Origin of the sequence: Microbacterium sp. gxy059 (genome assembly GCF_050958665.1) — a bacterium.
In the GTDB taxonomy this organism is placed as follows: Bacteria; Actinomycetota; Actinomycetes; order Actinomycetales; family Microbacteriaceae; genus Microbacterium.
Window position 1 is genome coordinate 57,672 of sequence record NZ_JAMXWT010000001.1, and the last position, 230,686, is coordinate 288,357.

A 230,686-nucleotide genomic window follows, 5' to 3' on the forward strand; every position below is an offset into this window, starting at 1 on the left:
GATCGAGGCGACGCCAGAGTCTGCGAAACGCACCCACCGGAGCACGGGATCCGTGCGCTTCCGCGACCCGGACGACCGACGCCACCCCGGAATCTGCGAAACGCACCCCACCGCCGCGACAGCGGTGCGTCTCCGCGCCCCGAACACGCCGGCCCGGTCCCCGAGTCGCAGAAGCGCACCGCCAGCCCCACGGATCCGTGCGCTTCTGCGACTCGAGCAGCCGGCGAGACACCGGAGTCTGCGAAACGCACGCACCGGGGCGCGGGATCCGTGCGATTCAGCGACTCAGGCGACCGACGCGACGCCCGAGTCTGCGAAACGCACCCACCGGGGCGCGGGATCCGCGCGATTCAGCGACCCGCGCGTGCTGCCGGATCCTCGGGTCGCGGAAACGCACCCCTGGGCTCCCCGGAGTCGACCGTTTCTGCAACTCGGACGTCCTACCGGATCCTCGGGTCCGCCCGATCGACAGCCGCGAGCGGGTGGGGCTCCGGGTCTGCGAAGCGCACCTCCGCGGGCGCGGGATCCGTGCGATTCAGCGACCCGAGCGACCGACGCCACCCCCGAGTCTGCGAAACGCACCCGGCGCTTGCCCCCTCGGGAATGCCCGGTGCCGGGATCCGGTTGAGGGTGAGCGATGAGCACCTCCCCCGTTCCCGCCCTCTCCCTCCTGGATCTCGTGCCCACGCGCACGGGCCAGACGACCGCGCAGGCGCTGACCGCGTCGCTCGACCTCGCGCAGCGGGCCGACGAGCTCGGCTTCCGCCGCTTCTGGTTCGCGGAGCACCACAACATGCCCGCCGTCGCATCGACGTCGCCGCCCGTGCTCATCGCGGCGGCCGCGGCGCGCACGCAGCGCATCCGGGTCGGCTCCGGCGGCGTCATGCTGCCCAACCACGCGCCGCTCATCGTCGCCGAGCAGTTCGCAGCCCTCGAGGCCCTCGCGCCCGGTCGCATCGACCTCGGCCTCGGCCGCGCACCCGGCAGCGACCCCGTCATCACGCAGCTGCTGCGCCGATCCGGCACCACCAGCGAAGCGCAGCAGTTCCCCGACCACGTGCAGGACATCCTGCAGCTCATGTCGCCCGAGGGCGCGACCGTGCGCTTCACCTCCGGCGGCACGTACGACGTGCACGCGACGCCCGCCGCCGAAGGATCCCCCGCGGTGTGGCTGCTCGGATCCAGCGACTTCTCCGCGCAGCTCGCCGCGCAGATGGGCCTGCCCTACGTGTTCGCGAACCACTTCGCCGGCGACGGCGTCGAACGCGCGATGGCGCTGTACCGCCAGGGGTTCCAGCCGAGCGAGCAGCACCCCGAGCCGCAGTCGTTCCTCACCGCGAACGTCGTCGTCGCGCCCACCCGCGAGGAGGCCGAGGAGCGCGCCCTGCCCCAGCTGCGTCAGTTCGCGCGGCTGCGCACGAACAAGCCGATGCGGCCGCTCGAGACGATCGACGAGGTGCACGAGAACCCGTCGGACGAGCTCGAGGCGTCGTTCGTGCAGCAGAACCGGCAGCGCTGGTTCGTCGGCGAGGCCCGCGAGGTCGCCGACGAGCTGCGCGCCTTCGCCGAGACCCATGAGGTCGACGAGGTCATGATCTCGCCGTCCGGCGGAGCGTACGCCGCCGAGGATCCCGCCACCGCCATCGGCCGCATGCAGACGATCGAGCTGCTCGCGGGCGCGCTGGCCGCGTAGGCGTCCGCCGCGGTGGCGGAGAGCGTCGCCGCCACCGCGGCGCGGCTGCCGCCCCGCGGGGATCCGGATCCGCCGCCCCGCGGTCGTGCCTGTGCTGAGGCTCGCCACCACACGCGGCCCTCGCAGCCCCGAACCCGGCACCTTCCGGCGACCCGACGTCCCGTACGAACCCGAGCCGCCGCCGGATACGGCTGCCGTCCCGCGGGAAGCACCACCCGATTTCGCGCCGCGACACCGCCGCGTTCCGTCGGAGATGCTCGTCCGCAGCCCGCTCCACGCGCGGCTTCCCACCCCCGAGACGAGAATCTCCGACACAACGAACGCCCCACCTCACGAAGGTCGCCGCAGAACGCCGCCTCCCCCACGCCGGACCCGACACATCCTGGCGACCCGCCGAACGGCCCGGCCCACACGGATCCGCTCGACAGGCCCCGCCCGCACGACCACGCCCGCCTCGCAACCCTCCGAACGCGCACACCGCCACCGCCACCGCACGCCGCACAGGGATCCGCAGGGATCCACGCCGTCAACCACACCCGCGCGGCGACCCACTGAACGTCCGCGCCCCGCACGCCGACCACACCGCGTAGGAATCCGCGCCGTCAACCGCGCGCACGACCACGCCCGCCCCGCGCCCCGTCAGCCGCGCACACCGCCACCGCACGCCGCACAGGGATCCGTCCGGTCAGCCACACATGCCGCACGCACGCACCGCGCCCCACGCCCACGCCCACGCACCCTGCCTCCGCGCCTCCACGCACCGCACACCCCGCCCGCCCCGCGACCTGCCGAACATCCGCGCCCCGCGCGCAGCCCCTCCGACGGCTCCGCCAGCCGCGCCGCGCGCGCCGTGTCGCCCACGCGCCCCGCGGGAACACCGCGCCGCTCCGCAGGAACACCGCGCCGTCCCTCGGGAACACCGCGCCACTCCGCGGGCCCCGCCCCCCCGCCGAACGTCCGCGCACCCCGCCCGCACGCCCTGCAAAGCTCCGCTCAGCCGCGCGCGGCCCGCAGCCCGCCGCCGGGGGTCTCGTCGGTGAGGCGTCCGCCCGCGAGCACGGGGCGGCCGGAGACGATCACGTCGTCGATCCCCTCGGCCACGAGGCCGGGGCGCTCGTAGGTCGCGGCGTCGCGCACGGCGTCCGGGTCGACGAGCGCGATGTCGGCGATCGCGCCGGGAAGGATGCGGCCGCGGTCGCCCAGCCGGAACCGCTCGGCGGGCGCGGTCGACAGGTGACGCACGGCGGCGGGCCAGTCGAGGAAGCCGCGCTCGCACACGTAGGTGGCGAGGTAGGACGCGAACGTGCCGCGGGCGCGCGGATGCGGGTGGGATCCGATGAAGATGCCGTCGGATCCGCCCATGTGCGCCGGATGCCCGATGAGGCGGCCGAGATCCTCGACGGGCCGCTGGTCGCGCACCGCCATGATCGCGTTGGCCTCGAGGCGCGCCGCGGCGAGCACGTCGAGCGCCGCGTCGATGGCGTCGGTGCCGCGGCGCTCCGCGATCTGCGCGAGCGTCAGGCCGTGGGCCCAGCCGAACTCGTCGGCCGCGATGTGTCCGAGCGTCAGCAGATCCGGCCATTCGGGGCCGAGGCTGGGGTTGCGCGCGACCCGCGGGAACCACTCGCGCCGCAGCCGGTCCCGCTCGCTCGGATCCGCGAGCAGCGAGACGACGGCGTCCGGATCCATCGCGTTCAGCTCGGGCGGCAGCATCGTCATGGCGAGGATCGAGCACCCCCGGGTGTACGGGTAGGCGTCGAAGCTGGCGGGCACGCCGCGCTCGTCGAGCAGCCGCATGAGCCGCGCCGCCTCGTCGGCGCGCGTGTGGAAGTGCGAGATGTGCACGGGCACGCCCGCGATCTCGCCGATGCGCGCCGCCTCCTCGACGCCGACCTCCGAGTTGTCCTCGTAGCCGCCGCGCATGTGCGTCACGTACGGCAGCCCGGCCGGGGCGAGCGGGGCGCAGAGCGCGGCGATCTCGTCGGCGTCCGCGAAGATGCCGGGCGCGTAGTCGAGGCCCGTCGACAGGCCGACCGCGCCGTCCGCCACGCCCTCCGCCACCAGCCGCGCCATGCGCACGCGCTCGTCCTCCGTCGCGGGGCGGCGCGCGGATCCCATCACCTCGTGCCGCACGGTGCCGGCGGGCACGAGGTAGGCGACACGCAGGCGGATCCGGTCGTCGTACGTCGCGAGGAGGTCGGCGACGCGATCTCCCCGGTACGCGGGGTGGGGGCCGTTGATCGCCGCGAAGTACTCGGAGGCGAAGGATCCGTCGCCCGGCGCGTACGAGACGCCGTCCTGCCCGCCGATCACGGTCGTCACGCCCTGCCGCAGCAGCGCGAGCTGCACGTCGTCGTCGAACACGACGCCCTCGGCGTGCGCGTGGGCGTCGACGAATCCGGGCACGACGAGGCGCCCCTCCGCGTCGACCGTCTGCGCGCCGGACGCGTCGACCTCGCCGACCGCGCCGACGCGGTCGCCCTCGATGAGGACGTCCGCGGGCGCGGGATCCGATCCGTCGCCCGCGACGACGCGGCCTCCGCGGATGAGCAGCGCGCGCTCGGGCATCGATCGTCCTCCTCGGTCGCACGGCCTCGCCGCGTACGCCGTCACGCTAGCAGGGGCAGGGATCCGCCTCTCGCGCCCCTCATGACGGTGCCAGGCGAACGGGTGCCGGAGAACGTCGCCGCGACAGACAACAGAACGTGGCGACCCGACGGCTCGGACCGGGAGACCCCCGACCGTTCTGTCGGAGATCCGAGCCTCGACACCGCCCGGACGCCCCGGACTCCGCCCGCGACCCGAGAATCCCCGACGGAACGGCCGCAGACGCGACCTGAACGACCCCGGCACACGGGCCACCGGAAGATGTCCTCGCACCGGCACGACAGGCGACAGAACGTGGCGACCCATCCGCCGAACGCCGGGAGACCCCGACCGTTCTGTCGGAGATCCGGACCCCGACACCGCCCGGACGCCCCGGACGCCCCGGAATCCGCCCGCGACCCGAAAATCCCCGACGGACCGACCGCGGACGCGACCCGGATCAGCCGTCGTCGACGCCGGTGAGGAGGCCCCGCACCCAGTCGCGCGCGTCGGCGAACGACTCGTCGCTGTAGCGGGGCGAGCAGGGCACGGTCACGCGGTCGGCGCGGGGGTACGAGCCGAGGAAGATGACGTTCGGGCTGAACCGCTTGAGCCCCATGAGGGCGTCGGCGACCCGCTCGTCCTCGATGTGGCCGTCGGCGTCGATGACGAAGCGGTAGCGCCCGAGGCGGTCTCCGACGGGCCGCGACTGGATGAGGCTGAGGTTGATGCCGCGGGTCGCGAACTGCTCGAGCATCTCGAGCAGCGCGCCCGGCACCTCCTTCGGCAGCTCGGCGATGAGCGACGTCTTGTCGGCTCCCGTGCGCGCGGGCGGCACGACCGTGCGCGTCACGAGCACGAAACGGGTGACGGCGTCGGGGTTGTCGCCGATGCCCTCCGCGAGCACGTCGACGTCGTAGTGGTCCACGACGCCGGGTGCCGCGATGGCGGCCTGCGCGGGCAGGGATCCGTCGAGCACCCCGATCGCGCTGGCCACGTTGCTGGCCGCGACCACCGGCTCGTGCTGAGGCACGTGCCGGCCGAGCCACTCGAGACACTGCGCATAGGCGACGGGGTGCGCGGCGATCTGCGAGACGTCCTCGATGCGGGTGCCGCGCGGCGCGACGAGCACGAAGCTCACGGGCACGAGGTACTCGCCGATGATGCGCAGGCCGGGGGTGTTGGCGAGGGCGTCCTGCGCGCTCGACACCCCGCCCTCGACGGTGTTCTCGATCGCGATCATCGCGCCGTGCGCGCGACCGCTCGCGACATCGGCCAGCGCCGCCCCCACGTTCGCGACGGGGTTCCACCGCTGTCCCTGCGCCTCCTGCACCTGCGCGAGCGCCGCCTCGGTGAAGGTTCCGGCGGGCCCGAGATAGCTGTACGTGCGCGGCTCGTCGGCTTCCATCGGCATACGAGGATCCTACGCCCGGGCGGGGGCGCGGATCCGCCGGGCGAGCCCCTCCCGCGTCCGGCCGGGCACCCCTGCGTGGAGGCGGTCCGGCGGGATCGCGGTGCGCGCACCGGCAGAGGTCGAGACGCAGGGCCGGGCAGACGGATCCGTGTCCCACGTTCGGCGGGAAAGGGATCCGCATACCCGCACGAAACGAGACACGCACACCCCGGCCCGACGACCATGTCTCACGTCGGGCGGGAAAGGGACCCGCATACCCGCACGAAACGAGACACGCACCGCCCGAGGGGCGCGGACGCGCGGCGCGGGCCCGGCGAGGGTTCGCCACGAAGCGTCGCCTCCGATCGCCGGGAGACCGCGCTTCCCTGCGACCCATGCCACCGCCCGGCCCGGCGACCGTGTCTCACGTTCTGCGGGAAAGGGACCCGCATACCCGCACGAAACGAGACACGCACACCCCGGCCCGACGACCGTGTCCCACGTTCGGCGGGAAAGACATCCCCACACCCGCACGAAACGAGACACGGATCAGCTGAAGGGCCCGCCCCGGTCCTGCTCAGCCGATCGGATCGCCCCAGCTGTCGAGCGACTCGTCGGTGTCGAGGATGTACGCCTGCGGGTGGTCCGGCAGGTAGCGCACGACGATCTTCTCGCCCGCGAACGCGAGCGACGTGTCGCCCGGGTACGACGGCGGCGTGAAGAACGGGAACGGCAGCGTGTACGTCTCTCCGTCCTCCGCGGTGAAGCGCACGGCCTCGCGGCCCGCGCCGTCGACCTTCTCCGCCTCGACCGCGACGCCGTTCGCGTGGATGTAGCCCGACGTGATCGGCCCCATGATGAGGCTCAGCAGGCCGATGACGCCGCCCGCGAGCACGACCAGGGCCAGCACGCGGAAGGCCCACTGCCGGACGATCAGCAGCACGGGGCGCCGCTGCGCGACCGCGACCGCCTGGCCGCGCTCCTCCCGCAGCAGCTGGAGGCGCGAAGGTGCGGATCCGGACGCGCCGCCGAACGCGTGGGAGAGGAGGCCGACCGCGCCGAACGCCGCGATGAACACCATGGCGTAGCCGTGGGTCGCGGGGAAGTTCGCGAGCCAGATGACGGTGTCGAGGATGTTCATCGCAGCGGCTCCTCTCGGATGATGGTCATCGCGACCCGGTCCGGGCGCTCGGGCTCGTACATCGCGTAGACGGGCGCCCCGACCTGCACGTGGCCGAGCGCCTCGGGACGCACGAACACGGTCGTCGTCTCCTCGCGCGCCGGGGTGCCGTCCTCGGGCGTGATGAGCAGCGTCACCTCGAGCTCGACGTTGCCCTCGCGGCGGACGCCCGTGGGCGTCATGGCGCGCACGCTGGCGGGCTGGGAGATGCCGCGGCTGCGCGCGTCGACGAGGTCGGGCGGGATGAGTCCCTTCGCGATGCGCCACTCGAGCAGCAGGCGGCGCACCGAGGGATCCTCGGGATCCGCGATCTCGACCCGGTCGAGGTTCTCGGGGTCGTAGCGCACGGGGAAGAGGGAGCCCGGCTGCACGGCCGCGATGTCGGCCGCGTCGAACAGGCTGCGCAGGCTCGACACGAAGGGCTCGCCCGAGGTGGGCGTCACGTCGAAGAACACGTCGTACTGCGGCACGTCGTTGATGGTCGTGCCCGTGCGGCGGGTCTCGATGACCTGCGCGACCGCGATCTCGGAGCGCGTGCCGCTCCGGCCGGCCGCGATGCTCTTCGTCGGGAGGAAGCCCCCGAGCATGAGCAGGATCCCCCACGCGACGCCCACGAAGATCATGCTCGTCTCGCTGTCGTCGGCCCACGGCAGCACGGAGCTGCTCTGGTCGACGCCGAACAGCCCCTCGCCCACCCAGATCGCGAGCAGGACGGTCAGCGCGAGCCACACGATCCGAAGGATCCACCTCAGCATGTTCTGTTTCCTCTCCGGGACGACTCTAGGGCGTGCGGGCGGGGATGCCGCACGCGACGCCCTCGCCGTTCACCGAGCCGTCATGCGGGACGGCCCCGGGACCTGCGCGATCGCCCCGCACCCCGCGCGGCGGGCAGGCACGTCTCGCGGGGCGCCGCCCCTCTCGCGTCCGCACGGATGAGTCGCCACGAAACGTCGCCCCGGGGTACACCGGGCCGCGGTCCGTGGCGAGTCACGGGGATCCGCGTCCCGCCCCGCGCGGGTCGCCACAGAACGTCGCCTCGGGACACAAGGAGACCGCGGCCCTGAGGGGCACACGTCGGCGCCCCGCATGCGTCGCCACGAAACGTCACCTGCAGACACCGGGAGGGCGCGGTTCGTGGCGAGTCATCGCCTCCGCCCGCGCGGGTCGCCACGAAACACCGCCTCGGAACACAAGGAAGCCGCGGTCCGCGGCGCCCCATCCGTTCCCCGCACGACGAGGGGGCGGCGGATCCCGTGGATCCGCCGCCCCCTCTCGCGTCGGGCTACGCGCCGAGCACGGCGTCGACGATGGCCTTCGCCTCGCGCTGCACCTCGGCGAGGTGCTGCGGGCCGCGCAGGCTCTCGGCGTAGAGCTTGTAGACGTCCTCGGTGCCGGACGGGCGCGCGGCGAACCACGCGAAGTCGGTCTGCACCTTCAGGCCGCCGATCGCGGCGCCGTTGCCGGGCGCGTGCGACAGCTTCGCGGTGATGGGGTCGCCCGCCAGCTCGTCGGCGGCGACGTCCTCCGGCGCGAGCGCCTTCAGCACCGCCTTCTGCGCGGGCGTCGCGGCCGCGTCGACGCGCTGGTACGACGACGCGCCGTACTCCGCCTCGAGCTCCGCGTAGCGCTGCGACGGCGTCTTGCCCTGCACCGCGATGATCTCGGCGGCGACGAGGCAGAGGATGATGCCGTCCTTGTCGGTCGTCCACACGGTGCCGTCCGCGCGCAGGAACGAGGCTCCCGCCGACTCCTCGCCGCCGAAGGCGACGGATCCGTCGATGAGGCCGGGCACGAACCACTTGAATCCGACGGGCACCTCGAGGAGGCGACGGCCGAGCGTCTCGGTGACGCGGTCGATCATCATCGACGACACGAGGGTCTTGCCGACCGCCGCCTCGGGCGACCAGCCCGGACGGTGCGAGAAGAGGTGATCGATCGCGACCGCGAGGAAGTGGTTGGGGTTCATGAGACCCGCATCGGGGGTGACGATGCCGTGCCGGTCGGCGTCGGCGTCGTTGCCCGTGAGCACGTCGAACTCGTCCCTCCGCGCGACGAGCGCCGCCATGGCCGACGGCGACGACGGATCCATGCGGATCTTCTCGTCCCAGTCGAGCGTCATGAAGCGCCACGTCGGGTCGACGTCGGGGTTCACGACCGTGAGGTCGAGCCCGTAGGTCTCGGCGATGAGCTGCCAGTACTCGACCGACGCGCCGCCCAGCGGGTCGGCGCCGATGCGCACGCCCGCGGAGCGGATCGCCTCCATGTCGATGACGGATCCGAGATCGCGCACGTACGCCTCGCGGAAGTCGTACGACCCGATCGCGTCGTCGTCGAGGTCGGCGAACCGCACCCGCTTGACGTCCTCGAGGCCCGAGGCGATGAGCTCGTTGGCGCGGTCGGCGATCCAGCCCGTCGCGTCGGAGTCGGCAGGGCCGCCGTGCGGCGGGTTGTACTTGAAGCCGCCGTCGCCCGGCGGGTTGTGGCTGGGGGTGGCGACGATGCCGTCGGCGCGCTGGGGGTCGTCGGCGGCGCGGCCGCGATTCCAGGCGAGGATCGCGTGGCTCAGCGCCGGCGTGGGAACCCACGCGTCGCGCGCGTCGACGCGCACGTCGACGCCGTTCGCGATGAGAACTTCGACGGCCGTGCGCTCGGCGGGCAGCGACAGGGCGTGCGTGTCGCGGCCGAGGAACAGCGGCCCGGCGATGCCCTGCGCGGTGCGATAGTCGACGATCGCCTGCGTCGTGGCGAGGATGTGCGCCTCGTTGAAGCTCGTCGAGAGGCTCGACCCCCGATGCCCGCTCGTGCCGAACGCCACGCGCTGGGCGGCGACGGACGGATCGGGCCGAAGGTCGTAGTACGCGGCGATGAGCGCGTCGACGTCGACGAGGTCGCCGGGCTCGGCGGGCTGTCCTGCTCGAGTGGTCATGCGGCCATGATGCCAGCCGCAGGGCCCGGCGTCTCGGTTCGACGCCGTATTTCTCGCGCGCGGGCGCGGGTTCTCCGGTCGGTGCGCGTTCCTCGGTCGGTGCGGGTTCCTCGGTCGGTGCGCCGGGCTCGGGGTGGGACCGGCGCAGTTCGTCGGCCGCGAGGCGCGGCGTGCGCCCCGGGCGCGGCAGGACGATGCGTCCGGATCGCGGAAACGGTCGGATCCGAGGCTCCCAGGGGTGCGTTTCCGCGACCCGAAGATCCCGCAGCACACCCGAGTTGCAGAATCGCACCGGCGCACCCCCACCCGACGTGCACTTCGCGGACTCGAAGCACATCCGAGGCCTCCGAGCCGGAGGATCGCACGATTCCCGCGCACGGAGGTGCGCTTCGCAGACCCGGAGTCGCGCTCGCTCACGGATGCCGATCGGGCGGACTCGAGGATCCGGCAGGACGCCCGAGTCGCAGAAACGGCCGACCCGGGGCACCCAGGGGTGCGTTTCCGCGACCCGAAGATCCCGCAGCACACCCAAGTCGCAGAAACGGTCGGCTCCAAGGCGCCCAGGGGTGCGCTTCCGCGACCCGAAGATCCCGCAGCACGTCCGAGTCGCGGAAGCGCACGGATCCCGCGTCCCGGCCGGGCGCCCCACGGAGGAGGGGCGGGGGATCCGCAGATCCCCCGCCCCTCATCGCCTCGCGCTACGCGACGCTCTTCTCCTTCTTCCTGGCCCAGCGGGCCGGCTTGTCCGATCCGTCCCAGACCTGGATGATGCCCCAGGCGACCGCCGTCAGCGGCACCGCGAGGACCGCGCCGAGGATCCCGGCGAGCACGGTGCCGACCGTCAGGGCGATCAGGATGACGAGGCTGTGCAGCTTCAGCGCCCGGCCCATGAGCACGGGCTGCAGGAAGTTGCCCTCCAGCTGGTTGACGCCGACGATGATCGCGACGATGATCACGGCCGCCAGCAGGCCGTTGTCCATGAAGCCGCCGTCGACGAGGCCGACGAGCGCCGCGAGGACGCCGGCGAGGGTCGCACCCACGATCGGGATGAACGCCAGGAGGAACACGAGGAGCGTCAGGGGCAGCGCGAGCGGGATCTGCAGGACCAGCAGGCCGATGCCGATGCCGATCGCGTCGACCGCCGCGACCGCCGCCGTGCCGCGCACGTACGCGCCGAGGGTGTCGACGCTCTTGGAGCCGACGCGGCGCATGCGGTCGTACCACTCACCCTCGAAGGGGCGCAGGAGGAAGTTCCAGATGAGCGGCCCGTCCTTCAGGAAGAAGAACAGCACGACGGCCATCAGCACGAGGCTCGTCACGAAGGTCGCGACGGCGCTCACGCCCGCCACCGCGCCGCTGCCCACGCTCGATCCGAACTGCGCGCTCGTCGCGAAGTCCTGCAGAGCGCCCAGCCACTCGTCGATCTGCTCCTGCTCCGGCGCCCAGGGCAGCTGGTTGACCCACGCGATGATCTGGTCGATGCCCTTCTGGGCGCTCTCGTACAGGTCGCCCCACTGGCTCATGACGGCGCGCACCATCGCCCAGACCACGCCGCCGATGACGCCGACGATCGCGAGCAGGAGGATCACGGTCGCGAGCACGTTGGGCATGCGGGCGCGCATCCACCCCATCACCGGCTCGAACGCCGAGGCGAACACGAGGGCGAGCAGCACGGGGATCACGACGACCGTGACCGAGCGCATGGCCCAGATGACGCCCGCGACGAGCACGATCACGGCGATCAGCTGGATGCATCGGGTGGCGAACGTGCCGAAGCCGTCACGCCACGCGCTCGCACGCGCGGTCGGCGCGGCGAGCTGCGGCGGAGGCGGGGCGACATGCCGGCGGCGGTTGAACATCGTGTGGTTCCTTCCCCCTGAATGGTCGCAGTGCTCCCTATCGTGCCGGATCGGCGCCCGGAACGGCAGAGAGCCCGCCCCGGCGCGTCATGTCGACTCGCGGAGGGTGAGCGACGGAGCGAGCGCGATGCGGTGCGACGGCGACGCGTCGCGGCTCTCCAGCCGCATGAAGCACGTCTCGAGGGCGCGGCGCCCCACCGCCGCCTTCGGGGGTGCGATCGCCGTGAGCGGCACGCTCGCGAGCGAGGCGATCTCGTCGTCGTAGGCGACGATCGCGAAGTCCTCAGGCACCCGCAGGCCCCGTCGCTCGATGACGCTCAGCAGGCTGATCGCGAGACCGTCGGGCAGGACGATCGCCGCGCGGGCGCCCGCGGCGAGGAAGTCGTCGAGGAACGCGGCGAGCGCCTCCGACGAGGATCCGCCGATCTCGCGCGGCGAGGGGATCGTCGCGACCGGCGCCTCCCGCATCCCGCTGCGCGATGGAGGTGAAGGGCGACGCCTCGGATCCGTCGCCCGCGCCGTCCGCGGAGCAGTCGACCCGGTAGGTCGTCTCGGAGACGGCGACGACGGTCGCGGCGATCGATCCGGTCGCTGTCGTCCCGAAGGGGGCCTCGGCCGTCGCGGAGATCTCGGTCGTTCCGGGCTCGGCGTCGGCGGGGACGACGAACGTGGCGACGGCGCGGCCGTCGTCGTCGGCGTTGACGACCGTCTCGAGGTCGCCGAACCGCACCGTCACGGGCGTGCGGGGGCTCGCGCCCTCGACCGCGAGGGAGACGGGCATGCCCGGCGCCAGCAGCGAGAGGTCGGTGCCGCCCTCGGGCGAGAGGGAGAGGGGCTGGGCGACGAAGTCGTCGGTGCAGTTGATGCGCAGGTCGGCCCAGTCGGCGTGGTCGTTGCCGTTGCCCTCGGGACCGGGCTCGGAGCGGAGGGTGAGCGTCTCGGCGCCGCGGATGTCGAGGTTGAGCCGCCCCGCGGGGTCGGTGCCCGTGCGCTCGAGGTCGAACGCCTTCTCGCCGTCGACCTCGACGACGAAGTCGACGCGCCCCTTGCCGCTCTGGCTGTCGTCGATGCCGACGTATCCGCCGAGCTGGGTGCACTGGCCGCCCACGTCGTAGACGATCTCGGCCGGCGCGTGGGTGCCGAGGCCCTTCTCGTAGGTCGTGCCGCGGATCGACTGGATCGCGCGGTCGGGGTCGGGCTCGGCGCGGGCGCCGTTGTTGAAGTCGCGCTCCACGGGGCCCCAGCCGTTGTCGGCCGAGACCCACTCGAGGCCGCTCGCGTAGTGGATCGCGCCGCTCAGGTCGTCGGCGGCGAGTGCCGCCGCGGGCGCACCTGCCGCCACGAGCACCCCCGCCGCGACGGCCGCGATCGCCTTCTGTCTTCTGCGCACAGATTCCTCCTCGAATCGGCGTCCGTCGCCGCCGTGGCGACGGACGGGCCCATGCTGACAGGGCGCCGCGCGTTCGGCGCGCGAAGTGAACAGAAGTGAACACCCCGGGATCCCCGCGCCAGAAAGCGCTTGCCCGCGGCCGGATCCGTGTGTCACACTCGAATGAGCGGGAAAGCGCTTACCGATATCGCTCCCGCGCCCACGACCACCCGACGCAAGGAAGCATCATCGTGACCGAGACCACCCCGGCCGTCCGCGAGATCGGCATCATCATGAACGGCGCCTCGGGGCGCATGGGCTACCGCCAGCACCTCGTGCGATCGATCCTCGCGATCCGCGACGAGGGCGGCTTCGAGCTGCCGGACGGATCGAAGATCACCGTGCGTCCGCTGCTCGTCGGCCGCGACGCCTCGAAGCTCGCCGAGATCGCGAAGAGGCACGACATCGAGGACTACACGACCGACCTCGACGCGGCGCTCGCCGACCCCCGCTGGGAGATCTACGCCGACTTCCTCGTGACGAAGGCCCGCGCCACGGCGCTCCGCAAGGCCATCGCCGCCGGCAAGACCATCTACACCGAGAAGCCGACCGCCGAGTCGCTCGAGGAGTCCATCGAGCTCGCACAGCTCGCCAAGGAGGCGGGCGTCAAGACCGGCGTCGTGCACGACAAGCTGTACCTCCCCGGCCTGCAGAAGCTCAAGCGCCTCATCGACTCCGGATTCTTCGGCCGCATCCTCTCGGTGCGGGGCGAGTTCGGGTACTGGGTGTTCGAGGGCGACTGGCAGCCCGCGCAGCGCCCCAGCTGGAACTACCGGGTCGAAGACGGCGGCGGCATCATCGTCGATATGTTCCCCCACTGGAACTACGTGCTCGAGAACCTCTTCGGCAAGGTGCGGTCGGTCTACACGCAGGCGTCGATCCACGTCCCCGACCGGTGGGACGAGCAGGGCGAGCACTACACGACCACGGCCGAGGACGCCGCGTACGGCGTGTTCGAGCTGGAGGGCGGCGCGGTCGCGCAGATCAACTCCTCGTGGACCACGCGCGTGAACCGCGACGAGCTCGTCGAGTTCCACGTCGACGGCACGCTCGGATCCGCCGTCGTCGGCCTCTTCGGCGCGAAGGTCCAGCCGCGCGTCGCCACGCCGAAGCCGGTGTGGAACCCCGACCTGGAGGACACGATCGACTACGACGCCACCTGGCAGCAGGTGCCGACGAACGACGTCTTCCTCAACGGCTTCCGCCAGCAGTGGCAGGAGTTCCTCACGAGCTGTGCGACGGGATCCGACTACCCGTTCGACCTGCTCGCCGGCGCCCGCGGCATGCAGCTCGCACAGGCCGGCCTCGAGTCGAACGAGACCGGCGCGAAGGTCGCGCTCGACGAGATCGTGCTCGACTGATCATGGCCGACACCCTGACCCTGCTCGCGCCGAGCGGATCCGCATCGACCGTCCCGCTCGAAGAGGCCCCCGACTTCGCGCGCCCCGCGAACGGCCTGCGTTCCCGCGTCGCCTACGCGGCGGCGCACGTCGCCCCCATCGCGTGGGCGGACAACACCCCCGGCACCGCCGCGCGGATCGACTGGGACGCGACGCTCGCGTTCCGCCGCAGCGTCTACTCGTGGGGCCTCGGCGTCGCCGACGCCATGGACACCGCCCAGCGAAACATGGGCATCGACACGGTCGCCGTGCGCGAGCTCATCGCCCGCAGCGCGGAGGTCGCGCGCGAAGAGGGCGGATCCGTCGCCGTCGGCGTCAACACCGACGACCTCGATGCGGGATCCGCCTCCCTCTCGCAGATCGTCGACGCCTACAAGGGCCAGCTGCACCACGCCGAGGAGCACGGCGCCGTGCCGGTCATCATGGCGAGCCGTCACCTCGCGCACGCCGCGCAGTCGGCAGACGACTACGTGCGCGTCTACCGGCAGGTGCTCGACGCGGCCGCGGCGCCCGTCGTGCTGCACTGGCTCGGCACCGCGTTCGATCCGCAGCTCGCGGGCTACTTCGGATCGAGCGAGTGGACGGACGCCGCCGACACCCTCATCGAGATCATCGCCGCGGATCCCGCGAAGGTCGCCGGCGTGAAGATGAGCCTCCTCGACGCCGAGGCCGAGGTCGCGGTGCGCGAGCGCCTGCCCGAGGGCGTGCGCATGTTCACGGGCGACGACTACAACTACGTCGGGCTCATCGGCGGCGCCGACGTGCCGCAGGCGACGCAGCCGGCCCGGAGCGAGGGCACCGCCCGCACCCACTCCGACGCGCTCCTCGGCGCGTTCGCCGCGATCGCCCCCGTCGCCTCGGCCGCGATCCAGGCGCTCGACGCGGGGGATCCCGACCGCTTCCACGCGCTGCTGCAGCCCACCGAGGCGCTCAGCCGCCAGATCTTCGCGGCGCCGACGTTCTACTACAAGACGGGCGTCGCGTTCCTCGCCTGGCTGAACGGCCACCAGCCGGCGTTCCAGATGATCGGCGGCCTGCACTCGGCCCGCAGCCTCCCCCACCTCAGCGAGATCGTGCGGCTCGCCAACGCGTCCCGCGCCCTCGAGAAGCCCGACCTCGCGGCGGAGCGCTGGCACGCCCTGCTGCGCCTGAACGGAGTGGACGCATGACGACCCCGCACCCCCGCCTGTCCATCAACCAGGCGACCATCAAGAAGACGACGGTCGCCGAGGCGATCGAGATCACCCGAGCCGCGGGCGTCGGCGCGATCGGCCTCTGGCGCGAGCAGGTGCACGAGGCGGGCCTCGACGAGTCGGTGCGGATGCTCGCCGACTCGGGCCTGCGCTACTCGACGCACTGCCGCGGCGGATGGTTCACGGCCGAGGAGGGCCCCGACCGCGTCGCCGCGCTCGACGACAACCGCCGCGCGATCGACGAGACCGCCGCCCTCGCGGAAGCCGGCGCCCCCGGATCCCGCGCGGCGCTCGTCATCGTCGTCGGCGGGCTGCCAGCGGGCTCCGGTTCCGGCGCGGCGAGCGCGGGTGCCGCGGGTGGCGGATCCGATGCGCGCGACCGCTGGTCCGGATCCCGCGATCTCGTGGGCGCGCGGGAGCGCGTGCGCGACGCGGTGGCGCAGCTCGCGCCGCACGCCGAGCAGGCGGGCGTGCAGATCGCCCTCGAGCCCCTGCACCCGATGTACGCCTCCGACCGCTCGGTGCTGTCGACGCTCGATCAGGCCCTCGACATCGCGGGCGACTTCGATCCGTCGGTCGTCGGCGTCACGGTCGACACGATCCACCTGTGGTGGGATCCGCACGTGCTCGACAAGATCGCGCGCGCCGGGGCCGAGGGCCGCATCGCGTCGTATCAGGTGTGCGACTGGAAGACGCCGCTGCCCGCCGACACGCTGCTCGCCAGGCACTACCCCGGCGACGGCGTCATCGACTTCGGCCCCATGACGCGCGCCGTCGAGGCGGCCGGGTACGCGGGCGACATCGAGGTGGAGCTGCTGAACCAGGAGATCTGGGACACCGACCCCGCCGAGGTCGTGCGCCGCACGATCGAGAGCTTCGACCGAGCCGTCGCCCCGCACCTGGGCTGAGCGCACCCCGCGTCGACCGGGGATCCCGCGGACGCCGGACGTTTCCGCCAGAATCCGTCCGGCGTTCGCGGGATCCCCGTCGGTTTCCGCGCTGCCGATGCACGACGACGCCAATCCATCCGCCGCACGCCCGAACACGCCGGGCATCGGGGCCCGACACCGAAAACTGGCGTCGTCGTGCGCTGCGGTGCCACACCACCACCCCGAGGCCGCGAACGCCGGGCGCGCCCGGGATGTGCGAGTTCCCCGCCGAGTTCCGTACCGCCCCGTACACAACGACGCCAATCCATCCGCCGAACACCCCGACACGCCGTCCCGCCGCACCACACCCCCGGAATCTGGCGTCGTCGTGCATCGCCTCGCGGATCCACCACCCCTACCGTCCGCCCGCACACCGGCGGATCCGCCGCCCGCAGCGGATCCCACCCACCGCAACCTCCGCCGATGCCGCGCGGAACACGACCGAACGGCAGCCCCGCCGGGGAGCCGTGGGCTCCGCCTCCGCCCGACGTCCGCGCGTGCATGACGACGGCAATCCGCGGCCCCCGCGCCCGACACGCCGCTGCACGAAGCAGTCGACGTGGATTCTGCCGTCGTTCTGCACGGCCGGACTCGCCATCCGCCAACCGATAGGGTCACCATCATGACGACCGCCTCCGGAACCGCGACGTCGCGGGCCGCCACGCTGCACGACGTCGCCCAGGAGGCGGGGGTGTCGCTGGCCACCGCGTCGCGCGTGCTCAACGGATCCACCCGCCGCGTCGCCGACGCGTACCGGGAGCGGGTCGAGGCCGCCGCCGCGAAGCTCGGCTACGCCGCGAACCTCTCGGCGCAGGCCACGGCGCGCGGCACGTCCGCGACGCTCGCGCTGCTCGTCGCCGACATCGCCGACCCCTACTTCTCGCAGGTCGCGGCCGGCGCCGCGCGGGCGGCCGACGACGAGGGCCTCGTCATGACCATCGGCCTCACAGAGCGCGCTCCCGAGCGGGAGATCCAGCTCGTGCGCGCGCTGCGCGGCCAGCGGCCCCGCGGGATCGTGCTCGCGGCGTCGCGCGCCGAGGGCGCCCACACCCCGGCGCTGGCGGAGACGCTGCGCGCGGTGCAGGCGACCGGCGGCCGCATCGTCACCTTCGGCGAGCGCGAGGAGGGCGTGGACTCGCGCACCGTCGCGATCGACAACCTCGGAGGCACGCGCATGCTCGCCGCGGAGCTCGCCGCCCGCGGGTACCGCGACGCGCTGATCCTCGCCGCCGCGCCGGGCCTCGTGACGAGCGACGACCGCGTCGACGGGTTCACGGCGGGCTTCGCGGCCGCGGGAGGGCGGATCGGGCGCGTGCTGCGGGGCTCCCTCTCGCGCGATTCGGGATACGACCTCATGCGCGAGGCGCTCGCGGAGGGCGTCGAGCCCGGGACCCTCGTGTTCGGCCTCACCGACGTAATTGCGTTCGGCGCGATGTCCGCCGTGCGCGACGCGGGGCGCTCGGTCGGGTCGGACATCGCCGTCGCGGGCTTCGGCGACATCGCGGCGGGCCGCGACATCGTCCCCGCCCTCACCACCGTGCGCGCGCCGCTCGACCGGCTGGGCCAGCTCGCCGTGCGCGCGGTCGTCGACGACGACTGGACGGATCCGGATCCCCTCCCCCTCGAAGTCATCGTGCGGGAGAGCACGCCCGCCCGCTGAGGGCGCCGCGCTCTCGTGCGTCGCCGTTCTGCCGGAGATCCCGACCACCAGAGACGCCGTCACCGAGCGGCACGAAGGAAAGATCTCCGACGCAACGGCCCCGGCCCGCCACGGTCCGGAACCCCGACACCGAGCACGCACCGCCGAGCCGACGACAGCCCCCGGTCCGCTTGCACGCGGATCCCCGCGGTTCTGTCGGAGATCCCGACCCGCCGCACCGGAAACACCGTCGCCGAACAGCACGAAGGCGAGATCTCCGACGCAACGGCCCGCGCCCCGCCCGAGTCGCAACCTCCCCCGCAGAATCCGCCGCGCCCGCCTCGACCACGCACGAGCCCCGCCGTTCTGTCGGAGATCCCGACCCACCACGTCCGAGACGCCGTCACCGAACGGCCCGAGGGAAAGATCTCCGACGCAACTGTCCGCCACGGCCCGGACCCCCGACACCCGCCATCAGAGCCCACCGTCGCGTCGCCGCTACGGGCCCACGCCACGAGATCCGCCTCGATCGGCCCTGGCGCCGCCCGCTCAGCCCCGCGGCTCCGGTCCTCCCGCCACCCGCTCAGCCCCGCGGCTCCGGCTCTCCCGCCGGCCCGCTGACGGGCTCCTCCCCCGTCGGCACCTCGGCGACCGGCTGCGGAGCGAGCCCCGGCGCGGGGCCCGGGACGACCGACGAGGCCGCGGGATCCGGGCCCGGCGCCGCCTCCCGGTACTGCCGCACGATGGCGCGGTACTGCGGCATGAGCATCGCCCCCACGGCGATGATCGCGCACACGACGCCCGCCGCGACGAAGATGAGCGCGATGCCGCGCGACTCGCCCCGGCCGAGCAGCCACTCCCACTGCGCGAGCCCCTGCTCGGTGCGCATATAGGGGATGACGAGGAACTCCGCGATCGGCCCGATCGCGAGCGCGGTGACCGGCGCGGCCGCCGCCTCGAACGTCATGGCGAAGCCGAACACCCGCCCCTGCTCGCGGTACGGCACGACGCGCTGGATCACCGTCTGCTCGGCGGCCTCGACCGCGGGCACGAGAGCCATGTACACCCAGACGCCCACGAGGAACAGCCAGCTCGACTCGCGGATCGCGAACAGCGCGCCCACGACGCTGATGCCGGCCGCGACGAGCAGCATCGTGCGCACGGGCGTGGAGCCGAGCCCCGTGCGCGCCACGACGAGGCCGCCGACGATGATGCCCGTCGAGGCGACCGCGAAGCCGATGCCCCACCCCTGGACGCCCATGAGGTCGATGCCGTAGGGATCCATGAGGGCCATGTACACGCCGCCCACGAGGTTGTTGAGGGCGGAGAACACGACGAGGAACAGCAGCCCGTCTGCGGCCCGCACGGCGCGCCAGCCGCCCCGGATGTCGACCCAGCCGGGCGAGGCCCCCTCCGCCTGCACGACCCGCGGCTCGGGCATCGACAGGGTCAGCAGGTGCAGGAGCGAGAGGATGATCGCCGAGATGCCGATGACGAGCGTCCACCCCATGCCGAGGAACCCGACCGACAGCCCGGAGAACACGCTCGTGACGAGCATGCTGACGCCCTGCACCGATCCGACGAGGCCGTTCGCGTTCGCGTGCTTCTCGTCGGGGACGAGGAGCGTGACGGTCGTCGACAGCGCGATGCTGCGTAGCTGCTCGACGACGGCGCCCGCGAGCATGACGACCGCGAAGATCCAGAACCAGGGCAGGGAGAGGTCGACGACGCCGCGCTCGCCGACGGCGAAGAACAGCCCCGCGTCAGCGAGGAACACGGCGATCGCGATGAGCGTCGCGATCGCCATGACGGGCTTCTTGCGGAAGCGGTCGACGAGCGTGCCGAACATCATGCTGAACAGCGAGACGAACAGCATGTAGGCGGCGCCGATGACGGCGGTGGCGAGCACGTTGCGCGTCTCGGCGTAGATCCAGAACGTCAGGGCGAACCAGAGGTAGCTCGTCGAGACGTTCGCCACGGCCGTGTTCGCCAGGACCGCGACGAACGTGCGCATGCCGGCGGGCGCGGGAGCGTCGTTCACAGGATGACGATAGACCGGCGGGAGAGCGGGCGGTAGGGGGAGATCCCGCCCGGATCGTGGGGGCATCCCCCCGTGACGCCGGCCGCGCGGAGGAGCAGGATGGAGGCATGAACGATCTCATCCGTCCCCGCCGGGGCGAGGGCCGCGTCATCGCGGGCGTCTGCGCCGCCGTCGCCCGACGCTTCGGCTGGTCGCCGACCCTCGTCCGCATCGTCACGATCCTCGCGCTGGCCTTCGCCGGCCTCCCCCTCTGGGTCTACATCGTGCTCTGGATCCTCATCCCCGCCCAGCGCTGAGCGCGCCGGGTCCGCTCCCGCGCATCGAGCCGCACCCTCCCTTCGGGGGGGCGCGGCTCTCTCGGTCCCGCCGCCTGTCCTGTCTTGTCCTGCTCGCGAGTGGCGCAGGAATCCGCGAGCGGCGCAGATATGCCGTCTCATCTCTGCGCCGCTCGCGAGAATCTGCGCCGCTCGCGAGCGGGGGGGGCGAGCCGACCGGGCATGGGGAGCGCCCCGGGAAGGCCCCGGGGGCGCTCCTCATGGCGCGTCAGGAGCGCGCCGTGTGCCGCCTCCGGAGGAGCAGCGCCCCGAGGCCGGCCAGGCAGAGCGCCGCGAACGCGATGATCCCGTCCCCGATCGATCCGCCCGTGGGCGCGAGGTCGCCGCCGCCCTCCGTCCCGTCGCCGCTCTCTCCGCCGCCGGGCTCAGCGCCGCCGCCGGATCCATCGTCGCCGCCGGTCTCATCTCCGCCGGTCTCGGCGCCGCCACCGGCCTCGTCGCCACCGCCGGTCTCGTCAGCGCCGGCCTCGCCGCCGCCGGATCCATCGTCGCCGCCGGTCTCGGTGCCGTCGCCGGCCTCATCTCCGCCGGCCTCGTCACCACCGCCGCTCTCGTCGTCGCCGGCCTCGTCGCCGCCGCCCGCCGCGGTCACCTCGAACCCGCCGGTGACCTCGGCGCCATCCGCGCGCGTGACCACGAGCGTGTGAGAGCCGGGCTCGGCGTCCTCCGGAACGGTCCAGGCGATGGCGGCGACGCCGTCGTCATCCGCGGTGTGCGACCCGAGATACACGGGATCGCTGCGCATCTCCGCGTCCACGGTCTCCCCCGGTTCGAGGCCGGAGACGGTGCCCGTGATCTCCTCGCCCGGAGCGACCGACTCGCGGTCGAAGGCGATGGACGCCTCGCCGGGCTCCGGGTCGCCTCCCTCGCTCGCGAAGGAGACGGCGAGGTTCCGCATGCGCCCGACGTTGTCGAACGAGCCGAAGCCGATGCGGCCGGAGCCGAACGTGGTGTCGGTGGCGGTCATGAGCGGGCGATCCAGCCCATCGACCCAGACGGCCATCTCGCCCGTGTCGGCGCAGTGCACCACGCGCACCTGGTGGAACTCCTCATCGGTGACCGCAGGCGGCGCGCCGATCCGCTCGTCCCACTGATCGTCGATCCGCTCCCGATCCGCCCCGTCGACCTTGAAGATGCCGTTGTGGGCGTAGATCGTGTTGTCCTGCGAGAGGTGCGCGTAGTAGTACTCGGTGTCCGACTGGTATCCGAACACCATGATGACGTCGCGGTTGTTCACCGCAGTGGGCTCGTCCAGGCGCACCTCGGCGTCGATCTGCACCGACCCGAAGGGCTCCTCGGCGTTCAGCAGCGCGTACTCGAACGGACGGCGGATGCCGTCGTCCGGGTCGTCGCCCGGCTCGGCGAGGATGATCTCGTCACCAGGCAGCTCCCACTTCTCGGGGGTCTTCGGTTCCCACATGTCCGCCGCCATCAGGTCGTCGAGGGTCTCGTCGAGGGCGCACTGCGGCACCGTCGGCTCCTCGGGATCCGCCGCCTCGAACATCGCGTACTGGCCCGCCACCTGCTCGGGGGTGAGCGCCGCGTCGAGGATCATCAGGTCGTCCATGCGCCCGGTGAAGGGGTTCGCCTCCTGCGTGTTCTGGGGGAAGCTGCCGCCGATCTTGATGCCGGCGGGGTCGGTCTCCGAGGTGGGGCCGCCGTCCCAGGGGCTGCCGGAGGTGAACTCCCCCTCCAGCGGCTCGCCGTTCATGAACAGCCGCATGTCCTCGCCCGCGAAGTCGAACGTCGCGGCCAGGTGCACCCAGTCCCCGCGCACGAGGATGTCGTCCCAGGGGAGATCCGCGGCGTAGGTCCAGGATCCCTCCCCGTCGATCTGGCGCCCCAGCGCCACGAGCTTGAGCTCGCCGGAGACCTCGATGACCTCCAGCAGCGCCCGCACGTCGTGCCCGTTGGAGCTCCCCGCGAGCACGCCCGCCAGGCCGACGGCGTTGTACACGTCGTCGGGATCCTCCGTGTTCGTGTTGTGCGCCGGATGGGATCCCGTGGGCTTGAACCAGCCCATCACCGAGATGCCCGATGCTCCGGCCAGGTCGCTCAGCGAGCCGACGCCGTCGGCGTCGTAGACGCCGGCCTTCCAGTCGTCGTTCTCGGCCACCGGGGTGACGGGGTCGGCGGCGCCCTCCGGCCGCTGCGGAGACATCTGCTGGGTCTGCAGAGCCTGCCCGGCACCCGGATAGGCGGCGTCCTCCACCCGCATCTCCACGCCGCCGTTGATCAGACCGATGTCCGTGCCCGACGACCCGCGGTCGGCCTCGCGGGTGGCATCGCCGTCGACCGGGTGGTCGAAGTCGTAGTGGGCCACGAGGCTCTCGGCGATCTCCGGGAGCACGATCGACGGCTCCTGTTCGATCTCGTGCGCGCCGGTGACCTTCCAGATCTTCCCGTTCGCCTTCGCGATGAGGTACAGCTCGCCGTCCGCGTCCTGCCCGAAGCGCAGGTCGACCCGCTTGTCGCCCACGAGGTCGGCGAAGGTCGTCTCCTCGCCGCCCTCGAACACGCGCAGCCGCTCGATGGGGGCGAGGTCGTCCAGCGATCCGTCGCTCCGCTGCATGTCCGCGCGGTCGGTGGAGAGCACCCAGCCGTGCACCAGGTCGGTGAACAGGTACCGGTCCTGCAGCTCGGGGATGGCCCCGTGGTAGACGAATCCGCCGTTGAGGGCGACGCCCGCGTCGCCGGTCTGGCCGGGGTCGCGGTTGTGGTCGTAGGCGGCCACCGGGTAGGTGTAGCCGTTCTCGGCGTCGTCCTCGGGCAGCGGGTAGATCTGCCGGTTCTTCGCGACGAACGGCCCCTCGCGGTCCGACCAGCCGAAGTTGTCGCCGGCCTGCACCTCGTAGACCGACTCCACCTGCCATTCGCCGATGTGACCCAGGTACAGCGTGCCGTCGTCGTCCCAGCTGATGCGGTGCGGATCGCGCATGCCGACGGCGTAGATCTCGCCGAGCGCGTCCGGAGCGCCGACGAACGGGTTGTCCGCGGGGATCCCGTACTGCCCGTTCTCGCTGTCGTCGCCGAGCGGGTCGATGCGCATGATCGTGCCCTGCGGGGTGGCGAGATCCTGCGGGTTGCCGTTGTCGACGCCGTTTCCGCCGTCGCCGGAGAGGATGTAGAGCATCCCGTAGTCGGCGTCGCCCTTCTCGGCGGTCGGGTTGAAGGCGATCTGCTGCATCGTGTGCACGCGCCCGTTGTAGGGCACCCGCATGACCTCCCTGCTTGTGCCGGAGAACGTCTCGGCGGCCGGGTCGTCGGCCGTCCACTCGGTCAGCACGCTGTGGAAGCCGGTGCTGCCGAAGCCGGGGAAGTCCGGCTCGTCCTCGACGAGGGCGCTTCCCGCTTCCGTGTGGACGGTGTAGAAGATACCGTTCTCGGCGAACTCCGGATGGAACTCCGCGAAGCCGAGGCCCGTCCCCAGCCCCGCGTTGTTGTGGAAGTTGTCGACGAACTCCTCGCGCACGTCGAGATACGGCACGTGCTCGCCGGTCTCCTTGTCCACCATGTAGAGGATGTCGTTCATGTCCGGGACCATGAGGCGGCCCGAGCCGTCCGGGAGCTCGTCCAGGGCGTTGATGCGGTTGTGGCGGATGAGCCGCTCGTCCTGGGTCTCCGGAGTGGTCTCCGACTCCGGCAGCTGGCTGAGCTCCTCCAGCTCGATGCCGAGGTCGGAGACGGTCGGATCCGGAAGCGGGTTGAGCAGCGGATCCTCCCCGCCGGATCCCCCGCCCTCGCAGTCGGCGGGGTTGCCGCTGGCGATCTCGAGGTTCTCGCCCGTGGTGTCGATCGCCACGTCGTCGAGGTACTGATCCCCGGCGCTGTCGGCCCCGTTGATCCAGAAGAACCGGTCGAGGGCCCCGTCCACGCTCGCCCGGAAGCCGAACTGCTCCTCCGCGCCCTCTGGCAGGCGGGTGAGCTCGTCGTAGGGGCCGCCCTGGCTGTACACCGAGACCTGGTCGGCGTCGTTGTCGGCGACCACCCACACGCACTGCCAGGCGTCGGCGACCCACGTGCCGGCGGGCGCGAACGCGTCGCCGTCCCGCACGAGGAGCTCGTCGCTGTTCTGGATGTTGACGTAGGCGCGGCTGTCGCTGTAGTCGGCGGGGGCGTCGACGTCGGTGATCCCGAAGGACGTGTCCACGCCGCCCGTGCGCAGGATGCGGAAGAACAGGGTGCCCGTGTCGCCGTCGGCGATCGCGGGGATCTCGCGGAACGCGCTCTCGCCGCCGCCCGTCTGATGCGCGACCCGGTTGTTCCCGTTGAGCGGATCCGGCACCACGGCGGCCGCGGTGCTGGCGGTCCATCCGTCCTGACCGTCCAGGGCGCCGCTGGAGTACGTCTCGAAGTCGACGACCTCGGTGAACCCGCTCTCGGCGACGTCCGCGGCGGCGGGCGCGCTCAACAGCGCCCCGGACATCGTCAGCGAGAGGGCCGCCGTCGCGGAGACGGCCGTCATCACCCGATTCCCGGGTCTCGGCGGGCGATCTGAACTGGTAGACATCATCGTCTCCTTCGTCGGGAAAGCGTTTGCCGCGGAGGACGCTACTCGCCCCGCGCGCCGCGCGCAATCCCCCCGCCGAGGAACAGCACCCCCGGTCAGACGGCGAGTCGGCACGGGGCTGGAGCCAGGCGTCCGCACCCGCGCGAGTGGCGCAGGAATCCGCGAGCGGCGCAGATGTCCGGCCCCATCTCTGCGCCACTCGCGAGAATCTGCGCCACTCGCGAGCACGGCCGGGGGCGCGGTCGGGCAGGGCCGCGACGCGACCAGGGTGCGGCCGCGGCGCGACCAGGGCACGACGAAGGCCCGGCCGAGCAGGACGGCGATGCGGCCGAGGCGCGCTCGCGCTCCGGCCACCACCCGACCGAGCCCGGATCCGTCCGAAGGGCCGACCGCGCGCGGCCGTCGTCGGCCCCGCTTGACATCGCGTTTCCCGGGTGGTTTCATCACGGCATGGGATAGCGCTTTCCCATTTGGAGCCGCACGGACGCGAGTCCTCCTCTCACGACGACGTGGAGTCCCCGATATGACCACCGACACCCCTCTCGGCGCGACGGCGACGCTCGCCACGGCGGCCGCCGACCGCGAACGCCGCACGCCCGCCTTCGTCCGCTGGTGGCAGCGCAGCTGGCACCCCATCGTCTTCCTCGTGGTCGTCCTCGTGGCCTGGTGGGTGGCGACCGAGTTCGCGGGCGTGCCGCCCTACCTCATCCCGTCGCCCTCCGACACCTGGGCGGCGTTCTCCGACAACGCGACCTACCTCGCCGACCACACGTGGGTGACGACCTACGAGACGATCATCGGCTTCGTCATCGCGGTCGTCATCGGCGTCCTCGTCGCCGTCGTCATGGTCTACTCGTCGGGCCTCGAGAAGACCCTCTACCCGATCATCCTCTTCGCCCAGGTCATCCCGAAGATCGCGATCGCGCCGCTGTTCATCGTCTGGCTCGGCTTCGGCATGGGCCCCAAGATCCTCGTCGCCGTGCTCATGGCGTTCTTCCCCGTCGTCATCTCGGCGCTCTCGGGCCTGCGATCCGTCGACCCCGAGATCCTCGAGCTCACCTCGACGATGGGCGCGGGACGCATCAAGACGTTCCTCAAGGTGCGCCTCCCCGCCGCCCTGCCCGAGCTGCTCAGCGGACTCAAGGTCGCCGCGACCCTCGCCGTGACGGGCGCGGTCGTCGGCGAGTTCGTCGGCGCCAACGAGGGGCTCGGCTATGTGATCCTCGCCGCCAACGGACGCATCGACACCGCCATGCTGTTCGCCGCGCTCATCATCATGTCGCTCCTCGGCGTCGTGCTGTTCGCGATCATCCAGATCGCCGAGCGCTTCCTCATCCCCTGGCACGCCTCGCGGCGCGGCACGGGTTCCTCGACCGTCCAGGCCGGCGTCTGACGCCGGCCGCACCCCGCACGCCACCACCTATAAGGAGCTGACTTCGATGAAGAAGCGCAACCTCGCCCTCTCGTCCCTCGCCGTCCTCGGCACCGCCTCCCTCGCACTCGCCGGCTGCAGCGGATCCGATGACGGCGGCGGATCCGCCTCGGGCGACGGAGAGACCACGACCGTCTCGTTCATGCTCAACTGGTACCCCTACGGCGAGCACGCGCCGTTCTATTACGGGGTCGAGCAGGGCATCTTCGAGGAACACGGCATCGACCTGCAGATCGAGGCGGGTCAGGGATCCACGAAGACCGCCCAGGCCGTCGGCCAGGAACAGGTCGACTTCGGCTGGGCCGATGCGCCCGCCATCATGGCGTCGATCGACAGCGGCGTGGGGATCCAGAGCGTCGCGACCTTCCTCCAGGTGACGCCCTCGGCCGTGCAGGTGTTCTCCGACGAGGGCATCGAGACCCCCGAGGATCTCAAGGGCAAGACGATCGCCGTCTCCGCCGGCGACGCCCCGACGACCACCTTCCCGCTCTACCTCGAGGCGGTCGGTCTGGAGGAGAGCGACGTGAGCCAGCAGAACGTCGACCCGGCCGGCAAGATCGCCGCGATGCTCTCCGGACAGGTCGACGGCCTCATCGGCTTCGCCCACGACCAGGGGCCGACGATCGCCGCCGAGAGCGGGCGCGACGTCAGCTACCTGCGCTACTCGGACGCGGGCCTGAGCTTCTTCAGCAACGGCATCGTCGCCCCGAGCTCGACCATCGAGAGCGACCCCGAGCTCATCGACGCGCTCGTGCAGGCGACGAGCGAGGCGTTTGCCGCCGCGAAGGAGGATCCCGAGGCCGCGGTCGCCTCCATGGAGGGCAAGGACCCGCAGATGCCCGACGCGGAGGTGCTGCAGGGGCAGTGGGAGGAGACGATCAAGCTCCTCGAGACCGACGCGACGGCGGGCCAGGTGCCCGGCACCAACGCGGTCGAGGACTGGGAGAACACGATCGAGGTGCTCTCGACGGCGGGCCTGACCGCCGAGGACGGCACCGTCGACACCTATTACACCGACGAGTTCCAGCCGGAGTGACCGTGAGCACCGCTTCCCTCGCCACCGCCGAGACGGCCGTCTCGGTCGACGACGTCGAGATCACCTTCTCCTCCAAGCGCAGCCGCGTGACGGCGCTGACCGACGTGTCCCTCCGCGTGGAGCCCGGTGAGTTCGTCGCGATCGCCGGCCCGTCCGGCTGCGGCAAGTCGACGCTCCTGAAGGCCGTCGCCGGCCTCACCCTGCCGAGCGCCGGGTCCGTGCACCTGCGCGGCCAGCACGTCACGGGGCCGCGACAGGACATCGGCTACGTGTTCCAGCGTGCGGCGCTCCTGGAGTGGCGCAGCGTGCGCGGCAACATCCTGCTGCAGGCCGAGATGCGCGGCATGGACGGCGCCGAGGCGAAGCGCCGGACGGATCAGCTCATCGAGATGACCGGTCTCACGGGGTTCGAGAAGGCCCTGCCGCACGAGCTGTCCGGCGGCATGCAGCAGCGCGTCTCCCTCTGCCGAGCCCTGCTGCACGAGCCGCAGGTGCTGCTCATGGACGAGCCGTTCGGCGCCCTCGACGCGCTCACGCGCGAGAAGATGAACGTCGAGCTCAACCGCATCTGGGCGGAGACCGGCACGACCGTGCTGCTCGTCACGCACTCGGTCGCCGAGGCCGTGTACCTCGCGAGCCGCGTCGTGGTGATGAGCCCGCGGCCGGGGCGGATCATCGAGGAGCACCACGTGGATCTGCCGCGTCGCCGGGGATACGCGGAGACGCTCGCGGATCCCGAGTTCCACCGGGTGTCCTCGCGCGTGCGCGAGCTGCTCGGCGCCGCCGGCGACAACGACTGAGCCGGTCACGAGGCCGCGCGTCCCCCGGGCGCGCGGCCTTCGCCGTTCCGGGGGCCGGCTGGCCGGGCTCGCTCGGCTGCGGGCGGCTCGGCTGGCGAGTGGGCTTCGTGGATCCGGCCCGCGGATTCACGCCCCCGGCCCCCACGCGCGACGCGGGCTGCTCCCCCGAGAGAGCAGCCCGCGTCCGTCGGCGGATCAGCGCCGGGCCGCGCGGCGCCGCGACACCACCAGGAGGATGCCGCCGGCGACCATCAGCGCGGCGAGCACGATAGGCGCGATCGATTGCTCGGCCCCGGTCGCGGCGAGATCGTCGTCCGACGCCCCGTCGTCCGACGCGTCGCCGGGCTCCTGACCGCCACCGGCCTCGGTACCGGGCTCGTCGGCACCGGCGTCCTCCGCAGATCCCTCGCCCGCACCGGCGCCATCGTCCGCCGAACCCGGCTCGCCCGCGTCGTCACCCGCGCCGGCGTCGGCCGATTCACCGGCCTCGCCGGTCTCGGCGTCGCCGTCTTCGGCAGCGGGCTCGTCGGCCCCGGCGTCCTCCGCGGATCCCTCGCCCGCGTCCTCCGCACCGGAGTCGTCGCCCGGCTCCTCGCCGGCGCCGCCCTCGACCTCGATCTCGACGGTCGCCGTGGCGTCGTTGACCGTGAGCTCGAGCTCGGCGACGCCCGCCCGCAGCGCGGTGATGCGGCGCGTGTCCGGATCGATCGCGACGGTCGCGTCGCTCGGCGCGTCGCCTGCGGCGCCGACGTGCACGCCGTCGCCTCCCCAGCGGTGCGACACGGGCCAGGCGACCGGCACGTCGCGGCCCTCGAAGGCGTAGTCCTGGGCGAAGAGGCCCGAGACGTCCCCGTCCTCGCCCACGGCGAGCGTCGTCGGCGCCTCGATCTCGAGACCGCCCTCGTCCACGCGCGGGCGCGTCTCGGCCGACAGCCAGCGGCCGTCCGCCTCGGCCCACTCGCCCTGCGCGGGGTCGACGCCGAGCATCGTCCACCCGGTGAAGCCGCCCGCGCCGGGCGTGGAGGCCGGACCCTTGCCCGAGTTGCCACCGATCACCGTCGGCACGCCCTCGGAACTGGAGGCGTCGAAGGCGCCGATGTGCCCGGACACCAGGGCGATCGACTTTCCGCTCTCGCTGCGGAAGTCCTGCATCCAGTCGTCGAGCAGCGCGGCCTCGTTGCGGTCGGAGAGCTGGCTCTGCGCCGTCGGCAGCGGGTCGTTCGACGGCATGTGCGAGAACACGAGCACGCCGGTGACGGCCGGATCCTCCGCCGCGTCGTCGAGGCGCTCACGCAGCATCTGCATCTGCGGGAAGACGTCGCCGAGCGTGCCGGTCGCCGAGTCGAGCGTGATGATCCGGGTGCCCTCGACGTCGACCGACCGGTAGTGGTCGCCGAACGCGTCGACGAAGTTGTCGATCGACGCGCCCATGACCTCGTGGTTGCCCGGCACGTAGTACCAGGGGAAGTCGGCGTCGGCGAGCTCCTCGTCGAGGATGCGGCGGGCGAGCTCGAAGTCCTCCGCGGATCCCTCGTCGACGAAGTCGCCGTTGATGAGCATGACGTCCGGATCCGCGGCCGCGATCTCCCGCAGCGCGTCGCGCGCACCGGCCACCTGGTGGCTCTCGGGATCGCGGGCGACGAACTGGGCGTCCGACACGACGGCCACCCGCAGCGGCGACGCGTCGGTCGCGCCCGCGTCGACGATCACCGGGTCCTCGACCCGCCGCGTCGCGGGTGCCTCCACGCCGTCCGGCGGGAGGTACGCGTAGATCTTCGAGAACTCCAGCGACCCCGCGTACTGCTTCGAGGCGACCGTCTCGAGCACGCGGATCCGCTCGAGCTGCAGCGGGAACGCGAAGCTCTGCGGAACGGCGAAGTCGACGCGCTCCCAGCCCTCCCACGTGACGTGCAGCGACTGCGGTCCCTCGGGTCCGTCGATCCAGTTGGTGACGCCGTCGGCCTGCTTGACCTGTAGACGCAGGAGGGATCCGTTGCCGTCGCCCTTCACCCACATCGAGAGCTTCTGCGGGCGGCCGGGGATGTCGATGCCGGCGTCGCCCTCGGGCGCGGCGCCCGGCGCGACCGCGTAGCGCCCGCGCGTGGCCGTTGACTCGGTGAAGTCGTAGTCGAGGCGGATGCTCGGATCCCCGTCGTGCCCCTCGCCGGGGGCGATGCCGCCCGTCGGGGCGCGGTCGTGGGCGGTCGTCCAGCCCGAGATGTCGGAGAAGTCGTCGATGAGCCTGAGCTCCAGCGGAACCGAGACTGCGACCTGCACGCTCTCGCCGCCGGCCGCGAACTCGAGCATGGCGGCCCCCTCGTCGCCGACGGCCGTCACCGTGAAGCCGCCGCCGTCCGCGGGCTCGACCGAGATGACGTCGGGATCCGAGTTGGAGACCTCCACGTCGCGCGCCTCGATCGGCGCCGCGAAGCCCTCGGCGTCGTGCCCGGTCAGCGAGATGTCGGCCGACGATCCGGCGGCCTCGAGGTTGATGACCGACTGGTCGGACGTGATCCGCTCCAGCGGGCCGAGCACCGTCAGATCGGCCGCATCCTCGACCGAGCCCGAGCCGGCCCACAGCACCGTCTCGCCGGGCGCCGTGCCCGTGACGACGCCGTCGGCCACGGAGGCGAGGTCGCCGTCGGCGACCTCCCAGCGCTCCGCGGGAGTGGGCACGGAGGATCCGCTCTCGTCGACGCCGATCGCGTTCACGGTGCGGGTGAGATCGGGGAACACCCGCAGGTCGTCGCCCGCGGCGGACTCGAGGCGATACCCCGCGAGCTCGCCCGATCCGGGCTGCGAGAGGAACAGGCCCATGCCGTCGCCGTCGTGGCGCTCGTAGCCGTCGGACGGGGTATTGGCGATCGTGGTGGCCGCGTCGCCGGGCACGCGCACGTTCATCTGGCTGGATCCGCCGCCGTCGGCGTTCATGGCCTCGTGCGCCCCGAGATCCTTCATGAACTGGGCCTGCTCGGGGAACGACATGCCGCGGGCGATCGCCGAGCGGCCGTCGAGCTGCACGAAGTAGGCGGTGTCGCCGTCCTCGTCGAACCCGATCATCGTGCGGGGGTTCACGGCGCCGTCGTCGTCCTCGACGATCTCGCCGTCGCGCAGGAGACGGTGCCAGGCTCCGCCGGCCTCCTGCACCTCGATCTCGCCCGAGTCGATCGAGTACGAGATGTCGACCGGATCCCCCACCTCGAGGGCGAGCAGCGCGTCGGCCTCCGGGGAGGAGCGTCGGGCGACGAGCGAGCGGGTGCCCTCGTCGAGCTCCCCCTCGCCGACGACCTCGTCGACCGAGAGCACCATGTCGTCGGCGCCGAGGACGACCTCGACACCGGGCTCGGCGGCGATGGCGCGGTCGCGCGAGAACGGACCCCACCGGTCCGTGAACAGGGCGACGCCCTCGCCGAGAGCGGAGACGTTGATGCCGCCGATCGGCACGGCGGTGTCGCCGAGGTCGGCGCTGCCCGCGAGGAGGAGGTCGGCGAGGTGGCCGATGCCGGCGTCGTCGACGACGACCGATGCGGCTGCGTCGGGGTTGCCGCTCTTGATGACCTCGCCGCCCTGCACGCCCCAGCCCGCCGGGGCGTTCGAGTTGTTGATGTCGAAGCGGTCGAGGTTCACCCCGGCGATCGCGCCCGCATCATCGACGAGCTCCGACACCGTCGCCCCGTCGCCGGAGACGGTCGGGGGCGTGAGGTAACCCATCCGCACGGTCTCCGGGCTGAGCTCGGCCTTGAGGATGTTCACCTGCTGCCAGCCCTGCTCGTCCATCCGCTCGTACGAGACGTGCACGAGCCCCGGCGCGATCTCCTCGCGCTCGACGCCGTTGACAACCGCGTCGCCGCCGGAGTCGAGGTTCATACCGTCGACGACGACCGGGTCGAGGGTCGCCGCGCCGGCCGAGATCGGCACGAGGGACAGGGCCAGGGCGGCCGTCGCGGAGGCGGCGACGAGACCGAGCGGTCTCATCGGGACGGGTGGCATCGGCATGGGGCTCTCTTTCCGGGTCGAAGGGGGTGCCGTCTCACGCTCCTCGCCCCGGATGGCCCTCGGGTGAGCGGAACCTGAACCGCGGGCGAACCCCACACCACGCGCGCGTTGCGTGCACCGACGGGGGTGCGCGGTCGCGAGCGGCCTCCGGTCACGCACGCCCCCGCCGCCGGGTATCGTCGCGACATGGCGAGGATCCCCGCGGTGATCGGCGGTGTGCCGCTCATCGACGCGCGGAACGCGCCCGCGAGCGACCGGGCGGATCCCGTGGTGCGCATCGACGCCGGATCCGTGCGCGGGTTCTGGCGCGGGGAGTGCGCGACGTTCGTCGGCGTCCCGTACGCCGCCCCGCCGACCGGGCCCGCGGCCTTCGCCGCGCCTCGCCCGCATCCGGCCTGGGACGGCGTGCGCGACGCGACCTGCCAGGGGCCGACGCCGCAGAAGGGCGACCACGGCGTCACGCTCATCCCGGAGCCGAGCGTGCCCGGCACGTCGACGCTCAACGTCAACGTCTTCACGCCGGATCCCTCACCCGACGCCGGCCTGCCCGTGCTCGTCTATATCCACGGCGGGGCATATGCTTCCGGATCCCTCGCCAGTCCCTGGTACGACGGCGCCGCGTTCGCCCGCGACGGCGTCGTGACCGTGACGATCTCGTACCGCATCGCGTTCGCCGGTTTCGGCTGGGTCGAGGGATCCCCGCAGAATCGCGGGCTGCGCGACATGCTGTTCGCGCTCGAGTGGGTGCAGCGACACATCCGCGCGTTCGGCGGGGATCCGGGGCGCGTCACGATCGCCGGACAGTCGGCCGGCGCGGGCGCCGTGATCACGCTGCTGGGCCTGCCCCCGGCGCAGCAGCTGTTCCATGCCGCGTGGGGAATGTCGCCGTCCCTCGCGGTCATCGGGGCGGACGAGGCGCGCCGCCTCGGCGCCGACATCGCCCGCGCCGCGGGGTCCGAGAACCGCGCGGAGGCGCTCGGAGCCCTCGGCCGCGGAGTGCTGGCGACCGCGCAGAAGCCGTTCATCGCGGGCGACGCCTCGCTGCGCGGCCTGCGCCGCACGCTCGAGGCCGGGCCGCGCTTCGGCCCGGTGATCGACGGCGACCTCGTCGAGCGCCCCGCGATCTCCGCTCTGCGGCTCGGGATCGGATCCGACAAGCCGCTCGCGCTCGGCGCCCTCGACGACGAGTTCACGATGGCGCTCGACCCGTACGCCGCGGCCCTGCGGTGGATCCCGTCAGCGCCGATCCTCGCCCTGCTGGGCCTCTCCGGATCCCGGCGCCGCGCGTACCGGCGGGCGAACCCGGATCTCCGCGGATCCCGCCGGGTCGTCGGCCGGTACGCCACCGACATGCTCTTCCGCCGCACCGTGCCGCGAGTCGCGGACGCCCGGCCGGAACGCACATGGGCGCACCGCTTCTCGTGGCCGTCGCCCACCCGGGGCTGGGCGCTGCACTGCCTCGACGTGCCGTTCTTCTTCGACGTGCTCGGCGCGCACGGCGCCCGCGAGATCGCGGGAGAGGATCCGCCGCAGGAACTCGCCGACGAGGTGCACGGATCCGCCGTGCGATTCGTCGCGGATCACGCCGCGCCCTGGGCGCCGTGGAGCGACGGCCGCACCGCGCGGGTCTTCGACGTGCCGCCGCGCGACGAGCAGGGCGCCTACGCCGAGGTGCGCCCGCTGCTGCGGTGAGCGGGATCACCGCGTCCGCCGGGGATCCCGCGAACACCGGAGAGATTCGGCGGAATCCGTCCGGCGTTCGCGAGATCTCCGGTCGAACGGGTGGGCGCGGGCGCCCTACGCCAGCTCGGGGATGACCTTCTGCTCGAACAGCTCGACGCCCGACGTGTCGTAGGCCATCTCCGCGAAGTTCGCGATCGCGTATCCGAGGCCGGCATCCTGCAGCGCGGCGAGGCGCTCCGCGACCTGCTCGACGGTGCCGACGCCCGTGGATCCCTTCTTCATGTAGCCCATGAAGCGCTCGAGCTCGTCGCCGACGAACGGCTTCACCCGGTCGGCGATGCGCGCGAGTCGGTCGTCGACCTCGGCCTCCGTCTCGCCCACGACGGTGTGCACGGTCGTCGAGCGCACGACGTCGCTGTGGTCGCGGCCGAGCGCGTCGCAGTGTCCGCGGAAGATCGCGTCCTTCTGCCGGAACACATCGAGGTCGCCGCCCGCGAAGTTCGTGTACTGCGCGTACTGCGCCGCGATCTTCAGCGTGACCTTCTCGCCGCCGCCCGAGATCCAGAACGGGATGCCCGGCTGCTGGATCGGGCGCGGGCGCACGATCGCGCCATCGACCTGGAAGTAGCGTCCATCGAGCGTCGCGGACCCCGTCTCCCACGCCTGCTTCATGATCTCCACGCCCTCGCGGAGCGCCCGGAGGCGGTCGCCGATCGCGGGGAAGCCGTAGCCGTAGGCGCGCCACTCGTGCTCGTACCACCCGCCGCCGATGCCCATCTCGAGACGACCAGCCGACACGTGGTCGACGGTGGCGGCGACCTTCGCGAGGTACGCCGGGTTGCGATAGCCCATGCACGTGCACATCTGGCCGAGCCGGATCCGACTCGTCGACGCCGCGAAGGCCGACATGAGCGTCCACGCCTCGTGCGTCGCCTCGTCGCTGGGGACCGGCGTCGTGTGGAAGTGGTCGTAGACCCACAGCGACTCCCACGGACCGGCGTCGGCGCGCTGCGCGAGACGGCGCATCGTGTCCCACTGCTCGGCCGGATCGATGTTCACGAGGTCGAATCGCCACCCCTGGGGCAGGAAGGTTCCGAAGCGCATGCTCATGCCGCCAGAGTAGCGGCGGGGTACGACGCGGATGGTGACGCACCATCGACACCGCCGCTATTATGAGTAACTCAGTTGCCCATAATTCCGAAGGACATGCGTATGAGCAGCGCGGACGCTTCCTCCTGGCCTCCGATCGCGCACGAGATGCTCGTGTGGGAGCCCTCCGCCGCCGTCCCCGGAGATCCGCGACGCCGCCCCTATGAAGCCGCGGTCCCCCCGTTCATCGCGCGACTCACCCCCGCCCCCTCGCCCGAGACGCTCGCGATCGCCCAGCGCGCGACGCTCGAGCTCAGTCGCTTCGACGCCGAGAGCGGCGCCCGCGTCGCCTCGTTCTCGCCGGTTTTCCTGCGCTCGGAGGCCGCGTCGTCGTCGCAGATCGAGAACCTCACGGCGAGCGCGCGGGCGATCTTCAGCGCCGAACTGGGGGCGCGCGGAAGCCGGAACGCGGAGCAGATCGCCGCGAATACCCGGGCGCTGGGCGCCGCGCTGGGCCTCGCCGACGGCCTCTCCGCGGAGGCCCTCCGCGAGATGCACCGCGTGCTCATGGAATCGCAGCCGCGCCACACACCGGGCGAGTGGCGCGACGAGGCCGTGTGGATCGGCACGCGCTCCGACTCCCCGGTCGGCGCCGAGTACGTCGCGCCGCATCACTCCCGCATCCCGTCGCTGATCGACGACGTGGTGGGGTTCGCGGCGCGCACCGACGTGCCGGAGCTCGTGTCGGTCGCGATCGCGCACGCCCAGTTCGAGACCATCCACCCGTTCACCGACGGGAACGGCCGCACGGGGCGCGCCTTCGCGCAGGCCGTCCTCGCCCATCGCGGCGTGACGAGGAACGTCGCCGTGCCTGTCTCGGCCGGCCTGCTCGCCGACGTCGAGGGATATCACCGCGCCCTGACCGCGTACCGACAGGGCGACGTGGATCCGATCATCCTCTCGTTCGCACACGCCGCCCTGCGCGCGGTGGAGAACGCCCGGACGCTCGTCACCGAAGTCGACGAGATCCGCGCCTCGTGGGAGACCCGTCTCACCGCGCGACGGTCGAGCAACGCGTGGCTCCTGCTCGACGTGCTCACCCGCCGCCCCGTGCTCGACGCCGCGACGGCCGCCGCCGAGCTCGGCGTGCAGCGCCCCAACGTCTACCCCCCGCTGCGTTCGCTGGTCGATGCGGGGATCCTGCTCTCGAAGTCGGAGCACCGCCTCGGCCCGTTCTGGCGCAGCGACGAGGTGCTCGGTGCCATCGACCGCTTCGCCGCGCGCGCCGGCCGTCGCGAGGCCCGCTGACCCCTACCGGATGACGATCGCGTGGGGCATGCGCTTCTGCATGACCTCGATCGCGCGCGGGCTGCCGTCGACGAGCACCGCCTGCCGGCCGAGTCGCGACGCCACCGCGCCCGTCGTGCCGCTCCCCGCGAAGAAGTCGAGCACCCGGTCGCCTGGCCGGGTCGACGCCTGGATCATGCGCGCGAGGATGCCCTCGGGCTTCTGCGTGGGATACCCCGTGCGCTCGGATCCGCTCGTCGGCACGATCGTGTGCCACCACACGTCGGTCGGGAGCTTGCCGCGCGCCGCCTTCTCGGCGTCGACGAGCCCCGGCGCCATGTAGGGCTCGCGGTCGACCGCGTCGGAGTCGAAGAAGTACTTCTCGGGATCCTTCACGTACACGAGGATCGTGTCGTGCTTCGTGGGCCAGCGCGACCGGCTCTTCGCGCCGTAGTCGTACGCCCACACGATCTCGTTGAGGAAGCACTCGCGGCCGAAGACCGCGTCGAGCATGACCTTCGCGTAGTGCGCCTCGCGGTAGTCGAGGTGCAGGTACAGGGTGCCGTCGTCGGCGAGCAGCCGCCACGCCTCGCTGAGCCGCGGCTCGAGGAACGCCCAGTAGTCGTCGAACCGGTCATCGAACGTCGTGAGGGTCTTGCGGATCCGCTCGTACCTGCGGCCGTGGAACCCGCCCCAGATGGGGTTCTCGGTGGCGTCGAGGAACTCGTCGCCGAACAGCGCGCCCTCGGGGGCGTCGGGGACGTCGTCGAGGGCGATCGCGTCGGGCGCGTGCCGCACCTTCTGCGTCGTGTGCTGCCGCTTGCGTCCCGTGTTGAACGGCGGATCGAGGTAGATCATGGTGAAGGCGCCGTCGGGCAGCTTCGCCGTGACCTCGAGGTTGTCGCCGTGGTGGATCGCGACCGGCGCCGCCGCCTGGCGCTTCGGGCCCGACGACGACTCGGCCGGGGTCACGGAACCCGACGCAGCCACTGCTCGGTCGAGAACTTCGTGCGCACGAGCTCCTCGGCCGCGGCGAGCTCCTGCTCGGTCACGTGGCCGGTCTCGGCGCCCGTGAACCGGCGGAACTCGCCCATGAACGCCTCGATGATGTCGTCGCGCGACATGCCCGTCTGGCTGCGGATCGGATCCACACGCTTGGCCGCCGACGTCGTGCCCTTGTCGCTGAGCTTCTCGCGGCCGATGCGCAGCACCTCGGTCATGACCTGGCCGTCGATGTCGTAGCTGAGGGTGGCGTGGTGCAGGATGCCGCCGTTGGCGAGGCGCTTCTGCGCCGCCCCGCCGATCTTGCCGTGCGGGCTCGTGATGTCGTTGAGCGGCTGATAGCTGGCCTCGATGCCGACCGAGCGCAGCGCCTGCAGCACCCAGTCGTCGAGGAAGGCGTACGAGTCGGCGAACGTCAGCCCCGCGACGAGCGACGCGGGCGCGTAGAGCGAGTACGTGATGATCTGGCCGGCGCCCATCATCATCGCGCCGCCGCCCGAGATGCGGCGCACGACGTCGAACCCGTGCTTCGCGGCGCCCTCGGGGTCGACCTCGTTGCGCAGCGACTGGAAGGATCCGATCACCACGGCGGAGCGGTCCCACTCCCAGATGCGCAGGGTGGGGGCGCGCAGGCCGTCGCCGACGCGCTGCGTGAGCACCTCGTCGAGCGCGAGGTTCATGAGGGGCGACACGGCCGGGTCGCGCACGATCTGCCAGTCGAAGTCGCTCCACGTCGACGCCGTCACGAGCGCGCGGCGCACGGCCGTGCCGACCGACTCGGGCGTGAAGCCGAGCAGCTGCGCCCCCTCGGGCAGCGCGTGCCGGATCGCCGACGCGATCGTCGGCACGTCGGCCGTCTCGGGCAGGCCGACGACGGCGCGGTTGATGTCGAGGAGGGCGTCGTCGGGCTCGAGGAAGAAGTCGCCCGCCAGCGCGAACTCGGTGATGACTCCGCCCGCGGTCTCGAGGTCGACCACCACGAGCTTGCCGCCTGGCACCTTGTATTCGCCGTGCATGATCCCAGCCTACGGCGCACGTCTGACAGACGAGCCCGCGGGGATCCGGCGAACGCGTCGCCGGATCCCCGCGGGCCGTGGTCAGCGGGGCGTCACTCCTTCTTCGCGCTGCGACCGGCGAAGATCCCCCAGATCAGCAGGACGACGAGCGATCCGCCGATCGCGAGCAGCCAGGTCGACAGGGAGAAGAACGAGTCGAGGCCCACGTCGAAGATGACGCCGCCCAGCCAGCCGCCCACCATCGCGCCGACGACGCCGAGCAGCAGGGTGACGAACCACCCGCCGCCCTGTCTGCCGGGCAGGATGAGCTTCGCGATCGCGCCCGCGATCAGGCCCAGGAGCAGAAAGCCGATGAATCCCATGAACTTCTCCTCGCTCTCCGGCGGCCGACGCGACGGGGATGGCGCCGCGCCCGGTGGCCGCGCGTGCCCTCAGTGTGGCACCTCCGGCGTCCGCCGTGGGGCGGCGCGGCGCGCGTCCCACGAGAGGCGGGAGCGAGCGCGGGAGCCGAGACCGGGTGGGGCGCCGGATCCGGGATGCCGAGCATCTCGAGATCCGCTCGGCATCTCGAGGATCTGCATGGATCCATGCGATCTCGGCGGATTCCGAGACGCTCAGGCCGGGGGTGGGAGCGGGGTGCGGGCTCCCGGGGGCGCGACTTCCCGGCGGTGCGCATCGCACGAGGAGCAGGAGCGGGTGCGACCATCCCGCGGGGATCGCGAGATGGCGGGGCGCTAGCCAGCATCCCGAGCATCTCGAAATCGGCCCGCTATCTCGGGGATCTGCGTGAATCCGTGCGATCTCGGCGCATTTCGAGACGCTCGGGCGAGGGCGGAAGCGGCGCGCGTGCTCCCGGGGAGGGCGCGATCTCCGCGCGGTGCGCGGCGCCCGGGACGGCGCGCGGTCGGGGCGCCTCGCTCAGGCGGGCCAGCGCGCGTCGAGCCAGGCGGCGAGGCAGGCGCGCACGTGCTCCTTCTCGAAGCCGTTGAGGATCTCGTGGCGGCCGTCGAACACGAGCGTCGTGACGCCGGAGAATCCGCTGCGGCGGCGGTAGGCGTCGGCGAGGCGGAAGACGGATCGCGGCCCGCCGACCGGGTCGTCGCGGCCGACCATCGCGAGGATCGGCACGTCGCGGCCGGCCCGCTCGCGCAGCCCGCGGCCCGGCCGCCCGAACAGCTGCGCCGCGTTCCACGGGCCGAAGGCCTTCGCGAGCGGCGTCGTGGTCGTGAGCGGATCCTCGAGGAACCCCCTCTGCACCTCGGGATCCTCGCTGATCCACTCCACCCCGTTCGCGTCCGGCCCCTTCCACCGGGCGTTGAGGTCGCCGGCGTTGAGGTCGCCTGGCCAGCGGAGGGCGGATCCGATGAGCACGACCCCGTCGTACTCGGCCGGGAAGCGCTCGAAGAGGATCTGCGCGAGGAAGGATCCCCACGAGTGCCCGACGAGCACGCGCGGCAGATCGGGGTGCTCGGCGCGGGCGACGTCGGTGACGAGGTGCACCGCGTCGACGGCCGCGGCGTGCCCGCCGGCGCCGAGGCGCGCGAGAGCGTCGGCGGATCCGTGCTGCCGCATGCCGGTGCGGCCGTGCCCGCGATGGTCGTCGGCGTAGACGATCCAGCCGGATCCCGCGAGCGCGGCGACGGTCTCGGCGTAGCGGCCGGCGTGCTCCCCCACCCCGTGCAGCAGCTGCACGACTCCCCGCGGCGCGCCCGCGGGATCCGTGCGGTCGTAGACGATCGTGACGCCGTGTCGGTCGACGAGCTCGGGCATGCACGCGAGCCTACCGGCGCCCGCGCCCCGCCATGTCTCGACCCCCGGTGCACGCCGTGCGCGCCGAGCATGTCTCGATTCCGGCGGGAAAGCCACGCCCGTTCCCGCCTCTCGCGAGACATGCCCCGCCTCTGCCCTCGCCCGAATGTCTCGACATCCGCCGAGATCCCACGGATCCGCGCAGATCCCCGAGACGCCGGGCCGATTCCGAGACGCTCAGAACACCGATGTGGGATCCACCATGTCTCGATTCCGGCGGGAAGGCCACGCCCGTTCCCGTCTCTCGCGAGACATGCCCCGCCTCTGCCCTCGCCCGAACGTCTCGACATCCGCCGAGATCCCACGGATCCCCGCAGCTCCCCGAGACACCGGGCCGATTCCGAGATGCTCAGGGCGCGCGGGCCGCCACCCCACACGAAAAGTAAGCTATACTAAATATTCGAATGGCTAACGAAAACTCCCTCTCCGAAGAGGCCGCGGAGCTGCGCGCCGCCACGATGCGCCTCGCCCGCCGCCTGCGCCAGCAGCGCGCAGACGACACGATCTCCGACGGCCAGTTCGCCGTGCTCGTCGCCCTGCACCTGCACGGCCCGCACACCCTCGGCGCCCTCGCGGAGCGCGACGGGGTCACCGCGCCGTCCATGAACCGCACGGTCAACTGCCTCGAGGAGGGCGGCTACGTGACCCGGGTCGCCGACAGCGAGGACCGGCGGCGCGTGCGCATCGCCATCACGGAGGAGGGGTCCGCCGTGGTCGACGGCACCGTCGAGCGCCGAGACACCTGGCTCGCGCGGATCCTCGCCGACCTCGACGACGACGACCGCCGCACCCTGCACGACGCCGCGCAGATCATCCTGCGGGAGGTGCACCGATGAAGGCGATGTTCCGCTCGCTCGGACTGTTCAACTACCGGCTCTGGTTCCTCGGGGCGCTCATCTCGAACGTGGGCGCGTGGATGCAGGCGACCGCTCAGGACTGGGTGGTGCTGACCGAGCTGACCGACCACGACGCCACCGCGGTGGGCATCACCATGGCCTGCCAGTTCGGTCCCCCGCTCGTGCTCGTGAGCCTCACCGGATGGGCCGCCGACCGGTTCGACCGGCGGAAGATGCTGATGGTGACGCAGTCGCTGCTCGGCGTGCTGTCCGTCGTCATCGGCGTCCTCCTGCTGCTCGACGTGCTCACGCTGCCGATGATGCTCGCCCTCGCCGTCGCATTCGGCGTCGTCAACGCGTTCGACAGCCCCGCACGACAGGCGTTCGTCACCGACATCGTGGGCCGTTCGCACGCCTCGAACGCCGTGGCGCTCAACTCGGCGTCGTTCAACATGGCCCGCCTCATCGGCCCCGCGGTCGGCAGCCTGCTGCTCATCGCGCTGGGCAGCGGATGGGTGTTCGTCGTCAACGCGCTGACCTTCCTCGCCATGCTCACCGCGCTCCTCGCCATGCACCGCGACGAGCTGCAGCCGCGCGCCAAGAAGGGATCCGGCACGGGACGCCTCGCCGACGGGTTCCGCTACGTGCGCGGCCGAGCCGACCTGCTCGTGACGTTCGCGATCGCGTTCCTCGTCGGCGCGTTCGGCCTCAACTTCCCGATCTACGCGTCGACAATGGCCGTCGAGTTCGGCCGAGACGCCGACGGCTACGGCCTGCTCAGCTCGACGCTCGCGGTCGGATCCCTCGCCGGCGCGCTCATGGCCGCGCGGCGCGACCGGGCGCGGCTGCGCGTCGTCATCGCGGCGGCCGGCGCCTTCGGCATCGCCCTCATCGTGTCGGCGATGATGCCGAGCTACCTCTCCTACGCGGCGGTCTGCGTGCTCGTCGGCTTCGCGAGCGTGACGATGCTGACCACCGCGAACGGCTTCGTCCAGACGACGACGGATCCCGCCCTCCGCGGCCGCGTCATGGCGCTCTACATGGCGGTGATCATGGGATCCACGCCCGTCGGCGCCCCCGTCATCGGCTTCCTCGCCGACGCGTGGGGGCCGCGGGCGGCGATCGTCGCGGGCGGCGTCTCGGGCATCGCCTCGGCGGTGATCGGCGGCATCTGGCTCGTCGCCTCCGGGCGGCTGCACCGCCCCGACGGCGACACCGGCTTCCTCGCGTTCACGATCGACGAGACCCGCCCCATCACGGTGGTCACGCCGACGGTCGCGCCCGAGGAGTTCAGCGACGCCGGCGCGCAGACGACGCCCATCCGAGCGATGCTCGACGAGGACGACGAGGATCCCGCTCCCCCGCGGCGGCGCTGAGGGAGGCCTGACCACGAGTCGGCCGCGACCTCGCCCGCCCGTACACACCCCGACCCGCACTCCTCGCGAGTGGCGCAGGAACTCGCGAACGGCGCAGATATCAGCCCGCATTCCTGCGCCACTCGCGAGAACCTGCGCCACTCGCGAGCCATGCTGGAGACGCACGCGAGCCATGCTGGAGACGCACGCGAGCCATGCTGGAGACGCACGCGAGCGGCGCGCCCGCTCGGGATAGCGGAGCGGTGCCTCGGATTCGAGCGCTGGCTCGGGTCTGGCGGGCGAGCACCCTCGGACGTCAAGCGATCCCGACAGGTCGCCCGCCGGTGCGCGCGTCACCGTGCAGGGCGCGAGCGGGACCGCGCCCGGATCCGAGGCGCCGCGCAGCGGCTCCCCCCATCTTGGGTGAGCCTGCGGGGTCGCTTCCCCGGCTCGCGAATGGCGCCCCTCAGTCCGCGAGCTGGCCGAGGGTGCGCGGGCGCACGATGAGCCAGAGCGACAGGATCGCGACGACCGAGCACGCCATCATGATCGACGACATGGACAGGGGCGTGATGCCGCCGGTCCACGCGGCGACGAAGCCGACGAGCGGCGAGATGACGCCCGCGATGCCGTTGTTCGCTGCGCCGAGCACGCTCGCCGCGGTGCCGGCCGCGTCGGGGTGGCGGTCGAGGGCGAGCACCTGCGCGCACGGGAACGTGAAGCCGCAGGAGGTCATGAAGAAGAACAGCGGCACGATCACGCCCCACGGTCCGTCGATGAGCGCCGCGCTGACCGGGATCGCGATGGCCGAGACGAGCAGCGCCGCCGTCGAGAACGCGAGCACCCACTGGGGCCCGAAGCGGGCCGCGAGGCGCGCCGCGATCTGGTTGCCGATGATGAGGCCCACCGAGTTCGCGGCGAACACGAGCCCGTACTGCATGGTCGTGAGGCCGTATCCCTGCTGGAAGAGGAACGACGACGACGAGAGGTACGAGAACAGGCCCGAGAACCCCATCGCCCCGATGACGAGCACGCCCACGTACACCCGATCCGTGAACACGACCCGGTAGCGGTGCCGGATCGACACCTTCTCGGCCGTCGCCCGCTCGGTCTTCGGCCGCGTCTCCGGGAGCGCGAACAGGGCGCACGCGAGGATGAACGCCCCGTAGCCGGCGAGCACGACGAAGATGCCGCGCCACGGCATGACCTCGAGCAGCGCGGATCCGATGAGCGGCGCGATCACGGGGGCGACGCCGGTGACGAGCGCCAGCCGCGACAGCATGACGACGAGGCGGCGCCCGCCGAACAGGTCGCGCACCATCGCCATCGCGACGACCGCGCCTCCCGCTGCGCCGATGCCCATCAGCACGCGCGCGGCCCCGAGCACCGCGAGGTTCGGGGCGAAGATCGCGCAGGCGCTCGCGATGAGGTGCAGCGTCGTCGCCGTGAGGAGGGGGATCCGCCTGCCCACCACGTCGCTGAGGGGGCCGACGATGAGCTGCCCGAGCGCGAAGCCGACCATCGTTCCGGTCAGCGTCAGCTGCACGGCGCCCTCGGACGCGTCGAACTCGGCCTGCAGCAGCGGGAACGCCGGCAGGTAGAGGTCGACCGTGAAGGGGCCGAGCGCCGTCAGCGCGCCCAGCAGCAGGACGTACGAGAAGCGGCGAGCCGCGGAGAGCTGATCGCCCGGGTGCGTGTGCGACGTCTCGTACGACGCCTCGCGCACGCTGTCCGGAACGCGCACCACGCCCGTGGGGATCGGGATGAGCCCCGTCGCCGTGGGCAGCATTCCGGTCGTCGGCTGCGTGTCGTCTCGCTCGTCGCTCACGAGGACTCTCCCTTTCTCGTCGTCTCTCCGGTGTGGCAACGACGCTACCGGCAACGGCCTTCCCGACGCGCCGCGGGAAGGATCCCGGATCCCCGATCCGCGCGACGGGCTCGTCGACGCCGTACCCTGGGGGCATGAGCGCACTCGCGGATGAAGGAGACATCAACTTCCACACCCGCAAGTGGGTCCGGCCCGAGGATCTCAACGCGAACGGGTCGCTGTTCGGCGGCAGCCTGCTGCGCTGGATCGACGAGGAAGCGGCGATCTACGCGATCATCCAGCTGGGCAACTACCACGTCGTGACCAAGCTCATCTCCGAGATCGACTTCCAGGCGTCCGCCGAGCTCGGCGACCTCATCGAGATGGGCCTGATCGCGACGCACTTCGGACGCACCTCGATCACCATGCGCGCCGTCGTGCGCAACATGATCACCCGCAAGCGGATCCTCACGATCGACAAGCTCGTGTTCGTGAGCGTCGACGAGACGGGCCGCCCGACCCCGCACGGCTACACGTCGATCACCTACAAGCGCGACCGCATGCCGCGCGAGCATCTCGACACGAACACCCTGCGCCTGCCCTGACGGCCGGGGCGCGGGTCAGCGCCGGGGGGTGTAGCGGGTGATGTCGAGATCGCGGGCGAGCCGCGCGCGCAGGGAGTCGAGATCGCCCACCACGAGGCCCGCGGTGCGCGCCTGCACGAGCAGGTTGCCGATCGCCGTGGCCTCAACAGGCCCCGCCGCGACGGGAAGCCCCGACCGGTCGGCGGTGAGCTGGCAGAGCAGCGCGTTGAGGGATCCGCCGCCCACGATGTGGATCGTCTCGACGGCCACGCCCGACAGCTCCGACGCCTGGCGCACGGCCAGGGCGAACGCCTCGGCGAGGCTCTCGACGATCGACCGGGCGACCTCCGCGCGGGTGGCGGGAACCGGCTCGTCGTGCTCTGCGAGCCAGGACGCGATGCGGCCGGGCATGTCCCCCGGAGGCAGGAACATCGGGTCGTTCGCGTCGAAGACGCCGACGGGCCCGTCGACGCGCGCCGCCTCGGCGAGGAGGCGCTGCAGGTCGATCCGCTCGGCACCCGGCTCGCGCTCCCAGTGCCGGATCGCCTCGCTCAGCAGCCACAGGCCCATGACGTTGTGCAGGAAGCGCGTGCGCCCGTCCACGCCGCCCTCGTTCGTGAAGTTCGCCTCGCGGGCGGCGTCGGCGAGCACGGGCCGCTCCGTCTCGACACCCACGAGGCCCCATGTGCCGCACGAGATGTAGGCCGCGCGGTCGGCCCGCATCGGCACGGCGACGACGGCCGACGCGGTGTCGTGGGATCCGACGGCGACGACGGGCGCGGATCCGCCCAGTTCGTCTTCCACGTGCGGGAGGAGGGATCCGATGCGCTCGCCCGGGTCGACGAGGCGCGGCAGGATCCGGTCGGGCACGCCGATGCGACCGGCGAGCTCGAGATCCCACTCGCGGGTGCGCACGTCGAGGAGGCCCGTGGTCGAGGCGTTGGTGCGCTCCGCGACCCGCTCGCCCGTCAGCATCCAGCCGAACAGGTCGGGCACGAGCAGCATCTGCTCGGCGAGGTCGAGCATCCCGTCGCGGCGCTCGCACGCGAGCTGGTAGAGGGTGGTGAACGGGAGGAGCTGCAGGCCGCTGCGGGCGTAGAGCTCGGCGAAGGGCACGACGGCGTGCACGGCCTCGACGCCCTCCGCCGTGCGCTCGTCGCGGTAGTGGAACGGGGCGCCGAGCAGGCGGTCGCCGCGCAGCAGCGCGTAGTCGACGGCCCACGAGTCCACGCCGATCGACGCCAGCTCGTCCGCGCCGAGGAACGCCTCGCGCAGGCCGTCCCGCGCGCCGCGGTACAGGGCGAGGAGATCCCACTGCAGACCGCTGGGCGTGCGCACGGGCGCGTTGGGGAACCGGCCAGCGGTCTCCATCGCGAGCGCGCCGCGGTCGAACCGCCCGACGATCACGCGGCCGCTCGTAGCGCCGAGGTCGACGGCGACGACGGATCCTGAGCTCATGTGCGCACCTCCCGATGCATGACGACGTCGATTCTTCCCGCTTCCGGCCCGAAACCGCGGAATCCCGCGGGCCCGGCCGCGGACCATCTGAAAAACGACGTCGTCGTGTACTCGCGTATGGCCGCGGGGCGGCCGGTCGACCCGGCCCGGCGGCCGGTCAGCGCAGGAACGCCTGGGCGACGCCGGAGTCGACGGGGATGTGCAGACCGGTGGTGCGGCTGAGCTCGGGGCCCGTCAGCACGCACACGGCGTCGGCGACGTTCTCGGGCACGACCTCGCGCCCCAGGATCGTGCGGTTCGCGTAGAACTGGCCGAGGTCCTCCTCCTTCACCCCGTAGGTGGCGGCGCGCTGCGCGCCCCAGCCTCCCGCGAAGATGCCGGATCCGCGCACGACGCCGTCGGGGTTGATGCCGTTGACCCGCACGCCGTGCGCGCCGAGCTCGACGGCGAGGAGACGCACCTGGTGGGCCTGATCGGCCTTCGTCGCGGAGTAGGCGATGTTGTTCGGGCCGGCGAACACCGAGTTCTTCGACGAGATGTACACGATGTCGCCTCCCATGCCCTGCTCGATGAGGGGCCTCGCGGCGGCCTTGGAGACGAGGAAGGATCCCTTCGCCATGACGTCGTGCTGCAGGTCCCAGTCCTGCTCGGTGGTCTCGAGCAGCGGCTTCGACAGCGAGAGGCCGGCGTTGTTGACGACGAGGTCGAGGCCGCCGAAGGCGAGCAGGGCCTCGTCGATCGCGGCGGCCACGGCCCGCTCGTCGGCCACGTTCGCGGCCACTCCGACGGCGACGTCTGGACCGCCGAGCTCGGCCGCGGCGGCCTGCGCCTTCTCGAGGTCGAGGTCGGCGACGACGACGCACGCGCCCTCCTTCGCGAGGCGGGTCGCGGTGGCCTTGCCGATGCCGCTGGCCGCTCCCGTGACGAGGGCGATGCGGCCCTGGTGGCTCTTCGGCTTCGGCATGCGCTGCAGCTTCGCTTCCTCGAGCGCCCAGTACTCGATGCGGAACTTCTCGGCCTCGTCGATCGGCGCGTAGGTCGAGAGCGCCTCGGCGCCGCGCATGACGCCGATCGCGTTGACGTAGAACTCGCCCGCGACGCGGGCGGTCTGCTTGTTCCTGCCGTAGCTGAACATGCCGACGCCGGGCACCAGGACGATGAGGGGATCCGCGCCGCGCATCGCCGGGCTGTCCTCGGTCGCGTGGCGCTCGTAGTAGGCGGCGTAGTCGGCGCGGTAGGTCTCGTGCAGCTCCTTCAGGCGCGCGATCGCCTCGTCGACGGGGGCGTCGGCGGGCAGGTCGAGGAGGAGCGGCGTGACCTTCGTGCGCAGGAAGTGGTCGGGGCAGCTCGTCCCCAGCGCGGCGAGCGCGGGGGCCTTCTCGCCGGCCAGGAAGTCGGTGATGACCTCGTCGTCCGCGAAGTGGCCGACCATGGGGGCGTCGGTCGAGGCGAGGCCGCGGACGGTCGCGGCGAGCGCGGCGGCCTTCGCTCGGCGCTCCGCGTCGGGGAGCCGCTCGAAGCCGGGCCGCGCGGATCCGAACGGCTGGGCGGATCCGTGCGCGTCGATGTGCTTCTGCGCGGTCTCGATGATCCAGAGCGAGTTGCGCTCCGCCTCCTCGCTCGTGTCGCCCCACGCGGTGATGCCGTGCCCGCCGAGGATCGTGCCGACCGCCTGCGGGTTGGCCTTCTTGATCTCGGCGATGTCGAGGCCGAGCTGGAAGCCGGGGCGGCGCCAGGGCACCCAGACGACCTCGTCGCCGAAGATCTTCCTCGTGAGCTCTTCGCCGTCCGCGGCCGTCGCGATGGCGATGCCCGAGTCGGGGTGCAGGTGGTCGACGTGCGCGGCGTCGACGAGCCCGTGCATGGCGGTGTCGATCGAGGGGGCGGCGCCGCCCGTGCCGTGCAGGCAGTAGTCGAACGCGGCGACCATCTCGTCTTCTCGGTCGACGCCGGGGTAGACGTCGACGAGCGCGCGCATCCGGTCGAGGCGCAGGCAGGCGAGGCCGCTCTCGGAGAGGGTGCCGAGGTCGCCGCCGGATCCCTTGACCCACAGCAGCTCGACAGGCTCGCCGGTGACGGGGTCGATGTCCGTGCCCTTGGCCGACGTGTTGCCGCCGGCGAAGTTCGTGTTCTTCGGATCGGAGCCGAGGCGGTTCGACCGCGCGATGAGGTCGGCGACGGCGGAGGGAGCAGAGGTCATGGCTGCCTTTCGGTCCGGGAGAGTGGCTCCACGATAGGACGGCGAGCGTTGCGTTCGCAACCGATTCTTCTTTGTTTCGAAATCTCTTCCGCTGTCGTTTCGCGGTCGAAACGGTAGACTGGGGCACCATGACCACCCCGCCCGAGCCGCGCAGCGAGCGGATCCTGCGCCTGCTCGAGAACGAGGAGCAGCTCTCCGTGCGCGACCTCGCCGATCGGGTGGGCGTCTCGGAGGTCACGGTCCGCAAGGACCTCGACGCCCTCTCGCGCCGCTCCCTCATCGAGCGCGTGCGCGGCGGCGCCCGCCTGCGCGCCGCGGGCGAGGGCCCGCTCGCGCTGCGCCTCGGCCACCACGCCGCCGCGAAGCGCGCCATCGCCAAGCGCGCGGCCGAGCTCGTCGATCCGGGATCCGTCATCGCCCTCGACTCGTCGTCGACCGCCTACTACCTCGCCCTCGAGCTCGCCGATCGCGCCGACGCGACGATCGTGACGAACTCGCTGCGCGTCGCATCGCAGCTCGGCGAGCAGAGCGACCTCGACGTCGTGCTGCTCGGCGGCAGCCTGCGCCGGACATCGTTCTCCACGGTCGGGTTCCCTCCCGAGCTGCTGCACGGATACGGCCGCATCGACAGCGCCTTCCTCGGCGTCTCGGGGCTCTCGGCGGACGCCGGCCTGCGGGAGCGGTCGTTCGCCGAGGCGGAGACGAAGCGCGCCCTCGCGGGAGCCGCCGCGCGCACGGTCGCGCTCTTCGACTCGTCGAAGGCCGCGGGCTTCGGCCAGCACCAGGTGCTGCCAGCGAGCGAGGTGCACCGCCTCATCACCGACGACGCCTTCCCCGACGCCGACGCATGGCGGCGGGCGGGTGCGATCGTCGACAGCGTGCCGATCCCCGGATCCTGAGGGCGCGCCGCCCCGCGAGGCCCGCCCTCGCCGTCGGGTAGCGTGCTCTCACGCACGCCAGACGCCTCGCACAGGACGGTTCGACGATGAACATCCCCCTCCCCGGCCCCGCCGTCGTCACGGGCGGCGCCCGCGGCCTCGGCTTATCGATCGCCTCCGCCCTCGCCGCGCAGGGCGCGCCGATCGCGCTGCTCGACATCCTCCCGGAGGCGGCGGATTCGGCGGATCGGATCTCCGCCGAGCACGGCGTGGGGGCCGTCGGGATCCGCGTCGACGTGACGGATCAGACTGCCATCGCGCGCGCGTTCGCCGAGGCGGCCGAGCGCCTCGGCACGCCCCGCGTGCTCGTCACCGCCGCGGGGATCACGGTCTGGAACGACTCGATCGACGTGACCGCCGCCGAGTGGCGGCGCGTCATGTCGGTCAACCTCGACGGCACGTTCTTCGCCGCGCAGGCCTTCGGCCGCGGACTCCTGGAGGCGGGGCTCGGGGGCAGCGCCGTGTTCGTCTCGTCGATGTCGGGGACGATCGTCAACGTCCCCCAGAGCCAGGCCTCGTACAACGCGTCGAAGGCCGCCGTCGCGCACCTCGGAGCGTCGCTCGCCGTCGAGTGGGCGCCGCGCGGGATCCGGGTCAACTCGATCTCGCCCGGCTACTTCCTGTCCGACATGACGCGGCAGTTCACCGAGCAGAACCCCGAGCTCGCCCGCGACTGGGTCGCGCGGATCCCCGTCGGGAGGATGGGCGAGCCCCAGGACCTCCACGGGCTGGTCGCCTTCCTCGCGTCCGACGCGTCGGCGTACCTGACGGGGCAGGACATCGTGATCGACGGCGGCTACACGGCCGTCTGACCGGGAGGGAGCCGAGATGGCGCAGGAGATGAGGGAGATCGACGGCACGGTCGTCGTCGTGACAGGAGCGGGGTCCGGCATCGGCGCGGAGACCGTCAGGCAGCTCGTCGAGGCGGGGGCGTTCGTCGTCGCGGGCGATCTCGTGCCGGAGCGGCTCGACGAGCTCCGCCGCCGGCACCCGGAGGAGAGGATCCGGACGGTCGCGGGCGACATCTCGGATCCGGGGGTCTCGGAGGCGCTCGTCGCGGCCGGCGTCGAGGCCTGGGGCCGGGTGGACAGCGCGGTCGCCGTCGCGGGGGTCGGCTTCTTCGGCGGCGTCCTCGACCCGACGGAGGATCAGGTGCGCACGATGGCCGAGGTCAATCTGCTCGGCACGGTCTGGCTCGCCCGCGCCGCGGTGCGGCACTTCCGCACCCGTCCGGGCGGCGGGGACGTCATCGTCGTCGGCTCGGTCGCGGGCCTGGGGCCGGGCGGCGGGAACGAGGCCGTCTACGCGGGGACGAAGGCCGCGCAGATGCAGTTCGCCACGTCGCTCGATCGCGAGGTGCGCGGCGAGGGCATCCGCGTGTCGACCGTGGCGCCCGCGGGCGTCAACACCGCCTTCGCCGCGGCGACGGGCCGGTTCGGCGACGCGGCTCCCGAGGAGGCCGACTTCCTGCGCACCGCCGACGTCGCCGCGGCCCTCGTGACGACGCTGCGCCAGCCGCGGCGCATGCGCACGGCGCTGTGGAGCATGTGGAGCCTGTCGGAGGCCAACGGCTGACGGGATCCCCCTCCCCTGCTCGCAGGCCCGAGCGATCCCTCCCTGCTCGCAGGCCCGATCGCCCCATGCTCGCGAGTGGCGCAGGAACTCGCGAGTGGCGCAGATACTCGGCCGAATTTCTGCGCCACTCGGGAACATCTGCGCCACTCGCGAGCCCCGGGCCGGACCGACTGATCGAGCCCCACCCCGCCCGCAGGATCGCCCCGGGTCAGGCCGGAGGGGCCGCCGTCGACCGGCGGACGACGAGCTCGGGGCGCAGCACGACCTGCCGATGGCGGTGCTCCGGATCCCCCGCCGAGTGCTCCAGCAGGAGGTCGGCCGCGCTCTGGCCGAGCTCCGCGATCGGCTGCCGGATCGTCGTGAGGGGCACGATCCAGTCCTTCGCGACGTCGATGTCGTCGTAGCCGATCACCGAGACGTCCTCCGGCACGCGCACCCCCGCCCCGACGAGGGCGCGGTAGACGCCGAAGGCGAGCATGTCGTTGCCGCACACCAGCGCAGACGGCATGGTCCCGTCGCGCAGCAGCAGCTCGGCGGCCTCCTGCCCGTCGCGGATGCCGATGCCCGAGGCGGCGACCTCGACGAGGTCCGCGCCCGGATCCCTCGCGGCGTCGCGCAGCTCGGCGCGCACCCCGTCCGCACGCTCCGAGAACTGGCGGATGTGCGCGGGTCCGCCGACGAACGCGATCCGCTCGTGCCCCAGCGCGACGAGGTGCCGGGCGGCGAGGCGCCCGCCGAGCAGGTTGTCGACCGACACGGAGCAGTGCGTCCCTCCGCCGTCGAAGTCGAGCAGGACGACGGGCAGCGAGCGCGGCAGCGAGCGGTAGCGATCGGCGTCGGCATCGGGGGTGGCGGGCGCGAGCATCGCCCCGCGCACGCCCTGGGCCGCGAGCATCCGCAGCAGGGCCTCCTCGCGCTCGAGGTCGCCCTCCGAGGTGCACAGCATGATGGCGTGTCCGGACTCGCGCACGCCGCGCTCGACCGCGTGGGCGGCCGCCATGTAGAACGGGCTCTCGACGTCGAGCACGACGAGCCCGATGACCTCGCTCGGGGCGCCCGTGAGCATCCGCGCCTGCTGGTTCGGCACGTAGCCGAGTGCCTCGATCGCCTCGCTCACGATCTTGCGGGTGTGCGGCCGCACCCGCTCGGGATGGTTGATCGTGTTCGACACCGTGCCGCTCGAGACGCCGGCCCGCGCCGCCACGTCCCGGAGGCGGACGACCCCGCCGGTCCCGCTGCGTCTCGCCATAGCGCCTGATCTTCCCAGAACGCCGCCCGTTTCCGCTCCACCCCTTGTGGCCGGCTTCCGCTGCGGCTAGCTTTTGAAGCGCTTTAGAGAATAAAGCGCTTCAAAACCTTGTATCACGCAACGGCGCGGCGATCACAGCACATCCCCCAACCGACGCTGCGCCTTCCGCAATCCGCATCGATCTTGGAGGAGACATGGCGAAGCGAAGGAGCTTCAGGAACCCGGCGGCGGCCGCTCTCGCGGTGGTCGCCCTCGGTCTCGCGGCCTGCACGCCCGGCGGCCCGAGCGGCGAAGCCGGAGGCGGCGGCGAGCCCGCCGAGCCCGGCGACGGCGACTACACGATCGCGATCGTGCCCAAGGACTCCACGAACCCCTGGTTCGTGCGCATGGAGGAGGGCGTCAAGCGATACGCCGAAGACTCGGGCATGGACGTCTACCAGCGCGGCCCCTCGGAGACCGACGCGACGATGCAGGCCCAGGTGATCCAGGACCTCATCTCGCAGGACGTCGACGCGATCGGCGTCGTGCCCGTCGACCCGGCCGCCATCGAGAACGTGCTCAAGCAGGCGCTCGACGCGGGCATCGTGGTCGTCACCCACGAGGGCGCGAGCCAGCAGAACACGATGTACGACATCGAGGCCTTCGACAACGAGGCCTACGGCGGGTTCATCATGGACAACCTCGCCAAGGCCATGGGCGAGGAGGGCGTGTACACGACGATGGTCGGGCACGTCACCAACGCCTCGCACAACGAGTGGGCCGACGGCGCGGTCAAGCGCCAGGAGGAGGCCTACCCGAACATGCAGCTGCTCGAGGCGGAGCCCCGCGTCGAGTCGCAGGATGACGGCGAGGTCGCCTACCAGACGGCCACGCAGCTGCTGAAGGCGCACCCCGAGCTGAAGGGCGTGGTCGGCACGTCGTCGTTCGACGCCCCGGGCGTGGCCCGCGCGATCGAGGAGAACGGCCTCGTCGGCGAGGTGTTCGCCAGCGGCACGGGCATGCCCGCCGACAACCGGGAGATCCTCGAGAAGGGCATCATCGAGTCGCTCACGCTGTGGGATCCGGCCGACGCCGGATACGCGATGGCGTCGCTCGCGACGAAGATCCTCGACGGCGAGGAGATCGCCGACGGGATCGACCTCGGCGTCGCCGGGTACGAGAACATGCAGTTCGCCGAGGGCAGCGACAAGGTGCTCGAGGGCGACGGCTGGATCGAGATCAACGCCGACAACGTCGACGACTTCGGATTCTGATCCCCGCGCGGCGGCCGGGCCCCCCCCCCCCCCGCTCCACCCCTGCGTCAGAAGGGATCCGCGGTGGACAACGTCATCGCCCTCCACGGCATCAGCAAGGCCTTCGCCGGCGTGCAGGCCCTGCAGGACATCACTCTCGAGATCGCTCCCGGCGAGGTGCACTGCCTCGCCGGCGAGAACGGCAGCGGCAAGTCGACCCTCATCAAGGTGCTCTCGGGCGTGCACGCTCCCGACAGCGGAGAGATCGAGGTGGGCGGCGCCCGCGTGCGGTCGCTCACCCCGCAGGCCGCGATCGCGCACGGCGTGCAGGTCATCTACCAGGACTTCTCCGTGTTCCCGAACCTCACGGTCATGGAGAACCTCGCCTTCACCTCCGAACTGTCGGCGGGCGGCGCCTTCGTCAGCTGGCGCCGCATGCGCCGCACGGCGGAGGAGGCGCTCGCCAAGATCGGCGTCGACATCGACCTCACGGCGCGCCTCGAGACGCTCTCGGTCGCGCAGAAGCAGCTCGTCGCCATCGCCCGCGCGCTCATGAACGACGCGCGCCTGCTCGTCCTCGACGAGCCGACCACGGCCCTGACCAAGCGCGAGGTCGCCCGCCTGTTCGAGATCATCGCCGACCTCACGTCGCGCGGCGTCGCGATCCTCTTCGTCAGCCACAAGCTCGAGGAGGTCTTCGAGATCAGCGAGCGGTTCACGATCATCCGCAACGGCAAGCACGTCATCACGTGCCTGCCCGAGGAGCTCGATCGCCGCAGCTTCTCCGCCTACATGACCGGGCGGGAGTTCGACGAGACGTCCTTCGTCCCGGCTTCCGTGGGCGCCGAGCCGGTGCTGGAGCTCGAGGGCGTCGGCGTCGAGGGCGCGTTCGAGGACGTGAGCCTCGCGCTGCGCCCGGGCGAGATCCTCGGCATCACCGGACTGCTCGGATCGGGCCGCACCGAGCTCGCCCTCACCATGTTCGGCATGCTCCCGCACGACTCGGGGCGGATCCTCGTGCGCGGCGAGCCCGTGCGGCTGTCGGGGGTGCGCGACGCCATCGCCCGCGACATCGCCTACGTCCCGGAGGACCGGCTGACCGAAGGGCTCGCCCTCGAGCGCTCCATCGGGAAGAACATCACGATCTCCGAGATCGACCGCTTCGTCTCCCGCCTCGGCCTGCTGGACCGCCGCCGGGTGGACGAGGAGGCGCGCCGCTGGGTCGAGCGCCTGCGCATCGCGACCCCCGATCCGGACAACGCCGCGAGCACCCTCTCCGGCGGCAACCAGCAGCGCGTCGTGCTCGCGAAATGGCTCGCGACCGGGCCGCGCGTGCTCATCCTCAACGGCCCGACCGTCGGCGTCGACATCGGCTCCAAGCACGACATCCACGAGGTGCTGCGGGAGCTCGCGGCCGACGGGCTCGCCGTCATCATCATCTCCGACGACATCCCCGAGGTGCTCGACAACTGCAACCGCGTGCTCGTCATGAACGCCGGGCGCATCGTGCACGAGGTGGATCCGCGGGCCACGGGCGAGATGGAGCTCGCGGCCCTCATGTCGGAGGACGTCGTCGAGGGAGGGATCCGCTGACCATGAGCGCCATCCAGAAGCTCGTGCGCCAGAACGAGTTCTACATCCTGCTCGTCATCGCGGCGCTCGCCGTCGTCATCCAGGTGCGCAGCGGCCAGTTCTTCACCGCCAACAACCTCGTCGACCTCGCCGGGGCGATGGTCGTGCCCGGCATCTTCGCGGTCGGCACCTTCATGGTGCTCGTCTCGGGCGGCATCGACGTGTCGTTCCCGGCGCTCGCCTCGCTCGCTGTCTACGCGACGACGCGCACCCTCGTCGACGCCGGATGGCAGGGCGGGCTCTGGCTGCCCCTGCTGCTCGTCATCGTCATCTCCGCCGTGCTCGGCGCCTTCAACGGGGTGTTCACGGCGTGGATCGCGGTGCCGGTCCTCATCATCACCCTCGGCACCTCGAACGTGTTCTCCGGCATCATGCAGGGCGCGCTCTCGTCGGTGCAGATCCCGAACATCCCGCCCGCGATGGCGGCCTTCGGACGGGCGTCGCTCTTCGTGACGACCAACCCGCAGACCGGCCACACCTCGCGCCTGCCCCTGACGTTCCTGCTGCTCGTCATCGTCGTCGCACTCGCCTTCGTCGTCATGCGGTACACGACGTTCGGCCGCTCGATCTACGCGATCGGCGGCGACGAGAGCTCCGCCGCCCGCGCGGGCGTGAACGTGCGCCGCACGAAGTTCCTGCTCTACATCATCGCGGGCGTGCTCGCGGGCCTCGCGGGCCTCGTGCGCACGAGCATGATGGGCCAGATGCACCCGACCAACCTGCTCGGTCTGGAGCTCATGGTCATCGCCGCCGTCGTGCTCGGCGGCACCGCGATCACGGGCGGCCGCGGCACCCTGACGGGCGCGATGCTCGGCACGCTGCTCATCGTCATCGTGCAGAACAGCATGATCCTCATCGGCATCCCCACCATCTGGCAGAGCGTCGCCCTGGGCGTGCTCATCATCGTCGGCACCGGCATCTCCGCGGTGCAGATCACGAAGACCCGCAGGCGACAGGGGGCGATGACGTGATCGCGCGCCCGCTCCCCGCCCGCCTGGCTCACCCGGAGGAGGAATCGTGAGCACCACCGTGACCCCCACGACCCGCACGCCGCGGATCCTCAAGCCGATGCTCCGCGACGCCCACGTGGCGCGCCTGGCCGTCGTGCTCGTGCTCCTGCTCGCGTTCTTCGCGATCGTGAAGTGGCGCAACTTCAGCTCCCTGCCCACCTGGCAGGCGATGGCCGTGCAGTTCCCGGAGTTCGGCCTGCTCGCCCTCGGCGTCATGCTGACGATGGTCATCGGCGGCATCGACCTCTCCGTCGTCGGCACGGCCAACATGACGGCGATCGGCAGCGCGATGATCATGCTGCAGATCGCGCCGATCGGATCCGGATCGTCGCAGGGCTTCCTCGCGCTCGTCGCGGCGATCGCCTTCTCGCTCGTCGTCGGAGCCGCCGCGGGGGCGCTCAACGGCGTGCTCGTGGCGAAGGTCAAGATCCCCGCGATCCTCGTGACGCTCGGCACGTTCGAGCTGTTCACCGGCATCGCGCTCGTCATCAGCGCCGGGAAGCCGATCTCGGGCCTGCCGCCCGAGTACGCGTACGTGATGGGGAGCCGCATCGCCGGATACGTGCCGATGGTGCTCGTCATCTTCGTCGTCGGCGCCGTCCTCATCTGGTACCTCATGAACCGCACCGCGTTCGGCACGAAGCTCTACATGCTGGGATCGAACGAGACGGCGGCGACCTTCAGCGGCCTCAAGACGACGAGCCTCATCGTGCGCACCTACACGATCTCCGGGGTGTACGCCGCGGCCGCCGGTCTCGTGATGCTCGCGAACTACAACTCGGCGAAGGCCGACTACGGCTCCACGTACACGCTGCTCGCGATCCTCATCGTCGTGCTCGGCGGCGTCAACCCCAACGGCGGGACGGGCCGCCTCGCGGGGGTCGTGCTCGCCGTCGTCGTGCTGCAGGTGCTGTCGTCGCTGCTCAACACGTTCCCCGGCGTCAGCAACTTCTACCGCCCCCTCATCTGGGGCGGCGTGCTGCTGCTCGTCATCGTCGTCAACCAGTGGGACAGGCGCGGCAACCTCACCCGGCTGCTGCGCTGGAAGGGATCATCCTCATGAAGCTCGCGAAGGATCGTCACGTCGTCGTCGGAGCCGACTTCGCCGGGTTCCCCCTCAAGGAGTCCGTGAAGGCGCATCTGACCGAGCGCGGGTGGACGGTCGAGGACCTCACGCCCACGCTCGAGGAGACCGACATGTACCACCGCGTGGGGTTCCTCGTCGGGGCGCAGATCGCGGAGCGGCGCTACGAGAAGGCGCTCGCGTTCTGCGGATCCGGCATGGGGATCCACGTGGCGGCGAGCAGGTGCCCCCACGTGCACGCCGCCGTGTGCGAGAGCGTCGCGACGGCGAAGCGCGCGGCGACGGCGAACAGCTGCAACGTGCTGGCGATGGGGGCCTTCTACGTCGCGCCCCGGCTCGGCTGCGCGATGGCCGACGCCTTCCTCGAGCACGCGCTCGGCGACGGCTACGAGGACTGGGACGGCTTCTTCGAGTACCACGAGATCGGGTTCGACGAGTGCGAGCGGTTCGACTACGCGGCGTATCGCGACAACGGCTTCCGCGTGCCGGAGCCGCGCGAGGCGCGACTCGGTCCCGAGCCGCGCGGGCTCGCGTTCTGAGGGAGGGATCGACATGACGAGGGTTCTGCTGGCGGGCGAGTCGTGGTCGACGACGACCGTGCACACGAAGGGGTTCGACACCTTCACGACATCCGGATACGGGGAGGGCGGCGGCGCGTTCGTCGCCGCGCTCGAGGCGGCGGGCGTCGAGGTCGACTGGCTGCGCAATCACGAGGCGCCCGCGCGCTTCCCGCGCACCGCCGACGAGCTGGACGCGTACGACGTGGTCGTGCTGAGCGACATCGGCGCCAACACGCTGCTGCTGCCGTCCGAGGTCTTCGAACGCGGCGAGCGCGCGCCGAACCGGCTGGATCTGCTGGCCGGCTGGGTGCGGCAGGGCGGGGGTCTGCTGATGGTCGGCGGATACCTCAGCTTCCAGGGCATCGAGGCGAAGGCGAACTTCGCGTCGACGGCGATCGCCGACGTGCTGCCCGTCGAGATGGAGCGCGGCGACGATCGCGAGGAGACCCCGCAGGGCGTCGTGCCGCACACGGCGGAGGCCGGTCACCCGGCGCTGGCGGATCTGCCCGCTCCGTGGCCCGCGCTGCTCGGGTTCCAGCGGCTCGTGACGAAGGAGGGCGCGCGTCGCCTCGTCGACGTGGGCGAGCATCCGCTCCTCGTCGTGGGCGAGACGGGGCGCGGCCGGTCGGCCGCCTTCGCGAGCGACATGGGACCGCACTGGATGCCCGCCGAGGCCGTCGCGTGGGAGGGGTACGGCCCCCTCTGGGCGCGGCTGATCGGCTGGCTCGCCGGCGAGGACGCGTGACGGGCGCCGTCCGCGTCGCCGCCGTCGACCTGGGCGCGACGAGCGGGCGCGTGATCGTCGGCGAGGTCGGCCCTGATCGGATCGACGCCGCCCTGAGCTCGCGCTTCGACAACCGCCCGGTCCTCCTGGACGGCACCCTGCACTGGGACGTCCTGTCGCTGTGGAGGGGCGCGCTCGACGGTCTCGCCGGCGCGCTGAGGGAGGATCCGGGGATCCGCTCGGTCGGCGTGTGCTCGTGGGGCGTCGACTACGGCCTGCTGCGCGGCGGGCGCCTGCTCGCCGATCCCGTGCACTATCGGGATCCGCGCACCGAGGCCGTGGTCGACCGGGTGCACGCGCAGGTCTCCCCCGAGGCCCTGCAGGCGCGCACGGGCGCGCAGCCTCTGGCGATCAACACCGTCTACCAGCTGGTCGCGGAGGCGGAGGGCGGGCTGCTCGATGCCGCGGACGCCGCGCTGCTGACCCCGGATCTCTTCGCGTTCTGGCTGTCGGGCGTGCCGGTCGCGGAGCGCACGATCGCCTCGACGACGGGGCTGCTGTCGCTCGAGACGGGCGACTGGGACCGGGAGCTGATCGCCCGCCTCGGCCTGCCCCCGCAGCTCCTCGCGCGCGTCGTGGCTCCGGGCACGCGCATCGGCCCCCTCGCTCCCGCGGTCGCCGACCAGGTGGGCGCGTCCCCCGGCGTCGACGTCGTGGCGGTGGGGGCGCACGACACCGCATCGGCGGCCGTCGCGACGCCGCTGCCGGACCGGGGCGGGGTGTTCGTCTCGTGCGGCACGTGGGGCCTCGTCGGCGTCGAGCGCGTCGCTCCTCCGCCCGGCGCGGAGGCGTTCGCCGCGGGCTTCACGATCGAGCGCGGCGTCGACGACAGGTTCCTCGTGATGCGCAACGGCATGGGGCTGTGGATCCTCACCGAGACCCTGCGGGGGTGGGAGCGGGAGGGCGAGAGCATCGACCTGCCGGATCTGCTCGCCCGCGCCGCCGAGGCGCCGGGCGACGTGCCGGTGTTCGACGTCGAGGATCCCCGGTTCCAGGCGCCGGGCGACATGCCCGCGCGCATCGCGGCGTGGTGCGCGGAGCACGGCCTGCGGCCGCCGGAGGGGCGCACGGCGATCGTGCGGTCGATCGTCGAGTCGCTCGCGCGCGCCCTCGCGGACGCCGCGCACTAGGCGGCGCGGCTGGCGGGCGAGCCCCTCGCGCAGATCAACCTGGTGGGCGGCGGATCCCGCAACGCGCTGCTGTGCGCGCGGCTCGCGGATCTCGCGGGCGCGACCGTGCTCGCCGGCCCCGTCGAGGCGACGGCTCTCGGCAGCCTGCTCGTGCAGGCGCGCACGGCCGGCGCGGTGGCGGGGACGATCGACGACCTGCGGGGCATCGTCGCCCGCACCTTCCGGCCGCGGCGCTTCCCGCCGGGGCGGAGCGGATCATGACCGAGCGCGGAGAGCGCCGAGGAGAGGAGCGCCGATGGGTGCGCGGATGAGTCCCTGGCAGGTGAGCGCCGATCTGCTGGCGCTGACCCGATGGCTCGGCGAGCCGGAGCGGGATCTCGTGATCCTGTCCGAGGGCAACACCAGCGAGCAGGTGGGCGACGCGATCGTCGTGAAGGCGTCGGGGTCGTCGATGCGCACGGCGACGCCAGACGACTTCGTGACGGTCGACGTGGATCCCCTCGTCGCGCTGCTGCGGGATCCAGCGGCGACGCAGGACGATCTGACGCGCGCGCTGACCGCGGGCGAGGCGGAGGGGCGCCCCGTGCGGGCGTCGGTCGAGTCGCTCGTGCATGCCGCCGTGCGCGCCGTCGCGCCGATGCGGTTCGTCGCGCACACGCATCCGACCGACGCGGTCGCGCTGCTCGCCAGCCGGCAGGCCGCGACGGCGTTCGCGGAGCCCGTCTACACCGACGAGCTGCTCATCCTCGGGCGGCCGCTGTTCGTGCCCTACGCGCAGCCGGGCATCGAGCTGGGCCGGCTGTTCCTCGCGTCGCTCGAGATCCACGTGGCCGAGCACGGCGAGCCGCCGTCGCTCGTGCTGCTCGGCAACCACGGCATCGTCGCCCTCTCGCAGACGACCGAGGGAGCGGAGGCGGTCTCGCTCATGGCCGTCAAGAGCGCCCGCGTGCGCCTCGGCGCCCGCGCGGCGGGCGGCGTCGCCCCGCTCGGCGCGGACGCCACCGCGCACTACTTCGAGCGACCGGACTTCGCGGAGCGCCGCGCCCACCTCGCCGGGACGGAGTGACGGGGCGGGGCGCGGGCGGGCTCACGGATCGCGGGCCGCATCCGCCCGGCGCGGACGGACCGGGCGCCGAGCTCGCCCCTGACCCGAGCGTGTCTCGCTTTCTGCGGGAATGCCGGGCGCATTCCCGCAGAAAGCGAGACACGCAGGAGGGGGTCGGAGGCCCCCGGGGGAGATTTCTCTACGCGCCCCAGCCGGCCTGCTGGCCGCCCACGCGCTCGGCCTCGATCCTCTCCTGGTAGCCGGAATCGAGGAAGGCGCGCATCGGGTCGGCGGGGAGGCCGCGGCCCTCGCGCCACGCGGCGAGCGCCGGCCGCACGTCGGTCTGGAACGCGTCCATGAAGATCTGGTTCGCCGCGAGCACGTCGCCCGACACCTGCGCCTCGCGCAGAGCCCCGACGTCGACGGAGAGCGCACGCGCCGTCATCTCCTGCACGTTCAGCACGGAGCGGATCTGGCCGAGGATCTTGTTCTCGACGTTGTGGCACTGGTCGAGCATGAACTGCACGTCGGGGTTGTTGAGGCCCCCGCCGCGCACGACCTCGAAGAGGATGCGGAACAGCTGGAACGGATCCGCGGCCCCCACGATGAGGTCGTCGTCGGCGTAGAAGCGGCTGTTGAAGTCGAACGAGCCGAGCTTTCCGAGGCGCAGCAGCTGCATGACGATGAACTCGATGTTCGTGCCGGGCGCGTGGTGGCCCGTGTCGAGGCAGACGAGGGCCTTGCCGCCGAGCGCCGACACCTGCGCGTAGGAGGTGCCCCAGTCGGGGACGTCCGTGTGATAGAACGCCGGCTCGAAGAACTTGTACTCGAGCACGAGGCGCTGCTCATCGCCGAGCCCCGCATAGATCTCCTGCAGCGACTCGTGGAGGCGATCCTGCCTGCCGCGCATATCGGCCTGGCCCGGGTAGTTGGATCCTTCTGCGAGCCAGATCTTCAGGTCGCGCGACCCGGTCCGGTGCATGACGTCGATGCAGGCGAGGTGGTGATCGATCGCCTTGCGCCTCACCGCGGCGTCCTCGTGGGTGAGGGCGCCGAACTTGTAGTCGTCGTCCTGGAACGTGTTGGAGTTGACCGTGCCGAGCGAGACGCCCTCGTTCTCGGCGTGACGGCGCAGCTCGTCGAAGTCGCACATGTCCCACGGGATGTGCAGCGCCACCGTCGGCGCGAGGCCCGTGAGGCGATGCACCTGGGCGGCGTCGGAGATCTTCTCGAAGGGATCGCGGGGCGTGCCGGGCGTCGAGAACACCTTGAAGCGGGTTCCCGAATTGCCGAACGCCCACGAGGGCAGTTCGATGGCCTGCGTCTCGAGCTGATCGAGGATGGTCTGGTCGAGCGTGCTCACAGAGTCAGCGCCTTTCTTCTGGGGTCGCGGTCGTCGTCGGCCGCGCGGGCGGTGTCAGCCGCGCGATGCGGCCAGCTGCGTCTCGAGGTGGAAGACCTCGGGGAAGGTCTCGGCCGTCTGGTCGGCGCGGCCGTCCTGCGCGACGAAGAACGGCGCCATCTCCGCTTCCCAGCGCGCAGCGATCTCGCTCGCCGCGAGGTGGGCCTTCGACGCCTCGTCGTCATCGGTCTCGTAGACGCCGATGAGCTCGCCGTCGCCGAGGTGGAAGATCGAGTAGCACCGACGGCCGGACGCCGCGATCTCCCCGAGCATCTCGGGCCAGACGGGATCGTGGCGCCGCAGGTACTCATCCAGCTTCTCGGGCCGCACCCGCAGCCGGAACATCACGCGCTGCGGCGCGGTCATGTCGCCGCTCGTCATCGAGGCCTCCCCGGGAAGATATGAATCGTTTCATTATGACGCGCGATCCTGCCCGGCGCAAGAGGGGTCCCGCCTCCCGAGGCGACCCCGCGCCGAGCGGCGCCCGCGCCGGGGATCCCGACCGATCCGCACCCCTGATCGGACGGCGCCGAGGACCCCGCCGATAGGATCCCTGTGGGAGAACGGGAGGGCGCCGATGGCGATCAGCATCCGCGATGTCGCGCAGCGCGCGAGCGTGTCCGTCGGCACCGTGTCGAACGTGCTCAACCGCCCGACCTCCGTGTCATCCGCGACCGTCGAGCGGGTGCGCCGGGCGATCGACGAGCTCGGGTATGTGCGCAACGACGCGGCCCGTCAGCTGCGGGCGGGCAGCAGCTCGACCGTGGGCCTCGTGGTGCTCGACTCCGGGAACCCCTTCTTCGCCGACATCGCCCGCGGGGCGGAGCGCGCGGCGGCGGAGCGCGACCTGTCGGTGCTGCTCGGCAACAGCGACGAGCGTCACGACCGCGAGGACGCCTACCTCGCCCTCTTCGAGGAGCAGCGCGTGCGCGGCGTGCTCCTCTCCCCCGCCTCCGAGGACCTCGCGACCGCGCGCCGGCTCGACGACCACGGGATCCCCGTGGTGCTCGTCGACCGCACCGCGCCGGGATTCGCGTCGGTCTCGGTCGACGACGTGCGGGGCGGCGACATCGCCGCGTCCCACCTGCTCGAGAGGGGCAGCCGGCGCCTCGCCTTCGTCGGCGGCCCGACGGGCCTGCGCCAGGTCGACGACCGCTTCGCGGGCGCCCGACGGGCGACGGACCGGACCGAGGGCGCCTCGCTCGAGCGCCTGGAGACCGCGCAGCTCACCGTGCTCGCGGGGCGCGAGGTCGGCGCCGAGATCGCCGCGCGCGACGCCGGCGACCGTCCGGACGCGATCTTCGCCGCGAACGACCTCGTCGCCGTCGGCATCATGCAGGCGCTCGTGATGCTCGGGTCCGTCTCGATCCCCGACGACATCGCTCTCATCGGCTACGACGACATCGCCTTCGCCCAGTCGACGGTCGTGCCGCTCACCTCGATCCGTCAGCCGGCGCAGCTGATCGGGTCCACCGCGCTCGAGCTTCTCGACGCGCAGGACGACGACGAGCCGGCGGAGGTCCAGTTCGATCCCGAGCTCGTCGTGCGCGCCTCCACCGGAGGGTGACGCGCGAGGCCTGCGCCCCCGGACGCCCGCCAGGAGCGGATCCCTCCCCACCGGGGTCATGCGGGCGCCGCGGGATCCGCGGGCACCTGGCTCCGCGGGGCACCCATGTCTCACGTATGGCGGGCATCTCGCCGACATTCCCGCAGAGATCGAGACACGCACCGAACCACCAGCGCGCCACGTCCCGCTTCCAGCCGGAACGAGAGAGACTTCCCCGCCCTTCGCCGGACACGGGCCCACAGAACGCAGCCGCGCCCCGCCACCCGGAGGGATGACGGGACGCGGATCCGCGGGAGCGCTCAGACGCGCGCGGGCGCCCTCCTCCCGTAGCGCTCCTCCTCGATCTGCTCGAGCGTCTTGCCCTGCGTGTCGGGCGCCCAGATGGTGCCGACGAGCAGCGAGACCGCGAGGATCGCGATGAGGATCCCGCCCAGCGTCGGCAGCCCGAGGACCTCGAGCCAGACGGGGAAGCCGTAGCTGAGAACGCCCACCATGATCCGCGCGACGAAGAACAGGAACCCCTGGGCCGAGGCCCGGTACTGCGTCGCGAACAGCTCCGCGGTCCACAGCCCGTAGAACGCCTGCGCGCCGATGCCCGAGGCGAATCCCCACAGGATCGCGAATCCGAACAGCGTCGGGGTGCCGTTCGGCAGGTAGACGAGCACGATCCACCCCGCGATCCCGAGCGCGGCGCCGATGAAGAACAGCAGACGGCGCGACATGCGGTCGCCGAGCGCCATGAAGACGAACGTGCCGATGACGGTCATCGTCCAGAGGAAGGCCTGCAGGAAGTACTGCTGCGCCGCGTCATCGAGGCCGGAGGCGCGATAGACGTCGGGCATGAACATGCCCGCCTGCCCCGCCACGGTGTTCCAGAACGCGTACACGCCGACGAGGAACAGCAGCGCGAGCACGTTCTGTCGACGCCCGAGGAGCGCCTTGAACCCGCGTCCGGCGAGGGCCGCCGCCCCTTCGCGTCTGCGCTCCTCGTTGGTCCGCTTCCAGTTCTGCGACTCCTCGAGCCCGCGACGCACCCACCAGGTGATGGCCGCGACGACGAAGAGGTGCAGGAAGATGATGCGGGATCCGACGAGCTCCATCGGCGCGAGGATCGCGGCGAGGAGGAAGCCGATCGCCGGCCCCACCGACCAGGCGAGCTGCGCGGTGCCGACGTGCGCCGCGCGACGATCGCTGGGCGCCTCCTCCGCGATGTAGGTCCACGATGCGGGCACGCCCGCGCCGACGGCGATGCCCGTGATGATGAACGCGACGAGCAGCATCCACTGGTTCATCGCGAGCGCGGCGATGAGCACGCCGACCATGTAGAGCAGCAGGTCGTACGTGTAGATGAACTTGCGCCCGAAGCGGTCGCAGAGCGGTCCGCCGATGATGGCGCCGATCGCCGCGCCGAACGCGTTCGCGCTGAGCGCCGCCAGGATCCCCTGGAAGGCGCTGTCGAATCCGAACTCCTGCATCCAGAACACCATCGAGGTCGAGATCGCGATGATCGACCCCGACTCGATGTAGTTCGACATCGCGACCGCGATGGTCGCCTTCCATCCGGTCGTCTTCTTCGCGCCGATGCGCACCATATGCCGTCTCTTCTTCCTCGAATCCGGTCGGTCGCCCGGGCGGCTCTGCCGACGGGCTCCTGCGACGAGTCGCTATGAAACGATTCATCACGTCGCAGGAGAGAGTAGCCGCGCGCGTCGCCGACGTCAAAAATCGGCAGAAGACGGCCTCGGGACCGGAGGTCGCATGTCGAGGACGCGGCTCGGGGCAGCCAGGGCGGCGGGCCCGTGCGGGAAACCGACGCAGTGCGAGGACGACGGCCGGCCCCGGAACGAGGCGGAGATCCCTGCGGGGAGGACGATGTCGCGAGCCCTCTCACCCCGACGACGATCGGCATCAGCTGCGGGATCCCGGCGCGCCCGCTCGGCAGGATCGCAGGGCCGGGAGGCTCGCGGGCCGGCTGCGCGGATCAGGGGTCACGGGCGCGGATGCGGGATGCCTGCCCGCCGCACCGGCGAGTGACCACGAAAACCGCGAGTGACCAAGATATTTCGTGGTCACTCGCGGGTTTCGTGGTCACTCGAGGTGGAGGCCGGCCCCACCCGTCACGGCAGCTGGAGCAGCGCTCCCTCTCGGCGCACCGTCGCGGCGGCGATCGCGAGGGCGCGCTCGACCGCAGTCTCCCAGTCGGGCTCGTCCCGCTCGACGAGGGCCGCGATGAGCGCGGCGAAGACGGCGTCGCCCGCCCCCATCGTGTCGATCACGGGGCCGGGGAGGTCGGCGATGGGGCGATCCACGGATCCGCCGGCCGCGAGCAGCGACGCGCCGTCCGCGCCGCGGGTCGCGGCGACCGCGCGCACCCCCTGCGCGGCGAGGGCCGCGGCGAACGCGTCGAGGGATCCCTGCTCGAGCAGCTCCGCGTCGTCGTCGCCGACCTTCACCAGATCGGCGCCCGCCGTGAAGCGCGCGAATCCCTCGACGAACGCCGCGCGGTCGCTCATCATCCCCGAGCGGGGGTTCGGGTCCACCGCGAGGCGCACGCCCGCGAAGGCCCTGGCGAACTCGTCGACCTGCGCGGCACGGTCGAAGGCCACGCAGCTCACGGCGACGAGGTCGGCCTCCTCCACGGCGCGCAGCGCCTCGTCGTCGAAGGCGATGAGGCGCTCCCGCGCCGCGCGGTTGAACTCGTACTGCGGCTCGCCGTCCACCCGGGTGCTCACGGCGCGGGCGGTGCCGTGCGGGGCGGACGAGGCGAGCAGGCGCACGCCGTGCTCGGCGAGGTGCGCGCGGATCCGCTCCCCCGCCTCGTCGTCGCCGACCATCGCGATCAGCGTCGTCTCGTGCCCCAGCCGGGACAGGCCGACCGCCACGTTCAGCGCGGCGCCTCCCACGAACTCCCGCGTGCCCGCGTCATCGCGGATCTCGTCGATCAGTGCGTCGCCGACCACGACGAGCGTCGCGGAATCGTTCGTGCCCATGAGTGCTCCTCGTCTTCGGGTCTGACGACGAGAGTAGCGGCCCGCGCCGCCCACCCAGATCGCGGAGACGCACCCCGCGCGCCCCACCCGGGTCTCAGAAACGCATCCGAGACCGCACCGGATGGATCCTCTTCCCGCGCCCGAAGAAGACCCGCCCCGCCCCGGGTCGCAGAAACGCACCCGCCACACGGCTCCGCGGCACATCCCCGAGCATCTCGAAATCACGCGAACATCTCACCGACACCACCGATCCCGCAGTCTCCCGGCGCATTCCGAGACGCCCGGGGGCCGCGCCAGACGCCCCGCACCCCCAGGTCGCGGAAACGCACCGGAGACCACGCGCACGTCGCCCGCCCGAGACGACTGCTCACCCGCTCGGATCCATCTCCCGCACCCGGAAGAACACGCCCACCCGAGTCGCAGAACCGCCCCTCGCCGCCCCGCGGAAGAGCCGTTTCGCATACTCGGGCGCCGCAGCCCGTTCAAGTCGCAGAAACACACCCGAACCCGCACCAGATGGATCCGTTTCTCATCCCCCGGCGACGCCCGCCCCACCCGAGCCGCAGAAGCACATCGAGGATCACACCGAATCGAGCCGCTTCCCCTCCCCGAGCGATGCCCTCCGCGACCAGGTCGCAGAAACGCACCCTCGCCGCCCCGCCGAAGAGCCACCTCGCATACCCGGACGCCAAATCCCGCCCGGATCGCAGAAACGCACCCGAACCCACCCCGGATCGAGCCATTTCCCGCCCCCAGGCGACGCCCGCCCCGCCCGAGTCGCAGAAACGCACCCGCCCGGGGAGCGGAGCGGTGTCTCGGATCCGGGCGCTGGCTCGGGTCTGGCGGGCGAGCCAGCTCACTCGCCGAGCGACCGAGAAGCGCCGCCCGCACAGGCGCGCATCACCGTGCAGGGTGCGAGCGGGACCGCGCCCGGATCCGAGACGCCGCGCAGCGGGATCCGCATCGCAGAAGCGCACCGAGGATCACGCCCGATGGATCCGCTTCCCCTCCCTGGACGGCACCCTCCGCGCCCCGCATCCCGTCCGCCGACACGCCCGCCGGATCCCCGCGCACGCCATAGGCTCGGGGCATGGACGGTGGGCGAGGTCGACGGAAGCCGGTGAACCGCCTGGTGCGGGCCGTGCTGGGGCTGTTCGCCGCGCCGAACGTCAACATGCGCGAGGACTACGAGCGCGTGCGGCGCCTGCAGCGGCAGCTCGCGGCCCGCCCCACGCCCCGGTACCGGGCGTTCGACCGGGAGATCGTGTCGGAGGACGGATCGCACCGGATCCCCGTGCGGGTGTTCCAGCCGCGCGAGCAGCGACGCGACGACGTGCTGGTCTTCTTCCACGGCGGCGGCTGGGTCACCGGCGACATCGAGAGCTACACGCCCGCCTGCGCGGCGATGGCCGACCTCACCGGCTGCGTCGTCGCGTCCGTCGACTACCGCCTCGCGCCCGAGCACCCGTTCCCCGCGGGGCTCGACGACTGCACGCGCGTGGCGCGGCTCGTGCTCGAGGATCCGCAGCTCGCGGAGGTCGACAGCGTCGACCGGATCGTGCTCGTCGGCGATTCGGCGGGCGGCAACCTCGCCGCCGCGGTCTCGCTGCGGCTCGCCGCGGAGGGGCACGCGCTGCCGCGGCGCCAGATCCTCCTCTATCCCGTCACCCACTGGGATCACGACCCCGCGACCTCCCCGTTCGCCTCGGTCCGCACGCAGGGCGACGAGTATCGGCTGAGGAACACCGAGGTGCAGGACTACATGGAGCTGTACGTGCCGGATTCGGAGAAGCGGAGGGATCCGCTCGTCTCGCCGCTGGCGGCGACGGATCTCGCGGGCCAGCCGACGACCCTGCTCATCTCCGCCGAGCTCGACCTGCTGTGCGACGAGGGCGAGGCTTACGGTCGCGCTCTCGAGGAGGCCGGGGTCGACGTGACGGTGCACCGCGTGGACGGCGCCCTGCACGGATTCATCTCGCTGCCGCGCTTCGCCCGGCCCCTCCGCGAGGCCTACGAGGTGATCGACGCGTTCCTCGACGCCACCGACCCCGCAGGGGAGGCCGCATGACCCGGCCGGCGTGGGTGCGGCTCGACAACGCGTCGAACATCTTCCTCGCCGCCCGCAGCGACGTGGATCCGAAGGTGTTCCGCGTCAGCGCCGAGATGGATCACGACGTCGACCCCGCCCTGCTGCAGCGCGCGCTCGACAGGACCTACGACGCCTACCCGCTCTATCACGCGGTGCTGCGCCGGGGGGTGTTCTGGTACTACCTGCAGGAGAGCGATCTGCGCCCGCGCGTCGAGCCGGAGCGGCAGCACACGTGCGCCCCGATCTACCAGGCCGACCGCCGCACCCTCCTGTTCCGCGTGCTGCACCACCGGCGCCGCATCGTGCTCGAGATCTTCCACGCGCTCTCCGACGGCACCGGCGCCCTGTGGTTCCTCACCGACCTCGTCACGGCCTACGTGCGCCTGCGGGAATCCGACGGATCCGAGCCGGTCGACGACCTCACGGGGGCCGTCGTGGCGCCCTTCGATCCCGGTCAGCCGGAGGCCAGGCGGCCCGCCCACGAGCGGGAGATCGCCGAGGCGGATCCCGGCAACGCCCTCACCGGCGACAGCTTCGCGCACTACTTCCGGCGCCGTCGCAGCCGACCGCGGGCGGATCCCGGGCCGCACCCGGACCCGCCCGCCTCGCCCCTCGCGGGGGGCGGGGATCCCGCGCCCGACGCTCCCCGGGGTCTCGCGCGGCTCGTGGGCGCCTCGACCGCGAAGGCGCACCGGGTGCGGGGCACCCGCACGCCCGACCATCGCACGCGCGCGATCGAGCTGACGATGCCCGCCGCGGACGCTCTCGCGCTCGCGCGCGAGGAGGGCGTGACGCTCACGATGTACCTCACGGCGCTGTTCTTCGAATCGATCCGCCTGTCGTCCGGCGGGCTCGGTCGCCAGCGCACGCTCGCCGCGTCGGTCCCCGTGAACCTGCGGCAGTTCTTCCCCTCGACCTCCGCGCGCAACTTCTTCGCGACGGTGCGCGTCGAGCACACCTACGGCCAGGGCGACGACGATCTCGGCGCCATCTGCCGCAGCCTCGACGCGCAGTTCCGTCCGCAGGCGACGCCCGAGTCGCTCGAGCGGAAGCTGCGCCGGTTCATCCGGTTCGAGCGGATGATCGCGCTGCGCATCGTGCCGCGCCCCCTGAAGGACCTCTTCCTCGGCTGGTTCAATCTCGCGAGCAACCGGGGCCTCACCGTCGCGGTCTCGAACCTCGGCCGGGTGACGCTGCCGGAGTCGGTCGACCCGCACGTGGGGCGCATGATGTTCCACGTCTCGGCCGTGCGGCCGCAGTTCTGCGCCATGTCGCACGCCGGGAAGCTCACGGTGAGCTTCACGTCGCCGTTCGTCGAGACGGATCACGTGCGCGAGTTCGCGCGGCTGCTCACGGCGCGCGGCGTCGAGGTCGACGTCGCCGCCGCGCGCGTGACGGAGGAGGAGATCGAGGAGGCCCTGTCATGAGGCGCTGCCCCGACTGCGCGGTCGGCATCGAGGGGTCCTGGTCGCGCTGCCCGCTGTGCGGGTCCGCCGCGGCGGGGGATCCGTCTCCCGATCCCCTGCCCGCCGTGCCCCTGTCGTTCTCGCGCCGGCGCGTGCTGCGGATCCTGTTCCTCGTGTCGCTCGCCGTGATCGCGGCGTCGTTCCTCGCGCAGCTGCTGCTGCAGCCGAGCGAGACGGCGCTCGTGGCGCTGCGCTCCGTGTGGCTCGGCGTCACGGCGCTGTGGCTCGTGGTGCTGATGGCGGTGCGCAAGCGCCGCAACGCGGCGAAGGGCAACCTGTACCTCGTGGTGCTCGTCGGCCTCGTCTGCGTGTACGGCGACTACCTCACGGGGTGGCACGGCTGGGCGCTCGACTACGCGGTGCCGATCGCCTGCGCGACGTCGATCATCGCGACCCTCATCGTCGTGCGCGTGCTGCGCATCGACGTCGGCGACCACATCGTCTACAGCCTCCTCACCGCGCTGCTGGCGGTCGTCCCCCTGCTGTTCGCGCTGCTCGGGTGGGTGACGGATCCGCTGCCCTCGGTGCTCTGCGCGGCGCTCGGCCTCGTCGCGCTCGGGGTGCAGCTGGCGCGGATCCGCGACGTGCGCCACGAGCTGGCGAAGCGGCTGCACCTGTAGGGACGCCGGTGCCGCGCCTTCCCGGTCCCCCGACCGGGGCGGCTCACTCCCGCGAGCCCGCCTCCCAGGCGCGCGAGAGCCGGGCATAGGTGCCGCCCGAGGCGACCAGCTCGTCGTGCGCGCCCTCCTCGAGGATCCTGCCGCCGTCCATCACGACGACCCTGTCGCACTCCCGCGCCTGCGACAGGCGGTGCGCGATGACGATCCCCGTGCGCCCCGCGAGCGCGGCGTCGGCCGCCCGGTCGAGCAGGCCGGCGTGCGTCGACCCGGCCTCGGCCGTGGCCTCGTCGAGGATCGCCAGGTCGGGGCCCGAGAGCACGATCCGCGCCAGCGCGACCTGCTGCGCCTGCGCGGCGGTCAGCTCGTGCCTGCCGATGCCCAGATCGGTGTCGAGGCCGTCGGGCAGCATCTCGACGAGGGCTCCCGCTCCCGTCTGCGCCAGCGCGTCGTGCACCTCGTCGTCGCTCGCGTCGGGAGCGGCGAGGGTGAGGTTGTCGCGCAGCGTTCCGGCGAAGACGTGGGACTCCTGCGTGATCACGGCGATGCGCTCCGGCCCCGCCACCGCGCCGCTCTCGGGGCGCTGGATGCCGGCGACGACGCCCGCGAGGGTCGTCTTGCCGGCGCCGCTGGCGCCGACGACGGCGACCCTCTCTCCGCGCTCCACTGCGAACGACACGTTGTCGAGAGCCAGCTGATCGGCGCCGTCGTAGCGGTGCGTCACCGACTCGACGTGCACCGCGAGCGCGGGATCCTCCGGGCGCTCCGTCACGGCGGGAGGCACCGCGGGCATCACGATGACGCCGACCATGCGGCTCAGCGAGGCGAGCACCGACTGGATGACGTCGAACACCTGCATCAGCTGGCCGATCGGCCCGAAGAGGCGCAGGAACAGCAGCATCGCGGTCGTCGCGGCGCCGACGGTCGAGTGGCCGCCGCCGATCAGCCAGAAGCCGGCGACGAGGATCCCCGCCATCCCGACGCACTCCGCGAGGTTGAGACGGCCGCCGAACATGTTCTGCACCGTGTTCGCCCGCATCGAATGGGGCACGACCCGCCACGAGGCGTCGAGTACGCGGCGGTGGCGGCGCGGGGCGAGGTCGAGGCCGATGACGGTCGCGTACCCGCGCTGCGACTCGACGAGCTGCTGCGCCCGTCCGCTCATCGCGGCGCGCTCGGCGCGGTAGACGCGGGGCCCCGTGCCCAGGTACCAGCGCAGGGTGACGGCGTAGAGGGGGATGAGGATCGCCAGAGCGAGCCCGTACCAGGGATCCAAGGCGGTCACGCCGGCGAGGGTCACGACGATGGCGAACAGGACGGTCGTGAAGGCGGGGATGATCTGAGGTGCGGCGTCCGCGACCTCGGCGACGGGGAAGACCGCGAGCCCCACCGCCGCGGTCCGCCTCACGTCGTCGGTCATGAGAGAGACGACGCTGCCCGTCGGCCGCGCGCCCCCCGGGCCGTCGACGTGCAGCGCGGCCAGGGAGAGGCTCGCGCGCAGCCGGTGCTGCACGAGCTCCGTCGCGAGCGTCATCAGCCGCGAGGCGAACCGGTACGACAGCGACAGCATCAGGAACACGCCCGCGAGCGCGGCCAGCCACAGGGCGAGCTGCGCCGCGTCGCCGGTGGCCAGGGCACGGTCGATCGCGACGCCCATCACCACGGGCACCAGCGCCTCGCCCACCTGCCACCCGATCCCGAGGGCCGCGGCGGGAACGACCAGCGGCCACTCCGAGAGGATCACCCGCAGCAGGAACCGGGCCGGCGTGGTCCGCTCGTCGACGCGGCACGGCTTCGCCGCCGGGGGTTCGGCGGGGCCCTGGCCGAGGACGGGCAGCCAGCGGGTCAGCGGCCCCCGGCCGAGCCGCGCGGGGTCGGCCGCGATGCCGGAACCCACGTCAGCCCTCGGCCTTGCCGATCCGCCAGTACCCCATGAAGGCCACCTGCGTGCGATCCACCCCGACCTCGCGCACGAGGTAGCGCCGCAGCTCCTTGACGACACCCGCCTCGCCGGCGATCCAGGCGTAGAAGGGGCGGTCCTCCTGCCCCACCTCGGCCCCGCTGCCCTGGGCGGACTGCGTCAGCGCCTGCGGAACGTCCCAGAGGATCCGGGAGTCGACGTCGATCTCCTCGTACTCCTGCCCGGCGCCGACGACCGCGCCGCCCAGCGCATCCCGCTCGGCGCGCACGGCGTCGCGGACCGCGGGGGCCAGCAGCTCCCCGACCCCCTTCTCCCCGCGCGGCAGCCAGACCACCTCGATGCCCGCGGGCGCGACGAGGTCGAGCTCGTCCGCCGCGGAGGGGACCTCCATGACGGCCCGCCCGCGAACTCCGCCGTCGGAGCGGGACGGATCCGCCTCCGCCAGGTGGTCGAGGATCGACGCGATCGCCGGGACGGCGGTCTCGTCGCCCACGAGCAGCAGCTCGCGCGCGTTCCCGTGGCCGAACTCGATGCCGGACCTGTTCGGTTCCCCGAGGCGGGAGGGACCGACGACGTGCAGCCTGCTCCCGATGCGCGCGTTCACAGCCCACTGCGCGGCGGGGCCGCTCGTGCCGTCCTCCTCGACGTGCAGGACCATGTCCACGACGAGCTCGCGCTCGGCGTCGCGCCAGTCGCGGACCGTGTAGGTGCGCATCGATCCGCGGACGTCCTCGTCGACCTGCAGCCAGGCCTGATACCAGGACACCCCCGCCTCCGCCTGCTCGGCGAAGAACGCGGGAAGGTCGAACAGCGGGTCGCCGCCCCGCGGCGGGATGATCAGCTTGAACCGCCGATCCAGCGGGTGCTCGTGCAGACCGAAGTCCCGCATCCCCTCCCCGCCCAGCACGATGCGGCGGAAGGTCGGGCTGAGATCCTCGATCGCGACGACCTCGGCCTCGAAGACGCTGGGGATGGGGCGTGGCATGCATTCTCCTTGCACATCTCTGAGGGGTGCGACCAGGCGTGCCCGGCCCTCCCGTCTCCTGAGCGATCCTCGGCGGCCTCGAGCGCGCCGTACCTCGCCCGACGCGAACGCGGCCGGGAGGCTCGGGATGTGCGGCGCTCCCCGCGGATCCCGATCTATCGCAGTAAGGGTACCCTCATTTCCGCGAGGGCGGCCTGCCGGACCGATGCGGTGCACGCGACGGCCGAAATCGATCGACGTCACCGGAGTCACACCCCCGAGACTCTGATTCGACGGACCATGTCTCACGAACCGCGGGAAACGGGATCCGATACCCGCCGAACGCGAGACATGCACCGGGCGCGCGGCGAGGCATGTCTCACTCAGCGCGGGAAAGAGCGCCCCGCACCCGCCGAACGCGAGACATGCCCTTACCCGCGCTCCGGGTTCGGGCTCCACAGCCCGAACGAGACGCCGGTCGGATCCCGGAACACCGCGAACCAGCGGTCGTCGCCGCCGAGGGCGACACGGTGCCGCTCCACCACGCCGCCGAGCGCGACGACGCGTTCTCATGACGCCTCGAGATCCGAGGTCGCGAGATACAGGCGCCCCCGACGGCGGTGCCGCGGCATGATCCGACCGCTGCAGACCACCGACATCCTGCCCGTCGCTCCGGATGACCCAGTAGTCCGCTCCCAGAGCCGTATCCGCGAATGCCGCCGTGAAGGACCAGCTCGAGAACGCCGCATGGAACCGCTGGAAGCGCGCCGGATCCGGCGTCTCGCTCTCCCACCACACGATTCCCGTCATGCGGTCACCCTACGGGGGCGCGGAGGCGCCGCCAGCGGACCCGTCCACGGAAGGGACGCGTGCGCCCCGCCGCTCTCGCGACGGGGCGCACGCGGGGTGCCGGTCAGTGCGCGGAGAGCGCGCGCTCCAGCTGCTCGATGGCCCAGTCGATCTCCGTCGCGCGGATCGTGAGCGGCGGGGCGAAGCGGATCGTCTGCCCGTGGGTGTCCTTCGCGAGCACCCCGAGGGCGCGCAGGCGCTCCGTGACCTCGCGGCCCGTGCCCGCCTCCGGGTCGACGTCGATGCCCGCCCAGAGCCCCGCGACGCGCACGGCCGTGACACCGTGGCCGACGAGGCCGTCGAGCTTCTGCGCGAGGTGGCCGCCCAGCAGGGCGGCCCGCTCCTGCCACTCGCCCGTCGCGAGCAGGTCGACGACCGCGTGGCCCACCGCGGCGGCGAGCGGGTTGCCGCCGAACGTGGATCCGTGCTCGCCGGGACGCAGCACACCCAGCACGTCCTCGTCGGCGACGACCGCCGACACCGGGACGATGCCGCCGCCGAGCGCCTTGCCGAGCAGGTACATGTCGGGGACGACGCCCTCGCGGTCGCACGCGAACGTGCGGCCCACGCGGCCGAGGCCCGACTGGATCTCGTCGGCGATCATGAGCACGCCGCGCTCGCGCGTGATCTCGCGCACGCGCCGCAGGTATCCCTCGGGCGGGATGATGACGCCCGCCTCGCCCTGGATCGGCTCGATGAGCACGGCGGCTGTGTCGTCGTCGATCGCCTCCGCGATCGCGTCGGCGTCGCCGAACGGCACCGAGACGAAGCCGGGCGCGAACGGGCCGAATCCCTCTCGCGCGTCGGGGTCGTCGCTGAAGCTCACGATCGTCGTCGTGCGCCCGTGGAAGTTGCCGTGGGCGACGACGATCTTCGCGCGCGCGTCGGCGATGCCCTTCACGCGGTAGCCCCAGGCGCGCGCCACCTTGATGCCCGACTCGACGGCCTCGGCGCCCGTGTTCATCGGCAGCACCATCTGCTTGCCGCACAGCTCGGCGAGCGCGGCCGCGAACGGCTCGAGGCGGTCACTGCGGAACGCGCGGCTCGTGAGGGTCACACGGCCCAGCTGATCCACCGCGGCGCGCACGAGCTCGGGGTTGCGGTGCCCGAAGTTCAGCGCCGAGTAGCCGGCGAGCATGTCGAGGTAGCGGCGCCCCTCCTCGTCGGACACCCAGGCGCCGTCGGCCGTGGCGATCGTGATGTCGAGCGGCGCGTAGTTGCGCGCGACGTGGGGCTCGGGGGTGGTCTGGTCGGTCATCGCTCTCCTCCTCGCAGCTCGAGGGTGCAGCACTTGATGCCGCCGCCGCCCAGCAGCAGCTCGGACAGGTCGACGAGCTGCGGCGTGTAGCCGCGCTCGCGCAGCTGGGCCTCGAACCCGGTGGCGCGCGGCGAGATGAACACGTTCTCGCCGTCGGAGGCCGAGTTGAGGCCGAAGACGGCGCCGTCGGCGTCGGCGACGCGGATCGCGTCGGGGAAGCGCCGCTCGAGCTCGGCGCGGCTGGCGTCGTCGAACGCGCCCGGGAGGTACGCGATGGTGGGCGTCTCGCCAGGGGCGACGACGGGATCCAGCACGCTCAGGGCCGTGTCGAGGTGGTAGAACCGGGGATCCACGAGGGTCAGCGACACGACCTCGCGATCGAAGACGCGCGCGATCTCGCGGTGGCTGTCGTCGGCCGAGCGGAAGCCGCGGCCGGCGAGGATCACGTCGCCGGCGAGGAGGAAGTCGCCCTCGCCCTCGTTCGTGTGCTCGGGCTCGACGACGCGGAATCCGTTCTCGCGGAACCAGCGGGAGAAGTGCTGCTCCTCGCCCTGGCGCTCCGCGTAGCGGAACCGCGGCACGTAGGCGACGCCATCGATGACGAAGCCGCCGTTGGCCGTGTAGACCATGTCGGGCAGGCCCGGCTGCGGGTCGATCAGCTCGATCTCGTGGCCGAGCGCGATGTACGCCTCGTACAGGCTCTGCCACTGGCGCACCGCCAGCGCGGTGTCGGTGGGCTTCGCGGGCTCCATCCACGGATTGATGGAGTAGGAGACCGTGAAGTGCTCGGGGCGGCACATGAGATAGCGGCGGGACTGCCGCGTGCGCGCGGGGGTGAGCGGGGACATGAGACGCTCCTCGTCGTGAAACGGGCGGCGGACGCTGTCCTGGGGCCCGCCGGAGCGACCTAACGCCTGCGGTCGAGCACGCCGAGATCATTCTGACACGCGCCTCCGACAGCCGACCGGATCCGGCGTCCGCGGATCCCCGTGGCAGCCCGCGTCCGCGCCCCTCAGCCGCGCGCCTTCGCCTCCCGACGGAGCGCGTGCAGGATCGGCTCGGTGTAGCCGTTCGGCTGCGCGCCGCCCTCGAGGATCAGGCGGCGGGCCGCCGCGTAGGCGATGCCGGGCTCGGATCCGTCCGCGAACGCGAGCGGCCGGTAGGACCCGTCGCCGGCGTTCTGCTCGTCGACGACCGCGGCGAGGCGGCGCAGGGAGGCGTCCACCTGCTCGAGGGTGATGACGCCGTGCTCGAGCCAGTTCGCGAGCAGCTGGCTCGAGATGCGCAGCGTCGCCCGGTCCTCCATGAGCGCGACCCCGTGGATGTCCGGCACCTTCGAGCAGCCGATGCCCTGGTCGATCCACCGCACGACGTATCCGAGGATCGACTGCACGCTGTCGTCGAGCTCCGTCGCGACCACCTCGGGGCTCAGCGACCCGGGCTCGGCCAGCGGGATCGTCAGCAGCTCGTCGAGGCTCCCCGGGTCGAAGGGAGGCAGCCCGCCGCGCTCGGCGAACGGATCCACCCGGTGATAGTGCAGCGCGTGCAGCGTCGCGGCGGTCGGCGACGGCACCCACGCGGTCGAGGCGCCGGAGCGCGGGTGCGCGATCTTCTGCTCGATCATGTCGTGCATGAGGTCGGGCATCGCCCACATGCCCTTGCCGATCTGCGCGCGTCCGTCGAGCCCCGCGGCGACGCCGATCGCGACGTTGCGCTGCTCGTAGGCGCGCATGAACGCATCCGCCTTGATGACGGCCTTCGGCGCGAACGGCCCGGCGAGGCGGGAGGTGTGGATCTCGTCGCCCGTGCGATCGAGGAAACCCGTGTTGATGAAGACGACCCGGTCGGAGGCCGCCGCGATGCAGGCGGCGAGGTTCGCGGAGGTGCGGCGCTCCTCGTCCATGATGCCGACCTTGATGGTGCGCTCGTCGAGGCCGAGCAGCCGCTCGACGCGCGAGAACAGGTCGACCGCGAAGGCGACCTCGTCGGGGCCGTGCATCTTCGGCTTCACGATGTACATCGACCCGGTGCGCGTGTTGCCGCCCGGCCGCTCGGCCAGGAAGCCGAGCGCCGTCATGATCGCGTCGAGGATCCCCTCGAACACGTCCGCGCCGTCGCGGTCGAGGACGGCGTCGGTCTTCATGAGATGGCCGACGTTGCGCACGAACAGGGTGGATCGCCCGGGCAGCGTGAGCGTGCCGCCGTCGGCGCGCTCGTAGCGGCGATCGTCGGCGAGCACGCGGGTGAACGTGCGGCCGCCCTTGGCGACCTCCTCCGACAGCGTGCCGTCGAGCAGGCCGCGCCAGTTGCGATAGCCGAGCGCCTTGTCGTCGGCGTCGACGGCCGCGACGGAGTCCTCGAGGTCCATGATCGTCGTGACCGCCGACTCGAGCACGATGTCCTGGACGCCCGCGGCATCGGTGCGGCCGATGACGCCGTCGCGGTCGATGACGATCTCGGCGTGCAGCCCGCCGTGTCGCAGCAGGATCGTCGCGGGCGCGTCCGGGGATCCCGTGAACCCGGCGAACGCCGAGGGGTCGGCGAGCGCCTCCCCTCCCGCGGCGAGCGCGCCGTCGACCACGCGATAGTCGCTCACGTCCGCGTGCGATCCCTCCGCGAGCGGAGCGATCTCGTCGAGCAGACGACGCCCGAAGGCGATCACCTCCGCACCGCGGCGCGGGTTGTAGGCGTCTCCCGGCGCGAGGTCGCCGCCGGTCGGGATCGCGTCGGTGCCGTAGAGGGCGTCGTAGAGGGATCCCCACCGCGCGTTCGCGGCGTTGAGCGCGAAGCGCGCGTTGAGCAGCGGCACGACGAGCTGCGGACCGGCCGTCGTCGCGATCTCCGGATCCACGTTCTCGGTCGTCGCCCGCACCTCTCCGGGATCCGGAGCGAGGTAGCCGATCTCGGCGAGGAGCTCGCGGTACGCCGCCGGATCGACCGGGCCGCTCCGGGCGCGGTGGAAGGCGTCGATCCGCTCCTGCAGCGCGTCGCGGACGCGCAGCAGCTCGGCGTTCCGCGGGCCGAGGTCGTGGACGATGCCGCTGACGCCCTGCCAGAAGGCGTCGGCATCGCGGCCGACCGTCGCCAGCGTCTCCTCGGCGAAGGCGGCGATCGGCTCGGCGACCCGCAGATCCGCCCGCGCCACGTAGGCGGTCATCGGTCGATCCCCGTCGTGTCGGCGAGGCGCTCGAGCACCTCGGCGGCGATCTCGGCGTCCTGCGCGGGGGTGCCGCCGGCGACGCCGAGCCCGCCGATGTGGTGCCCGTCGGCGGCGATCGGGAAGCCGCCGTCGATCGTCGTCAGCTGGTTGCCCGATCCGAGCGGCAGGGCGGTGGCGAGCGCCTCGGGGATCTGCGCCGTGCGCTTGCGCGTCGACGCCGCGGTCTGGGCCTTGCGCCGGCTCGTCTCGGCGCTGTGCGGGGTCGCGCCGTCCGATCGGCCGAAGGCGACGAGCGCCATCGACGGGTCGGCGACCGCGGCGACGGTCGCGACCCCGTCGCGCTCGCCGATCTCGACGGCGAGGGCGACGGCGCGAGCGGCGGCCGCGTACGTGATCACGGGAACGGTGCGGTACATGGTCATCCTCCGGAGTCGTGGCGAGCGCGCCCCACGCTAGGCTCCTCTCCACGATTCGGAGCAGGAGTTTCACATGATGGAATCATCGGGATCCGGTGTGCAGTCCGTCGAGCGCGCCTTCGCCCTGCTGGAGGCGCTCGCGGAAGAGGGCGGGGACGCGAGCCTCGCGTCGCTCGCCGCCGCGACGGGGCTCGCCGTGCCGACGGCCCACCGCCTGCTGCGCACGATGCGGAGCCTCGGCTACGTCGAGCAGGCGGAGGGACGGCGATACGCCCTCGGTCCCGGGCTCATCGGGCTGGGCCGACACGCGGCGCCCCCGCTCGCCGTCGACGCCGCGCCCCTGCTGCAGCACCTGGAGGAGCTGTTCCACGAGACCGCCAACCTCGCGGTGCTCGACGGCGACCTCGTGCTCTACGTCGCCCAGGTCGCGTCGCGGCACCGCATGCGGATGTTCACCGAGGTCGGCCGGCGGGTGCTGCCCCACTCGGCCGGCGTCGGCAAGGCGATGCTCTCGACGATGCCGGAGCCGCGCGTGCGCGATCTCGTCGCGCGCACCGGCCTGCCGCGCTTCACCGACTCGACGCTCGTGACCGAGGAGGATCTCGTCGCCGACCTGCGCGTGTCCCGCCGACGCGGCTTCGCCGCTGACGACAGCGAGCAGGAGGTCGGCGTGCGCTGCATCGCCGTCGCCGTCCCCGGCCAGGCCCCACCCGCGGCGATGTCGATCTCGGGCCCGGCGGCCCGCATCACCGACCGGGTAGTGCCCGACGTCGTCGATGCGCTCCAGAGCGCGGCCGCGCGCCTCGCCGGGTGAGCGGGCCCCTTCCGATGCACGACGACGCCATGACTCGGCCGATCCGCGCGACGCGCCGCCAGAACGGGCCCCGCGGCCGAGGATCGGCGTCGTCGTGCCCCCGCGCCGCGCCCGCCGACGGGACCGCTCGCTGCGCAAGAGGCCGCGCGCACCGTCCCCTCGGATCCCCGTGACAGCCCGGATCCGCGCGGATTCGCACCGCGCGCTCCGACCGCCTAGGCTCGGCGCCATGACCACCGATACCCTGCCCGACGTGCTCGTCCGCCCGATCCGCGACGCCGACGCGGAGGCCATGGGGCGCGTGCACGCACGCGTGTGGCACGAGACGTACGACGGCATGATCTCCACGGCGACGCTCGAGGCGGTCTCGCCGAAGCGCCTCGCCGACCTGTGGAGCAACTACGCCTCGCGCGGCGAGGAGTACCGCCACGCGGCGGCGCTCGTCGACGGCGAGATCGTGGGCTTCGCGGGATCCGGTCCCGCCCGCGACGAGGACGCCCCCGCCGCCCGCGAACTGTACTTCGTGTACCTGCTCGACTCGTGGCACCGCAAGGGCATCGGCCGACGGCTGTTCGACGCGGTCGTCGACGAGGGCGAGCCGCTCTACGGCTGGATCGCGAAGAACTACCCCGGCGGAGAGGCGTTCTACACGAAGCGCGGCTTCTCCTTCGACGGCGCCGAGCGCACCGAGCCGTTCCTCGGCGAGACGCTCACCGAAGTGCGCTTCTCGCGCTGAGCATGCTGCAGGTCTGGGCGCCCCGCGGCATCGGAGAGATCTCCGCGGGCGACGATCTCGCGCGGATCGTCGGCGACGCGATCGCCGCCTCGGACGAGGGCCTCGCGGCGGGCGACGTGATCGTCGTCACGAGCAAGGTCGTCTCGAAGGCCGAGGGCCGCATCGTCGCCGCGGACGACCGCGAAGACGCGATCACGGCCGAGACCGTGCGCGTCGTCGCCAGCCGCACCTCCCCGACCGGCCACACGACCCGCATCGTCGAGAACCGCCTCGGCATCGTGCAGGCCGCCGCGGGCGTCGACGCCTCGAACACCCCCGAGGGCACGGTGCTGCTGCTGCCAGAGGATCCCGACGCCTCCGCCCGCGCCCTCGCCTCCGCGCTGCGCGACCGCTTCGGCGTCGAGGTCGGCGTGCTGCTGAGCGACACCCTCGGACGCGCCTGGCGCGACGGCCAGGTCGACCAGGCGATCGGCGCCGCGGGCGTGCGCGTGTTCGAGGACCTGCGCGGATCCGTCGACCAGCAGGGCCGCGAGCTGTCGGTCACGCTCCCCTGCGTCGCCGACGAGCTGTGCTCGGCCGCCGACCTCGTCAAGGGCAAGGCCTCCGGCCTGCCGGTCGCGATCGTGCGCGGCCGCGCCGACCTCGTCGGCCCGCTCGACCTGCCGGGAGCGAGGCGGATCCCCCGTACCGGCCCCGCCGACATGTTCCGCAAGGGATACGACGAGGCGTTCGCCGACGGCTGGGCCGCCCGCGACGCACGCCGCTGAGCGCACCCGCGGGTGCGGAAGCGCCCTCCTGACCCGCCCGACGAGCGCTTCGTCACCCGCGAACGGCACGGATCGCGCGGTCGGCCGCCGTACGCACCCCGACGCCGCCTCACCCCACCCGGAAAGCACGTTCCCTGGCGAGGCTCGGCAGGGGACACGCGAACAGTCCGCGTCCGTGTCGCCCGCGCCGACCACCCAGACGAGACCGCAGATCGGATCCTCCGCCCCGCGGCCCCGTCGCCCCGGCATCCGGGTTCACACTCCGTTCACGCGCCCCTCTTCCGTTCGCCACACGCGCCCGGTAGAACCGATATGGTGCCCCGCTTCAGGGGCAGGATCCCCTATAAACGAAGGAAAGCATGCGCTCACGACTCTCCCGCAGCATCGGCGTCACCGCGGCTCTCGCGACCGCCGGCGCGCTGCTCATCGTCCCGCAGGCGGCCACGGCGGCCGCAGACGACGAGACGACCGACATCCAGATCCTCACGATCAACGACTTCCACGGCCGCCTGGAGCAGGATCTGCGCGGCGGCGTCGCCGGCGCGGCGGGCGTCGTGGGCGCCGTCAAGGCGTTCGAGGCCGAGAACCCGAACACGCTGTTCGTCTCGGCGGGCGACAACATCGGCGCCTCGACGTTCACGTCGTTCATCCAGGACGACGAGCCGACGATCGAGGCGCTCGCGAAGGGCGGCCTCAGCGTCAGCGCGGTCGGCAACCACGAGTTCGACAAGGGATTCGCCGACCTCGTCGACCGCGTCATCCCCTCGTTCGACGGGCACAGCGCCGAGGCCGGCGCCGAGCTCGCCCTGGGCGCGAACGTCTACCACCGCGGCACCGAGGATCCGGCGCTCGCCGAGTACGCGATCCGCGAGGTCGACGGCGTGCGCGTCGGCTTCATCGGCACCATCACGGCCGACACGCGCACGCTCGTCTCGCCGGCGGGCATCGAGGAGATCGACTTCGGCGACCAGGTCGAGGCCGCCAACCGCGTCGCCGCGGAGATCGACGACCAGGTCGACGTGACCGTGCTGCTCACGCACTCGGGCGCCGAGTTCAGCGTCGACGACGTCAGCGACGTCGAGGCCTGCACGCGCCTCGCGAACGAGCAGACGGAGTTCGGCGCGCTCGTGCGCGACGCCGACGCGTCGATCGACGCGATCGTCTCCGGCCACACGCACCAGGGCTACCCGTGCGAGATCGAGGGCCGCCCGGTCATCCAGGCCAACGACTACGGCAAGACGCTCGGCCGTCTCGACGTCTCCGTCGACGCCGAGACGAACGAGCTCGTCTCGATCGGCGGATCCCTCGTGCCGCTCGTCGAAGACGAGGCCGCCCTGTACCCGTCCGACGAGGCGACGCAGGCGATCGTCGACGACGCCGTCGCGTACGCCGAGGTCGAGGGCAACGTGCCGGTCGGCGAGATCAGCGCCGACATCCTGCGCGCGGGCGCGACGCCCGGCGACGACCGCGGATCCGAGTCGACGATGGGCAACCTCGTCGCCGACGTCTACCTGTGGGCCACGACCGAGTACGCGAACTACGGCGGTGAGCCCGCCGACCTCGCGGTCATCAACCCCGGCGGTCTGCGCGAGGACCTCTGGTACGCGTCGAGCGACAAGGGCGAGGGCGACGGCGTCGTGACCTACGCCGAGGCCGCCGCCGTGCAGCCCTTCGCGAACACGCTCACGACGAGCGAGCTGACCGGCGCCGACATCCGCCAGATGCTCGAGCAGCAGTGGCAGCCCGGCCAGGACCGCCCGAAGCTGCACCTCGGCATCTCGGACGGCTTCGCCTACGAGTACGTGGACGATGCCCCCGCGGGCGAGCACGTGCAGTCGGTCACGCTGAACGGCGAGGAGATCGCCGACGACGAGACCTACATCGTCACGACGAACGTCTTCGTCGCCGCGGGCGGCGACGGGTTCACGGCGTTCGACAACGGCCCCTACCGCGACACGGGTCTCATCGACCTCGCGGCGACGGTCGACTACTTCGCCGCCCACGACGTCGTGGATCCCGCTCCTCTCGGTCGCGCGGTGGCCGTGGACGACGAGGAGCCGGGTGAGGACGCCGGCGAGACCGGTGACGACGCGGGCGAGTCGACGGACGACGCCGGCGAGGGCTCGGAGGACGCCGGTGAGGCGACCGACGACGCCGGCGAGAGCGCCGACGACGGAGCCGAGAGCGCGGACGCGGGCGAGGCGACCGAGGACGGCGCCGAGGGCGCGGCCGACGACGCGGCCGAGTCGGGCGACCCGGGTGCCGACGCGGGCGAGGGCTCCGAGGACGGCGACCTCGCTCCCACGGGCGGCGAGTCGCCGCTCCTGTTCGCGCTGATCGGCGCGGGCCTCCTCGCGGCCGGTCTCGTGACGATCGGACTGCGCCGCCGCACCACCGTGTGACGCAGGCTCCCTGAGAGCGGGGCGGCATCCTCCGGGATGCCGCCCCGCTTCCGTCTGCGGTCAGGCGCGTGCGTTTCGCGTACCTGGGGCGCGCCGGCCCCGCCCGAGTCGCGAGAGCGCACGCGAGACCGCGCCGGGTCGGTGCGTTTCGCAGACCCGAAGCCTCCCGGCCCCGGCCGAGTCGCAGAAACGCACCCCGGAAGCCGCCCGGATCCGCCCAGATGACGCGAAAGCACCTTCCGCAGAGCGAGGAACGTACGTTCGCGTGATCTGGAGCTGAGTGCGCTCGCGGGTCCGGTTCCCACCGCCGGCCAGCGCGCGCGAGGGCGGCGCCCGAAGCGTGCCGTCTTCGTCCGCGGGCGCGCGAAGCCACTCCGGCGTCTCGGCGCGCCGTGCGTCTCCGAGACTCGGCGAACGCGCCACCCAGCCGAGTCGCAGAAGCGCACTCCTCCGGCCCCGCAAGCCGTGCGTTTCACCGACTCGAAGGATCCCACCCCACGCCAGGTCGCAGAAACGCACCCGGCAGAACGTGGCGACCCATCCACCGCCCCGTGCTTCCCGCCCGCGAGGGGCGCCAGAAAACACCGGCCCACCCACCCCGCACCCGACAGCACGTGGCGACCCCTCCACCGCCCCGTGCTTCCCACCCCCGCCGGGTCGCAGAAACGCACCCCAGCAGCCCCGCAAGCCGTGCCATTCCCCGACCCGAAGGATCCCGCCCCACGCCGAGTCGCAGAAACGCACTCCTCCGGCCCCGCAAGCCGTGCCATTCCCCGACCCGAAGCCTCCCGCGGCCCACGCCGAGTCGCAGAAGCGCGCCCCACCCCGCGAGGGTCGCCGGAGAACCCCGCCCCGCCCCGCGGGTCCGCCCGCCGGCACCGCCGGATGCCGCGCGTTCACCTGCGGTTCACGCGCCGACCACCCTCGACCTCTAGACCGGGGGCATGCCTCGACACCGCATGCTTCCCCGAGCCCTCGCCGCCGGCGCCGCCGCCTGCGCCCTCGCGCTCTCGCCCGCTGTCGCCCTCGCCGCCCAGCCGGGCGAGATCGCGCCCGTCGTCGACGCCGTCGACGACGCCCCGTTCGAGCTCTCCGTCGCCGGCACCTTCGAGACCGGCGTGTTCGACGCCGGCGCCGCCGAGATCGTGCAGGCGCACGGCGACCGCCTCTTCCAGGTGAACGCGGCGGCGGGATCCGTCACGGTCATCGACATGAGCGCCCCGTCCGCGATGACCGAGCTGTTCCGCATCGCGGGCAACGGCGTCGCCAACTCGGTCGCCATCCGCGACGACGGCCTCGGCGTCGTGGCCCTCGAGGACGCGGACGACAAGACCGCGCCCGGATCGCTGCTCTTCTTCGATGCGGACGCCGACGAGCCGGTCGTGCTCGGCGAGGTGACGGTCGGATCCCTGCCCGACATGGTCACGGTCTCGCCCGACGGCTCGTACGCGGTCGTCGCCAACGAGGGCGAGCCGGCGGACGACTTCTCGTCGGACCCCGAGGGATCCGTCGGCGTCGTCTCGCTGCCGGGCGACGTCGCCGCGCCGACGCAGGACGACGTGCGGATCGCCGACTTCCGCGCGTTCGAGGACGTCGAGCTGCCGGAGGGCATGCGCGACGCGTTCGGCCCGATCCTCGACGAGGAGCTCCCCCGGTCGACGAGCTGGGAGCCCGAGTACATCACCGTGCAGGGCGGCACCGCGTACGCGGCGCTGCAGGAGGCCAACGCCGTCGCGGTCGTCGACCTCGCCACCGCGACCGTCACCGACGTGTGGGGCCTCGGGTACATCGACCGCGGCGAGGTGCCGCTGGATCCGTCGGACCGCGACCCCGAGGACGCCCCGGAGATCCGCATCGACACGTACGAGGGCCTCTACGGCGTGCCGATGCCCGACGGGATCTCCTCGTACGTCGTGGACGGCGAGACGTACCTCGTCACCGCGAACGAGGGAGACGCCCGCGAGTGGGGCGACTACGTCGAGCCAGCGCGCGTGAAGAACCTCGCCGAGGACGGATCCGGCCCGCTGTGCGAGGAGCTCGCGGGCTACGAGGACGACGCGGCGCTCGGCCGCCTCGAGGTCACCACCGAGATGGGCTTCGACGAGGCGCGCGGCTGCTACGCCGAGCTGTACGCGTTCGGCGGCCGGTCGTTCTCGATCTACACGGCGGACGGCGAGCGGGTGTTCGACTCGGGCGCCGAGTTCGAGGAGCTCACGGCCCGCCTGTCCGAGGAGACCGATCTCGTGTTCAACGCGGGCCACGACGACAACGAGCCGGAGAGCCGCAGCGACGCGAAGGGCGTCGAGCCCGAGAACCTCGCGATCGGCGAGGTCGACGGCCGCACCTACGCGTTCATCGGCTTCGAGCGGGTCGGGGGCGTCATCACGTACGACATCACGGATCCCGCCGCGCCCGCCTACGTGTCGTACATCAACAACCGCAGCTTCGACGTGAGCCTCGCGGACGCCTACGAGGAGCTCGAGGAGCAGGGCGCGGGCGACGAGGAGCTCGCGGCGCTCGTGAACTCGGTCGGCGACCTCGGGCCCGAGGGGCTCGACTACATCCCCGCCGCCGCGTCGCCCACGGGCGAGGCGATGCTCGCGGTCGGCAACGAGGTGTCGGGCACGACCACGCTCTACGCGCTCGACGGCGCGGGCGTCGTGCCGCCGGAGGAGCCGGGCGAGGACGAGTCGGGCGCGGAGGACGGGGCCGAGACGGGTGCGGACGACGCAGGCGAATCCGAAGCGGGCGAGAACGGCGACGCCGACGGAGCCGAGGCGGGCGAGACCGGGTCCGAGGGCGGGGCCGTCGACGACGGAGCCGAGGCGGGCGAGTCCGGCGCAGAGGACGGATCCGGCGCGGAGGACGGCGCGGGTTCGGACGATGCGGGATCCGCGGACGACCAGGGCGGATCCGGCGCGGACGGCGCGTCTGAGGACGCCGGCGGATCCGAGTCGGGCGCGACGGACGACGGCGGGGAGAGCGGATCCGACGCGGACGATCTCGCACCCACGGGCGGCGAGATGCCGTGGATGTTCGCCCTGACGGGCGCGGGCCTCGTGGTGGCCGGCCTCGTGACGATCGGGCTGCGTCGCCGCGCGGCGGTCTGACGCCCACCCCTGACGAGCGGGGCGGACTCCTCCGGGAGCCGCCCCGCTCTCGCGCACGGAGGCGCGTTCCTCCGATCCAGATCAGGGCGGGGCGGCCCGGGTCGCAGAAACGCACTCCGACAGGTCTCCGGAAGGTGCGTTTCTGCGACCCGAAGGACCCACCGCCCGTCCGAGTTGCAGAAGTGGTTTGCTGGCCCTGAGCTTCCCTCCAGATGACGTCAACGCACCCTTCCGGCCCCGAAGACGGTGCATTCGCGTCATCTGGACGCGCCCCACTGACCGGTGAGCCCCCCGTCCCCCACTCCACTCTCCCGAATCTCAGGAGTGCACCGATCCGGGCCGGCTGTGGGTGCGCTTCCGCGACCCGAAGGATCCACCGCCCGCCCGGATCGCAGAAACGCCCCGCGGTAGCCTCGGGGGATGCTCTCCGTCACCCAGAAGGCGGTCGTCTACGTCATCAGAGACGGTCGGCTGCTCGTCTTCACCCACGACGGGCTGCCGCTGACCCGCACGGGCGTGCAGGTGCCGGCGGGAACGGTCGATCCGGGCGAGACGCTGGAAGCCGCGGCACGCCGAGAGCTCCGCGAGGAGACCGGGCTGCAGGCGACGACGGTGCGCTATCTCGGGTCGGAGGAGTACGATCTCCGACCCATCCGAGACGAGCGCGCCGTGCGGCATTTCTTCCGCGCCGAGGTGCAGAGCGTCCCGGCGGATGAGAGCTGGCGGGCGGGTGAGGACGCCCCCTCGAACGGCGGATCCCCCGTCTCCTGGACCTGCTGGTGGCTCCCGCTGCGAGACGCCCACGTGCTCGCCGCCGGGTTCGGCGCGCTCATCGGCGAGGCCGCGTCGGCGTGACCGGCTGAACCGGTCCCGCGCGCGTGGCCGCCGCCAGCCGGGTCCGCCCAGATCGCCGGAGCGCACGCCGATGCGGCTCCGGAAGCTGCGCTCCTGCGACCCGGAGGATCCGTCACCGTCCGGGTCGCGGAAGCGCTCTCCCCGTCAGCGCAGGGCGCGCGCGAACACGGCGGATCCCTCGCCCGCGTCGAGCCGGTCGAAGCCCAGCCGCTCGTAGAACGCGAGGGCGCCGGCGTTCGCCGGGTCGGCGCCGAGGTGGACGCCCGGCACGCCGCGCGCGCCCAGCTCCGCGAGCAGGGCCTCGATCAGCCGGCGGCCGACGCCCTGCCCCTGCGCCGCGGGCATCAGGTCGATGTGCAGGTGCGCGGGGTGATCCGCGACCCACGGCGGGGACTCCCCGCAGCCGTACCGGTATCCGTGCCGCACCAGGCGCGCCTCCCGGCCCGACGCATCGCCCGGGTCGGGGAAGCGCGCGGCGAACCGCGGCCACCAGTCCCGCCGGAACCAGCTCTCGAAGGCGCGGGTGTCCGGAGCCGCCACGACGTATCCGACGGGCGCGCCGTCCCTCTCCGCGACGAAGGCGAGGTCGGGATGCCGCTCGACGTAGGGGCTGAAGAACAGCGCCGACCACAGCCCGTCGTCGCTCAGCAGGCCGGTCGCGTCGCCGCCGGCGTCCGCCGTGCGCACGCAGACCTCGGCCAGGGCGTCATGGTCGTCGGGGCGGTAGGGGCGGATCCTCACGGCCGCCATCCTGTCACCGCGGGGCGGGCCGCCGTCACCCGCGTCGCCGGCGTCGGCGGGGCGGACGCGCTCCTTGCAGAGGACCAGCGCTGCGTGATCCGCTGGTGTCGCCGGGGCGGAGCGCCGTCACTCGCATCGCCGGCGTCGGCGGGGCGGACGCGCTCCTCACGGACGACCAGCGCCGGGTGCTCCGCCGGCGTCGAGCTCGTCGTGGCGGGGCGGTCACCGCGGACGCCGACCTCGGCGATGCCGACGCACTCCTCGCACACGACCGCTACCGTGCACCGCACCGCACCGCGAACGCCGGGGATCCCGCGAACGCCGGACGAATCCGAGCGGATCGGCCCGGCGTTCGCGGGATCTCCGGGCGAAGCGGGTGACGGGTCGTGAGCCGGAGAGCCGGGGCAGCCAGCTCTCCGGCCACCCGGAACGCACCGCGCGGCGTTCGGTCTCCGACAGGACGGTCCGGCTGCGCGGCACCTCGGGTCAGGACACGACTCCGCTCGCGCCCTGCACCGCGATCCGCATCTGACCGGGTGGGCTCCTCGGTCGTTCCCCCGTGCGCTCGCCCGCCAGACCCGACCCAGCTCCCGGATCCCAGACACCGCTCCGCCCTCTCCGAATCGCACGAACGCACCGATTCAGGCCGGACTCCGGTGCTTCTCCGCGATCCGGAGGATCCGCCGCCCACCCGAGTGTCAGAACCGCACCTCGCCCCCAGATGACGCGAACGCACCTTCCCCTCCCGAGAACGGTGAGTTCGTGCGACTCGAAGCCGTACGGGAACACCCAGATCGCAGAAACGCACCTCGACCGGCCAGCGGAAAGTGCGCTTCCGCGATCCGAAGGATCCATCACCCAGCCGAGTCGCAGAAATGGTCCGAACCTCCCTCCAGATGACGCGAACGCACCTTCCGGCTCTCGACGATGGTGCGTTCGCGTCATCTGGACACGGCGCCGTTCCGTCGGGGATCCGCGGATCGGGCGCGTCCCGCTCATGGCCGAGCGGTCGCTCACCGGACCTCCGGCAGAGCGGGCACACGCCGCGGTCCCCGGTCCCCGCGACACCCGCGCCCGGCCCTCTCGCTGTCCCATCGAGGGTCGGCGGATCGGGCGGACCTCCTCCGCTCCCCTCCCGCCTCCGCCCCGAGCGACCATCCGATTCCCTGGTCGCTCGCTGTCTTCGTGGTCACTCGACGAATCCCCGTGAGCTCCCCGCCAGACCGACGCCGAGGCGGCCGAGCAGGGTCCCCTGATACAAAAGAGCGGTGACCGTCTCCCGCCCCACCTGGATCCAGGTCGTCGGCGGACTGCTCGCGGTCGCCGCGCTCGTCCTGTGCGCCTGGTGCCTCGTGTTCGCGGTGCGGGCGATCATCCCCACCGAGCCGATGCAGGCCTTCCTCACCCGGTTCCCGGGGGCCGCGCCCCTCCCCGCGAGCACGCCGACGGGGATCCCCGCGTTCGTCTCGTGGACGCACTTCCTCAACGCGTTCTTCCTCGTGCTGATCGTGCGCACGGGGCTGCGCGTGCGGTTCGAGAAGCGCGCGGGCGGCCTGTGGACGTCCCGGCGCGTCAAGAGACGCCGCATGTCGCTGGCGCTGTGGGCGCACATCGCGGTCGACGTGCTGTGGCTCGTCAACGGGGTCGTGTTCGTCGTGCTGCTGTTCGCGAGCGGCCACTGGGCGCGCATCGTGCCGACGAGCGCGGAGGTCTTCCCGAACGCCGTCGCGGCGCTCGTGCAATACGTCTCGCTCGACTGGCCCACGCACGACAGCTGGGCGAACTACAACGCGCTGCAGCAGCTGATGTACTTCGCGATCGTGTTCCTCGCCGCGCCGCTGGCGGCGGTCACGGGCTTCCGGCTGAGTGCCTTCTACCCGAAGGGCGCACGCTGGCAGCGGATCCTGCCCTTCGAGCTCGCGAAGTCCCTGCACTGGCCGACGATGCTGTTCTTCGTCGCGTTCGTCGTCGTGCACGTCGGCCTCGTCTTCGCGACGGGCGCGCTGCGCAACCTCGGCCACATGTACGCGGGCACGACGGACGTGAGCTGGACCGGATTCTGGATCTTCGCGGGCACCGTCGTCGTCATGGTCGCCGGATGGATCCTCGTCTCCCGCGACACCGCGATCGCCCGCGCCGCGAAGCGCACGGGCGACGTGCGCATGATGAAGCGCTGAGGGCTCGGGGGCCACGGCCCGCGCGCTCCCCACGCGGCACGCAGCTCGCGACACGCGGCTCGCGAGTGGCGCAGAAACTCGCGAAGGGCGCAGATCTGAGGCCGGATTTCTGCGCCACTCGCGAAGAACTGCGCCACTCGCGAGCAGGGCTGGCGCGAGCAGGGCCGACGCGAGACCGCCCCGGAACCGGGGCCCGCGGTCAGCGGGTGAGGGACACCGGATCCCCGAGCGCGCCGAGCTTCTCGGGGTTGCGCACGTAGAACACGCGGTCGACCACGGCGCCGGCGAACGCGAACGAGACGACACCGTCGACGGATCCGCCGATCCGCACCCAGATGCCCGGGGCGCCGTTGACGTGCTCCGTCTCGAACACCGCGCCGGGGTACGGGCGCAGCAGGCCGCCGAGGAAGTGCAGCACGCGCTCGACGCCCACGACGGGCTTCCTGGCCGCGGTGACGCGCCCGCCCCCGTCGCTCAGCATGACGACGTCGGGCGCGAGCACGTCGACGAGCCCCTGCACGTCGCCCGTCTCGGCCGCGATGCGGAAGCGCTCGACGACGCGCTCGACCTCCGCCGCGCTCACCTCGGCGCGCGGCCGCCTGGCCGCGACGTGCGCCCGCGCCCTGCTCGCGATCTGGCGCACGGCATCCGGGCGGCGGTCGACGGCGCGGGCGATCTCGTCGTAGCCGAAGTCGAACACCTCCCGCAGCACGAAGACGGCACGCTCCACGGGGCCGAGGGTCTCGAGCACGAGCATCATCGCCGTCGACACGCTCTCCGCGAGCACCACGTCGTCGGCCACGTCGGGCGCCGTGAGCAGGGGCTCCGGCAGCCAGGGGCCGGCGTAGTCCTCGCGGCGGCGGCGCACCGGCCGCAGCCGGTTGAGCGCCTGCCGCGCGACGATGCGCGCGAGGTAGGCGCGCTCGTCGCGCACGCCCTCGCGGTCGGACTCGTGCCAGCGGATCCACGACTCCTGCAGCACGTCCTCGGCGTCGGCGGCGGATCCGAGGATCTCGTAGGCGATGCCGAAGAGCAGCCCGCGATGCGCGCGGATGACGTCGGCGTCGCTCATGCGGACGAGGCTACCGCGAGCGGCAGCTCGCACACCGCCGAGAACCCCTGGCTCTCGAGGCCCACCGCGGCGTTGAACCGCGACCGCATGTTCTCGAGGGCGATCAGCTGCGTGAGCTCGACGAGCGCCGGGGCGCCGAGGGCCGCGAGCAGGCGCTCGGCCTGCTCGTCCGTCGCCTCGGGCGGCGTGGCCGTCATCGCCTCGGCGTAGGCCATCACCTCGCGCTCCGTTTCGCTGAACGCGTCGCTCTCGCGCCAGCGCGGCACCTCCCGCACCTTCGCGAGGTCGAGGCCCTCGTCGTGCGCGAGGAAGTAGCCGAAGTCGAGGCACCAGCTGCAGCCGATGACGCCCGCGGTCGCCATCGTCGCGTACGAGGCGAGGTGCGGGTCCAGCGCCTTCCATCGCGCGGCGCTGCGCTCGATGCCGAGCACGCCGTTCATCACGCGCCGGTGGTGCCACAGCACGCGCGCGTTGTCGGGGATCCGACCCCACATGCGGCGAGCGACGAACGACAGGATCGCCCCCGACGGGCCCGAGATGCGGGCCTCCGGGATGCGGAGCGAACGGGACATGGGCGTCCTCCTCGGATCCGGGCGCCCGGACGGCGCCCTCTCGAGGATGAGACACCGCTCGCGCGGGATCCGTGACAGCTTCGCGCGGATCCGCCGCGGCCCCGGCCCCGCTCGCGAGTGGCGCAGAAACTCGCGAGCGGCGCAGAAATGCACCCGAATATCTGCGCCGCTCGCGAAGACCTGCGCCACTCGCGAGCCGGCGGGGCGGCGCCGACGCGAGCCGGCGGGGCGCCGCGGGCGCGCGTCAGACCGCCTGGGCCTCCGCCGCGCGCTCGTCCTCCTCGGTCACGACGAGCTGTCCGCAGGCGCCGTCGATCTCCTTGCCGCGGGTGTCGCGGATCGTCGTGGGGATGCCGCGGTCGTTGAGGATCCGCACGAACTCGCGCTGCGCGGGCAGGTCCGACGCGTCCCACACGGAACCCGGCGTCGGGTTGAGGGGGATCGGGTTGACGTGCACCCACCCCTTGCCGCGCGCGAGCAGCTTGTCGGCGAGCAGCTCGGCGCGCCACGGGTGGTCGTTCATGTTCTTGATGAGGGCGTACTCGATCGAGACGCGGCGCCCCGTGCGGTCGAAGTAGCCGCGGGCGGCGTCGAGCACCTCGTCGACCTTCCACCGCGAGTTCACGGGGATCATCTCGTCGCGCAGCTCGTCGTCCGGCGCGTGCAGCGAGAGCGCGAAGGTGACGGGCAGATCCTCGTCGGTGAGCTTGCGGATCGCGGGCGCGAGCCCCACGGTCGACACCGTGATGCCGCGGGCGCTCATGCCGAGCCCCTGCTTCTTGTCGACCATGACCCGCACCGCGTGCATGACGCGCTTGTAGTTGGCGAGCGGCTCGCCCATGCCCATGAACACGATGTTGCTGACCCGCTCGGCGCTGTTGTCGCCCTCGCGCTTGCCGCCCAGCTCGCCCGCGGCGATGACCTCGTTGGCGCGCACCACCTGGTCCACGATCTCGGCCGCCGACATGTTGCGGGTGAGGCCGTTCTGGCCCGTCGCGCAGAAGGGGCAGTTCATGCCGCAGCCGGCCTGCGACGAGACGCACAGCGTGATGCGGCCGGGGTAGCGCATGAGCACCGACTCGACGAGCGCGCCGTCGTGCAGCTTCCAGAGGAACTTGATCGTGTCGCCGCCGTCGGTCTGCAGGCGGCGCACCTCCGTGAGGAGGTTCGGCAGGAGCCCCGAGACGAGCTCCTCGCGGCCCGCCTTCGGCAGGTCGGTCATCTTCTCGGGGTCGCGCGTGAAGTGCTCGAAGTAGTGCGTCGCGAGCTGCTTGGCGCGGAAGCCGGGGAGGCCGAGCTCCTTCGCCTTCTCCACCCGCTCCTCGGGGGTGAGGTCGGCGAGGTGCACGGGCGGCTTGCCGCGGCGCGGGCTCGCGAACTGCAGCAGCGGGCGCCCTTCGGAATCCTTGCGCTGCTCCCAGCCCTCGGCCTTCGGGCGCACCTGACGCACAGGCGTGTTCGCGGGGCGGGAGATGTCGTCCATGCTCTCCAGGGTACTGAGGCGCCCCTGGGAGCGGGCGGGTGCCCCGGTGAGCGGATCCCCCACCGCCTATCCCCGCTCGCGAGCGGCGCAGATACTCGCGAACGGCGCAGGTATTAGACCCCACATCTGCGCCACTCGTGAAGTTCTGCGCCACTCGCGAGCACGGGGACCGCACCGCGCACGACCCACCCGCCCGGAGAGGGCAAGAGGCCGCGCTCCGGGGTCGGGTCGGCTCGGGATCCGCGGCGTCGCCACGCACGCAGGCGCGCCGCTACGACGGGCGAGCCCTCGCGGATCGGGGACGAATCATGGATCCGCGCCGCGGTCGCTCGCGAGCGGACCCGCTCCGGCCTCAGGCACCCGGGGCGGCACGGCGGTCGAGCGGGTGTGCGCCGCGTCGGCCTCAGGCGCCCGGGGGCGGCACCACGAGCACGGGCGTCTCCTGCCGGTGCGACAGCCGCCGGGCGACGGACCCGTAGAACATCTCGCGGAGCGCCTCGCTCACGCCGCGCTTGCGGGTGCCAACGACGATCATGCGGGCGTCGGCCTCGCGCGCGATCTTGCGCAGCGCCGAGGCCGGGTCGCCCACGACCTGGCGCACGGCCCAGTCGACCTCGACGTCGTCGAGGTGCCGCGCGGTCTCCTCGGCCACCGCGTCGAGCTCGCCGCGCGCGACCTCGATGTCGATCGGGTACGACAGCACCTTCTCCGCGTCCTCCGACCCGGCGATGAAGCGGGTCACGTCGACGTAGACGACGAGGAGGGGCACGCCGAACGTGCGCGCGAGGGCCGCCGCCTCCTGCACCACGTGCCCCGGCGCGCCGGGGACCGCGCCCACGACGACCGCTCCGGCGAGGCGCGACCGGTCCTCTGGCGGGAGCCCGAGCTCCGCGGGGGCCACATCGATCCGACGGGGTTCCTTGCTCATGGGGGCGCCTTCCGGTTCGATATATCTGTCCTCTCAGCCTATCGGGTGAGCGGCATCCGCGCCCCGTGGCGGCGGCGCGGGGCCCCGCACCCGAACGCCTCGAGACCGCCCCGCGGCCTCCCCGGATCCGCGAAGCGCCGGATCCCGAGACGCTCATCGCGGAGCGCGGGGCGCATCCAGATCCGCCATGACAGGCGCGCTCCCGCAGATCCCCGCCCCGGTCGCGCCGAACGCGCGGATCCGCCCTCTCGCCGGAGCCCTCCGCCCGGTAGTCTGGCGGGTGGTCCGGGAGCACGTCGACGCGCCCCGATCCTCCTCAGAAACGACGACGTCAGGAGCAGCATGGCCGGCCAGTCCCCTCGCCCCGGAGCGCGGATCCGATGACCCTCGTCGCCGGCATCGATTCGTCCACGCAGAGCTGCAAGATCGTCGTGCGCGACGCCGCCTCCGGCCGCATCGTGCGCACCGGTCGGGCATCGCATCCGCCGACACCCGAGGTCGATCCCGGCGTCTGGTGGAGCGCGCTGCAGGAGGCCATCTCGGGTGCGGGCGGCCTCGACGACGTCGCGGCCGTGAGCATCGCCGGCCAGCAGCACGGCATGGTCGCCCTCGACGCCGGCGGGCGCGTGATCCGGCCCGCGCTGCTCTGGCACGACACCCGCTCAGGCGGCGCCGCCGCGGACCTCGTCGCGGAGGTCGGCGCCGAGTCCTACGCCCGGCGCACGGGCCTCGTGCCCGTCGCGTCGTTCACCGTGACGAAGCTGCGCTGGCTCGCCGACGCCGAGCCCGAGAACGCGGCGCGCGTCGCCGCGATCGCCCTGCCGCACGACTGGCTGACGTGGCGGCTGCGCGGGTACGGCCCCGCCGACGAGTCGCCGCTCGGCCCCGTGCTCGACGAGCTCGTCACCGACCGCTCCGACGCGAGCGGCACGGCGTACTACGACGCGGTGCGCGGATCCTACGATCGCGAGCTGCTCGGGGGCGCCCTGCGGCGCGACGCGAGCGGCATCGTGCTGCCGCGGGTGCTCGACCCGGACGGGTCCGTCGACGGGCCGCGCGGGATCCGCATCGCCGCCGGCGCCGGCGACAACGCGGGCGCCGCGCTCGGCCTCGGCGCGACGCGGGGCGACGTGTGCGTGTCGATCGGCACGAGCGGCACGGTGTTCGCCGTGACCGACGTCGCCGTGCAGGATCCCACGGGCACCGTGGCGGGCTTCGCCGACGCGGCGGGCGGCTTCCTTCCCCTTGTGACGACCCTCAACGCCGCGCGCGTGTTCGACGCCACCGCGGCGCTCCTCGGCGTCGACCACGATGCCTTCGGACGGCTGGCGCTCGAGGCGGATCCGGGATCCGCGGGGCTCGTGCTGCAGCCGTGGTTCGAGGGCGAGCGCACGCCCAACCGGCCCGACGCGACCGCCACGCTGTTCGGCATGACGCTCGACGCGATGCGGCCCGAGAACCTCGCCCGCGCGGCGATCGAGGGCGTGCTGTGCGGACTCGCGGAGGGATTCGAGGCGATCCGCTCCCACGGCGTCGGGGCCGACCGCCTGCTGTTCGTCGGCGGCGCCGCGCAGAACCCCGCCGTGCAGCGCATCGCCGCGCAGGTATTCGACGCGCCCGTGGTCTTCCCCGCGCCCGGCGAGTACGTCGCGATGGGCGCCGCCGTGCAGGCGGCGTGGGCGCGCGCGGGCGCGCGCCCCGACTGGCCCCAGGCCGACGCGACCGAGCTGCCCGCCGACACGCGCCCCGTCATCCGCGAGCGCTACGCGGCGCGCCTGCCGTAGGGATCCTGGGTCGCCGGGAGACGCGGGCCGGGCACGTCGACACCCCGCAGCACGTGGCGACCCCGGCGCGCGAGGGCGCCGCGCATGCCGGCCCGGATCGAGACGCGGATCCGCCGGCCGCCCACGCATGTCTCACCTTCGGCGAGAAAGCGCGCCGCAAACCGACACCAATCGAGACACGGACCCCCGGCCGCCCACGCATGTCTCACCTTCGGCGAGAAAGCGCGCCGCAAACCCACACCAATCGAGACACGGACCCCCGGCCGCCCACGCATGTCTCACCTTCGGCAAGAGACCCCACCACATACCCGCACAAGTCGAGACACGGACCCCCGGCCGCCCACGCATGTCTCACCTTCGGCAAGAAACCCCACCACATACCCGCACAAGTCGAGACACGGACCCCCCCGGCCGCCAGCCGCCGACGCATGTCTCACCTTCGGCGAGAAAGCGCCCCGCATACCCACGCCAATCGGGACACGGCCCGCGGGAAGCGAAGCATGTCTCAGCTTCGTCAAGAAACCCCACCACATACCCGCACAAGTCGAGACACGGATCCCCCGGGCAGCAGAGCATGTCTCACCTTCGGCGAGAAACCCCACCACATACCCGCACCAATCGAGACACGCCCCGACCGCCGACGGTGCTCCGTACGCGGCCGCGCCCTTCCACCCCCGCGCCCTCCCGCACCCGCGCACGGATCCCCGATGCAACGGCTCCGGGAGGCGCGACCTTCAGACGGCCGGGTCGCGCAGCGGGCGGGCGGCATCCGGATCGACGACGAGCTCCGCGTCGGGCGCCGTGTCGGGGCGCTGCAGCAGCGTGCGGCGCTGCGACACGGAGAGCGCGCCGTAGGAGGCCGCGCCCCTCAGCGCCTCGGGCACGTTCGGCGAGCCCGGTCCCGCGTGCACGAGGAACCCGGCGAGCGAGGCGTCGCCCGCGCCCGTCGCGTTGACGACGGCCGGGGCCGTCGCGCGCGCCCACCACGTGCCGTCGGCGGTCACGGCGAGCGCGCCGTCCTCGCCCATCGACACGTACACGGTCTCGCATCCGCGCCACACGAGGCCCCGCGCCGCGTCGACGACCTCGCCGATCGTGCGCAGGGGGCGCCCCGCGACCTCGGCGAGCTCGTGCGTGTTCGGCTTGAGGAGGGCGACGCGGGCGATGTCGTCGGCGAGCACGCGGTCGAGGGCGGGGCCGCTCGTGTCGACCGCCACGCGCGCGCCCTCGGCGCGGCTGGTGCGGATCAGCTCGCCGAGGGAGAGCTCGCCGTCCGCGGACGGCGGCACGGTGCCGGCGATGACGACCCAGTCGGCGCCGATCGCGCGCACCTCGTCGCGGGTGCGGCGCACGACGGCGTCCGCCTCGTCCGCGGTGAGGGCGGGCGAGGGGGCGTTGACCTTCGTCGTGACCCCGTCGCCCTCCGAGAAGGTGATGTTCACGCGCGTCGCGCCCCGCACCCGCACGGGAGCGAGCCAGTCCGCCTCGGCGAACCCGGCCGCGTCGTCGCTCAGCGCCACGACGGCGCGCGTCGTCCGCGCCGACGCCGCGACGGCGTGCGACACGTTGACGCCCTTGCCGCTGAGCTCCCGCGACCACGACGACGCCCGGTTGACGCGGCCGTGCGCGACGCGGTCGACGTGGTAGGTGAGGTCGATCGCGGCCGCGAGGGTGACCGTGACGATGCCGCTCACGACGCCACCACGACCTCGACGCCCTGCTCGCGCAGGCGGTCGGAGAGGGGGCGGGGCAGCGGCTCTCGGGAGATCACGAGGTCGAACTCGTCGGCGCGCGCCGCCACGACGAAACCGGGGGCAGAGGGGGCGCCCGTCACGAGCAGCACGCGGCGATCGGATCCCTCGACGACGAGCCGCCGCGCGGCCGCCTGCCGCGGCGAGGGCACGGTGACCACGCCGTCGCCGCGCAGCGCGCCCGTCTCGACGAGCGCGACGTCGACGTGCACCTCCGCGAGGATCTCGTTCGTCCACGGCCCCACCTGCTCGTCGCCGTGCACCGCGCCGCCGACGCTGTAGATCGACGACTCGTGGCGCGAGGACGCGAGCAGCGCGACGTCGACCGACGTCGTCACGATCGCGATCTCCGACACGTCGGGCAGGGCCTCCGCGAGAGCGAGCGACGCGGATCCGGCGCCCAGGAAGAACGTGCCGGACGACGGCAGGCGCTCGCGGGCGATCCGCACCAGCGGGTCCTCCTCGCCCGCGGGCGTCTGCGGCGCCGTCTCGATGACGGCCTGAGGCAGCACGGCGCCGCCGTGCACCCGCACGAGCAGGTCGCGCCCCTCGAGCTGCCGCAGGTCGCGGCGCACGGTCTCCTCCGCCACGTCGAAGCCGGCGGCGAGCGCGGACACCTCGACGCGGCGGCTGCGCGCGAGCTCGGCGAGGATCGCGTCGTGCCGGGAGCGCGTGCCGAGGCCTGGCCGCACGGGATCCGCCGCGTTCACGGTGCTCATCGCTGCTCCCACCACGGCGTCAGCTGGTCGGCGAGCCGGTCCAGACGGGCGATCTTCTCGTCCCAGTATGCGCGCGCCTCGGGGCGGGGGCCCACGGGCGCATCGAGGTCGACGAGATCCTGCGCCTCGTCGATCGAGGCGAATCGTCCGACGCCGAGCGCCGCGACCGCCGCGGCGCCGAACGCGCCCGCCTCGTCGTTCCGCACGACCCGGACGGGCTGCCCGAGGGCGTCGGCGACGAGCTGGGCGAACAGCGGCGACCGCGAGATGCCGCCGCCGAGGCGCACCGGCTCGTCCCAGGCGTAGCGCTCGGCGAGCGCCCGCGTGTGCCAGACGTGCATGTAGGCGATGCCCTCGAGCACCCCGCGGAACACGTGGCCGGGTCCGTGGCCCGACCGCACCCCGGTGAGCGCGCCGGAGGCGGCGTCGCCGAGGTCGGGGGATCCCTGCACGAACGGCAGCATCTCAGGCACGTCCGCGTCGAGGGGCAGGGCACCCGCGGCGGCGAAGAGGGCGTCGCGCCCCGCGTCCGTGCCGCCGCCGAGCAGCCGCACGGCCCACCCGAGGGCAGGGGAGGCCGTCGGCGACGTCGACATGGCGATGCGCAGGCCGGGGCGGATCGAGACGCGGCACTGCCAGCGCGGATCCGTCGCGTCGCCCTCGGTCGTCACGCCGTTGGTGCTGAAGGAGCCGGCCACGAGCGAGAGGCGGCCAGGCACGAGCGCGGCGCTGCCGATCGCCGAGGCCTGCACGTCGTGCAGGCCCGCGACGACGGGGGTGCCGGCGACGAGGCCCGTCCGAGCGGCGGCCTCGGGCGTGACCCGGCCCGTCACGTCGGCCGAGCGGCGCAGCGGCGGGAGGAGCCGGCGCGCCCAGGAGAGGTCGTAGGCGGCGAGGATCTCGTCGCTCCACTCGGCGGTGCGCATGTCGAGGAACGACGCGGTCGCGTCGGAGAGGTCGGTCTCGGGGCCCCCTCCCGTGAGGCGGAGGCGCAGCACGTCCTTGCAGTTCAGGATCGCCGCCGCGTTCTCGAGCGTGTCCGGGTCGTGCCGTTCGAACCACCTCAGCAGCACCGGCGCGCCGCCGACGGGCGGGCGCTGCCCCGACCGCTCGAGGATCACGGCGAGGCGGTCGGGGTCGGAGCCGATCTCCGCCCACTCGCGCCCGGCGCGGGAGTCCATCGCGGTGATTGCGGGCGAGGCGGGCCGTCCGTCGGCGTCGACGAGGTGGAGTCCGTCGCCGTGCCCGCTGATGCCGATGCCCGCGATCCGCGAGGCGTCGACCTGGCGCACCGCGTCGGCCACGGCGTCGGCGGCCGACGCCCAGAGCGCGTCCTGCGAGCGCTCCGCGACGCGGGGATCCGGCGCGTCGACGGGGCTGGCCCGGCGGCCGATGGCCACCGGGTGCAGCCGCTCGTCGTGCACGACGGCCTTGACCGCGGTCTGCCCCGCGTCGATCCCGAGGAAGAGCGGTCCCGCCATCACTTGATGGCGCCCATGGCGAGGCCGCGCACGAGGCGCTTCTGGGCGATCCAGCCCGCGATGATCACCGGCAGCACCGCGATCGTCGCGGCGGCGCTGAGGATCGCGAGGAACTGGCCGCGTCCGTCGACGAAGCTGCCGAGCGCCGGCGGGGCGGTGCGGGCGATGTTCGACGTGAGGATGTTCGCGAGGAAGTACTCGTTCCACGCGAAGATGAAGCAGATCAGGGCGGCCGCCGCCATGCCGGGGGCGACGAGCGGCAGGACGACCCGGAACATCTCGGTGCGGAACTTCGCGCCGTCGACCTGAGCGGCCTCGATGATCTCGCGCGGCACCTCCATGAGGAACGAGCGCATCATCCAGATCGCCAGCGGCAGGTTCATGCCGAGGTACAGGATCGTCAGGGCGCTGACGTTGTCGAGCAGGCCCAGGCGCTGCAGCAGCAGGTAGATCGGGATGATCGCGGCGGCCAGCGGCAGGAACTTCGTCGAGATGAAGAAGAACAGCGCGTCGGTCGCGCGGACGATGGGCCGGATCGAGAGGCCGTACGCGGCGGGCACCGCGAGGATCATCACGATCACGGTCGACATGACCGACGCCGAGAACGAGTTGATGAGGTAGCCGGTGAATCCGGAGTCGAACACGCGCTGGAAGTTGGCGAGCGTGAACTCCGTCCAGAACGTGGGCGGGTTGGTCGACGCGGCCCGCTCGGGTTTGAAGGCGGTGAACACCATCCACGCGACGGGGAAGAAGAAGCCGAGCGTGACGACCCAGGTGACGACCGTGAGGACGGCGCCGGTGATGCGCTTGCGGGTGCGGCCCCCGCGTGCGACGACGGTGGTGCTCATCGCAGGTCTCCTTCCACCTTGAACATCTTGAACAGGGTGCGCAGGGCGATCGTCGCCACGATGATCGTGATGATCACGGTCAGCACACCGTAGGCGGCGGCCTCGCCGACGTTGAGGCCGACGAACGCGCGCTCGTAGAGCAGGTACGACATGGTCTTCGTGCCGCCCGTGCCGCGGGTCATGATCGCGACGGGGTCGAACACCTGCAGCATGAGGATCACGCCCAGCAGCACCGCGAGCTCGACGTACTGGCGCAGGTGCGGCAGCGTCATCGAGAAGAACGTGCGCACAGGGCCGGCGCCGTCGACCGACGCGGCCTCGAGCACCTCGCCCGGCTGGCTCTGCAGGCCCGCCAGGAGGATCAGCATCATGAACGGCGTGTACTGCCACGTCAGGGTGATGATGACGGTCAGCACGGGGAAGTGGGTGTTCCACGCGACCGGGGAGATGCCGACGAGGCCGAGCAGCCAGTTGACCATTCCGGCGTTGTTGTCGAGCATCGACCACTTCCAGATGAGGGCCGACGCGGCCGGCATCATGAGGAAGGGCGTGATGAGGAGGGTGCGGGCGAGACCGCGGCCGAAGAACTTCCGGTCGAGGAGCATCGCCAGCAGCGTGCCGATGACGAGCGACAGCACGGTGCTCGTCCCGACGATGAGCACGGTCGCCCACAGCGAGCTGAAGAACTCGCCCTGCGTGAGCACCCGCGCGTAGTTGCCGAGTCCGATGAACGACCGGTCTCCGGGGCGGAGCAGGTTCCAGTTCTGGAACGAGTAGAAGATCGTCACGAGGAACGGCACCTGCGTGATGACGATCGAGACGATGAGCGCGGGCCACAGCAGGCCCCGCGCGAGACGCAGCGATTTCCTCTCGCGCGAGGTGAGCGGCACCTTCGGCGCCCTCTTCTTCGCGGCGCGTCCCTGCGGCGCGACGAGGGCGCGCGTGGTGGGGTCGGCGATGGCCATGAGTCAGCTCCCTGATCGGAATCCGGTGTGGGGGCGGGGATGCCCGCCGGCGGCGGGGGCGGGGCGCCCGCGGTCTGCGCGCGCCCCACCCCGCGGCGGCGCTACTTCTGCGCCGCTCCGGCCTCTTCTGCGAGCTTCTGACCGGCGGCGAGGGCGTCCTCGACGCTCTGGCGTCCGGCCAGCACCTCGGCGATCTCCTGCGAGACCTGGTTGCCCAGGTCCTGGAACTCGGGGATCGTCACGTACTGGATGCCGACCCAGGGCTGCGGGTCGACGCCCGGCTGCTCCGGGTTCACCGAGGTCATGATGTCGTACGTCAGGTCGGCGAAGGCGCCGGCCTCCTCCTGGTACTCGGGGATCTCGTAGGTCGACTCACGCGACCCCGGGGGCACGCGGCTCCAGCCGAGCTCCTCGCCCACGAGCTGGATGTACTCCTTGCTCGTGGCCCACTGCATGAACTCCCACGCGGCCTCCTTGTTCTCGGAGCTCTCGGGGATCGCGAGGTTCCAGGCCCACAGCCAGCCCGACTCCTCCGTCTCGACGACGGGAGCGTGGGCGTAGCCGACCTTGCCGGCGACGTCGCTGAGGTCGGGGGACTCGACCGAGCCCGCCGCGCTCGTGGCGTCGTACCAGAAGGCCGCGTCGCCCTGCGTGAACAGGTTGAGGCACTCGGTGAATCCGTACGAGACGGGGTCCGACTGGCCGGCGTCCGAGACGAGGTCGGTGTAGAACTGCACGGCCTCGGTGAAGCCCTCGCCGTCGACCGTCGCGTTCCAGTCCTCGTCGAACCAGTTGCCGCCGAAGGTCTGCACGACGGTGGTCAGCGGCGCGAACATCTCGCCCCAGCCGGGCTTGCCGCGGAAGCAGATGCCTGTCGTGCCGTCGCCGTGCACCTCGCGGGCCATCTCGGCGATCTCGTCCCACGTCGGGTGCTCGGGCACGGTGAGGCCGTGCTCGTCGAGGATCTCCTGGTTGTACATGAGGAACGACGACTCGGCGTAGAACGGCACGGCGTAGAGGCTGTCGTCGACCGTGAGGGCCGAGCGCACGGGCGCCATGAGGTCGTCGACGTCGTAGCCCTCCGCGCTGTCCGCGAACTCGGTGATGTCGGCGAGCCAGCCGTTCTGCGCCCAGATCGGCACCTCGTAGGAGCCGATCGTGAGGATGTCGTACTGGCCGCCGTTGGTGGCGATGTCGGCCGTGACGGCGTCGCGGAGGTCGTTCTCCTCCATCTGGATGAACTCGACCTCGATGTCGGGGTGCTCGGACTCGAACTCGCCCTTGAGCTCCTGCATGTCGACCATCTGCGGGTTGTTGACGGTCGCGAGCGTCAGCGTGACCTTCCCGCCCTCGCCCGAGCCGCCGTCGCCGCCCGCACCGCCGCCGCCGGCTCCCGCGCCGGCGCAGCTGGCGAGCATGACGCCCGTCGCGAGCAGGCCGATGCCCGCGGTGGCGCTCCGTCGGATCACGGAGTTGTTCATATCGTGCCCTTTCGTCAGTCCTTGACCTGAGGGGGTGCGTCTTCGATGACGCCAGCTCGCGGACGCGAAGCTGCCGAGCCCTATGATTGCCCGAATGTGACCGCATGGTCGAGGCTCTTGTGCCCCTTCGTGATGGAACTGTAACCTATACATGCCCGAGTGTGTTGTGATCCGGGCATCGGAGCGACAGAATCAGTCGTGGTCGCACCCGTCGCGACCCCGACCCCGCGAAGGAGCGATGTGTATCCGGCAGAGCGTCAGCGCGAGATCGTGCGCATCGCGCAGCAGAACGAGGGATCCGTCGCGGTCGGCTCCCTCGCCGACGCGCTCTCGGTCGCTCCCGAGACCGTGCGCCGCGACCTCGCCGTGCTGGAGCGGCAGGGCGTCATCGCCCGCCGCCACGGCGGCGCGAGCCTCGTCGGCCCCGTGCCCTTCGAGGCCTCGCTCGCGCGCCGCAACCAGGAGGAGCGGGCCGAGAAGGAGCGCATCGTGCAGCGCATCATCGAGATGCTGCCGGAGGACGGCGTCGTGCTGCTCGACTCCGGATCCCTCGCCTACCTCATCGCGGAGGCGTTCCCCGACCGCGAGCAGACGGTCGTGACGAACAACATCGCCGCGCTCCCGATCCTCCGCCGCCGTACGCGCCTCACGGTGCTCGCCCTGCCAGGGCGCCTGCGGCCGGTCACGCAGGCCGCGGTCGACACCTGGACCGCGCGCCGGCTCGCCGACCTGCACGTCGACGTGGCGGTGCTCGGAGCCAACGGCGTGACGGTCGACGCCGGCGCCACCACGACCACGCCCGAGGAGGCCCAGGTCAAGGCCGCGATGCTGCGCACGGGGCGACGCCGCGTGCTCGCCGTCACCGCGAGCAAGCTCGGCCTCACTTCGTTCTGCCGGTTCGCCGACCTGTCCGACTTCGACGCGATCGTCACCGACGACCGCGTGCCCGACGACGACGCGGCCGCCATCAGCGCGGCCGGCCCCGAGCTCGTCGTCGTCTGATCCCAGAAGGAGCCCCATGCCGCTCGTCTCGACCGGAGACATCCTGACGCGCCGCCGCGTCGTGCCCGCCTTCAACGTGATCCAGATCGAGCACGCGCACGCGATCGTCGCGGGCGCCGAGAGCGCCTCGTCGCCCGTCGCGCTGCAGATCTCGGAGAACGCCGCGAAGTACCACGGGGCGCTCGCGCCGATCGCCCTGGCCGCGCGCCGCATCGCGGAGGACGCGGGCGTCGACGTCGCCCTCCACCTCGACCACGCCGAGTCGGAGGATCTCGTGCGCGAGGCGATCGACCTCGGCTTCACCTCCGCGATGTTCGACGCCTCGCGGTCGCCCTACGACGAGAACGTCGCCCGCACGGCCCGCATGGCCGCCGAGGCCCGCGCGCAGGGCGTCTGGATCGAGGCGGAGCTGGGCGAGATCGGCGGCAAGGACGGCGCCCACGCGCCCGGCGTGCGCACCGACCCCGACGAGGCCCGCTCCTTCGTCGCCGACACGGGCGTCGACGCCCTCGCCGTCGCCGTCGGCTCCTCCCACGCCATGACCACCCGCACCGCATCGCTCGACATCGAGCTGATCGACCGGCTGGCCGAAGCCGTTCCCGTGCCGCTCGTGCTGCACGGATCCTCCGGCGTGGCCGACGCGGAGATCCGCCGAGGCATCGACGCCGGCATGCGCAAGGTCAACGTCTCCACCCACCTGAACGGCATCCTCACCCGGCGCGTGCGCGAGGCGCTCGTCGCCGACGAGGCGCTCGTGGATCCCCGGAAGTACCTGGGGCCAGGGCGCGACGCCATGGCCGCGGAAGTGGCCCGACTCTGCGAGGTGATCTCATGAAGGCCGTCGTCTTCACCGCTCCGGGCGAGTTCTCGTACACGGACGTCCCCGACCCGACGCCCGGACCCCGCGAGGTGGTCATCGAGGTCGCCGCGGCGGGCATCTGCGGCACCGACCTGCACATCCTCCAGGGCGAGTTCAGCGACACCTTCCCCGTCGTACCCGGACACGAGTTCGCGGGAACGATCGTCGAGACGGGGTCGGACGTCGGCGGCTTCCGCATCGGCGATCGCGTCGGCGTGAACCCGTCGCACATCTGCTACGAGTGCCGCTACTGCCGCAAGGGGCTCACGAACCTCTGCGAGGTCGCCGGCGGATACGGCACGAGCTGGAACGGGGGATCCGCGCAGTTCTGCGTCGTCGACCGCGCGCACCTCGTGGCCCTCCCCGACCACGTCGACGTGCGCGACGCGACCCTCATCGAACCGCTCTCGTGCGCGATCCGCGGATACGACGTCGTGCGCAGCCAGCTCGGCAGCCGGGTGCTCATCTACGGCGCCGGGACGATGGGGCTCATGATGATGCAGCTCGCGAAGCACGCGGGCGCGGCGAGCGTCGAGGTCGTCGACCTCAACCCCGCCAAGCTCGAGGTCGCCCGTCGCCTCGGCTGCGACGCGGCGGTCGGCGGCGCCGACGAGCTCGACCGCCCGCACGGCTGGGAGCTCGTCGTCGACGCGACGGGCAACGAGAAGGCGATCCAGGACGGCCTGGGCCGCGTCGACCGCGGAGGCACGTTCCTGCAGTTCGGCGTCGCCGACTACGCGGCGCGCGCCGTGATCGAGCCGTATCGCATCTTCCGCCACGAGATCACGATCACGGGCTCGATGGCGACACTCAACTCGTACGATCGCGCGGCCGATCTCTTCGCCGCGGGCGTCATCCCGGCCAACGAGTTCATCAGCGATCGGATTCCGCTCGCCGACTACGGCGACGCGCTTCAGCTGTTCCGCGAGGGACGAGGACGAAAGGTGCAGGTGATCCCATGACCGACGAGACGATGCGACGCATCACCGTGACGGCTCCCGGCGTCATCGAGGTGGTCGAGGCGGAGCGCCCCGTGCTGCGCGACGGAGAGGTGCGCGCCCGGATGACGGTGTCCGGCGTGTGCGGATCCGACGTGCACGCCTCGCACGGACGCCACCCGTTCGTGCCGCTGCCGTACAACCCGGGCCACGAGGTCGTGGGCGTGGTGACCGAGGTCGCCGCGGGCGCGGAGGGCGTCGCCGTCGGCGACCGGGTGACCGTCGAGCCGACGCTGCCGTGCGGATCGTGCAAGATGTGCCGCACCGAGCGCAGCAACCTGTGCGAGAACCTGCGGTTCTTCGGCTGCGGCTACGAGCAGGGTGGCATGGCCGACGAGTTCACGGTGCCGGCGACGCGCATCCACGTCCTGCCGGACGACCTCGACGACCTGCAGGCGTCGCTCATCGAGCCGCTCGCGACGCCCGTGCACGCCGTGCGCCTCGCGGGCGACGTGGCGGGCAGGGCGGTCGTCGTGATCGGCGCGGGCACGATCGGCCTGCTCGTTATGAAGGCCGCGCGCCACGCGGGCGCGCGCACGATCGTGATGACTGACATGCTCGAGTCCAAGCGCGAGCGGGCGCTCCGCCTCGGAGCCGACGCCGTCGTCGACGCCGCCCGCCCCGACGTCGCGGACGCCGTGCGCGCGGAGCTCGGCGAGAGCGCCGACGTCGTCTTCGACTGCGTCGCGGTGCAGCCGACCGTGGAGCAGGCGGTGGCGATGGCCCTCAAGGGCGGCACCGTCGCGATCGTCGGCGTGCCGGCGGCCGACGTCACGGTGCCCCTGCCCCTCATCCAGGACCAGCAGGTGCGGATCCAGGGGTCGGCCACCTACCTGGCCGAGGACTACGCGACGGCGATCGAGATCATCCGCGCGGGCTCGGTCACCCCGGCCGACTTCGTGACGGCGCGCTTCCCGCTCGACCGCGCGGCGGAGGCCTTCGCCGCCGCGAGCGGCGGCGAGCAGGTGAAGGTGCTCGTCACCGCCTGACCGCCCGCGCGGACGGGGCGGGATCGCGAGTCGGGTCCGTGATGAAGATCCGGGCGTGCCCCGGGCTCGCGAGTGGCGCAGAAACTCGCGAACGGCGCAGATATCCCGCCCGATATCTGCGCCACTCGCGAACATCTGCGCCGCTCGCGAACAGGGCCGGAGACGGCCGCCCAGGCCAGGACCGGACACGGCCAGACAGAGCCGAACAGAGCTGGCCGCGTGCCGTGCGGGACAGGAAGACGGGGCCGGGCGAGACCTCCCCGACGCGAACGGGCCCCGCGGATCCTCGGATCCGCGGGGCCCGTTCTCTGTCGGTCAGCCGTCGAGGCGCGCGAGGTCGCGCACCGTCTCGAGCGCGCCCTTCTCGAACAGCGACTCGAGCGCCGCGAGGTAGGCGGAGCGGAAGCGCTCGTCCTGCGCGAGTTCGCCGAAGAACCGCTCGTTCTCGATGAAGACCGTGGGGCTTTCGCGCTGCGTCCTGGCGATCGCGACGAGCTCGTCGGCCGCGTTGTCGACGACCTCGATGGGCTCGCCCTGCTCGTCGACGGCCTCCGCGTACCGCGCCCAGCTGGCGACGATCGCCGCGGAGCGGCGGATGTCGCCGCCCTCGGCGAGCCGCTCGCGCACGACGGGAAGCAGCCACTTGGGGATCCGATCGCTCGATTCGGCGCACAGGCGAGCGAGGGTGTCGCGGATCGCGGGGTTGGCGAAGCGCTCGATGAGGGTCGACTTGTAGTCGTCGAGGTCGATGCCGGGCACCGCCTGCAGGGTGGGGGTCGCCTCGAGATCCATGTACGCCCGCACGAACGTCGCGATCGCGGGGTCGCCCGTCGCCTCGTGCGCGTATCGATACCCCGAGAGGTATCCGAAGTAGGCGATGCCCTGGTGGCTCGCGTTGAGGAGGCGCAGCTTCATGAGCTCGTACGGCTCGACGTCGTCGACGAGCTGCACGCCCGCCTGGTCGTAGGGCGGACGCCCCGCGGGGAAGTCGTCCTCCAGCGCCCACTGGAAGAAGGGCTCCGCGACGACGGGCCACGCGTCCTCGATGCCGAACCGCTCGGCGACGAGGCGACGGTCGTCGTCGGTCGTGACGGGGGTGATCCGGTCGACCATCGAGTTCGGGAACGCGACGTGCTGCGCGACCCACTCGCCGAGCTCCGCGTTCTTCGCCGCGGCGAACGCCGAGAAGACGGTGCGCGCCTTGTCGCCGTTGCCCTGGATGTTGTCGCAGGACATCACGGTGAACGGGGCGATCCCGCGCTCGCGTCGGCGGGCGAGCGCTTCGACGACGAGGCCGAACACGGTGGCCGGCACGGCGCCGGGCACGAGGTCGGCGGCGACGGCGCGATCCGTCAGGTCGAATTCGCCCGTGACCTGGTCGAAGTTGTATCCGCCCTCGGTGATGGTGAGCGAGACGATGCGCACCTCGGGGGCGGCGAGCGTCTCGATGACCTTCTCGGGGTCGTCGGGCGCGAACAGGTAGTCGACGATGCCGCCGACGACGCGCGCGTCGAGGGATCCGTCGGGGTGCTTGCGCACGAGCGTGTAGAGCCCGTCCTGCGCGAGCAGCGCATCGCGCATCCGCGCGTCGCCGGGCATCGTGCCGACGCCGAGGATGCCCCAGTCGGTCTCTCCGCGGGCGAGGAGGTCGTCGATCACGACCGCCTGGTGGGCGCGGTGGAAGCCGCCGACGCCGAAGTGCACGATGCCGGGCCGCACCCGCGACCTGTCGTAGGTCGGCACCTCGACGGCGCCGCGCGCGGCGATGTCGGCGAGCGCGGCGCTCGAGAGCGCGATCGGGCGGGGGTCGTTCTCCGTGGTCATGAATCGCTCCCATCGCGCGCGGGATCCGCGCGCTGGTTCTGGCGACCCGCGCCGTCGGCATCGACGGGGAGGATCGCGGTGCTGGACGCCTCCGTGAGACGGCGGGATCCGCCGCCGAGCGACACTGCCTCGACGACCGCGATCCCCACGTGCGATCGAGCCTATCAGTCGCGCGCGTACGCGCGCACGCACACGCGCGCGCGAGGCGACGCGGCGCGAGGGCGCATTCGGGACGCGGGATCAGGCGGCTCTCGGGAGGGCGAGGGATGCAGCGACCCGGGGAACTCGAGTCGGCGGTGCGGGATCCCGCGACTCCCGCCACGGCGGGGCATCCCGCGAGGGGCGGGGTCCGGGATCCGACGGCCCGCGCGGGCGAGGGAGCCCTGGTCGCCGACGCCCCACTGCTCGCCGAGCCACGACGACCCCCGCGCGGGCGAGGGATCCGGGAGGCGTGAGTCGGCGAGGACGGGATCCCGCGAGGCGCGGGTTCGCGGCCTCTCTCCGCGCCGCTCGCGACCGGGCGGCGCGGGAATCCGCTGCGCCGCGAGACTGCATTCCCTCAGGGGCATATTCGCTCGCGGATGTCGCCGACGCGTCGGCATCGCGGCGTTCCGACGCCTCATCCGCACAGTGAGGGGCCGTCTCGGAGAAGCTCCGCGCAGCCGATACCGCCGGCCAGGGCATCCGCCGGGAGGCCGGATTCCTCATCCGCGGATCGTGACCTTCTCCGACGCCCCGGAGAGGGCCGCGCGGTCGCCCCGGGCCCCGCTCCCGAGCGTCTCGAACCCTCCCGGCGTTCGCCCCGGAACCACGAATCCCCGCGCCGGATTCCGAGACGCCCAGCCCGCGTGTCCGGATCCCACCGGAGCCCCGGGTCCCCCGCCCCTGAGCCACACGCCCCACTCCCGAGCGTCTCGAGATCGCCCCGCCGTCTCCCCGGATCCGCCAGACCCCGAGATCCTCGCCGAATTCCGAGACGCCCAGCCTGGGGATCCCACCGGAGCCCCCAGGGCCCACGCCCCTGTCCCTGAGCCACACGACCCCACTCCCGAGCGTCTCGAAATCGCCCCGCCGTCTCACCGGATCCGTCAGACCCCGAGATCCTCGCCGGATTCCGAGGCTCCCAGCACGCCGCCCCACCCCGACGGGCCGGAAACCGCCCCGGCGTCCCGCGCCGCCGTCACCCCGGGTGGCCGCGTTCCCGAGCATCTCGAAATCTCCCCGCGACCTCCCCGGATCCACGAATCCCCGAGGCCCTCGACAGATTCCGAGACGCTCAACCCCCAGACCCCGCCGAAGACCTGATCCCGAACCCTGTCCGGCCTCCGCGCCACACGCCCCCTCCCGAGCGTCTCGAGATCACTCCGCTGTCTCGTCGGATCCGCTGCCCCCGAGCCCTGGGCACGTTCCGAGGCGCCCAGACCGCGGGCGCCCCGGACCCACCCCGCCGCATGGCCCCGTCCCCCGAGCATCTCGAACCCTCCCCGCGATCTCCCCGGATCCGCGAATCCCCGAGCCCCTCGCCGGATTCCGAGACGCCCAGCCCGCGGATCCGTCTCGGCGGCCCCGCGCCCCATGGGGACTCCTCCCCATCGCGCATCGCGCGATCCGCGTCTACGCTGATCGTATTCGGCAGGCGCGCCGGGGGACGCGTCGCCGGGTGACCAGATCTCTCCCGTGGCTCCGAGGAGTTCTCATGACCACCACCCGCCACACCCGCATCCTGGCCGCCTTCGGCGCGATCGCCCTGGTTCCAGCCGCCCTCGCCGCCTGCTCCGGCGGTGCGGACGAGCCCGCCGAGTCGCCCGCCGAGGAGCAGCCCGCTGAGGAGACCCCCGCCGAGGAGACCCCGGCGGAGGAGGCGCCCGCCGAGGAGGCCGCCGGGGGCGACATCCAGGCGCAGTGCGCCGCCGCGTCCTCGAGCATCCTCGAGGCGACCTCCGGCATGGGCGACATCTCGACGATGATGGCCGAGCAGGACGTCGAGGGCATCACGCAGCTCATCAGCGAGATCGACGCCGGGCTCGCCGAGGCCGGCAACGAGATCACCGACGCCGACCTCAAGGCCACGTACGAGGAGTTCAGCGGCCAGTTCAGCACGATCGCCTCGGGCCTCGAGAAGATCGCCGCCGACCCGACGAGCGAGGAGGCGCAGGCCGCCGTCTCGGAGATGACCGACGCGCAGGCGAAGCTCCAGGAGGCGGGCGCCGCCTTCCAGGAGGCCTGCAGCTGATCGCCGGCTGACGCCACGCGGGCGGTGCGGGGATCCCACGGGATCGCCGCACCGCCCGCGTCGTGCGCGCCGGAGCGACCGCGGATCCATCCCGGAGGCCCCGCACCCCGTGGGGACTCCTCCCCTCTCCCGAGCAGAGGCTCCGGATCTCTCGCCAACGTGAGTCACGGGGCGGAGATGGCCGAGCTCGTCCCCCGCTCCTGAGCGTCTCGAGATCGCCCCGCCGTCTCCCCGGATCCGCGAATCCCCGAGACCCCCGCCGAATTCCGAGACGCCCAGCCCGGGGATCCGCGATGGAGGGACCCGTCCCGGTCGCGCCGCCCCCGGAGGCCGCGCCGGGTGGGGACTCCTCCCCATCGCACCGGTCACAGCGGACGCATAGAGTGGAGGGGTCCGGCCGTGTCTGAGGGGGGAGCGGCCGGCGGCGCCGTCCCGCGCACCCACAGACCTCCTCGCCTGCCTTCACTCAAGAGGAGTCCCTCATGGCCATCACCCGCCGTTCCCGCGTGCTCGCCGTCGTCGGCGTGATCGCGCTCGTCCCCGCCGCCCTCACCGCCTGCTCGGGCGGCGGACAGAGCACGGCGGACGCCTGCAAGATCGTCAACGACGGCATGACCGAGATCACGTCGAACGTGAACGAGGTCATGTCGGCCGCGTCGTCGCAGGACATCGACACGGTCAACACCCTCATCTCCGACATGAACGACGAGATCGCCTCCCTCGGCGAGGAGGTCACGAACGAGGAGGTCAGCGCCGCGTTCGACGACTTCGCCGGCAGCTTCCAGAAGGTCGTCGACGCCGCGCCGCAGCTCGCCGAGCTCGACCTCACCGACCCCGCCTCGGCCGACAAGGCCAACGAGATCGCCGAGCAGGTCACCGACGCGCAGAGCGAGATCATGGAGAGCGGCCAGGCCATCCAGGAGCTCTGCAGCTGACATCTCCTCCGCCCCGACGGGCGGATCCGCGAAGAGCGGGGTGCCTCCGGGCGCCCCGCTCTTGTGCTCTCCCCACAGTCGGCTCGGCGCACGCCGGCCGCCCCGGCAGGATGGGACCATGCGCAGCGAAGCGACACCCGCCATCGACATCGGATCCCGCGACGGCAGCCCGCAGGCCGCCGCACGCACCGCTCGGTGGGCGGAGCGGAACGGGTTCGACGGCCTGCAGGTGGCCGAGACCCAGCACGATCCGCTCATCGCCTGCACGGTCGCGGGGCAGGCGACGGAGCGGATCCGCCTCGCCACCTCCATCACGGTCGCCTTCGCGCGGTCGCCCATGACGGTCGCCATGACGGCGAACGACGTGCAGCTCGCGACCGGGGGGCGCTTCGCGCTCGGCCTCGGCTCGCAGGTGCAGGCGCACATCGAGAAGCGCTTCTCGATGCCCTGGTCCGCGCCGGCGCCGCGCATGCGCGAGTTCATCGCCGCCGTGCGCGCCATCTGGGAGTCCTGGCGCACCGGCGATCGGCTGAACGTGCGCGGCGAGCACTATCGGCACACGCTCATGACGCCGTTCTTCAGCCCCGGCCCGAACCCGCACGGCTCCCCCGACATCTGGCTCGCGGGCGTGGGGCCGGCGATGACTCGCTTGGCGGGCGAGGCCGCGGACGGCTTCATCGCGCACGCCTTCACGACCCGCGAGTACCTCGCCGAGGTGAGCCTGCCCGCCCTCGCGGAGGGCCGCACCCGCGGCGAGCGCACGTCGACCGACGTGATCCTCAGCCCGTTCGTCGTGACCGGATCCGACGAGGCGGCGCGCGCGGAGCAGGAGCGCGCCGTGCGGCAGCAGATCGCGTTCTACGGATCCACGCCCGCCTACCGCGCCGTGCTGGAGCTGCACGGGTGGGGGGACGCGGCCGATCGTCTGCACGCCGCCAGCCGCCGCGGCGAGTGGACCGAGATGGCGGGGATCATCGACGACGACATGATGGACGCGTTCGCGACGTTCGCGGAGCCGGGATCCCTGCGCGAGACGCTCTCGGCCCGCTTCGACGGCATCGCGACCCGCATCTGCGCGACGATCCCAGTGCCCGACGACGCCGAGTGACCACGAGACCGCCGAGCGACCACCATATCTCGTGGTCGCTCGGCGGTTTCGTGGGCGTTCGCGGGTGCGGCGACGTCAGGCGACCATCCGCGTCCGGAACGCCTCCAGCTCCGCCTCCGAGACGCCGTGGGCGCGCAGCAGCCCCTCCGCCGAGCCGTACCGCGCCTCGATGCGATCGAGCACCTCGAAGACGGGCGCCGCCCCCGCGAGCGCGATCGCCTCGCCGAGCGTGCCCCTGTCGATCCCCGCCCGCACGTAGTCGTCGGCGATGCGCTCCCAGAACGGACTGTCCGCGAGGAACCCCTGCGACGCCGCGTAGTCGGCGCCGATCAGGTCGCGCTCGGCGCCCAGGAGAGCCAGCACGAGCGAGATGACGATGCCCGTGCGGTCCTTCCCGGCCGAGCAGTGGACGATGACCGGGCGCGGGTCGCGCACGATGCGCGCCAGGACCCCGGCCACGCGGCCGGCATGCCGGCCCGCGTACGCCGCGTACTGCTCCTCGATGTCGTCGCGCGTGCGACCGTGCTCGTCGTGGAGCTCGTCTCCGTAGAGGGGCTCCGCGATCAGCTCCGCCTCGAGCCCGTCGAGCCGATCGGGGTTGGCGTCCCGCTCCCGCGACTCGCGCAGATCGATGACGAGCCCGATCCGGCGGCGGGCGAGCTCCGCGCGGTCGGCGTTGGACAGCCCGCTGAGCGCATCCGAGCGGTGGATGACGCCGGCTCTCACCGCGCCTCCCGGGAGGGGCAGCCCGCCGATGTCGCGCAGGTTCCAGGCTCCTTCGAGCGCGATCCGCTCGATCGGGACGGGAGTCGTCTTCTCCGCAGACATCGCCTCACTCCCTGTCCGGCAGCAGCCAGGCGCGATCGGAGCGCACGCGCACGTGCACCTCGCTCTGCGGCTCGAGCACGTCGGAGGCGACCGGATCCGCGACCGAGACGATGAGGTTGCCCGAGTCGGTCTCGATCTCGTATTCGACGGTCGAGCCGTAGAAGACGGCGTTGAGGACGCGCCCCACGTCGCCCGTCAGCTCCTCCGTGCGCTCGGCGGCCTCGGGCGCCAGGCGCACCGACTCCGGACGCACCAGGAGCTGCACCGTGTCTCCCACCCGGATGTCGGGGTGCGCCGGCACGCGCAGGCTGTCTCCGAGCACGGCGGCCGTGGCGGTTCCGTCCTCGTGCACCGCCTGGACCTCGGCGTCCAGGAAGTTCGCGCGGCCGATGAAGTCGGCCACGAACATCGACGCGGGCCGCCGATACACCGCGCTCGGCGGCGCCACCTGCTCGATCCGGCCTCGGCTCATCACCACGATGCGGTCCGACATCGTCATCGCCTCGTCCTGGTCGTGCGTGACGAAGATGCTCGTGATGCCGAGGCGCTGCTGCAGACGGCGGATCTCGTTGCGCATCTGCACGCGCAGCTTCGCATCGAGGTTCGACAGCGGCTCGTCGAACAGCAGCACCTTGGGCCGCATCACGAGCGCGCGGGCGAGGGCGACACGCTGCTGCTGGCCGCCCGAGAGCTGGTGCGGAGCGCGATCGGCGAGCCCCGAGAGGTTCATGATCGCGAGGATCCCGTCGACGTCCTCCGCGATGCGAGCGGACGACATCCTCTTGAGCTTGAGCCCGTACGAGACGTTGTCGCGCACGCTGAGATGCGGGAAGAGGGCGTACGACTGGAAGACCATCGACATCGGCCGGCGGTTGGGCGGGATCGACGAGATGTCCTGGCCGTCCAGCTCGATCGAGCCGCTCGTCGGCGTCTCGAATCCCGCGATCATCCGCAGGGTCGAGGTCTTGCCGCAGCCGGACGGCCCGAGCAGCGTCACGAACTCGCCGGGCTCGATGTCGAGGTCGATGCTCTCCACCGCGGCGGGGAGAGAGGGATCAGGGCTGTAGCGCTTGCCCAGCCCGCGCAGCGTGAGGCGGGCGGCATCGATGCCGTCGATGCCCGCCTCCGCGGCGGTTGTGTCAGTGACGGACGAGACCACGGAAGAACACCTTTCTCAGAAGCAGGTTGATGAGCCCGATGATCGACAGCACGATGATCACGAGGACCGTGCAGTAGGCGAACGCGTTGCCGAAGCGGCCCGCGTCGACCTCCGCGAGGATCTGCGAGGTCATGATCTTGATGCCGGGCGTCGTGAGGAACACGATCGGCGACAGGGTCGTCATCGCGCGGGCGGTCGCGAGCGTGATGCCGGTCGCGAGCGCGGAGTGGATGAGCGGGAGGGTGACGGTGCGGAAGGTCGTCGTGCCGTTCGCGCCGAGCGAGGTCGCGGCCTCGTCGATCGCGGGGTTGATCTGCGCGAGGGCGGAGACCCCGGCTCGCTGGCCCGGAGGGAGCGAGCGCGTGATGTAGACCATGACGATCGAGATGGCGCCGCCGAAGGCCGCCGCCCCGCCCGCGAGGGGCGGCAGGATCTGCACGCCGAAGATCTCGGTCGGCACGAGGAACGCGATCGCGTACCCGATGCCGAGGACCGTGCCGGGCACGGCGAGGCCGAGCATGCCGATGAAGTCGAGCAGCCCCGCGAACCGACCGAGCTTGCGCACGACGAGCCAGGCGATGATCATGCCGAGCACGCCGGCGATGGGTGCGGCGATGATCGCCATGAGGGTGGTGTCGAGCATCGCCTTCGACCCGATGCCCGCGAGCACGAAGCGGAAGTGGTCGAGGGTGAACTCGTTGTTGACGCCGGGCACCTTCAGGAAGCCTCCGACGATCACCGTCACGTACACGGTGATGATCACCGCCGCGCAGACGCCGACGAGGGCGAGGATCGGGATCCGCAGCAGGGGAGCCGTGATGAGCTCGGCCTTCCCCGACGGCTTCCCGGTGACGGTCGTGACCTTCTTCTTGCCCGTCCAGTACCTCTGCACGAGGAAGACGAGCAGAGCCGGCACGACGAGCAGCAGCGAGTAGGCGGCGCCCGCCTGCACGTTGAACTCGCCCGTGACCGCGATGTAGGCGCGGGTGGAGAGCACCGTGTAGTCGCCGCCGAGCACGAGCGGGTTCGCGAGGTCGGCGATGCCCTCCACGAACAGCAGCAGGAAGGATCCCGCGATGCCGGGGGCGAGCATCGGCAGCGTGACCGTGAAGAAGATCCGCACCTTGCTCGCGCCGAGGTCGCTCGCCGCCTCATCGAGGGAGGGGTCGAGGTTCTCGAGCATCCCCTTGAGGTTCATGTAGGCGACGGGGAAGAACGACAGCGTGAGGACGAACACGAGGCCGCCGAGCCCGTACACGTCCGTGCTGAGGCCCAGGAGCTTCGACGAGACGAGGCCGCTGCGCCCGAAGAGCGTGATCGCCGCCGTCGCGACCGCGAAGGGAGGGGCGACGACCGGCACCATCGCGAGGAGGTGCAGCGCGCGCTTCCCGGGGAACTTCAGGCGCACCTGCGCGAACGCGAAGAGGAACCCCACGAGGGTCCCCGTCACGCCGACGAGCAGGCCGAGCAGCATCGTGTTGCCGACGACGCGGATGTTCGCGGGATTCGCGAACAGCCCGACGAGAACGTCGAGCCCCTGCGGGGAGAACGCCGCGAGGACGAGCTTGCTCATCGGCAGGCCGAGCAGCAGCACGAGCACGAGCACGATGACCGTGACGATGATCTTCACCGACGGGTCGCTGCGCTGCCCGCGCGGCTTCTTCCCGGGGGCGCCCCTCAGGGTCGCCGTCGCCGTGGAGGTCTGATCGAGCGTCAGCGCCATGACGCCGCCCGCCCGTCGGGCGCGGAGGAGAGGGACACGGGGATCACTCCTTCGGCTGCGGCGCGATCTCGGAGTCGAAGCGCGCCGTCAGCTCGTCGCGCGCCTCGCCCGCCTCCGCGATGTCGTACTCGAGCACGGTGACCTCGTCGAGATCCACCATGTCGTCGGTGGTCTCGGCGTCCGGGTTCGTCGGCACCTGGTAGTTGCCGGTCTGCACCCCGATCTCCTGCGCGGCCGGGGTGAGGGCCCAGTCGATGAACGCCTTCGCGTCGTCGGGGTGCGGGGCGCCCTTGATGAGCGACACCGCGCCGACCTCGAACGTCGCCCCCTCCTCGGGATAGCTCGTCTCGAGGTTCGTGAAGCCCTCGTTGATGAACTTGACGCAGTCGTGGGCGAAGATGAGCCCCACCGCGATCTCGCCTCGCCCGGCCATCTGGCCCGGCCCGCTGCCGCTCTTCGAGTACTGCAGGATGTTGCGGTGCAGGTCGCCGAAGTACCCGAGCGCCGCGTCCTGGTCGCCGTCGTTCAGCTCCACCTGGCTCCAGAGCGCCTGATAGGCGGTTCCGGATGTCGCGGGGTGCGCCATCGCGATGTTCTTCGCGAACACCGGGTCCAGCAGGTCGTCCCACGACTGCGGCACCTCGGCGCCGATGTCGTCGAGCACATCGGTGTTCGAGCAGAAGCCGAACATCCCCCAGTAGATGCCGGTCCAGAGCCCGTCGGGATCCTTGAACTCGTCGGGGATCACGTCGGCGTTCGGAGAGACGTACGGCTCGATGAGGTCGAACTCCGCGCCCGCCACGTGGTTGTCGGCGCCGCCGCCGTACCAGACGTCGAACTCGGGGTTGGCCTTCGACGCGTTCACGCGCGCGACGGACTCCCCCGCGCTCATCCGCACGTAGTTGGCGTCGATGCCGCTCTCCGCCGAGAACTGCTGGGCGACGAGCTGGCACTGATCCTCCTGCACGGTGCACAGGATCGTGATGGACCCTCCCCCTCCCTCGGGGGAGGACGAGGAGGACGTGCATCCGCTGAGAAGCAGAGCGGCCGCGCCGAGGGCGGCGCCGGCCGTGAGGGCGTGTGATCGCATGGGGGAGAACTCCTTCGTTCTGCGGCGTCGCGTCGTCGCGACGCCGGGTGCTCCTCAGATGCTAGGAAGCGGTCCGGCACAGAACGGTGACAGCCCGAGCCCTCTCGGTAACCGTTCTGTCACTCGGCGCCATCGGGGTCGAAGATGTATCCGACGCCGCGCACGCTGCGGATCCTCTCGCTCGCACCGGGGCGCGCCGCGTCGAGCTTGCGCCGCAGCCGGTAGACCGTCGTCTTGAGCAGCTCGCGGTTGCCGACCCGGTCGATGTCGCCCCACACGGTCGAGACGAGGCGGGCGAACGGCATCGTCTCGCCGGCGTGCTCGATGAGCGCGTGCAGCACGCGGAACTCGCTGGGCGTGACCATCACGCGCGACGACGACACGAACACCTCGGTGCGGGCGAGGTGCAGCCGCACGTCGGCGCTCTCGAGCACCGCGCCGGCGTGCGCCTGGGGCCTCTGCACGAGCACCTGCGCGCGGAGCGCGAGCTCGCGGGGGTGGAAGGGCTTCGTGACGTAGTCGTCGGCGCCGGCTTCGAGCCCCGCGATCCGATCCGAGCTCTCCCCCTTCGCGGTCAGCAGCAGGATCGGCACGCTCCAGCGGTCGCGGATCCGGCGGCACAGCTCGACGCCGGACAGGTCGGGGAGCATCACGTCGAGCACGATGAGGTCGGGCAGCTCGGTGCGCAGCGCCTGCCACGCCGGCTGCGCGGCCTGGAAGCTCCGCCACCGGAAGCCCTGCGTGTCGAGCGCGAAGGTGACGATGTCGATGATCGCCGGCTCGTCGTCGACGACCCACGCCAGCGGCTCATCCGTCGTCATCGTGCTCCTCGCCCTCCCGCCCGAACGGCAGCGTGAACAGCACCGTCGTACCGCGCTGCGCGATCGTGTCGACATAGATCATGCCACCGTGCAGACGCACGATGTGCTGGGAGACGTACATGCCGAGCCCGGTTCCGCCGCGATCCGCCGAGCCGCTCGCGAACCTCCGGAACAGCTGCTCCTGCTGCTGCGCCGTCATCCCCGACCCGTGATCGCTCACCGACACGAGCAGGTCGCTGTCGCGACGCATCATCCGAACGGTCACGGGCGCGTCGCCCGCGCTGTTCCGCACCGCATTGGTGACGAGGTTCGCGACCACCTGCTTGATGAGCCCCGGATCCACCAGCATGCGGATCGGGGGCTCGAAGGAGTCGAACTGCACGTCGGCATCGAGCACCTGGCGCAGCTCGCGCACCGCCTGACGCAGCAGGCTGCGGAGGTTGACGTGATCGAGGTGCAGCTCGAACACGCCCGCCTCGATGCGAGCGTGCGCGAGCAGATTCTCCGAGAGCTCGATGACCTGACCGGCGTTGTCGGCGATCCGGCGGGCGAACACCCGCTGGCGTTCGTTGAGCGGGCCCGGCGTCTCCTCCGCGAGGAGCTCCGCGGATCCCTTGATGATCGCGAGGGGCGTGCGGATCTCGTGGCTGAGGATCGACACCTGATCCGCACGGCGCGACGCGAGCTCCGCGTAGCGCCCGACCTCTGCCGCCGCCGCGACCCGGCGGCGCTCCGCGACCCGCCACGCGCCGAACGACAGGGCGAAGGCCGCGGCGAGCAGGACGAGGGCGAGGGTCACGAGCCCGGCCCGCTCCGCCCAGAGGCCGCCGATGACGAGGCAGGCGGCGACGATCAGGAGGCCGCGATCGAGCAGGCGGAACCCTCTCACCGCCCTCAGGATCCTCGTCGTCGCGCCCATCGCGCCTCCTCGCATCGTCGCACGGCACCCGAGCGATCATGGCACGAGTCGCCGCCCTCCCGGTGCCCGGAGACCGCGCACGGTCGTCAGCTCGAGGATCCCCACACGAACCGGAACGTGCCGAGGGCGACGGCCGCCGCGAGCGCCAGCGCCATGATCGCGAGGCCGCCCGCGAGGGCGACGGCGTCGCGGGAGGACAGCCGGGACGGGCGCGCCCAGGTGCGGGGGATGTCGGAGCCGAACCCGCGGGCCTCCATCGCCATCGCGAGCTTCGTCCCGCGCCGCACGGCGAACACGAGCAGCACGAACGCCATCGAGAAGAAGCGTCGGATCGCGCCGCGGTCCCCGACGCCGCGCGCGCGGCGGGCGAGCGCCATCGTGCGCCAGTCGTCGAGGAACAGCCCCAGCATGCGGGTGCCCGCGACGACGCCCAGCACGAACCGGCTGGGCAGCCTCGCTACCTGCGCGAGCGCGTCGCCGAGCTCGGTGGGGTCGGTGCGTCCGAACAGGAGGATCGTGGGCAGGCCGAGGGCCAGCACCCGCACCCCGACGGCGATCGCGAGCGACACGGAGTCCTCGCTGATCGTCGCGAAGCCGAAGGTCGCGTAGATGCGGCCGGCGGGCTCGGCGTAGAGCAGCATGCTGATGCCGGCGATGGGGGCGAAGAGCGCCAGCAGCGCGAGGCGGCGCAGCACCGTGCAGAGCGCGAGCCCCGTGAGGGGGAGGCACAGCAGCTCGAGGCCGATCGCGACGAGGCCGCTCGTCACGTCGATCGAGGCGAACAGCGGCACCGAGAGCAGCAGGGCGAGCGCGACCTTCGTGACGGGGTTCACGCCGTCGAGCCACACTCGCGGCGCGGCGACCCGCTGCGCGGGGACGGTGTCGGTCGTCATCGGCCGCTCCTCTCGCTCAGCGCGATGCGGTGCCCGCCGAGGTGCCTGAGCACTCCCGCGTCGTGGGTGACGGCGACGACGGATCCGCCGCGCGCGATCTCCTCCTGCATGAGGGCGACGACCTCGATCCAGCCCCGGCGGTCCTGCCCGAACGTGGGCTCGTCGAGCACGATGACGCGCGGCGACGCCGCGAGCACCGTCGCGACGGACAGGCGGCGCTTCTGCCCGCCCGACAGGGTGAAGGGGTTCGCCTCGGCGAGGTGATCGAGGTGCAGGCGCTCGAGGAGACCGTCGACGACCTCCGCGATGCGCGGCGCGGGCCAGCCGAGCGCTCGGGGGCCGATCGCGAGCTCCTCGCGCAGCGTGCGGGCGAGGAACTGGTGCTCCGGCTCCTGGAAGACCGTGCCGATGCGGGTGAGGAGCTCGCGCGACGTCCACTTCGCGGGCCTCCTGCCCGACCGTCCGGCGAGGTCGGGCGCCGAGACGACCTCCCCCTCGAGCTCGGGGATCAGGCCCGCGAGGGTCAGCGCGAGCGTCGACTTCCCGGCGCCGTTGGGCCCCGTGATCGTCGTCGCGGCGCCCGAGGGGATCCGCACCTCCAGACCCGTCTGCACAGGCGTGCGCCCGTCGCGCGACACGGCGAGGCCGCGGGCGGCCAGCACCGGGTCGTCCCCCGGCGAGGCGAGTGGCAGCGCGGGCAGCTCGATCTCGCGACCCGGCACCCACACGCCCGCCGCGGCGAGCGCGTCGCCGTGCCGCGCGAACACCTCGTCGGGCGGGCCGTCGGCGAGGAGTCCCCCGTCGGCCGCGAGCACGATGACGCGGGTCATGAGGTCGGCCCAGATCTCGGTGCGGTGCTCGACGACGACGAGGGTGGATCCGGTGCCGTCGACGATCCGCTCGACGCTCGCGCGCACCTCCGCGACGCCCTCGGGGTCGAGGTTCGCCGTCGGCTCGTCGAGCAGCAGCAGGCCGGGGCGCATCGCGAGCACCCCCGCGAGGGCCAGCCGCTGCTTCTGCCCGCCCGAGAGGGCCTTCGTGGCGCGGTCCGTCGGCACGTCGAGGCCGACGGCCTCCATCGCCTCCGCGACGCGGGCCGGGATCTCCGCGGCGGGAACGCCGAGGTTCTCGCACCCGAACGCGATGTCGTCGCCGACCTTCGACAGCACGAGGCCGGCATCCGGATCCTGCAGCACGAGTCCCGTGCGGCCGCGGCGCGTCTCGGGCGGCTCGCCGTCGACGAGGAGCGCTCCCGTGCGCTCCCCCTCGTCGGCGTCGCCCAGCACACCGGCGAGCCCCGCCATGAGCGTCGACTTGCCGGCGCCGGACGCGCCGAGCAGGAGCACGCGCTCGCCCGGCGCGATCTCGAACGTCACGTCGCGCGTCGCCGGGAGCCGGCGGCCCGCGTAGCGCCATCCCCAGCCCGCCGCGGAGACGCGAGCGGGTCCTGTGCCCGGCATCCTCAGACCTCGCGCGCGACTTCCCGGCCCGCGGCGAAGCGGCTGAGCGCGCCCGTCGCGGCGAGGGCGCGCACGAGCAGCCAGCCCACGAGGCCCGCCAGCAGAGCGCCCGACACGATGAGGGATCCGAGGTAGATGACGTTGAACTCGACGGTCTTCAGGATGTTGGGCGTGCTGCCGTAGAACAGCTCGAACGTCCATGCGGCGATGCCCGCGCCGACGCCCGCGAGCATCGCGGTGGGAAGGCCGAACCTGCGGTAGAGGAACGCGGCGAGCACGATCTCGGCCCCGAGCCCCTGGACGATGCCCGACAGGATCGTCGAGACGCCCCAGACGTTGCCGATCAGCGCCGAGACGGTCGCCGCGACGACCTCGACGAGGAGCGCCGCGCCTGGCTTGCGGATGATGAGCCCGCCCACGACGCCGCCCAGCAGCCAGATGCCGACGGCGATGCCGCCGAGCCCCGGCGTCAGGGCGTCCGCGGCGCCGAACCAGGCGCCGCCGACCGTGTTCCAGCCCCAGAACACGAGGCCGATCGCGACGCCCAGCACCGCGGCGACGACGATGTCGATGACCCGCCAGCGGGCGGTCGTGGTGCGTGCGGTCTTCTCAGACGAGGACACGGGTGCAGACATTGCTGTTCTCCTTCCTGCGCCGGCATGATCCGGATCAGGTTCGACGGTCGGCGCGCGGCTCGCGCCCTCTCAGCCCGGCTTCTCGGACTCCCGTGGGGTGGTGTGCGTCTCGGAGTATAGCCCGCCCCCTCCCGCCGCGGGCAAGCCGCCGGGAGGCGCGATGTCATCGGATCGTGAGCGGCGCGGGGCCGCTCCGTCGCCGCTTCCCGAGCCGGATCGAGTAACGTGACCGCGTGAGCACTGACGACGGATTCGACGCGCGCGACGAGGTCTCCCCGCGCGGCGCCGGCGCGGATCGCGCGGGCGGCGACGCCGACGCGACGGATCCCGACGCGCCCGACACCGATTCCGTCTCCGCGCTCGGCCGGATGTTCGACCCGCCTCCCTCCACGACGACGGGGTCCGTTCCGACCATCACCGGGCTGTTCGACGTCATCTCCGACGACGAAGACGAGGATGAGGACGACGACGAGGATCGGGACGACGACGCCGGCGAGGACGCCTCGGACGACGACGCGTATCCCGCGCAGCCCGAGACGGATTCGATCCGCCTCATCGGCGAGATGTTCGGCGGGTTCCGGCGGCGCGACCGCCGCCGCGACGGCGGCCTGGAGCAGATGCTCGGATCCGCCACGCAGTCGCTGCCCGTGATCGCCGACGGACGCGTGCTCGCGACCGGGGGGATCCCCGCGGTCCCGCCAGCGGGCTCCGTCGCCGCGGAGCAGCTGGCCGAGGCCCCGCAGGAGCCCCTCTCTCCGGAGGCGCAGACGCCCGACGACGGCGCCGAGCCCGCGACGCACGCGGGCGCCATCCCGATCATCGTGCCGGAGGAGCAGCCCGCCGCCGCGACGGCGCCCTCCCCCGATGCCGCACCGGCCGAGCCCGCTCCGCCGGCTCCCGGCGCCGCGTCGCCCGCCGAGCCCGCGCCGGGCGCCTCGACGCCCGGCGCCCCCACCGTGCGCACGGCCTATGTTCCGCAGGACGCGGACGACCAGACGCAGCAGGCTCTCGCGTGGCTCACCGCCGAGAGCGTGGGAACGGGACAGGTGCCGATCGTGGGCGGATCCGAGGAGCCCCTCCCGTCGCGCCGCGGCCGCGTGGTCGGCGCGATCGTCGCGCCGATCCTCACGGCGATCATCCTCGCCGTCGCCTACGTCGTGACCTTCGCCGTCTGGCCTCTCAGCTCGATCACCCCGAGCCTGCAGGCCGCGCAGGTCGAAGCGCCGACTGCCGCGCCCGCGCAGATGCCCTGGCCCGAGCTGGGGTCCGCGGCGCTGTCGATCGAGGGCACCGGCGAGGTGCTGAGCTCGGCGACCGCCGAGAACCCCGAGCAGCAGGTGCCGCTCGCGAGCCTCACGAAGGTGATCTCGGTCATGGTGATCCTCGATCGCCTGCCGCTCGAGCCCGGCGAGCAGGGCCCCGAGATCGGCTTCGGGTTCGCCGACCAGAACGAGTACTGGGCGTACACGTACCGCAACGAGTCGGCGCTCGAGGTGCCGGTCGACGGCACCCTCACCGAGTACCAGCTGCTCGAGGGCATCCTCCTCGGATCCGCGGGCAACTACCTCAACAAGCTCATCGACTACGCGTGGGACTACGACCGCGACGCGTTCGTGCTCGAGGCCCTCGGCTGGCTCGAGGAGAACGGGATCGACGGCATCTCGCTCGTCGAGCCGACCGGCATCCGGCCCGACAACGTCGGCACCCCGAGCGCGATCCTGCGCGTCGCCGAGGTCGCGATGCAGCACCCGGTCGTCGCGGAGATCGTCGCGAAGGACGAGGTGGAGCTGCCCGGCGCGGGGATCGTCGAGAACTCCAACCCGCTCAGCGGCGAGGAGGGCATCGTCGGCCTCAAGACCGGCGCGATCTGGCCCGTTCCCAACATCTGGAACCTGCTCACGGTGAAGCAGGTCGCCCTCGGCGACGGCGACCCCACGCGCGTGTACGCGGCCGTCCTGGGCCAGGACAGCGAGGATGCCCGGGCGGACGTCTCCCGACAGCTGCTCGACGCGGCGACGCAGGCGCTGCAGCCGGTCGAGGTGCTGCCGGCGGGAACGGTCGTCGCGACGGCGACGACGCCCTGGGGCGCGTCGACCGACATCGTGACCTCGGAGGCCGTGTCGCTGACGCTCTGGAACGGCGAGGGCAGCGAGCTCGAGACCGACTACGGCATCGACGTCGAGGCGCTGCGCGGCGCCGACGCCGGCACGCTCACGGTGACGGGCGCGATGGACAGCGCCACGGTGCCGCTCGAGACGTCCGACACCCTGGAGCGCCCGAGCCTCCAGTGGCGCCTCACCCACCCCCTCGACCTGCTGGGGATCACGGGGAGCTGACGCGGATCCGCGCGCTCCAGGTATGCGAAATGGCGGGATCCGGGGCTCCTGGCAGTGCATCTCTGCGACCCGGGCGGACCCGCCGGTCTCCGAGTATGCGAACCGGCGGGATCCGGGGCTCCTGGCAGTGCATCTCTGCGACCCGGGCACCGCGCTGCGCGTTCGGGTATGCGAAACGGCGGCGGGTGCGATGACGCAGGGCGGGATCCGGTGCGCGACCTCCTGATCGTCGCGGCGTTCGCGATCGTCGCGGGCGCCGGCGGGATCCTGCTGATCCGCCGCCGACCGAAGAGCGCGGATCCGATGTCGTCGAGCACCGCCGCGATCACGGTCGGCGTCATCCTCGTGGTCTGCGCCGTGGCCGGGCTCGTCGCGCAGGCGGGCATCGCGTTCTTCGGGTGGTGAGGGCGGGGCCGCCCGGTCCGAGGGCGCAAGACGGCGCGCCCCGGGCCACCCGGCGTGCGCTTCTGCGACCTGAGCGGAAGCTGCCTGGCCCGAGGATGCGAAACGGCGCGATCCGAGCCCTCTCGACGTGCTTCTCCGCGACTCGGGCGGATCCGCCCCGCCCCGCGTCGGCGAAACAATCGGATCCGGGGCCGCCCAGGGTGCGCTTCTGCGGCCCGGACGCTCTGCCGCACGCCCGAGGACGCGAGACGGCGCGACCCGGGGCCTCCCCCACGTGCTGGTCCACGCCCCGAACGCCACGCCGCCCCTCCGAGGAGGCGGGACGGCGCGATCCGCGCCGTCTCACCGTGCGCTTCTGCGACCTGAGACGAGCCTCTCGTCGGCGGCCGAGGGGCACGTCATCGCGTCCGCGTCCTCCGCGACGAACGGCCGGAGCGTGACCAGCGAGCCCGACAGGGTGGGCTTGCGCGTCCCATCACGACGCGTCATCGGCGGGCTCCTCGTCCGGGTGAGAGGCGGATCCGCTGCGCGTCCGCTCGTCGCGTCGCGCTGCCCGTGCGCCGGCGGACACCGCGAACCAGGCCAGCGATCCGACGACCGGCACGAGGAGGACCAGCAGCGTCCAGGCGATCGTCGCCACCGCGTCGAGCCGGGAGCGGATCACCGACACGAGCGCCCAGATCGCCAGCGCGACCACGAACACTACGGCGACCGACGCCACCATGTCGTAAGCGGACGGGATCAAGGGATTCGCCACGTCGTGCTCCTGTTCTCCGGGTCGTGGGCCGCGTCCGTCACCGAGCGAGACCACAACGATCTCATCCCTCGAACCGACAGACGAGGATGGCCACGAGGCAGGCGACCGCCAGCACGGCGAGCACCGGAAGGAGGCTCGCAGACGGATCCTGCACGGGAGCCCGCCACATTCCCACCGGAAGCGAGACACGCACCCCGCCACGCGCACCGTGTCTCACGAAACGCGGGAAAGAACGCCGCATTCCCGCCAGATGCGAGGCACGCACCGCCCACCCCGCGCGTCGTGGTTCATGCGCCGCGGGGACGAGCATCCGCCTCCCGCGGAAGGCGGGGCGCGGCGGATCAGCGGGTCGCCCAGGCGGTGATCGCGTCGATGATCCGGTCGTTCGTCGCCGCGTCGCGCACCGTGACGCGCACGCCGCGCCCCGGGACGGCGAGGGTCAGGGCTCCGGCCTCGGCGAGGAGGTGGGCGCGGAGCTCCTGCGCGCGGTCGCCGACGGGGATCCAGACGAAGCATCCGTCGGCGTGCACGATCGGGATGTGGGGACGGCCGTCGATCTCGGCGCGCTCCATCCGGTCGCGCAGCGTGCGCTCGATGCGCTGGCGCTCGGCCTTCAGCCACTCGACGCGGGCGTCGAGCTCGTCGAGCCCGTCGTCCGAGTAGGCGTGCGCGAGCGCGGCCGGGGCGGCGGGCGACGGATCCGGGACGCTCAGTCGGTCGCGCACGGCGGGGCCAGCGAGGAGGAAGGCGCCCGGCGCGGGCCCCGCCGCGATCGGCAGCGCCCGCAGCACCGCGACGTTCTCGGGCAGGGCGACGGCGGCGCCGAACATCTCGGAGGCGACGGCAGCCCGGGGCGTGGACACGACGTCGGCGAGGGTCTCGTCGACCACGATCAGCACGCCCTCCGGAACGCCAGCGAGAAGCCGGTCGAAGGCGTCGCGCGCGAGCGGACGCCCCGTGATCCGATGCGGGTTCGCGACCACGACCGCGCGGGTCTCCGGCGTCGCCGCCGCGAGGATCGCCTCGACGTCGTCCCCGCCGTCGGGCGCCGGGCCGACGAAGCGGATCGCGGCGACGTCGCCGAGCGCCGCGCCGCCTGCGGCCTCGCCGCGTTCCGCCATGCCGGATGCGCGGCGCGCGCCGTCCTCGCCCCGCGTACCGGATGCAGCGCCCGCAGCAGATGGGCCGGATGCGGCACCCGCACCAGCCTCGTCGCGCGCACCGAGCTCGCCCCCTGCACCGGCTGCGCCGGGCTCACCCCCTGAGCTGCCCGTGCCGGATCCGTCGGCCGCGCCGAACCGGTCGCGCGCGGAGTCTCCGACGACGACGTCGCCGGCCTCGGCGCCTCCCGACGCTCCCGCGCCCCGCGGCGACCCGGCGAGGAGCGCGGCGAGGAGCGTCTCGGCGTCGTCGCCCCACACGACGTCCGCGGGCTCACGGCGGTGGGCGCGGGCGATGCCGCGCGCGGCCTCCTCGGCGCGATCCGCCCCCGGGGCCGCGGCGACGGCCTCGGCGAGCCCCGGGATCGGGTCGGCGAACGGCTCCAGGACATGCGCGCGGGCCGCCCCCGCTGTGGGATCCTCCGCGCGGGGCGCGGGGGACGGAGCGGGGACGGCCCGGGGCGTGTCTCGTGCGGAGGTCATTCCTCCATTGTCGCCGTGCCGGCGTCGCCCTCAGCCTCGGGCTGCGGCGGGCCGCCGACGATCGGCAGCTCGGACGTGCCCAGCTGCGCCTCCATCGCGGCGTCGGCGTCGGGGTCGACCGCGGCGTGCTCGAACTGGCTCTGGTAGAGGCGCCAGTACGCGCCCTTGCGGGCGATGAGCTCGTCGTGATCGCCCTGCTCGACGATCGACCCGTGCTCCATCACGAGGATGAGGTCGGCGTCGCGGATCGTCGAGAGGCGGTGCGCGATGACGAACGACGTGCGGCCCTCGCGGAGCGCCGCCATCGCCTTCTGGAGCAGCAGCTCGGTGCGGGTGTCGACGGAGCTCGTGGCCTCGTCGAGGATGAGCACCTGCGGTCGCCGCACGAACGCGCGGGCGATCGTGATGAGCTGCCGCTCGCCGGCCGACACGTTCGCCGCGTCCTCCTCGAGCACCGTGTCGTATCCGTCGGGCAGCGAGTGCACGAAGCGGTCGACGTAGGTGGCTTCGGCGGCCTCGAGGATCTCGGCGTCGGAGGCGCCCTCGTTGCCGTAGCGGATGTTGTCGCGGATGGATCCCGCGAACAGCCACGGATCCTGCAGCACCATGCCCGTGCGCGAGCGGAGGTCGGCGCGGGTCATCTCGGCGACGTCCTGTCCGTCGAGGAGGATCGCGCCGCCGTCGAGCTCGTAGAACCGCATGAGCAGGTTCACGAGCGTCGTCTTGCCGGCGCCCGTGGGGCCCACGATCGCGACCGTGTGCCCGGGCTCGACGCGGAACGACAGCCCGTCGATGAGCGGCTGGTCGGGCGAGTACGAGAAGCGCACGTCGCGGAACTCGATGACGCCCTCGCCGTCCTCGGGCGCCGCGGGGGCGTCGTCGGCGTCGGGATCCTGCTCGTCCTCGTCGAGCAGCGCGAACACGCGCTCGGCCGAGGCGGTGCCGGACTGCACGACCGGCAGCATGCCGCCCAGCTCGGTGAGGGGCTGGGTGAACTGCTGCGAGTACTGCACGAACGCCTGCACGTCGCCGATGCGGATCTGGCCGCTCGCGACCATGATGCCGCCGAGCACGGCGATGCCGGCGTACGTGAGGTATCCCACGAACTGCATCGCCGGCATCATGACGCCCGACAGGAACTGCGCCTTGAACGAGGCCTCGTAGAGCTCCTCGTTCTCCTCGCGGAACGCCTCGGACATGGCCTTCTCGCGCCCGTAGACCTTCACGAGCGCGTGGCCCGAGAACGACTCCTCGACGCGCGAGTTCAGGCGGCCGACCTTGCGCCACTGCTGCTGGAAGGCCTTCTGCGACTTCGGCCCGATGACGCCCATGATGATGCCGATGAGCGGCAGGGAGACGAGCGCGACCAGGGCCAGCTGCCACGAGATCGAGAACATCATGCCGACGACGCCGACGACCATGAGCAGCGAGGTGATCGCCCCGGAGAGCGACTGCTGCAGGGTCTGGGTCATGTTGTCGACGTCGTTGGTGACGCGGCTGATCAGCTCGCCGCGCTGCACGCGATCGAAGTAGCGCAGCGGCAGGCGGTTGATCTTCGCCTCGATCTGCTCGCGCAGGCGCCACATGGTGCGCACCATGATGACGTTGATGATGTAGCCCTGCGCCCACTGCAGCAGCGCGGAGACGATGTAGATCGCCATCGCCCACACGACCACGACGCGGAGCGCGTCGAAGTCGACGCCCGAGCCGGGCTGGAAGTGCTGCATCGCGCCGACCATGTTGGCGAAGTCGTGCTGCCCGGCGGACTCGAGGGCGGCGACGACCTCGGCCTGGCTGAGGCCGGCGAACTGCTCGCCGACCATGCGCGAGACGATGCCCTCGAAGACGATGTTGGTCGCCTCGCCGAGCACCTTGGGCCCGGCGACGGCGAGCACGACGCCGATGGCGCCGAGGATCGACGCGAAGGCGAAGACCCACGCGTGCGGCTTGAGGAGGCCGAGGAAGCGACCGAAGCTGGGCCAGAAGTCCTGGGGCTTGCCGCCCATCGCCCCCGGCTCGTCGGCGCCGGCGGCGATCATCGCCTGCTGCGCCTGCAGCTCCTCTTCGCGCTCGTCGACCGCGGTGGTCTGATCGGTGCTCATGCCCCCACCTCGTTCGCCTCGGCGCCCATCTGGGAGTCCACGATCTCCCGGTACGTCTCGCTCGTCTCGAGCAGCTCGTCGTGCGTGCCGATGCCGGCCATCTTCCCGTCGTCGAGGACGATGATGCGGTCGGCGTCGGTGATCGTCGACACGCGCTGGGCGACGACGATCTTCGTGACCTCGGGCAGCTCCTGCCACAGCGCGCGCCGGAGGCGGGCGTCGGTCGTGAGGTCGAGGGCCGAGAACGAGTCGTCGAACACGAGCACGTCCGGCTGGTGCACGATGGCCCGCGCGATCGCCAGCCGCTGACGCTGGCCGCCCGAGACGTTCGTCCCTCCCTGCGCGATGACGCTGTCGAGCTGGTCGCCCTTCTCGCGCACGAAGTCGGCCGCCTGCGCGATCTCGAGGGCCCGCCAGATGTCGTCCTCCGTGGCGTCCTCGCGACCGAACAGCATGTTGGAGCGGATCGTGCCCGAGAACAGGAACGGACGCTGCGGCACGAGGCCGATGCCCTTCCACAGGGTCTCGAGGTCGGCCTGCGCCACGTCGACGCCGTGCACCCGCACCGTGCCGCTCGTCGCGTCGAACAGGCGAGGGATGAGCGAGATGAGCGTCGACTTGCCCGACCCGGTGGATCCGATGATCGCGACCGTCTCGCCCGGCTCGGCGCGGAAGGAGATGCCGTCGAGCACGGGCTGCTCGGCGCCGGGGTAGGTGAAGGACACCCCGTCGAACTCGACGCGGCCCGGGGCCGGCATGACGCTGACCGGGGCGGCAGGCGGCACGAGCGTCGTCTCGGCGTCGAGCACCTCGCCGATGCGGTCGGCGGAGACCGCCGCGCGCGGGATCATGATCGCCATGAAGCTCGCCATCATGACGCCGCCGAGGATCTGGCCGACGTACTGCATGAAGGCGAACAGCGTGCCGACCTGCGTGTTGCCCGCGTCGACCTCGATGCCGCCGAACCACACGACGCCGACGATCGTGACGTTGAGCACGAGCATGACGAGGGGGAACATGAGGACGAACAGCGAGCCGACCTTGCGGCCGACGACCATGATGTCGGTGTTCGCGAGGCGGAAGCGCTCCTCCTCGATGGCCTCGCGCACGAAGGCGCGCACGACGCGCACGCCCGTCAGCTGCTCGCGCATGACGCGGTTCACGGCGTCGAGGCGCGACTGGTAGCTGCGGAACAGCGGCACCATGCGGCTGATGACGAGCGCCGCCACGAGCAGGAGGGCGGGGATCGCGACCGCGAGGATCCAGCTGAGCCCCACGTCCTGGCGGACGGCCATGATGATGCCGCCGATCGCCATCATGGGCGCCATGACGAGCATGGTGGCGCTCATCATCGCGAGCATCTGCACCTGCTGCACGTCGTTGGTGTTGCGGGTGATGAGCGAGCCGGCGCCGAAGGTCGACACCTCGCGCTCGCTGAACCCGGAGACCCGGGTGAACACGTCGCGGCGGACGTCGCGGCCGAGGCCCATCGCCGCCCGCGCGGCGCAGTAGGTGGCGATGATCGCGGCGAGGATCTGCCCCAGCGCCACGAGCAGCATCCACAGTCCGGTTCGGATGATGTACGGCACGTCGCCGTTGGACACGCCGTTGTCGATGATGTCGGCATTCAGCGTGGGGAGGTACAGGGCGGCGAGCGCCGACGCGAGCTGGAACACCAGCACGCCGACGAGCAGCCCCCAAGAGCGTCCGAGATAGCGGACGAGAAGTTTCCACAGCACGCAGGCAAGTAGACCACGGGGGTCCGACAAACGAAACACGAGCGGATTATTGGATCACCGCCGGAAAATCCCGCCGGTCGCAGGCGGGATCCGCGCTCACGCGCCGCGCGTCAGCCCGACGGCGTCGGCCACCTTCTCGAGCGATCCCAGGACGTCCTGCCGCATCGGCTGCACGCTGACGTGGTCGGCCCCCGCGTCGAGGTGCGCGCGCAGGCCCTCCGCCGCGTCGGCCCCCGTGGGGTTCGCCGCGACGAGGTCGATGAGCGCGTCGCTGCCGCCGTCGTCGAACTCCCGCTCGTCGACGCCGAAGCGGACGAGCGCGCTGCGGTAGTTCTCGAGGCCGAAGTAGAAGCGCAGGTACTTGCGGGCGCGCTGCCTCGCGGTGTCCTGATCGTCGGCGATCGACGCCTTGAGCTCGGGCGCGAGCAGCGCGTGCGGCCCGAGGATCTCGCGCGCGTGACGCGTGTGCGCGGGCGTCGTGAGATACGGGTGCGCGCCGAGCGAGCGCTCCGCGGCGAGCGCGAGCGTCCTGTCGCCGAGCGCCGCGAGCAGGCGGTCCTCCTTCGGGAGGCCCTCCGCGTCGAACACGTCGAGATAGCTCTTCAGCGCCGCGAGGGGCCGCACCCGCTCGGGCGAGGCCTCGCGGTGCCCGGACCCGATGCCGACGACGACGCGCCCCGGGTGCTCCTCCGAGATGCGCAGGTAGGAGGCGGCGACGTCGACCGGGTCGCTCTTCCAGATGTTCACGATGCCCGTCGCGACGACGACGTGCTCGGTCTCGTTGAGCACCAGCTCGACCGTCTCGAGATCCGCATCCGGGGATCCGCCCACCCAGAGGGCGCCGTAGCCGAGGCGCTCCGCGACCGCCGCGACGCCCGGCTTCCACTCGGCCTCGGGGAGCCACACGCCGTAGGTCCCGAGGTTCTCTCTGCTCACCATGATGACCGCCTTCCCGAGCGCTCTCGTCCGCGCCCCATGGGCACCCCACCATAGGGCTCCGACATGTCGTGCGGGTGTCGCGTCGTCACACGTGTTCACGCGCGGCCCTGCCGGGGCGGCGGATCCTTCAGCCGAACAGCGGCTTCCGGTTGCGGTGGGCGAACGCCTGCTCGACGATGTCGTCCGGCAGCTCGTCGAGCGTCGCGGGACTCCAGCGCGGCGACCGGTCCTTGTCGATCATCTGGGCGCGGATGCCCTCGAGCATGTCGGGCTGCGTGTCGACGAACCATCCGACGAGGCCGTACTCCTGCTCGAGCGCCTGCCGCAGGCTGAGCGCGCGCGACGACCGGATCGCGGCGAGCGTCACCGTGAGCGACACGGGAGGGCGCTGCTCGAGCTCGGCGAGGGCCGACGCGGGGGTGCGCGCTTCGTCGCCCCATCGCGGATCCTCCGCGAGCTCCCGCAGCCGGTCGCGCACCTCGGCGATCGTGTCGCGCGAGAACGCGTCGTCGATCCACGCGCGCGCGGCCTCGAGGGAGCTGTCGGCGGGCGTCTCGTCGAAGAGCATGATGAGCTCGGCGGGCGTCGAGGGATCCGCGCGGGTCTCGAGCGCGTGCCGCACGGATCCGAGGTCGGCGCGGGGCACGAGGAAGTCGGCGAAGCCGGCGTGGATCGCGTCGGCCGCGTCCATCGTCTCGCTCGTGAGCGCCAGGTACTCGCCGATGCACCCCGGCGCGCGCGCCAGCAGCCAGGATCCCCCGGCGTCCGGCGTGAAGCCGATGCGCGTCTCGGGCATCGCGAGGCGAGAGGTCTCGGTCACGATGCGCACGCCCGCGTGCCCCGCCATCCCGATGCCGCCGCCCATCGTGACGCCGTCGGCGAAGGCGACGACGGGCTTCGGGAACTCGTCGATCAGGGCGTTCATCTCGTACTCGACGCGGAAGAAGCGCTCGGCCTCGTCCGGTCGGCCGCGGACGATGTCGCGGTGCACGCGGCGCACGTCGCCGCCGGCGCTGAAGCCGCGCTCGCCCACGCCGTCGAGCACCACGATGTCGACCTCGGGGTCGGCCCGGAAGGCGTTCAGCGCCTCCGTCACGACGTCGAGCATCTCGACGTCGACCGCGTTGATCGCCTCCGGGCGATCGAGCGTGATGCGGCCCACTCCGTCGCCCGCGCGGACGAGGATCCGGTCGTCGTGCACAGTCACCCTCGTCACGTTACCCGGCTCCGCGGAGCGCTCCGTTCGTCTCGCGCGCGGCCCGCCCGCGGGCGATTCTCCCCAGCCGACCACGGATATCCCACAAGTGTCAGGTGTTTCCGTCAAGATAGAGGGAACAATCCTGTCCGAGGGGAGTCCGAGTGAGCGACGGCAGAGAGCTGGAATTCGCCGAGGTGTCGATGGTCTTCGACGGCGTTCCGGCTGTTGACGGGCTGACGGCGCGCGTCGATCCGGGGCGCGTGACCGCATTCCTCGGCCCGAACGGCGCCGGCAAGACCACGACCCTGCGCATCCTGCTGGGACAGCTGCGCCCCACCCGCGGGCGCGCCACGATCGGCGGCCGCGTGCTCACGGGGCGCCCCGACGCCTCGGTGGGGTCGGTGCTCGACATCAGCGCGCTGCAGAAGGCGCGCCGCAAGAGCGTGGCGAAGTACCTGACGACCGCGGCGAAGAAGCTCGGCGTCTCGCAGACCCGCGTGCGCGAGGTGCTCGCCGTGGTCGGCCTCGCCGAGATGGGCGAAGTGCGCATCGCGTCGCTGTCGCTCGGCATGAAGCACCGCCTCGCGGTCGCCGAGGCGCTGCTGGGCGACCCGGGCGTGCTCGTGTTCGACGAGCCCGCCAACGGACTCGACCCCGAGGGGATCCGCTGGATCCGCCTGCTCATGCGCCGCTTCGCCGACGAGGGGCGCACCGTGCTCATGTCGTCGCACGTGCTGAGCGAGGTCGAGCAGGTCGCCGACGCCGTGCTCGTGCTCAACGAGGGGCAGCTGCTCTTCGAGGGCCCCATCGAGCTGCTCGCCGACGCCGGGCCCGGCATCGTGACCGCCGACTCCGACGACCGCCCCGCCCTGCAGCGGGCGCTCGCCGACGCGGGGCTCACGTTCCGCGTGCTGCGCAACGGCATCACGATCGACCAGACGACCACGACCGAGGTGGGCGCCCTCGCGGCGCGCGCCGGCGTCGCGCTCACGACGCTCACCCACCGCGGGCCGTCGCTCGAGGACGTCTACCTGCAGATCATCGACGGCACGTGGAGCGCCCCGGCGCGCACGGCCGCGCTCGACCCGCAGGCGTTCGCCGCCGCCGACGCCGCGGACGCGGACGTCCCGGCGGATGAGGGCGCGCCTTCGGAAAGCGCGACGGCCGATGATGACGAGCCGGAGTCGGACGACGACGCGCAGCAGATCGCCGACGCGGAGGCCGAGGGCTTCGACACCGCCATCGGAGCCGACAAGGCAGCCGAGGACAGCCTCGCCGAGCTCGGCCTCGACGAGGCCGATGACGACGCGGACGCCTCCGCAGACGCCGACGGCGACGCGCAGGAGGACGACGAGCACTCCGACGCCGACGCGGGCGTCGTCGCCGCGGCGGCCGCCGCTCTCCCGGGCGCGGGCGCCCTCGCGGGTCTCGCGAGCGCCGTGCGCGACGGCGAGGAGGATCCCGAGGACGAGGCCGCCCGAGAAGGCGGCGACGACGCGACCGCGCTCATCGACGCGGTCCCCGCGGCCGAGGACGACGAGAGCGAGGCGGAGCAGATCGCCGACGCCGAAGGCGAGGGACTCGACACCGCCATCGGCGCCGAAGCGCCCGAGGACGACGCCGACGCGATCGACCGGGCCGACGACGCGGACGTCGAGGACGACCGCGGCGTCGAGGCCGACGAGGCCGAGCAGATCGCCGACGCCGAAGGCGAGGGACTCGACACGGCCATCGGCGCCGAAGCCCCCGAGGACGCGACCGACGAGGACGACGCCTACGCGACCGACCGGGCCGACGACGCAGACGCCGAGAGCGACCACGGCGAGGAAGCCGACGAGGCCGAGCAGATCGCAGAGGCCGAGCAGATCGCAGAGGCCGAAGGCGAGGGACTCGACACCGCCATCGGCGCCGAGGCACCCGACGACGAGGATGCGGACAGCGCCGCCGGCGATGGGCTCGGCGACGACGAGTCCGACGAAGACGCCGAGGCGGGCGCTCGCGCGACCGAGGGATCCGACGACGCGACCGACCGGGTCGACGACGCGGACGACCACGACGAGCAGGCCGACGAGGCCGAGCAGATCGCAGAGGCCGAAGGCGAAGGACTCGACACCGCCATCGGCGCCGAGGCGCCCGACGAGGACGCCGAGAGCGACGAGAACGCCCCCGAGGGCGGGCACGACACCTCCGAGCACGACGAATCGGCCCCCGAGGCGGACGAGAACGCCGAGGCGGACACCGCCGCCGTCGACGTGATCCCCGCAGCCGATCACGCGGAGGAGCAGCCCGACGACGAGCAGATCGCCGACGCCGAGAGCGAAGGGCTCGACACCGCCATCGGCGCCGAGGCACCCGACGACGAGGACGCCGTCGACGACGCCGACTCCGCCGTGGAGGGCGAGCCGCTGCCGGTCGAGGCGACCCCCGGCATCATCGAGGGCATCCCGTCGTCGATCGTGACGCCCGCCGTGGCATCGGCGTTCCAGCGCGCGGAGGAGCTCGAGGGCGACATCGCCGACGTCGAGCGCGAGGTCGCCCGCGACGAGGCCCTCGCCGCCGCGGAGGACGAGGACTGGGAGGCGCAGCTGCGCGCCATGTTCGAGCCGGCCGACGAGGCACCCGCCGCCGAGCCGGAGACCGAGCAGGAGCCTGCGTCCGAGTCGGCTCACGGCGAGGATCCGATCGTCACGCCCGCCGCGATCGCCGGCTCCTCGTTCGGCGAGGCCGCGACGCGCACCATCGACCTCTCCGCGCTCACGAGCGCAGACGAGGACGATCACGACGACGACGTGCTCAAGGATGACCTGATCGGGCGCGACGACACCTGATCACGATCCCGAGAGGGGCCGGAGCCGACAGGGATCCGGCCCCTCTCGCATATCCGGGTGTCGCCCGCTCCGCCGGAGAGCCCGGCCGGGCACCGCCCAGTGCACTCGGAGCCCCCAGACACGACGGCCCAGCGCCGCGGATGCTCAGGTCGCGGAAACGCACCGATCGTCCCGGAACCAGGTGCGCTTCCCCTGCCCCGGGATCGCCGCGAGCGCCCGAGTCGCAGAAACGCACGGATCGGGACGGGATCCGGGTGCTCTTCGCATACCCGGGGATCGCGGCAAGCGCCCAGGTCGCAGAAACGCACGGATCGGGACGGGATCCGGGTGCTCTTCGCGTACTCGAGCGACCATGCCAGTCGCCGGGGCGCGGAAACGCACCGCTCAGCCCCCCGAGCAGGGAGAGCGGAGCGGTGCCTCGGATCCGGGCGCTGGCGCGAGTCTGGCGGACGAGCGCCCGCAGGAACGAAGCGACCGAGGACGCCCACCCGCTCAGCGCCTGATCATCCTGCAGGGCGCGAGCGGGACCGCGCCCGGATCCGAGGCGCCGCGCAGCGGAACCGATCCCGAGTCGCAGAAACGCACGGATCGGGACGGGATCCGGGTGCGTTTCGCCGCCCCGGGCGCCGCGGTCGGCGCCTCAGGGGTCCTCCGCGAAGAGGTGCTGCACCTCGTCGAAGAACGCGGTCTTCGCGCGGGTGCAGTCGTCGAAGTCGGCTTTGCCGCGCTCCCGGGCCGACAGCTCGCGCTTGACGGCCTCGTAGCGCTCGCGTGCCGCGGGCGTCGCCCGCAGCCAGTCGCGGAACCGCACCGTGTACCGGCCCCACGGCGAGTCCGCGCGGCGGACGTGCAGGATCGCTCCGCCCTCGCCGCGCACGAACAGCCGCTTCTCCCAGACCTCGTCGGCGACCTCCTCGTCCCCGCGCGGGATGTCGCGATCGACACCGGGGGAATCGGGGCGGGAGCCGCGCGAGCGCACGTATCCGATCGGCGCGAGGCGCGCGGCGAGCCGCTCCTCGGAGGGCAGGGGCAGGATCCGCACCTGCAGGTCGACGAACGGCTTGGCGGCGAGCCACGGCACGGCCGTCGAGCCGATGTGATCGAGCGCCGCCGACTCCGGTCCGGGAGCCCCGCCAGCGCGGCGCGGATCCGCGCGAGCTCCGCGGCGGCGCGCTCAGCCCAGGCGGGATCGTGAGGGACGAGCGCCGCGGGATCGGAGAGCGCCACGACGCGCCTCAGCCGATCTCGCCCGCCGCCTCGTCGCTCTGCAGCGCCTTCGCGAGCGCGACGCCGTGGCGGGTCGTCACGACCAGGCGCACGAACTCCGATCCCTCGACGAGGTCGATCACCACGCCGGGCCGGCCGCTGCGCACGGCGGCGAAGTCGTCGCCGAACACCGACTTCCACGTGCCGAACGCGAGCCGTCCCGGCACGTGCGTGCCCGGCGCGCGCACGCCGCGCAGCCAGGGGAAGGGATCCTCGACGAGCTGCACCTTCGCGATGCGATCGCGGGGGATCCGCACCGGCTCCTTCCGGTGTGCGAGGACCCGCTCCAGGGGAGCGAGCTGCAGTTCGAGCTGACGGGAATCGACGAGCAGGCTCACCATGAGCCCATCCTGCCAGCGTCGCCTCGGTTCGGGGTGTGCGGCGTCCGCCATGTCCGCGCGCGGCGGATTGGAGGGTGCGTCCGATTTCGTCGGCCGGGGCGGACCGGGGCCCGGGAGGTGGAACCGGTGGGAGACTGAGAGCGATGACCGTGACGGATCCCCGCACCCGCGAGGCCCTCGACCGCGCCGACCGCGGCGAGCGCCTCGACGTCGACGACGCCGAGGCGCTGCTGCGGGCGACGGGCGACGACGCCGAGCGGCTGCTCGACCTGGCCTCGCGGATCCGCGACGAGGGCCTGGCGCTTGCGGGGCGGACCGGCGTCATCACCTACTCGCGCAAGGTGTTCATCCCCCTCACCACGCTGTGCCGGGATCGCTGCCACTACTGCGTGTTCGTCGACACCCCCGGCCAGCTGCTCGCGAAGCGGAAGCCGCCGTACATGAGCGCCGCCCAGGTGCTGTCCGTCGCCAGGCAGGGGCAGGCGATGGGATGCAAGGAGGCGCTTCTCACCCTCGGAGACCGGCCGGAGGACCGCTGGCCGGAGGCGCGCGCCTGGCTCGACGAGCACGGCTACGCCTCGACCCTCGACTACGTGGGCGACATGGCGCGGCTCATCCGCGACGAGACCGGGCTGCTCCCTCACCTCAACCCCGGCGTCATGCACCCCGACGAGCTGGCCCGCCTCAAGCCCGTCGCGCCCTCGATGGGCGTCATGCTCGAGACGACCTCGCGGCGCCTGTTCGAGGAGAAGGGCCAGGTGCACTACGGATCCCCCGACAAGGATCCCGCCGTGCGGCTGAAGCTGCTCGACGACGCCGGATCCGCGCGGATCCCCTTCACGACGGGCATCCTCATCGGCATCGGCGAGACGGTGCGCGACCGCGCCGAGTCGATCGTCGCCCTGCGTGCGGCGCACGAGCGGCGCGGCAACCTGCAGGAGATCATCGTGCAGAACTTCCGCGCCAAGCCGCGCACCGCGATGCGGAACGCGCCCGACGCGGCGCTCGAGGAGTACGTGCGGGCGGTCGCCGCGACCCGCCTGGTGTTCGGGCCGCGCATGCGCGTGCAGGTGCCGCCGAACCTGCAGGACATCCTCGAGCTGGAGCTGCTCGTGCGCGCGGGCGCCGACGACTGGGGCGGGGTCTCGCCCCTCACGGCCGACCACGTCAACCCCGAGCGCCCCTGGCCGCACCTCGACGACCTCGCCCGCACGACGGCGCGGCTCGGCTACACGCTGCGCGAGCGCCTCACCGCGCACCCGGAGTTCCTCGGCGACGAGTGGATCCATCCCGACGTGCGGGGCGCCGTCGACGCTCTGGCGGATCCCGGCACGGGGCTCGCGATCGAGGGCGCCCGTCCCGCGGGGCTCGCGCCGTCGGACCCGGTGCGCCGGGCGGGCGCGGCGCGGGCGGCAGGCGGGTCGCCACGGAACGCGGCCTCGCCCGGCCCCGAGGACGCGCTTCCTGGCAAGGCAGACGAGAACGCGAACTCCCTCCTCGATGGGTCGCCGCGGAACGCGCTATCCACGCCCCCGGACACCGCGCTTCCCGGCGAGGCACGCGACGCGGCGGGGGCCGCCGACGCACCAGACGACGCCCCCGCGGCGGACGGGATGTCCCTGCCGCCGGGCGGGCTCATCGCGGCGGTCGTGGAGCGCGCGACCGAGGATCCCGGATCCCTCGACGACGCCGAGTGGGAGCGGCTGCTCACCGCCACCGGCGACGAGCTCAACGCGGTGGCGCAGGCGGCCGACGACGTGCGCCGCTACACGGTCGGCGAGGCCGTGAGCATCGTCGACAACCGCAACATCTCGTCGTCGCACCTGCGCGTCTCCGGCCGCCGCGAGCCCGGGACGTACGACCTGGCGCTGCTCGAGGAGATGGCCGCCGACGCCGCCGACCTCGGCCTCACGGAGATCTGCGTGCAGGGGCGGCTGGATCCCGCCGAGCACCCGGAGGGCTACCTCGCGATCGCCCGCACGATCCGCCGGGCCGCCCCGGGGATCCATCTGCACGCGTTCCGTCCGCAGGACGTCGCCGACCTCGCCGACCGCGCGGGGCTCGGCATCGACGGCGCGCTGCGGGCGATGCGCGACGCGGGGGTCGACACGGTGCCCGGCACGGGGGTGAAGATCCTCAGCGAGCGCGTGCGCCGCGAGATGGCGCCCGGAGACATCGAGATCGACCGCTGGTTCGAGACGATCACGGCCGCGCACGACGCCGGGTTCTCGTCGACGTCCGTGCTGTTCTACGGCCACGTCGAGACGGCGGCCGAGCGCATCGCGCACCTGCGCGCGCTGCTGTCGATCCAGGCGCGGACGGGCGGGTTCCGCGAATTCGTTCCCATCCCGATGCCCGGGTGGGGGCGCCCGCTCGTCGACGGCCGGTCGGCGCTCGACGAGCACCGCGCGATGACCGCCGTCTCGCGGCTGATGCTCACGGGATCCATCCCGCACGTGCAGATCCCCTGGACGCGGCACGGCCGGGAGATGAGCGCCGAGCTGCTGCGGGCGGGCGGCGACGACCTCGGCGGCACGCTGCGCGACGGCCGCGTGGGCGCCGACTGCGGCGTCGAGGCGGGCCAGGAGCTGACCCTCGACGCGGCGCGCGCCCTCGTGAAGCCGCTGTTCCGCCCGCTGCGGCAGCGCACGACCGACTACGGCGAGCCCTCCCGGGCGCCCGCGGAGGCGCGGGCATGACGACCCGGCGCGTGGGGACCGTCGTCGTCGGAGCCGGGTTCGCCGGCATCGCCCAGGCGCTCGCGCTGCGCGACGCGGGCGTCGACGACGTCGTGATCCTCGAACGGGCGGATCGGATCGGCGGCACCTGGCGCGACAACACCTACCCCGGCATCGCGTGCGACGTGCCCTCGCACCTGTACGGCCTCGAGAGCCACCCCTGGCCGCACTGGTCGCGCGTGTTCGCCCCCGGCGCCGAGATCCGCTCCTATCTCGAGCGGATCGTCGCCGACGAAGGCCTCGACCGCCGGCTGATGCTCGGGACCGCCCTCGCCGGCGCCCGCTGGGACGGCGAGACGTGGCGCATCGAGGTGGCGCACCGCGGCGGGCCGTCCATGCACGACGACGCCAAAGCGCAGCCTCACCCCCCGGAACCGGCCGGATCCGCTCCCCTCGACGACGGAATGGCGTCGTCGTGCACCGGGACCAGCGGAGAAGCCACCGCGCCACCCCACCCCGCACCTGCGCACCGCGGCGGGCCGTCCATGCACGACGACGCCATCGCTCGGCCGGGAGCCCCCGCAGCCTCGGGATCCGCTCCCTCCCCCGGAGAATCGGCGTCGTCGTGCACCGGGGCCCCCGCCCCAGACCGCCCCGCGACCCTCGTCGCCGACCACCTGATCCTCGCCTGCGGGCGGCTGACCGAGCCGCGGATCCCCGAGATCCGCGGGCTCGACACGTTCCCCGGGCCGCTGTTCCACACGGCGCGCTGGGATCACGCCGCCCTCCCCGGGGACGACCTGAGGGGGCGCCGCATCGGCGTCGTCGGCACGGGGGCGAGCGCCGTGCAGCTCGTGCCGGCGCTCGTCGCCCGTGGCGCCGAGGTCGTGCTCTTCCAGCGAAGCCCCGCCTGGATCGTCCCCCGGGACGACGCGCCCGTCGACGCCTCGGAGCGGCGCCGCTTCGCCGACGACCCCGACGCGCTCCGCGCCCACCGCGCGGCGCTCTACGCCGAGGGCGAGGCGCGCTTCGCGTCGCGATCCGGCGACGAGCGCGCCGCGGCCGAGGCCCGCGCCGTCGCGCTCGCCCACCTGGAGCGGCAGGTTCCCGATCCCGCCCTCCGCCGGGCGCTCACCCCCGACTACGCCTTCGGCTGCAAGCGCGTGCTGCTGAGCGACGACTTCTACCCGGCGGTCGCGGGCGACGCGGTCGTGCTCGAGGCGTTCGCCCTGGCCGCCGTGCGCGGATCCGTCCTCGTCGCCGCGTCGGGGCGCGCGCACGAGGTGGACGCGCTCGTGCTCGCGACGGGCTTCGAGACGACGAGGCAGCCCTACGCGCACCTGGTCCGCGGCGAGGGCGGCACCACCCTCGACGCCCACTGGTCGGAGGGGATGACCGCCGTCGCGTCGACGCTCGTTCCGGGGTTCCCGAGCCTCTTCGTGCTCAACGGCCCCAACGCGTCGCTCGGGCACAACTCGTCCGTGCTGCTGTCGGAGGCGCAGGCCGAGTTCGCCGCGCGCCTCATCGCCACAGGATCCGGTCCCGTGCGCGTCACCGAGGACGAGGAGCGCCGCGCGACCGAGGAGATCGCGGTCCGCGCCGCCCGCACGCCGTGGCTGACGGGCGGCTGCGCGAACTGGTACGTCGACGACCGCAGTCGGCGTCTCGCGCTGCTGTGGCCGGGCACCGTCGCCGACTTCCGCGCCCGCCTCGCGGACGCCCTCCCCGATCCCGTGCCAGAAGGAGCATCATGACCGTCCCGTTCCGCTTCGGATACAAGGCCTCCTCCGAGCAGTTCGCCCCGCGCGAGCTGCTCGACTACGCCGTCGGCGCGGAGGAGAACGGCTTCGACTCCGTCTTCCTCAGCGACCACCTCCAGCCGTGGATGCACGAGGGCGGCCACGCCCCGGCTGCCCTCCCCTGGCTCGGATCCGTCGGCGAGGCCACGAGCCGAGTGCTGCTCGGCACCTCCGTGCTCACGCCCACCTTCCGCTATCACCCCGGCGTCATCGCCCAGGCGTTCGCGACGCTCGGGTGCCTCTACCCGGGGCGCATGATCCTGGGCGTCGGCACGGGCGAATCGCTCAACGAGGTGACGCTCGGCCAGACGTGGCCCGACCCGCCCGAGCGCTTCCAGCGCTTGAAGGAGGCGATCCTCCTCATCCGCGAGCTGTGGCGCGGCGAGCGCGTCACCTACGACGGCACGTACTACCGGGTGGACGGCGCGACGATCTACGACCGCCCCGACGAGGAGGTGCCGATCTACATCGGCGCGTCCGGACCGGCCGCGACCCGTCTCGCGGGGCGCATCGCCGACGGGTGGATCACGACGAGCGGCAAGGATCCCGCGCTCTACGCCGACAAGCTGATCCCCGCGTTCGACGAAGGCATCTCGAAGGCCGGGCGCGACCGCGACGACGTCGACCGCATGCTCGAGGTGAAGGTGTCGTTCCGCCCCGACCGCGAGAAGGCGCTCGAGAACACCCGCTTCTGGGCGCCCCTCGCCCTGAGCCCGGACGAGAAGACCGGCGTGCACGACCCGATCGAGATGCAGCGCCTCGCCTCCGAGCTGCCGATCGAGCGCGCCGCGAGCCGGTTCATCGTGTCCGACGATCCTGACGAGCACGTCGCCCGGATCGAGCAGTACCTCGACCTCGGCTTCACGCACCTGGTGTTCCACGATCCCGGCCACGACCAGGCCGATTTCCTGGATCTGTACGGCCGCGAGGTGCTGCCGAAGCTGCGGGATCGGGCGGCGGCGCGATGAGCGGATCCGCGTGCGGCATGGCGGATCCGGGCGCGTGCGGTTCTCGTCGACGCCCGGAAGGTGGTGAAATGGGATCGTGAGCGTGCACTGGTCGGTCATCGTGCCCATCAAGACGACGAGCCTCGGCAAGTCGCGACTCGAGGGAACCGGCACGGAGCGGCCGGCCCTCGCCCTCGCGATCGCCCTCGACACGGTCGAGGCCGCCGCCCGCGCGGAGCGCGTGCGCGAGGTGATCGCCGTCACGTCCGACACCGACGTGCAGGCGGGCGTCGACGCCATCGACGGAGCCCGCTGGATCCCGGATCCCGGCATGGGCCTCAACGGCGCGGTGCGCGCGGGGCTCGAGCACGCCGCGGGCGACGCCCGCGCGGCGCTGCTCGGCGACCTGCCGGCGCTGACGCCCTCCGATCTCGACGCGGCCCTCGACGCCGCCGCCCGCCACGAGCGGGCCTTCGTCTCGGACGCCGAGCGGGCGGGATCCACCCTCGTCGCGTGGAGCGCGCCCGCGACGTACGAGGCGCGCTTCGGCGCCGGGTCGGCCCAGGCGCACGCCGAGGCCGGATTCGTGCCGCTCGACGTGCCGCTCGCGTCGACCGTGCGCCGCGACGCCGACACGCTCGAGCAGCTGCGCGCCTGCGCCGACCTCGGTCTCGGCCCCCGCACCCGCGCGCTCCTCGCCGCGAGCGCCTGAGCCGCGGCGCCCTCAGGACCTCCCCGGGTACGCGAAACGGTCGCGGGTCCGGGCAGCAAAGGTGCGAATCCCCGACCCGACGCCCGCTGGGCCTCGCCGAGTATGAGAAACGGTCGCGAACCCGGGCGGCACGGGTGCGTTTCCCCGACTCGGAGCCCTCTGGGCCTCGCCGAGTAGGCGAAACGGTCACGGATCCGGGCGGCACGGGGAGGTGAAACGGTCACGCGAACGACCCGAGACACACGGTCCACCGACGTGAGGCCGCCGGACGCACCCGGGTATGCGAAACGGTCGCCGATCCGGGCGTCAGGGATGCGATTCCCCGACTCGACGCCCGCCACCGCGCTCCGGGTATGCGAAACGGTCGCGGATCCGGGTCGCACGGGTGCGATTCCTCGACTCGGAGCAACGGGGGGGGCACGCTCGGGGAGGTGAAACGGTCGCGCGAACGACCCGAAGCGCATGTCTCGCCCCCTCCGGCGACGCGACCGCGCGCGCGTGCCCGCGCTCCCCGCGTACGCTCGACGACCATGGGCTACCGCTACACCGTCACGGCCACGTCCCTCGGCGCGGCGGTCGCGGTGTTCGCGGACGACGACCGGCTCGTCGCCCTCGGCACCGCGGAGGATCCGCTGTGGGTCGTGGAGGCCGTCGCGCGGGAGCTGCGGGGCGACCTCCGGGCGGAGAGCGCCGACATCGCGGGCCTCGGCCGGCAGCTCCGCGAGTTCCTCGCCGGATCCCGGCGCGCGTTCGACGTCGAGATCGACTGGCGGCTGTCGCAGGGGTTCGCGCGGGACGCGCTGCAGGCCGTCGCAGAGATCCCGTACGGCGAGACCGCGAGCTACGGCGACGTCGCCGCCATGGCAGGAAGGCCGCGCGCGGCGCGCGCAGTCGGCACCGCATGCCGCCTGACGCCGCTCACGCTCGTCGTCCCGGTGCACCGGGTGATCCGATCCGACGGATCCCTGGGCGAGTACGGCGGGCGCGAGGACGTCAAGCGGATGCTCATCGACCTCGAGCGGGGCGCGCGCGACTGACCGCGATCAGCGGAACGCGGTGCGCACGAGATCGGCGACCCGCGCGAGCGTGTCCTCGTCGATCTCGTCGAGGTACCACGCGCAGGGGCGCAGCACGCTGCCGGACTCAGGTGGTCGCGGCGGCGGCCGCCTTCGCCGCAGCGGGCAGCGCGTCGACGATGCGCGCGAGCGCGGCCTCGTCGTGGGCGGCGGTGAGGAACCACGCCTCGAAGACGCTCGGCGGCAGGTTGACGCCCGCGTCGAGCATCGCGTGGAAGAACGGCGCGTAGCGGAACGCCTCCTGCGTCTTCCCCTCGGCGTAGTCGCGGGGCGCGGTCTCGAGGAACGCGAGGCCGAAGAGCGTGCCGACCCGGGGGATCGCGTGCGCGACGCCCTCCGCGGCGAGCGCCGCCCCCAGCGCCGACGTCACGACGTCGGCGGCGCGTCCGATGTGCGCGTAGACCTCGGGGGTCGCGAGCTCGAGCGTGGCGATGCCCGCCGCGACCGACAGCGGGTTCCCCGACAGGGTGCCCGCCTGGTAGACCGGGCCGGTGGGGGCGAGCTGCTCCATGACGGCGCGCTTCCCGCCGAGCGCCGCGAGGGGCATCCCGCCGCCGATGACCTTGCCGAAGGTGATGAGATCGGGCTCGTAGCGCTCCCCCGCCTCGACCTGCAGCCCCCAGTTCCCGGCGGGGTGCACGCGGAATCCGGTGAGCACCTCGTCGACGATGAGCAGGGCTCCGGATCCGTGGGCGATCTCCGCGAGGCCCGCGTTGAAGCCACGCGGCGGCTCGACGACGCCCATGTTCGCGGGGGCGGACTCGACGATGATCGCGGCGATGCGGTCGCCGTGCTCCCGGAAGACCTCGCGCACGGCGTCGAGGTCGCCGTAGGGCACGACGAGCGTCTCGGCGGCGACGGCGGCGGGGACGCCCGCCGTGCCGGGCAGCGCGAGGGTCGCGACGCCGGATCCCGCGGCCGCGAGCAGCCCGTCGGAGTGACCGTGGTAGTTGCCGTCGAACTTCACGAGCAGGTCGCGCGCCGTGACGCCGCGGGCGAGGCGGATCGCGGTCATCGTCGCCTCGGTGCCGGTGGAGACGAGGCGCACTTCCTCGATGGGCCGGAGCCCTCCGGCCTGCACCCGCTCGGCGATGAGCTCGGCGAGGCGCACCTCGCCCTCCGTCGGGGCGCCGAACGAGAGGCCCTTCGCGGCGGCGTCCTGCACGGCGGCGACCACCTGCGGGTGCGCGTGTCCGAGCAGGGCGGGGCCCCAGCTGGCGACCAGGTCGACGTACTCGCGCCCGGTCGCGTCGACGACGTGCGGTCCGTGCGCGCTGTCGAGGAACCGCGGGGTGCCGCCCACCGATCCGAAGGCCCGAACGGGCGAGTTGACGCCGCCGGGGATCACGTCGCGGGCACGGGCGAACAGGTCGTCATTGCGGTCCATGGGTCAATTCTCTCGCGTGCGCCTGAGCCCCGTCGACACGATCGCCAGGCACACGACGCACACGGCCGCGACGACGACGAGGCTCGCACCGTACGAGATGACGGGCAGGATCGCGGCGAGGAGCGTCGGCAGGAGGAAGCCGACGTAGGTGAGCGCGTAGTACACGCCCGTGATCCCCGCGAGGTCGCGCGGCGTCGCGAGCGACTGCGCGACCACGAGGCCCGACACGACGCACACGCCGTACGACGCCCCGAGCACCGCGGCGACGGCGAAGGCGAGCGCGGGATCCCCCACCTCGGCCGACACGGCGGCGAGGGCCATGCCGATCACCATGCCGACGAGTCCGACGAGGAGGGCGCGGCCGCGGGTGACGCGGTTGATCCACGGCACGAGCGCCTGGAATACGGCGCCCACGCCGAGCGTGATGACGGTCAGCACGGTCGCGTACAGCGTCGTCGCGTCGCCGAGCCGGTGCTCGACCACGCTCGGCATCACCGCGTACGCGACGCCCGCCGCCGCGAACACCCACGGCGCGGCGGGCAGCACGACCCGCCGGAAGATGCGATGCCCCGCGGTGGGGACCGCGAGATCTCGCCACCAGGGCGACGTCGAGCGGCGCGACGCCGGCAGCGATTCGGGCGCGCGGGCCAGCGCCACGGCGGCCACGACGCACAGCGCGAGGTGCACGACGTACGGCAGCTCGGCGGGGATCGGCCCCCACTGGGCGAGGAGCCCCGTCACGCCCGCGCCGATGCCGAAGCCGAGCGTCAGGGTCATGGAGGATCGCCGCGCACCCGCCGTCGGCGACGGCTCCATGCGGGAGAGCTCCTTGATCCAGCTGGATCCGACCGACATGGCGACGCCCACGCCGATGCCGGCCAGCACGCGCCCGACGCAGAGGGTGACGATCGACCTCAGCCCCATCGCGAGCAGCACCGAGGCGAGCGCGGCGGAGACGAGGCCGATCGCCGCGGCCTTCTTGCGGCCGTGCTGATCCGAAAAGGCGCCCGCGACGAGCAGGCCGGGGATCAGCCCGACGACGTACATGCCGAGCAGCAGGTTCACCTGCCACGGGGCGTACCCGCCGAGCACCTCGTAGAGGTGCAGCAGCGGCGTGAAGTGGTTGCCGCCCCACGCGAGCACGAAGACGCTCGGCGCGGCTAGCAGCCAGGATCGGCGGCTCACTCCGCGACCGCGTAGCCGGAGTGCCCGGCGTCGAGGTGATCGGCGATGAGCCGGCGGAACCGCTCGGGATCCTGCTCGCGGATCGCAGCGGCGAGCGCCACGTGCTCGTCGCGCAGGCGGGCGAGGTCGGAGGTCGCGCCCGCAAGCCGAGTGAGCCGGAACATACGCGGCGCGAGCATGCGCGAGATCTCGGCGACCACGCGATTGTCGTCGTGCCCCACGATCGCGAGGTGAAAGGCGTAGTCGAGCTCGGCGAAGGCCGGCGGATCCGCCAGCGCCGCCGACTGCGCGGCCAGGTTCTCGTCGAGCACCGCGAGCAGCCGGGCCCGGTCGTCGCCGGCCGTCGCGAGGTACGTCGCCGCGTTGCCCTCGAACATCGAGCGCACGGCGAGCAGCTCGCGGCGCTCGCGCGCGCTCGGGTTCGTGACGACCGCGCCCTTCTTCGGCACGAGCCGCACGAGGCCCCACCGTTCGAGCCGCAGCATCGCCTCGCGGGCCGGCGTGCGGCTGGCATCGTGCTCGGCGGCGACCTCGACCTCGGTCAGGATCGCCCCCGGCTCGATCTCGCCGTCGGCGATGCGCTTCGCGACGCGGCCGGCGATGCGCTCGGCGATCGGTCGCGGTTCCGGTCCGGTGTTCCAGGGAAGGTCGATCACCCGTTCACCCTACATGCATTCAGTGATGCATGCATTATGGCGATGCAGGATGCCTCCGTCGAGCGACTATGACATCGGCGAGTGACCACGGAATCTCGTGGTCACTCGCCGATTCGATGGTCGCTCGGAGGCGTTACAGCGCCTCGCGCAGCCAGCCCGCCGCTTCGACGGCCCAGTACGTGAGGATCGCGTCGGCGCCCGCTCGACGGATGCCCAGCAGCGACTCCGTGATGGCGGCGCGGCGGTCGATCCAGCCGTTCTGCGCAGCGGCCTCGATCATCGAGTACTCGCCGGACACCTGATACGCCCAGACGGGCACATCGACGGCCGCGCGCACGTCCGCGAGCACGTCGAGATAGGGCAGGGCGGGCTTCACCATCACGACGTCGGCGCCCTCCTCGACATCGAGCAGCGCCTCCCGCACCCCCTCCCGCGCGTTCGCGGGATCCATCTGGTAGGTGCGGCGGTCGCCGGACAGCTGCGAGTCGACGGCCTCGCGGAAGGGCCCGTAGAACGCGCCGGCGTACTTCGCCGAATAGGCGAGGATCAGCGTCTCCGAGAAGCCCGCGTCGTCGAGCGCCTCGCGCACCGCCTCGACCTGGCCGTCCATCATGCCGCTCAGGCCGAGCAGCTGCGCGCCCGCGCGAGCCTGCGCGACGCCCATCGCCGCATAGCGCTCGAGGGTCGCGTCGTTGTCGACGGACCCGTCCCCAGCCAGCACTCCGCAGTGGCCGTGGTCGGTGAACTCGTCGAGGCACAGGTCGGTCTGCACGACGAGCGCGTCTCCGACCTCCTCCGCCACCGCCGCGGTCGCGACGTTGAGGATCCCGTCCGGATCGTCGGCCCCCGACCCCACCGCGTCGCGCACGGCGGGCACGCCGAACAGCATGATGCCGCCGATGCCCGCCTCCGCGGCGTCCGCCGCCGCGCGCCGCAGCGAGTCGAGCGTGTGCTGCCGCTGGCCGGGCATCGACGTGATCGGCCGCGGCTCGTCGATGCCCTCGCGCACGAACGCCGGCAGCACGAGCTGCGACGGAACGAGGTGGTTCTCGCGGGCCAGGCGGCGCACCGCCGGCGACTGGCGCAGACGGCGGGGGCGGTGGGTCGGGAAGCTCACTCGGGATCCTCCTCGTCGTCTTCGAGCGACGACAGGTCGAGAACGCCGGTCGGCGGCACGGCGAGCGCAGCCGGGGTCGGCGGGGGGACGGGGATGCCGGCGAGCGCGTCGATGAGCGAATCGACCGTGCGCCGCGGGGCCACGACGTGGATCGGCAGGCTCATGTCCTCGGCGTCGCTCGCCGTGCGCGGGCCGATCGCCGCGATGACCGTGCGATCCGGGATGTCGGAGAACTGCTCGCGCACCTGACGAGCCACGGATCCGCTCGTCACGAGGATCGCGTTGATGCGTCCGTTGCCCACGTCCCGCGCCGCGCGATCGGTCGCGGGCACTCCGACGGTGCGGTACGCGACGACGCTCGTGACGTCGTGCCCCGCCTCGGAGAGCCGCGTCGTGAGGACCGGCTTCGCGATCTCGCTGCGCAGGGTGAGGATCCGCCGCGGCTCGGGCTCGCGCGCGATGAGATCCGCCGACAGCCCGACGGCGGAGTTGTCGCGCTCGGGCACGAGGTCGACCGGGTAGCCGACCGCCTTGAGGGCGGCGGCCGTCGTCTCGCCGACGGCCGCGACCCTCGTCGTCTCCGGGATCTTCGCGCGGTACGAGAACAGCACGTCCACCGTCGTCGCGCTCGTGACCGTCAGCCACGCGAACCGGCCCTCCGCGAGCTCGGCGAGCGCGCTCTCGAGCGTCGCCGCGTCCTCGGAGGGGGCGAAGTTGATGAGTGGGGAGACGACCGGGACGGCGCCCTTCGCGCGCAGGGTCGCCGCGACGCTGTCGCCCCAGGGACCGCCCCGGGGGACGAGGACGCGCCAGCCGCTGAGGGGTTTGTCGGTCTTGGCTTCCGCAGTCATGTCGTGGGGGCCTCTCTTCTCACGATGTCGGCCGCCCCGTCGTCCAGCAGCCGACGCGCGAGATCGAGTCCGATCTCGCTGGCGCGGGCCGCGAGACCCGTGCCGTCGACAGCCGCACCGCTGCCACGACGCACAATATACCCCTCGACCAGATCGCGCAGGTCGGGGATCCGCTCCCGTCGCTCGGCGACGATCGTCGTCTCGCCGTCGCCGTAGACGACGGCCTGCGCACGCAGCTCGTCGTCCTCCACGCGGGCGTGCGCGCCGACGGGCGCGTGGCAGCCCGCCTCGATGCCGCCGAGCACCGCGCGCTCGATGTCGACCGCGAACCGGGTGAGCGGGTCGTCGAGCCGGGCGATCCACGCCGCGAGCTCCGGATCCGCGTCGGCGCGCGTCTCGACGGCGAGCGCCGCCTGCCCCGCCGCGGTCGGCCAGGAGCCGAGGTCGCGCGGCTCGGCGCGCAGATCGCCGAGCGTCGATGCGCCCTCGTCGGAGGCGTCGACGCGTCCGAGCCCCGCCGCCGCGAGCACGACCGCGTCGAGCTCGCCCGAGCGCACCCGGCCCATGCGCGAGTCGATGTTGCCGCGCAGATCGTGCGTCCGGACGCCGGGGTTCGCCCGGCGCACCTGGGCGATGCGCCGCGGGGATCCCGTGCCGATCCGCGCGCCGGCCGGCATCTCGCCGAGCGGGGCGCCGTCGCGGGTGATGACGACGTCGCGGGCGTCCGCGCGCACGGGCGTCGCCGCGATGACGAGCCCGGGCGGCTGGGCGACGGGAAGATCCTTGAGGGAGTGCACGAGCAGGTCGCACTCGCCGACGAGAAGCGCCTCGCGCAGCCGCGTCGCGAACACGCCCGTGCCGCCGAGCGACGCGAGCGAGGCGCGGCTCGTGTCGCCCTCGGAGACGATCTCGACGAGCTCGACCGGACGCCCGGAGACGCGCTCGAGATCGCGGGCGACCATGCCGGCCTGCGCGGTCGCGAGACGGCTGCGCCGGGTGCCGAGGCGGATCGAGGAGGGGGAGGTCATCGCGCGCCCTACGCCAGCACCTCGGGGATCTCCTCGACCGGGATCCTCCGCCCCGTGTGGAACGGCACCTCCTCGCGCACGTGGAGGCGGGCCTCCGTGTAGCGCAGCTCGCGCATCATGTCGACGAGGTCGGTCAGCGAGTCGGACTCCATCGGGAGCATCCACTCGTAGTCGTTCAGCGCGAACGTCGCCATGGTGTTCGCCACGACGCTCGTGAACGCGGCGCCCTTGCGGCCGTGGTCCGCCAGCATCTTCCGGCGCTCGTCGTCCTCCAGCAGGTACCACTCGTAGCTGCGCACGAACGGGTACACGACCAGCCACTCGCGGGCGTGCTCTCCGCGCAGGTAGCCGGGCACGTGGCGGCGGTTGAACTCGGCGTCGCGGTGCACGGCCATGCCGCTCCAGGACGGCAGGAGGCTCGCGAGCGTCGCGGTGCGACGCAGACGGCGCGTGGCGCGCTGGAGGTCCTCGGGCACGGATCCGTGGATCCAGATCATGAGGTCGGCGTCAGCGCGCATCGCGCTCACGTCGTAGAAACCGCGCACCGTCACGCCCTCGGACTCGAGCTGGGCGACCAGCTGCGCGAGCTCCGTCGTGTCGGTCTCGGTCACGGGGCGGTGGGGATCCCGCCGCCAGACGGTCCAGAGGCTGAAGTTGTCACCTGGAGGAGTATCCGAATCGACCATGAACCCATCTTCCTCCTGTCGCGTGCGTTGGGCCAATCCAGGGGGCGCCTTCCGGTGCGCGGCGCCTCGGGGCGTTCCGCTGCGCTGCCCGCCGGCGTCGTCGCCGGGGCGTCTGAGTATGCGAGAAGCACGCGGATCGGAGGAGCCGGCGCCGCGTCGGGTGTGCGAAACGCACCTGGGAGCACGCCGGATCCGTGCGATTCTGCGACCCGGGCGCGCGCGGCGGGTCGTGCTCGAGCGTGGGCCCGCCGCCGAACCCCTCCGCACGCGAACGGCGCCCTCCCGGATCAGGGAGGGCGCCGTCGATGCGCGCGGTCAGCGGGAGAGGAGGCGGGCGACGCCCCACACCGCGCAGCCCGTCGCCGAGGCGAGCGTGATGATGCCGGCGAGCGCGACGACCGGACGGCGGTCGGCGAGACGACGCGCGTTCCGCACCGCCTTGTCGGTCGCGCGGCCGATGCGCTTGGGGATGTTCGACTTCTCCTCGATCGCCGCGAGCGCCGCCTTGAGCTCGACGCGGGCCAGCTCGACCGGGTCCGAGATGCCGCTCGGGACGACGGTGGGGCTCTGCTCAGTACTCATCCGCGAACTCCTTCACGATCGCCGCGTCGGCCTTCGCCGCCGCCATCGGGCTCTCGATCTGCCCGATGCGCCGGAACCGGCGGAACCACGCGTAGACGAACGCGACGAGCGCGAGCACCAGCCCGATGCCGAACACGATCGCCGCGGACGCGACGAGCGGCAGCCAGATGTCGAGCAGGATGATGAGGAAGGCGAGGAACGCCGGGATCATCCAGAACACGAAGAACAGGCCGATGATCACGGCGACCGCGCCGATGCCGCCGTGCTTGGCGACCTGCGCGATGTACTTCTTGACCGCGTCGAGCTCGGCGACGATGAGGTTCTTGACGAGCTGCGGCACATCGCCGATGAGTGACAGGAGGCTGTCGTCGGCGCGGTCGCGCAGCGGGGAGCGCTGCTCGTGCGGACCGGCCATCAGTCGGCCGCCTTCTTCACGTCGTCAGCGGCGCGCGCCGTCGACTCGAGGCCCGCGTCGAGCTTCTGCCCGGGGGTGCCCTCGGTCGACGAGACCGTCTGCACGACCTTCTTGACGCCCTTCCACGCGATGCGCGGCACGGCCAGCGCGCCCGTGGCGGCGAGGTCCTTCACCCGGCCGACCTGCTTCTGCACCGGCTCGAGCTCCCACACCTTCTGGGCCTGCTCCTTGATCTGCTCGTACCGCGCGCGGCCCGCGCGCGTGCCGAGCACGTATCCGACGCCCAGGCCGACGACCAGCCCGATCTTTCCCCGCATGGGAGTCCCCTCACGTTGGTGGATTCAGCTCTCGCGGTGTCCAGGCTATCCGCGTATTCCCGATTTGGCATCCGCGCCGGCCGCGCGGCGGCCTCACTCGTCCGCGTCGTCGGCGAAGAGAAGGGCCCGGCGCACGCGCTCCGCCTCGCGGGCCGCGTCGGGGACCACCTGCGCGAGCCCCGTGCCGGCGAGCCAGGCGCCGACGGCTCCGATGCCCGGGATCTCCCGGATCGCGTCGCGCGCCCGCGCGGTCGCCTCCGCGTGCCCCTGGGTCGCGGCGGGCTGGGACTGCGAGAAGCGCTCGCGGCGCGCGCCGAGCACCTGTCCCGGAGCGATGTCGACCCCGAGCAGGGCCGACGCCTCCTCGCGCGCGAGGTCGGCGACCTGCGCCTCGTCGAGGCCCTCCATCGCCGGAGCCTCGGCGGCGGTGCCGAAGGACACGCGCACGACGTGCGCACCCGGATCCGCCGCGTCGGCGACCCACTGCCACTTCGCCGTCGCGTGCGTGAGGGCCTTCGCCCGGAAGGATCCGGGAACCGTCAGCACCCCCGTTCCGCGGGGCTTCCGATCGAGCGCGGGCGCGGACACCACGAGCGTGACGACGTCGACGACGGGTCCGGGATGCGGCGGCTCGGCCGCGAGGGCGGAACCCGACAGCGGCGCGAGCAGGCGCCGCGCCGGCCCCTCCTCCGTGGCGACGACGACCGCGTCGGCCTCGAGGGTCGCGAACGCGGGTGCGGGGGTCTCGCCGGCCGGGTTCGCGGATCCGTCGCCCCAGTCGGCGGCACCGGATCCCGCGTCGTCGCCGACAGCGGTCGCGCCCGGATCGGATCCGTCGGATGCGCCGGATCCCGCGTCGGCCGCGGCGCCGAGCGCGCGTCCCGTGGACGCGTCCCCGGCCGCGCGCGGCTCCTCGCCCGGCTCGGCGACGGGCCGCGCGTCGGCGGATCCGTCCGCGCCCTCCGCGGGCGCGTCGATCACGACCCGCCAGGGGCGCGCGTCGGCGGCGTCCGGCGCCTCCTCGATGGCGCGCGCGGGCGTGCCGAGGCGCACCTCGACGCCCCGCTCGGCGAGCGCCTCGACGAGGGCGTCGACGAGGCGGCCCATGCCGCCGCGCAACCCCTTCACGGCGCCGCCCGGGGCGGTGCGCCGCGCCTCCGCGAGGTCGAGCACGGCGCCCGTGAGGGATCCCGCGCGCGTGAGCGCCTGGTTGAGGCCGGGCGCCGCGACGTCGGGGTCGATGCTCTCCGGCGCCGCGGAGTAGACCCCCGTCGTCACGGGCGCGACGAGCCGGTCGAGCACGCGGCGGCCGAGCCGGCTCGCGACGAGGTGGCCGAGCGAGCGGTCGTGCCCGATCGTGAGCACGGGGCGCAGCCGGTCGAGATAGGCGCGCCAGGCGCCCGCGGTGCCGATGATCCGGCGCACGTCCGGGGCGAAGGGGGTGCCGGGGATCCCCAGCACGCCGCCCGCGGGCAGGGGCGCCGCGCCGACGCCGGGCACGCCCGCGACCCACGCGCCGCCCGCACCGGTGCCCGGCGCGACGACCTCGTCCGACAGGCCGAGCTCCTCGACGAGCGCCGCGACGTGGCCGCCGCGGGTGGCGAAGCTCTCGGCACCGAGGTCGAGCGTCAGCCCCGCGACCTCGCCCGAGCGGATCGCGCCACCCGCCCGCTCGGCCGCCTCGACGACCGTGACGCCCATGCCGAGCTTCGCGAACTCGAGCGCCGCGACGAGGCCGCCGATGCCCGCACCCACGACGACGACGCGGGTCTCGGCCGCGCGCTCGTGCAGCGCGACGAGATCCGGGGTCTTCTCGTCGGTCATGCGCGGATCGAGTGGACGAGCTCGACGATGCGCGTGAGCACGGTCGGGTCGGTCTCGGGGGGCACGCCGTGGCCGAGGTTCACGATGTGGGCGCGGGCCGCGCGGCCCCGCTCGACGACGTCGCGCACGTGCTGCTCGAGCACGGGCCACGGCGCCTGCAGCATCGCCGGGTCGATGTTGCCCTGCAGCGTCGTGCCGGGGCCCGCGACGCCCGCCGCCTCGTCGAGCGGCAGGCGCCAGTCCACGCCGACCGCGTCGGCGATGCCGTCGAGGCGCATGTCGCCGAGGAAGGGGCCCGTGCCGACGCCGAAGTGGATCCGCGGCACGCTCGTCACGGATCCGAGGGCGCTCGCGGAGTGCGGCCGCACGAAGCGCCGGTAGTCGGCGGGGGCGAGGGATCCAGCCCACGAGTCGAAGAGCTGCACGGCCGAGGCGCCGGCCTCGATCTGTGCGCCGAGGAACGCCGCGGACACGTCGGCGAGCCAGCCCGCGAGGCGGTTCCACGCGTCGGGGTCGGCGTGCATCATGGCGCGGGCGCGCAGGTGCTCCTTCGAGGGACCGCCCTCGATGAGGTAGGCCGCGAGCGTGAACGGCGCGCCCGCGAAGCCGATGAGCGGCACGCCCTGCGGCGCGAGCTCGGCGACGGTGAGGCGCACGGCCTCGCGGATCGGCTCGGCCGCCGCCGCGACCTCCTCGGGCGCGATCGCCGTGACGCGGTCGACGTCGGCCGTCGTGCGCACGGGATCCGAGAACACGGGACCGCGGCCGGGGACGATCTCGACGTCGAGGCCCGCGAGGCGCAGCGGCACGACGATGTCGCTGAAGAAGATGCCCGCGTCGACGCCGTGGCGCCGCACCGGCTGCAGGGTGATCTCGGCCGCCATCTCGGGGTTCAGGCAGGCGTCGAGCATCTGCGTGCCGACCCGCAGCTCGCGGTACTCCGGCAGGGAGCGGCCCGCCTGCCGCATGAACCAGACGGGGGTGGTCTCGGGGCGGTCGCCGCGCAGCGCGCGCAGGAGGGGAGCGTCGGTGAGGGCCATGCCCCCATCATCCCACCGGGCGGTCGTGTGAGGGCACGGCGAAGGTGCTCGCGAGCCCGGGCAGGGTGGGCCTGTCGAGCGGTCTCGATGCACGACGACGCCAGTTCTCGCCGCCGGGGGGATCAACCGGTTGCGGGGCGCATTCGCCCGCGGATCGACGTCGTCGTGCATCGGAGCTCGACCGCCCGCCCCGCAGCGCGCGAGTCGCCTCCCTCGCAAGCAGCCGCCCCACCATGCGAGTGGCGCAGAAACTCGCGAGTGGCGCAGGAATCAGGCCGAATATCTGCGCCGCTCGCGAAGATCTGCGCCGCTCGCGAGCCGGGGACGGCCTCCCGCCTCCGAGAGCGGCGGCCGCGTCAGCGGACGGCGGCCTTCGCCTCCGGCACCGCGTCGTCGTCGCCCGAGAGCCAGCGCAGCCAGCGGGCGTCGGGGTCCGACTCGAGCACGAGCGCCCGCACGAGGAGCGTGAGCGGGATCGAGAGGATCGCGCCGAGCGGGCCGATCACGAAGGTCCAGAACACGACCGAGAAGAAGCTCAGCGTGAGGGTCAGGCCCACCGCGTCGCTGACGAACTTCGGCTGGATGAGCACCTGCAGCGTGACGTTCGCGACGATGTAGACGATCACGACGATCACCGCCGTCACCCAGTCGTTCGTGACGAGGGCGAGCACCGCGGGCGGCACGAGGCCGAGCACGAAGCCGATGTTCGGCACGAAGTTCGTGACGAACGACAGGATCGCCCACACGATCGGCGCGGGCACGTCGAGCAGGTACAGCGCGACGCCGTCGATGATCGCGACGAGGATTCCGAACGACGCGTTCACGACGAAGTAGCGCCTGACGCCCGCGCAGTAGGAGCGCATGCGATCCATGACGGGGCGGATCCGCCGCCCGAACACCTGCTCGGCTCGCCCGTAGCGCCCCGTGTCGACGCCCATGAAGATCACGTACGCGAGGACGAAGAAGAAGGCCATGCCGACGCTGAGGGTGCTCGACGAGAGCGTGGTCACCCAGCTGATGATGTTCGACGTGCTGAAGATCGACGACAGCTGGCTGCCGATCATCGCGCTCACGCCCATCTCCTCGAGCCAGGCCGAGATGTCGAGCGTCAGGCGCGTGAACTCCGGCATGAGGCTCGTGACGAGCCGCACGAACTCGGCGATCGCCCACGTGAGCAGCAGGGCGAGGATCGCGACGACGACGTACGACAGCAGGATGACCGCCGTGCTGCCCAGCCAGCGGGGCGCGCCGCGGCGCACGAGCGCCGGCCCGATCGGATAGCAGATGATGACGATCACGGCGGCGATCGCGAGGGGTCCGAAGACGCCGCGCGACAGCCAGAGACCGCCCAGCACGACGACCGCCGCGGAGAGGACGAGCAGGATCCGCAGAGCCGGCGGGATGCTCGCGCGTGCGCGTTCGGAAGTCATCACGCCAGCGTAAAACGTCGCGCGCGGGTGGCGGAGGGGGATAACCGGAGAAATCAGGCGCCGCAGGAACGGGATCCGCATCCATGCGCATTCATGCTCGCAAACGCGCGAAACTGCTTGTTTATATGTCCGGACCTGGCTACGTTGGGCGCACGGTCGCCGCACCGGAGAGCGGCCGCGAACAAGGAGCCTTCCCCATGACGCGCAGACGAAGTGTCCGTCCGCTGCTCGCGTCGCTGCTCGCCGCCGGACTGATCGTCACCCCGACGACCGGCATGGCGGCGACAGCCGACGAGCCGCCGCCCCTCGAGATCGGCGAGGGGGTGAACTCCAACGAGACGCCACGCGAGAAGATCGACGTGATGGGCATCTGGGCCCACCCCGACGACGACGCGGGCTTCACCACGCCCTGCGGCGTCTGGAACGACCTCTACGACGTGAAGTGCGGCATCATCATGGCCACGCGCGGCGAGGGCGGATCCAACTCGGTCGGCAGCGAAGCCGGGCCGGACCTCGGGATCCGTCGCGAGAACGAGGACCGCACCTCCCACGTGCGCTCGGGCACGGTCGACATCTTCAACCTCGACCGCGTCGACTTCTACTACAACACCTCCGCGCCGCTGACGGCCGAGGTCTGGGACGCCGACGAGACCCTCCGCCGCACGGTGCGGATCATCCGCGAGACGCAGCCGGAGATCCTCGTCGGGTGGACCCCGTCGCTCGACTCGGGCCACGGCAACCACCAGTACGCGCAGGGACGCATGGTGTGGGAGGCCGCCGCCGCGGCCGCCGACCCGTCGATGTACCCCGAGCAGCTCGAGGGCCTCGGCGCGGTCGAGCCGTGGCAGGTGAAGCGGATCCTCTCGCAGGGGTACTTCGGCGACACCGGCGGCGAGGGCGGCACGGCAGGCCCCGGCTGCAACACCGGATTCATGCCTGCCGCCGACAACCCGCACACCGTGCTCGGCACGTGGACCGGCTACGACTCCCCCTACACGTGGGCCGAGGGCAACCTCGCGGGCCAGGAGGCGGGATCCGCGAAGACCTGGGCGCAGGTCGGCCGCGAGGGCGGCCGCGCGCACCCGACGCAGGCGCGCTCGATGGTCACCGAGACGGTCGAGCCCGACTGCCTGCGCTTCGGCGTCTCGTGGTCGGCTGCCCCCATGCAGCCGAACGGCTCGGACGGCGCCGGCCTCGACGAGGCCGTGCTGCACGGGGCCGTGCTGCCCGACCCGGGCGGGCTCCCGCTCGGGTCGCTGTTCACGGTCGAGCCCGACGACAACTTCGTCGCCGCGGGCGAGCCGTTCGAGGTGACGGTCGGCATCCGCTCCGGCGAGGGCGACCTCGCGGGCGGCGACGTCGCGCTCGACGTGCCCGAGGGCTGGGACGTGAGCGAGGCCGTGAGCCTCGACCAGGTGCCCGCGAGCGACACGGCGGAGGCCGTGTTCACCGTCACCCCCGACGCCGACGCGGACACCACGCGCTACCGGATCGGGGCGACCTTCTCGGGCGACGACGCGACCGCGTACAACGACATGCGCGTCGACCTCGTGCCGCCCGTGGACGGGCGCTTCCAGCGCACCGGCATCCAGGCCGAGTACGAGGAGTGGATAGAGCGCACCGGCGCCTACATCGGCGGCACGTCCGACGCGATCGCGACGGTCGGCGCCGGCGAGACGATCACCGTCCCCGTCGAGGTGACCAACCGCTCGGCGGACGCGCAGACGGCCACCGCGGCGCTCACCGCGCCGGAGGGCTTCTCGCTCGCCGACGACGCTCTCGAGACGGACCCGATCGCCCCCGGCGAGACGGCGACCGTCACGTTCGAGCTCACCCACGCGGATCCGACGGATCCGGGCGGCAGGATCGAGAACGTGAGCCTCGCGACGGCATCGGACGTCGGCTCCTCGACCGAGAGCCTGAACCTCTACGTGGTGCCGACCACGACGATCCCGCAGCTCGACGCGGCGCCCGAGATCGACGGCGCCGTCGACGACGCCTACACGGGCGACCCGATCGACATCGGCCGCGTGTGGGAGGGAGACGCGTGCGAGCCCGACGGCACGGACTGCGGCGAAGGCAGCACCGCGACCCTCGGCTGGCATGACGACGCCCTCTACGTGCACTCGCGCGTGATCGACGACACGGCGAGCGCCGCCGCGACGCCCGATCGGTGCTTCGGCCACTGGCTCGTCGACTCGGTCGAGCTGCTGCTGGATCCGCGCGGGAACTCGGTCGACACGTCGACGACGTTCAAGCTCGGCATGTTCCCCTTCACGGACGACCCCGACGGCGCGAACGGCAACGGGCCGGACGGACCGTGCTGGTCGCGCGACGCGGACAACCACCAGGGCTTCTCGACCGGTCCGCTCGCGGACACGGTGGAGAACGCCCCGAACGCCCCCGGCGTCGAGGTCGCCGTGCAGGCGGCCCGCGGCGAGGACGGCTCGTTCGAGGGCGGCGCGTACGACGTCGAGGTGAAGATCCCGCTCGACGCGCTTCCCGCCGCGGTCGGCCCGACGAGCCCGGCGCCCACGGGCGACGCGGCGACGAACACCGTGGATCCCGAGTACCTCGGGCTGAACGTGACGCCGTACGACTCGGACACGCAGGACTTCATCGGCAAGACGCGCACCGCGTGGTCGCCGTTCGGCAGTCAGCAGTCGGAGCCGCACCGCTGGGGTCACGCGTACCTCGACGGGTACGAGCCGCCGGCCGACCGTTCGACGGAGGCGCCGGACGCGATCATCCCCGACACCGCGCTGCAGGGCGTGGACTCGCCGCAGACCGTCTACCAGTCGGCCGCGCGCGGCGGGACGATCTCGGGCGTGCAGCCGAGCGAGCAGCTCGCGATCGGCGATGTGGCGCTGACCGATGCCGGGGTGACCGTGCCCTACGAGGCCGCGGTCGACGGCGCGCTCGACGTGTTCGTCTGGTCGGGCGACCCGCGGTTCGTGCCCGTCTGGACATCGAGCTGCGAGGGCGACCCGTACGGGTTCGAGGCGTGCTCGCCGGACGACGGCAAGGCCCCAGCGTGGGCCCCCGACATGGGCGGCCGTCTCGTCGCCCAGGGTGCGGCGGACGTGTCGGGATCCGGCGCGGTCGACGTGGCCCTCGACGGGGACGCGCTCGCGCGCCTCGCCGGCGGCGCCGCGGAGGAGAGCGCCTACGTGCTCGTGTCGTACGCCGAGGCGGGACACGACAACGGCGACGGCGTCGCCGCGTGGGCGTTCCCGATCCAGGTCGGCTCGGATGAGCCCGGCGAGGACGGCGAGAACGGCGAGAACGGCGAGGACGGCGAGGACGGCGAGAACGCCGAGGACGCGGGCGAAGCCGCGGAGTCCGGCGAGGCCGGGGAGTCGGCGGAGGCCGGCGAGAGCGCCGACGACGCGGGCGAAGCCGCGGAGTCGGGCGACGACGCCGGCGCCTCGGACGATCAGGGCGAGGCCGGAGACGACGCAGCGGGGCCCGGGGAGGATTCCGCTGACGACGGCGGCGACCTCAGCCCGACCGGCGGCGACGTCCTGTGGCCGCTCGGGATCGGCGCCGCGCTGCTGCTCCTCGCGGGGTCGGCCGTGCTGATCGCACGCCAGCGCCGCAGGGTCTGAGCGCCCCTCACGCGGATGCCCGCCGGAGCAGATGCTCCGGCGGGCATCCGCCGTTCCGGGGCGCTCTTCCGGATCCACCAGTCTGGGTCGCCATGAAACGCCGCCCCACGCGTCGGCGAGGCGGCGTTTCATGGCGACCCCTGCGGGAGAGCGCGACCATGCGGGAGGGCAGCACGTCGCCCCGCCCGCCGGAGGCAGAACATGACGCTCAGGCGGCGACGGCGGTCCCCATCCGGCGCGGGTCGCCGCACGAGCGCATGACGCCCGATGCCGGATCGACGGTAATGCCGTCGAAGTTGCCCGTCATCGAGTTCCAGGGGCCGATCTCGCGCGTCCACAGGCGGTTGCGCTCCGCCCAGCCCCGCACCTCGCGCAGCACCGGCTCTGCGAAGCCCGACTCGATCGTCGTGCCCGGCACCCACCCGCGCGCGGGATCGTGCGGGCGCGCGCCGAAGCGCGGCTCGGCGACGCTCTGCTCGATCGTCATCCCGAAATCGACGAGGTTGACGAGGTTCTGCAGCACGCACGCGACCAGCGACACCGACGGCGATCCCGACGCGATGACGGGCTCGCCGTCGCGGAGCACCATGCTGGGCGCGAGGTAGATCGTCGCTCGCTCGCCCGGCTGCGGCATGACGCGCTGGAAGAACGACCCGCCGCCGGCGAGCTGGAAGCCCTCGGCGTACAGGCCGTTCACCCACGGCGACGCCATGTGCGAGTGGGTGAGCGTCGCCACGTTGCGGTCGGCGTCGACGACGGAGATGTGGATCGTCCCCGGGCTCGGCGGAGTGTCGGACGCGGGACGGGCGAGGGCGTCGAGCACCTCGAAGCGCCGACGCGCGGTGTCCTTCGACAGGAGCGCGTCCATGATCCGCTCGCTCTCGCGGAACCGCTTCTCCCGAGGGGCCGCGTAGTAGACCGCGTTGTGCGCGGCGATCAGGGCACAGAGGGTGCGCGGCGACTGGCTGGCCGGGCCGAGCGCGGCGAGATCCAGGTTCTCCAGGATGTTGAGCGCCTCGACCAGCTGCAGCCCGCCGTCGTCCGGCGGGGCGGATCCCACGACCTCGAGCCCCCGATAGGTGCCGCGCACCGGGTCCGCCCACTCCGCGCGATAGGCCTCGAAGTCCGCCGGCGCGATCACCCCGCCGTCCGCGTCGCTCGCCGCGCAGAAGGCCCGAGCGAAGTCGCCGAGGTAGTAGCTCATGCCCTCGTCGCGCAGGCGCTCCAGAGTGCGCGCGACGCGCTCCTGCACGAGCGCCTGCCCCGGCCCGATGAGCGAGCCGTCGCGGAAGAACATCTCGCGCGACTGCGGGTTGCGGCCGAGGTTCTCGCGCGCGCCGTACATCTCGCCGAAGAGGTACGGCGACACCGCGAAGCCCTCGCGCGCCACGTCGATGGCCGGTTCGAGCAGACGGGCGAGCGACAGCGATCCGAACCGCTCATGGGCGGCCAGGAAGGCGGGCCACCACCCGGGAACGGGCACACCGCGCGCGCGGGTGAGGTCCGCGCCGCCAAAGTCGGGCAGCCCGGCGAGCGGGGCGTTGATGTTGCCGGAGAGGTACGAGGCCTCCCCCGACGCCGCCTCCCGATACACGAGCGAGATGCCGCCCGTGAGCGACGTCATGTGCGGCTCGGTGACGAGCTGCGTCGCGGCGACCGTGAGCACGGCGTCCAGCGCGTTCCCGCCGTCGCGCAGCGCGCGAGCGCCGGCCTCGACGGCGATGGGCTCGGAGCTCACCACCATCCCGCCCGTGCCCGTGGCGACCTGCTTGGCGCCGTAGCGCCCGGGCGTCGCGTACTCGTTCCTCACCGGTCTCTCCTCTTCTTCCGCCGGGCCCCGGCTACGATGCCTGCGCGAGGTCGCGCCGCGCGCGCGGCGCGACCGGATCCGGCACGGGGATCGCTCCGAGGAGCGTCTTCGTGTAGTCGGACGTCGGCCTGCTGAGCACCTGCGACGTGGGCCCGGTCTCGACCACCTGTCCGTCCTTCATGACGAGCACGCGGTCGGAGATGGTCGACACCACGTACAGGTCGTGGCTGATGAACACGCAGGCGAAGTCGTGCTCCTCCTGCAGGCGTGCGAGGAGGTCGAGCACCTTCACCTGCACCGTGACATCGAGGGCCGACGTCGGCTCGTCCGCGATGAGCACGTCCGGACGATGCGAGACGGCGCGGGCAATCGCGACGCGCTGGCGCTGCCCACCGGAGAGCTGATGCCGACGGCGGTCGACCCACGAGGCGTCCAGGTCGACATCCTCCAGCAGCTCCGCCGCCCGCCGGCGCAGCTCGCGGGCGTCTCGCACCGTCCCGCTGCGCCAGAGCGGCTCCGTCACGATCCGCCAGAGCGGGAGGCTCGGATCCAGCGACGAGGTCGGATCCTGGAAGACGAACCCGATCCGCGATAGCGTCCGGCGACGCTCGCGACGCGACTGCCCGACCATGTCGACGCCGCTGAGCGTGATCGCCCCGGCCGTGATGGGTGTGAGGCCGAGGATCGACCGCGCGATCGTGGACTTGCCGGATCCCGACTCGCCCACGATGCCGAGGGTCTCGCCGCGCGCGACCTCGAGGGCCGCCCCCCGGACGGCGACCTTGCCCTGCGCTCCGCGGCGCTTCCCGGCCCGGCCGCGATGCGGGTACTGGACCGTGAGGTTGCTGGTGGTGAGGGTGGCCGGCTTCACCGTCGCGCCGCCGGTGTCAGGGGCGTTCCCGGCCGCGTCGGCCGCCGCGTCCTCGTCGTCCTTCGCGCTGTGCAGAGACCGGGCCGCTCCGAGGAGCATCTGGGTGTACTCGTGCTGCGGATCGGCGAAGATCGAGAAGACGTCGCCCGTCTCGACGACCTCGCCGTGCCGCATGACGACGACCGCGTCGGCGATGTCAGCGACCACGCCCATGTCGTGGGTCACGAAGATCATCGACATCTCCTCCTGCTCGACGAGCTGGCGGAACATCGTGAGCACCTGCCGCTGGGTCGTGACGTCGAGCGCGGTCGTCGGCTCGTCGGCGATGAGGAGCTTCGGCTTCCAGGCGACCGCGCCCGCGGCCATGACGCGCTGACGCTGGCCGCCCGAGAGCTGGTGCGGGTAGCGGCGCAGCAGCCCCTCCTGGGAGCGGAGGCCGACCGCGGCGAGCAGCTCCTCCGGCGTGCGCGCCCGGGAGCGATTCTCAGGGCTCAGGTGCGCGCCGATCGCCTCCTCGAGGAAGTCTCCGATCGTGTGCAGCGGATTCAGGGCGGTCATCGGCTCCTGGTAGACGCACGCGATCTCGGATCCGCGGTACCGCTCCATCTCGCGATCGGGCAGGTCCACGAGCTCGGTGCCCTCGAAGCGGATCGACCCGCGCGCGACGCCCCCGGGCGGCAGGAGCCGAGGAACGGCCATGGCGCTCATCGACTTGCCCGCTCCGGACTCGCCGACGAGGGCGACGACCTTGCCCTTCGGCACCTCGAAGCTCGCCCCGTGGACGACCTCGACGCCCGAGACCTCGATGCGCAGATCGGACACGCTCAGAAGCGGCGCGAGCCCGGCGGGGCTCTTCATCTCGTCGTCCATGGTCACGCACTCACCTTCTGAATCGACTGCACGCGGGCGCGCCCGCGGCGACGGGACCGGCCTTCGCCGCGCGGGTCCAGGAGATCGCGGACCCAGTCGGCCACGTATCCGAAGACCACGAGCAGCAGCACGAGGACGATGCTCGGGATGAGCAGCTGCCACGGGCTCTGCATGACGTACTGCTGCCCCGTCGCGATCATGAGGCCGAGTGACGGCTCCGGGGGCGTGATCCCGAGGCCGAGGAAGCTCAGCCCGGATTCGAGGCCCACGGCGAGCGCGAGCGTCACGAACGCCTGCGCGAGGACGAGGGGGCCGACGCCGCGCAGCAGCGGACCGCGGATGATCTGCCAGCGCGTGCCTCCCGCGAGCTCGGCCGCCTCCACGTAGAGGGAGCTCCGCAGCGACAGGACCTCGCCGTAGACGAGGCGCGCGAACGCCGGGAAGAACACCAGGCCGCAGACGACGGCGACCGTCACGTTGCCCGCCCCGTACAGCGAGACGATGAGCATCGCGAAGACGAGGGTCGGGATCGCCAGGATGATCTCGACGAACCGCATGAGCAGGAGGTCGGCGATCCCGCGGAAGTACGCGGCCAGGATCCCGATGAGCGTTCCGACGACGCCTGCGAGCAGCGTGCCGGCGGCGCACACGATGAGCTCGGTCCGCAGCCCGAAGACGAGGCGCGCGAACGCGTCGCGGCCGAGGTTGTCGGTGCCGAGCGGGTGATCGGGGGTGAAGGCCGGTGCGAACGCGTTCTGGACGTCCTGCGCGAACGGGCTGACGTCGGTGACGAGGGGATAGATGAAGATGAAGCAGATCACGAGGAACGTGACGCAGGTGGTGATGAACAGGCCGGGGCTCGACTTGCTCCGGAGGGAGCGGACGAGGTCGCGCATCGTGATCAGGCCTCCACTCGGGGGTCCAGGAACCGGTACAGCAGGTCGACGATGAGGTTCGACACGATGAAGACGATCGCGAAGACGATCACGATGCCCTGCACCAGGGGGTAGTCGCGCCCGTTGATGGCGTTCAGGAGGGTCAGCCCGACGCCCGGCCAGTTGAACACCTGCTCGACGAGCACGGTCGCGCCGAGCAGCGTTCCGAGCTGCAGGCCCGACACGGTGACGACCGGGTTCATCGCGTTGCGGAAGACGTGGCGGCGGAACACGCGGGGGCGCGACAGGCCCATCCCGCGCGCCGTGCGCACCCAGTCCTCGCGGCGCACCGCGAGGACCGAGGTGCGCGTGACGCGGCCGAGCATCGCCAGGAAGCCGAACGAGAGCGCGAGCCCTGGAAGGAACGCGTGCCAGAGGAAGGCGCCGAAGCCGTCCTGGATCGGGCTGAAGCCGAGGGAGGGGAACCAGCCGAGGATCACCCCGAAGACCAGCGCGAGGAAGATCGCGATGACGAACCCGGGCGTGGAGACCGCCACCGAGAGAACCCCGGAGAGGATGCGGTCGAGCACCCCGCCCGACCAGTTGCCGGAGATCGTCCCGAACGCGATGCCGACGACGAGACCGATGATCAGCGCGATGACCACGAGGACGATCGTGTTGCCGAACGGCGCCGCCATCACCTCCCCGACGGGGGAAGAGTAGCGGATCGAGCTCCCCAGGTCCCCCCGGAGGAGATCCCAGAGGTAGATCGCGTACTGCTCGACGAGCGGACGGTCGAGGCCGAGCTCGTTCTCGAGTGCCGCGATGGCGGCGGGGTTCGCTTCCCCGCCGCCGGCGCCGCCCTGCAGGATGATCGCCGCGGGGCCGCCCGGCACCGCGCGCAGCGCCAGGAAGACGGCCGTCACGACGCCCCAGATGGTGACGGCGCCGAGGCCGACGCGGACAAGGATGTATCGGATCATGGCGCACTCACTCGCATCGTGATCGATTCCGGCTCCCCGGGATCATTCCGACAGCTGGACGTTCTCGAAGCTGTACAGCGACGAGTAGTTCAACGCCCCGGAGAGCATCTCGAAGCCCTCGAGGGAGTCGACGTAGGCGAACGCCGTCGCGCCCTGGCCGGTCGTGATGAAGGGCACGTCCTCGAGGTAGATCTCGCCGAGCTCGTGGTAGATGGCCTCGCGCTCGGGGCCGTCGGGGGTCTGGGCGCCCTCCTTCAGCAGGTCCGCGTAGAGGTCCTGATCGATCCCGTAGCTGCGCACGAAGCTCGGCCCGCCGAGGAACGCTCCCGACAGCGCGGCCGGGTCGTTCATGGCGGCGGGCGGACCGCTGATGAGCAGGTCGTAGGATCCACTGTCGCCTCTCGTGATGAGGTTCGCGTAGTCGCCGGTCACGATCTCGACCTGGAGCCCGACCTCCTCGAGGTCGCTCTTGATGACCTGCGCGCGCTCCGTGTAGCCGAAGTACTGCGAGGTGGTGAGGAGGTCCAGGCTGAATCCGTCCTCGTATCCCGCCTCGGCCAGGAGCTCCCGGGCCTTCTCGGGGTCATGCGCGAAGTGGTTCGCTTGCTCCTCGTCGTAATAGGGGCTGTCCGCGGAGAGCGGCAGTCCGCCGCCCGCGGTCCCGTAGCCGAGCGTGCCGACCTCGTTCAGCGCCTCGGTGTCGATCGCGTACGCGAGCGCCTGCCGCACGGTCGGCTCGGCGAGCGGCCCTTCCTCGAGGTTGAGGAGCACGCCCCCGTAGAGCCCGGGCGCCGTGTCGAGGGTGACGCCGTCCGCGTTCTCCAGCGTCTCGTAGTCCGACGCGGGAACGTAATCGATGAACTGCACCTGACCGCTCGTGAGCGCCTTGACGCGCGTCTGCGCGTCGGGCATGAAGGTCATCTCGATCGTGTCGAGGCCCACCGCGTCGGCGTTGTAGAAGTCGGGGTTCGCCTCGAGTGTGAAGGACACGCCCTTGCTGTAGTCCGTGATCATGAACGGCCCGGCGCCGACGGGGGCGCCGCTCTCATCGAGCGGCTCCTCCGGGACGATGGCGGACAGCGGGTCGGCGAGGACGTTCGGGAACGCGGTCTGCGGCTCGGCGAGCGTCAGCACGACGGTCGTGTCGTCCGGCGTCTCGATCTCGGAGACGTTCGCGAACTCGCCCTGGTAGTTCGCGCCGTTCTCCTCGTTCGCGAAGTACTCGAACGTGCGCTTCACGTCGGCGGAGGTGAGGGGGTCGCCGTTCGAGAAGGCGAGGTCGGGGCGCAGGGTGAACGAGTAGGTGAGGCCGTCCTCCGACACCTCGTAGTCCGATGCGAGGGCAGGGGCCGGCTCGCCGTCGGCGTCGTACTGCAGGAGGCCGCGACGGACGAGGGCCGTCACCTCCTTCGCGGCGGACCCCTGGTCGACGCCGGTCTTGATGTCGGTCGGCTCGGCCGACAGGCCGTATTCGAGGGCGCGGTCCCCGGATCCGCCGCCGGTCGGCGCGGTGTCTGCGGCGCAGCCGGCGAGCGCGACGGTGAGGGTGGCAGCGGCCGTGAGCGCGACGGTGCGCATGCGGCGGGCTGTTGTGGTCTTCGACATGGATTCGATCCATTTCTCTCGGGCCGTGCTGGGGCGGAAGGGAGAAGGGGGTGTGCGTGCGGAGGGCACCCTGGGTGACCGACCGCCTCGTCACACGACTGCGGACGACGCGACCTGCACCACCCGTGTGGGAACGTTCCCTATTGGGGTTTTCCATACTCTCCCCCACGTTGGGAACGATGTCAATATCATGGGGGGAGTTTTCTCGGTCGGTAATCCAACCGTCATACGGGGCCAGAGCCGTTCGCTACGATGCGACGGACACCGGGGGAGGATCGCATGGTACGCGAGACAGTCACGATCATCGATGTCGCGCAGAAGGCGGGGGTGTCGAAGTCGGCCGCCGCGCGGGTGCTGGCGCGCAACGGGTCCGCGAGCGCCGCGACGCGGGAGAAGGTCCTCCACGCCGCCTCCGAGCTCGGATACCGACCGAACCAGCTGGCCCGCGCGATGAAGTCGGGCGCGACGAACACGATCGGCATCGTGGTGCCCGACGTGATCATCCCCTTCTTCTCGGCCGTGCTGCGGGGGCTCACCGACAACGCGCGCGCCGCCGGGTTCGAGGTGCTCGTCAGCAACACGGACAACGACGCCGACATCGAGGCGCGCTCGCTCGAGCTGCTCGCCGAGCAGCGGGTGGACGGGATCGCGATCGCCCCCGTGTTCCAGGATCCGCCGACCGCGATCCTGCGGCTCGTCGACGAGGGGATGCCCGTCGTGCTGCTCGATCGCCGGATGCCCGGGCTCGAGCATCTGCCCCTCGTCTCCGTCGATCACGTCGGCGCGGCCGAGCAGGCGACCCGGGCGCTCATCGGCCTCGGCCACGAGCGGATCGCGCTGCTCGCCGAGGCCGCTCCCGCCCTGCCGACCCTGCAGCGGCTCACCGCGAGCGCGCCGGACGACCCGGCCCTGACGCTCCTGCGCCCCTCCGCCCAGCGCATCGTCGGCTACCTGCGCGCGCTGGAGCACGCGGGGCTCGGCGTCGACGAGGGCCTCATCGTGCGCTCCGGCTACACGACCGCGAGCGCGCAGGAATCCGTGGAGGCGTTCCTCGACCTCGAGACCGGGGCGACGGCGCTGCACGCGACCAACGCCGTGCTGAGCTCGGGCGCCTATCGCGGGATCCGGTCCCGCGGACTGCGCCTCCCCGACGACCTCTCGTTCATCGGCTTCGACGACCAGGAGTGGACGACGATGGTCCAGCCCGCCGTCACGGTCGTGGAGCAGCCCCGTCAGAGGCTCGGGGCGACGGCGCTGACCGTGCTGACGAGCGTCATCCGCGGCCGCCCGGCCGACCCTCTCGACCACCTCCTCGACGCGGAGATGCTCATGAGGGGGTCAGCCGGGGCCGCTCAGGCGCGGTAGCGGCGCGCGGTCTCCTCCGAGACCCGCCCGTCGGCGACGTCGGCCGCGATGGCCTCGTCGGGCCGGTCAGAGGGATTCCCGTACCCGCCGGCGCCGGCGGTCTCGATCGACGCCCACTGGCCCGGCTGCAGCACCGTGTAGCCGTGGTCGATGGGAAGCGCGTCATCGCTGAGCACGCAGCGCGCCGAGGCGCCAGGGCCGCCGCCGAAGACGCCCCACGGCTGCGACCTCTGCCGGCTGGTGTCCAGCCAGAAGTGCACGTTCTCGGCCTCCGCGCGGATCCGCCTCCGGATCCCCATGCCGCCGCGGTGCTCGCCGATGCCGCCCGAGTCCTCGATGAACTCGTACGCCTCGACCATCAGCGGGTACTCGCTCTCCAGGCTCTCGACGGGCAGGTTCGACGTGTTCGTCATGTGCACCTGCACGCCGTCGAGGCCGTCCTTGTCGAACCGCGCCCCGCTGCCGCCGCCGATCGTCTCGAGGTACACGAAGTCCCGCCCGCGCGCCGGGTCATGGCCGGAGAAGTGCACGCCCGTGTTCGCGCCGTTCGACGCGCCCGTGACGCGCTCCGGCACGGCAGGGGCGAGCGCTCCCTGGATGAGGTCCACGATGCGCTGGCAGGTCTCGCTGCGGCCGTTGACCGCGGCGGGAGCCGAGCAGTTCACGATCGAGTTCTCCGGCGCCTCGATCGTGACCGGCCGGTACAGCCCGGCGTTCGGCGCGATGTCGGGATCGATGAGCGTCTTGATCGTGTAGTAGACCGCGGCGTACAGCCCGGTCCACACGACGTTCACGCTCGCCCGCACCTGCGGCGGGTTGCCCGCGAAGTCGAACAGCATCTCGTCACCCGTCACGACGATCCGCACCCTGAGGGTCAGCTCGTCGTCCAGCTCGGGGCAATCGAAGAGATCCTCGAAGACGTACTCGCCGTCGGGGAACTCCGCGATCGCGGCCCGGGTGCGCCGCTCGGTGTAGTCGAGCAGCTCGGCGCCGATCGCGCGCACCGTGCCGACGCCGTAGCGCGCGCACAGCTCGCCGAACCGGGTCACCGCGACGCGCAGCGCCGACTCCTGGGCTCGCAGATCGGCGACCCGCTCCTCCGGCACCTGGCAGTTCAGCAGGATCAGCTGCAGCAGCTGGTCCTGACGCACGCCCTCGCGCACGAGGTGCACCGGCGGGATCCGGATCGCCTCCTGGAAGATGTGCGCGTGCCCGCGGTCGCCGAAGTCGGCGTGGTGCGCGAGGGTCGCGGCCCACGCGGTCAGCTCGCCGTCCACGAAGATCGGCGTCGCCAGCACGATGTCGGGAAGGTGCGACCCTCCTCCCGTGTAAGGGTCGTTGCCGATGAAGATGTCGCCGGGGCGGATCTCGTCCAGCGGATAGCGCTCGCGCAGCGACGCGACGATGCCCATGAGCGAGCCGAGGTGCAGGGGCGATCCGCCCTCGTCCTGCGCGATCGCCTGGCCCTCCGCGTCGAACAGGCTCGCCGTGCAGTCGCGGCGCTCCTTGATGTTCGGCGAGTACGCGGCCTTCACGAGCGTCTCGCTCATCTCCTCGACGATGGTCGACAGCGCCGAGCCGACGACCTCCACCAGGACGGGATCCAGCTCCACGGTGCTCATTCCTGCTCTCCGATCTCGATCACCAGGTTGCGGTAGTCGTCCACGCGGCACGTGTCGCCGGGCAGCAGGACGGTGGTCGTGTCCATCTGTTCGACGATGGCGGGGCCGGCGATCACGTCGCCCGGCGTCAGCCGCGACCGGTCGTAGATGGGCGTATCGACGTAGCCGTCCGACGGGTCGAAGCAGGTGCTCCGGATGCCGACGAACGCTCGCTGCGGATCCGACTCCGACGTCTCGTCGCGCCGCGTGTCGACGTGCGCGGCCTCGCCTGACGCCTCGAGGCGGAAGGTGACGACCTCGACGGCCGCGTCCTCGGAGCGGTAGCCGTAGACCCGCTCGTGCGCCTCGTGGAAGAGCTCGACGACGCGGGCGACCCCGTCGGCGGCGAACCGGTGCCCCTCGGGGACCTCGATCGCGAGCTCGAAGTTCTGGCCGCGGTAGCGCAGATCCATACGGCGCAGGAGCTCGCGCCCCTCCGGCTCGACCTCCTCCTCGTCGAACCACTCGGCCGCGCGGGAGGCGAGCTCGTCGAAGACGGCGTCGAGGCCCTCGGCGCCCGCCGCGTCGACCGGCGTGATCTGGGTGCGCATGAAGTCGGTCTTCACGTCGGTCATGAGCAGGCCGAGCGCCGACTGCGCACCGGGGATCTCCGGCACCACGATCGTGCGCATCCCGAGCTCCTGCGCGAGGCGGGAGGCGTGCAGCGGCCCCGCGCCCCCGAAGGGCACGAGCGCATAGTCGCGCGGGTCGTACCCGCGCTGCACGCTCACGACGCGGATCGCCCGCGCCATGTTCGCCGTCACGACGCGGAGGATCCCGAGCGCCGTCTCCTCGACGCTGAGCCCCAGGGGCCCGGCCAGGCGCCGGACCGCGGCGACGGAGGCCTCGCGGTCGATCTTCATCTGGCCGTTCAGCAGGTACTCGGGGTTGAGCATCCGCAGCACGACGTTGGCGTCGGTCACCGCGGCCTCGTCGCCGTTGCCGTAGCAGGCGGGGCCGGGGAAGGCGCCGGCGCTCTGGGGGCCGACGCGCAGGTGGTTCCCGCTGTCGATCCAGGCGAGCGATCCGCCGCCCGCACCGACCGTGTGGATGTCGAGCATCGGCGAGCGCACGGGGCGCCCGTCGAGCTCCATGCCCGCCGTGACCTTGGGACGCCCCTCCTGCACGAGCGAGATGTCCGACGACGTCCCTCCCATGTCGAAGGTGATGATGTCGTCGAAGCCCGCCGCCTGGCAGATCTGTGCCGCACCCACGACGCCTGTGCTCGGGCCGGACAGCACGAGCCGGACGGGGAACGACTCGGCGGTGGCGAACGGGATCACGCCGCCGTTGCTCTGCGTGACGTGCGGGACCGCCTCGAGGCCGCGATCCGCGAGCACGCCGCGCAGCCGCGCGAGGTAGTTCGCCACGACGGGGCCGACGTACGCGTTGGTCACGACGGTCGAGAGGCGCTCGTACTCGCGGAACTCCGGGAGGACGTCGCTCGAGAGCGAGACGTACGCGTCGGGGATCTCCTCGCGGACGATCTCGCCGACGCGGCGCTCGTGCGCGCCGTCGAGGTAGCTGTACAGGAGGCAGACGGCGATGGATCGCACGCCCTGATCCCGCAGCTCGCGCACGGCACGGCGCACGTCGTCCTCGTCGAGCGGGGTCTCGACGGCGCCCGTGTGGCGCAGCCGCTCGGTGACCTCCTTGCGCAGGTGACGCGGCACCTGCGGGGTCGGCTTGTCGGCCCGGGGGTCGTACATACTGGGGCGGCGGCCGCGGCCGAGCTCCAGCAGGTCGCGGAAGCCACGCGTCGTGATGAGGCCCGTGACAGCCCCGCGACCGGTGAGCAGCGCGTTGGTCCCGACGGTCGTGCCGTGGGCGAAGTAGCCGACCTCGTCGATCGTGCGGTCGCCGATCTGGTCAAGGATCTCGGTCACGCCCTGGACGATGGCCCGGCCCGGGTCTTCCGGGGTGCTCGACACCTTCCGGACGTGCACGCGCGCCGTCGCCTCGTCGAACGCGCACACGTCCGTGAACGTCCCGCCCGTGTCGACCCCGATGCGCAAGGTCATGCCTTCACCGCTTTCTTCTCGTCGTTGATGTCGTGTGGGCCTGCGACCGCGTCGGCGTCGAAGGGGATCCCGCGCCCGAAGGCCCCGTCCTCCTGGCACACCTGCGCAGCCTGGGCGCTCGCCGACACGAGCGTCGAGCGCACGTCGCGGTCTGCGGCCAGGCCGACCAGCACCGCGGCGATGAACGCGTCGCCCGCACCGAGCGTGTCGCGCGCGCTGATGCGATCGGCGGGCTGCCTGACGATCCCCTCGGAGGATCCGAAGATCGCGCCCTCCGGCCCGCGGGTGGCAAGCACGTGCGCAGCGCCCGCGGCCAGCGCCCGCTCGACCAGCGCGAGCGCCTCGGCGTCGGAGAGGTGGCTCGTCGAGTAGCTCGCGAGGAAGAGGTGCGGCAGGAACGGCTCCGTCTCGTCGATGTCGAACCGGCTGCCGAAGTCGAACGACACCTTCGCCCGCTCGGCCATCTCGGGGATCCGCTCACGTAGCGTGCCCGCGTAGCCCGAGTGGACGATATCGTAGTCGGCCACGGCGGCCAGCTGCGCGGCGTCCATCTCGAACTGCGCCGTCGTGCGGTCGGAGCGCAGGAACACCCGGTCGTTGCCGCGCAGCTCGACGTCGGCGGTCGCGTTCGGCCCGTGCGCGACCCGCGTGAGCGACGTGTCGACGTGCTCCGCCTGGAGGGTCTGCAGGATGTGACGCCCCGCCGCGTCGTCGCCGACGACGCCCAGGTATCCCGCGTTCGCCCCCCGGCGGGCCGCGAAGACGGCCACGTTCAGGGCGTTGCCGCCCGGGTACAGGGTCGCGGCATCCAGGTATCGATCGGCGACGTTGTCACCGGCACCCAGGATCTTCATCGGATGTCCCGTCTCCCGCCGGTCAGTAGGCGATCTTGTACATGTACCGGCGCTGCGAGGTGTCGTGCCCGCGACGCGCCGCGACGTGATCGAGCACACGGCGCTCGGCGCTCATGAGCGCGAGGACGCTGAGGTCGGCGCGGGACGCCTCGGGGATGCCGGGGAGCGAGAACGTCGCGGTGTCGACCGCGGCCGAGTTGCGGGTCTGACCCTCGGCGAAGCTGATGACGCGCTCGCCCAGCGCGCGGCTGGCGTCCTCCGCGACGAGGGTGACGACGGTCGTGTCCTCGAGCACCATCTCGAGCGGGCCGTGGAAGAAGTCGCCCGCGTTGATCGCGGCGGAGTTCATCCAGCTCATCTCCTGGAAGTAGCACCAGGCCATCATCTTGGCCATGCCGTACGCGGGGCCGCCGCCGACGATGTAGCTCAGGGGCGCGTCCTCCGCGGAGAGCAGGTCGGCGACGCGCTCGCCCGCCTCGACGACCTCGTCCTTGACCGCGCGGAGCGCCCCCGGCAGCGCGGGGATGCCGGCGCGCAGCTCGGCGGCCTTCTCGGGCGCACCGTAGGCGTCGAGAAGCGCGGCGGCGACCTGCTCGTTGTGCACGAGCTTGGGCTCGGTGATCGAGATCGTGTCCGGGTAATCGAGGTGCACGGCGCCGATGCGTCCGAGCGGGTTGTCGCCCTGGCGGGAGATCCCGGCGACGAGCGCGCCGCGGCTCTGGGCGAACTCGGCGGCGGCGACCGTCTCCGGGGTGCCGCCGGAGTGCGAGGCGGCGACCACGAGGGCCTTCTCGTTCAGCCCGACCGGCGCCCGCGAGGTGAGCTCCGCGCTGGTGATGCGCTGGCTCACGATGCCCGGCGCGTAGCGGTCGAGCAGGTCGAACGCGGGGAACGTCCCGAAGTGCGAGCCGCCGCAGCCCACCAGGTAGACCCGCTCGACGCCCTGGTCCACGGCGCGCTCGACGAGCGCCCGCGCCTTGTCGTCCTGGTCGATCGCGTGCTGCACGCACGCCTCGAAGTCGTCGGGGACGGGGATCAGATCGCTCATCGCTGTCGCTTTCTGTGAGGGAGGTTCTTCGTGAGGCCGACCCAGATTTGGGATCGTTCCCACGTGTACTCTCCCTCAGATTGGGAACGATGTCAATAGTCGGCGAGGACGATCGCCGCGAGCGCCCCTTCCGCCCCGGTGCACGACGACGCCGTTTCTGCCCTGCTCGGCGGTCCGCCCCGGCGTGTCGCTCCTCCTCGCTCGAATCCGGCGGCGTCGTGCGCCCGACCCCGGGATGCATGTGCCCGCCTCGACGACGAGGGTCGCCAGAAAACGCGCCCCGTGCGCGGACCAGACGGCGTTTCATGGCGACCCATGCGAGGAGGCGGCCCCCACGCCGGGGGCAGCGAGGCGGCGTTCGCCGACCGGATCGCGAGAAACGGCATGTCTCGCAAATGTTCGGAATGGCACCCGTATTCCCACCGAATGTGAGACAGCCACCCCTCCCGACGAGAGCATGTCTCACGAACGGTCAGAATGACACCCGCATCCCGACCAGACGTGAGACATGCCCGCGCGCTGGCGGCCGCCGACCGCCCGCGCGCCGACGGCCCGCGCCGCCGACGGCCCACGACGCCTCCGCCCGCGCCGCCGACAACGGGACCGCCTCCGACGCCTGCCGCGGAGCCCCTACTTCACGGCGCCCTCGATCATGCCGCGGATGAAGTGGCGCTGGAGGAAGATGTAGAGCACCACGACGGGCAGAGCCACGAGGATCGCGCCGGCGGCGAGCAGCGCGGTGCCCTGCGTGTACTGGCCCTGGAAGAACGCCAGCCCGAGGGGCGCGGTGCGCACCGTGCCGTTGGGCGACATGACGAGCGGCACGAGGAACTCGTTCCACGTCCACATGAACGTCAGCAGCACGAGCGTGAGGATCGCGGGGCGCCCGATGGGCACGAGGATCTGCCAGAGGATCCGCCAGGATCCCGCGCCGTCCAGACGCGCCGCCTCGACGAGCTCGCGGCTCGATCCGCGGAAGTAGGCACGCATCCAGAACGTCCCGAAGGCGATCGACATCGCGATCTGCGGCAGCGCGACGCCCCAGATCGTGTTCGTCAGCCCGAGCGCGCGCATGTCGAAGAACATGGGCACGATGAACGCCTCCGTCGGCACCATGATGCCGAGCAGGAACAGGTAGAACAGCGGCGTCGCGCCGCGGAACCGCATCGTGCCGAGCGCGTACCCGGCGAGGATCGACGCGCTGACGGCGACGAGCACGACGATCACGGCGACCGTGACCGAGTTCAGCATGTAGTCGCCGAAGCGCCCGATCTGCCAGGCGTTGACGAAGTTCTCCCAGTGGATCCCCGGGCCGGACGAGGCGCGCTCGGGGCCCAGGGAGAGCGTGACGATGACCCCGATGGGGGCGAGGATGACGAACGCGAACGCGATGAGGATGACGTAGTTCGCGACGCGCTCGAAGGCGGAGATCTTCATCGGCGCTCTCCGATCACGTTGACGACGGCGTTGATGAGGAAGACGATGGCCGTCAGCACGATGCCGACCGCCGCGGCGGCGCCGACCTCGCCGATGGTGAAGGCGAGGCGGTACACCTCGTAGCTCGGCACCGTCGTCGACGTGCCCGGCCCGCCGCTCGTCGTCACGTAGACGAGGTCGAAGGTCTTCAGGGCCGCGACGATCGTGAGGGTCAGCGCGACCGTCACCTCGCCGCGCACGGCGGGCAGGGTGATGGCGAAGAACTCGCGCAGCGCGCCCGCGCCGTCGAGGCGGGCCGCCTCGTACTGCTCTCGGGGGATCCGCGACATGCCGGCCATGAGCAGCACGGTCACGAGGCCGGTGGAGACCCAGGTGCCGATGAGGCCGACGGCCGGCAGCGCCCAGTCGTAGTCGCCGAGCCAGGCGCGGGCGAGCCCGCCGAGGCCCACGGCGCGGAGGGCCTCGTTGAGGGGGCCGGTCGGCGCGTAGATCTGGCGCCAGGTCACGGCGATGACGACCATCGCGATGACCTGCGGCAGGAACACGATGGTGCGGAAGAATCCGAGTCCCCGCACCTTCGCTCGGGTGAGGAGGGCGGCCAGGAGGAGGCCGAGGCAGAGCGGCAGCACCGCGAAGAACACGATGAGCACGAGGGCGTGCACGAACGCCTCGCGGAGCTGCGCGCTCTGGAAGACGGCGACGTAGTTGTCGAAGCCGACGAAGACGGATGCGCCGAGACCGTCCCACTCGTAGAGAGAGAACTGGGCGGCCCGCCCGAGCGGCACGAGCAGGAACAGCCCGTACAGCACCAGCGCCGGCGCGAGGTACGCGTAGGGCAGCCAGGGGCGGGTCACCCGGGCGGAGCGGCGTGCGCCCCTCCGCCCGGTGACGATCGCGACGGTATCGGTCATCGTCAGCCCGTGAACTCCGCGTAGTCGGTCTCGAGCTGCTCGGTGAACTCGGCGGGCGTCGAGCGCCCGTCGAGGAGATCCTGCAGCGCCTGCCCCATCGTGTCGGCGAACGTCGGGGTCGCGTAGTCGAGGTACGGCAGCACGGCGCCCGACTCGGTCACCTCGCCGAACTCGGTGAACACCTCGGCCTGCACGCCGCCGTCGGGAGCGTGCGACGCGGTGTCGTTGACGGGGAGGTTGCCCGTCTCGGCGAGGATCCCCATGGCCTCGTCGCTCGTGAGGAAGTCGATGTACGCCGCGGCCGCGTCGGGGTTCTCGCTGCCAGACGTGATCGCGAACGGCAGGCCCGTGCCGCCTGTGGTCGCCTTCGTGCCGTCCTCGAGGGCGGGCACGAAGAAGCCCACGTCGTCGCCCATCGCGTCCTCGAGGTCGGCGGCGAGCCAGGATCCGCCGATGAGGAACACGCCCTCGCCCGCGGCGAGGTCCTGCCAGGCGGCGTCGTAGTCGGTGCCGTTGACGCCCTCGTTGAAGAAGCCGTCCTCGACCCAGCCCTGGATGTGCGCGGCGGCCTCCTCGTTCTCCGGCGTCGTCCAGCTCGCGCCGGGGTTTCCGAGGCCGAGGTCGACGATCTGGTCGGCGGGAACGTACGCGCCCTGCAGCGGGCCGAACACGTGCAGCCCGGGCCACTGCTCGATGTTGCCGAGCTGCATGGGCGTCTCCCCCGCGTCCTTCGCGGTCTGGAGGGCCTCGTCGAACGCGGCCCAGTCGGCGGGCACCTCGAGGCCGAGCTCGTCGAGCTTGCTCTTGCTGTAGAAGATGCCGACGACCTCGCCGACCTGCGGCAGGCCGTAGAGGCTGCCGTCGCCGAACACGGTCGCGTCGTCGCTGTAGGTGGAGTACTGCAGGATCGACTCGGAGTACCGGTCGCCCCACCCGTACGCCTCGGCGTAGTCGTCGAGGGCGCGCAGCTGCCCGGCCTCGACGAACGCGCCCATCGTGTTGCGGCCGTTGTTGGCCTGCACCACGTCGGGGGCGTCGTCGTCGGTGATCGCGAGGCGCAGCGTCGTGGCGAGGTCGTCGAAGGCCTGCGAGTTCCGGTCGATCGTGACGTTGGGGTACTTCTCCTCGAACGCCGCGTTGAGCTGCTCGATCTGCTCGTTCTGACCGCCGCGGACCTCCTGGTCCCAGACGGTGAGGGTGATGTCGCCGAGGTCGGAGATGTCGGTCGTGATCTCGCCCTGCTCGGCGGGCTCCTCCGCGTCCCCTCCGGGGCTCGCGCCGGGCGCGCAGGCCGTGAGTCCGAGGGCGAGCGCGGCTCCCGCGGCGCCCATCGTCAGGATGCTGTGGCGTCGTTGCATGGGTCTTTCCTCTCTGAAGGCTCCCGCCTCAGTTCGCGAAGCGGGAGAAGGGGGTGCGCCTGTCGGCACGGTGATGCAGGGGTTCGGGGATCCGCCGGACGAGCTCGTCGACGAAGCGGAAGCGGTCATCGGGGAAGGTGCGTCGGGCGTCGGCGATGTCGCCCCAGCAGGGGGCGGCGGTCGCACCGCCGAGCTCGGTCGTGGCGATGCCGGAGGAGAGCACGGCGAACGCGACGGCGTCGGCGAGCGGCAGCTCGTCGAGCACGGCCCACACGAGCGCGGCCTGGAAGACGTCGCCCGCACCCGTCGCGTCGCGGGCGTCGACGGGGAGGCCGGGCACGTCGACCTCCTCGCCCGTCGCGGCGTCGACCGCGAACGCCCCGCGGGCGCCGCGGGTGACGACGACGAGCGGCACGCGGGCGGCGAGCGCGCGGGCCGCCTCCCGCGCCGACGTCGCGCCCGTGTAGGCGATCGCCTCGTGCTCGTTGGGCGTGAACGCCCAGCAGTGCTCGAGCGGGCGCAGGCGGTCGGCGCTCCACGCGCCCGTGGGGTCCCACCCCGAGTCGGCGAAGATGCGGGTGCCCTGCCGGGAGGCGCGGCGCCACCAGGCGTCGGGCGCGTCGCCCGCGAGCTGGGCGAGGTCGGCGATCGCCGCGCGGGCCGAGGCGCCGTCGGGCAGCGGATCCACGGGATCCGCCCGCTCCTCCCGCGTGATCATCGACCGGTCGCCGTCGTGCGCGATCGAGACGGTCACGGGCGTGGGCCAGTCGGGGAGCACGCGGGTGCGGGCGAGGTCGACGCCCTCGACGTCGCCGAGCACGTGGCGGCACCAGCGCCCGTGCAGGTCGTCGCCGAGCGTCGAGGCGAGCCCGGTCGAGAGGCCGAGCCGCGCGGCGGCGACGGCGAGCGTGGCGATGCCGCCGGGGCTCGCGCTCATCCGCGACGCGTAGACCTCGGTGCCGGGGCGCGGATCCGCGTCGAGGTCGCCCATCACGAGGTCGAAGAACGTCGGGCCCGCGAGCACGACGTCGTGGGCGGCGCGGCCGTCTGGTGCGGTCATCGGTCGTCCCTTCGTCCAGCATCTCCTGCACCGGATGATCCGGATTGTCAGAACATGCACTCCTACTCTGGCATGAACGAAAGCCTGCGCGCTAGTGCTCGATTCTGCTCACTTCTGGCTGTTACTCTGTCGTCATGCTCACGGCGACCCGGCAGGCGAAGATCCTGGAGAGCGTGCGAACCGGCGGCGAGGTGCGCGTCGACGCCCTCGCCGACCACTTCGGCGTCTCCCCCTCGACGATCCGGCGCGATCTCAACGCCCTCAGCGCCGACGGCCTGCTGCGCCGGGTGCGCGGCGGCGGAAGCGTCGAGGTCGACGACACGCCCTTCCGCGACGTCGCGGCGCGCGACGCCGACGAGAAGACCGCCATCGCCGACCGCGCGGCGGAGCTCGTCGCCGACGGCGACGTCGTGCTCATCGACATCGGCACGACGACCGCCCTCGTCGCCGAGCGCCTGCGCGGACGCCGCATCACCGTCCTCACCGCGAGCCTCGCCGTCATCGACGCCCTCCGCGACGACGACGTCGTCGAGGTGATCGTGCTCGGCGGGGCGCTGCGCAAGAACTACTACTCGATGGTCGGCGCGCTCACCGAGCAAGCCCTCGCGCAGATCCGCGCGACCGTGTGCTTCCTCGGCACGAGCGGCGTGCGGCCCGACGGATCCATCGCCGACACGACAGGCATGGAGGTGCCGGTCAAGCGGGCGATGATCGCGTCGTCCGACCGGGTCGTCGTGCTCGCCGACCGCGCCAAATTCCCCGGCACGGGGCTGCTCAGCGTCTGCGGCCCGAGCGAGATCTCGACCGTCGTGACGAACACCGGCGCCGACGAGGCGACCTGCTCCCTTCTGGAGCGCGAAGGAGTGGAGGTCCTGACCGCATGAAGCTCACCCTGATCGGCGGCGGAGGATTCCGCGTGCCCGGCGTGTACGAGGCGATCGCCTCCGACGACGCCCCCGTGCGCATCGACGAGCTCGTGCTCCACGATGTGTCGCAGAGCCGGCTCGACACGATCCACGCGATCGTCGACGCGCTCGCCCCGCGCTTCCAGCACCCGCCGCGCGTGACGACCTCGACCGACCTCGCCGAGGCGCTCGCGGGAACCGACTTCGTGTTCTCGGCCGTGCGCATCGGCGGATCGGCCGGCCGCGTCGCCGACGAGCACATCGCCCTCGCCGAGGGCGTGCTCGGGCAGGAGACCGTGGGCCCGGGCGGGCTCGCGTACGCGCTGCGCACGCTGCCGTTCATGATGACGGTGGCCGAGACCGTGCGCGACGTCGCGCCCGACGCGTGGGTCATCAACTTCACGAACCCCGCGGGCATCGTGACGGAGGCCATGCGCGCCGTGCTCGGCGACCGCGTCATCGGCATCTGCGACACCCCGATCGGCCTCATGCGCCGCGCCCTGCAGGCGGTCGGCGGCGCCGCCGGAGGCGAGGTGACGTTCGACTACGTGGGCCTCAACCACCTCGGATGGCTGCGCTCCGTCTCGGTCGACGGGAAGGACCTCCTCCCCCGGCTCCTCGCCTCAGACGAGGCGCTCGAGTCGATCGAGGAGGCGCGGCTCGTCGGCTTCGACTGGGTGCGCGCGCTGGGCGCCCTGCCCAACGAGTACCTCTTCTACTACTACTTCGCGCGCGAGGCGCGGGAGCGGATCCGCTCGTCCGACGAGACGCGCGGGCAGTTCCTCGACCGCCAGCAGTCGGCGTTCTTCGCCGACCCCGGCGACGACCCGCTCGTCGCGTGGCAGCGCACGCTGCACGAACGCGAGTCGAGCTACATGGCCGAGAGCCGCGAGCAGGACGAGGAGCGCCACGCGGAGGACGTCGACGGCGGCGGCTACCAGAAGGTCGCGCTCGACCTCATGGCCGCGCTCGCGACCGGCCGCCCGGCGACGATGATCCTCAACGTGGGCAACGGATCCCTCGTGCCCGAGCTGCCGGCCGACGCCGTCGTCGAGGTGGGCTGCCGCGTGGACGGCGACGGGGTGCACCCCCTGCCGATCGCCCCCGTGAGCACCGAGATGCTGGGCCTCATGGCCCCCGTGAAGGCCGCCGAGCGGCAGATCATCGCCGCGGCGCGAGAGGGATCCCGCGACCGCGCGTGGCGCGCCTTCGCCGCGCACCCGCTCGTCGACTCGATCGCCGTCGCGAAGCGCCTCGTCGAGGCGTACCGAGCCCGGTTCCCCGAGATCGACGAGCTGCTCGGCTGAGGGGCGGCCTCCCGGAAGCGTGCGGCCCTCTGCGGCTCGCGGCCGTCCGGGGCTCGCGATCCGTCGGGGCCCGCGGCCTGCGGAGGCGTGTGGCCCTCTGCGGTTCGCGGTCTCCGGAGGCTCGCGAGTGGCGCAGATTCTCGCGAGTGGCGCAGATATCCGGCCGAATTTCTGCGCCGCTCGCGAGTTCCTGCGCCGCTCGCGAGCCGCGGGGGCCCGGCGGGAGCGCCTCCGACCGACCCGAAGATGCCGTCTGTCCGGGAGGCAAGGCGAGCCTTTGTTCTCTGGAATCGTTCAGAAGAGTCTTCGACGAGCTGTAGAATGAGTGATCGTGCTGCTGTGTGTGTCCGCAAGTCATAAGACCGCGTCCTTCGAGACGCTCGAACGACTGAGCACGCAGAACGAGGCCGTCGCCCCGCTGATCGCCCAGGCATCCCCCGGCATCGACGGCGCCGTCGTGCTCGCCACGTGCAACCGATTCGAGGCCTACGTCGAGGTCTCCTCGCCCGCGGCCCGCGAGGTCGGCATCGCCGCCGCCGCCGACGCCATCGAGCGCGCCACGGGCGTGCCCCGCGGCGAGCTGGCCGAGTCGGCGATCGTGAAGAGCGACGGATCCGCGATCGAGCACCTCTTCTCCGTCGCCTCCGGCCTCGAGTCGGTCGTGGTGGGCGAGGGCGAGATCGGCGGCCAGGTGCGCCGCGCACTCGAGGAGGCGCGCGAGCACGGCACCACCTCGACCCAGCTGGAGCGCCTCTTCCAGAAGGCCACCGAGACGCAGAAGAGCGTCAAGAACGCCACCGCGCTCGGCCGCGCGGGCCGTTCGCTCGTGCGCCTCGCGCTCGACCTGGCCGACAGCCGCATCGCCGACTGGAGCGAGATCGACGTGCTGCTCGTCGGCACGGGATCCTACGCCGCGGCGACGCTCGCCGCCCTGCGCGATCGGGGCGTCGCGTCGATCGGCGTCCACTCGCCCTCGGGCCGCACCCAGTTCGCGGCGAAGCACGGCCTCACCCAGATCGCCGACGACGACTTCGCGGCCGCCGCCGCATCCGTCGACATGGTCATCACCTGCTCGTCGAGCGAGCACCCGGTGCTCGACGCGGCGACGCTGCGGGCCGGAGGGTTCGATCGTCGCGGCTTCCTCATCGACCTGGGCCTCCCCCGCAACATCGACCCCGACGTGGCCGAGCTGCCGGGCGTCACCCTGCTCGACCTCGAGACGATCCGCCTCCACGCGCCCCTCGAGGAGCTGCAGGCCGGCGACGCGGCGCGCGAGATCGTGCGCGACGCGGTGGCGAAGTTCGACGAGGCCGCGCGCCGCCAGACGGCCCAGCCCGCCGTCGTCGCCCTGCGCAAGCACGTCTTCTCCGTCCTCGAGCGCGAGCTGGAGCGCGGGCGCAACCACGCGCACTCCGACGAGATCGCCGAGGCCCTGCGCCACTTCACCGGCATGCTGCTGCACACGCCGACGACGCGTGCACAGGATCTCGCCGCCGAGGGGCGCGCCGACGCGGTGTTCGACGCCGTCGAGGCGCTCTTCGACATCGACGCGCGTCCCGCCGCCGAGCCAGCCGCACCCCCGGCCTCCTGCCCGATGAGCGGCCGCTCCGCCGCGAGCTGACCGGCGCCTTCGGGCGTCTTCGGGGCGTTCTCGGCACCGCGAACGCCGGGGATCCCGCGAACGCCGGATGGATCCGGGCCGATCGGACCGGCGTTCGCGGGATCTCCGGGCGAAGCGCGTGCCTCGTCGCGCGGGTTCCCCAGGCGGAGCGGCTGGGTCCGTGCCGTTGTGTCGGGTATCCGGATCCGCCAGGTTCTCCTCGGGAGCAGGCGAGCGGGGCGGCCCAGGATCTCCGACACAACAGCCCCGCTGCACAGCACCTCGGATCCGGGCGCGATCCCGCTCGCGCCCTGCACCGTGATCTGCACCTGAGCGGGCGGCCTTCCTCGGTTGCTCGACGCGTGAGGCTGCTCGCCCGCCAGACCCGAGCCGGCGCCCGGGTCCGAGGCGCCACTCCGCTCACCCGGGAGGTGCGGTTCTGCGACCCGAACGGATTCATCTCCACCCGGGTATCCGAAACGCACCCAGATCTCCACGCGGGAGGTGCGTTATGCAGACCTGGGCGCCCGGGTGGATGTTCGAGGAGGCGGAACGCACGCCAGCCCGCCGCGGCGAGGTGCGATACGGCGACGCGGGTCTCCCTACGCGGGCACCTCGGATCCGGGCGCGGTCCCGCTCGCGCCCTGCACGGTGACGCGCGCCCGGGGCGGGCGACGTTCCTCGGCCGCTCGGCGCGCGCGACGGCTCGACCACCAGATCCCCGCGGGTGCGGTCTGGCGACGCGAAGGGATCCACCCCGTCCGGGAGGAGAAACGCACCCGAATCAGCCCCAGGAGGGTGCGATTCCCCGACCCCAGCGTCCCCGCGGTGGCCCGAGGACGCGAAACGCACTCGCCCCGCGCCGTGCGGTGCTGCGTCCCGAGCGCACCCCGAACGGCATCGCTCGCGAGCGGCGCAGGATCGGCTCGGCCCTGCGCTCCTCGCGAGTTCCGGCGCCCCGCGAGCCAGGGGCGCCGATCCGGGCGCCGGATCCGCTCGCCTCAGCGCAGGCGGGCGAGGAGGGCGCGGGAGGCGTCCTCGACCATCGTCAGCGCGTCCTCGAACGCGCGGTCGTCGTCATAGTAGGGATCGGGCACGTCTTCCTCCACCCGATCCGGGTCGAACGACAGCAGCAGCCGCACCTTGTCGCGATCCGCGTCGGTGCGCGCCGCGCGCCGGAGGGCGCGCTCGTGGCCGCGGTCCAGGGCGACCACGAGATCCAGGTCGTCGAACCAGGCCGGATCGAACTGCCGGGCCCGATGCGCCGTGCCGTCGTATCCGCGGCGCGCGAGCGCGGCGACGGCGCGTGGATCCGCGGGATCCCCCACGTGCCAGTCGCCGGTTCCCGCCGAGCTCACGACGAACCGGTCGGCGAGCCCCGCCTCCGCCGCGAGGTGCGCGAACACGACATCGGCCATGGGCGAACGGCAGATGTTCCCCGTGCACACGAAGCAGACGCGGGTCGGCGAGGAGTCGGTCACCCGGCCAGGATAGCGAGGCGACGCCACGCCGCTCGATGCCGCAGCGCCCTGCCGGCGAGGCGACCCCGAGAACCGGCCACCTGGCGGGCCTCGGCCGTGGTGCGCTCGCGGCGGGCGTCGCGCACCCGACGCTTCCGCAGCCACGCGGAGAGTCGAACGCGCCGAGCTCGGCGATACCCGGTCGGCGGATCCGCAGGGGGCCGAGACGTCACACGGTCAGGCCGTCGAGCAGCCGCCGCAGACGCATCGCCTGACGCGGCGTGTGCTCGGCGACCGGACTGCGGGATCGGCCCCGGATGCCGCGAACCCGAGCCCGTAGTCGGCGCCGGATGCCGCGAAGCGGGGCGAGATCGGCATCCGCTCAGCGAAGCCGACACCCGCGAGGCGAGCACCGGACCGCGAGCACCGCCCAGCAAAGTCTTCGCCCACACAGCCCGCGGCGGACGGCGCGAGGCTAGAGCCGGCCGCCGCGACGGCGCTCCACCGCGGCGCGGGCGGCGTACTCGGCCTCGATGTGCTTCCGGTAGGCGCCCTGCAGTCGGCGCCTCCGCAGCCACGCGGACAGGGCGAACGCGACGACCGCGACCACGCCCGTCGCAGCGAGGAGCGAGATCATCTCGAGGTCCGCCTCGCCGTCGACGAACACGCTGACGAGCAGGAACACGAAGACCGCCGCGCTGACGATCCCGACCAGGTTGCACACCCACGTGCCCAGCATCTGGATCGTCTCGACGGGCCGCGTGAAGAGCCCCACGACCAGCCTCAGCACGAAGACCACGATGATGATGGCCAGCCCGATCAGCAGCACCGGCATGAGCGTCCCCTGCCCCCTCGACGCCCGTCACGATACCGCTCCCGGCGGCACTGCCGACGCCGGGGATCCCGGGAGCGCCGGGCGGATCCGGGCGGGACGAACCGGCACCCGCGGGATCCTCGGGTGAAGGGTGCGCGATCCGAAAGACCGCGCACGCCGCGGGATCCGACGCACCGGGAATCCGCGGCGGCGCGCCGGAGTCCCGCAGCGGCAGCCGGCCGCGCCACCGTGGATCCACCTGGGATCGCCGCGGCGGTTCACGCCCCTCCGGCCCGAGCGCTTCCGGACGCCATCGCGCTCGCGAGCGGCGCAGATGTTCGCGAACGGCGCCGGTATCCGTCCGCATGTCTGCGCCACTCGCGAATTCCTGCGCCACTCGCGAGCCAGCGAGAAAAGGGATGGGCGGTCCGGACACCCCTCCAGCAACCGAGGTTGACAATCACCGCATAAGCAACGTAGGTTGCTCATATGGAGACACGACAGGTCGCGGACGCCGCCGCCGACACCTCCGACCCCCGATCGGGGCTGCGGGCGATCTCCTCGCTGCGCGCGCTGGCCGATCGGCTCGAGCTCGCGCAGGTCGAGGCGGGGCTGCGCGCCGGGATGAGCTGGCAGGAGATCGCCGACGCGCTCGGCGTCACGCGGCAGGCCGCGCACAAGAAGCATGCGAAGAGGATCGACCCGTCGCTCCCGGTGCCGAGGAGGGCCCGATGAGCAGACTGACCGAGATGGCCGCGACGAGCCACACCCTCTCCGTCGCTGCGCTGGAGGAGGCATCGCGCGTCGGCCAGCGCACGGCCGACATCGACCACCTGCTGCTCGCGCTCGTCGTCAGCGCGCAGGACGCGGGGCAGGTGCTGCGGAGCCTCGGCATCACGCTCGCGTCGGCTCGCGAGGCCGTCGCCGAGCAGCACGCGGATCAGCTGGCCTCCCTCGGCATCACCGCGCCCGCCCCCGAGCCGGGCCGGATCACGTTCCACGAGACGGGAGGCCAGGAGTGGGGCGAGCGGCCGCTCGAGGTCATCAGGCGCTCGGCCGACGGCGATCGCCGGGGCGATGCGGCCGCGGTGCTCCGCGAGCTGCTCGACGAGCCGAGCGGCTTCATCGATCAGGTGCTCCGGCGGCTCGGCACGACGCCCGATGCGGTGCGCGCCCGCCTCGACGAGGTCGAGCGTCACCCGACGCTCCCGCCCGCCGATGCGGGGAGCCCGCTGTCCGGATCCGCACAGGGCTTCGCCGCGGCGCCCGTCGAGGCGGTCTGGGCGCTGCTCGCGGATCCCTCCCGCATGCCCGAATGGGATCCCGCCACGGGCGCAGTGGAGGACGCCCCGACCTCGGCCGCGATCGGATCGACCTGGACGGGCCGACTGCACACCCGGCGCGCCGACGGCAGGCCGCTGCGGGTGAAGCCCGAGCGGCGACGCACCCGCATCGAGGTCGTCGACGTCGAGGAGCATCAGCTCATCGGGTGGCGCCTCACCTGGCCCGACGCGCCGAAGACGAACGCCCGGCGCATCCGCATCGCGCTCGAACCGGCCGCGGGAGGCACCCAGCTGCGCATCGACCTGGCGTGGGAACCGGATGCGCACCGTCGCCCTTCGCCGCTCGCCGTCGTAGTGAGATGGCTGGTGCGGCCGCTCACGCGCCTCGCGATCTGGATGCAGACGACGCAGATCGCGGCCGCCATCAGCCGCGCGTTCCGCTGAGTCCCGGAGACGAGACATGACGACGCCCACCGTGCTGTTCGTCTGCGTGCACAACGCAGGCCGCTCGCAGATGGCCGCCGGCTATCTGCGCCATCTCGCGGGCGACCGCATCGAGGTGCGCTCGGCCGGGTCGATGCCCGCCGATCGGCTCAACCCCGTCGCGGTGGCGGCCATGCGAGAGGAGGGCATCGACATCGCCGAGGAGCGCCCGAGGGTGCTCGCCCCCGACGCGGTGCGGTCATCGGACGTGGTGGTCACGATGGGATGCGGCGACGCGTGCCCGTTCTTCCCCGGCACCCGCTACGAGGACTGGGCGCTCGACGATCCGGCCGGTCGGGACATCGAGGCGGTGCGGCCGATCCGCGACGAGATCCGGCGCAGGGTCGAGGCGCTCATCGCCGACCTCGTGGGGTGAGGGGAGAGAGGCCCCACTCCCCGGCGAGGCGGCCCGTTCCCGGCGACGGATCCGCGAGCGACGAAGCGAGCGCGCGGTCGTCGGCCGCCCCGTTCCGGGAGGGCCGGACCGCGCCTGTCAGGCGGCCGGGCAGGCGCCGCACCACGCGGGGCGCATCCACGGCGGAGATGCCCGAGCCGCTCAGCCGGATCCCGCGATCTCGGCCCGCCGCCGCAGGTGCGCGCGCTCGGCGTCGTTGGGGGCGGCCTCCGCCGCCCGGAGGAACAGGGCGCGCGCCTCGGCGGGCCGGCCGAGGCGCTCGAGCAGATCGGCGCGGACCGCGAGCGCGTACCGGTCGTCCGCCTCCGCGTCGAGCTGCGCGAGGGCCGCATCGGGGCCGGCGACGTGCGACAGCGCCACGATCCGCGCCGTGCGCACGGCGTCGGTCGGCACGAGCGGCACCAGCATGTCGTAGAGCGCGAGGATCTGGCCCCAGTCGGTGTCCTCGTCCCTCCCCGCGTCGCTGTGCACGGCCTGGATCGCCGCCTGCAGCTGATAGGGGCCGGGCCGGTTCGTCGCGAGGCACGCGCGCACGAGCGCCTGGCCCTCGGCGATCATCCCGGGATCCCATCGCGCGCGATCCTGCTCGGGCAGCGGCACGAGTCCCCCGTCGCCCGCGATCCGCGCCGGCCGGCGCGCCTGCAGCAGGAGCAGCAGCGCCAGCAGCCCCTTCGCCTCCGGCTCGCCCCTCGCGTGCCCGGCCACGAGGCGCGCGAGCCGCACGGCCTCCTGGCTGAGGTCGAAGCGACTGAGCGGGCCGGCGGTGGCGACGTATCCCTCGTTCGCGATCGCGTAGATCACCGCGAGCACGACGCCGAGGCGGTCGCGCACCCGATCGGGCTCCGGCAGGCCGATGCGCGCCTCTCGGATCTTCCGCTTCGCGCGCGAGAGCCGCTGGGCGACGGCCTGCTCGGGCGATCCGAAGGCCCGCGCGATCTCGGCGGCGGTGAGCCCGCCGGCGTAGCGCGGGGTGAGCGCGACCTGCGATTCGGGCGACAGGGCGGGATGCGCGCAGAGCAGGATCATGCGCAGCTCGTCGTCGCCGCCCTCGGGCTGCGCGACGGGATCCGGCGCGAGCTGCGGGGCGAAGCGGCGCTCGGTCTGCGCCCGCCGGATGCGGTCGATGGCGCGCCGACGCGCGGTCTGGACGATCCACGCCTGCGGGTTCGGCGGCACCCCCTGCGTCGGCCAGGCGGACGCCGCGGCCTCGAACGCGTCCTGCACCGCATCCTCGGCGACGTCGAGATCGCCGAGGATGCGCAGGAGGATCGCGACGGTGCGGCCGTGCTCCGAGCGGAAGGCCCGGCGCACGGCCGCGAGCGCGTCGTCCGTCATGCGCTCAGCCGCCGAAGCTCGGGGCGGGGCGCACCTCGATCCTCAGGCCGGTCGCCTCCGAGACCTTCCCCGCCCACGCGGTGGCGGCGTCGAGGTCGTCGACGTCGATCACCGTGAAGCCGCCGACGTGCTCCTTCAGCTCGGCGAACGGGCCGTCGGCGAGGGTCACGTCGCCGCCGCGGCTGGTGACGACCGTCGCAGACGAGGGATCCCCGAGCGGCATCGCGAACACCCACACGCCCGCCTCCTGCATCTGCCGGGTGACGTCGGTGACGTTCGCGATGACCTTCTGGAGCTCCTCCGGCTCGAGCACGCGGTCGGCCGGGGTGATGTTGCTCAGCAGGTACCGGACCATGATCTTCTCCTTCGTCGCGGCATGGCCGGGGTGCCACGCTCACCCTCTATACGTGTGAGGGACGCCGGTTTCGACATCGTCCCCCGAATTCGTCAGCGGACGCCAGGGGGTGGGGCGGCGGCGGATCCCGGGGCGTGCGGGATCTCATCAGGAGCGACCCCGCGGAGCGGCGCCCCGGGCGCACGCGCTCGCGAGTGGCGCAGACATTCGCGAGTGGCGCAGATGATCCGCCCGATTTCTGCGCCGCTCGCGAGAATCTGCGCCGCTCGCGAGCCGGGGCGGGAGGCCGGAGACCGCGAGCCGGGGGGCCGGAAATCGAGCACCGGAGGCCGGAGGCCGGAAGCCGGAGGCGAGAACGGCCCCGACTCAGTCGCGCGCGGCGCCGCGCCCCGATGCCCGGCGCAGGCGGCGGTAGGCGAAGAACGTCATGACGAGCACCACCGCCCAGGCGCAGAGCACGACGATGCCGGCGGGGAGCCCGGGATCGGCGATGAAGGCGCCGACCGCGACGAGCGACACCTGCCCCGGGATCGTGGACAGCCCGCTGCCGGCGAGGAAGTCGCGCTGCGAGATGCCGAACGCGCCGCTGCCGTAGTTCACCGGCCAGTACGGCAGGCCCGGCATGAGGCGCAGCAGGTAGACGGCTTCGACGCCGGCGCCCGCCAGGCGGCGCTCGACGGTCTCGGCGTGGGATCCGAGCAGCTTCGCGACGGTCGTCCGCCCCAGCCCCCTGGCCAGCCAGTAGGCGATCCAGCTGCCGATCATCGCCCCGACGACGGAGAGGATGCTGCCCTCGAGCACCCCGAACAGCACCCCGCCGGCGATCGCCATGATGGTGACGGGGATCGGGGTGATGGCGACGACGGCATAGAGCAGCACGAACGCGATCCACGCGGCGCCGCCCCACTGCTCGAGCGCGCCGCGGAGCTCGTCGATCGAGGGCAGCCGCACGTGCAGCGCGAGCCAGATCATCCCGAGCAGAGCGAGCACGAGCAGGCTGTTGCGCACGGCGGCGCCCCAGCGGATCCCGTGAGCGGGAGGGCTCGCCGCGGCCGCGCTCGGGTCCGCGGGCCCGGCGCCCGTGTCGGCCCCGTCGGTCATCCGTCCAGTGTAGGGATCCGCGGATCCCGCTGCGCCCCGGGGCCTCAGCGGTCTCCCGGGGCGGCAGGGGACCGGGGAGGATCCGCGGGGCCGTCCCGTCGGCGGCCCCTCGGCCGGCGACACCCGCCCCGCCCGCCGGGAACACCCGCGGATCAGCGGACCTCCCCGCAGCAGCGGACGGACCCAGCCGGATCCATCCGCCGGACGCGATAACCCCGCCGTCCCGCCCGCGACATCTTGCTGGGAACACCCGACCAGACCAGCGGACGAATCCAGCCGGATTCATCCGCCAGACGGGAGAACCCTGCGGTCCCGGGCGGGCGTCCGAGTCACCGCCGCGTCCCGATGTCGGACCCCGGGCGTAGCCTCGTGCCATGACCGACCTGCGCGCGCTGTTCGAGATCCGCCACCCAATCGTCCTCGCGCCGTTCGGCGGGCTCTCGTCCCCCGATCTCGTGGCGGCGGTGAGCGAGGCGGGCGGTCTGGGGTCGTACGGCCTGTACGGATACGACGGCGCCCGCATCCGCGAGACGGCGGCCGCGATCCGACAGCGCACGGCGGCGCCGTTCGCTCTGAACATCTGGCTGCCCACCGGCGACGAGGCGCCCCCCGACGACTCCCACGACGCGCATGCGCGGGCGCTGCGCCCGTTCTTCGACGAGGTCGACCTCGGCCTTCCCGCCCGCCCCGACCGGTATCTGCCGGATCTCGACGAGCAGCTCGACGCGATCTGGGAGGCCGCGCCGGCGGCGCTCAGCGTCGTGTTCGGCGCACCATCGGGCGAGCTCGTCGACGAGGCGCACCGGCGCGGGATCCGCGTGATCGGCACGGCGACGACGGTCGCGGAGGCGATCGCTCTCGCCGGCTCCGGGGTCGACGCGGTCGTCGCGACCGGGTCCGAGGCCGCCGGCCACCGGGTGTCGTTCCTGAAGCCCGCGGACGAGTCGCTCGTCGGGCTGATGTCGCTGCTGCCGCAGGTGGTCGACGCGGTCGACGTGCCGGTGATCGCGGCCGGCGGCATCGCGGACAGGCGGGGCGTCGCCGCGGCGTTCGCCCTCGGCGCGTCGGGCGTGCAGGCGGGCACGGCCTTCCTCGTCACCGCCGAGTCGGCGGCGAACGACGCGCACCGCGCCGCGATCCGCTCCACCGCCGCCGACGAGAGCGTGCTCACCCGCGCGATGAGCGGCCGGCTCTCCCGCGGCGCCCCGAACCGCGCCGTGCGCGAGATCGAGCGAGCCGGATCCATCGCTCCCTTCCCCGTGCAGAACTGGCTGACGGGGAGGTTCCGCGCGGTCGCCGGCCAGCGCGGCCTCGGCGACCTGCAGTCGCTGTGGCTCGGCCAGTCGGCGCCGCTCGCCCGCGGCGATTCGGCCGCGGAGGTCTTCGCGGAGCTGCGCGCCGGGCTGCCGGGCTGAGGCGACGCGCCCCGGATCCGCCCCTCATCCCCGGCTCCGGCTGCGCACGGCGAGCAGCGCGCAGCCGATCACGGCGACGGCGCCGACGACGGTCTGCCATCCGATCCGCTCGCCGAGCAGCAGCGCGGCCCAGACGATGGTCATGACGGGCTGGCTGAGCTGCACCTGGCTCACCTGCGCCATCGGCCCGATGGCGAGGCCGCGGTACCAGGCGAAGAATCCGAGGAACATGCTCACGACCCCGAGGTAGGCGAACGCACCCCACTCGACGAGCCCGCCCGCGGGCGGCTGGCGCGCGACCGCGGTGCCCGTCAGCAGGATCATCAGGGGCGACGCGAGCACGAGCGCCCACGAGATCGTCTACCACGAGCCGAGCGCGCGCGAGAGCAGGCCGCCCTCCGCGTAGCCGATCGCGCAGGCGACGACCGCCGCGAACAGCAGCAGGTCGGCGACGTGCAGTCCGCCGAGCCCCTCGCTCCCGATCGCGGCGAAGGCCACGACGGCGACCGCTCCGAGCCCCGCCGCGATCCAGAACGCACGCGCCGGGCGCTCGCCCGTGCGCAGCACCGCGCAGACCGCGGTCGCCGCCGGCAGCAGCGCGACCACGACGGCCCCGTGGCTCGCGGGCGCGGTCGTGAGCGCGAACGACGTGAGCAGCGGGAACCCCACGACCGCACCGCCCGCGACGACGGCGACCGGGATCCACTGCCTCCCCCGCGGCGCCCTCTGCCGGGTGAGGATCAGCGCGACCGCGGCGAGCGCCGCCGCGATCACCGCGCGCCCGGATCCGACGAACAGCGCCGACATGCGCTCGTGCTCGACCGCGAGGCGCGTGAGCGGCATGGTGAACGAGAACGCGGCGACGCCGAGCAGGCCCCACCAGAGACCCGCGCGCGACCCTGATAGCGGATCCCGAATCCCAACAGTAGCGGTATCGTTGCCTGTCATGAGCCAGAGTAGCAGTGACCGCATCGTCGACGCGCTCCGCACCTGGCTCGCCACCGCCCCCGCGGGTGCGAAGCTCCCGCCGACGCGCCAGCTCGTCGCGCAGTTCGAGGCGAGCCCCGTCACGGTGCAGAAGGCGCTGCGCGCGCTCGTCGCGCAGGGCGCCGTCGAGTCGCGGCCGGGCGTCGGCACGTTCGCCCGCGCGGTCCGCACCGTCCAGCCGCGCGACTACGGATGGCAGACGGCCGCCCTCGGATCCCCGCAGCACCGGATACCCCGCTCCGCGTCCGCCGCGCTGCGCGCGACGCCGAACGACGTGATCGCGCTGCACTCGGCCTACCCCGACCCGGAGCTGCTGCCCGGGCGGCTCGTGCGCGCCGCGTTCGCCCGCGCGGGGCGCAGCGAGGCGGCGGTGAGCCGTCCTCCGGCGGCCGGCCTCCCCGAGCTGCAGTCATGGTTCGCGTCGGAGCTCGGATCCGCGAGCCCTGCGGGCCTCACGCCTCCTGCCGCGAGCGACGTCGTGATCCTGCCCGGCAGCCAGGGCGGTCTCGGCACCCTCTTCCGCACGCTCGTCGGCGCGGGGCGCCCGCTGCTCGTCGAGTCGCCGACCTACTGGGGCGCGATGCTCGCCGCCGCGCAGGTGGGCGTGCAGCTCGTGCCGATCCCGTCCGGGCCCGACGGGCCGGATCCCGACGACGTCGACCGCGCCTTCGCCCAGACCGGTGCGCGGGCCTTCTACGCGCAGCCGAACTTCGCGAACCCGACGGGCGGACAGTGGTCCGCCGCGCGGGGCGACGCGATCCTCGACATCGTGCGCGCGCACGGCGCCTTCCTCATCGAGGACGACTGGGCGCACGACTTCGGCATCGCCTCGGACTCCACTCCGCTCGCGGCCCGCGACGACAGCGGGCACGTCGTCTCCCTGCGGTCGCTCACCAAGAGCGTGTCGCCCGCAGTGCGCGTCGCCGGGCTGATCGCGCGCGGCCCCGCACACGAGCGGATCCTCGCCGACAGCCGCGCGCAGGCGATGTACGTCAGCGCGGCGCTGCAGGCCGTCGCGCTCGACGTGGTCACCCAGCCGGGCTGGCGCACGCATCTGCGCGCGCTTCGCCCGCAGCTCGCCGCGCGCCGCGATCTGCTCGTCGACGCGCTGCGCGAGCACGCGCCCGCCGCGCACCTCGACGCCGTGCCGCGCGGCGGACTGCATCTCTGGATCCGCCTCCCCGACGACACGGATCTGCCGCGCCTCGCCCGAGACTGCGAGGACGCGGGCGTCGTCGTCGCCGTGGGAGACGACTGGTTCCCCGCGGAGCCCGCGGGCCGCTTCCTGCGCCTCAGCTACGCGGGCGCCCGCCCCGACGCGTTCCCCGACGCCGCCCGCGCGATCGGACGGGCGCTGGAGGGGCAGGGGGAGGGGTCGCGCCCGCCTGGCAGACGGACGGCGTGAGCCACGACCCGCCCGCGGAGCCCGTGCGGCTGCCCGATGCCGGGCTGTTCGTCGGGGCGGCGACGGATCCGCTCGTGCGGCAGGCGCGGCGCAGCCGGGCCGTCGGCATCGCCCTGTGCGCGCTCGGCGTGCTGCTGCTCGCCGCCGCGTTCGCTCTCCACGTCGCGACGGCCCCGACCGTCGCGATCCTGAGCGGCGCGATCGCCCTCATCGTCGTCGGCCGCCTCGCCATGGGGGTCAGCCAGCGCCAGACGGCCCGCGTCGATCACGCCCGGTTCCGGCCGATCCTGCACGTCCTGGATCACGCCCTCGTCGTCGGCGAGACGCCCGTCCCCTGGACCGAGATCGCGGAGATCGTCTGGACGGATCCGCGCCGTCGGGATCCCGGATCCGGGTTGATCCGGGTCATGCGGCGCGGCGCTCGGTCGAGTGCCGTCGAGGCATCCCTCGACGGCCTCGGCAGGAGGGATCAACGGCGGGCGCGCCCGGCCCTCGCACGCGCGGCGGAGACGTTCGGCTTCCCGATCCGCTGATCCGCGGGATCCGAGTCCCGCAGAAGGTGAGGCGCGCACCGGACGCGCGGCCGCCCGCAGCGGCGCCCTCGGCGCGAGGGGGATACAATCGCCCGCTATGTCTCCGTTCTTCGACATCGATTGTCTTCACGACCAGGTCTTCTGCGAGGAGGCGATATGAGCGCTGCCCGAAGAGAAGCGCCAGCAGGATCTGCTCCTCGTCCGCAGCCGTCGACGGCGAGGCCGCTGCCGCCGGACGAGTTCCACCGTTGGTATGGAGGGTGGGATCCGCTTGAACCGGCATCCGTCGGTGAGTTCATGCGCGGCTTCGACAGGCCCTGGTGGATCATCGGCGGCTGGGCGATCGAGAAGCACACCGGCGTTCACAGGGCTCATGAGGACATGGACATCTCGATCCTCTCCTCCGATGCCGAGGCGTTCCGGCAGTTCGTGTCGGATCAGTGGACGCCGTGGAATATGGATCAGGGGTGGCTGAGGCCTTTCGATCACCGGTTCCGGGATATCAGCCCGCTGAGCTCCATCTGGGTGCGGAGGAACGCTCAGTCATCGTGGGTGCTCGACGTCCCGCTGACACCCGAGGAGGACGGCCGATGGACGAACAAGAAGCGCTCCGGGCAGTCGGCGCCGCTCGATGAGGTGACGTGGACAGCCGATGACGGCCTCCGCTATCTGCGCCCCGAGATCGCGTTGTTCATGAAGCACCAGCAGTCGCGCGACAAGGACCGCCTCGATGCGTCCATTCTGATTCCGCGCCTCGATGGGCATCAGCGCGACTGGCTGCGAGACTCCCTGAGCGCCGTTCATCCCGGGCACGCGTGGCTGGAGAGATTGTGAACTCGCGCACTCAGTGATCCATGTCTCATGTTCGGCGGGAATCGGACGCGCTTTCCCGCTCTTCGTGAGACACGCTCCACCCGCCCCGCCTCCCGGTGCCGGCCGTCGACGACGTGCCATCGCGACGGCCTCTCGACCAGAGAACCGCATCCGGGTGAACGGCGCTCGAACCGACATGCGGGATGGCGCCGTCCGGCCCGGCGCCGTGGAGCAGGTCTGCGGCGCCTCCTCCCGCCGCCCGCACCCCGATCGTCTGGCGCCTGCCGCGGCGTCGGGTACCGTGGCGACGGTGTCGGATCCCCTCGCGAACGTCCTCGGCCTCCTCGCCGTGGGCGGTGCGCTCGCGCTCGTCGCGCTGCTGATCGTCCTCCTCGTGTTGCCGTTCGCGCGGCACCTGCCGGCGTCGCCCGTCGCGGAGTTCGCCCCGCCGCCGGGAGACGTCGTCGAGCACGGGCTGCTGGTCCGCGCCGACCAGCGCCTCCTCGCCGCGGCGATCATCGACCTCGCCGTGCGCGGTCAGGTGCGCGTGCTCGCGCCGCGCGGAGCCCGCGGGCCGGCCGCGATCGAGGCGAAGCGCGACGCGTCGCTCACCCCGGACGAGCGCTTCCTGCTGCAGGCGCTGCGCCCGCAGAGCATGACTCCGCGTCAGCAGCGCCGTCACCTCCGCGCCCTCGCCGACCTGGGGATCCCCGCCTCCCGCATCGAGGAGGCGCCCGACGTGTACGTGCTGCGCGGCCGCGGCACCTTCCGCCGCTACCGGCGTCGGTCGATCGCGAGGTACGTCGACGCGCGCCGCCGCGAGCTGGAGACCGCGGGGCTCACCCGGCGCGGACGCCGCAGGGCGCACCTCATCCTGCTGTCGCTGCTGTTCCTCGCGAGCGCCGCCATCGGCCTGATCCTCGTCATCGGCGCGATCGTCGAGGGCGCGTGGTGGGGCGCGGCCGTCGTCGTCGCCGACCTCGCGGTGCTCTTCTGGATCCTCATGATCGCCCCTCCCCCTCTGCTGCGCTTCACGGAGGAGGGGCAGAGGAGACGCCGGCACCTCTCCGGGCTGCGACAGTACATCCGCCTCGCCGAGCAGGAGCGGCTGCGCATGCTCGAATCCGCCGAGGGCGCGCTGCGCACCCCCGCCGGCGCCCTCACCCCGGGCGGTCAGGCGCTCGGGCTCCCGCCCGTGCCGACGGCGGGCGACCCCGTCGCGCAGTCGACCCTCGACCGCTACGTGCTCGCCGAGCGGCTGCTGCCCTACGCGATCCTCTTCCGCCAGGAGCGCTCCTGGCAGCGCGAGTTCGAGCACCTCGGCGACATCACCACGGGGCAGAACGTGCGCGCGCTGGGTCGCACCCTCGAGGGCGTGGTGAGCGTGCTGGAGGCGCTCGAGGTCGTCTTCCTGCTGCTCCGCGGGATCTGGCTGGCCGTGACGTTCTTCGCGCGCCACTGACCGCTTCCGGGGCGATCCGCCCTCAGTCGCCGACGGCCCGGTCGAGTGCGTCGGTGAGGTCCGTCAGGCTCGTGAGCTCGAGCTTCTCCCCGTCGAGGAAGAACGTCGGGGTTCCCGTGACGCCCATCTCCCTCCCCTCCGCGAAGTCCTCCTCGACGCGCGCCTGCGTCTGCGGATCCGCGACGGCATCGTCGTAGGCGCTCATCTCGAGCCCGAGCTCCTCGGCATACCCCCGGAAGCGCTCCGCCTCCGACGCGCGCCCCTCGCCCCATTCGCCCTGGGTCTCGAACATGAGGTCGTGCATCTCCTCGAACCTCCCCTGCTGCGCGGCCGCCTCGACGGCGATCGCGGCGTTCATGGAGTTCGCATGCCCCGGGATCGGGAAGTAGCGGACGACGTAGTTGATCCGGCCGTCGTACTGCGCCCGGATCTCCTCGATGTACGGATGGAACGCGCCGCACACTTCGCATTCGAAGTCGAGGAACTCCACGAGCGTGGGGGCGTCCGGTCCCGCGTCGTCGAGGACATGGGAGTCGCTGCGGGTGCCGGGAAGCGGTCCGTCGTCGGCGCTGACGGGCGCGGGCCGGGTGACGATCGCGATGATGATCGCCGCGATCGCGACGACGATCACGAGGGCGAGCGCGATCAGCGTGGCCACCACCGGGGCGGACGGTCGGCGCCTGGCGGATGCGGTCATGGTTCTCTCCTGGGACGGGGGACGGCGGTCTTCCGTCGGGTGCTCGCGGGACGCCGGGCGGCGCGCACGCCGTTGAGGATGACGACGACCTCGGCGACCTCGTGCACGAGCACGACGCCCGCGAGGCCGAGCACGCCGGCCAGCGCGAGGGGGAAGAGGACGACGATGATCGCGAGGGCGAGCGCGATGTTGACGGTCATGATCCTCCGCCCTCGGCGCGCGTGCGCGAGAGCGGCGGGGATGAGGCGCAGGTCGCTGCCGGTGAAGGCCACGTCTGCCGACTCGATGGCGGCATCGGATCCCCTCGCACCCATCGCGATGCCGGTCGTGGCGGTCGCGAGCGCCGGCGCGTCGTTGATGCCGTCGCCGACCATCGCCGTGGGCCGGTCGGCGGCCAGCGCGGCGACCCGCTCGGCCTTGTCCTCCGGCAGCTGCTCGGCGCGGACATCCGAGATCCCGATCTGCGCGGCGATCGCCCGGGCCGTGCGCTCGTCGTCGCCGGTCAGCATCATCGTCCGGATGCCGCGCTCCTCGAGCAGACGGATCGTCTCCGCCGCCTCCGGCCGGGGCTCGTCGCGCACGCCGACGAGCCCCGCGATCCGGCCGTCGGCCTCGACCGCGACGACGGTCATGCCCTCCGCTGCCATCTCGTCCTCGACGCCTCCGAGCTCGCCGACCGCCAGCCAGCGCGTGCTGCCGATCCGCGCGCGCACCGCGCCGACGCGCCCGGAGACGCCGCGCCCTGCCTCCTCGACGAGCCCCTCCGCCGGTGCGGCGCCGGGGGCGGCCGCGGTGATCGCGGAGGCGAGGGGATGCCCGCTCGTCGACTCGAGGGCGGCCGCGAGGGCGAGCACCTCCCCCTGCGTGCGGCCCGCGGCCGGCTCCACGCGCACCACCTCGGGCTCGCCGCGCGTGAGCGTGCCCGTCTTGTCGAACGCGACGGCGCGGATCGTGCCGAACCGCTCGAACGCCTCCCCCGAGCGGATGACGACGCCGAGCCGCGACGCCGAGCCGATCGCGCTGATCACCGTGACGGGCACCGCGATCGCCAGCGCGCAGGGCGATGCGGCGACGAGCACCGCGAGGGCGCGCTCGATCCACGTTCCCGGATCGCCGGCGAGGCTCCCGATCAGGGCGACCAGCGCGGCGGCGACCAGCACGACCGGCACGAGCGGCCGCGCGATCCGGTCGGCGAGACGCGCGCGCCGCCCCTTGCGGGCGTGCGCCTCGCCGACGAGCTCGACGATGCGGGTGAGGGAGTTGTCGCGCCCATCGGCGGTGGCCTCGATCCGCAGCGTCGCGGATCCGTTGACGGCGCCGGCGGGCACGGGATCGCCGGGGCCCACCTCGACGGGGATCGATTCGCCCGTCACGGCGGAGGCGTCGATGCTCGTGCGCCCGTCGACGACGACGCCGTCGGTCGCGACCCGCTCGCCGGCGCCGACGACGAGGATGTCGAGCTCTCGGACGTCGGCGGCGGGGACGATGACGTCGCCGGAGAGCCGGGAGATGCGCACGCGGTCGGGGATCAGCGACAGCAGGGCGCGCAGCCCCTCCTTCGCCCGATCCATGGCGCGATCCTCCAGCGCCTCGGCGAGGGAGAAGAGGAACGCGAGCGCGGCCGCCTCTCCGACGTGACCGAGCAGCACCGCGCCGACGGCGGCGATCGTCATCAGCAGCCCCACCCCGAGGCGCCCGCGCAGGAGGCGGCGGAGGGCACCGGGGACGAACGTCCACGCGCCCGCGAGAAGGGCGATCGCCTGGAGGATCAGCGCGGGCGTCGCGGCTCCCGACCATGCGAGCGCGTATCCGGCGGCGAGGGCCACGCCGGAGATCGCGGACGGCAGCAGGGCCGCGTCGCGCCACCAGGGCGGCCGGGTCTCAGGATCCTCGTCCTGCTCCTCTCGCGGGTCGGATCCGCAGCACGCGGCGTCGGACGGTGCGGTGCCCGGGCCCGTCGATCCGCTGCACGCGTCGTCGGACGCGAGGGGAGCGGGATCCCGCGACGGATCCGTCCCGCAGCACGCGTCGTTCGCGCCGGACGGACGGACGAGCCGCACGCGGCGGGCCGACGCTGTCGCCGTGCGCGTCGCGTCGGCGCCGCAGCACTCCGCGCTCACCGGCCGCTCTCCTCCGCCGGCGCCCCGGGTCCGCAGCACAGCGGCACGTCGAATCCGTCGTCGTCGCAGGGCTCGCCGCTGTCCACGGCGAGCACAGCCTCGAGAAGCTCCCCGATCGCCCGGGTGAGGTGCGGATCCGCGATCTCGTAGCGCGTCTGCCGCCCTTCGGGCGTCGCCGCGACGATGCCGCAGCCGCGCAGGCACGCGAGGTGGTTGGAGACGTTCGTGCGAGTGAGATCCAGGTCGCGCGCCAGCTGAGCGGGGTATCCCGGCTCCTCGAGCAGCGACATCAGGATGCGGGCGCGCGTGGGGTCGGCCATGGCCCGCCCCAGGCGATTCATCACGTCGAGCTTCGAGGCAATGGTCAGCATGTGCTGACTATACATCGAGTGCTGACCTGTTGGCACCGGGATGTCCCTCAGCCCGCCGCGACCCCCTCATACCGCCCGGTCGCGACGTCGCAGCGCAGCGGTTCGGCCGGGGGACGGTCAGGTATGCCGGCGAAGCACTGTGGCGAGAGGCGGAGGTGCTTCGCCGCTTCGCCGGTCACCTGCAGATCGTGGTCGATGGCGCCCTCCGCCATGCCGATCTGATCGGCGCCCTCGCTCCCGAGCGCGGCGACACAGCGTTCGCACCCGTCGATCGAACGCAGGATGTCGAGGATCCGCTCCCGGCATGCGTTCAGGGTACCCGGCGATCGGCGCGCCTTCGAGGAGTTCAGAGCCCCGGGGCCGGCTCGTCCGCCCGGTCCCCCGCGAGCATCGCGAAGACGAGGGTGTCGGTCCATTCGCCCTTGCTCCACCAGTCCTGGCGGAGGTGCGCCTCCTGCCGCATGCCGACGGCCGCGGCGAGCTTCGCCGAGGCGGTGTTGCGGGCGTCCATCTGCGCGACGACCCGATGCACGCGGTGGTGCTCGAACGCGACCCGCAGCACCTCGGCGACCGCCTCGCGCGCGTATCCGCGTCCGCTCTGATCCGGATCCAGCACCCAGCCGATCTCCGCGACGCGACGCTCCACGTCGGTCAGCCAGAGCCCCACGTCGCCCACCGGCTCGCCGTCGTGTTCGATCACCAGGGCGAGCGCGGCGGGGTCGCCGTCGAGGTCGGTCTTCGCCATCCGCTCGGCGAGGCGCCGCTCCGCGTCGCCCTGCTCCCACGGCCCCTCCAGCAGGAACCGCGCCACGTCGGCCCGGCCGTAGACGCGCATGAGCCAGGCGGCATCTCCCTGCGCGTGCGCACGCAGCGTGAGGCGCTCGGTCGTGAGGGGAAGGAGGGGATCGGGCATGGCTTCACGGTAGCGGGGTGCGGACGCCGGACGCGCCGCCGACCGGCTCGCGAACGGGAGGGGGACGAGGACGGCTCGCGAGTGGCGCAGGAACTCGCGAGCGGCGCAGATACTCGGTCCTTTTTCTGCGCCACTCGCGAACATCTGCGCCACTCGCGAGGTGGGCGGCGGGAGGCGGCCCGCCCCCCCTAGGCTCCCCTCGATGAGCCACCCCTCGCGGATGAACGCCGTCGTCGCGGAGCGGCCGGGCGAGCTCGCGGACGTGCTCGCCGTCCGGCGCGTCGAGTTCGGCGGGCCGCTCGCCCCGGGCGAGGTCGAGGTGCGGATGCGGGCGAGCACCGTCAACCCCTCCGACGCCGTCACGGTGTCGGGCGCCTACGCCTCCCGCACGGAGTTCCCGCTCGTGCCGGGATTCGAGGGCGTCGGGCGGATCGAGCGCGTCGGCCCCGGCGTGCCCGCGACCGCCGTGGGGCTCCGCGTGCTGCCGCTCGGATCCGCCGGCGCCTGGCAGGAGGTGCGGCGCATCGCGTGGTCGTGGTGCGTCCCCGTGCCCGCCGACCTGAGCGACGGGGTCGCCTGCTTCGCGTACATCAATCCGCTCACCGCGCTGCTCATGGTGCGGCGACACATCGACGGATCCGCCCAGCACATCGCGATCTCGGCGGCGACGTCGACCATCGCCGGGCACCTCGCCGAGCTGCTGAGCCGCCGGGGCATCCGCCCCATCGGGCTCACCCGCGGCACGCCAGGACGGACGGTGGGCGACCCCTCCCTCTGGGGCGCCGTGGTCGACACGAGCGACCCCTCCTGGCCGGAGCGCGTGCGGGCCGCGACGGGCGGGCGCGGCCTCGATGTCACGTTCGACTGCGTCGGCGGATCCATCGGCGCGACGCTCCTCGACCGGCTCACCCCGAGCGGGACGCCCGTGCACTATGGGCTGCTCTCGGGCGAGCCCCTGCCCCTCGCGCACCTCAGCGGCGAGAGCGCCCGGCGCGTGACGATGTTCCGTCTGCGCGACGTCGTCCACGCCGCCCCGCGCGAGGACCTGCCGGGGCTGCTCCGCCCGGTCTTCGAGCACCTGCGCGCCGGGCGCCTCCGCACCCCGGTGGGCGAGCGGATCCCCCTCACCGCGCTGCCGGACGCGCTGCGGCGAGGCGGGCCGGGGAAGCCGCTCATCGACTGCGGCGCGTGAGGGCTCGGCGAGGAACGCGGCCGGACGCGGCGCGCGAAAAGCGCGCAGAGGCACCCGCGGACGCGCACCCGCCTCACCGGATCGGCGCGTCCTCCTCGCGCCGGCGCCGAGCGCGGCGCAGCGCTCCGTCCACCCCCGCGGCGAGCGCGACTCCCGCCGCGTAGAAGACGAGGTCCGCGGCCGAGAACGTCGTGCCGAACACGAGCAGCAGGGGCGGGAACGCGGATCCCCACTGGGCGGGCAGCGGCGTGAGCTGCAGCAGCTCGACGGCGACGCACCAGGCGAGAGCGACGGATCCGATGGCCCACCACGGCGCCCGCGGCGCGAGGAACGCGACGAGCAGGACGATGAGCACGGCGTAGAGCACGTCGCCCGCCGCGTCGCTCACGACGCTCTCCGGCGCGAGCAGATGCACCGCGAGACCCGCCGCGACCGTGAGGACGGCGGCGAGAGCGAGGACGAGGCGGCGCATCCGAGGATCATAGGCCGCGAAGCCTCGGCTCTCCTCGGGCGGGTGCGCCACCAGCCTCGTCGCCCTCAGGCGGGCCGGGCCTGCGGGCGGCGGCGCGGCCGGGAGCACCGCCGGCGCCCGGCCGTGGGATGCACGACGACGCCAGAGTTCGCCCCGCCGGCCCGACACGCCGCGGTCGCGCCCCGCCCACGTGAGAATCGGTGTCGTCCTGCATCGGGTCCTCCCGGCTGCCCGGAGGCCGCACCCCCAGGCACCATCCGCTGGCCGCGCCCGACGTGGCATGCTCGTCGCATGGAGCCCACCGGAGGAGACCTCGACGCGTTCCTCGAGAAGGTCGCGCCCGCCCGTCGTCGCGACGACGCCCGGCGGCTCGTCGCCCTCTTCCGCGAGGCGACGGGCGAGGATCCCGTGCTGTGGGGATCCATCGTCGGGTTCGGCAGCTATCACTACCGCTACGCGTCCGGACGCGAGGGCGACGGCCCCGCGGCCGCGTTCGCGCCCCGGCGACAGGCGAGCACCGTCTACCTCTCGGACGGCGTCGGCGCGCACGAGGAGGATCTCGCCCGGCTCGGGCCGCACACGACGGGCGTCGGCTGCCTCTACCTGAAGGATCTCGCGCAGATCGACCTCGACGTGCTCGCTCGCATCGTGCGCCGCTCGCACGCCGCGCTCACCGCCGGGGTGTTCGGCGACCGGGCGCGCGACGCCTGAGGCCCGGCGCCTGCTCGGCGCCAGCCCGCCGTGCACGACGACGCCAGAATCCGCGCCAAACGCCCGACACGCCGCCTCGACGTGCCCCTCACCCGGAAAAACGGCGTCGTCATGCACGGGGCCGCGCGGCGCCCCCACGCCCGGTACCCCACCCCGCGCTCGACCCGGCGCCCCGGCGTCTGCACTCAGCCTCTCCGCCCTCGCCGACCCTGCCCCGCTCGGCGCCAGCCCGCCGTGCACGACGACGCCAGAATCCGCACCAAACGCCCGATACCCCGCTCCGACGAGCCACCCACCCGAAAAATGGCGTCGTCATGCACCGAGCCGCGCGACGCCCTTACACGCTCGACCCAGCGCCCCGCGGCGTCCGCGCTCAGTCTCCCCGCCCGCGCCGTCCTCGCCCCGCACGCTCGGATCGGCGCCCCGCGGCGCGGCGGCGCACAGGCGCACGGCCCCACCCCGTCACAGACCGCAGCGCGGGGCGCACCTCGCCCGGCTCACCGCACCCCCACTCGGCCGCCCCGGGCCCCGGCGCCGGGGACGCCCCTCACCGCACGGTGATCTGCGGCGCGTAGAGGCCCATGATCCGCAGGGCGGCGGCGTGGTTCTGCGGGTCGGACCCCGCGCAGCCGGCGGCGTCGACCACGACGCGGGCCCCGTCGTCGGCCGCCGCGAGCGCCGTCGAGATCACGCAGCAGTCGGTCGCGGCGCCGGTCAGCACCGCGCGCCCGCCGGTGATCGACCGCAGCGCCGGGCCCCACTTGCCGAAGGTCGGCAGGTCGAGCGTCGGGTGCGGGCTGAGGCCCCTCGCCTCCGGCACGAGCTCGTACAGCGGATCCGCCGGCTCCACGTCGGCGAACGGCCAGGCGCGGAAGTAGTCGCCCCACGACGTGCCGCGGTCGGCCGTGGGCAGCCAGCGCGTCACGACCACCCGGTCGCCGAACGCGGGCGCGATCTCGCGGATCCGCTCCATCGCCCGCCCGAAGCCCGGCGCGGCCCAGTCGGACGCGGGATCCGCGAAGATCCGCTGCGGGTCGACGACGACCAGCCACGCGCCGTCGGGCGCGAGGGTCATCGCCCCTCCTGCCGGCGGATCCGCCCCGCCCGCGCGAACCAGGTCACGGCGAACGACAGCACCAGCGCGAAGATCACGCCGAGGTTCGCGGGCGCCCACCCGCCGTCCTTCCCGCCGATGAGGAACAGCAGGTAGCCCTGCCAGTTGTTCCACGCCGTCGCCTCGTCCCACGCGAAGCCGTTGATGACGAATCCCCAGCCGATGATCGAGGCGACGGCCATCGTGCCGATCGACACGAGATCCCAGGATCCGTACCGGCCCTTCGGATCGAACAGCGCCTCCTCGTCGTACGCGTCGCGGCGGCGCAGGATGTCGGCGATGAGGATCCCCGCCCACGAGGCGAGGGGCACGCCCAGCGTGATGAGGAAGCTCTGGAACGGGTTGATGAAGTTCGTCGCGAAGAACACGACCGCGATCGTGCCGGCCGCGAGGATCGCGCCGTCGATCGCGGCCGCCGCGGGCCGGGGGATGCGGATCCCGAAGCTCAGCAGCGTGAGCCCCGAGGAGTAGATGCCGTTCACGGCGCCCGACACGAGCGCGAGGATCGCGGTGAGCAGGAACGGCACGAGCAGCCACGTCGGGAGGATCGCGGCGAGCGCGCCGACCGGATCCTCGGAGACGGCCGCGTGCAGCTCGTCGTCAGAGGCGGCGAGCAGCAGCCCGACCACGACGAGGATGACGGGCGCGAGCGCCCCGCCGATCGTGTTCCAGGCGACGATCGACCCGTCGCTCGCCGTGCGCTTCTGGTAGCGCGACCAGTCGGCGGCGATGTTGATCCAGCCGAGCCCGAACCCGGTCATCACCATGACGAGCGCGCCGATCGTCTGCGCGAGGGTGCCGTCCGGCACGGCGACGACCGCCGCCCAGTCGACCTCGCCGACCGCGAACGCCACGTAGACGATGGTGACGACGCCGGTCACCCAGGTGAGGATCGACTGCAGCCGCATGATCGTGTGATAGCCGAGCACCGACGCGGTGACGATGAGCGCCGCGACCAGCACCGTCGCGATGAGCTTCGTCGCGGTGCCGCTCGACCAGCCGAGCCGGGTGAACACCGTGGCGGTCGCGAGCACGGCGGTGATCGCGAGGAACGTCTCCCAGCCGATCGACGTGAGCCACGACACGATGCCGGGCACCTTCTGCCCGTGCACTCCGAACGCGGCTCGCGAGAGGAGCATCGTGGGGGCGGATCCGCGCTTGCCCGCGATCGCGATGAGCCCGCAGAGGAGGAAGGACGCGACGATGCCGACGACGGAGACGAGCGTCGCCTGCCAGAAGGAGATGCCGAAGTCGAGCACCCAGGATCCGTAGCTCATGCCGAACACCGAGATGTTCGCGGCGAACCACGGCCAGAACAGGTCGCGGGGCTTCGCGGTGCGCCGGTCGTCGGAGATGATCTCGATGCCGGTGCGCTCGATGAGGCGGCCGGGCGTCGGGTCGGTGGTCATGGTGCTCCTCACGCGAGGGGATTCCCTTATGGTCGATTAGACCATATGCGGGGTCGCGGCGCGCCGGTGTGCCGGACGCCCGGGTTCGGAGCGCGCGAGGGGTCGCATGCCCGGCTGCCGGGGCGGTGCGGCGCAAGGGATGCCTCGCCACACCCCCTCATCCCCCGCGAAACGATGCTTCCCGGCGACCCGGCAGAGCCGGCGGCCCCACCTCGATGCCGGGATCGGAGCGCGCGGCGTTCCTCTCACGGCGAACGCGACGCGGTCCGGACGTGAGAGGCGTACGGTGGGGCATCCACATCCCCGACGAAAGGAGTTCCGCATGACGAACCTCACCGGCACGCGCGTGGCCTTCCTCCTCACGAACGACTTCGAGGACAGCGAGCTCACCGACCCCTGGGAGGCCCTGACCGACGCCGGGGCGAGCCCCGAGCTCGTCTCGCCCACCGCGGGCACCGTGACGGGGAAGAAGGGGCACACCCAGCAGGTGGATCTCTCGACCGCGGCCGCCGACGCCGCCGACTTCGACGCCCTGGTGCTCCCCGGAGGCGTGGGCAACGCCGACGCGCTGCGCCTGGACCGAGACGCGGTCGCCTTCGTGCGCGCCTTCTTCGATCAGGAGAAGCCCGTCTCCGTCATCTGCCACGGCGCGTGGATCCTCGCCGACGCCGACGTGCTCGCGGGCCGCACCCTCACGAGCTTCCCGAGTCTCCGGACGGACCTCGTCAACGCCGGGGCGACCTGGGTGGACCAGGAGGTCGTGATCGACCGCGGCCTCGTCTCGAGTCGCACGCCCGACGACCTCCCGGCGTTCGACACCCGGACGATCGAGGAGATCGGCAGGGCGCGAGCCGTCTGACGCGGACACGCGAGAGGCCCGCGGGATCCGGAAGATCCCGCGGGCCTCGTGCGTCTCGATCAGGCGCCGCGCAGGCGCTCGGCGAGGTAGGCGTGGAGCCCGTCAAGGGGCACGCGCTCCTGCGACATCGTGTCGCGGTCCCGCACCGTGACCGCGTCGTCGTCGAGGCTGTCGAAGTCGACCGTGACGCACAGCGGCGTGCCGACCTCGTCCTGGCGGCGATAGCGGCGGCCGATGGCGCCGGCGTCGTCGAAGTCGACGTTCCAGGATCCGCGGAGCTCCTCCGCGACGCGACGCGCGAGGGGCGAGAGCCGCTCGTTGCGGCTGAGCGGCAGCACCGCGACCTTGACGGGCGCGAGACGCGGGTCGAGCTTCAGCACCGTGCGGGTGTCGGTGCCGCCCTTGGCGTTCGGCACCTCCTCCTCGGTGTACGCGTCGACGAGGAACGCCATCATCGACCGGGTGAGGCCGAACGACGGCTCGATCACGTAGGGCACGTACTTCTCGCCCGACGCCTGGTCGAAGAAGGAGAGGTTCGCGCCCGAGTTCTCGATGTGGTTCGACAGGTCGAAGTCGGTGCGGTTGGCGACGCCCATCAGCTCGCCCCAGCCCTTGCCGGCGAACCCGAAGTCGTACTCGAAGTCGATCGTGCGGTCGCTGTAGTGCGCGCGCTCGTCCTCGGGAACGTCGAAGCGGCGCATGTTGTCGGGGTTCACGCCGAGGTCGACGAACCAGTTCCAGCAGGCCTCGACCCAGTGGTCGAACCACTCGGACGCCTCCGCCGGCGGCACGAAGAACTCGATCTCCATCTGCTCGAACTCGCGCGTGCGGAAGATGAAGTTGCCGGGGGTGATCTCGTTGCGGAACGCCTTTCCCACCTGGCCGATGCCGAACGGCGGCTTCTTGCGGGCGGCCGTCACGACGTTCGCGAAGTTCACGAAGATGCCCTGCGCGGTCTCGGGGCGCAGGTAGTGCAAGCCCGACTCGTCGTCGACGACGCCGAGGTAGCTCTTCACGAGGCCCGAGAACGAGCGCGGCTCGGTCCACTTCCCGCGTGTGCCGCAGTCGGGGCACGCGATCTCGGCGAGGCCGCCCTCGGGCTCGCGGCCCTTCTTCTCGACGAACGCCTCGATGAGGTGGTCCTCGCGGTGGCGCTTGTGGCACTGCAGGCACTCGACGAGCGGATCCGTGAACGTCGCGACGTGGCCCGACGCCTTCCAGACGGCGCTGGGCAGGATGATCGAGCTGTCGAGGCCCACCATGTCGCCGCGGCCGCGCACGAACGTCTGCCACCACTGGCGGCGGATGTTCTCCTTGAGCTCGGTGCCGAGGGGGCCGTAGTCCCAGGCGGAACGGGATCCGCCGTAGATCTCACCCGCTTGGAAGACGAACCCGCGGTGGCGGGCGAGGGCGATCACCTTGTCGAGGCGGGACTGTTCGGCCACGGTGGCTCCTATGGTCGGATTCTGCAGGAGAGGGCGCGCGCAGCGCAGTCGGGATCGGGGATCCGGACGACAGCGAGTCTAGCCCTCGCCCCCTGCACGCGAGCGGTGCGGGGGCGGGTTCGAGGCGAGCCTCCGCGGCGACGAGCGCCGGTGCCGGGGTGGGGCGCGGGGAGCTCTCGACGGCGGGGCGCGGGCGAGCTCGCGAGTGGCGCAGGAACTCGCGAGCGGCGCAGATATTCGGTCGGATTTCTGCGCCACTCGCGAAAGTCTGCGCCACTCGCGAGCAGAGAGCAGCGCGCAGCGAGGGAGGGGGGCGGCCACGACCGCGGCTCCGACCGCGCCGCGGAAGCGCAGATTCGCGGCTCCCGGATCCGCCCCCTCGCCTCCTCGCGGGGCCGCGGATCGCCCCGAGTCGCAGAAACGCACTCGCCAGGCGCCCGGATCCATCCGTTTCTCAGACCCGGAACCGCGCCGCTCGCGGGGGTCCGCGCGCGACGCGGCCGTGCTCTCGAGCGGCGGCTGCCGTCGTGGATCCGGTCGCGCTCCGCGGAGCCGCAGACGCCCCTCCCGCACGCCCCGCGCACCTGGCACGATGGCCGCATGAGCGAGAACGCGACGCGCCCGACGGTGGGCGTCACCTTCCGACCGCAATCGCCTCCGGAGGACCTGCGCGAGATCGTACGCGCCGTCGAGGATGCCCGCGCCGCCGAGCTGTGGCTGTGGGAGGACTGCTTCCTCGAGGGCGGCCTCTCGACCGCGGCCGCGGCCCTCGCGTGGTCCGAGCATCTGCGTGTGGGCCTCGGCCTGATGCCCGTTCCGCTGCGCAACCCCGCCCTGGCCGCGATGGAGATCGCGACGCTCGAGCGGATCGCCCCCGGTCGGATCCTGCCCGGCTTCGGGCACGGCGTGCTCGACTGGATGGGGCAGATCGGCGCGCGGGTCGCGTCGCCCCTCACCCTCCTCCGCGAGCACGTCACGGCGGTGCGCGCGCTGCTCGCGGGCGAGCGCGTCACGACCGAGGGGCGCTACGTGACGCTCCGCGACGTGGCCCTCGACTGGCCGCCGCCGGCCGCGCCCGAGCTGCTCATCGGAGGAGCGCGGCCGAAGACCCTGCGCCTCGCGGGAGAGATCGGCGACGGCGTGATCCTCGACTCGACCATGTCGATCGACGCGCTGCCCGCCGCCCGCGCGGCCGTCGACGAGGGGCGCGCGGCGGCCGGACGGCCCGGTCGTTCCCGCGTCGTGGTCTACGCCGAGGTCGACACGCAGCAGGACGCCCTCGCGGCGCGCATCGAGGATCGCGTCGGTGCCCTCGCCGAGGCCGGAGCCGACGCCGTCGTGCTGCACGGCACGGGGGCCCACCCGGATCCCCGTCCCCACCTCGACGCGCTGCCCGACTGGGCGCGCCGCTGACGGGATCCGCGGGGATCGCGGGGAGAGCGGATGCGCATCGCCGCCTGGATCCGCCCGTCCCGAGATCTCCGCGGGATCAGGCCCCAGGTTCGTGGGATCCGCGCCCATCCTGCCCTCGCGGGCGGCGCAGACTTTCGCGAGTGGCGCAGATATCCGGTCGGATCTCTGCGCCGCTCGCGAGTTCCTGCGCCACTCGCGAGGGAGCCATTCGCGAGGGACGAGTCCGGATTTCGACCCGCGCGCCGCCCCGCGGTAGCTTTCGAGGACCGGGCGCCCGCGCCCGCCCCACACCACGAGGAGCAGCATGACCACCATCGAGACGACGACCGCCGGCAGCCTGCCGCGCACCCGGGCCCTCATCGAGGCGAACGCGGCGCGCGCATTCGAGGACGACGGGTTCACCCTCACGACCACCCCCGAGTACGAGGCGCTCGTCTCCGAGGCCGTGCGCGACGTCGTCGAGCGCCAGCGCGAGCTCGGCATCACCCAGCCGGGCGACGGCGAGTTCGGCAAGGCCATGTCGAACGCGGTCGACTACGGCGCCTGGTGGGGCTACTCGTTCCAGCGCGTGAACGGCCTCTCGCTCACCGAGGTGAACGCGTTCAACGAGCCGCCGCGTCGCTCCGAGCCGGGACGCATCCAGCTCACGTCGTTCCTCGACCGCCGCGACCGCCAGATCTTCCACGACGCCTACTACGACCCCGAGAGCGGCATCGCGACGGGGAAGAACGCGACGGCGTTCCCGACCACGACCGGGCCGATCAGCTACCGCGGCCAGCAGCAGATCGCCGACGACGTGCGGCACCTCTCCGGCGCCCTCCGCGACGGCGAGAGCGGCTTCCTCACCGCGATCGCCCCCGGATCCGCCGCCCGCGTGCGCAACGAGTTCTACGCCACCGAGAACGAGCACATCTGGGCGTGGGTCGAGGCGCTGCGCGAGGAGTACCGCGCCGTGACCGACGCCGGCCTCGTGCTGCAGCTCGACGACCCGTCGCTCGCGGAGAACTGGGATCAGATCAACCCCGAGCCGGCCGTCGAGGACTACGCGGCGTTCACGCAGATCCGCATCGACGCGATCAACGACGCGATCGCGGGGCTGCCGAAGGAGCAGGTGCGCCTGCACCTGTGCTGGGGATCCTGGCACGGCCCGCACACGACCGACATCGAGCTGAAGCACATCCTGAAGACGGTGCTCGGGGCGAACGTCGGGCAGATCTCGTTCGAGGCGGCGAACGCCCGCCACGAGCACGAGTGGGCCGTGTGGGAGGAGAACAAGGACCTCATCCCCGACGACCTCGTGCTCGTTCCCGGTGTCGTCGGGCACTCGACGAACCTCGTGGAGCACCCGGAGCTCGTCGCCCAGCGCATCGAGCGCTTCGCGAAGATCGTGGGCCCCGACCGCGTCATCGCCGCGACCGACTGCGGCCTCGGCGGCCGCGTGCACGAGCAGATCGCGTGGGCGAAGGTCGGCGCACTCGGCGAGGGCGCGCGCCTCGCCGCCGCCCGCGTCTGACGCGAGAACCGGATCCCCCGTCGCGCACCCCGCGGCGGGGGATCCTGTCGTGAGCGGGGCGGGCGATCCCGTGGATCCCGCCCGCTGGCCCCGCGCGCACTCGGCGCAGCGCACCACCCGCGAGCGGTACAGGTCCGAGGGCGGCGCACCACTCGCGAGCGGCGCAGGAACTCGCGAGCGGCGCAGATATTCGGTCGCATTTCCGCGCCACTCGCGAAAGTCTGCGCCACTCGCGAGCCCGGGGTCCCGCTCATTCGGTCGGCGCACCGCGCACCCTGCCGAAACCGCGGAGAACACCCACTCAGCGGATCGCTGCCGGGGATCCCGTCCGCCGACCCCGCGGACTCCGCCCGATCTGCGCAGCGCACAACCGCGAGCGGCGCAGGTCCGAGGGCGGCGGCCCACCACCCGCGAGTGGCGCAGGAACTCGCGAGAGGCGCAGATATTCGGTCGCATTTCCGCGCCACTCGCGAAAGTCTGCGCCACTCGCGAGCCCGGGGGACGCGAGCCCGGGGAACGCGAGCCGCCGCATCGCACGCCGCCCCGCGCTCGGCTCCTGCGGATCCCACCTGCGGCAGACTGGGGAGGTTGCCCGCGTCGAGGAGAGGGAGCCCGTGGCGAAGCAGGTCGAGAGGCGCGAGGCGCTGCGCCGCCCCGTGACGTGGGTGCTGCTCGCCGTGCTGATCGTCGCGGTCGCGGTGAGCGCGGGCGTCCTCGCGGACGACGCGCCGCGCCCGTTCCCGCAGGCCGCCGAGGGAACGGCCCTGCACGTCGCGCAGGACCTCGACGTCAAGGGCCGCGCGCCGCGGACGGGCTACTCCCGCGACGAGTTCGGAGCCGGGTGGGTCGACGTCGACCGCAACGGGTGCGACACCCGCAACGACGTGCTGAACCGCGACCTCGACCGCGCCGTCCACCGCGACGGCACGCACGGCTGCGTCGTGGAGAGCGGCGTCCTCGCGGATCCCTTCAGCGGATCCGCGATCTCCTTCACCCGCGGCGAGGGCACGTCGAGCATGGTGCAGATCGACCATGTCGTCGCCCTGAGCGACGCGTGGCAGAAGGGCGCCCAGGGCTGGACAACCGAGAAGCGCACGGCCTTCGCGAACGACCCGCTGAACCTCCTCGCCGTCGACGGCCCGCTCAACGCGCAGAAGGGCGACGGTGACGCCGCCACCTGGCTGCCGCCGAACGGCGCCTTCCGCTGCCCCTACGTCGCCCGCCAGGTGGCGGTCAAGGCGACCTACGACGTGTGGGTCACCGAGGCCGAGCTCGACGCGATGGTGCGCGTGCTGTCGGAGTGCCCCGACGAGCCGCTGCCCGACGGCTCCGCTCCCGTCTCGCTGAGCGGGGATGCGGGTGGGACGGCGGGCGGCGGGTCCGAGCCCACGGTTCCCGGCGGCGGGGATCCGGGCAACGACCCGTCGGACGGCTCGGATCCCGTGGAGCCGTTCGCGAACTGCGCGGCCGCGCGCGACGCCGGCGCCGCGCCGGTGCGCCGCGGCGATCCCGGCTACGGCCCGCACCTCGACGGCGACGGAGACGGCATCGCCTGCGAGTGAGGCTCCTCGGTCTGGCCCCGGCCGGTGCACGACGACGCCAGAATCCGCGACGCCACCCCTGACACCCGGCGCGCCGGACCGCTGACCTGAGAAATGACGTCGTCGTGCACGAGGCCCCGACGGCACCGCCCCGACGCCAGCCCCGCACCGCACCTCACGGCCGGCCGTCCGCACCGCACCAGGATCCGCGGCCGGGCGGATCCTGGTGCCGCGTCAGCGCCTGCGGCGCACGGCGCGGGCCTGCCAGCGGCCGTCGTGCTCCGAGATCGCGATCGGGGAGGAGAAGCAGGCGGTGACGTGCTCGGTCGTGAGCACCTCGCGCGCCGGGCCGGCCGCGTGCACGCGGCCGCCGCGCACGAGCATCGCGTGGGTCGTCGTCGCCGGCAGCTCCTCCAGGTGGTGCGTGACGAGGATCGTCGCGAGACGCGGCTGCACCGCGTGCAGGTCGTCGAGCGTGGCGAGGAGCTGCTCGCGCGCCGCGACGTCCAGGCCGGTCGACGGCTCGTCGAGCAGCAGGAGCGGCGGTCCCGGCAGCAGCGCGCGGGCGATGAGCGCCCGCCCGCGCTCGCCCTGCGACATCGTCGGCCAGGTGGCGGCCTCGAGATCGCCGAGGCCGAGCACGTCGATGAGCTCGTCGGCGCGGCGGAGCGTCTCGGCGTCGGGACGCCAGCGGGGGACGAGCTCGATGGATCCCGTCGCTCCCGTCAGCACGACCTGTCGCACCGTGAGGGGCGATGAGATCGGATGCCGGGGATCCACGTGCCCGATCGAACGCCGCAGATCGCGCACGTCCACGCGGCCGAGCCGGTGGCCCAGCACCCGCACGACGCCGCGGGTGGGGTGGTTCATCGCGCCGCAGAGGCTGAGGATCGTGCTCTTCCCGGCGCCGTTCGGACCGATGAGCGCCCAGTGCTCTCCGGGTTCGACGGCGAGGTCGATGCCCGTGAGGATGTCGCGTCCCTGGCGCACGAAGTCGACGTGGTCGAGCTGCAGGACGGTCGTGTTCATGTGCTCCTCCGTTCGTCGCCGTCAGACGAGCGGGGCCTTCATCGCACCGAGGTGCTCGCGGGCGAGCGACGCGGCCGAGGCGCCGTCGTGCGCGCGGATCGCCTCGACGATGCGCGCGTGCGCCTCCTGGTCGGCCTCGCCCCCGTGCGCTCCGCGCAGCCGCAGCATGTCGATCATCGCGAGGCGGCTGCGCGGGGTGACGCCGTCGAACAGCTCGAGGAGCACGGCGTTCTGCGACGCGACCACGACGGCGCGGTGGAAGGCGATGTCGGCGTCGACATGCGGCTCGAGATCCGTCTCGAGCGCCCGGGCGTCGAGAGCGCGGCGGATGGCGCGCAGCTGCGCGGGCGAGCGGCGCTCGGCGGCGAGCGCCGTCGCCTCGACCTCGATCGCGATCCGCGCCTCGATCACCGAGACGATGTCGGCCCGGCGCAGCACGCTCTCCCAGTCGTCGGGGGCGTCGAGCGCCGTGACGAACACCCCGGCGCCCTGCCGTGAGGCCAGGACGCCGCGGCCGGCGAGCTGGCGGATCGCCTCGCGCACCGTCGAGCGTCCGACCCCGAGCTGCGGGGCGAGGGTGGTCTCCCCCGGAAGGCGCCCTCCGAGAGGCCACTCTCCGGAGCGGATGCGGGCGAGGAGCTGCTCGGCGGCCTGATCGGCGAGCGGCGCCCTGTGGAGCTGCGGCATGCGCTCATCCTGCCACATCACCCCCACAACACCTCAGCTTGTCTGAGGAGTTGTGCTGGCGTTCCCGCATGCTCTCCCCCGCGCTCCTCCTTCTCCGCCACGACGGGGCCTGATCCGACCGGCTCCTCGTCGTGGCGACGGGACCCGCCGGTCGCCCCCTCGACCGAAGGAGAAGACGATGACCGCGCCCCGCCCCGAGACGCCCCCGCCTCCGCGCGCCCGCCGACCCCGTTCCGGGCGACGCCCCGTCGTGGAACCGGCAGCGGACATCCCAGATGCCCTCCCACCGCTACCGGGACGTGTTCTCCCGGGTCGACGTGCCGCCGATCGACCGCACCTGGCCCGACAGGCGCCTCGTCTCCGCGCCCCTGTGGGTCCCCGTCGACCTCCGCGACGGCAACCAGGCGCTCGCCGACGCGCACGGCGGGGAGCTGAGCGCCGCGCAGCTCGCGGAGGCGTTCGAGCGGACCTACCTCGCGGACCCCTCCGCCGCGCGGAGCATCGAACTGGTCGGGTTCGCGGCCGCCGAGGACGAGGTCACGGTGCGCCTGCGCGCGGACGGCGAGACGCGCGCCTTCCGCTCTCCCGGCGCCGGCCCGGTCGAGGCGCTCGTGGACGCCCTCGCGCGGTGCGGGGTGCGCATCGAGATCGCGAGCCTGCACCAGACGAGCGTCGGAGCCGGCGAGGACGCCGACGCCCTCACGCTGCTCGAGGCTCGGGTCGACGGCGGCCCCGCGTCGTGGACGGCGGGACGGGATCGCGCGGTGCTCGCGGCCAGCCTCGCGGCGGTGATGGCCGCGGTGCCGAGGGCGCGCGCTCGCGAGGGCGACCCCGGGGAGGGCGACCCGCGCGGGGCGGCCGGGCGCCGCGACGGCCGACCCGCCTCGCGGGAGGGCTCCGCGCCGGCCGACTTCACCTCGCCCCGCCTCGCCTCGCGGGAGGGCGCCACGCCGAGCTGATCGCCCACCTCGCGCACGTCCGCCTCACCTCGCGCGAGCGCGCCGGGGCGCCCCCTCAGACGCGCCGCGCGCCGGCGGGCCGCACCGCGACGAACCACGCGATCGCGGCGATGACGTGCATCGGCGCGAGCCAGAACGCCGCCGGCGCGCCGATGACGACGAACGGCGAGGCGGCGGTCAGGAGGGCGACGACCAGTCCGACCCACGGCGCGATGCGCGCGAGGGGCGGCGAGGCGTGCCCGACCAGCCACGTGATGACCCCGGCGACGGCGATGGCGCCGAACGTCGCGGCCGGCGGCATCACCGGGGAGATCGGGGATCCGCCGACCTCCAGCACCGCGCCCGAGGCGACCGCGAGGCCGAACAGGGCGAGGTTGACGGCGGCGGCGATCAGGGCGACGAGAAGCAGCCGCACCAGGGGGAACGGCGCCGTCGCGGCGGGACGAGAGCTCATCGGGGGCCTCCATGCTCAGCGGATCGGCCGAGCACCGCCCGGCTCCCGCGGAAAACCGAGCACCGCCCGGCTCCCGCGGAAAATTAGTTGAGTAGTCAATCGTTGACAACCCCTATCATGGGGATGTGAGCCCCACCGAGCAGCAGGACCCCACGGGCGACGAGGCGCGCGAGCTCGCCCTCCTCGTCATCCGCGTCGGCTAGCAGGCGCGCGCCGAGTTCGTCCAGGCGAGCGACGAGGTCGACCTGCCCGTGCCGCTGCGGCGCGTGCTCCTGCTGCTGGATCGCCCCCGCCCGATGCGCGAGATCGCCGCGCAGCTCGCCTGCGATCCGTCCTACATCACCGGTCTCGCCGACCAGCTCGAGGGGCGCGGTCTCGCCCGCCGCACCGCGGGATCGGACCGCCGCGTGAAGCTCCTGGCCGCCACCGACGCGGGCACCGCGATCCGCCACGAGTTGGCCGCCGCCGTCGCGCGACGCGCGTTCGGACGCCAGCTGTCGCCCGACGAGCGCGGCGTCCTGCGTGACCTGCTGACGCGCCTGCGCGACGGGTGAGGGCGCCCCGGGGCCGCCGAACCGTAGCCCCAAGCCCTTCCCACGCCCGGCGAACTCGAGAAATGCCACCGGCGCCCCGAGTGAGGGGCGTCACGCTCTGCCCGCAGCACGGGCACCCGGACCGTGTCTCGATTCGGACGGGAAAGCGGATCCGGATCCCGCACAACGTGAGACACGGACAGAGCACCCGGCGAACCGTGTCTCACGAAGCGCCGAAAAGCCCGCCCGTTACTCACCACTCGTGAGACATGCCGCGGTCTGGCAGCGCAACCGACCCTGTCCCCACGACCACCCCACGGCCAGCCAGCGCCCCGTGCACGACGACGCCAGAATCCGGGCGGCGAGGCCCCGACCCCGGCGCGCCGCGCCCCACCGCCGGGAAATGGCGTCGTCGTGCATCGGGACACCCGCGCACCGCCCCGCGCACCGCCCCGCGCACCGCCCCGCGCACCGCCCCGACGACGCGACATCTCGCTCCCGCCCGCAGGCCCCGCCACTCCTGCGACACCATCCCTCCCTGTCGCCCGCCGGCCCCTTCCCCCGCACCCCGCCTCGCCCTAGGCTTCCCGCATGTCGAAGACGGACAAGGTCGCTCCCGGATCCCCTCCCCCGCTGAAGAAGAAGGCGTACGAGAAGGAGCTGCGCCGCCTGCAGGCGGAGCTCGTCGCGATGCAGCAGTGGGTCATCGCCCGCGGCGAGCGCATCTGCATCCTCTTCGAGGGGCGCGACGCGGCGGGCAAGGGCTCGGCGATCGCCCGCATCACGCAGTACCTCAACCCCCGGCACGCCCGCGTCGTCGCCCTGCCCGCGCCGACGGATCGCGAGAAGTCGCAGTGGTACTTCCAGCGCTACGTGTCGCACCTGCCGGCCGCGGGCGAGATCGTGATCTTCGACCGCTCCTGGTACAACCGGGCGGGCGTCGAGCGCGTGATGGGGTTCTGCACCGACCAGCAGTACCACCGCTTCCTCCAGCAGGCTCCCGCATTCGAGCGGATGCTGGTCGACGACGGGATCCGCCTCGTCAAGTACTGGTTCTCCGTCTCGGACGAGGAGCAGGAGGCGCGGTTCCGCTCGCGCGCGGCGGATCCGATGCGGCGCTGGAAGCTCTCCCCGATGGACGTCGAGTCGATCACGCGGTGGGAGGACTACTCCCGCGCGAAGGACGCGATGTTCGCGGCGACCGACCTGCCAGGGTCGCGGTGGGTGACGGTCGAGAGCGAGGACAAGAAGCGGTCGCGGATCAACGTCATCCACGATCTGCTCGGGCGCGTGCCGTGGGAGCGGGTGGAGCCGGATCCCATCGAGATCCCGCCGCGCCCCGCCGCCCGCGACGCCGCCTACGAGCGCCCCGACCGCAGCGGGCTGATCTACGCCGACGACGTGGCGGTCGCCCTCGAGCGGGGGCGGGAGACGGAGTAGCAGTCGCCGCTCACCGCTCCCGCCCCGGCTCCCGCAGCGCGATGCCGCGCACCGTGGGGTTGCGCAGCGGCAGCAGCATGAGGAGGGCCAGCGCGCCGCCGAAGATCGCGAACGGCGCCCAGAGCGGCAGCACCTGGGCGAGGACGCCGAAGAGCGCCATCGACAGGGGCATGAGGCAGTCGTCGCCCAGGCGCGTGATCGACGACATGCGGCCGAGATGGTCGGGCGCGACGGTCGCGGCGAACGTCGCGCTGAGCAGCACCGAGGCGAAGCCCGCCGTGAGGCCGATGACGAGGCACCCCGCCCCGACGCCCGCGGGCGATCCGGTGCCGAGCAGCACGATCCCGCCGCCCTGCGCGACGAGGGCGCAGAACCCGCCGACGGCCTCGCGGCGCGGGCGCCAGCGCATCACGACGAGCGCGCCGATCATCGCGCCGCCGCCCACGAGCGCCTCGCAGATGCCCACAGCGCCGGCGCCCCAGCCCTGCGCCGTCGCCTGCAGCGCGATGCCGATCGCCGTCGCCGGCCCGACCGCGAGGTTGAGCCCCGACAGCGACAGCACGAGCGCGCGCGTCGCCGGCGTGCGGCGCAGGTGGGAGAACCCCTCGGCGACGTCGCGGATCACGGGAGCGGATCGCGCGCTGCGCGGCAGGAGGATCCGCGGCCTCAGCCAGATGGCGAGGAACGCGATGACGATCGCGTAGGTCACGGCGTTCAGCGACGCGCTGCCCGGCATGCCGAACGCCGCGACGAGGAAGCCGCCCGCCGCCGCGCCGCCCATCGTGCCGAGGCGCGTGAGGGTCTGCGCGAGCGCGGAGTACGACGGCAGATCCGCGGGGCGGACGAGCTGGCGCGGCATGGTCGCGGCGGCGGGCTCGAAGATCGCGTCGCAGATGCCGAACGCGGCCGTCGCGACGAGCAGCACCGCGATCGACGGCGGCGCGCCGAGGAACCACGCCGCGGTCGCGACGAGCACCCCGGCCCGGATCGCGTTGACGACGATCATCGTCCGGCGCGCGTTCCCGCGGTCGGCGAGCGCGCCGCCGACGAGCAGCACGAGGGCCCGCGGCACGGTCCCCGCGGCGACGACGAGGCCCGCGACGGCGGGAGAGGCGATCTGCACGGCGGTCCACGCGACGGCGATCGTCCACACCGTGTCGCCCGCATCGGAGAGCGCCTTCACGGCGAGCCACGCGTGCACGAGGCGGTCGCGGCGGAACGGCGGCGGGGTGCGCAGCTCCCGCGTCTCGACGGCGGCCATCACGCCTCCGTCGGGAAGCCGTGCGCGAAGAACGCCACGGGCACGCGGGGCGCCCCGTCCCCCGCGTCGATGCCGCCGCGCCAGTCGCTCAGCACCTCCTGGATCCGCCGCGACAGGTCGGAGAGCTCCTCCGGCGTCGCCCACGCGAGCGCGTCGATGCTGAACGCGTCGTACTCCGCGTAGGCCGGATCGTCGCGCGTGCGCAGCCAGCCGCGCAGGCGGTCGAGCTGCGCGCGGACGTTGTGCCGCTCGGCCTCGCGGGCGAGCAGCGCGTCGGCCGGGGAGTCGGCGAAGTCGTCCGCCGACCAGCTGAAGCCCTCGCGCGCGAGCCGCCACCAGCTCGTGCGGCGGTCGCCGTCGGGATCCGCGACCCGCTCCACGACTCCGGCGCGCTCGAGCATGCGCAGGTGGTGGCTGATGCTGCCCACCTGCGCGTCGAGGCGGCGGGCGAGGGCCGTGACCCGCGTCGCGCCGTGCAGCAGCAGGACGTCGACGATGCGGCGCCGGAGCGGGTGGTGCACCGCGGTGATGACGGAGATGTCTTCCATGCTCGCCACACTATGGCCGGATCGCGATATCGACAAGAGTTCTTGTATACCGCGGGATCATGCGGCTCTCGCTCCCGAGGGGCTCCCTCGGCCTGCGGTGTCGGAGCCCTCCGATAGCCTGCCGGGGTGAGGGATGACGCGAGCGGACCGAGGAGACGGCTCACGCGACGCGCTCCCGGATGGGCGATCGTCGCCGCCCTCGCGTTCGCGGGCCTCAGCTCGGCGTTCATGTTCACGCTCGTCGTGCCGCTGCAGAGCGAGCTGCCCGCCCTGCTCGACGCCTCCCGCGAGGACACCACCTGGGTCGTCACCATCACGCTGCTCGTGGCGGCCGTCGCGACGCCCATCTCGGGGCGCCTCGGCGACATGTACGGCAAGCGGCGCGTGATCCTCGTGCTGCTCGTCGCGCTGGTCGCCGGATCCCTCGTGGCCGCGCTGTCGGGATCCATCGCGGGCATCATCGTCGGGCGGGGCCTGCAGGGTCTCACCACCGGGGTCATCCCGCTCGGCATCGCCGTCATGCGGGATGTGCTCCCGCCCGCGCGGCTCGGCACGGCCGTCGCGCTGATGAGCGCGACCATGGGCGTCGGCGGCGCGATCGGCATGCCGTTCGCGGCATACATCGCCGAGCACGCCGACTGGCACGCGCTCTTCTGGCTGGCCGCCGGGCTCGGCGTGCTCGGGTTCGCCGCCATCGCGCTCGTCGTGCCGGAGGACACCCTGCTCGCGCCCGGCCGCCTCGACCTGCTCGGCGTGCTCGGGCTGGCGGCGGGGCTCACAGGGCTGCTGCTCTACGTGTCGCGCGGCGCGGAATGGGGCTGGGCGTCGCCGCTCGCGCTGACGGCTCTCGTCGGCGGGCTCGCCGTGCTCGCGGCGTGGGGCGTCCACCAGCTGCGCACGAGGGATCCGCTCGTCGACATGCGCGTCGCCGCCCGCCCCGCCGTGCTGCTGACGAACCTCGCGGCGATCGGCATGGGCTTCGCGCTGTTCGGCTCGAACGTGACGTTCCCCCAGCTGCTCGAGCTGCCGGCCGAGACGGGCCACGGCTTCGGGCTGACGATGATCGAGGCGGCGCTGTGCATCATGCCCGCCGGCCTCATCATGATGCTGCTCTCGCCGCTGTCCGGCTGGCTGGAGCGCGTGTTCGGCCCGCGCCCGCTGTTCACGATCGGCGCCGCCGCCATCGTCGTCGCCTACGTGTTCGTGCTGCTGCTGTCGACCGAGGTGTGGCACATCGTCGTCGCCAACGCGATCATCGGCATCGGCATCGCGTTCTCGTTCGCCGCCATGCCGATGATCATCATGCGGTCGGTCCCCGCGCACGAGACGGGCGTCTCGAACGGCCTCAACGCCCTCTTCCGCTCCGTCGGCACCTCGAGCGCCTCCGCGGTCATGGGCGGCGTGCTCGCCGCGATGAGCGTCGTCGAGAGCGACCGCGCCCTGCCGACGCGCGAGGCGTTCACGACCTGCTTCTGGATCGCGATCGCCGCGGCCGTCGTCGCCACCGCGCTCACCCTGTTCATCCCGAAGGGGCCGTCATCCGAGCCGCGGCCGAGCACCCCGACGGCGTGAGCGGCGGATCCTGACGCGCGGCCGGCAGCCCTGCCCGCTCAGCAGCCCGCGCGCCCCGCCGCCCTGCGCGCTCGTGGTGGGTCCGCCGAAAACGCCGCCCGCACGACGCGACACACGACGGTCCCCGGCGACGCGGGATCCCGGCGGCGGGCGCGCCCGCCGGCAGGCCCTACTTCGTGAAGAGGTAGCCGCGCGCGGCGTCGAAGCCCGCGATGGTGAGGCCGCGGCCGAGCAGCACCGCCATCTCGCGGCGCACGCGCATGCGCCACTCGTAGGCCTCGCGCGGGTTCTCCTCGCGCAGCGCCTCGACGTTCTCGGGGATCGCGAGGGTCTCGACGATCTCGTCGCCGGTCGGCGGGGTCGCGAGATCCGCGAGCGCCCACTTCACGTCGAGGCGGTCGCTCTCGTCGCCCGCGTCGCCTCCGCCGAAGATGCCGTACTGGTTCACCGCGTAGCCCGTGACGCGCGCGCCGAGCACCGTCAGGAAGAAGTGCGCGTTGCGCGCCACGAGCGGATCGAAGGTCCAGGTGACGTTGCCGACGCCGCGGCTCAGCGCCCACGTGCGCTGGTGGTCCTTGAGCTCGCGCCCCCACCCGCGGCCGCGGAACTCGGGCAGCAGCGCCGTGATGTGCGAGTGCATGGAGCGCGAGTTCGGCGGTCCGAAGAACGCGATCGAGGCGCCGACCATGCGCCCCTCGTCGAACAGGCCCACGGCGTAGTTGCCCGACTGCTGCAGGGCCCGCAGCGTACCGGCGTCGACGACCCGCTCGGGGCCACGGATGGCGTCGAGCACCCCCTGCGCCTCGAGGATCAGTTCGACGGTGTCCAGATCGCGGATCTCACGCATGCCCCTCAGCCTAGACGCGCGGGCGCCTCCGTCGTGCGCGGCGCTCGGATCCGGACGGCTCCCCAGGCGCGACGGATATCGTCGATGCTCTCCGCGCCCGACAGAAGGATCCGCATGCCCTCCCTGCCTCTGCTCGCCGACTTCTCCCTCGAGATGACGGGTCGCGACGCCCCCGCCCTGGCGGACGCGCGCGGGGCGCTCCCCGCCGGGACCCGCGTGAACATCACGTTCCTCGGCAGCGAGGACCACGACACCCGCATCCGCGCGGCGCGCGCCGTCGTCGACGTGGGGCTGACACCCGTGGCGCACATCGCCGCCAGGCGCCTCGCCTCGGAGGGCGAGCTGGAGCGCCTCCTCGCCGACCTGCAACGGATCGGAGCGTCGGAGCGGGTGTTCGTCGTCGGCGGCGACCCCGCGACCCCCGCCGGCCCCTATGCGAGCGCGCTCGAGGTCATCGAGTCGGGACTCCTCGAGGCGCACGGCGTCGCGGAGGCGGGGATCGCGGGATACCCCGACGGGCACCCCGACATCGCCGACGACGCGCTGCGCTCCGCGCTGGCCGAGAAGCTCGCGGCGGCGAGCGCCCGCGGCCTCGCGCCCGTCGTCGTCACCCAGTTCGGCTTCGACGCCGACCGGGTCGCCACATGGATCCGCCGGACCCGCGCGGACGGGGTGAGCGCCCCGATCCGGGTCGGCGTCGCGGGGCCGACGAACGTCGCCCGGCTCGTGCGGTACGCGCGGCGCTTCGGCATCGGCCAGAACGCGATGATCGTGCGCAAGTACGGGTTCTCCCTCGCGAACCTCGTGGGCCAGGCGGGTCCGGAGCGCTTCCTCGACGACCTCGCCCGCGCGCTCGATCACGACGGATCCGCCCGCGACATCGCCCTGCACGTCTACGCGTTCGGCGGCCTCGCCGACACGGCGCGCTGGGCCGCGCGGCACCGGTAGGCGCCGTTCCGTCGGAGATCCGGCAGACCACCCGCCCCCGGACCCCGGGATCCCACGGGCCCCACCGCGGCCGCTGACCGATCTCCGACATCACAGCTTCGGCGCCACGACCGCCGACGCGCCCATCCACCGTCGGCACGACACGTCGCCGCCCCGGCCGTTCCGTCGGAGATCCCACCGGTGGTCTGCCGGCGTCCCCGGGATCCTGCGGGCGACGTCGCGGCCGCTGACCGATCTTCGACACAACGGCCCCGACGATGCCACCACCGACGCCCTCGACCATCCACCATCGTCACGGCTGTTCGCCACCTGCCTCCCGGATCCCGGGCCCTCTCCGCCGTTCCGTCGGAGACCCTGCCGACCACCCGCCCCAGGCCCCGGGATCCCAGGGGCGCCGCCCCGACCGAGGAAGAATCTCCGGCACAACAGCCCCGACGACACGACCGCCGATGCACCCCATCCACCCGCGGCACGACACCGCGACCCCGACCGTTCCGTCGGAGATCCGGCCGACCACCCCGGGATCCCACGGGCCCCGCCCCGACCACAGGTCCATCTCCGGCACAACAGCCGCGGTGCCGCACCGCCCCTGCCGCCGGGCACCCCTCCCCGGGCCCACCGGATCCGCGCACGCATGCCGCCGCAGCGCGCCCGAGGCCTGCGGACGCGCGCCCTGCCGGCCGACTCTCGTAGACTCGCCCGCGTCCGCGATGATCGGGAGGCCCTGCACGGTGACGGCACGCACGCTCTTCGGGCTGACGCGGTTCGCGGCTGCTCTGCTGTGCGCCGTCTCGCTCGTGCACCGTCTCTTCTGGGGCCTCAGCTCGCAGACGATCGCCGGCCAGAACTTCTTCGCCTACCTGACGATCCAGTCGAACATCGCCTTCGTCGCCGTCGCTCTCACGGGCGGGATCGTCGCGCTGCGGCGACCCGAGGATCCCGGATGGCTCACGGGGATCCGCACGATCGTGCTGAGCTGGACGATCACGGCGGGGCTCGTGTTCGCCCTGCTCGTCTGGCAGGCAGGGCTGCGGGGGATCCCCATGACGGTGCCCTGGTCGGATCACGTCCTGCACTTCGCGCTGCCCGCGCTCACGATCGTCGGGTGGATCGTCGGGCCGGGCCGGCGCGCGGCGCGCTGGAGCCTCATCCCGGGCGTGCTCGCCTTCCCCGTCGTGTGGGGGCTGTTCACGATGTGGCGGGGATCGCGGATCGGGTGGTATCCGTACTACTTCCTCGACCTGCGCCAGGTCAGCGGGATCCCCGAGTTCCTCGCAACGGTCGCGTTCGCCCTCGCGGTGTTCGCGGGCGTCGCGGCCGCCCTCATCGCGCTGAGCCGCTGGCGGCAGACCGCGCCGGCGACCTGACCCCGGGACCGCTCGCGCACGCGATCCCGGAACCCCGTGTCTCGCAGATGGCGGGTTCGGGGCGCGCATTCCCGCCCTTCGCGAGACACGGAGCCCCGGAGCGCCCGAGCATGTCTCGCGTTCGGTCGGCATCGCGGCGCCATTCCCGCCCTTCGTGAGACACGGGCCCGGCACCGCTCGCATCGATCACACGACTCACCCAGCTCACACCGCTCACACCGCTCACACCGCTCACACCGCTCGCGAGCGGCGCAGAAAACCGCGAGTGGCGCAGAAATCCTTCAAGATTCCTGCGCCACTCGCGAAGATCTGCGCCACTCGCGAGCCTTGGGCCCCGACCCTTGGGCCCCGACCCTCGGGCTCCCGAGCACGGGGCAGATGGGCCCGAGGGTCGCGGCCCCGGGCCTCGCCGGCTCCCCAGCACGGAGCGGACGGGCCCGGGGCCCGCGAACCCGGATCAGATGCGGACGTCGCCCGCCAGGTTCACGCGGATGCCCATGCGCTCGAACATCGCCGCCTTGGCGACGAGCGCCCGGTCGGCGGTCTCGGCGTCGGGCGCGTAGACGACCTGCGCGTGGTTGGCCTTGTGTCGGGCCATGAACTGGTCGCGGCTGATGCCGTGCAGCACGACGTGCGCGATCGGCCACTCGGGGTTCGTCGCCTGCTTGCGGCGCTCGGTCTCCTCCGGGGGCAGCTCCACGGAGGATCCGCGGAAGATGTCAGCCTGCAGCACGCCGTCGGCGATGAACACGCGCGAGATGACGAGCTCGCCCGGCTTCGCCACGCCGTTGATGGTCGCGCCGCCTGCGGGGAAGAACACGTGCCCCTGGCGCCACCCCTCGGCCTTTTCCCACCCGCCGAGGTGCGAGGCCGGGACGGATCCGGAAATCTCGTACACCCAGACGAACTCGCCGTCGTATTCCTCGCCCCAGCGCACGTCGTGCAGCGTGTTGTCGGGCACGAGGCCCATCGCGCGCCACACGCGGTCGGTCACGAGGGCGTCGACGGCGACGCCCTCGTCCGCCTCGTTGAAGTGCGGGAAGGCCCGACCCTCGTGCAGCACGCGCTGCCCGTCGCGCGAGGTCACGGGCGGGCGCTCGGTGGAGTTGAGCACGCCCTCGGCGAGGTCGGACGCGGGCGTCAGGTCCTTGAGGCCCTGCTGGTACTGGATGCCGACCGCGTCGAGCCCGAAGTCGTCGGCGATGCGCAGCGCCGCGATGTACATCTTCATCTGCGCGTGCACCTGGTCGGGGGTGAGCTCCGTGGCGGGATCCTCGCCGTAGCGGAAGGTCATGCCGTGGTCGAGGAGCCACCGGTAGGCCGCGTCGGCGTCCTCGTCCGACACCTGCAGCATCTCGGCGTAGAGCGCCGACTGCGACAGGCGCTCCTTGTAGATGCCGGTCGTGTTGAGCAGCTCGTCGTCGAAGATCGCGTTGTACATGCCCATGCAGCCCTCGTCGAACACGCCGATGATGGCCTTGTCGGCGAGCAGCTGGTCGCCGAGCGCGTAGCCGAGCTCGCGCTCCGGCGACTCCGGCAGCGCGGGCAGGGGGCGCACGTGGGACGTGTCGTGGGTGATGGATCCGGTCTCGATCCACTCCCGGATCCCGTCGCGGAACCAGTCATCGGCGCAGTCGACCGACCAGGTCGTCGCGTAGGCGCGGCCCATCTTCGTGAGTCCGGCGTTGAGGCCGAGGAGGCCGACGAGGCCCGGCCAGTCGCCCTCGAAGTTGGCGACCGTGAGGATCGGCCCGCGGTGGGTGCGCAGCCCGACGAGCACGTGGTGCGAATACTGCCAGTTGGCGATCGCGACGACGAGGGGAGCGTCCTCGGGGATCTTCGCGAAGACCTCCATGCCCATGCGCTGGCTCGAGATGAACCCGTGGCCGGTCGCGGGATCCACGCCGAAGGGGCGCACGACGCTCCAGCCGAAGCCCTCGATGACGCCGGTGACGGCCTTCTCGAGCTTCTCCTGCGTCGGCCAGCCCGCGACGTTCGCCGACTCGCGGAGATCGCCGGAGGTGATCAGGTAGGCGGTCTTCGGCGCGAGCGCGGGGCGCTCGGCGACCTCGGGAAGGGTGTATGCACTCATCGGTCGTCCTCGTCTCGGATGCATCGGCAGCGTCCCGCAGGCGGCGCGAGACGTCTGATGTAAAGGATTACATCTGGGTGGCGATCCCCACAAGCCGGATCCCGCGACCCGGCGGAGGCCTCGCCCGTCAGACCGCGTCGACGGCGGGCTGCAGCACGCCGTGCAGCACGACCCGCTCGGGCGCGGATCCGTCGCCCGCCACCCGCCGGAGGAGCATCTCGGCGGCGAGCTCGCCCATGCGGCGGGAGGGGAGCCGCACGACGGGCACCGCCTGCGGATGGAGCGTCGTGAACGGGAGCGCCCCGACGACGGCGACCGGAACGTCGCGGGTCGTGAGGCCGGCGGAGGCGAGCGCCTGCAGCACGCCGACGCCCAGCAGGTTGTTCGCGGCGACGATGCCGCCCGGACGCTCCGGTCGCGCCAGCAGTTCGAGGGCCTGCCTGCGCCCGCCCTCGACGCCGAAGCTGGCGTGCACCACCTCGACGGCGCCCGCCTCCGAGGCCCCCTCGGCGCGCTCGCGCGCGGTGCCGACGCTCGCCGGCCCCGTGAGGCACACGATCGGATCCGCGCCCGCGATCGAGGCGGCCGCGAGACGCCCCGCCTCGCGGTTGTCCATGACGATCTCATCGACGCCTCCCGCGGGGAACGCCCGGTCGATCGCGACGATCGCCGGCCCGCCGTCGGCGACGACGGGCCGCGACGCGTCGTCGGCGGCGGCGAGGATCACGCCGGCCATGTGGGTCGAGGCGGCCACGCGCAGGTACTCCGCCTCCTTCTCGTGGTCGGCATCGGTGTTGCAGAGCACCACCGAGTAGCCCGCCGACCGCGCGACGTCCTCGACCCCGCGCGCGATCTCGGTGAAGTAGGGGTTCTCGACGTCGGGGAAGACGAGCGCGATCATCTCGCTGTGCCGACGCCGCAGGGAGCGCGCCGTGCGGTTGGGCACGAATCCCAGCTCGTCGGCGGCGCGGCGCACGGCCTCCGAGCGGGCGGGGGACACCGACTGCCCGTTGAAGACGCGCGACACCGTCGCGGTCGACACCCCGGCCAGCCGCGCCACGTCCACGATCGTCGCCATGCTCACAGCGTAGGGGTCGGGCGCCGCCCGCCCCGCTCCCGTCCTCCTCCCGCTCCCCTTCCTCGTCGGCTCGGCCCGCCCGGTCCTCGCCCCGGCCTCCCGGCCTCCCCCGGCTCGCGAGTGGCGCAGGAACTCGCGAGCGGCGCAGATATCGGGCCTCGGATCTGCGCCACTCGCGAATGTCTGCGCCGCTCGCGAGCCCGACGGCGGATGGACGAGGCGGCCAGGCGGGCAAGCGAGCCGGACGAGGAGAACGGCCGGGCGAGCGGGCCATCCGACCGGGCCGGCGAACCGGACGCACGCGCAGACGCCGCGGGGACATCCGAGCTCTGCGGAGCCCCTCGGGCCCGCCCGCTCGACGCCCCGCCTCATTGACGGTCAAGACATCCGATGTTTAAGCTGAGGGTCACACTTCCCAAGGAGCCAGCGTGAGCACCATCACCCATGTCGACACGACCGACATCCGCTTCCCGACGTCGCAGCACCTCGACGGCTCGGACGCGATGAACCCCGACCCCGACTACTCCGCCGCCTACGTGCGCATCGTCACCGACGCCGACGACGGGATCGAGGGCCACGGGTTCGTCTTCACGATCGGCCGCGGCAACGACATCGAGACGACGGCCATCCGCGCGCTCGCCCCCTTCCTCGTGGGGCGGGAGGTCGAGCCGATCCTCGACGACATGGGCGGCTTCTGGCGCGAGCTGGTCGGCGACTCCCAGCTGCGCTGGCTCGGCCCCGAGAAGGGCGTCATGCACATGGCGATCGGCGCCGTCGTCAACGCGATGTGGGACATCAAGGCGAAGCGCGCCGGCCTCCCCCTGTGGCAGCTGCTCGGCCGCATGTCGCCCGAGGAGATCGTCGACCTCATCGACTTCCGCTACCTGACCGACGCGCTGACGCGCGAGGAGGCGCTCGCCCTCCTGCGCGCCGCCGAGCCCGGCCGCGCCGACCGCGAGGCCGAGCTGCTGCGCGACGGCTACCCGGCCTACACGACCACGCCGGGCTGGCTCGGCTACTCCGACGAGAAGCTCGTGCGCCTGTGCCGGGAGGCCGTCGACGACGGCTTCCGGATGATCAAGCTCAAGGTGGGCGCCGACGTCGAGGACGACGTGCGCCGCATGCGCCTCGCCCGCGAGACGGTCGGCCCCGACATCCTCATCGGCACCGACGCGAACCAGCGCTGGGACGTCGACGAGGCCAT

At 72.7% G+C, this 230,686-nt stretch carries 183 protein-coding genes, 3 pseudogenes and 1 riboswitch (1 of these 187 running past the window's edge); of the genes and pseudogenes, 78 read left to right on the top strand and 108 right to left on the bottom strand.

The window, feature by feature from the left end; genetic code table 11:
* Positions 1 to 637: 637 nt before the first annotated feature.
* Positions 638 to 1,693, top strand: a complete 1,056-nt coding sequence (locus NHL53_RS00240; protein WP_433773959.1) for an LLM class flavin-dependent oxidoreductase — start codon at positions 638 to 640, stop codon at positions 1,691 to 1,693.
* A gap of 993 nt (positions 1,694 to 2,686) precedes the next feature.
* On the opposite strand, the gene NHL53_RS00245 is transcribed toward NHL53_RS00240, so the two are convergent.
* From NHL53_RS00245 to NHL53_RS00280, 8 genes and pseudogenes are all read right to left on the bottom strand, one after another.
* Entirely contained in the window at positions 2,687 to 4,261 is a 1,575-nt protein-coding gene (locus tag NHL53_RS00245; RefSeq protein ID WP_433773961.1) for an N-acyl-D-amino-acid deacylase family protein, read from the bottom strand.
* A gap of 478 nt (positions 4,262 to 4,739) precedes the next feature.
* Positions 4,740 to 5,693, bottom strand: coding sequence for a prephenate dehydratase (pheA, locus tag NHL53_RS00250; RefSeq protein ID WP_433773963.1), 954 nt, complete (start codon positions 5,691 to 5,693; stop codon positions 4,740 to 4,742).
* Positions 5,694 to 6,249: 556 nt separating this feature from the next.
* Positions 6,250 to 6,813 (bottom strand): hypothetical protein, encoded by a 564-nt coding sequence (locus NHL53_RS00255; RefSeq protein ID WP_433773964.1) that lies wholly within the window; start codon positions 6,811 to 6,813, stop codon positions 6,250 to 6,252.
* On the bottom strand, positions 6,810 to 7,607 hold the full coding sequence (locus NHL53_RS00260; protein WP_433773966.1) for a hypothetical protein: 798 nt from the start codon (positions 7,605 to 7,607) through the stop codon (positions 6,810 to 6,812). Before NHL53_RS00260 ends, NHL53_RS00255 begins: the two co-directional genes overlap by 4 nt.
* Before the next feature lie 527 nt (positions 7,608 to 8,134).
* Complete coding sequence (gene pgm, locus NHL53_RS00265) at positions 8,135 to 9,778, bottom strand: phosphoglucomutase (alpha-D-glucose-1,6-bisphosphate-dependent) (RefSeq protein ID WP_433773968.1); 1,644 nt, start codon at positions 9,776 to 9,778, stop codon at positions 8,135 to 8,137.
* A gap of 698 nt (positions 9,779 to 10,476) precedes the next feature.
* A complete protein-coding gene (locus NHL53_RS00270) occupies positions 10,477 to 11,637 on the bottom strand; it encodes an AI-2E family transporter (protein ID WP_433773970.1) in 1,161 nt (386 codons plus the stop codon).
* A gap of 87 nt (positions 11,638 to 11,724) precedes the next feature.
* Positions 11,725 to 12,105 (bottom strand): substrate-binding domain-containing protein, encoded by a 381-nt coding sequence (locus NHL53_RS00275; RefSeq protein ID WP_433773972.1) that lies wholly within the window; start codon positions 12,103 to 12,105, stop codon positions 11,725 to 11,727.
* Positions 12,106 to 12,511: 406 nt separating this feature from the next.
* Positions 12,512 to 13,183, bottom strand: a pseudogene (locus NHL53_RS00280) (NPCBM/NEW2 domain-containing protein); the annotation flags it as partial.
* 116 nt (positions 13,184 to 13,299) lie between these two features.
* Here NHL53_RS00280 and NHL53_RS00285 point away from each other — a divergent pair.
* The 4 genes from NHL53_RS00285 (at position 13,300) to NHL53_RS00300 (ending at position 18,248) form a co-directional block, all read left to right on the top strand.
* Positions 13,300 to 14,427, top strand: coding sequence for a Gfo/Idh/MocA family protein (locus tag NHL53_RS00285; protein WP_433774422.1), 1,128 nt, complete (start codon positions 13,300 to 13,302; stop codon positions 14,425 to 14,427).
* A 2-nt stretch (positions 14,428 to 14,429) separates the two neighbouring features.
* Positions 14,430 to 15,635: a DUF993 family protein gene (locus NHL53_RS00290; protein ID WP_433773974.1), complete on the top strand. Its 1,206-nt coding sequence runs from the start codon at positions 14,430 to 14,432 to the stop codon at positions 15,633 to 15,635.
* Entirely contained in the window at positions 15,632 to 16,567 is a 936-nt protein-coding gene (locus tag NHL53_RS00295) for a sugar phosphate isomerase/epimerase family protein (protein WP_433773975.1), read from the top strand. Before NHL53_RS00290 ends, NHL53_RS00295 begins: the two co-directional genes overlap by 4 nt.
* Before the next feature lie 643 nt (positions 16,568 to 17,210).
* Positions 17,211 to 18,248, top strand: a complete 1,038-nt coding sequence (locus tag NHL53_RS00300; RefSeq protein ID WP_433773977.1) for a LacI family DNA-binding transcriptional regulator — start codon at positions 17,211 to 17,213, stop codon at positions 18,246 to 18,248.
* A 562-nt stretch (positions 18,249 to 18,810) separates the two neighbouring features.
* Here the strand turns inward: NHL53_RS00300 and NHL53_RS00305 are convergent.
* Positions 18,811 to 20,268 (bottom strand): MFS transporter, encoded by a 1,458-nt coding sequence (locus NHL53_RS00305; RefSeq protein ID WP_433773979.1) that lies wholly within the window; start codon positions 20,266 to 20,268, stop codon positions 18,811 to 18,813.
* Positions 20,269 to 20,375: 107 nt separating this feature from the next.
* On the opposite strand from NHL53_RS00305, the gene NHL53_RS00310 reads away from it, so the two are divergent.
* Complete coding sequence (locus NHL53_RS00310) at positions 20,376 to 20,564, top strand: PspC domain-containing protein (protein WP_433773981.1); 189 nt, start codon at positions 20,376 to 20,378, stop codon at positions 20,562 to 20,564.
* 247 nt (positions 20,565 to 20,811) lie between these two features.
* Here the strand turns inward: NHL53_RS00310 and NHL53_RS00315 are convergent, their stop codons facing one another.
* Positions 20,812 to 25,068: a PQQ-dependent sugar dehydrogenase gene (locus tag NHL53_RS00315; protein ID WP_433773983.1), complete on the bottom strand. Its 4,257-nt coding sequence runs from the start codon at positions 25,066 to 25,068 to the stop codon at positions 20,812 to 20,814.
* Positions 25,069 to 25,636: 568 nt separating this feature from the next.
* Here NHL53_RS00315 and NHL53_RS00320 point away from each other — a divergent pair.
* Genes NHL53_RS00320 through NHL53_RS00330 form a run of 3 tightly spaced genes read left to right on the top strand, consistent with a single transcriptional unit; the run spans position 25,637 to position 28,381 of the window.
* Complete coding sequence (locus NHL53_RS00320; RefSeq protein ID WP_433773985.1) at positions 25,637 to 26,506, top strand: ABC transporter permease; 870 nt, start codon at positions 25,637 to 25,639, stop codon at positions 26,504 to 26,506.
* A 46-nt stretch (positions 26,507 to 26,552) separates the two neighbouring features.
* A complete protein-coding gene (locus NHL53_RS00325; RefSeq protein WP_433773987.1) occupies positions 26,553 to 27,581 on the top strand; it encodes an ABC transporter substrate-binding protein in 1,029 nt (342 codons plus the stop codon).
* 2 nt (positions 27,582 to 27,583) lie between these two features.
* Entirely contained in the window at positions 27,584 to 28,381 is a 798-nt protein-coding gene (locus NHL53_RS00330; RefSeq protein ID WP_433773989.1) for an ABC transporter ATP-binding protein, read from the top strand.
* Positions 28,382 to 28,576: 195 nt separating this feature from the next.
* On the opposite strand, the gene NHL53_RS00335 is transcribed toward NHL53_RS00330, so the two are convergent.
* Positions 28,577 to 32,377 carry a phosphodiester glycosidase family protein gene (locus tag NHL53_RS00335; protein ID WP_433773991.1) on the bottom strand — a complete coding sequence of 1,267 codons (3,801 nt, stop codon included), beginning with the start codon at positions 32,375 to 32,377 and terminating at the stop codon, positions 28,577 to 28,579.
* A 186-nt stretch (positions 32,378 to 32,563) separates the two neighbouring features.
* Here NHL53_RS00335 and NHL53_RS00340 point away from each other — a divergent pair, with 186 nt between their 5' ends.
* Positions 32,564 to 34,069 (top strand): carboxylesterase/lipase family protein, encoded by a 1,506-nt coding sequence (locus NHL53_RS00340; protein ID WP_433773993.1) that lies wholly within the window; start codon positions 32,564 to 32,566, stop codon positions 34,067 to 34,069.
* A gap of 105 nt (positions 34,070 to 34,174) precedes the next feature.
* Here the strand turns inward: NHL53_RS00340 and NHL53_RS00345 are convergent, their stop codons facing one another.
* Positions 34,175 to 35,164 carry an LLM class F420-dependent oxidoreductase gene (locus NHL53_RS00345; RefSeq protein WP_433774424.1) on the bottom strand — a complete coding sequence of 330 codons (990 nt, stop codon included), beginning with the start codon at positions 35,162 to 35,164 and terminating at the stop codon, positions 34,175 to 34,177.
* 108 nt (positions 35,165 to 35,272) lie between these two features.
* Between NHL53_RS00345 and NHL53_RS00350 the strand changes: the two genes are divergently transcribed.
* Positions 35,273 to 36,457, top strand: coding sequence for a Fic family protein (locus tag NHL53_RS00350; protein WP_433773995.1), 1,185 nt, complete (start codon positions 35,273 to 35,275; stop codon positions 36,455 to 36,457).
* 3 nt (positions 36,458 to 36,460) lie between these two features.
* On the opposite strand, the gene NHL53_RS00355 is transcribed toward NHL53_RS00350, so the two are convergent.
* The 4 genes from NHL53_RS00355 to NHL53_RS00370 all read right to left on the bottom strand — a co-directional run bounded on the left by NHL53_RS00355 (position 36,461) and on the right by NHL53_RS00370 (position 40,224).
* The gene (locus NHL53_RS00355; RefSeq protein ID WP_433773997.1) at positions 36,461 to 37,408 is read right to left on the bottom strand and encodes a DNA-methyltransferase; all 948 of its coding nucleotides are present in this window, start codon (positions 37,406 to 37,408) and stop codon (positions 36,461 to 36,463) included.
* Positions 37,405 to 38,454 carry a lipoate--protein ligase family protein gene (locus NHL53_RS00360; RefSeq protein WP_433773999.1) on the bottom strand — a complete coding sequence of 350 codons (1,050 nt, stop codon included), beginning with the start codon at positions 38,452 to 38,454 and terminating at the stop codon, positions 37,405 to 37,407. The genes NHL53_RS00355 and NHL53_RS00360 overlap by 4 nt, the downstream gene beginning before the upstream one ends.
* Before the next feature lie 92 nt (positions 38,455 to 38,546).
* Positions 38,547 to 38,816 (bottom strand): GlsB/YeaQ/YmgE family stress response membrane protein, encoded by a 270-nt coding sequence (locus NHL53_RS00365; protein WP_433774001.1) that lies wholly within the window; start codon positions 38,814 to 38,816, stop codon positions 38,547 to 38,549.
* 556 nt (positions 38,817 to 39,372) lie between these two features.
* On the bottom strand, positions 39,373 to 40,224 hold the full coding sequence (locus tag NHL53_RS00370; protein WP_433774003.1) for an alpha/beta fold hydrolase: 852 nt from the start codon (positions 40,222 to 40,224) through the stop codon (positions 39,373 to 39,375).
* Positions 40,225 to 40,667: 443 nt separating this feature from the next.
* Between NHL53_RS00370 and NHL53_RS00375 the strand changes: the two genes are divergently transcribed.
* Positions 40,668 to 41,099 (top strand): MarR family transcriptional regulator, encoded by a 432-nt coding sequence (locus tag NHL53_RS00375; RefSeq protein ID WP_433774005.1) that lies wholly within the window; start codon positions 40,668 to 40,670, stop codon positions 41,097 to 41,099.
* Positions 41,100 to 41,104: 5 nt separating this feature from the next.
* The gene (locus tag NHL53_RS00380) at positions 41,105 to 42,475 is read left to right on the top strand and encodes an MFS transporter (protein ID WP_433774426.1); all 1,371 of its coding nucleotides are present in this window, start codon (positions 41,105 to 41,107) and stop codon (positions 42,473 to 42,475) included.
* A gap of 445 nt (positions 42,476 to 42,920) precedes the next feature.
* Here NHL53_RS00380 and NHL53_RS00385 read toward each other — a convergent pair whose 3' ends face one another.
* Positions 42,921 to 44,282 (bottom strand): multidrug effflux MFS transporter, encoded by a 1,362-nt coding sequence (locus NHL53_RS00385; RefSeq protein ID WP_433774007.1) that lies wholly within the window; start codon positions 44,280 to 44,282, stop codon positions 42,921 to 42,923.
* 134 nt (positions 44,283 to 44,416) lie between these two features.
* Here NHL53_RS00385 and NHL53_RS00390 point away from each other — a divergent pair, with 134 nt between their 5' ends.
* A complete protein-coding gene (locus tag NHL53_RS00390) occupies positions 44,417 to 44,866 on the top strand; it encodes an acyl-CoA thioesterase (RefSeq protein ID WP_433774009.1) in 450 nt (149 codons plus the stop codon).
* A 15-nt stretch (positions 44,867 to 44,881) separates the two neighbouring features.
* Here NHL53_RS00390 and NHL53_RS00395 read toward each other — a convergent pair whose 3' ends face one another.
* Together NHL53_RS00395 and NHL53_RS00400 are read right to left on the bottom strand one after the other, a co-directional pair.
* Positions 44,882 to 46,303 (bottom strand): rhamnulokinase, encoded by a 1,422-nt coding sequence (locus NHL53_RS00395; protein ID WP_433774011.1) that lies wholly within the window; start codon positions 46,301 to 46,303, stop codon positions 44,882 to 44,884.
* Between the two features lie 157 nt (positions 46,304 to 46,460).
* Entirely contained in the window at positions 46,461 to 48,503 is a 2,043-nt protein-coding gene (locus NHL53_RS00400) for a bifunctional aldolase/short-chain dehydrogenase (RefSeq protein WP_433774013.1), read from the bottom strand.
* 128 nt (positions 48,504 to 48,631) lie between these two features.
* Between NHL53_RS00400 and NHL53_RS00405 the strand changes: the two genes are divergently transcribed.
* From NHL53_RS00405 to NHL53_RS00415, 3 genes are all read left to right on the top strand, one after another.
* Positions 48,632 to 49,402 (top strand): DeoR/GlpR family DNA-binding transcription regulator, encoded by a 771-nt coding sequence (locus NHL53_RS00405; RefSeq protein WP_433774015.1) that lies wholly within the window; start codon positions 48,632 to 48,634, stop codon positions 49,400 to 49,402.
* A gap of 86 nt (positions 49,403 to 49,488) precedes the next feature.
* The gene (locus NHL53_RS00410; RefSeq protein ID WP_433774017.1) at positions 49,489 to 50,253 is read left to right on the top strand and encodes an SDR family oxidoreductase; all 765 of its coding nucleotides are present in this window, start codon (positions 49,489 to 49,491) and stop codon (positions 50,251 to 50,253) included.
* Positions 50,254 to 50,269: 16 nt separating this feature from the next.
* Positions 50,270 to 51,016 carry an SDR family oxidoreductase gene (locus NHL53_RS00415; protein WP_433774019.1) on the top strand — a complete coding sequence of 249 codons (747 nt, stop codon included), beginning with the start codon at positions 50,270 to 50,272 and terminating at the stop codon, positions 51,014 to 51,016.
* A gap of 208 nt (positions 51,017 to 51,224) precedes the next feature.
* Here NHL53_RS00415 and NHL53_RS00420 read toward each other — a convergent pair whose 3' ends face one another.
* Positions 51,225 to 52,265 (bottom strand): LacI family DNA-binding transcriptional regulator, encoded by a 1,041-nt coding sequence (locus tag NHL53_RS00420; protein WP_433774021.1) that lies wholly within the window; start codon positions 52,263 to 52,265, stop codon positions 51,225 to 51,227.
* 194 nt (positions 52,266 to 52,459) lie between these two features.
* Between NHL53_RS00420 and NHL53_RS00425 the strand changes: the two genes are divergently transcribed.
* From NHL53_RS00425 to NHL53_RS00460, 8 genes and pseudogenes are all read left to right on the top strand, one after another.
* Positions 52,460 to 53,518, top strand: coding sequence for an autoinducer 2 ABC transporter substrate-binding protein (locus tag NHL53_RS00425; RefSeq protein ID WP_433774023.1), 1,059 nt, complete (start codon positions 52,460 to 52,462; stop codon positions 53,516 to 53,518).
* 63 nt (positions 53,519 to 53,581) lie between these two features.
* Positions 53,582 to 55,090, top strand: a complete 1,509-nt coding sequence (locus NHL53_RS00430) for a sugar ABC transporter ATP-binding protein (RefSeq protein ID WP_433774025.1) — start codon at positions 53,582 to 53,584, stop codon at positions 55,088 to 55,090.
* A 2-nt stretch (positions 55,091 to 55,092) separates the two neighbouring features.
* Complete coding sequence (locus NHL53_RS00435) at positions 55,093 to 56,100, top strand: ABC transporter permease (RefSeq protein ID WP_433774027.1); 1,008 nt, start codon at positions 55,093 to 55,095, stop codon at positions 56,098 to 56,100.
* 46 nt (positions 56,101 to 56,146) lie between these two features.
* Complete coding sequence (locus NHL53_RS00440) at positions 56,147 to 57,202, top strand: ABC transporter permease (RefSeq protein ID WP_433774029.1); 1,056 nt, start codon at positions 56,147 to 56,149, stop codon at positions 57,200 to 57,202.
* The gene (locus NHL53_RS00445; protein WP_433774031.1) at positions 57,199 to 57,762 is read left to right on the top strand and encodes an RpiB/LacA/LacB family sugar-phosphate isomerase; all 564 of its coding nucleotides are present in this window, start codon (positions 57,199 to 57,201) and stop codon (positions 57,760 to 57,762) included. The genes NHL53_RS00440 and NHL53_RS00445 overlap by 4 nt, the downstream gene beginning before the upstream one ends.
* 13 nt (positions 57,763 to 57,775) lie before the next feature.
* Positions 57,776 to 58,528: a glutamine amidotransferase gene (locus NHL53_RS00450; RefSeq protein WP_433774033.1), complete on the top strand. Its 753-nt coding sequence runs from the start codon at positions 57,776 to 57,778 to the stop codon at positions 58,526 to 58,528.
* Between the two features lie 50 nt (positions 58,529 to 58,578).
* Positions 58,579 to 59,958 (top strand): annotated as a pseudogene (locus NHL53_RS00455) (rhamnulokinase).
* A 46-nt stretch (positions 59,959 to 60,004) separates the two neighbouring features.
* On the top strand, positions 60,005 to 60,763 hold the full coding sequence (locus tag NHL53_RS00460; RefSeq protein WP_433774035.1) for a class II aldolase/adducin family protein: 759 nt from the start codon (positions 60,005 to 60,007) through the stop codon (positions 60,761 to 60,763).
* Positions 60,764 to 60,941: 178 nt separating this feature from the next.
* Here NHL53_RS00460 and rhaI read toward each other — a convergent pair whose 3' ends face one another.
* Positions 60,942 to 62,105, bottom strand: a complete 1,164-nt coding sequence (rhaI, locus tag NHL53_RS00465; RefSeq protein WP_433774037.1) for an L-rhamnose isomerase — start codon at positions 62,103 to 62,105, stop codon at positions 60,942 to 60,944.
* Positions 62,106 to 62,159: 54 nt separating this feature from the next.
* A complete protein-coding gene (locus NHL53_RS00470) occupies positions 62,160 to 62,510 on the bottom strand; it encodes an L-rhamnose mutarotase (protein ID WP_433774039.1) in 351 nt (116 codons plus the stop codon).
* A gap of 211 nt (positions 62,511 to 62,721) precedes the next feature.
* Between NHL53_RS00470 and NHL53_RS00475 the strand changes: the two genes are divergently transcribed.
* Complete coding sequence (locus tag NHL53_RS00475) at positions 62,722 to 63,711, top strand: LacI family DNA-binding transcriptional regulator (protein ID WP_433774040.1); 990 nt, start codon at positions 62,722 to 62,724, stop codon at positions 63,709 to 63,711.
* A 299-nt stretch (positions 63,712 to 64,010) separates the two neighbouring features.
* Here the strand turns inward: NHL53_RS00475 and NHL53_RS00480 are convergent, their stop codons facing one another.
* Together NHL53_RS00480 and NHL53_RS00485 are read right to left on the bottom strand one after the other, a co-directional pair.
* A complete protein-coding gene (locus tag NHL53_RS00480) occupies positions 64,011 to 65,303 on the bottom strand; it encodes an MFS transporter (protein ID WP_433774042.1) in 1,293 nt (430 codons plus the stop codon).
* 525 nt (positions 65,304 to 65,828) lie between these two features.
* Entirely contained in the window at positions 65,829 to 66,701 is an 873-nt protein-coding gene (locus tag NHL53_RS00485) for a PfkB family carbohydrate kinase (protein ID WP_433774044.1), read from the bottom strand.
* A 1,090-nt stretch (positions 66,702 to 67,791) separates the two neighbouring features.
* On the opposite strand from NHL53_RS00485, the gene NHL53_RS00490 reads away from it, so the two are divergent.
* The 3 genes from NHL53_RS00490 to NHL53_RS00500 are packed head-to-tail and all read left to right on the top strand — an operon-like array spanning position 67,792 to position 70,876.
* Positions 67,792 to 68,769 carry an alpha/beta hydrolase gene (locus tag NHL53_RS00490; protein WP_433774046.1) on the top strand — a complete coding sequence of 326 codons (978 nt, stop codon included), beginning with the start codon at positions 67,792 to 67,794 and terminating at the stop codon, positions 68,767 to 68,769.
* The gene (locus NHL53_RS00495; protein WP_433774048.1) at positions 68,766 to 70,217 is read left to right on the top strand and encodes an alcohol acetyltransferase; all 1,452 of its coding nucleotides are present in this window, start codon (positions 68,766 to 68,768) and stop codon (positions 70,215 to 70,217) included. The genes NHL53_RS00490 and NHL53_RS00495 overlap by 4 nt, the downstream gene beginning before the upstream one ends.
* A complete protein-coding gene (locus NHL53_RS00500; protein WP_433774050.1) occupies positions 70,214 to 70,876 on the top strand; it encodes a DUF6320 domain-containing protein in 663 nt (220 codons plus the stop codon). The genes NHL53_RS00495 and NHL53_RS00500 overlap by 4 nt, the downstream gene beginning before the upstream one ends.
* 43 nt (positions 70,877 to 70,919) lie before the next feature.
* Here the strand turns inward: NHL53_RS00500 and NHL53_RS00505 are convergent, their stop codons facing one another.
* The 6 genes from NHL53_RS00505 to NHL53_RS00530 all read right to left on the bottom strand — a co-directional run bounded on the left by NHL53_RS00505 (position 70,920) and on the right by NHL53_RS00530 (position 79,447).
* Positions 70,920 to 72,770, bottom strand: coding sequence for an ABC transporter ATP-binding protein (locus NHL53_RS00505; protein ID WP_433774052.1), 1,851 nt, complete (start codon positions 72,768 to 72,770; stop codon positions 70,920 to 70,922).
* A gap of 1 nt (position 72,771) precedes the next feature.
* On the bottom strand, positions 72,772 to 73,779 hold the full coding sequence (locus NHL53_RS00510) for a siderophore-interacting protein (RefSeq protein ID WP_433774054.1): 1,008 nt from the start codon (positions 73,777 to 73,779) through the stop codon (positions 72,772 to 72,774).
* Positions 73,780 to 74,671: 892 nt separating this feature from the next.
* Entirely contained in the window at positions 74,672 to 75,865 is a 1,194-nt protein-coding gene (gene rocD, locus NHL53_RS00515; RefSeq protein ID WP_433774056.1) for an ornithine--oxo-acid transaminase, read from the bottom strand.
* Entirely contained in the window at positions 75,862 to 76,713 is an 852-nt protein-coding gene (ddaH, locus tag NHL53_RS00520; protein WP_433774058.1) for a dimethylargininase, read from the bottom strand. Before ddaH ends, rocD begins: the two co-directional genes overlap by 4 nt.
* 164 nt (positions 76,714 to 76,877) lie before the next feature.
* Positions 76,878 to 79,022 carry a malate synthase G gene (locus tag NHL53_RS00525; protein WP_433774060.1) on the bottom strand — a complete coding sequence of 715 codons (2,145 nt, stop codon included), beginning with the start codon at positions 79,020 to 79,022 and terminating at the stop codon, positions 76,878 to 76,880.
* Entirely contained in the window at positions 79,019 to 79,447 is a 429-nt protein-coding gene (locus tag NHL53_RS00530) for a GlcG/HbpS family heme-binding protein (RefSeq protein ID WP_433774062.1), read from the bottom strand. The genes NHL53_RS00525 and NHL53_RS00530 overlap by 4 nt, the downstream gene beginning before the upstream one ends.
* A 67-nt stretch (positions 79,448 to 79,514) precedes the next feature.
* Between NHL53_RS00530 and NHL53_RS00535 the strand changes: the two genes are divergently transcribed.
* From NHL53_RS00535 to NHL53_RS00560, 6 genes are all read left to right on the top strand, one after another.
* Complete coding sequence (locus NHL53_RS00535; RefSeq protein WP_433774064.1) at positions 79,515 to 80,255, top strand: IclR family transcriptional regulator; 741 nt, start codon at positions 79,515 to 79,517, stop codon at positions 80,253 to 80,255.
* Between the two features lie 229 nt (positions 80,256 to 80,484).
* Positions 80,485 to 80,991, top strand: coding sequence for an N-acetyltransferase family protein (locus NHL53_RS00540; RefSeq protein ID WP_433774066.1), 507 nt, complete (start codon positions 80,485 to 80,487; stop codon positions 80,989 to 80,991).
* Between the two features lie 2 nt (positions 80,992 to 80,993).
* Positions 80,994 to 81,758, top strand: coding sequence for a coenzyme F420-0:L-glutamate ligase (gene cofE, locus NHL53_RS00545; RefSeq protein WP_433774068.1), 765 nt, complete (start codon positions 80,994 to 80,996; stop codon positions 81,756 to 81,758).
* A 359-nt stretch (positions 81,759 to 82,117) separates the two neighbouring features.
* Positions 82,118 to 84,160 (top strand): 5'-nucleotidase C-terminal domain-containing protein, encoded by a 2,043-nt coding sequence (locus NHL53_RS00550; RefSeq protein WP_433774070.1) that lies wholly within the window; start codon positions 82,118 to 82,120, stop codon positions 84,158 to 84,160.
* 944 nt (positions 84,161 to 85,104) lie between these two features.
* Positions 85,105 to 87,270, top strand: a complete 2,166-nt coding sequence (locus tag NHL53_RS00555; RefSeq protein WP_433774072.1) for a choice-of-anchor I family protein — start codon at positions 85,105 to 85,107, stop codon at positions 87,268 to 87,270.
* A gap of 420 nt (positions 87,271 to 87,690) precedes the next feature.
* Positions 87,691 to 88,125, top strand: coding sequence for an NUDIX hydrolase (locus NHL53_RS00560; RefSeq protein WP_433774074.1), 435 nt, complete (start codon positions 87,691 to 87,693; stop codon positions 88,123 to 88,125).
* Between the two features lie 144 nt (positions 88,126 to 88,269).
* On the opposite strand, the gene NHL53_RS00565 is transcribed toward NHL53_RS00560, so the two are convergent.
* Positions 88,270 to 88,875, bottom strand: coding sequence for an N-acetyltransferase family protein (locus NHL53_RS00565; protein WP_433774076.1), 606 nt, complete (start codon positions 88,873 to 88,875; stop codon positions 88,270 to 88,272).
* Positions 88,876 to 90,134: 1,259 nt separating this feature from the next.
* Here NHL53_RS00565 and NHL53_RS00570 point away from each other — a divergent pair.
* On the top strand, positions 90,135 to 91,043 hold the full coding sequence (locus tag NHL53_RS00570; protein WP_433774078.1) for a cytochrome b/b6 domain-containing protein: 909 nt from the start codon (positions 90,135 to 90,137) through the stop codon (positions 91,041 to 91,043).
* Between the two features lie 199 nt (positions 91,044 to 91,242).
* Here the strand turns inward: NHL53_RS00570 and NHL53_RS00575 are convergent, their stop codons facing one another.
* The 4 genes from NHL53_RS00575 to NHL53_RS00590 form a co-directional block, all read right to left on the bottom strand.
* Positions 91,243 to 92,115, bottom strand: coding sequence for an RNA polymerase sigma-70 factor (locus NHL53_RS00575; RefSeq protein WP_433774080.1), 873 nt, complete (start codon positions 92,113 to 92,115; stop codon positions 91,243 to 91,245).
* Entirely contained in the window at positions 92,112 to 92,687 is a 576-nt protein-coding gene (locus tag NHL53_RS00580; RefSeq protein ID WP_433774082.1) for a carboxymuconolactone decarboxylase family protein, read from the bottom strand. Before NHL53_RS00580 ends, NHL53_RS00575 begins: the two co-directional genes overlap by 4 nt.
* A gap of 244 nt (positions 92,688 to 92,931) precedes the next feature.
* The gene (rlmN, locus tag NHL53_RS00585) at positions 92,932 to 94,170 is read right to left on the bottom strand and encodes a 23S rRNA (adenine(2503)-C(2))-methyltransferase RlmN (protein WP_433774084.1); all 1,239 of its coding nucleotides are present in this window, start codon (positions 94,168 to 94,170) and stop codon (positions 92,932 to 92,934) included.
* A gap of 403 nt (positions 94,171 to 94,573) precedes the next feature.
* Positions 94,574 to 95,098 carry a universal stress protein gene (locus tag NHL53_RS00590; protein ID WP_433774086.1) on the bottom strand — a complete coding sequence of 175 codons (525 nt, stop codon included), beginning with the start codon at positions 95,096 to 95,098 and terminating at the stop codon, positions 94,574 to 94,576.
* A 380-nt stretch (positions 95,099 to 95,478) separates the two neighbouring features.
* Between NHL53_RS00590 and NHL53_RS00595 the strand changes: the two genes are divergently transcribed.
* On the top strand, positions 95,479 to 96,882 hold the full coding sequence (locus tag NHL53_RS00595; RefSeq protein ID WP_433774088.1) for a xylulokinase: 1,404 nt from the start codon (positions 95,479 to 95,481) through the stop codon (positions 96,880 to 96,882).
* A gap of 734 nt (positions 96,883 to 97,616) precedes the next feature.
* Here the strand turns inward: NHL53_RS00595 and NHL53_RS00600 are convergent.
* From NHL53_RS00600 to NHL53_RS00625, 6 genes are all read right to left on the bottom strand, one after another.
* Complete coding sequence (locus NHL53_RS00600; protein WP_433774090.1) at positions 97,617 to 98,576, bottom strand: 1-phosphofructokinase family hexose kinase; 960 nt, start codon at positions 98,574 to 98,576, stop codon at positions 97,617 to 97,619.
* Complete coding sequence (locus NHL53_RS00605; protein WP_433774092.1) at positions 98,573 to 99,352, bottom strand: DeoR/GlpR family DNA-binding transcription regulator; 780 nt, start codon at positions 99,350 to 99,352, stop codon at positions 98,573 to 98,575. The genes NHL53_RS00600 and NHL53_RS00605 overlap by 4 nt, the downstream gene beginning before the upstream one ends.
* Positions 99,349 to 100,833, bottom strand: coding sequence for an FGGY-family carbohydrate kinase (locus tag NHL53_RS00610; RefSeq protein ID WP_433774094.1), 1,485 nt, complete (start codon positions 100,831 to 100,833; stop codon positions 99,349 to 99,351). The genes NHL53_RS00605 and NHL53_RS00610 overlap by 4 nt, the downstream gene beginning before the upstream one ends.
* Positions 100,833 to 101,681 carry a carbohydrate ABC transporter permease gene (locus NHL53_RS00615; RefSeq protein ID WP_433774096.1) on the bottom strand — a complete coding sequence of 283 codons (849 nt, stop codon included), beginning with the start codon at positions 101,679 to 101,681 and terminating at the stop codon, positions 100,833 to 100,835. Before NHL53_RS00615 ends, NHL53_RS00610 begins: the two co-directional genes overlap by 1 nt.
* Positions 101,678 to 102,646: a carbohydrate ABC transporter permease gene (locus tag NHL53_RS00620; RefSeq protein WP_433774098.1), complete on the bottom strand. Its 969-nt coding sequence runs from the start codon at positions 102,644 to 102,646 to the stop codon at positions 101,678 to 101,680. The genes NHL53_RS00615 and NHL53_RS00620 overlap by 4 nt, the downstream gene beginning before the upstream one ends.
* Before the next feature lie 101 nt (positions 102,647 to 102,747).
* Positions 102,748 to 104,127: an ABC transporter substrate-binding protein gene (locus tag NHL53_RS00625; protein WP_433774100.1), complete on the bottom strand. Its 1,380-nt coding sequence runs from the start codon at positions 104,125 to 104,127 to the stop codon at positions 102,748 to 102,750.
* 240 nt (positions 104,128 to 104,367) lie between these two features.
* Between NHL53_RS00625 and NHL53_RS00630 the strand changes: the two genes are divergently transcribed.
* Genes NHL53_RS00630 through NHL53_RS00645 form a run of 4 tightly spaced genes read left to right on the top strand, consistent with a single transcriptional unit; the run spans position 104,368 to position 107,975 of the window.
* Positions 104,368 to 105,129, top strand: a complete 762-nt coding sequence (locus NHL53_RS00630) for a DeoR/GlpR family DNA-binding transcription regulator (RefSeq protein ID WP_433774102.1) — start codon at positions 104,368 to 104,370, stop codon at positions 105,127 to 105,129.
* A 16-nt stretch (positions 105,130 to 105,145) separates the two neighbouring features.
* Positions 105,146 to 105,964 (top strand): class II fructose-bisphosphate aldolase, encoded by an 819-nt coding sequence (locus tag NHL53_RS00635; protein WP_433774104.1) that lies wholly within the window; start codon positions 105,146 to 105,148, stop codon positions 105,962 to 105,964.
* Positions 105,961 to 106,950: a zinc-dependent alcohol dehydrogenase family protein gene (locus NHL53_RS00640; RefSeq protein ID WP_433774106.1), complete on the top strand. Its 990-nt coding sequence runs from the start codon at positions 105,961 to 105,963 to the stop codon at positions 106,948 to 106,950. Before NHL53_RS00635 ends, NHL53_RS00640 begins: the two co-directional genes overlap by 4 nt.
* Positions 106,947 to 107,975, top strand: coding sequence for a zinc-dependent alcohol dehydrogenase (locus NHL53_RS00645; protein WP_433774108.1), 1,029 nt, complete (start codon positions 106,947 to 106,949; stop codon positions 107,973 to 107,975). The genes NHL53_RS00640 and NHL53_RS00645 overlap by 4 nt, the downstream gene beginning before the upstream one ends.
* A 315-nt stretch (positions 107,976 to 108,290) precedes the next feature.
* Here NHL53_RS00645 and NHL53_RS00650 read toward each other — a convergent pair whose 3' ends face one another.
* A complete protein-coding gene (locus NHL53_RS00650; RefSeq protein WP_433774110.1) occupies positions 108,291 to 109,799 on the bottom strand; it encodes a mannitol dehydrogenase family protein in 1,509 nt (502 codons plus the stop codon).
* Complete coding sequence (locus NHL53_RS00655) at positions 109,796 to 109,948, bottom strand: hypothetical protein (RefSeq protein ID WP_433774112.1); 153 nt, start codon at positions 109,946 to 109,948, stop codon at positions 109,796 to 109,798. The genes NHL53_RS00650 and NHL53_RS00655 overlap by 4 nt, the downstream gene beginning before the upstream one ends.
* Positions 109,949 to 111,495: 1,547 nt before the next feature.
* Between NHL53_RS00655 and NHL53_RS00660 the strand changes: the two genes are divergently transcribed.
* From NHL53_RS00660 to NHL53_RS00670, 3 genes are all read left to right on the top strand, one after another.
* Positions 111,496 to 112,032, top strand: a complete 537-nt coding sequence (locus NHL53_RS00660) for a hypothetical protein (protein ID WP_433774114.1) — start codon at positions 111,496 to 111,498, stop codon at positions 112,030 to 112,032.
* Between the two features lie 482 nt (positions 112,033 to 112,514).
* Positions 112,515 to 112,967, top strand: coding sequence for a hypothetical protein (locus tag NHL53_RS00665; RefSeq protein ID WP_433774116.1), 453 nt, complete (start codon positions 112,515 to 112,517; stop codon positions 112,965 to 112,967).
* Positions 112,968 to 113,085: 118 nt separating this feature from the next.
* Complete coding sequence (locus NHL53_RS00670; RefSeq protein WP_433774118.1) at positions 113,086 to 114,075, top strand: TIGR03617 family F420-dependent LLM class oxidoreductase; 990 nt, start codon at positions 113,086 to 113,088, stop codon at positions 114,073 to 114,075.
* A gap of 75 nt (positions 114,076 to 114,150) precedes the next feature.
* Here NHL53_RS00670 and NHL53_RS00675 read toward each other — a convergent pair whose 3' ends face one another.
* The 9 genes from NHL53_RS00675 to NHL53_RS00715 all read right to left on the bottom strand — a co-directional run bounded on the left by NHL53_RS00675 (position 114,151) and on the right by NHL53_RS00715 (position 123,603).
* The gene (locus NHL53_RS00675; RefSeq protein WP_433774120.1) at positions 114,151 to 114,903 is read right to left on the bottom strand and encodes a tyrosine-protein phosphatase; all 753 of its coding nucleotides are present in this window, start codon (positions 114,901 to 114,903) and stop codon (positions 114,151 to 114,153) included.
* Positions 114,904 to 114,907: 4 nt separating this feature from the next.
* Positions 114,908 to 116,062, bottom strand: a complete 1,155-nt coding sequence (locus NHL53_RS00680; RefSeq protein ID WP_433774122.1) for an ABC transporter ATP-binding protein — start codon at positions 116,060 to 116,062, stop codon at positions 114,908 to 114,910.
* Positions 116,043 to 117,785: an ABC transporter permease gene (locus NHL53_RS00685; protein ID WP_433774124.1), complete on the bottom strand. Its 1,743-nt coding sequence runs from the start codon at positions 117,783 to 117,785 to the stop codon at positions 116,043 to 116,045. The genes NHL53_RS00680 and NHL53_RS00685 overlap by 20 nt, the downstream gene beginning before the upstream one ends.
* Before the next feature lie 43 nt (positions 117,786 to 117,828).
* Positions 117,829 to 118,875 (bottom strand): ABC transporter substrate-binding protein, encoded by a 1,047-nt coding sequence (locus NHL53_RS00690; RefSeq protein WP_433774126.1) that lies wholly within the window; start codon positions 118,873 to 118,875, stop codon positions 117,829 to 117,831.
* A gap of 119 nt (positions 118,876 to 118,994) precedes the next feature.
* Positions 118,995 to 119,696, bottom strand: a complete 702-nt coding sequence (locus NHL53_RS00695) for a response regulator transcription factor (RefSeq protein WP_433774128.1) — start codon at positions 119,694 to 119,696, stop codon at positions 118,995 to 118,997.
* Positions 119,683 to 120,615, bottom strand: a complete 933-nt coding sequence (locus tag NHL53_RS00700) for a sensor histidine kinase (protein ID WP_433774130.1) — start codon at positions 120,613 to 120,615, stop codon at positions 119,683 to 119,685. The genes NHL53_RS00695 and NHL53_RS00700 overlap by 14 nt, the downstream gene beginning before the upstream one ends.
* A gap of 86 nt (positions 120,616 to 120,701) precedes the next feature.
* Positions 120,702 to 121,508, bottom strand: coding sequence for an energy-coupling factor transporter transmembrane component T family protein (locus NHL53_RS00705; RefSeq protein ID WP_433774132.1), 807 nt, complete (start codon positions 121,506 to 121,508; stop codon positions 120,702 to 120,704).
* Positions 121,505 to 122,968 (bottom strand): ABC transporter ATP-binding protein, encoded by a 1,464-nt coding sequence (locus tag NHL53_RS00710; protein WP_433774134.1) that lies wholly within the window; start codon positions 122,966 to 122,968, stop codon positions 121,505 to 121,507. Before NHL53_RS00710 ends, NHL53_RS00705 begins: the two co-directional genes overlap by 4 nt.
* A gap of 2 nt (positions 122,969 to 122,970) precedes the next feature.
* The gene (locus tag NHL53_RS00715) at positions 122,971 to 123,603 is read right to left on the bottom strand and encodes an ECF transporter S component (RefSeq protein ID WP_433774136.1); all 633 of its coding nucleotides are present in this window, start codon (positions 123,601 to 123,603) and stop codon (positions 122,971 to 122,973) included.
* Positions 123,598 to 123,707, bottom strand: a riboswitch (TPP riboswitch). Its footprint overlaps the gene before it by 6 nt.
* 129 nt (positions 123,708 to 123,836) lie before the next feature.
* On the opposite strand from NHL53_RS00715, the gene NHL53_RS00720 reads away from it, so the two are divergent.
* Both NHL53_RS00720 and NHL53_RS00725 read left to right on the top strand, forming a co-directional pair.
* Positions 123,837 to 125,939 carry a hypothetical protein gene (locus NHL53_RS00720; RefSeq protein WP_433774138.1) on the top strand — a complete coding sequence of 701 codons (2,103 nt, stop codon included), beginning with the start codon at positions 123,837 to 123,839 and terminating at the stop codon, positions 125,937 to 125,939.
* A gap of 210 nt (positions 125,940 to 126,149) precedes the next feature.
* Positions 126,150 to 126,344, top strand: a complete 195-nt coding sequence (locus NHL53_RS00725; protein ID WP_433774139.1) for a hypothetical protein — start codon at positions 126,150 to 126,152, stop codon at positions 126,342 to 126,344.
* A gap of 475 nt (positions 126,345 to 126,819) precedes the next feature.
* On the opposite strand, the gene NHL53_RS00730 is transcribed toward NHL53_RS00725, so the two are convergent.
* The 6 genes from NHL53_RS00730 to NHL53_RS00755 form a co-directional block, all read right to left on the bottom strand.
* Positions 126,820 to 127,101, bottom strand: coding sequence for a PLDc N-terminal domain-containing protein (locus tag NHL53_RS00730; protein WP_433774141.1), 282 nt, complete (start codon positions 127,099 to 127,101; stop codon positions 126,820 to 126,822).
* 341 nt (positions 127,102 to 127,442) lie between these two features.
* Positions 127,443 to 128,744: an aminotransferase class I/II-fold pyridoxal phosphate-dependent enzyme gene (locus tag NHL53_RS00735; protein ID WP_433774143.1), complete on the bottom strand. Its 1,302-nt coding sequence runs from the start codon at positions 128,742 to 128,744 to the stop codon at positions 127,443 to 127,445.
* Positions 128,741 to 130,846: an ABC transporter ATP-binding protein gene (locus NHL53_RS00740; protein WP_433774145.1), complete on the bottom strand. Its 2,106-nt coding sequence runs from the start codon at positions 130,844 to 130,846 to the stop codon at positions 128,741 to 128,743. Before NHL53_RS00740 ends, NHL53_RS00735 begins: the two co-directional genes overlap by 4 nt.
* Entirely contained in the window at positions 130,843 to 132,585 is a 1,743-nt protein-coding gene (locus NHL53_RS00745) for an ABC transporter ATP-binding protein (RefSeq protein ID WP_433774147.1), read from the bottom strand. Before NHL53_RS00745 ends, NHL53_RS00740 begins: the two co-directional genes overlap by 4 nt.
* Positions 132,586 to 132,681: 96 nt before the next feature.
* The gene (locus NHL53_RS00750; protein WP_433774149.1) at positions 132,682 to 133,524 is read right to left on the bottom strand and encodes a TIGR03620 family F420-dependent LLM class oxidoreductase; all 843 of its coding nucleotides are present in this window, start codon (positions 133,522 to 133,524) and stop codon (positions 132,682 to 132,684) included.
* 127 nt (positions 133,525 to 133,651) lie between these two features.
* Positions 133,652 to 134,731, bottom strand: a complete 1,080-nt coding sequence (locus NHL53_RS00755) for an enoyl-CoA hydratase/isomerase family protein (protein WP_433774150.1) — start codon at positions 134,729 to 134,731, stop codon at positions 133,652 to 133,654.
* Between the two features lie 152 nt (positions 134,732 to 134,883).
* On the opposite strand from NHL53_RS00755, the gene NHL53_RS00760 reads away from it, so the two are divergent.
* Positions 134,884 to 137,550, top strand: a complete 2,667-nt coding sequence (locus NHL53_RS00760; RefSeq protein ID WP_433774152.1) for an ATP-binding cassette domain-containing protein — start codon at positions 134,884 to 134,886, stop codon at positions 137,548 to 137,550.
* Positions 137,551 to 138,190: 640 nt separating this feature from the next.
* On the opposite strand, the gene NHL53_RS00765 is transcribed toward NHL53_RS00760, so the two are convergent.
* Together NHL53_RS00765 and NHL53_RS00770 are read right to left on the bottom strand one after the other, a co-directional pair.
* Positions 138,191 to 138,631, bottom strand: coding sequence for a GrpB family protein (locus NHL53_RS00765; protein ID WP_433774154.1), 441 nt, complete (start codon positions 138,629 to 138,631; stop codon positions 138,191 to 138,193).
* A 154-nt stretch (positions 138,632 to 138,785) separates the two neighbouring features.
* Positions 138,786 to 139,157, bottom strand: a complete 372-nt coding sequence (locus tag NHL53_RS00770) for a hypothetical protein (protein WP_433774156.1) — start codon at positions 139,155 to 139,157, stop codon at positions 138,786 to 138,788.
* Between the two features lie 143 nt (positions 139,158 to 139,300).
* On the opposite strand from NHL53_RS00770, the gene cofG reads away from it, so the two are divergent.
* The 5 genes from cofG to NHL53_RS00795 all read left to right on the top strand — a co-directional run bounded on the left by cofG (position 139,301) and on the right by NHL53_RS00795 (position 146,330).
* Entirely contained in the window at positions 139,301 to 141,856 is a 2,556-nt protein-coding gene (gene cofG, locus NHL53_RS00775) for a 7,8-didemethyl-8-hydroxy-5-deazariboflavin synthase CofG (protein ID WP_433774158.1), read from the top strand.
* Entirely contained in the window at positions 141,853 to 143,589 is a 1,737-nt protein-coding gene (locus NHL53_RS00780; protein ID WP_433774160.1) for a flavin-containing monooxygenase, read from the top strand. Before cofG ends, NHL53_RS00780 begins: the two co-directional genes overlap by 4 nt.
* Positions 143,586 to 144,602, top strand: a complete 1,017-nt coding sequence (fgd, locus tag NHL53_RS00785) for a glucose-6-phosphate dehydrogenase (coenzyme-F420) (protein ID WP_433774162.1) — start codon at positions 143,586 to 143,588, stop codon at positions 144,600 to 144,602. The genes NHL53_RS00780 and fgd overlap by 4 nt, the downstream gene beginning before the upstream one ends.
* Positions 144,603 to 144,678: 76 nt before the next feature.
* A complete protein-coding gene (cofC, locus tag NHL53_RS00790) occupies positions 144,679 to 145,293 on the top strand; it encodes a 2-phospho-L-lactate guanylyltransferase (RefSeq protein WP_433774164.1) in 615 nt (204 codons plus the stop codon).
* Positions 145,294 to 145,823: 530 nt separating this feature from the next.
* Positions 145,824 to 146,330 (top strand): methylated-DNA--[protein]-cysteine S-methyltransferase, encoded by a 507-nt coding sequence (locus NHL53_RS00795; protein ID WP_433774166.1) that lies wholly within the window; start codon positions 145,824 to 145,826, stop codon positions 146,328 to 146,330.
* A gap of 106 nt (positions 146,331 to 146,436) precedes the next feature.
* On the opposite strand, the gene hemL is transcribed toward NHL53_RS00795, so the two are convergent.
* The 13 genes from hemL to NHL53_RS00860 form a co-directional block, all read right to left on the bottom strand.
* Entirely contained in the window at positions 146,437 to 147,756 is a 1,320-nt protein-coding gene (gene hemL, locus NHL53_RS00800; RefSeq protein ID WP_433774168.1) for a glutamate-1-semialdehyde 2,1-aminomutase, read from the bottom strand.
* Positions 147,757 to 147,759: 3 nt separating this feature from the next.
* On the bottom strand, positions 147,760 to 148,941 hold the full coding sequence (locus NHL53_RS00805; RefSeq protein WP_433774170.1) for an MFS transporter: 1,182 nt from the start codon (positions 148,939 to 148,941) through the stop codon (positions 147,760 to 147,762).
* Entirely contained in the window at positions 148,938 to 149,597 is a 660-nt protein-coding gene (locus tag NHL53_RS00810; RefSeq protein ID WP_433774172.1) for a GntR family transcriptional regulator, read from the bottom strand. Before NHL53_RS00810 ends, NHL53_RS00805 begins: the two co-directional genes overlap by 4 nt.
* A gap of 133 nt (positions 149,598 to 149,730) precedes the next feature.
* Positions 149,731 to 150,714: a porphobilinogen synthase gene (gene hemB / locus NHL53_RS00815; RefSeq protein ID WP_433774174.1), complete on the bottom strand. Its 984-nt coding sequence runs from the start codon at positions 150,712 to 150,714 to the stop codon at positions 149,731 to 149,733.
* Positions 150,711 to 151,565 (bottom strand): uroporphyrinogen-III synthase, encoded by an 855-nt coding sequence (locus NHL53_RS00820; RefSeq protein WP_433774176.1) that lies wholly within the window; start codon positions 151,563 to 151,565, stop codon positions 150,711 to 150,713. Before NHL53_RS00820 ends, hemB begins: the two co-directional genes overlap by 4 nt.
* Positions 151,562 to 152,593 (bottom strand): hydroxymethylbilane synthase, encoded by a 1,032-nt coding sequence (gene hemC, locus NHL53_RS00825; protein ID WP_433774178.1) that lies wholly within the window; start codon positions 152,591 to 152,593, stop codon positions 151,562 to 151,564. Before hemC ends, NHL53_RS00820 begins: the two co-directional genes overlap by 4 nt.
* A gap of 8 nt (positions 152,594 to 152,601) precedes the next feature.
* The gene (hemQ, locus tag NHL53_RS00830; protein WP_433774180.1) at positions 152,602 to 153,279 is read right to left on the bottom strand and encodes a hydrogen peroxide-dependent heme synthase; all 678 of its coding nucleotides are present in this window, start codon (positions 153,277 to 153,279) and stop codon (positions 152,602 to 152,604) included.
* Between the two features lie 315 nt (positions 153,280 to 153,594).
* Positions 153,595 to 153,861 (bottom strand): hypothetical protein, encoded by a 267-nt coding sequence (locus tag NHL53_RS00835; protein ID WP_433774182.1) that lies wholly within the window; start codon positions 153,859 to 153,861, stop codon positions 153,595 to 153,597.
* Positions 153,851 to 154,276: a phage holin family protein gene (locus tag NHL53_RS00840; protein WP_433774184.1), complete on the bottom strand. Its 426-nt coding sequence runs from the start codon at positions 154,274 to 154,276 to the stop codon at positions 153,851 to 153,853. Before NHL53_RS00840 ends, NHL53_RS00835 begins: the two co-directional genes overlap by 11 nt.
* Positions 154,276 to 154,593, bottom strand: a complete 318-nt coding sequence (locus NHL53_RS00845; protein ID WP_433774186.1) for a hypothetical protein — start codon at positions 154,591 to 154,593, stop codon at positions 154,276 to 154,278. The genes NHL53_RS00840 and NHL53_RS00845 overlap by 1 nt, the downstream gene beginning before the upstream one ends.
* Before the next feature lie 93 nt (positions 154,594 to 154,686).
* Positions 154,687 to 156,417, bottom strand: coding sequence for a protoporphyrinogen/coproporphyrinogen oxidase (locus NHL53_RS00850; RefSeq protein WP_433774188.1), 1,731 nt, complete (start codon positions 156,415 to 156,417; stop codon positions 154,687 to 154,689).
* Positions 156,414 to 157,457 carry a uroporphyrinogen decarboxylase gene (hemE, locus tag NHL53_RS00855; protein WP_433774190.1) on the bottom strand — a complete coding sequence of 348 codons (1,044 nt, stop codon included), beginning with the start codon at positions 157,455 to 157,457 and terminating at the stop codon, positions 156,414 to 156,416. The genes NHL53_RS00850 and hemE overlap by 4 nt, the downstream gene beginning before the upstream one ends.
* Positions 157,458 to 157,813: 356 nt before the next feature.
* On the bottom strand, positions 157,814 to 158,887 hold the full coding sequence (locus tag NHL53_RS00860; protein WP_433774192.1) for an AI-2E family transporter: 1,074 nt from the start codon (positions 158,885 to 158,887) through the stop codon (positions 157,814 to 157,816).
* 197 nt (positions 158,888 to 159,084) lie between these two features.
* Between NHL53_RS00860 and NHL53_RS00865 the strand changes: the two genes are divergently transcribed.
* On the top strand, positions 159,085 to 162,495 hold the full coding sequence (locus tag NHL53_RS00865) for a sugar-binding protein (RefSeq protein ID WP_433774194.1): 3,411 nt from the start codon (positions 159,085 to 159,087) through the stop codon (positions 162,493 to 162,495).
* 208 nt (positions 162,496 to 162,703) lie between these two features.
* Here the strand turns inward: NHL53_RS00865 and NHL53_RS00870 are convergent, their stop codons facing one another.
* From NHL53_RS00870 to NHL53_RS00890, 5 genes are read right to left on the bottom strand one after another with little or no spacing between them, the layout of a single operon-like run.
* Complete coding sequence (locus NHL53_RS00870) at positions 162,704 to 164,305, bottom strand: gamma-glutamyltransferase (protein WP_433774196.1); 1,602 nt, start codon at positions 164,303 to 164,305, stop codon at positions 162,704 to 162,706.
* A gap of 31 nt (positions 164,306 to 164,336) precedes the next feature.
* Entirely contained in the window at positions 164,337 to 166,046 is a 1,710-nt protein-coding gene (locus NHL53_RS00875) for a dipeptide ABC transporter ATP-binding protein (RefSeq protein ID WP_433774428.1), read from the bottom strand.
* A 2-nt stretch (positions 166,047 to 166,048) separates the two neighbouring features.
* The gene (locus NHL53_RS00880; RefSeq protein ID WP_433774198.1) at positions 166,049 to 166,942 is read right to left on the bottom strand and encodes an ABC transporter permease; all 894 of its coding nucleotides are present in this window, start codon (positions 166,940 to 166,942) and stop codon (positions 166,049 to 166,051) included.
* 5 nt (positions 166,943 to 166,947) lie between these two features.
* Positions 166,948 to 167,904, bottom strand: a complete 957-nt coding sequence (locus tag NHL53_RS00885; protein ID WP_433774200.1) for an ABC transporter permease — start codon at positions 167,902 to 167,904, stop codon at positions 166,948 to 166,950.
* Between the two features lie 42 nt (positions 167,905 to 167,946).
* Positions 167,947 to 169,509: an ABC transporter substrate-binding protein gene (locus NHL53_RS00890; RefSeq protein WP_433774202.1), complete on the bottom strand. Its 1,563-nt coding sequence runs from the start codon at positions 169,507 to 169,509 to the stop codon at positions 167,947 to 167,949.
* Positions 169,510 to 169,788: 279 nt separating this feature from the next.
* Between NHL53_RS00890 and NHL53_RS00895 the strand changes: the two genes are divergently transcribed.
* Positions 169,789 to 170,874: a LacI family DNA-binding transcriptional regulator gene (locus tag NHL53_RS00895; protein ID WP_433774204.1), complete on the top strand. Its 1,086-nt coding sequence runs from the start codon at positions 169,789 to 169,791 to the stop codon at positions 170,872 to 170,874.
* Here the strand turns inward: NHL53_RS00895 and NHL53_RS00900 are convergent.
* From NHL53_RS00900 to NHL53_RS00935, 8 genes are all read right to left on the bottom strand, one after another.
* Positions 170,862 to 172,496 (bottom strand): hydantoinase B/oxoprolinase family protein, encoded by a 1,635-nt coding sequence (locus tag NHL53_RS00900; RefSeq protein WP_433774206.1) that lies wholly within the window; start codon positions 172,494 to 172,496, stop codon positions 170,862 to 170,864. The genes NHL53_RS00895 and NHL53_RS00900 overlap by 13 nt on opposite strands.
* Positions 172,493 to 174,556: a hydantoinase/oxoprolinase family protein gene (locus NHL53_RS00905; RefSeq protein ID WP_433774208.1), complete on the bottom strand. Its 2,064-nt coding sequence runs from the start codon at positions 174,554 to 174,556 to the stop codon at positions 172,493 to 172,495. The genes NHL53_RS00900 and NHL53_RS00905 overlap by 4 nt, the downstream gene beginning before the upstream one ends.
* Positions 174,553 to 175,410 carry a PfkB family carbohydrate kinase gene (locus NHL53_RS00910; protein ID WP_433774210.1) on the bottom strand — a complete coding sequence of 286 codons (858 nt, stop codon included), beginning with the start codon at positions 175,408 to 175,410 and terminating at the stop codon, positions 174,553 to 174,555. Before NHL53_RS00910 ends, NHL53_RS00905 begins: the two co-directional genes overlap by 4 nt.
* Positions 175,411 to 175,432: 22 nt before the next feature.
* Positions 175,433 to 176,458: an SIS domain-containing protein gene (locus NHL53_RS00915; protein ID WP_433774212.1), complete on the bottom strand. Its 1,026-nt coding sequence runs from the start codon at positions 176,456 to 176,458 to the stop codon at positions 175,433 to 175,435.
* Between the two features lie 630 nt (positions 176,459 to 177,088).
* Positions 177,089 to 177,895, bottom strand: a complete 807-nt coding sequence (locus NHL53_RS00920; protein ID WP_433774214.1) for a carbohydrate ABC transporter permease — start codon at positions 177,893 to 177,895, stop codon at positions 177,089 to 177,091.
* Complete coding sequence (locus tag NHL53_RS00925; RefSeq protein WP_433774216.1) at positions 177,892 to 178,806, bottom strand: carbohydrate ABC transporter permease; 915 nt, start codon at positions 178,804 to 178,806, stop codon at positions 177,892 to 177,894. Before NHL53_RS00925 ends, NHL53_RS00920 begins: the two co-directional genes overlap by 4 nt.
* 2 nt (positions 178,807 to 178,808) lie before the next feature.
* The gene (locus NHL53_RS00930) at positions 178,809 to 180,164 is read right to left on the bottom strand and encodes an ABC transporter substrate-binding protein (RefSeq protein WP_433774217.1); all 1,356 of its coding nucleotides are present in this window, start codon (positions 180,162 to 180,164) and stop codon (positions 178,809 to 178,811) included.
* Positions 180,165 to 180,192: 28 nt separating this feature from the next.
* The gene (locus NHL53_RS00935; protein ID WP_433774219.1) at positions 180,193 to 181,224 is read right to left on the bottom strand and encodes a carbohydrate kinase family protein; all 1,032 of its coding nucleotides are present in this window, start codon (positions 181,222 to 181,224) and stop codon (positions 180,193 to 180,195) included.
* A gap of 134 nt (positions 181,225 to 181,358) precedes the next feature.
* Here NHL53_RS00935 and NHL53_RS00940 point away from each other — a divergent pair, with 134 nt between their 5' ends.
* The 3 genes from NHL53_RS00940 to NHL53_RS00950 all read left to right on the top strand — a co-directional run bounded on the left by NHL53_RS00940 (position 181,359) and on the right by NHL53_RS00950 (position 185,057).
* Positions 181,359 to 182,108 carry a DeoR/GlpR family DNA-binding transcription regulator gene (locus NHL53_RS00940; RefSeq protein WP_433774221.1) on the top strand — a complete coding sequence of 250 codons (750 nt, stop codon included), beginning with the start codon at positions 181,359 to 181,361 and terminating at the stop codon, positions 182,106 to 182,108.
* On the top strand, positions 182,105 to 183,436 hold the full coding sequence (locus NHL53_RS00945; protein ID WP_433774223.1) for a 6-phospho-beta-glucosidase: 1,332 nt from the start codon (positions 182,105 to 182,107) through the stop codon (positions 183,434 to 183,436). Before NHL53_RS00940 ends, NHL53_RS00945 begins: the two co-directional genes overlap by 4 nt.
* A gap of 331 nt (positions 183,437 to 183,767) precedes the next feature.
* A complete protein-coding gene (locus NHL53_RS00950; protein WP_433774225.1) occupies positions 183,768 to 185,057 on the top strand; it encodes a glutamyl-tRNA reductase in 1,290 nt (429 codons plus the stop codon).
* 980 nt (positions 185,058 to 186,037) lie between these two features.
* On the opposite strand, the gene NHL53_RS00955 is transcribed toward NHL53_RS00950, so the two are convergent.
* Both NHL53_RS00955 and NHL53_RS00960 read right to left on the bottom strand, forming a co-directional pair.
* Complete coding sequence (locus tag NHL53_RS00955) at positions 186,038 to 186,517, bottom strand: low molecular weight protein-tyrosine-phosphatase (RefSeq protein ID WP_433774227.1); 480 nt, start codon at positions 186,515 to 186,517, stop codon at positions 186,038 to 186,040.
* Between the two features lie 454 nt (positions 186,518 to 186,971).
* Positions 186,972 to 187,331, bottom strand: coding sequence for a hypothetical protein (locus tag NHL53_RS00960; protein WP_433774229.1), 360 nt, complete (start codon positions 187,329 to 187,331; stop codon positions 186,972 to 186,974).
* Positions 187,332 to 187,799: 468 nt separating this feature from the next.
* On the opposite strand from NHL53_RS00960, the gene NHL53_RS00965 reads away from it, so the two are divergent.
* From NHL53_RS00965 to NHL53_RS00975, 3 genes are read left to right on the top strand one after another with little or no spacing between them, the layout of a single operon-like run.
* A complete protein-coding gene (locus NHL53_RS00965; RefSeq protein ID WP_433774231.1) occupies positions 187,800 to 188,045 on the top strand; it encodes a hypothetical protein in 246 nt (81 codons plus the stop codon).
* The gene (locus tag NHL53_RS00970) at positions 188,042 to 189,037 is read left to right on the top strand and encodes an SRPBCC family protein (protein WP_433774233.1); all 996 of its coding nucleotides are present in this window, start codon (positions 188,042 to 188,044) and stop codon (positions 189,035 to 189,037) included. Before NHL53_RS00965 ends, NHL53_RS00970 begins: the two co-directional genes overlap by 4 nt.
* A 16-nt stretch (positions 189,038 to 189,053) precedes the next feature.
* Positions 189,054 to 189,452, top strand: a complete 399-nt coding sequence (locus NHL53_RS00975; RefSeq protein WP_433774235.1) for an arsenate reductase ArsC — start codon at positions 189,054 to 189,056, stop codon at positions 189,450 to 189,452.
* Between the two features lie 180 nt (positions 189,453 to 189,632).
* On the opposite strand, the gene NHL53_RS00980 is transcribed toward NHL53_RS00975, so the two are convergent.
* The 3 genes from NHL53_RS00980 to NHL53_RS00990 all read right to left on the bottom strand — a co-directional run bounded on the left by NHL53_RS00980 (position 189,633) and on the right by NHL53_RS00990 (position 192,282).
* Positions 189,633 to 190,826, bottom strand: a complete 1,194-nt coding sequence (locus NHL53_RS00980; protein ID WP_433774237.1) for an RNA polymerase sigma factor — start codon at positions 190,824 to 190,826, stop codon at positions 189,633 to 189,635.
* A 4-nt stretch (positions 190,827 to 190,830) separates the two neighbouring features.
* A complete protein-coding gene (locus NHL53_RS00985; protein WP_433774239.1) occupies positions 190,831 to 191,181 on the bottom strand; it encodes a YciI family protein in 351 nt (116 codons plus the stop codon).
* Between the two features lie 366 nt (positions 191,182 to 191,547).
* Positions 191,548 to 192,282, bottom strand: coding sequence for a TVP38/TMEM64 family protein (locus NHL53_RS00990; protein WP_433774241.1), 735 nt, complete (start codon positions 192,280 to 192,282; stop codon positions 191,548 to 191,550).
* Positions 192,283 to 192,656: 374 nt separating this feature from the next.
* On the opposite strand from NHL53_RS00990, the gene NHL53_RS00995 reads away from it, so the two are divergent.
* On the top strand, positions 192,657 to 193,697 hold the full coding sequence (locus NHL53_RS00995; protein ID WP_433774243.1) for an NAD(P)H-dependent flavin oxidoreductase: 1,041 nt from the start codon (positions 192,657 to 192,659) through the stop codon (positions 193,695 to 193,697).
* Positions 193,698 to 193,721: 24 nt separating this feature from the next.
* Here the strand turns inward: NHL53_RS00995 and NHL53_RS01000 are convergent.
* Positions 193,722 to 194,645 (bottom strand): annotated as a pseudogene (locus NHL53_RS01000) (DMT family transporter).
* Here NHL53_RS01000 and NHL53_RS01005 point away from each other — a divergent pair.
* The 4 genes from NHL53_RS01005 (at position 194,644) to NHL53_RS01020 (ending at position 198,897) form a co-directional block, all read left to right on the top strand.
* The gene (locus NHL53_RS01005) at positions 194,644 to 196,089 is read left to right on the top strand and encodes a PLP-dependent aminotransferase family protein (protein WP_433774245.1); all 1,446 of its coding nucleotides are present in this window, start codon (positions 194,644 to 194,646) and stop codon (positions 196,087 to 196,089) included. The pseudogene NHL53_RS01000 and the gene NHL53_RS01005 sit on opposite strands and share 2 nt — an antisense overlap.
* Positions 196,086 to 196,622, top strand: coding sequence for a hypothetical protein (locus NHL53_RS01010; RefSeq protein ID WP_433774247.1), 537 nt, complete (start codon positions 196,086 to 196,088; stop codon positions 196,620 to 196,622). Before NHL53_RS01005 ends, NHL53_RS01010 begins: the two co-directional genes overlap by 4 nt.
* A gap of 156 nt (positions 196,623 to 196,778) precedes the next feature.
* Positions 196,779 to 197,456: a nucleotidyltransferase domain-containing protein gene (locus NHL53_RS01015; RefSeq protein WP_433774249.1), complete on the top strand. Its 678-nt coding sequence runs from the start codon at positions 196,779 to 196,781 to the stop codon at positions 197,454 to 197,456.
* 289 nt (positions 197,457 to 197,745) lie between these two features.
* Entirely contained in the window at positions 197,746 to 198,897 is a 1,152-nt protein-coding gene (locus NHL53_RS01020; RefSeq protein ID WP_433774251.1) for a DUF2207 family protein, read from the top strand.
* Positions 198,898 to 198,919: 22 nt separating this feature from the next.
* Here the strand turns inward: NHL53_RS01020 and NHL53_RS01025 are convergent, their stop codons facing one another.
* The 4 genes from NHL53_RS01025 to NHL53_RS01040 form a co-directional block, all read right to left on the bottom strand.
* Positions 198,920 to 199,594, bottom strand: a complete 675-nt coding sequence (locus NHL53_RS01025; RefSeq protein WP_433774253.1) for a DsbA family protein — start codon at positions 199,592 to 199,594, stop codon at positions 198,920 to 198,922.
* A complete protein-coding gene (locus tag NHL53_RS01030) occupies positions 199,591 to 201,714 on the bottom strand; it encodes a heavy metal translocating P-type ATPase (RefSeq protein WP_433774255.1) in 2,124 nt (707 codons plus the stop codon). The genes NHL53_RS01025 and NHL53_RS01030 overlap by 4 nt, the downstream gene beginning before the upstream one ends.
* Complete coding sequence (cmtR, locus tag NHL53_RS01035; protein WP_433774257.1) at positions 201,711 to 202,085, bottom strand: Cd(II)/Pb(II)-sensing metalloregulatory transcriptional regulator CmtR; 375 nt, start codon at positions 202,083 to 202,085, stop codon at positions 201,711 to 201,713. The genes NHL53_RS01030 and cmtR overlap by 4 nt, the downstream gene beginning before the upstream one ends.
* Before the next feature lie 346 nt (positions 202,086 to 202,431).
* Complete coding sequence (locus NHL53_RS01040; protein WP_433774259.1) at positions 202,432 to 202,998, bottom strand: GNAT family N-acetyltransferase; 567 nt, start codon at positions 202,996 to 202,998, stop codon at positions 202,432 to 202,434.
* A 202-nt stretch (positions 202,999 to 203,200) separates the two neighbouring features.
* Here NHL53_RS01040 and NHL53_RS01045 point away from each other — a divergent pair, with 202 nt between their 5' ends.
* Positions 203,201 to 204,190, top strand: a complete 990-nt coding sequence (locus NHL53_RS01045) for a zinc-dependent alcohol dehydrogenase family protein (protein ID WP_433774261.1) — start codon at positions 203,201 to 203,203, stop codon at positions 204,188 to 204,190.
* A gap of 73 nt (positions 204,191 to 204,263) precedes the next feature.
* On the opposite strand, the gene NHL53_RS01050 is transcribed toward NHL53_RS01045, so the two are convergent.
* Positions 204,264 to 204,662, bottom strand: a complete 399-nt coding sequence (locus NHL53_RS01050; protein WP_433774263.1) for a DUF2809 domain-containing protein — start codon at positions 204,660 to 204,662, stop codon at positions 204,264 to 204,266.
* A gap of 291 nt (positions 204,663 to 204,953) precedes the next feature.
* On the opposite strand from NHL53_RS01050, the gene NHL53_RS01055 reads away from it, so the two are divergent.
* Positions 204,954 to 205,373 carry a DUF1801 domain-containing protein gene (locus NHL53_RS01055; protein ID WP_433774264.1) on the top strand — a complete coding sequence of 140 codons (420 nt, stop codon included), beginning with the start codon at positions 204,954 to 204,956 and terminating at the stop codon, positions 205,371 to 205,373.
* A 547-nt stretch (positions 205,374 to 205,920) separates the two neighbouring features.
* Here the strand turns inward: NHL53_RS01055 and NHL53_RS01060 are convergent.
* Positions 205,921 to 206,448, bottom strand: coding sequence for a cysteine hydrolase family protein (locus tag NHL53_RS01060; protein ID WP_433774266.1), 528 nt, complete (start codon positions 206,446 to 206,448; stop codon positions 205,921 to 205,923).
* A complete protein-coding gene (locus NHL53_RS01065; RefSeq protein ID WP_433774268.1) occupies positions 206,445 to 207,896 on the bottom strand; it encodes a purine-cytosine permease family protein in 1,452 nt (483 codons plus the stop codon). Before NHL53_RS01065 ends, NHL53_RS01060 begins: the two co-directional genes overlap by 4 nt.
* A 322-nt stretch (positions 207,897 to 208,218) precedes the next feature.
* On the opposite strand from NHL53_RS01065, the gene NHL53_RS01070 reads away from it, so the two are divergent.
* The gene (locus NHL53_RS01070) at positions 208,219 to 208,755 is read left to right on the top strand and encodes a type 1 glutamine amidotransferase domain-containing protein (protein WP_433774270.1); all 537 of its coding nucleotides are present in this window, start codon (positions 208,219 to 208,221) and stop codon (positions 208,753 to 208,755) included.
* Positions 208,756 to 208,814: 59 nt separating this feature from the next.
* Here NHL53_RS01070 and NHL53_RS01075 read toward each other — a convergent pair whose 3' ends face one another.
* Complete coding sequence (locus NHL53_RS01075; protein WP_433774272.1) at positions 208,815 to 210,200, bottom strand: glycine--tRNA ligase; 1,386 nt, start codon at positions 210,198 to 210,200, stop codon at positions 208,815 to 208,817.
* 600 nt (positions 210,201 to 210,800) lie between these two features.
* Here NHL53_RS01075 and NHL53_RS01080 point away from each other — a divergent pair.
* From NHL53_RS01080 to NHL53_RS01090, 3 genes are all read left to right on the top strand, one after another.
* A complete protein-coding gene (locus tag NHL53_RS01080) occupies positions 210,801 to 211,613 on the top strand; it encodes an LLM class flavin-dependent oxidoreductase (RefSeq protein ID WP_433774275.1) in 813 nt (270 codons plus the stop codon).
* Positions 211,614 to 211,917: 304 nt separating this feature from the next.
* Complete coding sequence (locus tag NHL53_RS01085; RefSeq protein ID WP_433774277.1) at positions 211,918 to 213,126, top strand: cobalamin-independent methionine synthase II family protein; 1,209 nt, start codon at positions 211,918 to 211,920, stop codon at positions 213,124 to 213,126.
* A gap of 614 nt (positions 213,127 to 213,740) precedes the next feature.
* A complete protein-coding gene (locus tag NHL53_RS01090) occupies positions 213,741 to 214,688 on the top strand; it encodes a GmrSD restriction endonuclease domain-containing protein (protein ID WP_433774279.1) in 948 nt (315 codons plus the stop codon).
* 213 nt (positions 214,689 to 214,901) lie between these two features.
* On the opposite strand, the gene NHL53_RS01095 is transcribed toward NHL53_RS01090, so the two are convergent.
* Positions 214,902 to 215,696 carry an ABC transporter ATP-binding protein gene (locus NHL53_RS01095; protein ID WP_433774281.1) on the bottom strand — a complete coding sequence of 265 codons (795 nt, stop codon included), beginning with the start codon at positions 215,694 to 215,696 and terminating at the stop codon, positions 214,902 to 214,904.
* A gap of 21 nt (positions 215,697 to 215,717) precedes the next feature.
* A complete protein-coding gene (locus NHL53_RS01100) occupies positions 215,718 to 216,383 on the bottom strand; it encodes a FadR/GntR family transcriptional regulator (RefSeq protein ID WP_433774283.1) in 666 nt (221 codons plus the stop codon).
* Between the two features lie 275 nt (positions 216,384 to 216,658).
* Here NHL53_RS01100 and NHL53_RS01105 point away from each other — a divergent pair, with 275 nt between their 5' ends.
* Positions 216,659 to 217,342, top strand: coding sequence for an alpha-isopropylmalate synthase regulatory domain-containing protein (locus NHL53_RS01105; RefSeq protein ID WP_433774285.1), 684 nt, complete (start codon positions 216,659 to 216,661; stop codon positions 217,340 to 217,342).
* 55 nt (positions 217,343 to 217,397) lie between these two features.
* Here NHL53_RS01105 and NHL53_RS01110 read toward each other — a convergent pair whose 3' ends face one another.
* The gene (locus NHL53_RS01110; protein ID WP_433774287.1) at positions 217,398 to 217,796 is read right to left on the bottom strand and encodes a DUF6069 family protein; all 399 of its coding nucleotides are present in this window, start codon (positions 217,794 to 217,796) and stop codon (positions 217,398 to 217,400) included.
* A 251-nt stretch (positions 217,797 to 218,047) separates the two neighbouring features.
* Between NHL53_RS01110 and NHL53_RS01115 the strand changes: the two genes are divergently transcribed.
* Positions 218,048 to 218,350, top strand: coding sequence for a MarR family winged helix-turn-helix transcriptional regulator (locus NHL53_RS01115; RefSeq protein ID WP_433774289.1), 303 nt, complete (start codon positions 218,048 to 218,050; stop codon positions 218,348 to 218,350).
* A gap of 570 nt (positions 218,351 to 218,920) precedes the next feature.
* Positions 218,921 to 219,769 carry a polyphosphate kinase 2 gene (gene ppk2 / locus NHL53_RS01120; protein ID WP_433774291.1) on the top strand — a complete coding sequence of 283 codons (849 nt, stop codon included), beginning with the start codon at positions 218,921 to 218,923 and terminating at the stop codon, positions 219,767 to 219,769.
* 10 nt (positions 219,770 to 219,779) lie between these two features.
* On the opposite strand, the gene NHL53_RS01125 is transcribed toward ppk2, so the two are convergent.
* Both NHL53_RS01125 and NHL53_RS01130 read right to left on the bottom strand, forming a co-directional pair.
* Positions 219,780 to 221,030, bottom strand: coding sequence for an MFS transporter (locus NHL53_RS01125; RefSeq protein ID WP_433774293.1), 1,251 nt, complete (start codon positions 221,028 to 221,030; stop codon positions 219,780 to 219,782).
* Complete coding sequence (locus NHL53_RS01130) at positions 221,030 to 221,578, bottom strand: ArsR/SmtB family transcription factor (protein WP_433774295.1); 549 nt, start codon at positions 221,576 to 221,578, stop codon at positions 221,030 to 221,032. Before NHL53_RS01130 ends, NHL53_RS01125 begins: the two co-directional genes overlap by 1 nt.
* 126 nt (positions 221,579 to 221,704) lie before the next feature.
* Between NHL53_RS01130 and NHL53_RS01135 the strand changes: the two genes are divergently transcribed.
* Positions 221,705 to 223,150 carry an MFS transporter gene (locus NHL53_RS01135; RefSeq protein ID WP_433774297.1) on the top strand — a complete coding sequence of 482 codons (1,446 nt, stop codon included), beginning with the start codon at positions 221,705 to 221,707 and terminating at the stop codon, positions 223,148 to 223,150.
* A 169-nt stretch (positions 223,151 to 223,319) separates the two neighbouring features.
* Here the strand turns inward: NHL53_RS01135 and NHL53_RS01140 are convergent, their stop codons facing one another.
* Positions 223,320 to 223,997, bottom strand: coding sequence for a GNAT family N-acetyltransferase (locus NHL53_RS01140; protein ID WP_433774299.1), 678 nt, complete (start codon positions 223,995 to 223,997; stop codon positions 223,320 to 223,322).
* Positions 223,998 to 224,111: 114 nt separating this feature from the next.
* On the opposite strand from NHL53_RS01140, the gene NHL53_RS01145 reads away from it, so the two are divergent.
* A complete protein-coding gene (locus tag NHL53_RS01145) occupies positions 224,112 to 224,945 on the top strand; it encodes a methylenetetrahydrofolate reductase (protein ID WP_433774301.1) in 834 nt (277 codons plus the stop codon).
* 731 nt (positions 224,946 to 225,676) lie between these two features.
* On the top strand, positions 225,677 to 226,312 hold the full coding sequence (locus NHL53_RS01150) for a Pr6Pr family membrane protein (protein ID WP_433774303.1): 636 nt from the start codon (positions 225,677 to 225,679) through the stop codon (positions 226,310 to 226,312).
* A 457-nt stretch (positions 226,313 to 226,769) separates the two neighbouring features.
* Here NHL53_RS01150 and NHL53_RS01155 read toward each other — a convergent pair whose 3' ends face one another.
* Complete coding sequence (locus NHL53_RS01155; RefSeq protein WP_433774305.1) at positions 226,770 to 228,404, bottom strand: fucose isomerase; 1,635 nt, start codon at positions 228,402 to 228,404, stop codon at positions 226,770 to 226,772.
* Positions 228,405 to 228,531: 127 nt separating this feature from the next.
* Complete coding sequence (locus tag NHL53_RS01160) at positions 228,532 to 229,482, bottom strand: LacI family DNA-binding transcriptional regulator (protein WP_433774307.1); 951 nt, start codon at positions 229,480 to 229,482, stop codon at positions 228,532 to 228,534.
* Between the two features lie 428 nt (positions 229,483 to 229,910).
* On the opposite strand from NHL53_RS01160, the gene NHL53_RS01165 reads away from it, so the two are divergent.
* Positions 229,911 to 230,686, top strand: partial view of an L-fuconate dehydratase gene (locus NHL53_RS01165; protein ID WP_433774309.1) — the 5' portion only. 505 nt of this gene lie beyond the right edge of the window; 776 of the gene's 1,281 nt are visible here — the first part of the coding sequence; it begins with the start codon at positions 229,911 to 229,913; its stop codon lies off the right edge, out of view.

Coding starts and splice junctions, on each gene's coding strand:
- NHL53_RS00415 (WP_433774019.1), top strand. CDS start 50,270: ATGGCGCAGGAGATGAGGGAGATCGACGGCACGGTCGTCGTCGTGACA.
- NHL53_RS00715 (WP_433774136.1), bottom strand. CDS start 123,603: ATGTCTGCACCCGTGTCCTCGTCTGAGAAGACCGCACGCACCACGACC.
- NHL53_RS00340 (WP_433773993.1), top strand. CDS start 32,564: ATGGCGAGGATCCCCGCGGTGATCGGCGGTGTGCCGCTCATCGACGCG.
- fgd (WP_433774162.1), top strand. CDS start 143,586: ATGACCGTCCCGTTCCGCTTCGGATACAAGGCCTCCTCCGAGCAGTTC.
- NHL53_RS00820 (WP_433774176.1), bottom strand. CDS start 151,565: ATGACTGCGGAAGCCAAGACCGACAAACCCCTCAGCGGCTGGCGCGTC.
- NHL53_RS00550 (WP_433774070.1), top strand. CDS start 82,118: ATGCGCTCACGACTCTCCCGCAGCATCGGCGTCACCGCGGCTCTCGCG.
- NHL53_RS00295 (WP_433773975.1), top strand. CDS start 15,632: ATGACGACCCCGCACCCCCGCCTGTCCATCAACCAGGCGACCATCAAG.
- NHL53_RS00995 (WP_433774243.1), top strand. CDS start 192,657: ATGACCGACCTGCGCGCGCTGTTCGAGATCCGCCACCCAATCGTCCTC.
- NHL53_RS00665 (WP_433774116.1), top strand. CDS start 112,515: ATGGCCATCACCCGCCGTTCCCGCGTGCTCGCCGTCGTCGGCGTGATC.
- NHL53_RS01015 (WP_433774249.1), top strand. CDS start 196,779: ATGAGCGCTGCCCGAAGAGAAGCGCCAGCAGGATCTGCTCCTCGTCCG.
- NHL53_RS00275 (WP_433773972.1), bottom strand. CDS start 12,105: ATGCGGGAGGCGCCGGTCGCGACGATCCCCTCGCCGCGCGAGATCGGC.
- NHL53_RS01110 (WP_433774287.1), bottom strand. CDS start 217,796: ATGAGCTCTCGTCCCGCCGCGACGGCGCCGTTCCCCCTGGTGCGGCTG.
- cmtR (WP_433774257.1), bottom strand. CDS start 202,085: ATGCTGACCATTGCCTCGAAGCTCGACGTGATGAATCGCCTGGGGCGG.
- ppk2 (WP_433774291.1), top strand. CDS start 218,921: ATGTCGAAGACGGACAAGGTCGCTCCCGGATCCCCTCCCCCGCTGAAG.
- NHL53_RS00470 (WP_433774039.1), bottom strand. CDS start 62,510: ATGACCGCGCCGCAGCGCGTGATGTTCCGGCTGCGGGTGCGGCCCGAG.
- NHL53_RS00310 (WP_433773981.1), top strand. CDS start 20,376: ATGAACGATCTCATCCGTCCCCGCCGGGGCGAGGGCCGCGTCATCGCG.
- NHL53_RS00965 (WP_433774231.1), top strand. CDS start 187,800: ATGGAGACACGACAGGTCGCGGACGCCGCCGCCGACACCTCCGACCCC.
- NHL53_RS00920 (WP_433774214.1), bottom strand. CDS start 177,895: ATGAAGATCTCCGCCTTCGAGCGCGTCGCGAACTACGTCATCCTCATC.
- NHL53_RS00595 (WP_433774088.1), top strand. CDS start 95,479: ATGACCCTCGTCGCCGGCATCGATTCGTCCACGCAGAGCTGCAAGATC.
- NHL53_RS00930 (WP_433774217.1), bottom strand. CDS start 180,164: ATGCAACGACGCCACAGCATCCTGACGATGGGCGCCGCGGGAGCCGCG.
- NHL53_RS00925 (WP_433774216.1), bottom strand. CDS start 178,806: ATGACCGATACCGTCGCGATCGTCACCGGGCGGAGGGGCGCACGCCGC.
- NHL53_RS00315 (WP_433773983.1), bottom strand. CDS start 25,068: ATGACGGCCGTCTCCGCGACGGCGGCCCTCTCGCTGACGATGTCCGGG.
- NHL53_RS00350 (WP_433773995.1), top strand. CDS start 35,273: ATGAGCAGCGCGGACGCTTCCTCCTGGCCTCCGATCGCGCACGAGATG.
- NHL53_RS00985 (WP_433774239.1), bottom strand. CDS start 191,181: ATGGTCCGGTACCTGCTGAGCAACATCACCCCGGCCGACCGCGTGCTC.
- rocD (WP_433774056.1), bottom strand. CDS start 75,865: ATGACCGACCAGACCACCCCCGAGCCCCACGTCGCGCGCAACTACGCG.
- NHL53_RS00660 (WP_433774114.1), top strand. CDS start 111,496: ATGACCACCACCCGCCACACCCGCATCCTGGCCGCCTTCGGCGCGATC.
- NHL53_RS01085 (WP_433774277.1), top strand. CDS start 211,918: ATGACCACCATCGAGACGACGACCGCCGGCAGCCTGCCGCGCACCCGG.
- NHL53_RS01040 (WP_433774259.1), bottom strand. CDS start 202,998: ATGCCCGATCCCCTCCTTCCCCTCACGACCGAGCGCCTCACGCTGCGT.
- NHL53_RS00880 (WP_433774198.1), bottom strand. CDS start 166,942: ATGCGCGACCTCGTCCGCTCCCTCCGGAGCAAGTCGAGCCCCGGCCTG.
- NHL53_RS00555 (WP_433774072.1), top strand. CDS start 85,105: ATGCCTCGACACCGCATGCTTCCCCGAGCCCTCGCCGCCGGCGCCGCC.
- NHL53_RS01155 (WP_433774305.1), bottom strand. CDS start 228,404: ATGAGTGCATACACCCTTCCCGAGGTCGCCGAGCGCCCCGCGCTCGCG.
- NHL53_RS00675 (WP_433774120.1), bottom strand. CDS start 114,903: ATGTCTGCGGAGAAGACGACTCCCGTCCCGATCGAGCGGATCGCGCTC.
- NHL53_RS00980 (WP_433774237.1), bottom strand. CDS start 190,826: ATGACGGACGACGCGCTCGCGGCCGTGCGCCGGGCCTTCCGCTCGGAG.
- NHL53_RS00835 (WP_433774182.1), bottom strand. CDS start 153,861: ATGAGTACTGAGCAGAGCCCCACCGTCGTCCCGAGCGGCATCTCGGAC.
- NHL53_RS00460 (WP_433774035.1), top strand. CDS start 60,005: ATGAGTCCCTGGCAGGTGAGCGCCGATCTGCTGGCGCTGACCCGATGG.
- NHL53_RS00435 (WP_433774027.1), top strand. CDS start 55,093: ATGAGCGCCATCCAGAAGCTCGTGCGCCAGAACGAGTTCTACATCCTG.
- NHL53_RS01105 (WP_433774285.1), top strand. CDS start 216,659: ATGCCCTCCCACCGCTACCGGGACGTGTTCTCCCGGGTCGACGTGCCG.
- NHL53_RS00400 (WP_433774013.1), bottom strand. CDS start 48,503: ATGACCTCTGCTCCCTCCGCCGTCGCCGACCTCATCGCGCGGTCGAAC.
- NHL53_RS00270 (WP_433773970.1), bottom strand. CDS start 11,637: ATGTTCAACCGCCGCCGGCATGTCGCCCCGCCTCCGCCGCAGCTCGCC.
- NHL53_RS01070 (WP_433774270.1), top strand. CDS start 208,219: ATGACGAACCTCACCGGCACGCGCGTGGCCTTCCTCCTCACGAACGAC.
- pheA (WP_433773963.1), bottom strand. CDS start 5,693: ATGCCGATGGAAGCCGACGAGCCGCGCACGTACAGCTATCTCGGGCCC.
- ddaH (WP_433774058.1), bottom strand. CDS start 76,713: ATGTCCCCGCTCACCCCCGCGCGCACGCGGCAGTCCCGCCGCTATCTC.
- NHL53_RS00375 (WP_433774005.1), top strand. CDS start 40,668: ATGGCTAACGAAAACTCCCTCTCCGAAGAGGCCGCGGAGCTGCGCGCC.
- NHL53_RS00780 (WP_433774160.1), top strand. CDS start 141,853: ATGACGACCCGGCGCGTGGGGACCGTCGTCGTCGGAGCCGGGTTCGCC.
- NHL53_RS00485 (WP_433774044.1), bottom strand. CDS start 66,701: ATGGGCACGAACGATTCCGCGACGCTCGTCGTGGTCGGCGACGCACTG.
- NHL53_RS00365 (WP_433774001.1), bottom strand. CDS start 38,816: ATGGGATTCATCGGCTTTCTGCTCCTGGGCCTGATCGCGGGCGCGATC.
- pgm (WP_433773968.1), bottom strand. CDS start 9,778: ATGACCACTCGAGCAGGACAGCCCGCCGAGCCCGGCGACCTCGTCGAC.
- NHL53_RS00915 (WP_433774212.1), bottom strand. CDS start 176,458: ATGAGCGATCTGATCCCCGTCCCCGACGACTTCGAGGCGTGCGTGCAG.
- NHL53_RS00380 (WP_433774426.1), top strand. CDS start 41,105: ATGTTCCGCTCGCTCGGACTGTTCAACTACCGGCTCTGGTTCCTCGGG.
- NHL53_RS00445 (WP_433774031.1), top strand. CDS start 57,199: ATGAAGCTCGCGAAGGATCGTCACGTCGTCGTCGGAGCCGACTTCGCC.
- NHL53_RS00975 (WP_433774235.1), top strand. CDS start 189,054: ATGACGACGCCCACCGTGCTGTTCGTCTGCGTGCACAACGCAGGCCGC.
- NHL53_RS01060 (WP_433774266.1), bottom strand. CDS start 206,448: ATGACCCTCGCGCCCGACGGCGCGTGGCTGGTCGTCGTCGACCCGCAG.
- NHL53_RS00710 (WP_433774134.1), bottom strand. CDS start 122,968: ATGCCGGGCACAGGACCCGCTCGCGTCTCCGCGGCGGGCTGGGGATGG.
- NHL53_RS00620 (WP_433774098.1), bottom strand. CDS start 102,646: ATGGCCATCGCCGACCCCACCACGCGCGCCCTCGTCGCGCCGCAGGGA.
- NHL53_RS01055 (WP_433774264.1), top strand. CDS start 204,954: ATGGAGCCCACCGGAGGAGACCTCGACGCGTTCCTCGAGAAGGTCGCG.
- NHL53_RS00885 (WP_433774200.1), bottom strand. CDS start 167,904: ATGATCCGATACATCCTTGTCCGCGTCGGCCTCGGCGCCGTCACCATC.
- NHL53_RS00865 (WP_433774194.1), top strand. CDS start 159,085: ATGACGCGCAGACGAAGTGTCCGTCCGCTGCTCGCGTCGCTGCTCGCC.
- hemC (WP_433774178.1), bottom strand. CDS start 152,593: ATGACCTCCCCCTCCTCGATCCGCCTCGGCACCCGGCGCAGCCGTCTC.
- NHL53_RS00300 (WP_433773977.1), top strand. CDS start 17,211: ATGACGACCGCCTCCGGAACCGCGACGTCGCGGGCCGCCACGCTGCAC.
- NHL53_RS00770 (WP_433774156.1), bottom strand. CDS start 139,157: ATGGTGAGCCTGCTCGTCGATTCCCGTCAGCTCGAACTGCAGCTCGCT.
- hemQ (WP_433774180.1), bottom strand. CDS start 153,279: ATGGTCGATTCGGATACTCCTCCAGGTGACAACTTCAGCCTCTGGACC.
- NHL53_RS01065 (WP_433774268.1), bottom strand. CDS start 207,896: ATGACCACCGACCCGACGCCCGGCCGCCTCATCGAGCGCACCGGCATC.
- NHL53_RS00390 (WP_433774009.1), top strand. CDS start 44,417: ATGAGCGCACTCGCGGATGAAGGAGACATCAACTTCCACACCCGCAAG.
- NHL53_RS00530 (WP_433774062.1), bottom strand. CDS start 79,447: ATGACCATGTACCGCACCGTTCCCGTGATCACGTACGCGGCCGCCGCT.
- NHL53_RS00740 (WP_433774145.1), bottom strand. CDS start 130,846: ATGAGCACCGATCAGACCACCGCGGTCGACGAGCGCGAAGAGGAGCTG.
- NHL53_RS00490 (WP_433774046.1), top strand. CDS start 67,792: ATGGACGGTGGGCGAGGTCGACGGAAGCCGGTGAACCGCCTGGTGCGG.
- NHL53_RS00580 (WP_433774082.1), bottom strand. CDS start 92,687: ATGTCCCGTTCGCTCCGCATCCCGGAGGCCCGCATCTCGGGCCCGTCG.
- NHL53_RS00260 (WP_433773966.1), bottom strand. CDS start 7,607: ATGCTGAGGTGGATCCTTCGGATCGTGTGGCTCGCGCTGACCGTCCTG.
- NHL53_RS00560 (WP_433774074.1), top strand. CDS start 87,691: ATGCTCTCCGTCACCCAGAAGGCGGTCGTCTACGTCATCAGAGACGGT.
- NHL53_RS00610 (WP_433774094.1), bottom strand. CDS start 100,833: ATGGCGGGACCGCTCTTCCTCGGGATCGACGCGGGGCAGACCGCGGTC.
- NHL53_RS00540 (WP_433774066.1), top strand. CDS start 80,485: ATGACCACCGATACCCTGCCCGACGTGCTCGTCCGCCCGATCCGCGAC.
- NHL53_RS00645 (WP_433774108.1), top strand. CDS start 106,947: ATGACCGACGAGACGATGCGACGCATCACCGTGACGGCTCCCGGCGTC.
- NHL53_RS00640 (WP_433774106.1), top strand. CDS start 105,961: ATGAAGGCCGTCGTCTTCACCGCTCCGGGCGAGTTCTCGTACACGGAC.
- NHL53_RS00475 (WP_433774040.1), top strand. CDS start 62,722: ATGGCGATCAGCATCCGCGATGTCGCGCAGCGCGCGAGCGTGTCCGTC.
- NHL53_RS00990 (WP_433774241.1), bottom strand. CDS start 192,282: ATGACCGACGGGGCCGACACGGGCGCCGGGCCCGCGGACCCGAGCGCG.
- NHL53_RS00575 (WP_433774080.1), bottom strand. CDS start 92,115: ATGAGCGACGCCGACGTCATCCGCGCGCATCGCGGGCTGCTCTTCGGC.
- NHL53_RS00910 (WP_433774210.1), bottom strand. CDS start 175,410: ATGAAGATCCTGGGTGCCGGTGACAACGTCGCCGATCGATACCTGGAT.
- NHL53_RS00480 (WP_433774042.1), bottom strand. CDS start 65,303: ATGGTGCGCATCGGCGCGAAGAAGACGACCGGATGGAAGGCGACCATC.
- NHL53_RS00510 (WP_433774054.1), bottom strand. CDS start 73,779: ATGCCACGCCCCATCCCCAGCGTCTTCGAGGCCGAGGTCGTCGCGATC.
- NHL53_RS01100 (WP_433774283.1), bottom strand. CDS start 216,383: ATGCCGCAGCTCCACAGGGCGCCGCTCGCCGATCAGGCCGCCGAGCAG.
- NHL53_RS00450 (WP_433774033.1), top strand. CDS start 57,776: ATGACGAGGGTTCTGCTGGCGGGCGAGTCGTGGTCGACGACGACCGTG.
- NHL53_RS00285 (WP_433774422.1), top strand. CDS start 13,300: ATGAACGGCGCCTCGGGGCGCATGGGCTACCGCCAGCACCTCGTGCGA.
- NHL53_RS01095 (WP_433774281.1), bottom strand. CDS start 215,696: ATGAACACGACCGTCCTGCAGCTCGACCACGTCGACTTCGTGCGCCAG.
- NHL53_RS01140 (WP_433774299.1), bottom strand. CDS start 223,997: ATGCGTGAGATCCGCGATCTGGACACCGTCGAACTGATCCTCGAGGCG.
- NHL53_RS00860 (WP_433774192.1), bottom strand. CDS start 158,887: ATGACTTCCGAACGCGCACGCGCGAGCATCCCGCCGGCTCTGCGGATC.
- NHL53_RS00635 (WP_433774104.1), top strand. CDS start 105,146: ATGCCGCTCGTCTCGACCGGAGACATCCTGACGCGCCGCCGCGTCGTG.
- NHL53_RS01145 (WP_433774301.1), top strand. CDS start 224,112: ATGCCCTCCCTGCCTCTGCTCGCCGACTTCTCCCTCGAGATGACGGGT.
- NHL53_RS01125 (WP_433774293.1), bottom strand. CDS start 221,030: ATGGCCGCCGTCGAGACGCGGGAGCTGCGCACCCCGCCGCCGTTCCGC.
- NHL53_RS00625 (WP_433774100.1), bottom strand. CDS start 104,127: ATGAACAACTCCGTGATCCGACGGAGCGCCACCGCGGGCATCGGCCTG.
- NHL53_RS01045 (WP_433774261.1), top strand. CDS start 203,201: ATGAGCCACCCCTCGCGGATGAACGCCGTCGTCGCGGAGCGGCCGGGC.
- NHL53_RS00700 (WP_433774130.1), bottom strand. CDS start 120,615: ATGGGCGCGACGACGAGGATCCTGAGGGCGGTGAGAGGGTTCCGCCTG.
- NHL53_RS00410 (WP_433774017.1), top strand. CDS start 49,489: ATGAACATCCCCCTCCCCGGCCCCGCCGTCGTCACGGGCGGCGCCCGC.
- NHL53_RS00605 (WP_433774092.1), bottom strand. CDS start 99,352: ATGAGCACCGTGAACGCGGCGGATCCCGTGCGGCCAGGCCTCGGCACG.
- NHL53_RS00345 (WP_433774424.1), bottom strand. CDS start 35,164: ATGCGCTTCGGAACCTTCCTGCCCCAGGGGTGGCGATTCGACCTCGTG.
- NHL53_RS00420 (WP_433774021.1), bottom strand. CDS start 52,265: ATGGCGAGACGCAGCGGGACCGGCGGGGTCGTCCGCCTCCGGGACGTG.
- NHL53_RS00335 (WP_433773991.1), bottom strand. CDS start 32,377: ATGCCGATGCCACCCGTCCCGATGAGACCGCTCGGTCTCGTCGCCGCC.
- NHL53_RS00795 (WP_433774166.1), top strand. CDS start 145,824: ATGGGCTACCGCTACACCGTCACGGCCACGTCCCTCGGCGCGGCGGTC.
- NHL53_RS00705 (WP_433774132.1), bottom strand. CDS start 121,508: ATGACGACCGACACCGTCCCCGCGCAGCGGGTCGCCGCGCCGCGAGTG.
- NHL53_RS00370 (WP_433774003.1), bottom strand. CDS start 40,224: ATGCCCGAGCTCGTCGACCGACACGGCGTCACGATCGTCTACGACCGC.
- NHL53_RS00405 (WP_433774015.1), top strand. CDS start 48,632: ATGACCACCCCGCCCGAGCCGCGCAGCGAGCGGATCCTGCGCCTGCTC.
- NHL53_RS00875 (WP_433774428.1), bottom strand. CDS start 166,046: ATGGACGACGAGATGAAGAGCCCCGCCGGGCTCGCGCCGCTTCTGAGC.
- NHL53_RS00895 (WP_433774204.1), top strand. CDS start 169,789: ATGGTACGCGAGACAGTCACGATCATCGATGTCGCGCAGAAGGCGGGG.
- NHL53_RS00960 (WP_433774229.1), bottom strand. CDS start 187,331: ATGCCGGTGCTGCTGATCGGGCTGGCCATCATCATCGTGGTCTTCGTG.
- cofG (WP_433774158.1), top strand. CDS start 139,301: ATGACCGTGACGGATCCCCGCACCCGCGAGGCCCTCGACCGCGCCGAC.
- NHL53_RS00850 (WP_433774188.1), bottom strand. CDS start 156,417: ATGACCGACGAGAAGACCCCGGATCTCGTCGCGCTGCACGAGCGCGCG.
- NHL53_RS01080 (WP_433774275.1), top strand. CDS start 210,801: ATGAGCGAGAACGCGACGCGCCCGACGGTGGGCGTCACCTTCCGACCG.
- NHL53_RS00940 (WP_433774221.1), top strand. CDS start 181,359: ATGCTCACGGCGACCCGGCAGGCGAAGATCCTGGAGAGCGTGCGAACC.
- NHL53_RS00735 (WP_433774143.1), bottom strand. CDS start 128,744: ATGACCTCCGCACGAGACACGCCCCGGGCCGTCCCCGCTCCGTCCCCC.
- NHL53_RS00690 (WP_433774126.1), bottom strand. CDS start 118,875: ATGCGATCACACGCCCTCACGGCCGGCGCCGCCCTCGGCGCGGCCGCT.
- NHL53_RS00935 (WP_433774219.1), bottom strand. CDS start 181,224: ATGACCGCACCAGACGGCCGCGCCGCCCACGACGTCGTGCTCGCGGGC.
- hemE (WP_433774190.1), bottom strand. CDS start 157,457: ATGGCCCTCACCGACGCTCCCCTCCTGCGCGCGCTGCGCGGCGACCGC.
- NHL53_RS00290 (WP_433773974.1), top strand. CDS start 14,430: ATGGCCGACACCCTGACCCTGCTCGCGCCGAGCGGATCCGCATCGACC.
- NHL53_RS01025 (WP_433774253.1), bottom strand. CDS start 199,594: ATGACCGCATCCGCCAGGCGCCGACCGTCCGCCCCGGTGGTGGCCACG.
- NHL53_RS00590 (WP_433774086.1), bottom strand. CDS start 95,098: ATGAGCAAGGAACCCCGTCGGATCGATGTGGCCCCCGCGGAGCTCGGG.
- NHL53_RS00650 (WP_433774110.1), bottom strand. CDS start 109,799: ATGACCACGGAGAACGACCCCCGCCCGATCGCGCTCTCGAGCGCCGCG.
- NHL53_RS00695 (WP_433774128.1), bottom strand. CDS start 119,696: ATGACGACGGATGAGCCGCTGGCGTGGGTCGTCGACGACGAGCCGGCG.
- NHL53_RS00945 (WP_433774223.1), top strand. CDS start 182,105: ATGAAGCTCACCCTGATCGGCGGCGGAGGATTCCGCGTGCCCGGCGTG.
- hemL (WP_433774168.1), bottom strand. CDS start 147,756: ATGGACCGCAATGACGACCTGTTCGCCCGTGCCCGCGACGTGATCCCC.
- NHL53_RS00845 (WP_433774186.1), bottom strand. CDS start 154,593: ATGCGGGGAAAGATCGGGCTGGTCGTCGGCCTGGGCGTCGGATACGTG.
- NHL53_RS00565 (WP_433774076.1), bottom strand. CDS start 88,875: ATGGCGGCCGTGAGGATCCGCCCCTACCGCCCCGACGACCATGACGCC.
- NHL53_RS00325 (WP_433773987.1), top strand. CDS start 26,553: ATGAAGAAGCGCAACCTCGCCCTCTCGTCCCTCGCCGTCCTCGGCACC.
- NHL53_RS00905 (WP_433774208.1), bottom strand. CDS start 174,556: ATGACCTTGCGCATCGGGGTCGACACGGGCGGGACGTTCACGGACGTG.
- NHL53_RS00685 (WP_433774124.1), bottom strand. CDS start 117,785: ATGGCGCTGACGCTCGATCAGACCTCCACGGCGACGGCGACCCTGAGG.
- NHL53_RS00425 (WP_433774023.1), top strand. CDS start 52,460: ATGGCGAAGCGAAGGAGCTTCAGGAACCCGGCGGCGGCCGCTCTCGCG.
- NHL53_RS00240 (WP_433773959.1), top strand. CDS start 638: ATGAGCACCTCCCCCGTTCCCGCCCTCTCCCTCCTGGATCTCGTGCCC.
- NHL53_RS00495 (WP_433774048.1), top strand. CDS start 68,766: ATGACCCGGCCGGCGTGGGTGCGGCTCGACAACGCGTCGAACATCTTC.
- NHL53_RS00900 (WP_433774206.1), bottom strand. CDS start 172,496: ATGAGCACCGTGGAGCTGGATCCCGTCCTGGTGGAGGTCGTCGGCTCG.
- NHL53_RS00890 (WP_433774202.1), bottom strand. CDS start 169,509: ATGTCGAAGACCACAACAGCCCGCCGCATGCGCACCGTCGCGCTCACG.
- cofE (WP_433774068.1), top strand. CDS start 80,994: ATGCTGCAGGTCTGGGCGCCCCGCGGCATCGGAGAGATCTCCGCGGGC.
- NHL53_RS00245 (WP_433773961.1), bottom strand. CDS start 4,261: ATGCCCGAGCGCGCGCTGCTCATCCGCGGAGGCCGCGTCGTCGCGGGC.
- NHL53_RS00500 (WP_433774050.1), top strand. CDS start 70,214: ATGAGGCGCTGCCCCGACTGCGCGGTCGGCATCGAGGGGTCCTGGTCG.
- NHL53_RS00255 (WP_433773964.1), bottom strand. CDS start 6,813: ATGAACATCCTCGACACCGTCATCTGGCTCGCGAACTTCCCCGCGACC.
- rlmN (WP_433774084.1), bottom strand. CDS start 94,170: ATGGACGACATCTCCCGCCCCGCGAACACGCCTGTGCGTCAGGTGCGC.
- NHL53_RS01160 (WP_433774307.1), bottom strand. CDS start 229,482: ATGGCGACGATCGTGGACGTGGCGCGGCTGGCCGGGGTGTCGACCGCG.
- NHL53_RS01050 (WP_433774263.1), bottom strand. CDS start 204,662: ATGCGCCGCCTCGTCCTCGCTCTCGCCGCCGTCCTCACGGTCGCGGCG.
- NHL53_RS01005 (WP_433774245.1), top strand. CDS start 194,644: ATGAGCCAGAGTAGCAGTGACCGCATCGTCGACGCGCTCCGCACCTGG.
- NHL53_RS00670 (WP_433774118.1), top strand. CDS start 113,086: ATGCGCAGCGAAGCGACACCCGCCATCGACATCGGATCCCGCGACGGC.
- NHL53_RS00840 (WP_433774184.1), bottom strand. CDS start 154,276: ATGGCCGGTCCGCACGAGCAGCGCTCCCCGCTGCGCGACCGCGCCGAC.
- NHL53_RS00970 (WP_433774233.1), top strand. CDS start 188,042: ATGAGCAGACTGACCGAGATGGCCGCGACGAGCCACACCCTCTCCGTC.
- NHL53_RS00615 (WP_433774096.1), bottom strand. CDS start 101,681: ATGAGCACCACCGTCGTCGCACGCGGGGGCCGCACCCGCAAGCGCATC.
- NHL53_RS00750 (WP_433774149.1), bottom strand. CDS start 133,524: ATGGTGAGCAGAGAGAACCTCGGGACCTACGGCGTGTGGCTCCCCGAG.
- NHL53_RS00395 (WP_433774011.1), bottom strand. CDS start 46,303: ATGAGCTCAGGATCCGTCGTCGCCGTCGACCTCGGCGCTACGAGCGGC.
- NHL53_RS00535 (WP_433774064.1), top strand. CDS start 79,515: ATGATGGAATCATCGGGATCCGGTGTGCAGTCCGTCGAGCGCGCCTTC.
- NHL53_RS00525 (WP_433774060.1), bottom strand. CDS start 79,022: ATGACCGCCTACGTGGCGCGGGCGGATCTGCGGGTCGCCGAGCCGATC.
- NHL53_RS00360 (WP_433773999.1), bottom strand. CDS start 38,454: ATGCACGGCGAATACAAGGTGCCAGGCGGCAAGCTCGTGGTGGTCGAC.
- NHL53_RS00320 (WP_433773985.1), top strand. CDS start 25,637: ATGACCACCGACACCCCTCTCGGCGCGACGGCGACGCTCGCCACGGCG.
- NHL53_RS01130 (WP_433774295.1), bottom strand. CDS start 221,578: ATGGAAGACATCTCCGTCATCACCGCGGTGCACCACCCGCTCCGGCGC.